The sequence below is a fragment of the Zavarzinella formosa DSM 19928 genome, from assembly GCF_000255705.1.
Classification (GTDB): domain Bacteria; phylum Planctomycetota; class Planctomycetia; order Gemmatales; family Gemmataceae; genus Zavarzinella; species Zavarzinella formosa.
Genome location: NZ_JH636439.1, coordinates 1,593,286 through 1,759,011 on the forward strand (window position 1 = coordinate 1,593,286; position 165,726 = coordinate 1,759,011).

Sequence of the window (165,726 nt, forward strand, 5' to 3'; positions counted from 1 at the left end):
CGGATCTGCGGGAGGGCAACCTTCGCCTGTGGGCTTTGGACAACCGTCTCCGGCTGTTGTCGGCGGCCCTGACGATTCTTCAGGGGCATCACGCGGCCGGTCGGCCGGACATTCGGCTTGTCCCTTGGGGCAGCTATGAGGAATGGTCCGCCGCGGTCCGTTCCGCCATTGTGTGGTGCGGTCTGCCCGATCCCTACGACGGCCGCACGGAAATGCGGCAGTCCCAGGGGGATGAGCGTCTTCAAGGAATGGCCGGCTTGCTGGCGGAATGGCACAAAATCGACCCGCGGAACGAGGGCATGACCTGCGCCAAAGTGATTGAACGCATCGACGCGACGCCCGCAACCGGCGATCTGGCAGAACTCCTGCGGACACTCGCGGGGGAGAAGCCCCGCGACGGAAGCCGCGACAAGCGATCCCACAACCTCGGGCTCTTGTTCAGAAAGAATCGCGGTCGCGTCTTCTCCGGCTCCCGAAGTCTCCGGCAGACCGCCTTGGACCGGAACGGAATCAGCATGTGGGCTGTCGCCAGTGCGGGGGATGCGGGGAATGCGGGGGATACTTTTAACCCCGGCGCGGAAGAAAATAAATTGAACCGGAAAACGACCGAAAACATCCCCCGCATTCCCCGCATCCCCCGCACGGATGCTGCGGGTGTCCGGCGCCGGACACCCGCAGGCAATGAAGATCCACAGCCTTCCTTGCAAACTCTTCCTCCTTTTCGTCACAACGGACTCATGGATGAGAGTGTGGAGAGTGTGGAAATTGGCGCCGTTCAGGAATCCACCGGGGGTGCCGGGGGTGTTTTCATCCCTGCGAGGAAGGAAATCAAACAAGACACGGAAACGACGAAAAACACTCCCGGAGGTCTCGGCATTGAACCAAAACCGCGACCGCTTGAATCGCCTTGCAACGGCCGCGACGCCGGGTCATCGGAGACCGGGAGCAGGATCATAAAGCGGCAGGAATTGGAACCGGCCGATTCCGAAGAGGATGACGAACCCGCGAACCCGATCATCGGTTACTCGCCGGAGCAACTGGACGCGCTGCGCTGAAGCGACGCTCGCGGGTGTCCGGCGCCGGACACCCAAAGAAACCTAAGAAAACCTGACATTGGACCAAACGAACCAACGGCCGGTGCGACGACGCCAGCGATCAATCGCGGACCGGCCCATACTTGTTGATCCTCGGGCCAAGGCGATTCAACCCCGTTGAGCCCTTGCGCCCGAGGAAAGAAGAACCGAAGACCGACGCCCGGAAAGGACACACACCATGAATGACAACACGATCCGACTTCAAGATTTCCGGCCCGAACCATCGCCGGACGGACTCGCGGAACTCAGGGCTCATTGGCCCTCGCTGGCCGAACCGGTGAAGGCGGCCGTGCTGACGTTGGTCCGGTCGGTTGCCGGAGTCCCGTCCACCGGCGAACTTCCGCTGATGCTCGGTATTGACGACGTGATCGAATTGCTTGGCGTGTCCCGTTCGACGCTTGACCGCATGGACGCCGAGGCAAAGATCCCGGCCCCGGTGAAGACGGGGCGTTCCAAGAAGTGGGAGCGGGACGGTTTTCTGGCCTGGCTGCGCGCCCGCCGTCCGGACGGGACGACTTTCAGCCGCGCCGAATGGGCGAGACTGACGATTTGAAAAAGGCGGGACGTATCCTAACAGCATGTCAATTTGGCCACGGCGGGAGTCCTCATGTCGGCGATCTCACGACGAAAATACACGGACAAGAAAACAGGCGAGCGGAAGGAAACCGCCAAGTATTACGGCCGCGTGAAAACCTCAGTCGGCTGGCGATGGGTTCCGCTGTGCGAAACCGCCGAACTTTCCAAGAAGATGCTCCGCGAACTGGAGCGCAAGGCCGACTCCGAACGAATGGGACTGCCGGGGGCGACAACGGAGGCTCATCTGAACGGGCTGATCCTTTCGCATCTGGACGACTTCCTTGCTGACAAGCTCAACGAGGGAGTCAGGCAGGCCACCGTGAACCGTTGGAAGACAAGGTTCAAGGCATTGTTTGCCTTTACGAAATGGAGGGTTTTGCGGGAGGTCAACGCGAGACAGGCCCAAGAACATCTCGCCGAACTTGCCGCAGTTCGTTCACCCAAGACGCTGGAGGATCTTCGGGCCGATTATTCAACCTTCGGCCACTGGCTTGTGAAAGCCAAACGATATCCCGAGAATCCGTTTGAGGGGTTGAAGAACCCCGCCCGGGGAATGGAGCCCGTCCGCAAACCCCGGCCGATGACCGAGGCCGAACTGCGGTTGGTGGTCGCGTCTGCCGAGACCGGCCGGCCGTTCAAGGGATTGACCGGGGAACGCCGGTCGCTGCTGTACCGGCTCGGTTGCTTCACCGGGTTGCGTTCGGCGGAACTCTACTCACTGACGGGAGGCCGGGTGGAACGGGACTCGCAGGGCAGGGTGTTCGTCAACGTCACCGCCGGTTGCACCAAGAGCAAAAAGACCGCCCGGCAGGCCGTGCCGGATATCGTCGCCGACGACCTGCTTCGACTTGTCGCGGTTCTTCGACCGGAGGACCGGCTCTTTCCCGGCTCGTGGCACTCGCACGCGGCAGCCATGATCCAGGCCGACGCCTGCGCCGCCGGCGTCGAGACGGTGTCCGAGACTCCGAGGGGAAGGCGAGTGCTGACGTTTCATTCCCTGCGTCACTCGTTCGCATTGTGGCTGAAGACCAATGGCGTCCCGATCACCCTCGCGCAACTCATGATGCGGCACGGCGACATGAAGCTGACGACGGAAACCTACGGGCAGATCGACGACGAGACGCTTCACCAGACAGTGCAGGGCATCGCCGGAGCGGCTGTTCCGGGTGTTCCACTGAGCCACGGGCTGAGCCAAACGAATGGCGACGAGTGCCAACGGGTGACGACGAAACCGGAATCTGACCGACCGTTGGAAAGTGAGAAAGACCTTGAAAACAAGGGTTTTGACGACGAACGGGGACAGGTGACGACGGGTGAGGAAGAAAGGAGAAAATGGAGTGGAAGAGGATCGAACTCTCGGCCTCCGCAGTGCGATTGCGGCGCTCTCCCAGCTGAGCTACCACCCCAACAAAATCAATTCTAAGGGCCGTGGTCCGGTTGGCAAGGCAAATTGCCAGCCGGGCCACGGGTTGGTGTCGATCACCAGCGGAAGTTGTACATGAGGTAGAACAATTCCGAGTCCACGCCCGGCTTCGTGTTGCGGATGAAGTCACCGGCGAAGAATTTCGAATATCCGATCATGAAATCACTGTGCTGGTCGATGTGGAAGTTCACAAGAAAATCAAGTTCGTTGCCCACGTCGGTTCCGGCTTTTCCGGTGGCGTCCCGACGGGTGGTCGCTCCAGAGGCGTTGTACAGGAAATCACGGCTCTGCGCGAGTGTGAAGTGGTGGAATTGGGTCAATAGTGTGATCCAATTGTCCGGGTAGGCGGCCAGTTGCACATTCACATCGTTGATGTTCTGTCGGCCGACCAAGTCGATGTAGCCAAAGTAATAATGGCCGAACGGAAACAATTGTTGGAACGTATTGCTGTCTCCCTTGGCGTTGCTCGTTCCCGAGGCGTAGTCGTTGTAGACCCACACCTGCGGACGCCACGGCACGTTTTTGAACTCCCAACCAGCCCCAGCCGTCCAAGCGTAAGCAAGATGATCCTTGCCGTCAAAGGTTCCTGTCTGGATCATCCCCTCGGCGTCGTACAGGAATTGTCCCTCGTTGCCCGCCAGTCGGCTGCCAAACGTATGGAGTTCTTGTCGTCCTTTCGGCCGGTCTTTGCCCTTGTCAAGCGGGGATTGTTGGATGAGCTTGTTCTCGTAGCCCAAATAATAGAGATCAAAAGACGTGCCGGCTTTTGGCCGGTATTGGAACCAAGTTCCAAAGAAATTGATGTTTGTGTTGTCTTTGTCGTATTCGGTGGAATTGATCACGACCGGGCGCACAAAGAACGCGTCAATATCAATCTTGTCAGAGTGCCAGAATCCTTTTATCCCGTCAAAGGTTCGGCGCGTGTTGGCCCAGTCAAGCGGCGAGATTAGCCGTTGAGAGCCGTAGAGTAATTCCTGTCGGCCAGCCCGGACATACGCCGGGGTGCCGTCGATCTCCAGCACTTTGACATCGACGAATAAATTTAGGAAGTCGGCCCCGTTGCGGTCGATCGGCCGAGCGGGGAGGTTCGCCCCGTTGCTTCCGGCGTTGATGAACTCGCCGTAGACCCGGAAGACATCCTGATACCAGAAGTCCGCATACACCCGATTGCGGTAAAGCGCATAGTTGTCGTCTTTGGTTCCGAGGCGAGCGTTCGGCTCGTTCATGAAGCGGATGGAATGCTGACCGCCGATGGTCAGCATGGTGTCTTCAGTCGGGTGCATCCGCTTCAATACGTCAAAGAAATCTGTCTGAGTGTTGTCTGGTTTGTCCAGATAGCGGTAATCGTTGTTAAAGCTGCCCGATTGCTGCGCGATGACAGGGGGGTAGGGAAAAGCGGGTGGCTTTTCCCGGAAGTTCCCCGTGAAGAAATCTTGTGCCGAATAATAGCCGGGTCCGGAACCTGGAATGGTGAAGGCTCCCGCCCTTGGGAGTACCTCCGGTCTCGGATGCTTCGACCAGTCGAACCCGCCACCTATTCCCTTGGTGTTGCACGTGTCGCACGGAACTCCGTCGGAGACCGTTGCCTGGCCAGCCACCGGATCATCCGTGGTGGGGATCTTGTCGGGCAGAATTGTCGGCGATTTGTTTTCGACCGGCGGGGTCGTCACTTCGGCTGATGATTGTTGACCGAAGGCCAATCCGGCTCCCGAGAGGAAGAGGATTGTTGCCACTGAACGCACGTTGACCATGATGAATCGCACATCCCTTGCGAAGGACTTGATGAGTGGCGGGACACCATCAAGTCCGGTGATTCAAACGACTCAATCGATATCGGATGACGATTCTTGACGGCGAAGGTTGTAAACACCAAAAGTGGTAAAATGCGCAAATTGCATGCCGTTAAAATTGGAACATTTGGCAAAGAAATGAAACTTGAGCGAATTCAACAAAAAAGCGGGCCGGCCGACTTGCATCGACCGACCCGCTGGCACTCCGATATCAAACGGCTGGCTTACTGACCCGCGAATCGAATCTGCAAGTAGCCCATTGCCGAGTACATGTTATACTCATTGCCCGAGGAGATTGTCGCCCGGCCCTCGGCTCCGACTGAGAAATACGTGTTGATGTCCCAGTTCACGATGGCCTTCATGTCATGGTAGGTCACCAGGTTGTTGTCCGTGATGATCCCGTACTGGAGCGAATACCAACACTGGTTCGAGTGGATGTAGTAATCGCGGCTCAGCCAGTGCCACCATTCCACCCGGAATTCCCCGGACACAAAGCAATCCGGCGAGAAGTATGGGTGAACCGCCCCGAAGATATTGGTCGGGTTCGCCGGATCAACCACCTGTGTCCCTTCCCGGAAACCGTACATGTTGAGCCGTTGCACCAATTTCAACATCTTTGGCGGCAACGACAGGGCCACTTCGTTGTACAAGAACCCGTAATTCGCATCGTTCCGGTCCGAATAGTGGGCATAGGTGTAAGTCCCCCCGAAGGCCCATGTGCGGGTCGGCTTGATGTCAGCCCCGGCGTATGCCCCGTAGCGGAAGATGTCTTGCCGCAAGGTTTCACCGTTTTCAGCCACGTTCTCCAAGTACAGCCCGCCGCGGGTGCGGACCACATCGTTCACATCATACCAATAACCCGCATCGAACGTTGGCCGTGTCTTGAAGCGATCTTGGTATTGCTCGACGTTAAGCTGGCCGTAGGTCATCAGCCGGTTGTCGTCCCATTTCTTCTGGGCCCGGATGAAGGGGATGTTACCCCACAAGGCCTTGTCATCCGTCGGGAAGTAGCCGACTCGCATGTAACCGAACTGCACATACTCGTTTTCATCCCCGATCGGCAGGGTTGCCGCCGAGATGAGCCGTTGCCGGTCGATGGAGGCCAGCCCGGTGCGTCCTCGCTGGCTCATCCAGTCGTATTTCTCGTCCAACTTGGGGCTGATTTCAGCCCCGGCCCGTTCGCTGGCACAGATCGATTCCCGGTGGGTCGGATCGACCGCCAGACAGTTGCCGTACCAAGTCAGGGCGGCCCGGGTCATCTTCAAGGCCCCGTACGTCTGGCCCTCGTCAAAGAGGGTCTCTGTGTTCGTCGGCTCGAAGGTGTTGACCGCGTTGTACTGCGGAATCGCCATGTAATCGCGGTAACCCTTGAGTTCCTTCGCGTCGCGTTCGAGCCGGAAAGGCTCCTGCCAGGCAATCGTCGCGTCGTAGTCGCAGATCAACCGGTGGGCGGCCAATTTCACATCGTCGTCGCCGCAGGTTGCGGCGATTCGGGCCAGTTCCGCACGCAGGGCCGGGCCAGCCATGCCCCCGGAGAGGTACGGGCCGAAGGCGTTTCGCATCTTTTGATCACGTTGGGCATAGTAAGCCATCGTGCTCATCACACCGTCTTCAGCGGTGGGCGAGAGCATGACGTTGTACTGCGACCGGGCGGCGCTGAACTGATGGTCGCTATACAGAATCCGTGCCCGTTCCCGCGGGGGAATCGTGAATTCCGGGTCAATGGCGATCAACTGGTCATATTGAACCGCCGACTTGCGGAAGTTCTGGGTGACGGCAAAGGACCGGGCCATCGCCAGATGCCCCCGCACGTTCGTCGGCGATTGTCGGAGAATCCGCTGGCAGGTGGCGAAGGCTTCTGACGGGTTGCCCGGCCATCGAGAGGCCCGTTGTTGGGCGTCGGCCAGCCGAACCAGGGCGGCGAGGTTATCACCGTCCGTCGCCGCGACTGACCCGGCGATTTCGATGACTTTTTGGTCTTCAAAATCATCCGCGTAAAAATCGGCGAGCAACAACCGGCTGCGGACATCTCCACCCATTGCCCCTGTGAGCGTGCCAACAATCTGCTGGGCGCGATCTGCGTTGCCAAGCCGCTCGGCTGACCGGGCCAGCCCGTAATAGGCTTCCGGCAGCCGTCCGGCGGGCTTCGAGAGAGCGATCTCAAACTCGCGGGCGGCGTCCAAGTTTCGGTTCGCCTCCAACAAAGCCCGGCCGACGGCCAGCCGGACAATCGTGGCCGCACGATCATCCTTGGGGTTGGTGGCCAGATAGCCGCGCCCCGTGTTGATGGCCTTGTCAAACTGTCCGAGCTTGGCCAGCGCCCGAGTGCCAAGAGCGATGGATTCGGGGTTGTTCGGGTCGTCCCGCATCATCTGCTCGGCCACCTGGGCGGCCTCGGCGAACTTTCGCTGGTGCAGAAGAGCCATGCCGAACCAGAGGCGGGCTTTGCGGGCCATCTTGTCTTGCGGGGGAATCTTGGCGAACTCGGCTTTCGCCTTCTCCCATTCCTTCGTGTATTCCAAGACGCGACCGAGGGCATAGCGAACTTCATGGTCGCATTCGTTCCGTCGAAGCATGTCCCGATAGATCTGCTTCGCCTCGGTGTATTCGCCGACCGCCTGGTGGTACGAGGAGTACGTCATCAGATAACCGCGTTGATTGGCGGCATTCGGGACGAAACTATCCAACACCCGTTTGGCGGCGGCGGGTTGCAAGGTTTCCAAGTACACGCGGGCAATCCCGATGAGGGCGGCCCCGTTGGCCGGGTCGGCGGCCAGCACTTGGTTGAACACATGACCGCCGAGTTCAAACTCGTTGATCTCCAGCAGAATGTCCGCCAGGGCGATGCGGATGCCGGTTTGCGTCGGCACTCGGGGAGCCATCTCGGTGATCGCTTCCATGGCTTGCTGACGTTCGCCCACACGGGCGAACCCGCGGGTCATGCTGGCAAGCACCTCAAGAATCTTGAGTTCGTGTTCTTCAACGTTCTCCGGGTTGGTGACCCGAAGCAGTTGTTTCCGCTTCTCGATCAGGAAGGGCAGGGCGTCGTATGGCCGGTCAATGTCGAGCAACAAGGCTCCGAGGGCGAGCGGCGCCCGTTCGTCTTCCGGATGAATATTGATCAAGTATCGATCAACAAGCTGGGCCGCCCGGAACAAGTCGTTGTCGAGGGCCAGCGCCCGGGCCGCCCGAATCACGACTTCGGGGGTGCGGTCACTCAAGCGGGGATCGTTCTGCACCATCTCCATGACGCCAAGGAAGATCGACGCGGCCGCCCGGTATTGCCGGATGGACATGTAGGCGTCGCCCAACTGAAGCCGGTAGCCGGCCACGTTCGGAGCAATCCGGATTACCTGTTCCAATTCGGCGATTGCCCGGCGGGTGTCTCCGGCCTGGAGCAACAATCCCGCGTATTCAGCCCGGAGGGAATACTCCTTCGGGTTGTTGCGAATGATTTCTGACAGAAGGACGGCCGCTCGGTTGAAATCTTTGAGACGGGCGGCGTTCTGGGCGGCGTTCAGCTTGATCTCATCTTCCCTCGACAGGTTGCCAAGGGTCTTGAATTTTTTCACCGGCGGCGCGGGGGTGTCCGTTTTTGGCGTCGGTGTCGTCGTCTCCACCGGCTTCGGCGGGACGGTCAGCGTCTCCGGTTCTTGGAGGGCGACCGTCGTGCCGGGAGCGGGTGACACCGGTTTGTAACTCACCGATGGCGGGGCCAGCGGAGCCGGTGCCGGCGGGATCGGCAGCAGTCTGGCGCCGGTGCCGGCGGGAGCGGGTGGGACAACCGTTTTCGGAGCCACCGGGGCGGGTTGCGCAATCGGCGGGGTCGGGCCCGGAACCGGCGTGTATTTCGGCGTTTCCGTGCCGACAGGTTTCAGTTCGAGAATTTTTGCCGTGTCAACCGGAGTCACGTCCGGCAACGGCGGCAGGTTCAGGGGAACCTCGTTGGTCACCGGAATGATGTTCTTACCGGTCACGTAACTATCGAGAACCGTGGACGCCCGGCTCTTCGGGGGTGATGTCTTCACCTCTTTGGAAGGCACGAACGGTTCCGGCAAGGCCGGTCCTTCCACCACCGGTTCAAATGCTGTCGGCGTTGGTGGCTGCGATGGTTTGAAGGGATCACTTGGCGGGGTGATCGGTGAGAGAACGATCTTCTCACCCTCGGAACCGGCCGGCGGGGCCACGGGCTTCCAACTCACGTTGGTGGTGTCCGACGGCGGGGCTGCGTATAGGTGTGAAGCGTCCCCCAAACGGAGTTGGCCATTCACCGCCAGGCAGGACCCGGTGATCGTGAGAGCGATTCCCGCCCACGAATACCACTTGTGAGCGGCCCGAGCCACTCGTGTCCGAGGGGTTTTGGCGGTCGAGGGGGCATTCATCGTGTCCATACGGCCCTTCACAGCAAAATAGTGCCTGTGTCCATCCGGGATAATCCATCCGTGCGGAATGATCCGCGCGACCGAGATATCTCGGACAAGCCTCATCTTCGGCAGATCTTCACTCTTCCCTTGACCAAAATCACGGATTGTCCATTTCGCCTCAAGAACGATAAGCAGACAAGCAAGCATGGGATATTCAGTGAAGAATCGTCGTTTCGTAAGATGTGGGAAAGCGGAAAGCCACAAGAACGGCGTCGGCTGGTTTCGCTTGACGTGATTGTGACATCGGGGTATCCCCCGATATCCGGCCGGGAACGAGCAGAAGCATGAAGAAGCGGCGAAAACTATTGATCAGCGGGGCGATGCTTGTCAGCTTTTTGCTGGCTGTGCTGGCGTTCATGGCTGTTTTGGTGAAGACCCCGCCCAAATTCTATGCGGAGTCCCAACTCCCCGCCGGGGAGGATCGCGAAGCCTTGTCCAAGGATTTGCTGGCGGTTTTCTCACAAATTCGTTTTGCCCTTGTCAACGACGAACCACACTGGCAAGCTTCTTTTTCCTCCGATCAGATTAACGCATTCTTTCAGGAAGACTTTGTCCGGGCCGGAGCGGATGACAACTTGCCCGAAGGTTTTCACGAACCTCGTTTGCAAATTCAAGACGGCCGGTTGCGACTTGGCGTGCGGTATGGCTCGGGCTTTTGGAGCACCATACTTTCGCTGGAACTGAAAATGTGGCTGGTAAGCGGTGACATCAACATGCTGGCTGTGGAAATCGTCGGGTTGAATGCAGGAAGATTACCGCTGTCCACCTCGACGCTCTTGGATTACATCACCGCAATGTCACGCCAACAGAACATTGATGTGACTTGGTATCGTAGCGAGGGGCATCCGGTGGCGATCATGCGATTCCAAGCCGATCAAACCCGGCCGACGTTCCAGTTTGAACGGGTGGAATTGAAGGATCAAGAATTGGTGTTGGTCGGCCGTTCCACTGAATCCATGCTGACCGGAGCCTTGCGGGGCGCGGGCAAACCTTGATTTGTCCAGCGGAAGGTCAATCCGGATTCCGTCTTGAGAATCGTGGTTTCCCCAATCAGCCAGCTCCCCGAAATCGCCACATGGACGCCGTCCGGGGTTTCACTCATCCATTGAAATTCTCCCCCGTCTTCGCGAATGACGTTTCCCCGGTTCCCGGAAATCGGTCCTTCATATTCCAAGTAGAGTTTACGATGATCAGGCAGAGGTTCTGCGAGAATGATTTCATTGAGAGAAGGGCGCCGGGACAGCCGCCAGGCCCGCAGAGCCTCGGGTGTTTCCAGCAGGAAATCCCAATGGGTTTCCGGGTGGTCATGAAGTAGCAGGGCAAACCGAGGCATGGATATCTTGGGGGTCTCGGGCGATTCTCGCTAGAATACAAGACTTGAGCGGCGTCTTCAAAACCGCCGGTTGTGCGATATTCAAGACGAGTTTTTGACAAAAGGCGTCGGTGGAACGGATCCGCCGATTTCCCGCGGAATGCCTCTTTGGGTGTGATGGTGTCGGAGTGCGAGAATTATGGCAAAGAAACCCGAAGAGGGTGTCGTGGTCGTCACCCGAAACCGGCGGGCGTCCCATGACTACGAATTGACGGATCGTTTGGAATGCGGGATCATGCTGGTCGGCACGGAGGTGAAAAGCCTGCGGGCCGGGCATTGTAACTTGGAGCAAGCCTACGCGAAGATCGAGGATGGGGAACTTTGGCTGGTTGGATGTGAAATTCCCGAATACGCGATGGGAACGCATCTGAATCACAAACCCAAGCGAACGCGAAAATTATTGCTTCACCGACGCGAGATTGAGAAGTTCGCTGGAAAATTTTCGCAACGCGGGTACACCCTTGTGCCGTTGAGCGTTTATTTTCGCGACGGCCGGGCGAAGGTCGAAGTGGCGGTTGCCAAGGGGAAGCAAGTCCACGACAAGCGACAATCGCTCAAAACAGCCCAGGCAAAACGGGACATGGCTCGCGCAATGTCCAAACGCAAGTGAATGGCGAACAAGGGGGAAACTCTCATGGACGAGAGCAAAAGATCGGGTCGCTGGCGGGGAATGGCATGGCTCGCGGCCGGATGGATTTGCGGCTTTGGCTGCATGAGCTTCAATTTGGGCAACCGGACTTATGAATCCCCGTCGAGCTACGTGGACCATGCGGGCGTATTGCGACAAACCGGCGAAGCCCCGTTGATCCGCACCCAAGATGATCGGATCGAGGTTTATTATCCACGTGCTTATTCCACCAAGCCAAATCTGACGCTTGGCAAACAAGCCCCTTCCGTGTCGATGGAGGAAGTCGAACTCCTCGAACAAGCTCCCGACCATTTCACCGTTCGATGGAAGGGAAAGGCCGGAGGCGAGGCCAGCCTGAGCTGGCATGCCGAGGGGGTTCCCGGAGCGTTGCCTGTTGACACAACCCCGGCGAAGACGACTGCCCAAGTGAAGACGGTTGCCCCGGCGGGAGGTTCCTGATGCGGTTGGCGGCCCTCGTCGATTCAAGGGAACATGTCTGTTGCCGATATCGTCTGCGGGCCTTTGAACCCTTTCTGAACGCCTCCGGTTACCAAATCACTTACTTTGCCGATCCCGGTTCATGGACAGGCCGGATCGGAATTGCCCGACAATTGGGCGAATTCGATGCGGTTATCCTGCAACGTCGATTGCCGGCTTATTGGGAGAGTTGGCTACTGCGTCGCCATGCCCGGCGATTGGTTTTCGATTTGGATGATGCCGTCTGGCTGCGTGATTCATTTTCCCGCAAGGGATTTGAGAGCCGTAAACGGACAAATCGCTTCGGGCTTCTGATGCCGCGACTGGATCATTACGCCGCCGGGAACGATTACCTCTCGGAAGCATGCTTGAAAGCGAAGGCCCCTCGGGGGACGATCATTCCCACCTGTGTGGATGTGGAAAAATATCCTGCCGCCAGGCATGAGGGATTGAAGTCAATGCTCGCATGGATTGGCTCATCCAGCACGCTTCAAGGAATTGAAGCGATGCGACCCCTTTGGGAGCGATTGGGAAAAGAAATCCCCAATTTGGTAATGAAAGTGATCTGTGATCGTTTTCCGAAATTCGAGCATCTTCCGGTGATCGAGATTCCGTGGAGCGAGGCGACGGAACGGAACGAACTGGCCTCGGCCGACATCGGGATCAGTTGGATACCCGATGATCGCTGGAGCCGGGGGAAATGCGGTCTGAAAGTTTTGCAATCAATGGCGGCCGGTCTGCCGGTGGTCGCCAATCGCGTCGGAGTCCACCCGGAGATGATTACTCCCGGCGAGACTGGGTTTCTCGCCGACACGCCGGATGAATGGGCCTGGGCCATTCGCACTCTCGCCGGTGATGCGAACCTTCGCCGGAGCATGGGGCAGAAGGCCCGTGAGGTGGTTCGTCAGAAATACAGCGTGGAACGTGGAGCGGCCGAATGGCTGAAAGTCTTGGATTCGCTTGCATGATCCCGAGTGATTCCCTTCTCCAAAACGGCATCGTGTGGCATTTCAGCGATCGCGGGCAAGAACTGCTTTCTCCCGGCTTGCTGGATCTAAACGCTCAACTTCAGGCAGGTAACGCCGAGGTGGTGAAGGACGGGCCGCATCGCACTGTTCATCGCGTTCATGCGGATGGAACAGATGTCTATTGGAAACACGCCAAATTCTACGGCCCTCGTGGTTGGTGGCGCGATGTGCTTCGCGGGCCAAAATCGGAAATCGAATTTCGCCGGCTGGAACAATTAAGGGCGAAGAACATCCCGACGATCCTGCCCCTCGCTTGGGGGCGTTTTGTGGGGAAATGGCCCAAAGGAAGCTTTCTAATCACCGAAGCGGTCCCCAACGCCGTCACTTTGGGATCGTACCTCACCTCCCGACCCTTTGACGTACCTGAGCGACGGGCCATCGCCCGGCAACTCGCCCGACTGGCGGGCCGGTTGCATGAGGCCGGTTTTATTCATACCGATTTGCATCCGGGAAACATTCTGCTGGATTCCACCCGGCCGGACGATGATTGGCGTCTGATTGACGTGCATGATTTGATCGTCAAGAGAGGCCCTCTGACCACATCAAGGCGGGCGAAGAATCTCGTGATGCTCAACCGGTGGTTCGGGATGAGGACGTCAAGAACTGAACGGTGCGCCTTCTGGCTGGCATACCAATCCCAAGCAAAACTCGACAAACAGGTGGCCGGTAAGATCGAGGCGCTTACCCACGAATCAAACGCGGATCTTTGGATTTCGCGAGATCAGCGATGCCTGAACAACAATAGTGATTTCCAGAAACACGAACTCAATGAAAGCCCTGGACATGCGAGACGGGGCATCAATCCTGCGCTGCTCGCCGCGATGAACGACCCGGAAGCACTGATGAGGCACCCGTCCGCAAATGTGCTCAAAGATTCCCGCACGTCCAAGGTGGCCGTCGTGAGCATCGACGGAACGGACTATCTGCTCAAGCGGTTCAACATCAAACGGCTTCACACACCGCTCGCCAATTTGTTTCGGCCATCTCCGGGGGTGCGATCATGGCTGGGAGCGTGTGCGATGGACAATCGCGGGATTCCGACTCCCCGAAACCTTGTTCTCGTGCATCGAAAATGGTTTGGTTTTCCTTGCGAGGGGTATCTGCTGACAGAATATTTGTCAGCGGCCAAAACGCTGGATCAAGTCGCTTTTCAACCGGTTCTCGGATTGTTGGATGAAACAGCTCTCTTGGTGCGCCGGATGCACCAGCGAGGCTTGGGACACCGGGATTTGAAGGCTTCCAACATTGTTCTCAGCCGGGGAAAAATCTTTTTGATTGACTTGGTTGGGCTGGAGCGATTTCGCAATCTTTCCAAGAAGACTCGCCTTCGAGATTTGGCCCGGCTAAACGTTAGTTCTCTGGCGATGCCCGGTGTTCGTCGCACGGATCGTTTGAGATGGCTCAAACGATATTTGGCGGGGAATACGGACGAGTTGAGAGACTGGAAGAGCTGGTGGAAAGGCATTGCCCGGAGAAGTCTGGAGAAACTGGCGAAGAACCAACAGAGCGGACGGCCGATCAATTGAACGAAAACTCAAGACGCGATTCGTCATTGGACGACAACCATCGAAGAGTCGGTCTGGCGTGAAATGACAGACCAGACTATACAAGGTGGCTAGTTTGGGTGATTCCTCCCGGAACGGATTCATGGCCCGCAGGCTCCGAAACAACCGGCCCGCATTTCGCCTCGCGGCTGGCGCGTTGGCGCTGGTGTTTGGCGGCTTGTTGGTTGGTTGCAGCGGTGTCGGGAAACCGGATCAGATCATCACCCCGGCGGGAAATGTCGCCCAACCCGCGCTGCCGGGTAAAAGCCCTCCGCAACGGGTCTCGCAGTTTGTTTTTTACAGTGACACGCCTCTCAAAGAAAACACACCTCTGTTTCAGGAACTGAGCACGCTTCGGGATCAGATGTACCGGGAACTGCAATTACCGCCATCGAACAGCGTTGTTCAGGTATATTTGTTCGACAATCAGGATCGATACGAAAAATACATGCAATTCCGCTATCCGGAGTTGCCTCGTCGGCGGGCTTTTTTCATCGCGCAACCTCGCACGGTTGGCGGCCCCGAAGACCTGACGGTTTATACTTTCTGGGGAGATCACATCCGGCAGGATTTGCGACACGAGCTAACTCATGCGTTGTTGCATAGCGTCCTCAAGGAAGTCCCTCTCTGGCTGGATGAAGGGTTGGCGGAGTTTTACGAGTCCCCTCCTGAAAAATCGGGCTACAACGCGGCACATGCGGAATCGCTCCGGCAGAATGGATTTGCCCCCGATCTTGTCCGGTTGGAAAAGCTCGATCAAGTCCAGCAAATGGGTCGGCCGCAATATCAGGAGTCTTGGGCATGGGTGCATCTCATGCTCCGGGGAACTCCGGAAGCCCGCGTGGTGTTGCTTGAATACCTCCAGCAACTACGCGGTCCGGCGAAAGCCGGGCTACTCGCCCCCAAGCTTCGTAAGGTGTTCCCGAATCCCGGCGATGCCCTCAGCCAGCACCTCGCAAAGCTTGATCCCCCCTCGGCCACCCTTCGGCCAGTGGTGGAATTGACGCCGGGACGGTAAACTGCCGGGAAGGGGGTTCAATCATGTCTAATGTGCTTCTGGGAGTCACCGGCTCAGTGGCGGCCGTGAAGGTTCCCGAACTGGCGAATCTGATCCGGGCGGCCGGGCACGATTTGAAAGTCGTCACCACCGCCTCCGGTCTGTACTTCTTCGATCCGGTGGAACTTGATCCTTCGCGGGTCGTCCGCAATCCCGAATTGGTGACCACCGACGCCGACGAATGGCCGGGGAAGGACGAGGGAGAACGCTACCGTCGTGGCGACGAGGTCAGGCACATTGAACTTCGACGATGGGCCGACATCTTTTTGGTGGCTCCGTTGGACGCGAACACAATGGGTAAGTTCGCCAACGGAATTTGTGACAACTGCCTGACTTGCGTTTGGCGGGCTTGGGATTCGGCCAAGCCGGTGGTGTTGGCCCCCGCCATGAACACGCATATGTGGGACCACCCGATGACCCGCCGACATTTGCGTTGCATTGCGATGGACTTCGGCGCCAGTCATGTTCCCGGTCTGATGGAAGACGATGCCCTCATCGCCCAACTCAATGCGAGAGGACGAAATTTTCGCATTGTCCCCCCGGTGACCAAGCGGCTTGCCTGCGGCGACACCGGCGTCGGGGCGATGGCCGACACGACGACGATTCTGGCCAACCTTTCGGAAATGCTTGCCTCCCCGTCAGGTACTCCCTAGCATCGAACTTGGCCAGGAAGCGGTCAAATCATGCCGCTGCGGCCTCTCATCGGAAAAGGAAACCGGACCATGAAAAAGTTTGTGGCGTCCCTCGTGACGTTGGTGGTGTTCGCCGGGTTCGCCGCGGCTGAAACCAAGATTGATGCCGCCAAGATCGTTGGCAAATGGGAAGTGACCAAGACGGACGGCGAAGCCCCCAAGGGAGCCATCGTCGAGTTCCTGAAAGATGGCAAACTGGCCATCGCCATCGATTTGAATGGCAAGAAATTTGAACTTGGCGGTACGTACAAAGTTGATGGCGCCAAGCTCACCGTCAAGATTTCTGTCGATGGCAAGGAACAACCCGAAGACACAGACACCATCAAGTCCCTGACTGACGAAGAAATGGTGACGATTGACAAGGACAAGAAGGAAACCACCTTCAAGAAGAAGAAGTAAACGTTCCTTCAATTGTCGATGGTGATCCTCATCAGTTCAATTTGTTTTGGCCGATTCGCAGTGGCGAGAACGTGATTTCTTGGTGCGAATCGGTCCAAAAAATCAGATCAGGCAATTCCGATTTATTTCACAAAACCTCAATCTTTGATGAGTTGACGATATTTTGACGGTTTTCGGAGCTCATTTGCGTTTTAAGATATTATATCGAATTGAATATCGCAGTATTCGTGAGATTGAGGAGACCATTCATGTCCAGACTCGTTCAAATACTATTGGTTCTGATATGGATGGGGGGCTTTCAGATTGAATGTTTTGCCCAAACTCACACGCCAAAGATTTTGGCGCAGATCGATTTGCTGATTGCCGCGGCCCCCAAGTTGGAGCCAAAGCCAAAACCTAAAGGGCCTCAAGACATAATCATTGGCAAATGGGAAGTGGCCAGGAGCGATGATGAAAATGCCCCCAAAGGGGCCATCGTGGAATTCATGAAGGATGGCAAACTGTCCATCATCATGAATCTGAACGGCAAAAATTTTGAACTCACCGGCGCCTACAAGGTGGATGGGGACAAATTGACTGTCAAGATCAACTTCATGGGCATGGATTCCCCCGAAGAAACAGATACTTTCAAAAGCCTCACGGACGACGAATTCGTGACAGTTGACAAGGCAAAGAAGGAAACCACTTTCAAGAAGAAAAAGGATTGACGGATTCTTGTTTGAGTAGTTCCAAGCCCATGTCGCTGTTTACGTTTCCAGAACTCGGCTTGATTTGGAAACCCCTTCTGATTTACCATCTTCCCCGTTCGGATCATTCGGGTCTGTTGTGAGGGAACACCATGAGACGTTGCTTGGGAATGGCTGGTCTGGCGATGATTCTAATGGCGTCGCCTTCCGTGGCTCAAGACAAGGGCATGCTCACCGGAACAGCGTGGAAGGTCGTCAAATCGGAACACGCCCCGGCCGGCACAACCATTCAGTTTGCGGCCGATGGCAAACTGACCATCACGGTGCAAATTGACGGCAAACAACAACAACTGCCGGGCACATTCACGCTGACCGGCGCGCACTTGATCTTGAAATTTACCAACAACGGCCGGGAGATCACGGACACACGGGTGATTAAGAAAATCTCCGAAACGAGCCTCATCACCGAGGATCGCAACCAGAAACTCGAAGAACTGCAACGCTGAGCCTTGGTTCCCGTTTATTTCAACAGGTCTTTGCTCAGACAGGTCGGGCACCAGAATTTTTCAATGTGCTGGATCACCAGACTGGTGCCTTCGTCGTGGGTGACGTTTGGTTTGCTGGCCGGGTTGTACATCGCGTCGGTGATATCCCGGACGAGGACACACTTCACGCCCGACCGGGTCATTTGTTTGATGGCGAACGTGCGATGCAGCACGCACATGTTTGTGTGAACGCCCATCACGAAGATGTTTGAAATCCCTTTCGCCTTCAAGGCGTTGAACACTTCCTGTCCGTTGTCCGTCACGCCGTCTTTCGCATCATCAATCACAATGGCGGGATGTTGCCGCTTCCAGGCCCGGAACATTTTCGGGGCGGGTACGTCGTCACAACCGCCGTCCTTGTCGTCGATGGGCAGGGGAGGGTCAGGCAGGGCCAGGGCCTTGGGGAAATCCACTTTGGTGAAATCCTTCATCCGCTGCCGGGCCGGGGTGTCCTTGTAAAAGTCCATTGTGTCCGAGGGACAATGGATAATGAACATCCCTCGCTCGCGGCATTTTTTCACGATCTCGCCCGCTTTCGGAGCTAGTTCGCCGCATCGTTTGGTCGCGCTCTCGCACCAGTGCTTGTCCCAAATGTCGCAGAGAATCACCGCGCATTCCGAGGGATTGAACTTCTCCGAGACAGAGGTTTCCTTCCATAGTTCGACCCCCTTGTAGGGTTGCAATCGACTCCGCAGGGAAACCTCGACAGGGTCGGCGGCCGAGATGGCTGACATCGATCCGGCCATGAGCAAACAGGACCAAAGATACCGTTTCAAGTTGGATTCTCCGCTCGGTTGATGTTACAAGTGACTCATTGTGGCGTTGTGAGATGTCGCGAGTCAAGCAAGCATCGGCCACTTTTTTCTCTCCGGGCGCCGATCATGCGTTGTTTCCCTTGGTTGATGTTCTTTTTCGTTGTTTCACCGATTTTTGCGGCTGAACCGCCGAATGTGTTGATGATCGTCGGTGATGATTGGGGCTGGACCGATTTCGGCTTCATGGGACATCCGGAAATCAAGACTCCGCATCTTGACCGGCTGGCCAAAGAGGGCGTGTTGTTTCCCAATGGCTACACGCCAACGTCGCTGTGCCGGGCAAGCCTCGCCACCATTCTCACCGGACAATTCGCGCACGAGCATCGCATTTGCTGCAACGACCCACCGGCCGGGATCGACCGTGATGAGATGCTGCCGTTTTTGAAGAACGCCCCGGCGTTGCCCCGGTTGCTTCAGGATCGCAAATATCAAAGTTTCCAGACCGGCAAATTTTGGGAAGGGCCGTTCCAGAACGGCGGCTTCACCCACGGGATGACCACCAAAGGCCGCCACGGGGAAGAGGGATTGGTGATCGGCCGACAAACCCTGGAGCCAATCCATGACTTCATCACCAAATCAACCGGCCCGTGGTTCGTCTGGTATGCCCCGATGATGCCGCACGAACCTCACACGCCGCCAGAGCGGATTTTGAAGAAATACGCGAAAGAGGGCCGCGATCCCCGGTTGGCCAAATATTGGGCCATGTGCGAATGGACCGATGAGACGGTGGGCGAATTGTTGAAATGGCTGGAAGAGAAAAAGCTTCGGGACAACTTGCTGATTGTGTTCGTCGTGGACAATGGTTGGGTGCAATCCACCGGCCCGGTCAAGAAAGGGGATCAATTCGAGACTCGCTCCAAAAACTCGGCCTACGATGCCGGAGTTCGCACGCCGATCATCCTGCACGGGAAGATGATTGGCAAGCGACAACGCCGCGAGGAATTGGTGTCCACGGTCGATCTCGCGCCAACGATCATTGATGTTTGCGGGGTGGAATCGAAACCCAAAATGTCCGGCGAGAGTTTGATGGCCCTGTTGAATGGAACATCGAAACGAGATCGAAACAAAGTGTTCGGTGAAATTTACCTGCACACGGCCGCGACGTTGAAAGACCCCCAAGTGAATCTGACCCATCGTTGGGTTCGCCATCGGGAGTTCAAATTGATTCTCCCCACCGTCAAGGATTCAACTCCAGAGTTGTTCGACATTGTCAAAGACCCGATGGAGAAGACAGATCTCGCCGCCAGTCATCCCGAAAAAGTGGCCGCTCTCACCAAAATACTGATGGATGAATGGAACGGATGGCCGACGAAAAAGCCTTAACCAGTTCGCTGGCACCAAGGCTTTCCGCAGCGGGGGCCAACTCCGCAACCGCCGCCGCCCATCGGCATCGCCATGGCCGAATTCACCGGCGCGGCGGGCAGGCTGATCGCCTTCGCCACGCGGGCGCTTGAACAAGCCGGGCAGGTCACCATTGGGATGTCTGACTCCCGGCGAACCAACTGCTCGAAGTTCACGCCACATTCTTCGCATTCAAAATCGTACATCGGCATCGAGAAAGGCTCCTCAAGTTGACTGTCGGCGTTTTTTGTAAATCTCGCTGGCTCGCAGCAGAACTTGTTGTTCCGATTCGGTCAGGCTGGCTTTCCCGGTCTTGTTCACCTTGTCAAGAACTTCATCCAGTTTGGCCTCCAGATGTTCGTCCAATCCGCTGCCAGCCGAGGAAGAGGAATTCATTCCCCCGGTGCCGACGCTGGCCGTCGCGGGTTCGGGTTTCGGCTCCGGACGTTCTTGAAAGATTCGCAATTTGGAATTGGATCGTCGCGACCTGGCTTTTGCGTTTGCCGACGACGGCAGCCAATTCAGAATCCGCCACGAGAGGCGGTGATAAGAGAAGGCAAAACAGGCCGATGCCAGATGGACGCCCAGGATGCCGGCTTTCACTGAGTTGCTGTCTTGGTAAACGATGTCTTGCACCGCGTAACCAATCAGCATGAACCAGAGGGGAAGAGGCAACATCTGATGCAGCATTCGTCCGGGATAGTGAAGGACGTAAAGCACAAAAAGGGCCGTCACCGTCGCCGAAGGTCCGCGCAGCACCCCCATGAATTGAGGGCTGATCGCGGAGATTGCCGTGAAGGTCAGCCCGCCCAGAAGGCTTGTGAAAAGCAACAACGCCAGATATTCCCGGCTCCCGTACAAGTCTTCGACGTGTCGGCCGATCCAAATCAGGAAGAAAACCGTGACGATGACATGCAAGATATTCTCGGGCTGATGTACGGTTGCATAGGAAAGCACCCGCCAAACCTCGCCCTTAAACACCAAATCGGGATTCAGTTCGAGCAGGTTGGTGATGCCTTGCGGATTAATGTCTCCCATGCCTCCCCGTCTGGGCAAAGAGGCGTTTTGGGCGACAAACAGAAAAAGATAAATCACCACCAAGAAAACGGTCACTTGGGACCGGGCGAAGGGATTGTGCCAACGCCTGTCTTCGCGGTAATAGTCCCTGTCGGCAATGCCCATTCGCGAATCTCCCGCACACGCTGGCCTCCTGTTGTTTTAACAGATTCTTGGTCCGAACGGAATACTCGCACACTTGGTATCCGGGAAACAGGACGATGAATGGTTGAATCACGCGCGAGACTGGTTTACATTGGGCCGCATGAACACTGACAGTAGTTTGCCTCGTGTCGTCGGATTCACGGCGGCGACCGCCGTTGTCGTTGGGACCGTCATCGGCTCCGGAGTCTTCAAAAAAGCGACAGCGGTGGCCAATTTGGTCCCGGATTTCACACTGGCAATGCTCGCCTGGGTGGTGGTCGGTGTGCTTACCCTTCTCGGGGCGCTGGCCCTCGCGGAAGTGGCGGTGATCGTGCCCAAGGTCGGGGGAAATTATGCGATCCTGCGGGACGCCTATGGCCGTTGGGCTGGATTCCTGTGGGGCTGGGTCGAATTTTGGATCATTCGCAGCGCTTCCATCGCCGCTCTTGCCACCATCTTCACGGAATCCCTGCACGACATTCTGCGGCAAACAATCGCGGAGAATCCATCGGGGGAGATCATTGGCCCCCTTGGTCGTTCACTCATTACGGCCGGGGTCATCATCGCCTTGGGGTTGATTAATGCCCGTGGCACGAACTGGGGCGGGGCGCTTCAAGTGACGGTCACGGCTGTCAAGGTAGCCTCGTTGATCGGGCTTGCCATGTTGCCATATCTCGTCGCGCTGGCTGGAAAAACACCGGCAATCAGCGAAACACTGCCGTTGGCCGTGACAGAGAAAGCCATCTCAATCTCCGGGTTTCTCGGCGCCTTGGTGGGGGTCTTTTGGGCATATCACGGTTGGATGAACATCGCCCCCATCGCCGGGGAAGTGAAGAATCCCCAACGGAATATCCCTCTGGCGGTGATTTGCGGCGTTTCACTCATCATCCTGCTGTATCTGAGCGTGAACATTGGTTACCACCAAGCCATCCCCATTGGGGAGATTGCGGCGCTCAAGGGCACGGTGGCCGGGGAATATGCCCGTCGGCTGTTGGGACCGATTGGATTGGTGCTGGCCTCGGGCGCCATCATGGTGTCGGTGTTCGGTTCGCTGAACGGAAACATTTTGGTGGGGCCGCGATTGCTGTTCGCAATGGGCGAAGACCGGTTGGCCCCCCGGTGGTTGTCCGGGCTTCACCCGCGTTATCAAACCCCGGCAAGGGCCGAACTCGTGTTGACCGGGTGGTGTGTGATCCAAGTCACGACCGTGGCCATCCTGCTTCAAGTAACTCTGCCAACTCTTGAACTCGCCGGTCAAACGCTTGATTTGAATTTGCCGCGAGACAAATCCCCGTTCGATGTCATCACCGATTTTGCGATGTTCGGGGCGATTAGTTTTGAAACGTTCGCCGTCGCGTCCATCTTTGTGTTCCGCCGCCGATACCCGAGAGATCAAGTCGCGTTGCCGTATCGTTGTCCTCTCTATCCGGTTCTCCCGGCGGTTTATGTGTTGGCTCTCGGAGCCGTGCTGGCCAACATGTTCATCAAACAGAGGGCCGAATCGCTCACCGGCGTGGGTTTCATCACCGTGGGCGGGTTGATCTATCTGCTGTTTCTCCGCAACACGGGAAAGAACCCGAACTCGACCGCCAAGGATGAACTCATTCCGTAAAACAAAGCCCAAGACCCGAAGTTGGCAACCCTTGGCGTTCCATGCACATCAGTGAAATTTTCGCCGATCACGCGACGACCTTCAGTTTCGAGTATTTTCCCCCGAAGACGGACGAGGCTTCCGAGGAACTGTTCCTGACCATCGCCCGGATGCAGGAACTCAAACCGTCGTTTGTCTCTGTCACCTATGGGGCTGGTGGCGGCACGCGCGAACGCACCCACGATCTGGTCGTGCGGATCATCCGGGAAACCAAAATTCCGGCTGTTTCGCATCTGACGAGCGTTTGCCACTCGCGGGAGGAACTGGCCGAGATTCTGGATCGCTACGCCGAGAAAGGCGTTTGCAACATCCTTGCCCTCGGAGGCGACCCGCCAAAGAACATCGTCGGTTACGACCGTGAGAAAGACGCCTTCCGACATGCCGCTGACTTGGTGGCGTTCATCCGTTCCCGAGAGAGAAAACCCGATGCCAAAGGGTTCGGCATCGGTGTCGCCGGCTTCCCGGAGGGACATCCGGGCACACCGAACCGCCTCAAGGAAATGGATTATCTGAAGGCCAAGGTGGATGCCGGGGCCGATTATATCTGCACCCAGCTCTTCTTTGAAAACCGGGACTTTTATGATTTCCGCGAACGGTGCGATTTGGCGGGCATCCGAGTGCCGATCATTGCCGGGATCATGCCGATCAGTTCGCGGGCCGGAATGATTCGGATGGCCGAACTGGCGCTCGGCGCCCGGATTCCGGCCGGGTTGCTCCGGGCCGTCAGTCGCTGTCAGGATGATGAATCGGTGGCCAAAGTCGGCATCCATTGGGCGACGGAACAGTGCCGTGATTTGCTTCACGAAGATGTGCGGGGTATCCACTTTTACACGCTGAACAAGTCGGACGCGACCCGGCAAATTTATCTGAACCTCGGCGTGACGGATTCTGTCGCCCTTCGTCGGGCCTGTCTCTGAGGTTGCCGTTCATGACCCGTGACGAACTCGCCAACAAGTATTTAGAGCAACTGCCATATCCCCCGTACCCGGTGCAGGAGGAAGCCCTCCTGACATGGTTCACTACGGATGAGGGGGTGATGGTCTGCGCACCCACGGGCACGGGAAAAACGCTGATTGCCCAGGCGGCTTTGTTTGAAGCATTGCACACCCGCAAAGTGGCCTATTACACCACGCCGTTGATTGCCCTGACCGAGCAGAAGTTTCAGGAAATGCAGGCCGCCGCCGAGCGATGGGGTTTTTCCAAAGACGACATCGGCCTCATCACCGGGAACCGAAAGGTCAATCCCGACGCCCGCGTTCTGATCGTCGTGGCCGAGATTCTGCTGAATCGGCTACTCCAACCAGACGGTTCCGATTTTTCGGATGTCGCCTCGGTGGTCATGGACGAGTTCCACAGTTTCGCCGACGTGGAGCGGGGTATCGTCTGGGAGTTGTCCCTCGCCTTGTTGCCGAAGAATGTCCGGTTGATGTTGCTCTCGGCCACGGTGGGCAACTCAGCCGAGTTCATCAACTGGTTGAAGTTCTCCCATCAACGGACGGTCGAACTGGTCGAGAGTTTCGACCGAAAAATTCCGCTCACCTATCAGTATGTTCCCGACCAGTTTCTCGGGGAATTTCTCGTCGATTGCGCGAAAGGTCCGGAAGCCACTCGCAAAGTGCCGGCGTTGGTGTTTTGCTTCAACCGGGACGAATGCTGGTCCACCGCCGAGATGCTCAAGGGGTTGGATGTTCTCCCGGCTGAGAACAAAGCCCGCCTCAATGCCGAAGTGGACAAATACCATTGGCCGAACGGGGTGGGGCCAAAACTCAAGCAGATTCTTCGCCGTGGCGTGGGCGTCCACCATGCCGGGTTGTTGCCCTTCTATCGCCGGGCTGTGGAAGACCTATTTCAACAGAAATTATTGAGCGTTGCTGTCTGTACGGAGACACTGGCGGCCGGGATCAACTTGCCCGCCCGGTCGGTGGTGATGACCAGTTTGATGAAAGGGCCGTTCGGCAAAGAAAAGCTGGTCGATGCGAGTTCTGCCCACCAGATTTTCGGCCGGGCCGGGCGTCCGCAATACGACACACAGGGGTTCGTTTTCGCGTTGGCTCACGAAGACGACGTGCGAATTTTGCGGTGGAAAAAGCAGTACGATCAAATTCCCGAAAACACCAAAGACCCGGGATTGCTCAAAAAGAAAAAAGAACTGAAACGCAAAAAACCGGATCGAAACTCGAACCGGCAATATTGGAACGAGGCCAGTTTCGAGAAACTGAAAACCGCTCCTCCCGGCCGGTTGTACAGCAAGGGGCCACTGCCTTGGCGGTTGCTTGGCTATCTGCTTCAAATTTCGCCGGAAGTCTCCCGAATTCGCGGCGTCATTCGCAAGCGATTGCTGGACGCTCCCCGGATCGTGGCGGGCGAGAAGCAGATGGAGCGGATGTTGTTGACGCTTCACGAAGATGAATTCGTTGCATTGGAACCGGCTCCGATCAAGGATGAGGCGGGCAAATATCCCGAGGAATACAAAGCCGACCGAGCCGTTCCAACTGCAAAACTCGATCAATTGATGGCCTTCCGTAGCGTCCATCCGCTTTATGGAACCTTCCTGATGGAAGTTCTGGGCAAGGCGAGTTGGGACGAGCGTGTGCAGGTGTTTGAAAGTGTTTTGGAAATGCCCAGACCGCTGCTGAAATCAGTCCGGCCGCGTGGCGTCGCTCCCGGACCATTGGAAACAGAACGGGTCCGCGTTGCCTTGGAACAAGCCGGTTTGCTGGCTGTCGTTCCCCCTCCCGGAGAAGAAGAGGAGGAAGACGGGGGCTGGGTTCCGTGGGAAGAACGGCCGGAACCGGAACCGTGGTTTGCCGAAAAACTCAAAATGTATTTCGAGCTGAAGCATCCGGACATGACGGACTTGGAAGTCTACTCCGTCTGGGCCGCCGGGGAGTTGCTCAAAGACTTTGCCGGGAACTTCAACCTCTATGTTCGCACCAAGGATTTGACCAAGCAGGAAGGCATTATCTTCCGGCATCTCCTCCGGCTAATCCTCTTGTGCGATGAGTTTGCCCAATCCACTCCTCCCGAGACGACCCAGGAAGAATGGCGGGAATTCTTGCGGGATTTGGCCGTGCGGTTGACAGATGCCTGTCGAAATGTGGATCCGACCAGCACCGAGGAAACGATCAAGAAAGCCCAAGTGGACGACGCGCTCGCCAAGGGGACGAAGGTGCATGTCGTCCCCGCCGAGTTGAGCGAAGTGCCGATGGTCACGATCTTCGACTCGGCCAACATGCCGGCCGATCAGAATGACGATTTCGGAGCCGGGTTGGACGATGACCCGCCGCCGAGCCAGTCATGAGCCGGATTCTTCTAGAAGTTTGCACGGCCACCCTTGATGACGCCCTCGCCGCCGCCCAAGGCGGGGCGGATCGGCTGGAACTAAACTCGGCCTTGGAATTGGGCGGGCTGACTCCGTCCCCCGGCGTGTTTCTTCGGATCAGAGAAGTCGTTTCGCTTCCGTTGTGTGTGATGATTCGCCCCCGGCCCGGCGGATTTCATTACTCTGCAAACGAATTTCAAATGATGATTGAGGAAGCCAAATGGTTCCTCAATCATGGGGCTGATGCCATCGTTTTCGGAATTCTGACCGAAGATGGCTTGGTCGACATGAATCGTTGTCGGGAAATCGTCGAACTGGCCGGAACCGGCCGGGCGATCTTTCACCGGGCCTTCGATTTGACGCCGGAACCGAAGGCCGCCCTCGAACAACTTATTCATCTCGGTTTCGCACGGGTGATGACCTCGGGCCAACAACCGGTGACTTTGGCCGGATGCTCGCTCATCAACGAATTGATTTCCCAAGCGGCTGGCCGGATTGAAATCCTCCCGGCGGGCGGCATCAAAACTCAAAATATGCGGGAAGTGATCGCCCATACGGGCTGCGATCAAATTCATGCGTCGTTACGTTCAGACCGGGAGGATCGTTCCGCAAGACATCGCCCGGCGATTCAGTTCGGTTCGGCCTCGGGCGATGGGGAGTGCTTTTACCGTTCGACGGACGTGTCCTTGGTCAAGAAGATGCGGGACTTGTTGGACGGGCTACACAATCACACTGGATGAACTTACACTTTTCCCAATAGGTTTTATCGACAGGAAGTCGTCTCATGAGTTCCGTGATCGTCATTCCGGCAAGGTACGAATCCACCCGTCTGCCCGCGAAGGCCCTCCTGCGAGAAACAGGTAAGTTTCTGGTGCAGCATGTCTACGAGCAAGCTTTGAAAGTTCGTGGGATCGACCAAGTCATCATTGCCACGGATGATTCCCGGATCATGGCCGCCGTGGCCAGTTTCGGCGGTCATGCGGCGTCGACCCGCAACGACCACCCCTCGGGAACAGACCGGATTGCGGAAGTGGCGGCTGCTCTTCAAGCGGATATTGTCATCAACCTCCAAGGGGATGAGCCGCTTCTTAACCCTTCCTATCTCGAATTGCTCAATCAATTGATGCTTGACGATCCGGCCGCCGAAATGGCGACTTTGGCCGTGCCGGTTCGTAACGAGGAAACTTACCACAATCCGAACGCTGTGAAAGTGGTCTGCGACCGGGCGGGGAATGCCTTGTATTTCAGCCGTTCGCCAATCCCCTACGTTCGTGATGCGCTGCCGGACTTCAACGCGGAGCCGCCAAAGTTTCTGCATCATCTCGGCCTATATGCCTATCGCCGGGATGCTCTGTTGAAATTTGCAATGCTTTCACCCCATCCGTTGGAAGAATCGGAAAAACTGGAACAACTTCGCGCCCTTGGCTACGGATGGACAATTCGTGTGGGAATCGTTCCGACTGCCGGTCACGGGGTGGACACCCCGGCGGATTATGAGCGTTTTGTGGCCGAGTACCGTCGGCGTCAGGTAAACGATCCCGCCGTCTAAGCAGTTCGGAGGCGGACCGGGGCGAGTCATCCGGTATAATGAAGATGGAATGAATTCCCGCGTTTGGGGCGCGCGGGACCACTCCCCAAACCCACTTCAAGAAAGTCCGCTTGTCCATGACCAAGTATATTTTCGTGACCGGCGGCGTAGTTAGCTCGCTCGGCAAGGGGCTCACGTGTGCCTGCATCGGCCTGATGCTGGAACGCCGGGGGTTGAATGTCCGGCTGCAAAAGATGGACCCGTACATCAACGTCGATCCGGGGACGATGAGTCCGTACCAGCACGGTGAAGTGTATGTGCTCGACGACGGAGCCGAAACGGATCTTGATCTCGGACATTATGAACGCTTCACCAACGCCCCGCTCAACCGCGATTGCAATTTCACGACGGGGAAAATCTATTCCTCGGTCATCACGAAGGAACGCAAGGGGGAATACAAGGGCCGCACGGTTCAAGTCATCCCGCATATCACGGACGAGATCAAGTCCTGCATTCGCAAACTAGCCACTCCGGATGTGGATGTGGTCATCACGGAAGTCGGCGGCACCGTCGGCGACATTGAGGCCATGCCGTTCTTGGAAGCCATCCGGCAATTTAACCTGGATGTTGGCCGAAACAATTGCATGTACATTCATCTCACTCTTGTGCCGTACTTGAAGGCGGCCGGAGAGTGCAAAACGAAGCCCACCCAGCATAGCGTTGGCGAGCTTCGCAAGATCGGCATCCAACCCGACGTGCTGATCTGCCGGACGGAACGGGAACTTCCCAAGGAAGAAGCCGAAAAAATCGCCCAGTCCTGTAACGTGGAACGACGGGCGGTCATCGAGGAACGGGACAAAGAATACACGATTTACGAAGTCCCCCTCAGCTTGGTGAACAACAAACTCGACGAACTGGTAATCGAACGGTTGGCCATCACCAATGCGAAACCACTGAACATGGACGATTGGAAGTCCATGATCGATTCCATGCGGGCTTGGGACCGGGATGTGAATATTGCCGTGGTCGGCAAATATGTGAAACATCACGACGCCTACAAATCCGTGTATGAATCACTTGTTCACGCGGGAATCGCCAATCACTGCCGGGTGAACATCCGCAAGATCGAGGCGGAAAAAGTCGAGGCCGAAGGCGCCGAAAAAGCTCTGGCCGGGGCCGATGCCATCCTCGTGCCGGGCGGGTTCGACAAGCGAGGTGTGCTTGGCAAATTGGAAGCCATCCGGTTTGCGCGTGAGAAGAAGATTCCCTTTTTCGGAATCTGCCTCGGGTTACAGTGCGCAGCCATCGAGTTTGCTCGGAACGTATTGGGCTTGGAAGAAGCGAACTCCACCGAATTCAATCTCACCACCCCATATCCGGTGGTCGCCCTTCTGGATGACCAAAAGAAGGTCACCCAAGTTGGTGGCACCATGCGATTGGGGGCTTATGAGTGCCGTCTGGCCGACGGGAGCAAGGCGCGCGAGGCTTATGGGTCTGAATTTATTTGGGAGCGTCACCGCCATCGTTATGAATTCAACAACGATTACCGGGACGTGTTCTCCAAAGCCGGATTAACCATCTCCGGGACCACCCCGGACAGCACGTTGGTCGAGGTGTTGGAACTGGCCGATCACCCGTGGTTCGTCGGCGTGCAATGTCATCCGGAATTCAAATCCAAGCCGACCAAGGCTCATCCGCTGTTTCGAGCGTTCGTCGCCGCAGGGTTGGCGTATCGCGCGGAAAAAAAAACCGACCACGCCCGACATCGGGCCCAATCGGTGATTAGCGCCACGTTCCCTTCGTGACCGATTACTTTTTCGGGAACTTCCAAAACTCATCAAAAAGGCCGTTTTCGATCACCTCGAAAGCGGCCTTGTCTTTGGCCGTCGGTGTTGGTTTGACAACGGCAAAATCTCCCAATCGCGGGTAGAGTTGCGCGTTTGTTCCCTTGAACTCAGCCTCATGAAACGTGTGGCCGGAGTTTAAAACGACATACGCGCCCGGAGTTTTGGGATGGGGATAAATCATCATCGGGAGATGACTCTTTGCGGGATAAACCCCTCCATTGACAGTCAGGTTTTCCGAAGTCCATTTGAAGGGCAATTCAGGCAGCAATCTGGCGATGAGCGAATTGCTGGACGGATCGCCAAAGAGGATCAACGACTTGTTTCCGATCTCGGACGGGATCAATTCCGAATCTTTGACCACCCGAAGTTCGCCACGAAGATTCTTGTCCCATTCACGTTTGAACCGTTCCAATTGAGCCATCGCGGCTGTGTGCATTTCCTGGTTTGCGGGTTTGCCGGTTCCGACCACACAGACGAAGGCTTTCGTAAAAGCGTCGTCAATCGGCCCTTGCAGGTTTGGCCTCTTTTCCAAAGTTGAAGAGGTTTCTTTGGCCATGCTCCATTGGCCGTTCAACTTGACGAATGAGCGGGTGAGGGCCTTATCCTCATTGACACTTCCCACGTTTTGGCCGTCAATTGTCACTTGTCCGGGAAATCCAGAACTGGCGGGTTCGGTATTGGTCAGGGTCAGCCGTCGGATGTTTTGTGTCTTCAAATCGAATGATTTACCGTCCCAAGCGCCAACCACATTTGCGGCTTGATAGTGGTGTTCCATGCCCTCGATTTGAACCCAGTCGCATGTTGCATTTTTCAGGGTGAATGTGGTGAAATTCACTTTCGCAGGCATGAACGGTCTGGCCTTGCCCGTTCCGGCAAACTCTTGCAGTTTCTCCTCGGCTTTCTTCTGCCATTCGGGCGGGAATTTGTGTTCGAGACCCGGCCCGATCAGATGGGTCATGTGTTTGGAAAGCCCTAGTTCTTTCAATCGCTTTTCGATGTTGTCGGCCGCGAGACGTTGCTTGTCGATTTCTCCGCTGTAGGCAACCACGGGAACGTCCGAAACGTTGGCGACATAATTGAGCGCGTCATAGATCGTCAGCATCTCTTCCACAGGTTGCGGCAGAACCTCCGGCAAACCGCCGATGTAACCGTGAGTGGTGGTGAAACCGGCTCCCGGTTGAATCGCCACAAACCGATCCGGATGACGCAGACCAAGATGCCAGGTTCCCGCCCCGCCCATCGAAAAACCTTTGAGAACCACCCGTCGAACATCCAGCAAGTCGGCCCGGCCCAGCGATTTTTCCGTTGCGATGAAACCGGCAAGGGCTTCAAAAACATCGTTCTCCCCGGCCCAACGATAGGCGTTGTTCCCCCGGCCATAAATGTCGAGCTGGATAAAATCGTTATCTTTGGGGGTGTTTTTTTCCGCGTGGCTGTTGAGAAATTTCACTTCGGTCAGGGTGCTGTCCCGGCCATGAAGCATGATGTCGATTCGCCACTTTTTCTTTTCTTTGCCATAACCGGCGGGATACCACACCCCATATGGCTGAACCGAACCGTCCACGTCGGAACGATATGCTCGGGCGACAGACTTTCCGGAGACGTCCAGCCATGCTGGCTTGCCAGTTTTGGCCAGTTCGGAACGCTTCATCCCCTGATCGATCACGGCCAGAATTTGCTTGCCGATGTCGGCGGTGAAATATTCATGATGGCGGGTGATCCATTCGATGGCCTTCGGGTAGATCAGCAAATCTGCCTGGTGTTCCGGGGACAATTTTTTGACTGCCGATGCCACCGCTTCATCGAGAGTTGTTTTCTTCTCGGCAATCAGTTTCAGGGCGGCGGCATCCGGGGATTTGGCTGGCGGCGGGTCAAAATTCTGGGCCAACATTGGAGACGTCAAACTCGCCACGAGGAGCAGGCTTAAAAGGAGTCGCATGACTGGTCACTTCCGATGAACGGGAAACGTCCAGACAGGGTAGCCGGGGAGATGGCCGGATGCAACGAAGGAACGAAGAAATCGCTTTCCTCAACCTGTCGGCGGTGGTGGCAACGGAGGCGGGTCATTGTCGCCGGGGATGTTCGGATTCGGAATGGAAGGGCGGTCTGCCGGATCACGTCGATTCGGCGGCAGCTCTCTTTCCGGCGGCAGGGATCGTCTGGGCGGCGGGCCGTCAATGTCGCGTGGGCGTTCGGGGGCCGAATAACCGGGCCGCAGCCAGTCCAACGTGTCGGCCACGGGTGCGGAACTGCACCCGGCCGAGCAAATAAGGATCGCCCAAGGCCATTTCATGATGTGATCGAAATAACACGCGATTCCGATTCACGCAAGAACGATCTGCCGATTATCGGCCGAGAAAATCGGCAAAGGCTTCCAGAATCAGGTCAATCTGCACATACCGCTCGTTTTGGTCGTCGGCAGCAATCGCCCGCTCCGTCCACCGGTCAATCTTGTCGAGGCCGACCCGTTCGGCAAACTTGCTCAATATCTCATGTAATTCAGAATCAGCCACCAGCGGGGGAACTCCATGAACAATCCGCACGGCATCCTGAAGGAGATTGACGAATAACTTCAACACCAACGCAAGTCGCTTTCGCTTCGGGCCACTTTCCTTGCCCGCTTCGTCGATGAATTGCTGCCATTGCTTGGTGAACTCAAGGCTGTCGATTTGCTCGGATTTCAACAAGCCAACAAGGATGTTCCGAAACGCCCAAAGATCCGGGTCGTTGAGTTCGATCGCTTGTCCGGGGCTGCCGCCGCCGAGGCGGGCGAGACGATCCCGAAGAATCGGATCATCCACTCCGTGGCGACTGAGAATTTCCCGCACATCCGCAGGCAGCAGCGCCGAAAATCGCACCACCTGACACCGGGAACGAATGGTCGGGAGCATTTGTTCCGAATCAACCCGGCTAAGAAGGATGAGCATGGCCTTGGGCGGTGGTTCTTCAAGGGTTTTCAAAAAGGCATTGGCCGCTTCGGTGCTTAGAGTCTCCGCATCATCCAAAACGGCGATCTTGTAACCGCCGCGCAGAGATTTCATGCCGAATTGATCGATCAGTTCTCGCACTTGCTTGATGGGAAACTCGTTCTTGTCGGCCGGTTTGGTCGCGTAAAGGTAATCGGGATGAGTGTTCGCGGTGAACAAATGACAGCCCGCGCATTCTCCGCAAGATGCGAAAGAGCTGGTCTTCCGTTCACAAAGCAGCGTGTTGGCCAATTCGCGGGCAAGTGATTGTTTGCCGATGCCGGGCGGTCCCGCGAACAGATAGGCATGACCCAACCGGCCGGTTTGCCAGGCATTGGCAAATTGATGAATGATCCGGTCGTGGCCGAGGATTTGTTTCCAACTCATGATTCAGTCGGGATCGTCAATCCGCGCGAGCGGAGCAGGGGGGCGACATGCCGGCGCAACTCAGTCTGAATCGCATCGACGGAGGCCGATGCGTCAATGATCCTGAATGTGTCCGGCCGGTTGGCAGCCTCCGTGCGAAACCCCGCCCGGACACGTTCAAAATAGGCTTCTCCTCGCGATTCGAGCCGGTCGGCGGTCCGGCCGCGTCGTTTGGCGGCCTCGCCAATGGGCATGTCAAGAATCATGGTCAGGTCCGGCATCAGTTGGCCGGTGGAAAACAGACCGACCATCCTAATCTCTTCCGGGTCAAGGTCACCCGCATGGCCCTGATAAACGACATTCGCCGAGACGAACCGATCCGAGATGACCACTGTTCCGGCTTCCAAGGCCGGACGAATCACTTGATGAACCAACTCGGCCCGGCTGGCCATGAACAGCAATGTTTCCGCGCGGTCACCCATGCGGGATTCTGTGTTGAGCAAAATCGCCCGAAGTTGATCGCCAACGGGTGTTCCTCCGGGATCGGCACAGCGAATTGCGGGGATGCCGATGGAAGAAAGCCAGTCAATTAACAAACGGCATTGGGTCGATTTGCCCGTCCCGTCGATGCCGTCCAACGAGATGAACGGGGCCGGAGTCTTCATGCCGTCATTTCCATGTGCGGAACCATTTCATCCGCATGGTAACTCGACCGCACGAACGGCCCGGCCACTACTTGTTTGAAACCAAATTGCCTGGCCTTGGCGGCAATTTCATCAAACTCGGCGGGGGGCAGAAACCGCGACACCGGAATGTGTTTGAGCGTGGGGGCCAAGTACTGCCCGAGTGTCAGCACATCGCAATTAATCTCGCGGATGTCCGCGATGACATCGAACAATTCGCCGATGGTCTCGCCGATTCCAAGCATCAAGCCAGTCTTGGTCACCATGCTTGGGGAAACTTCCTTGACCCGTTTGAGCAGATCAAGACTACGGCGATATTCCGCCTTGCCCCGCACTTTTTTGTGCAGGCGGGGAACCGTCTCTAAGTTGTGATTGAAGACGGCCGGATTCGCTTCGATCACCCGGTCGATGGCCGCATGATCGCCCATGAAATCGGGCGTCAGCACTTCTACCGCCGCACCGGTTCGTTCCCGGACGGCCACCACGCAGCGATAAAAATGATCGGCCCCGCCATCGGGAAGATCATCTCTCGTCACGGAGGTGATGACGACATGCTTCAACCCAAGCCTGTCAGCCGCCTCGGCCACTCGGGCGGGTTCGTCGTCTTCCAAGCCCTCCGGCGTGCCGCGAGGCACGGAGCAAAAGCCGCAAGGGCGGGTGCAGATGTTCCCGAGGATCATGAATGTGGCAGTTCGTCGCGCGTAGCATTCGGGCCGGTTGGGACAGCGGGCGCTCTCGCACACTGTTTCCAATTTCAAATCGTCGATGAGACGAGTCGTGAAAAAGTTTTCGTTGCCCTTCGGCAGCGTCCGCTTGAGCCAGGCGGGCAAACGGTGACGGGGCGGTTCGTCGGCGGGCAGGCTCGGCAAGACGGGAAGGGTCAGCATGCGTGAAATGATTCACCGGTTAAAAGGTTGCTTCCTTCCATCATCCTAGCAGGGGGACTTCGCGCTGGAAGAGTTGAAGGGAAGTTCTTCAGAGATCATCGTTCCCTTGTGGCGGTCGCGGTGCAACCGATTCAAGCGGTTATTTTTGACAGGCCATTTCATCATGCTTCGGAATGGAACGCAAATTGCCCTTGGGGTAGCTGGCGGGCATTTGACATATTGAACAATCGGTGGATGTTCCGGCCGAGGCATTGATCGCATTGGGAGTCGCATCATGGCATGGTCCGTGCGGAAACAAGTGTTTGCTTGGTGTGCGACGGGACTGGGTCTCGTGGCGTTGGAAGAATCGTCGGTTGCCCAAGGCCGGGACAACAACCGACCCCTCGATCAGGACACGATCAAACGGCTTGAAGCGGTCATTCCGTCGGTGAAGGATTCGCTCAAATCAGGGAACCCCAATTCCCAAAAAGCGGCTCTGACATTGCTCGCGGATCTGCCGCCGGCTCTGGTGGCGCGGGCCGACATGGGGCCGGCGATTCGGAATCTTCTGGAAAGCAAGCCTGCCGATCCCGAAATCGTGAACATGGCTCTGCGGGCGTTTGGCAAAAGCTACCCGTTGCCGGCCGAGATCGACAAAACCTTCAAATTGTTTGATGGCTCCACGGACCCGGCCGTTCAGCAGGGGCTTGCGGAAGCCGCCACGGGATTGGTCACCTCGGCCGTCCCGTCCAGCAAATCAGTGCGAAACGCCAAGCCATATGCGGACATTGCGGCAACGGTCATGCCTTATCTCTCCAATTCCCTCAATGGCGCTCGTCCGGCGACAAGGGTGACGGGATTAAAGGGATATCAATCCATCGGAACGTCTTTGGCGGATATCTTCACGTTTGAATCAAATCCCTCCCGCGAGTTGTTCCCGGATGAGGTAAAGCCCAAGACCGACCGTTGGGAACCGCTTTTTCCGATTCTCAAAAAGTTAGACACTGAATTGCCGAAATTGGCCGGTGTGCTTGCCGATCAGGATGCCACCGCACGACTCACGGCCATTCAAGTGGTTGAGTCTTTTGGCAACGCCCGGAAAGCGGCCGTCGCAGCCGATCCCGGCATCACCAGTTTTGGAACCAAAGGTTTTGAACCACTGGTTCCAAAACTGGCTTCATGCCTGCAAGATTCGGACCCGGTCATTCGGATGGCGGCCATCGAGGCATTGGACCCTCTTGGCGGCGGGCTTGTTCACGTCGGCGCGTTGATTCCCGCGACCTCGGATTCGGTTCTTCCGGTGCGTTGGGCGGCAGTCCGGGCGTTGGGCAAAATCGCCCCGGCCAATGGGACCGGCAAGGATTCGGCGGCAGCCGTGGAGGCTCTTGCCAAGTTGGCGAACGACCCTGATGTGGATCTTCGGTCAGCCGCCCTGGTCGCCTTGCAACGGTATGGGGCGGCCGCCAAGGCCGCTAACTCCGAGATTGTCCGGGCGGTCACCACGGGGGATGTGGAATGCCGGATCATCGCCATGCGAACGCTGGTTGCCGTCAAACTGGATCCGGTTGACGCCGTCCCGGCCTTGGTTCCGGCGCTGGAAGATGATATCCGTCTGGCCCGTGCGGCGGCCGTGGCGCTTGGCCGTTACGGTCCCCCTGCCAAATCAGCCGTCCCGTCGCTTCGGAAGGCACTTTCGTCAACCGATCAAGAACTCCGCCTGGCAGCTGGCGAAGCTCTTCTTCTGATTGAAAATCCGAAGAAGCCAAAAGATGATTGAGTGAAGCGATTGTCTCGGACGAAAACAGAAATCTTCGGAGCCGTTACTTGTCGTCGAGGCGATCAAGTGGCGGCTCTTACTTTTTCCGATGGGTTCGCAGGGCCTGAAGCAAGGACTGAAAATCTTCTGGCAACGGGGCTTCCATTTCAATCCATTTGCCCAATCGCGGATGTTGAAACCGCAAACGGAAAGCATGCAACGCTTGTCGCGTGATGATTGCATGATCCCCTTCGTGGCCGGGGAGCATCCCGTTGACATCCGACAGCATCACACGATCCCGGCCGCCGTAAACCTTGTCGGCCATCACCGTGCAACCGACGCTTGCCAAATGGACGCGGATTTGGTGTGTTCGCCCCGTGCGGGGTTGCACGCGGACGAATGTGTGTCCCCGAAACCGTTCGACCACTTCGTAGAAGCTGCAAGCGTCCTTGGCTTCCTCGTCGTTTTGGTCGTTGGTGACAAGCATCTTCACCCGGTCATGCGGGTGGTGTTTGATGCGCCCCTCGATGTAATCGCTGTCGCGGTCCAGTTCTCCGGAAGTGACGGCCGCATATTCTTTGAACACCCGCCGATCCGCGAAGGCGGCCGCCAGTTCCCGGTGGGTCTGTTCTTCCTTGGCAATTAAGATGACGCCGCTGGTGTCCCGGTCAAGACGGTGGACGATTCCCGCCCGATAGGTGCCGTTGGCATTGCTCAGCTCGCGGAAGCGGAATTGCAAAGCGTTGACGAGCGTGCCGGACCAGTTGCCCTTCGCCGGATGTACCACCATATTCGCGGGTTTATTCACCAAGGCCAGCCAGTCGTCCTCATAGAGAACATCCAGCGGAATGTCCTCGGGAACCGGCAGATCATGCGTGGGCTCGGGAAGCTGGATGTGGAGCTGGTCGCCGTGCCGGACTTTGTAACTTGCCTTGCTTGGCTTGTTGTTGACCGTGATTTTCCCGGCTTCGATGGAATCTTGGATCAGGCTTCGACTGAATTCCGTGAAGTGTAAAACCAGAAAACGATCCAACCGCATCCCCTCGGCGCGAATTTTCACGTCGATATGGATCGGCCCCAAACGAGAACTCCCCGCCGTGATTGGCGGGGAGAGATCATCTTCTTCAAATTCTTCAGACATTTAGACTACTTGGCCTTTGGAGGATCGACCTTCTTGGGTTCCGGTTCGGTTGCTTTTTTAGGCTCCGGTTCTTTCTTCAGATCCGGCACGTCAGGCAGTTTGGTCGTCGGGGGAACAACCGGTTCGGGTTGCTTGACCACCGGCGGGGGAACCACCGGTTCGGGTTGCTTGGTCACCGGAGGAATCACCGGGTTCGATTCTTTGACAATGGGGATCACCGGGGCCGGAGGAGCTGCATAAAAGGCTTTCTGAGCCTCGATGAATTTGGCCTTGTCGTCCTTCAATTCCTTGGCGCGGGCCGCATACTTCTTGCTGAGTTCCAAATCCGGGAAGATCGATCCGGCTTGTGTGTAAGCTTCAATCGCCTTGTCCGCATCGCCACGGGAATCACTCCCGCCTTCGGTCGTGGGCAGGCCGACCAATGCTTCCTCGGCTTGAGCAAGCCCCACCCACGCTTCTTGGAGCATGGCCGGTTCGTCGTAGGATTTGAATTCCTTGGTGAGATCGGTGAAGTACTTCTTGGCATCATCCAGACTGTTGGCCGCTTTTTTGCGGTCATCGGGTTTGTCCGTGCCAATCTTTTCCAAGCCATCCACGGTGAGCGCCCGGCGGGCCATGTGAAGCTTGGCGATGCTGCCGAAGATCGTTCCGCGTTGTTCTTCCATCAAGGCCTTGAGTTTGTCCGCCGTGTCGGCGGTCTCAAGTTGCAGAACCTTGGCGTCTCTCGCCTGGGTTTTCTGCTTGGAGAAATAGCGGAACAACAGCACCCCGGCGACGATCAATAAAGCCGTGCCGAGGATGTAATACAGCGTGCGGCCGTCAATCTTGTTCTTCACCGAACTTAAGGATTGAACAAGCGAGTTCGTTTCCAGATCCTTTTGTTCGTCGGCCTGCATGACCGTAATCTCCTTGTCATTATCGTCGCGCGATTTTCTCGTGACGCTAAGGATAGGGTTTCGGTGAGTCGGGTCAACGCGAAAGAAATGACTGTCAGATCAATTTCCGGGCGCCGGGCCGATGAGATAGCCGATGGGAACCACCAATCGGGCAAATTGGTCGCCGAGATTTCGGGCGTCCAAACTCATTACCTTGGCCGTGGAGATGGCGATGTACCAAAACCGCTGCCGGTCACGGGGGGGAAGATCATCGGGGTTCAGACCCAATTCACGCACCAACTCCTTGTCCCAGCGGATCGTCTGCAAAAGCTTGGCCAACTCCCGCCAAGTCACTCCGGAGGAAACCACCGTTCCGTCGTTTAAGGTGATTGTGCGACCGATCACGACATGCAGAATCGCCCTAAACTGGCCGCGAACCAGTTGATGGTGCCGAAGCGATTCGAGAAATTCGGTCAGTCGTTCCATGACTTGGCAATTCGTCGGAGCGGGCTTTTCTAAATTACCTATTCAACCAATCTTATGCAGACTCACCAGTCATCGGCGACATTCGCATTGGAACTTTAGTGTCATTTACCCGTTCGTCTTTGCCAGCACCGGTTTCGGAACGAGCAAGTTTTCGATTTCCGTGAAAAACAGATCTCCGGCCGACGGTGATTTCACCATTTGCCCGGATGGCATGTCCTCCAGCGCGGTTGTGAAGACCGCAAGACTTTTGCTCTCCCGTTCCACCAATAGCGGGCAGGTGACTCGGGGAGAGCCGGGCATGTGACATTCATAGACACGCTTTCCGGTGTTCAGATCATAGGCGATACCCAAACCATGTTCGGCATGATCCGGGTTGTAGAAAGCGATCAGCGCCGTTTGATTCCCTGCATCAACCATGCCATCCGGGAAGCCGATTTCGTTCCTCAAATCAAGCGGTGTCGAAAGATATTCCAATTTCGGCGGGGCCACCTGCAATCGATACTTCCGGACTTCGCGGGTGGGGGTGTCGATGTCGTAAAAGATGTAGTCATCTCCGTCCGCGTGGAGGATTTTCCCGTTGGAGCAGGTTTGGCCGTCGGCCAGCACATGGATGGTCTTCGCCCGAATGTCGAACAGGAATAGCTGGGCGATGGTGTCCTTGAACAAGGTGTCTTTGGTTCCGAAGACCGCGTATCGGCCATCCGGAGTGATCTCGGCATCATTGATGATGGTTCGTGGGTTTTTGTCGGGTATTTCCCCAAGCATCGTCCAAGTCTTGGCGTTCAAATCAAACAGACCGATTTGCTTTGTCAATCCGACAAGAACAACATCGGGCATATCCGTCGGCAGAAAAAATCCGGGTCGGCCGGGAAGGGGGAATTGCAGTGTTTCGCCAGTTTCCCAATCGCGCAACCAGAGTGTTCCCGTGGTCGCTTCCGGCGCGGTTTGGATGTTCACCCAGCCGAGCATCGAGCGGCCGTTGAACGTCACTTGTCGCGGGCCTTCGGGGAGAAAACCGTCGGCCGGGGTGGGGGAATGAAACAACACGCGGGCGGTGACCGTCGGAATCGTCATCTTGATCCCCTCGACTCGGAAGGCGGTTTCTACACTCACCATTATGTTACCGTCCCCTGTTGAAAGGTCTCGCATGTGGCTCGCGGGCAAAAAAGCTCTGATCACCGGCAGTTCGAGCGGCATCGGCTTGGGCGCTGCTCAGGCGTTTGTGCGGGCCGGGGCGGCGGTGGTTGTCACCTCCGAACGTCCGTTGAGTGACTTGCCCGAAATCGCGAGTTTGACTGACGGGGGAAACGCACATTATGTCCAAGCCGACATGACCAAAGAAGGAGAACCGGCCCGGCTCGTTGATAAGGCATGGGAGAAACTGGGCGGATTCTCCATTTTGGTCAACAACGTCGGCACGTTCCGGGAACCGGGATTTCTAGACCTGTCTTGGAAGAACTTTGAGTTTGTCTTTCGGCTCAATGTCTGGTCCTCCGTCGCGGCCACTCAACAATTTGTGAAGCGGGCCAGACAGGCGGGGCAGGGGGGGCGAATCCTTTTCACGACCTCACTGAACGGCACTCGATCCGAACCGGCCCACACGCTTTACGATGCCAGCAAGGGGGCAATCAACGCCCTCACGCGGCAACTAGCTGTCGAACTGGCCCCGGATTTCACCACCGTGGCCATTGCCCCCGGATTGGTGGAAACCCCGCTCACGGACATGGGCCTGCGCTCCGACCCGGCCGCCCGGCAGGCCATTCTGGATCAGATTCCGGTGCGACGGATTGCCAGTGTCGATGATCTGGCTCAATGGTATGTGTTTCTGGCATCAGACGCGGCGGGGTATGCGACCGGGAACATCATCACTGTGGACGGCGGTCTGGATGCCCAACAAATGCCGTCACGACCTTTGAGTGGCGGGGAACAAGAGATCGCCCGCCCGGCATGATGGTTTCTTTCACTTCGATGTTGCCAAATTCAATGCGTTAAGCAACTGTCGGGCTGTTGCCTCGGGGTTGCTTGCCCGAGTGATGACCGCCGACACCGCCACGCCGGATGCGCCCGCGTCGACGGCCTGGCCGATGTTGTCGAGATTGACGCCGCCGATGGCGAACATGGGGACAAGGCTCTTTTCAGCTGCATGACGCACATATTCCAACCCGGCGAATTCCTCGAAGCGTTTGGTTGAGGAAGGAAACGTCGGGCCGACGCCGACGTAATCGGCCCTCATCGCCATTGCCCCCGCCAGTTGACCAGGGTTATGGGTGCTGACGCCGATGAGCATGTCCGGGGGAAGAATTTTCCTCACGGCGGTGATCGGCAAATCTTCCTGACCCAGATGCACACCATCGGCCTCGACCAATCGGGCCACATCCGGCCGGTCGTTTAGGATGAACAAGGTGTCGGTTTCGCGGGTCCACTGCCGAATGCGCTCGGCCGTCTGAAACAAGGTGCGGTCATCCACGTTCTTTTCCCGCAGTTGAACAACGGACACTCCTCCGGCGATGGCCCCCCGAACAGTGGCCTCCAAGCCGTTTGGACATGACTCGGACGAAACCAACAAATAGAGTTTTGCATCTTTCAAGCGTTTGCGGAGGGGTGATTCGACAAACAAATCCCGCTCCAGCGTGTAACTCCGGTAACGAAGTTGCTCAATTTTCACCGAGGCCATCGGATCGATGATCTTGCCGAATTCCTCCAAGGAACGCAGCGACTCTTGAAGCCGCTTGATGTTGACGAGAGCCACATCATTCGCGTCCATCCGGCGTTGTTCTCCGGGGGTGGAAATGACCGTCCCCACGTCGCCGATGGTGTCCCGGCTTTCCAAAACGGCCAGGGCCGGATGGTCCCGCAAAATAGACACGAAATCATGTCGAAGGTTTTTGACGCTCTCCGTGATGCGGGGATCGTTTCTGGAAAACCGGGCGTAATCATCCAAAATCCGCAAGGATTCCCGGATTCGATTGCCGTTGACATCGCACATTCGCCGGACGGAAGACATGTCTGAAGGGGGAGAGATGACGGCCGGTTCTTCCGTGCGAATGACCTCAGTGACTTGATGATCGAGCAGGTGATTAATTTTCCCGCCGCTTCGCTCGACGATGGTTTTCAATTCCGGCTGATGGGTCAGCAACGTCAGCAGGAGATATTCCCCGGTGATTGTGCTTTCCAATCGGTCGGTGGCGGTTTCCCGAGCGAGATGAAGAAACTTTCGTTGGTAGATCGTCATCGGGGTGAGTTGATCCAGTGCCTGTCGTAAGTCTTCCAACCGGCAACCGGCCGCCGTCAGGCGTTCGGCAGGCAGTGATTCGTCGTCCGCGATCAGCGCCAACATCAACCGGTTCAAATCCAGTTCGTCCACCACGGAGTTGGTTCGGGCAAACAGGATAGCCTTTTCGGCGGCCGGGCTGAGATCGGTTTTCATTCGTGCAAATTCCGGGCTTGTGGCGTTGGTGATATCTTATCGCGGCAAAGATGACGGTTTTTTAAGGCCGCCAGAAGAGTCTATGCACCCACATTCGTCCGTGTATCATGGGTGGAACCCCTAAATCTTTCATTCAAATTTGAGGAATTGTGTCATGGCCGCCGACCGTCCGCCTCCGCCTCTCCCCGGCAAGCAACCCCGTCGGGACGGAAACGACAAACCCAAAAAGGGTCCTCCAACCATCTTGTTCGTCCTGCTTGGAGGAGGAGCCGCGTTTTTATTGGTCTGTGTTGCTGTTGTGGTCATTGTGGTCATGAGCTGGAAGTCTCGGCAGAAGGCGGCCGAAGAACTGGCCGCCAAGCAAAATGAGCTGGTGTTGAAGGGTTTCGATGGCGACAAAGATGCCCAAAAAGCGATCGAGGAAGCATTTCAACAAAATTTGAAGGTACTTGAGGAGCAGGTGAAAAAAGAGGAGCAGAAGAGAAAAGAGGAACAGGCGAGAAAGGGTGAGCAGCCGAAAAAAGAGGAAGTAAGAAAGGAGGAAGCCCCGAAAGAGTCGGAATCGGAAGAGCCTTTGGTTCCTAAAATCCAAGCAAAACCGGATGCCAAGGCGCTTACTTTTGACGAGCATTTTGCGGCCGTTCTGGAAAATCTTGCCTTAACCGAGCCGCAACGACTGCAAAAAATCAACCCCCGGTTCAACGCACTGCCGGCAACCAAACAGGACGACATCCGCCGGGTGCAGGCAATCATCCGGAACAGCCTGTGGAGGCAAATGGGGGATGAGGAACTAAAACTCACCCGCGCGTTCAACAGATATTTCCACCTCGGACAACTATTCACCGCCTATGTGGCCATCGCCGATTTGGAAGGCGCCCCCAATCTGATCAAGTTGATGAAGCTGACCGAAACGGGGGCGATGCTCTCGTTCAAGGTGGATTATGGCCGTGAAGCATCGAACGTCCGGCAGAACATCAAGCAGGCCATCGAACTGGCTTCCACTCGCGGCTTGAATGAAATTGAAACGGAGACAAAGACCTCTCTGCGAAAGTACCGCGAATATTTCATTCACATGTCCAAGGAGCCATCGGCCGAAGAAATCGCCCGCCGGGAAAAGGAGGCCAAGGAAAAAGCCGAAGCCGACGAAAAAGCTCAGATGGAAGCCCTCGCCAAAAAAGAGGCCGAGGAAAAACGCATCGCCGACGAAAAGGCCCTCAAGGAGAAAGAAGCGAAAGACAAGGCCGATGCCGAGGCGGCCGAACAAGCCAAGATCAGGAAAAACTATGCCCAATTGGTCATCGCCAAGGCTCGCATCGAAGCCGAGGCCGAGAAACTCACGAAGGACACCAAGGACAAGATTGAAAAGGCCAACACCATGTCCAAGTACCGGCTGGCTGAGTTTCCAAAAGTGTTGAAGAACTTGGGACTAACGACTGCGGAGGCCGACGCATTGATCGCCCGCGGTAAGAAAGAAAAGTGGCCGACAATGGAGTGACCAAGCACTGCTTTCCTCAAGAGCCTGTAACGCCAAAGCGTTACAGGCTCTTTCATTTCACGATTTGCAAAACGGTCAAAATCCGATCCAAAAATGACCTGAAAACGTCGAAAAACACCTTCCACACGACCATTTTTGGACAGTTACGCCCCCAAAAGTGAACAAAAACAGTGGGCCAACTGAACACTTTTTTTCAAAACCCCCGGAAAAAACGGGGATCTCCTTAATGATTTTGGGCAAATGCGCAGCGATTTTGGGTCATTGAAAATGGCCCAATATGATGAAGCATGGATTTCAGCGCTGTTCGCGGCAAATCGAACCGCTTCAATGTTGCCCGTCTTCACCACCTCCCCAAGCCGGTAATCTTTCATCAGCGCCCTCATAACCGGAAGAATGCGCACCAGGCGAATTCCTTGCCTGAAAACTCCTTTTCCCCGGCGTTCCCGGCTTTCGTGAAGACGAATCGGAGACCGATGAGAAGAAGCACGGCGACGGATAGCCGCGCCAATGGCCGCGCACGCAGCAGGGGAAGGAATTCATGAAACCGCTTCGACCCGCCGGGATTGCCCTGTTTGCCTGTGTCATTGGCGGTTTTGCGCCCGCCGCCGGATCGTCGGTGATGGCTCAAAAGGGGCCGGTGTTTCAGAAGCCCGAGCGCGTGATTGATCTTCCTCCGGTTGTCGCAAGGGAAGAACCGAAGGCCGAGCCGAGAGAAATGCCGAAAGCGAAGGAAACGCCGAGGCCTTTGAACGAACTGGCGCCACTTCCACAGGCCGGAACCACGAAGCCAGTGACGGTGACGCGGTTCACGTTGGCCGAGGCTCTGCGGACGGGGCATGCCAACCATCCGAGCCTCAAGGCGCTGCAAAATGACATTATGGCCTCTCAGCAAAAGATGCAGGGGCTCAAGGAAGCTCACTTCATCACCGGAGGTTTGGTCCCGGACTTGAAATATCGCCGCCAGCAATTGGAATTGGGCGAGCAGGCAAACGCCGCCGAATTGGCCCAAGCCGAGCATGATGTGACTTATGCCGTGGTGCGCAGCTTTTACACGGTGATCTACGCCCGCGAACAAGCCAAGATCGCCCGCGATCTGGTCGATCAACTTGACCTGTATTTGGAGCAGGTTCGCAAGATCGTGAACAGCAAGGGGGGCGGCGTCAAGGGAATCACGAAGGACACCGAAGACAAAATGGTGATCCTCATCGCCGAGGCCCGCGGCAAAATGGAAGAAGCCGATTCCGGGGTGGCGCGGGCTCGCGCAAGTTTGCGGGAGGCGATTGGCCTAAGCCCCAACATCGAAGTGGACACAGCCGACGAACTCCTCCCCGAAGTGCAGGCCGAATTCACCAAAGAAGCAATTGTCAACCATGCGTTGACCCGACGCGGTGAAATCCGGATGGCGAACATTGGTGCCCAAGTCACGCAACTGGAAGTGGTGGCCCAATGGTCCCGGAAATTATCCGTGCGGGTGCCAACTTTTGCCAATGGCGGCGATCTCCATGCCAAGCCGATTCCCGTGGCCAGCCGGGAACCGGACTACAAGCCAGGGGCGATTCCCCCGGAGATGCCTGCCGAACTGGTTGGCCATCAAAAGACCCGCACGGCCATCGCCCAGCAATATTACGAGCGATCCGAAAAGGTCGTCGAACAAGCCCGGAACTTGGTCGCCTTGGAATCAGAAGTAGGGTACGCCCGTTACATTGAGGCGACCAAAAAGGTGGCGATCTTCAAGGAAGCCTCCAAAGCGGGTCGCTCGCTGCTCGAACGACAACGGGAGGCCACCGGTGGCAACCTTACCAAAGAAGACATTCTGATGAACGAAGTATCCGTGACGCGGTCGTTCGCTTCGTTCAATCAGTCGCTTTATGAGCAGATTATCGCCTTGGCGAATCTGGAACGAATTTCTGCCGGCGGAGTTCATGTGAATTTTCCCGGTCGCTGAGCCGATACCCAATTTGCCCGCCCTGCCGAGAGTTCCCAGAGGAGGAAAATCACGTGAAACGGACGTGCCTGACCAGTCTGACGTGCTGCTTCTTTTTGGTGGCGGGCGTGCGGGCGGAAGAGAAACCCGTCGTCAAAATCGGTATTCCCCGAAGTATCTTCCGGGATATCCCGCCCGCCTTGCTTACCTTTGCCAATGAGCCTTTTAAGGATCTCATGAAAGCCCAAACAGGGCTGGATGGCGACATCGTCAATGATGCCGACGCCATGAAAATCGCGAAGGACATCAACGACGGCAAACTTCACCTCGGCGTCTTGCTTGGCCACGAATTTGCCTGGGCCAAGCAGAAATACCCCGAACTGGAAGCGATTGTCTGCACCGTTCCCCGGCCGCGCGAAGTGCAGGCGTTCATTTTGGTTCGGCACGATTGCAAGGCGACCAACCTCGGCGATTTGAAGGGAACGAAACTGGTGATGGCCTCGGGCTTGCGGGATCATGCCCGGCTTTTCTTTGAAAAGCGGAAGGCCGACGAAATGGGTTCCGAAACCCTGTGCAGCCTGAGCAAGACCTCCACCGTTCATGATGCCATCCACAAGGTGATCGACGGCGACGGCGATGTCACCGTCTGCGATCTGGCCTCTTGGAATTACTTCCTGAAACTTTACCCCGGCCCGGCTCAGAACCTGCGGGTGCTCGCCAAGTCCGAAGTGTTTCCCCCGTCCGTGGTGGTTCACAAAAAGGGGTCGATTCCGGAATTTGTGGTGAAAAAATTCCGCGAGGGAATGCTGACGGCCCACCAAAGCCCCAAGGGTCAAAAACTCATGGGAACCATCAAGATGGAACGATTCGATTTGCTCCCCGCGAACTACGACGAGCAATTGAAGGAAAGCCTGAAGTTGTATCCGCTTTCCGCGCAAGAGAGGGCGATGATTGACAAATAAACCCTCCCCGCAGGGTTTGACAAACCGAAACCCCCGGTCTTTGACCGGGGGTTTTCCTGTTTAATAGTGGACAAACGTACATTGGTAGTTTGTTCCCCTTCGGTTAAGATCTCATCTACTCTTCTCAACTTTGGTTCGACCACAAGCGGGACGGCGCATGGCGGAGAACATTCAAACAGTTTCCATTTCAAAGGAAACACACGAACGCTACCTTCGCTATGCGGTGTCGGTCATCACATCGCGGGCGCTTCCCGATGTGCGGGACGGATTGAAGCCGGTACAGCGCCGCATCCTTTACGGAATGTACAACGACCTTCGATTGAGTTTCGACGGCCGACCGGCGAAATGCGCCCGCATTGTCGGCGACGTGATGGGGAAATATCACCCGCACGGCGACGGTAGCATTTATGATGCGCTGGTGCGCATGGCCCAAGCATGGGTAATGCGGCTTCCGCTGGTCCACGGGCAGGGGAACTTCGGCTCCGTCGACGGCGACCGGCCGGCCGCTTATCGGTACACGGAAGCCAAACTCTCGGCCATTTCGGACTACCTGATGCGCGAACTGCGTCAGGAAACGGTCGAAATGCGGCCCTCCTACAACAATGAGAATTTTGAGCCGGTCGTTCTCCCGGCCGAGTATCCCAACTTGCTGGTCAACGGTTCTTCCGGCATCGCCGTGGGGATGGCGACCAACATCCCGCCACACAATCTCGGTGAAGTGTTGCGGGCCTCCATCGTGTTGATCGATGACCCGGACGCCACGACGGCCGTTTTAATGGAGAAAATCAAGGGACCGGATTTTCCGCTTGGCGGCAAGATTGTCACGGATCGTCCGACGCTCCGCCGAATTTACGAAGAAGGGGATGGGGGCATCAAGGTCCAGGCCGAGTGGAAGCTGGAGAAGGAAGACAGCAAGATCCCGCAGATTGTCATCACGTCGATTCCGTATGGGACTGACAAGGAAAAGATCGAAAACGACATCGGCATGATTATCGAGAACCGGAAACTCCCCGGTCTGGTGGGCCTCACTAATGAGACCAATCAGAAGGAAGGTTTCCGCATCACGATGGATTTGAAGCCGGGGACCGACCCGAATTTGGTGATGGCGTACCTCTATCGGCACACTGATCTCCAATCGAACTTCTCCTACAACCTGACCTGCCTCGTGCCGGGAACTGACGGAGCCACCCGCCCTGAGCGGCTTGGGCTAAAGGCCATCCTGCGGTATTTCCTCGACTTCCGTTTCATCACGGTGAAGAAGCGGTTCGAGTTTGAACTGGCAGTGTTGAAGAAGCGAATCCATTTGCTGGAAGGCTTCCGCATCATCTTCAACGCCCTTGATCTGGCGATCAAACTCATCCGCGAATCAAGCGGCAAGCCGGACGCGGCCCAAAAACTGATGAAGGAGTTCGATCTCGACGCCATCCAAACGGATGCGATTCTTGATTCGCAACTCTACAAGATCGCCCAAATGGAAATTCGCAAGATCTTGGACGAGTTGAAAGAGAAGAAAGAACAGGCCGCCCACATTGAGTCAATTTTGAAGTCCCAAAAGAAGCTTTGGGGGGTGATCCGCGAAGAACTTGGGGCCTTGGAGAGCAAGTTTGCCACACGGCGAAGCACCCGCATGGCATCCGACGAGGATGTGCTGGAGTTCAACGAAGCTGCCTACATCGTCAAAGAAAACACCAATGTCGTGCTGACCAATGACGGCTGGGTCAAACGAGTCGGCCGCCTGGCTTCCGTGGACACCACCCGCGTGCGGGAAGGGGACCGGGTGATTGCTGTCGTCCCGGCCACGACGCTGGATCATGTGGTTTTCTTCGCGGACGACGGCACCGCCTACACGATGCGTGTCAACGAAATTCCGGCCAGTTCCGGATACGGCGAGCCGATCACGAAGTATTTCCGCATCGCCGACCAAGTGAAAATCATCGCCGCCGAGACGACGGATGAGCGGTTTGTCCCCGCCGAGATAAAAGGTTCCAAGGATGATGCCCCCGGCCCGTATGTGTTGGTGGGAACCAGCGCGGGATTTGTCCTTCGCACGCCGTTTCTGGCCTTCCGAGGAGCCTCCACCAAAACCGGTCGCCGTTATGTTCGTCTCGGCGAAAACGAAAAAGTGGTGTACGTTCAAACGCTTCTCGGCAACGAAGAAAGCATGTTCCTCGCCTCACGGGCCGGACACGTCATTCATTTCGATCTCAAGGAGATCAACGTGTTGTCGGGGGCCGGCAAAGGTGTCATTGGGATAAAACTCGGCGAAAAAGAAGAGTGCATCGGTGGCACCGTGATCTCCAACCGGCATGATGCCTTGGTGGTGGAAACCACCGGCGGCGTCACGAAAGAATTCCGACGCGGGGCGCATCGCATGGTCGGCCGCGGCGGCAAAGGCACGGAAGTCGTCAAGCGGACGGAACTGGCCAAGGTGATCCCGCCGGGCATCATCCTCACCGACTGGGAATTGGTGGAGCAGGGTAAGATCAAAGAAGCCCGGACTCGAAGCGAGGAGCGCAACAGCAAGGCCGAAGACGGCGAGTTGTTTGAGTGAAGCGGCGGGTGTTTTTCCTCTCTCAGGTTGGGTTTCGTGTTTTTTCGGATGTCCAAGAGATTCAAGTCATGTCAACAGCGACGACCACCAAGGGATATACGACCGAATCATCCATTCAGGTGTTGGAGGGATTGGAACCCGTTCGCAAGCGCCCGTCCATGTACATCGGCAGCACGGACGTGAAGGGGTTGCACCATCTGATTTGGGAAATCGTGGACAATTCGGTGGACGAGTATTTGAACGGCCACGCCGATTCCATCCAAGTGACGCTTCACAAATCCGGTGATGCGCTGAGTGTTCAGGACAACGGGCGCGGCATCCCCGTGGACATTCACCCGAAGCACAAAAAATCCGGGGTGGAGCTGGTATTGACCGTCTTGCACGCTGGTGGCAAATTCGGGCAGGCCGATGGATATTTTTACTCCGGCGGTTTGCACGGCGTCGGTGCCTCGGTGGTGAACGCCCTCTCACGAAAGCTTGTCGCCACCATCCGGCGGGATGGCTACGAATGGCGGCAATCATTCGCCAAAGGCACCCCAACGACCAAGCTGGAAAAGCTGGACAGTTTCCGGGGACACGGCACAATCATTTATTTCGAGCCGGATGAAACGATCTTCAAACAGACCAAGTTTTCCGCTGAGGAAATCAAGGAACATCTGGAGGCGATGTCCTACATCCACTCCGGGCTGAAGATCATCTTCAAGGACGACACGACCGGGGAAACCCATGATCTGACGCACCCCGGCGGCATCCCGGATTTCCTTCAGGAACTTATCAAGAACGCGCAGAAGCCGACCATCACAGAGTCCCCGTTCACGCTCAAACGTGAAGACGGCCAACGGATGGAATGCGCCCTCCAGTGGACCGAATCCACGGACGAAACGATTCGCTCCTATGTGAACGGTATCCGCACCCCGTCGGGAGGAACGCACGAAAACGGTTTCAAATCGGCGTTGGTGAAGGCGATTCGGAACTACATCGAAACGCACAACATCAAGATCAAGGATCTGTCGATCACCGCCGAGGATATCCGCGAGGGGATCGTCGGCGTTCTATCCGTGTTTGTCCGAGAACCGATGTTTCAGGGGCAGACCAAGGAAAAGCTGAACAACCCGGAGATGACGGCCGCTGTCGAAGCGTTCGTCCGCCCCGGCCTCGAAACGTGGTTGAACAACAACACCACGGCCGCCGACAACATCGTCGGCCGGATTGTGCTGGCGGCCAAGGCCCGCCTGGCTTCGCGTGAGGCCGTTAATGAAGTCAAACGAAAGACGATTGGCTCAAGACGGCTGAATTTGCCGGGGAAATTGGCCGACTGCAAGGCAACCGACCGGGATGAAACCGAACTGTTCATCGTCGAAGGTGATTCGGCCGGGGGGTCGGCCAAACAGGGGCGGGATAACCGCACGCAAGCCGTGTTGCCGCTGCGGGGCAAGATTCTCAACTCCGAGGGAATGGTCACCACCAAGGCGTTGGGCAATCAAGAGTTGAACGATTTGGTGACCGCCATCGGAACGGGCGCGGGGGACCGTTTCAACGCGGTTGGTCTGCGCTACAACAAGATCATTCTTCTGATGGATGCGGATGCGGACGGCCATCACATTTCCACGTTGCTGCTCGACTTTTTTTTCCGGCACATGACTGATTTGATTCGTCGGGGCCATGTGTATTTGGCCCAACCGCCGCTCTACCGAATCGATGTTGGCAAAGAAACCCATTGGGCGCGTGACGACAACCACAAGGAAGAAATCATCTCCAAGCTGCGGGCGAACGCCAAGTATGAGATCACCCGCTTCAAAGGTCTCGGCGAAATGGATGCCAAGGTGTTGCGGGAGACAACGCTCGACCCGAGGCACCGGATTTTGTTGAAGGTGGAAATCGACAATCCCTTGCGGGCCGACGAAGTGTTCGATCACTTGCTCGGCAAAGATGCCTCGCACCGCTACACCGAGATCATGAAGAACGCCGAGAAGGTGTCTGCCGAAGAAATCGACGTTTAAGCCGGGAGCGAGCAACATGGATTCGGACAATGTGCGGGTGGATGTGTGCGCGGTCGCCCCGCATCCGGACGATTTGGAAATCACCTGCGGGGGGACGCTCGCCAAGTTGGTGAAGCAGGGTTACACCGTCGGCATTATCGATCTCACCACCGGCGAACCAACCCCGCGGGGGACCGAAGAGATTCGCCGGGCGGAAGCCGAAGAGGCCCGCCGGATTTTGGGTGTGCAGCACCGGGTGAATCTCGGGCTTCCCAACCGCGTCCTGATGGATGGCCCGGACATGCGATTTGCCTTGGCGACGCAACTTCGCAAATGGCAGCCAAAAGTGTTGATTAGCGTGGCCGGGCGAACACCGGCCGCCTCGCCGGATCATCATCAATCACATCTCATCATCGAAGCCTCGCGGTTTTATTCGCAACTCACCAAGTGGGACGACCGGTTTGACGGCACGCCGCCATATCGGGTGCCGCAACTGGTGTATTCACCGTTCCCATTCGACGCGGAACAGCGTCTTTGGCACAGCACGTTTGTCATCGACATTTCAGAGGTGATGCCGCAAAAACTGGCGGCCGTGAAGGCGTATCAATCACAGTTCGACGAAGGCCGGGCCAAAATGGTCGATCATTTCTTGAACGGCTGGAACGCCTGGCAGGGCGCCCGCTGCGGGTTCGCCCACGGGGAGCTTTTTGCGTTGCCGCAACCGCTGGCCGCGACGGATTTGTTCAAACTGGTGTCTTCCCCCGGCGGTCACACGGCGGAACACATTCCCGGAAAAGACCATCTCCCGATGGGATAATGTGGTTTTCCCTCGATCACATTTCCTAGGATTCACTGCAAGACATCACGACTCACACGGGCGCATGAAGGATACCCCATCGGTCATTATCATCGGAGCCGGACCGGGGGGATTGGCCGCCGCGTTGCTTCTCGCCCATGCCGGGGTGAAAGTACGCATCATTGAACGGCTGCCCCGGCCGGGCGGCCGTTGCTCGGCGATTGAAGAGCAGGGCTTCCGTTTTGATCTTGGACCGACATTTTTTCTCTATCCCCTCGTCCTCGAGCGCATCTTTCGGCTGATCGGCCGCAACCTCGCCAGCGACATCCCGATGGTGCGGCTCGATCCGCAATACCGCCTGAAGTTCGGCGAAGGAGGCGATCTCCGATGCACGCCGGACATGCGCCAGATGGCTGCGGAAATCGCCAAATATGCCCCGGCCGATGCCGCGAATCTGTCCAAATATCTCGCGGAAAACCGGCACAAAATGGCCTCGTTCAAGCCCGTCTTGGAACAGGCGTTTCTCAGTTGGAAAGATCTTGCCTCGTGGGATCTGATGAAACTGCTGCCCATCTTGCGGCCGTGGCGGTCCGTGGATTCCGACCTGCGGCGATTTTTTGCCGACCAGCGCACCCGGCTGGCGTTTTCGTTTCAGGCCAAGTATCTCGGCATGTCCCCCTTCAACTGCCCGAGCTTGTTCACAATCCTTTCGTTCCTCGAATATGAATGGGGCGTCCATCACCCGATCGGCGGTTGCTCGGCCGTCTCGGAAGGCATGGCCCGCATCGCTGAAGAAATGGGCGTGACCATTTCCCTTGGTGAAGAAGTGACCGCGTTGCAATTTGACGGTCGTCGGGCGATGGGGGTAAAAACGACCCACGGAGAATATCAAGCAGACAAGATCGTCATCAACGCCGACTTCGCCAGAGCCATGTCCCGCTTGGTCCCCGACCATCTCCGGCGACGCTGGACAAACCGCAAGCTGGCCAAGAAAAAATACTCCTGTTCAACCTTCATGATGTACCTCGGCATCGAAGGACTTTACGATCAACTCGACCATCATACGATCTATACCTCAAATGACTATACGGGCAATCTTGCGGATATCGAGGGTCGACAACGCCTGACGGAAGACACCTCCTTTTACGTTCAAAACGCGGGCGTCACCGACAAAACGCTCGCTCCCGCCGGGCATAGTACTCTGTATGTGCTGGCTCCGGTGGCCCATCAAAGCGAGGCGATCAACTGGAAGACCGAGAAGGCCCGTTTTCGGCAGCAAGTGTTCAATCAGCTTCCCAAGATCGGCCTCACGGATGTGGAACGTCGTATCCGTTTTGAGAAAGTCATCACCCCGGCCGATTGGGAGGGGAATTATGAGGTCTTCAACGGGGCGACGTTCAACCTCGCCCATAACCTGACGCAGATGCTTCACCTGCGGCCCCGCAATCGGTTCGAGGATTTGGAATCCGTCTACTTGGTCGGCGGCGGAACACATCCCGGCAGCGGTTTGCCGGTGATTTATGAGTCGGCCCGCATCACCAGCCGGTTGCTGTTGAAAGACCTTGGCATGAACACAGGCTGGCTGGACGAAGCCGAAATTCCCCGGCCGGCGGTCTGATTCTCATACGCACCCAGGACTTCAAGATGTCGAAAATTCACGGACGAGTCGCTGTCATCGGTGGAGGCTTGGGCGGCTTGGCGTCGGCTTGCACGTTGGCCGCGCGCGGCCATGCCGTGACCCTGTTTGAAAAAAGCGATTGGGTTGGCGGCAAGGCGGCCATCTTAGAGCAGGACGGTTATCGCTTTGACATGGGGCCAACGATTCTCACCGTTCCCCGCGTGTTGCGGAAGATCTTCGGCGAGGCCGGCCGACAGTTGGAAGATTATCTTCAACTGGTCCGGCTCGACCCGCAATGGCGGTGCTTCTACGAAGACGGATCGATTCTTGATCTTGTCTCCGATGTCGAAAAGATGGCGGCGGGGATCGATCAATTTTCCCCTGGCACCAAATCAGCGGACGGTTACCGGGAGTTTCTGAAGTTCTCCGAGCGGATGAACAAAATCAGCGACCGGTTTTTCTTCTGGAGATCGGTCGGCGGGCTGAAGGATATGTTCAGCCTGAAAACGTCGTTTAGCATCAAAATGCTGGCGGACGTGCTGGCCATGCGAATGGGCCACTCCGTTGGCGAAACTGTTCGCAAATACGTGCCGGATGAACGAATCGCCCAGATGTTGGATCACTTCACGCAATATGTCGGCTCCTGCCCGGATGCCAGCCCGGCCGTGTTGTGCGGTATCGCCCACATGCAGACCGACGAGGGCGTTTGGTATCCAATGGGCGGCACGCGGGCCGTCCCGTTGGCCCTTCAAAAACTGGCGGGGGAGTTGGGTGTTGAGATTCGATTGAATTCGGGAATTCAGCGAATTATGACCGATGGCAAAAACCGGATCACCGGCGTGGTGACCGATGCCGGAGAACAAATCCCTTTTGATTCGGTGGTGTCCAATGCGGATTCGGTGCGCACCCATCGGGAGTTGTTGAATCACTCGGCACCCGCGTTTGAAACCCGTCGAAGTTACGAACCAGCCTGTTCCGGGATTGTGATGTATCTCGGTCTCAAGAAGAAATACGATCATCTTCTGCATCACAATTTCGTTTTCTCCCGCGATCCGGAGGAAGAGTTCGACGAGATTTACAACAAGGGGGAACCGGCCCACGATCCGACATGTTATGTCTGCGCCCCGGCTGCCACAGAACCTGGCGTGGCCCCCCCCGGCGGGGAGGCGTTGTACATTCTCATCCACACGCCTTACCTTCGGCCCCACCATGACTGGCGGGAAATGTATCCCGCCTATCGGAAGGTGATTATCGAAAAACTGCGGAAGACCGCCGATTTGAAGGACATCGAAGACCGCATCGTCTTTGAATCGCAACTGACACCCGAGGATATCCATCGCCGGTATCATGTTCTTAACGGGGCGATTTACGGGCTGGCCAGCCACGGCAAATGGGTCGGGGCGTTCAAGCCCGCGAATCGCAGTCCGGATGTGCGGGGATTGTATCTGGCCGGTGGTTCCGCCCATCCGGGACCGGGGATGCCGATGGCGTTGATGTCCGGCTGGATTGCGGCCGACACTCTCGACCAAGATGTTCGACGGCAAACGAAGAAGACCGAGATTCCGACGGGAAGCAAACGCGATGGTTGACCGACCCGACCCGGCGATGCCCCGGCAAACACCGTGGCTGTTTCGTTGGTTCCAACGTTACTCCGGGCGATATGCGGCGAAGCATTTTCACGCGGTCCGCCTCGCCCGTGGAAGCGCGGCCATTCCCTGTTCAGCCGGTGAATCATTGATTTTTGCGATGAATCATCCTTCTTGGTGGGATCTCATCACCGCTTTTCTGCTTTCCACTCGCGTGCCAGGCTACCAGCATTACGCCCCCATTGAGGCGCAGATGCTGGAGAAATACCGCTTCTTCGCCCGACTGGGCCTTTTCGGCGTCGAACCTACTCCGCGCGGGGCGGCCAAGTTCATCCGGGCGGTGAAAGCGATTTTTGCCAACAGCCATCATGCGCTTTGGATCACTGCACAAGGAAAATTTGCGGACCCACGCCAACGACCACTGGACTTGCGACCCGGTGTCGGGGCGGCCGCCAGCCGTCTTGAGTCAGGCTGGGTGGTGCCAGTGGCGGTTGAGTATCCGTTTTGGCAGGAACGCACGCCGGAGATGCTCATTCGCATCGGCCAGCCGATTGCGGTGACGGAACATTCTCTCGATGCCCGACAATGGACGCATCTGATCGAAGAACGACTGACCGAGACAATGGATCAACTGGCGCAAGATTCCATCAGCCGCGATCCGGCCCGGTTTGAAAATCTGATTCAAGGACGTGTCGGCGTGGGCGGCGTATACGATTGGTGGCGCAGCCTGACCGGACGGCTACGAGGCCGACCGGTCGTCCTTGGCCACGGCGAACCCGAAATTTCCTCGACTCCCCGAGAGGAATCCATTCCCCAATGATGATGGCTCTCGCTGGCGTGGCTCTCTTCTTCGCCGCATTCCCGGCTCTGTTGTACTTTCGCAATGTCACGCTTTATCGCACCCCGGCGGTTTCCCAAGAGCCTCCCGTTGGCGTGTCCGTGTTGATCCCGGCCCGCAATGAAGAGGCCGGGATCGAAGAAGCGGTGATGTCGGCGTTGACCTCCCAAGGGGTGAATTTGGAAGTGGTCGTGTTAGACGATCACTCCGAAGATCGCACGGCCGAGATTGTCCAAAAAATTGCATTGACGGACAATCAATTGAGGTTGGAATCAGCCCCGCCATTGCCCGAAGGCTGGTGCGGCAAGCAGCACGCCTGCCATGTCCTCGCCGGACTGGCCCGTTATGATTTGCTGGTGTTCGTCGATGCGGATGTGCGTCTGACGAGCGATGGCCTTTCCCGGATGGTCGGTTTCATTTATGGTTCCAAAACGGACTTGGTGAGCGGCATTCCCCGGCAACGAACGGGAACTCTCTTGGAAAAGCAACTGATCCCGCTGATTCACTTCTTACTGCTTGGTTTTTTGCCGATCGCCAGAATGCGCACATCGGGACAAGTGAGTCTCGGGGCCGGATGCGGTCAACTTTTCATGGCCACCCGGCGGGGATACGATTTGTCCGGCGGCCACGCGGCCATCAGGCGATCCCTGCATGACGGGCTGACATTGCCGAGGGCGTTTCGCAAAGCCGGATTGATGACCGATCTGTTCGACGCCACCGAAGTGGCTTCTTGCCGGATGTATCACTCGGCCAGCCAAGTGTGGTTCGGGCTGGCGAAGAATGCCCGCGAGGGGCTGGCGTCCAATCGGTTGATCGTTCCGGCCACGGTGATGCTGTTATCGGGCCAAGTGTTGCCAGTTGTACTATTGGGCTGGTTAAGCACTGAAGAATGGATCATGGCGGCAATGGTCGTTGTCGCTGTGGTTTGCTCACTGGCCCCGCGAATTGATGCGGCCATCCGGTTCAAGCAATCACTTTGGGCGGCGTTTTTCAATCCGCTCAGCGTGTCATTGGTGATTCTGATTCAATGGTTCGCGCTGTTTCGGGATGTGCTGGGTTTTCGCCCATCATGGAAGGGCCGACAATACGCCAACACGGCCGTTACTTCTCCGTCGTCCGGGCCGGGAGACGATTCCCCTTCTCAATGATTTCCTTGACGTGCAGGCTCATCGGCAGCACCTTGAAGTTCTTCGCATACATGCGCAGAAAGTCGGCCGCCCAACCCAATTTGACCTTGCCGGGGATCTTCATCGCCGGGAAGAAGTCCAGCCCGCTCACATCGTCGTTGCCCATGAAATCAAGCGGATGTAACAGCAATGATGGTTGAGTTCGGGTGATCTTGCAGGCGAGGATAAAAGCCCGGAAATACCACCGAGCGATCAACGGGCTGTAGCACGACAAATAGAGCAGATAACTCAAATGAATGGGGATTTTGGCCATCGGGAACGTCGTCACCGGGATTTCCACGATGGGACCGGCGGGGGTGTGCCAGCGATAGGCGTTTAGTCGCTTGAAACCTTCCGAGAGTTTGCCAAAGAGCTTGGATCGTTGATGCTTCTCGGCGGCCGTCATTTTGCCGGCCTTGGCGAAATAATACATCCGGGCCAGCGGGCCAAGGAAAGTCGGAAAGGTGGAGGCATCATAAAGGTAATGGCGATTGGCCAGAATTCGTAACACAGCCGGCGACAAGCTAAAGCCAGGGCCGCGAAAGCCGATGGGACGTTGGCCGGTCACTTCTTCGAGAGCGTCTTCGGTCTTAGAAAGTTCTTCTTCGATTTCTCCGTCGGAATAGAGGTGCAGCCAAGGTTCATGGCGAAAGGAGTGGTTGCCCACTTCATGGCCCCGCCGGGTGATGTCCCCCAGCACGGTCCGGTCGGCGGCCTTGGCGGCATCCAAACCGACGATGAACCAAGTGATCTTGAGCGATAGTTGATCTAACAGATCCAGCACGCGCGGGACAATGATGGATAGATAACTCGGCAGTTCCTCCCAACCGGCGTCGCCGTGGGTTTTCATATAAGACCACTTGTTGTCGAGGTCGAGCGACAAACTCGCGGTCAGTTGTGGTGATCGGCTCATCGTTTCGAGGGGGGAAAGGTGGCTTCGGGATGGATGGCCTTCACCGCCCGGTCGGCCAAGGCGAGGCTTTCATTTACGTTCAGCGTGCCGTTGACGATTTGGGAAGAATTTGCCAGCCAAATATTGGGCAGGGAACTCTTGAAGGGCATCACACGTTTGGAGTAATCTCGCGAGGAGATGGCGAACACCTCACGGACTCGGGAAACCTGAAGCTCTATCACATCCGCTTCCGAAAAATGCGGATACATCCGTGACAACGCCGCGAGAAAACGATTGCGGATCGAGGCATCGGATTCGTCAAACAGCGGATCATCCGGGGCGACGTATTTTGGCAAGTAGACGAGAGAATGCCCGTTGAATTCTTCCCGGTTGACCAACGCGCTCATCTCAATGACTGCCGTGAACGGTACCCAAGAATCGGTGATATTGGTGACGTAAAACCGATCCAATGGCTTCCGAAGCAAAACCGACACACACACGATTCCTTGATACCGCAAATCGGTCAGCCGATGCCGGTCTTCTGCCGGAAGCTCCGGCAACAAGCGATTGGTCACATGTGGGTTGGTGGTCAAAATCATGCGGTCGAACCGGTGTTCCGTTCCCGAGATTTCGCAACGCACTCCGGTGGCATCCGAACGGATTCCGGCCACCTTTGCCCCGGTGATGACGCGAACGCCCGACTTTTCAAGAGAACTCTTCAAGGCGGCCAAAATCCGATGATAGCCGCCGTGAACATAGCCAAACATTTCCTTCTTCAACCCGCTCCGCCGGGCGGCGTACATCCGGGCGATGGTGGCCCAGATGAACGTCGCCATCGATTCGCGGTAGGCGTCCCCGAGCTTGGCTTTCAGAAGGGGAATCCAGATTTTTTCCAGCGTGCGGCCACCAGACCATCGCTTTAACCAAGTGGCGACAGGAACGCGCTCCAGATACCGCCAGTCGCGGATTTTGGAGGCGACGGTGATCGTCATCGCCAGCCGGATTTTGTCAAGCAAACCGAGCGGCGGGAACTTCAAGAACTCCATTGAGTTCGACATCGAGTACATTTGGCCATCCGTGTAGAAACCGGTCTTGGTTTCCACCCAGCGGAAGTCTTGCTCCAGCCCGATTTCGGCGACCAAATCGCGCACTAGAAAGTCGGACATCAGGATGACATGGTAATGCTTGTCCCAAGTGACATCACCGAGTTGCCAGGCGCCCGCTAACCCGCCGATGGAGTCGCCGGCTTCCAGAATTGTGACTTGATGGCCAAGTTTCGCCAGTCGCCGGGCAAGGCCGAGGCCGACCATCCCGCCGCCGACAATACCATAATGGAGAGATTGATTCGTCACGGGAGTTCAACCGCCTCGCCGTCTTCGATGCGATACTTTCGCTGGCATTTGAGGCAAACAACCTGCGTGGCTTCCGTCGGCATCCCGCCACTGAATTTACCGGTGATCTGTCCGCAACGACACACGGTTCCGATCACACGGGCCGGGTTGCCGATCGCGAGGGCAAAATCCGGGATCGATTTGGTGACCACCGACCCCATCCCGATCATGGCAAACCGGCCGATGGTGAGATCGCTACCGATCACGCAACCGGCCCCGATGGTGGCCCCCGGCCCGACCACGGTGCTGAGGGTTTCATCATCCGGGTCGCTTGGCCGCAGACTCTTCAAGTCCGGGGTCGCGGCCCGAGGGAAACGATCATTGGTGAAGATTGTCCCGGCGCTAATCATCACGCCGTCTTCGATGGTCACACAGGTGCAAATATAAACCATCGCGTTGATCTTGCAGCGATGGCCGATCTTCACGCCGTAGGCGACGTAAGTTTTCTCTCCGAGAATACACTCGTCGCCGATGCTCGTGTCGTGCCGCACATGCACGGAATCCCAGATCGACGTTCCCTCGCCGATGCTGACATTGTTTTCGATGATGGCGGTCGGATGGATGCGGGCGGGCATGGTTGATTACTCGATGGGCATCCAGTGCGGTTCACGCAGGGACCGATACGCGGCTTCGATGCCTTGAACCGAGGCGAGCGCGTCCTCGCTTTTGATCAGAAGATTCTCAAGGCCAAGCGTGGCCTTGGCGAAGTTTCCGATCACATCCCGGAACGCCTGAACCTTGTCGTAGCCGTTGCCGAATTTCACCCAGTCGCGGGCAGAATGTTGCCGATAGCGGGATTCCTTCCACCCGACGACCGCCATTCCCTGTGTCCCGTGGACTTTCAAATAATGATCCAGTTCCTTGTTGATGCTCCAGGAAAGATCAATCGTCGCCGGCACGCCTGATTGTGCTTTCACAAACAGTTGAACCGTGTCTTCAACGGCGATCTTTTGGATATTCGGGAACTGGAACGCCCGCACGGCGGCCAGCGGGCCAAGCAGGTAACGGATAATGTCGATGCTGTGCGTGCCGTTGTCGATCAGCACGCCGCCGCCGCTGACCTCGGGAACCGAGTTCCATCGGGCCGCCATGTCCACGCGGGCGGTGAAGGCATTTTCCAGCAACACAATCTGGCCAAGCACGCCGGAGGCGATCAGGCTTTTCAGCCGGATCACGTCTTCCACATAGCGAAACTTCGAGGACATCGTCAGCAGCACATGATTCGCGGCGGCCATGTCGAGCATCTTCGACGCGACGCCGGAGGAGATCGTGAATGGCTTTTCGCAAAGCACATGGATCTTCGCCGCCACCAAATCACACACAATTTCTTCGTGGGTGTTTGGCGGCGTGCAGACAATGGCACCATCCAGTGACACGTCCGCTTTCAGCAATTCATGATGGTTGGCAAAAGCCCGGCAGCCTAACCGTTCGGAGAGCGCTTGGGCCGCGTCCGAGCGAGGTTCGACAACCGCCGCCACCATCGAATTGGGGTGTTTTTCAAACGCTTGAACATAACTCTGGGCGATGCCACCCGCACCGATCAGGGCAAATCGTACGGGTCCGCTCATTGTCCGGTCCCTTCTCGCAACGCGGAACAACATTGATGGATTGCCTTGGCGATGTATTCAACATGCTCGGCGGTGTATTTCTCGTTCCAAGGCAACACCAGAACCCGCTCCAGATATTTGAAGGTGCCGGGGAAGAGTTCGGCCGAGTAATCGACCGCTTCCGGCCGGGCCAACGTAAACGGCCAGCGACTGTTGCCGAAGGTCTTCTGATCGCGGAAAACTTCGCAACGGAAGGCGGGCTTTTGAATGTAGCGGGGAGCGGAGGCGATGCCCCATTCCTTGAGGGCTTTGCCAAGGGCGACCGCCCCGCCGGGAATCACATTCGGATCGACCAACAGAGAATACTTCCAGAACACCGGATCATCATGCTCGCCTTGCGGCGGGGCTTGGATGCCCGCAACTCCTGCGAGCTCGGCGGTCATCGCCTTGGCAGTTTCCCGACGAGATTTGACGATCTCCGGGAGTTTCGGAAGTTGGCCCAAGGCACAAGCCCCTTGCAACTCGCTCCAACGATAATTCAGGGCAAGAGAGTAATGGTCGGGGTTGGCGTCGCCATAGCCCCACGCTTTGTTAATGAACAGGAAAATCTGCCGGGCAAATTTCGCATCATCGCTGACAACGATTCCACCTTCGCCGGTGGTGATATGCTTGCCTTGTTGCAGACTGAAGCAACCGGCGATCCCGAATCGGCCAACGGCCGTGCCCCGGTGCGTCGCCAAGAAAGCCTGCGCACAGTCCTCAATGACCGGAATGCCCTTGGCGTTGGCGAGTTCCATGATCGCCGTCATATCGCAGGGATTGCCAAACAAATGCGTGACAATGATGGCCTTGGTGCGGTCAGACAAGCGGGCCGCGATAGTGTCGGCAGTCACGTTGCCGGAAACGGGATCGACATCCGCAAAGACCGGAATGGCCCCTTGAAACACGATGGGGGACAACGCCCCCATGTCCGTGATCGAGGTGGTGATGATTTCGTCGCCCGGTTCCGGGTTAATGGCCGCGATGGCGCAATGGACGGCCGCCGATCCGGAGGAACACCCGTGGGCGTGTTTCGCCCCGATCATTGCCGCAAAGCCGGTTTCAAATGATTTGGCGACCTTGCCCTTGGTGACAGTCAGCGTGCCGGAGTTAATCACCTCGGCGAGCAGGGCCAATTCTTCGGCCCCCAATGTTCGACCGCTGGCGTCCTGATCCGAAGGAAGCGTCAACGGCGGCGTCGGTCGAAAAACCATGTTCATAAGGCGATCTCCAGTGCGTTGCGTGTTGTATTGACGGCCAGTTCGCCGGATATTTCAGAGCTTGACGAATCGGAAACCGGCGATTCCGGCCGGCCCGGCGAGGGAGTGGGTTTGGGGTCGAACAGTCGGTGACGCAGAAGACAGGCCATCAACTTGAGATGACCCATGATCGTTCGGATCGTCTTCATCTTCGAGCGGCCGAGCATCCGAACCTCCAGCACGGCCGGTTGTTCAACAATGATCGATCCCGCCAGGTCCATCTTGCCGATTAGTTCGGCGATGCCGAGAAAATTCCCGTATTTCAGCCGGGTCGCCACCGTCTTCGACTTTCGATAGACCCGGAAGCAACTCGTGTATGTGTGCAGTTTTTGCCGGAGAATACGCCGGTAACACCAAGAAGCTCCCCGCGACAGTTTCAACCGCCACTCGGGAACATTTCGCACCGCCCCCTCGGGGTGATACGGGGAAGCCGTCACCAAATCGACATTGGGCGTCAGCTTGGGAATCATCGATTCGAGTTGATGCGGATCATAGGTGCAATCGCAATCAATCGAACAGACAATCTCGGTCTTCGCCCGCGAAAGCCCGGTCATGATGGCAGCCGTCACGCCTTGGTTTTTTTCGTGCCGGTAGAGGCTGACATTCGGGATACTTCCGAATGTTTGCTGCAAGCCGCTCCAAGTGCGATCCGAACTGCCGTCGTCCACGAGGGCAAAATCGATGCGATAAGTCCGGCCCAGTTTGTCCTCGACGCTCTTGAGCGTGTTGGCCAGATAAGGCAGGATGAGTTCCTCGTTATAACAGGGAACCACAATCGTGATCGGCGTCAAAAGGCCTGTGTCTGAGAGCGTTTCCTTTGAGGAAATCTCTTCGGGCATCTCGGCACGTTGCCGGAAAACGGGCCGGTCGGTCAACTCCGTGGACAGCCCCAGATAATCAGCCGCGCTGGTGAATTGATACTGTCCAAAAAGTTTTTCGAGATATCCCTCCATCTTGTGGAGGTTCCTGTAGTGGCGCAGCCGGGTCAGGCGCGAACCGGCCGTGATCTTGGGTTGATCGGGGTCCAGTTCCCACGCATGGAAATAAGCAACCAACGGGGAATCCATCCGGGTGGTCCAACGGTTAACCGCCCGGCGAACAAGCCAGTTGGGAATTTGCCGAAGGTAATTTCCCCCGGCCACCGGAACACGAATCCCGGCGATGTTCCCCGTGGACACCGGCACTTCCCAAATGCCGCCATGTTCCCCTTCGTGGCGTCTTAAAACGCCATCTCTCGGGTCGGCGGTGAAGTTTTTGCCGATGGGGGCAATGCTGGAGTCGTACCCGTAACCCACTTCGGCGAGGGCGTCAAACGCCCAAACATCTTCGGGGGTGAACCACCCGTCAGCCAGACGATAACCGACGACTTTTTGCCCGCCGGCGGATTCAATGGCTTCACGAGAACGAATTAAATCTTCTTTGAATTCATCCGGAGTCATCCCTTTGATGCCGCGATGATAATAACCCTTGCTCGCCACCTCATGCCCGTGATCGACGACCAGTTTCACCAGTTCGGGGAACTTGTCCGCAATCCAGCCGAGGATGAAAACCGTGGCTTTCAGATCATGGCGTTTCAGCAACTCCAACAATCGGTGTGTGTTCTTTTCGAGACGGTTCTCGAAGCGATACCACTGTCCCTGTTGAATGAGCCGGTTAAAGGCTCCCACTTGGAAGTAATCTTCCAAAGCGACGGTGAGAATGTGTGTCTTCGGAGGATGACCGGATGTCATGCGAACACCTCGTCGGCCACGGGCCGGGTACGCAAGATCTGATCCCGGATGGCGAAGACAATTTGCTGTCCCGCGTCCCCGGCGCCAAAGGGATTATCGCAGTCGGGCAGGGCGGAACCCAAGGCAAATCGCCGAAGTGCTTCCCGCAGGTCGTCCGGCGTGGGGGCCAGCATGGCGAAGCCGCTTTCCACTGCCTCGGGCCGTTCTGTTTGCTCCCTCATCACAATGACCGGCTTGCGAAGGCTCGGGGCCTCTTCCTGAATGCCGCCGGAATCGGAGACGAGCAGGCATGATTCGCCCATCAGCGTCACGAAATCCGGATAGGTCATCGGATCACAGCAAACGAGGCGGGGATGGGCGTCAAAGATGTCTTTGGTTGCCTGACGCACCACAGGGTTCGGATGCACCGGAAACACAACGCAATATTCGGGATTCGCATCGATAAATTCGCGGATCACCCGCAGATTTCCTTCCAGCACGTCGCCAAAACTCTCCCGGCGGTGGGTCGTCAGGGTAATCCGGCGATAACCGCTGGTTTGCTCCAGAACACCGCGAAGGGCCGGGGTGGGAGCACCCACCAAACCGATGTATTGAAGGGCGTCCACAATCGGGTTGCCGGTGTGAAAAATGGTTCCTGGTTCGACGCCCTCGTCGAGCAGATTCTCGACATTCCTTCGGGTGGGGGCGAAATGCCAGTTTGTCAGTCGGCTCACCAGTCGGCGGTTCATTTCCTCCGGGAACGGAGCCATCGGATTGTTGGTTCGCAATCCGGCTTCCACATGGCCGACGGGAATACCACGATGAAACGCGGCTTGCGCCCCCGCCAATGCCGTCGTGGTGTCCCCCTGAACCAGAATCAAATCGGGTTTGATTTCGGCAATGATCGTGTCAAGGGATTCCAAACATCGGGCGAGCAACCGGCTCAGGGGCTGACCGGCTGTCATGCACTCAAGATGATGGTTCACGCGGATTTTGAACAGTTCCACCATCGGCCGGATCAGGTCGCGATGCTGGCCGGTGGAGACGACGACTGAAGTTAGTTCGTCGGGGTATAGGTCCAACTGTCTGATCACCGGAGCCAGTTTGATGACTTCCGGCCGCGTGCCAAGAATGGTCAGGACTATTGGCTTCGATGGTTTGGAGGGAGCAAAGCCCGTCATGCCGCTTTTCCTGTGAGTCGGTGAGGCTGAATCCATCCAACTTCACGGTGGGTGTGTCTTGCGGTGGTTCCGATTGAGCGAGTTAAGCCACATCGGAAGTTCTTCCAACATATAGCATGAAGACTGTTCAAAGGAGGAGATTTGGTTGAAACGAACAAATCAATTATCCCGGCTATTCCAAGAATGCGGGCCAACCGGCAAGGTTTGCCGGGACAGTCCAAATTCCCTTTCCGACTGGAAAAATCGATGATTATAATGATGAAATTGGTTGATTGAACCATTTTCATTTTGGGAGAAAAATATGAGCATCGTGCGCATTGGGCTGGCGGAAACCAAGGACTTTGCCGAGGGTTACGACGCGATTTTCGGCAAAAAAACCGCCACCGAGAAACCTAAGACGGAACCGGAAGCCAAGAGCGATGCAAAAACGGACGACGACAAAACGAAAGAACCGGCTAAATAATCACATGACGGTCAAGAAGAAATGATATTTGGCCGGGCGGGAATTTTCGGCCATGATCTCGCCCGGCCCCGCGCGTAGAATCAACACGATTATTTTTACCCCGTGATTTTCGCGTGATTCGCCACGCGACCAGGATTGGAACTCTTCATGACCTTTCCGCTCCGAGCAATCCTCGCTTTGGTTGTCCCTCTTTCATTGGTTGCGTCTCTTTGGGCTGATGATCCGATCAAGGGACTCGGACCGGTGGGCCCGTCCAAGAAACTTCACACAGGCTTCCAGTTCACCGAAGGCCCGGTGGCCGATGCGACCGGGGCGGTTTATTTCACGGATATCCCCAACGAGCGCATCCACCGAATTGGGCTGGATGACAAACTCTCGATCTTCCGTGAAAAATCGAATCACGCGAACGGATTGAAGATCAACGGGGCAGGGGAATTGGTCGCTTGCGAAATGGACGGGCAGGTTGCCGCCTACTCGATTGATGGCAGAAACCGCCGGGTGATTGCGGACAAATTCAACGGCAAGCGATTCAACGCTCCGAACGATCTCGTTGCGGATTCCGCAGGCGGCTATTACTTCACCGATCCCGATTACTCGGCCCCGAAACCGCTGCCGCAGGGAGTTCGGACGGTGTATTATGTGGCCGTCGACGGCAAGGTCACCCGGCTGATCGCCAAGGATTTGCCGAACCCGAACGGCATCACCCTTTCGCCGGATGAAAAGACCCTGTATGTGATTCCTTCTCTTTCGACCAAAATGCTGGCCTATGCCTTGGAAGGGCCGGGAAAGCTTGGTGAATCGCGGATTTTCTGCGAGTTGAAACAGGACGAAGCAAAGAAAGTGACCGGCGGCGACGGGTTGACGGTCGATCAGAAGGGTAATCTGTACATCACGACCGCCTCCGGATTACAGGTTTTTGACCCGACGGGCAAACTCCTCGGCATTATCTCCGTCCCGGAACAACCGGCCAACGTCACCTTTGGCGGCAAGGAATTCAAGACGTTGTACGTGGCCGCGAAAACATCGATTTACACAATTCCAATGGAAGTCGCTGGGCATCGTTTTTCTGGCAAGAAATGACCTGTCAAACGCTCGCTGGGTATCTGTGTGTGGGCGTCGGTCGGCCGGGTCGCAGAAACTGAGTGTTTTGCAACTTCACCGTCAGGCCAAGCCGTTGGCATTCGCCCAGCACAATCGCCTGTACCAGCCGATCCAGTTCTTCCGGGTCGGTGGCGACGCGGGCGTTGACAATCAGATTCAATTGTCGCACGGCTGCTTTTGACGCGACCGACAATTCCCCCGGCCCCGATGAACTAACCACGTTGGCCACCGCGAAGGACGCGCCGTCTTCGAGGCCGATCAACTTCAAATGAGCCACTTCCGCATGTCGAACCTTGAGTTCGTCAGCAATCAGGCCGATGAGCGAAGTCATCAGATGATCCAAGTCGAACGGCGTTGGGGAATTGATGTCGAAGGTGGAGTTGAGCCAGCCGAGTTCGGCCTCTCCTTCCGCGTAGATGTCATAATCAATGTCCAGAACGCGATTTTGGAATCGATCATTGCGGTCCAACAAGTCGATCACCGCTTCAAACCCCGTCCCGGTCTTCGCGGAAACGGGCAGGACGGGAACGCCGGGATATTCGCGTTCCAACAGGGTAAGAAGTTCTTGCTGGTCGGCTTCGCCAAGTTCGTCGATCCGGTTCATCAGGATCGCGTCGGCCTCCTCCAGTTGCTTGCGGAAGATATAGGCCGCCTTGGGGGAGAAACCGGCTGATTCGTTCCGCAGAATGCGCAGCCCGTGGCTTGGCTTGAAGATCACCGGGTATGGGGCGACCGTGAATTGTCCCTTGTGGAGATCCTTGAGCGGCAGGACGACGGTGGAAACCAAATCCGTGCAACTCCCCACGGGTTCGGCGAGAATCACATCCGGGATTTCCCCGACGGTCAACTGCCTGGCGCGGTCCACCAGTTCGTTGAATTTGCAGCAAAAACAGGCGCCGGGGACCTCCTGCACGGACAATCCTTGTGAGCGAAGATTGTTCGTGTCCACCAAATCGCGGGCCTGATCGTTGGTGACGATGCCCACCCGCTGACCGCGCGCCATGTACATTTTCGCAAGCCGGCCAATGGTGGTCGTCTTGCCGGCCCCCAGAAAACCGCCAATCATGACAAAGCGGACGGGATTCATCGTGCGTCTCCAAAAGTTACGGGCACGGATCATTACATCGAAACGAGGCGAGCAATGGCCACCGCATTTCCCGGCGAATTTGCGTTCATTGAGTGGGTGAAAAAGGACCAGCCCGACAACGATTCCATGTTGGTCGGCATCGGGGACGATTGCGCGGTCCTCGCACCTTCTTCACGTGCCACACTGGTCACCACGGACATGCTGATGGAAGGAAGTTGTTTTCGGCTGGCTGAAGCCGGTCCGTATCGTGTGGGCCGAAAGGCGATGGCGGTCAACATCAGCGACATCGCCGCCATGGCCGGTACGCCGAAAACAGCCTTCGTGAGTTTGGGGTTGCCGCAGAGCATGTCCTTTGAAGATGCGAAGGAACTCCATCGCGGACTTCAATCAATGGCCGGAGAATTTGGGGTCGTGATCGCCGGGGGCGACACAAACACTTGGGACGGTGGACTGACCATTTCGGTGACCTTGCTCGGTGAAGTCATCGGCCGGGGAGCGGTTCTCCGCAACGGCGCCAAACCGGGGGACTGGATTTTCGTGACCGGTCCCTTGGGGGGAAGTATTCTCGGCCACCACCTCGATTTCACCCCCCGAGTCGATTTCGCCCGTCGACTGCACGAGCAGGTTAAACTTCACGCAATGATTGACATTAGCGACGGCTTGGCCAAGGATTTACACCGGATTGTCACGGCCAGCGGAGTCGGGGCCGAACTAGAGGCGATCAATATCCCGATCACCGATGATGCCAGACGCATGAGTGCCCAAAACGGCAAAACAGCCTTGGAACACGCCCTTGGAGATGGCGAAGACTTTGAGTTGGCGTTTACCGTGTCCGAGGAGGATGGAAAGCAATTGCTGGAGACATACCCGCCCGACCGGTCAACACTTCGCATGATCGGCCGGATTGTCGAGTCGGGATTTTGGCTCTTGGACGGCGGCCATCGCCACGTTCTTGCGCCGGTCGGATATGAGCATCATTTCGGGCAATCGACGGAATGACGACTGCCCGAAGCAAGTCGCCTTATTTCTTGACGACGGAGATTCCGCCGCCTTCGGTGATGTAAATCAGGTTCCCGTTGTTCTCGTCGACGAACACTTCAACCCCGATCTTGGGAGTGTTCTTGTCAAAGTCGGGTTGATCGGCCTTGCGAACGCGGAGCATCAATCCGTGGGACCATTTCGGCCCCTTGGATTCTTGAGCGTACAAATAGTCCCGGCTGAGTTCGGCGAACAAGAGTCCGCCCATAAAAGTTGCCACGGCGAGGCCGTAAGCCAGTTTTTTCGACATGAGATCACCCTTTGTGTGTTTGATTCCCGAGACCGCCATTCAGACGAGTCATCGAAGAAAGGTTAACCCCCCGGAGATGGCGAAGCAAGAGCCGAGCGGTTCTCATTCCGTTGATTCTTCAACCGCCCTGTGTTCTTCATGAACGGCTGCCGAAAAATGATAAATCCTCAATTCGGCACTTCAAACTTGATGGCCCCCAAATTCATTGTGCCTGGTTTGACCTCCAGTGTTGTACCGAGAAAGCCTTTCGAGCCGCCGGAGAAACCGGAATCGTGGTGCCAGACAAACATCCGCAACTTGCCCTTCAAAGTGGGGGCATCCTTGATTTCAAAATTGCCGTTCGCGTCGCTGACCGCAAAGTACGGGTGATCGAAAACACGTACAAAGGCGGCCATCCACGGGTGGATGGCGCAATCAATTTTGAAAGCCTGCTTTTCAGCGACCAACTGCTTGGGCAGGGCATACTCGTCTTTGGCCCGAATCAGAACATTGACTTCGCCATTCTTTAGCGAGAAATATTTCGCATTATGGGGCACCGGGGCGGTGTTTTTAATGATCAATTTCTGACCTTCTTGCGCGGCCATGACATGAGGGATGAACCGGCAACAGTGTTGCTCAATCACCACGGAATCGTTGGCTGGTTTCAATAGTTGCGGATTGATGTCATTGGGGGTGAACGACGGAAAGACCTTCAGTTTCTTGTTTTTGAGGTCATCCAATTGGAGAGGACTTGGTTCGGGGGCCAGCCAGACGACGACATTCTTGATGCCACCGCTTTTTGCGTTGACGACCCACTCCTCGGAAAGAAATTCCGTGTCCATCGCGGCCGTTTGAGCATCCCGGCCGGCGACCAATGCAATTTGCTTCGGAGCCTCGCCTTTGGCTTCGTCCCAGACAATCTTGCCCTTCACCGTCACCCAATGGTTGGTTTCGCGCAAGGGGGCGGCCTGAAGACTAAACGATGTTGCCAGAAATAACATCATCACGAGATGAGTGCGGACCATCGAAGATGCTCCGAAAAATGAGGAGAGTTGGAAACGAGAATCCCGAATCGGAACGATTCGGGATGGTGGACTCAACAAAAAATGGCAGGCGAGTTCAATCTGGCCCAATCAGTTTGAGGGGCCGGTTCATCCACATCAACACTTATTGCGGAACGTCGAACTTGATGGCTCCCCGGTCAAGCGTGCCCGGCTTGACATCGAAGGTCGAGCCTTGGGCGCCGGCGGCGCCGCCACTGTAGCCGTTATCCTGCCACACGAACATCCGCAGCTTGCCCTTCAGCACCGGGGCGTTCTTGATTTCAAAGTTGCCATCCGCGTCCGTCACCGCGAAGTACGGGTGGTCGAACACGCGGATGTAGGCTTTCATCCACGGGTGGATGCTGCAAGAAAGTTCAACCGGGAATTTTTCCTTCACCAACGGATTGGGAAGGGTGAATGCTCCCCCGGCCGGAATCAGCGGATTGCCTTCTCCGTTCTCGTTGCCGACATACTTGGCGTTGTGCGGAATAATCGACGAATTCTTGATGACGAGCTTCTGGCCCTCTTGAGCCACGACGATGTGCGGGATGAACCGGCAACACGGCTGGTCAATTTCCACGGTCGGCTTGACGGGCTTGGCCATCGCCGGGTTGACGTCCTTCGGGTCGAACGAAGGGAACACCTTCAGCTTCTTGCTCTTCAAGTCGGCCAGTTGGGCGGCGGTCGGTTCGGGGGCGAGCCAGACAACGACATTTTTGATGCCGCCGTTCTTGGTGTTCACGACCCAATCTTCCGTCAGAAATTCCTTGTCCTTGGCGGCGACTTCCTCATCCTTCGTGGCCTTGATGGGCGTCCGCTTCGGGGGCGCTCCCTTGGCCTCATCCCATACGATCTTGCCCTTTACCGTCACCCAGTCACCGGCGGGGGCGGTTTTGGTTTCGTCGGCTTGAACGCCAAACGCGGTGGCCAAGGCCAGGGTCATCAGGCCCCAAATTCGCTTCATTAGTCTGCTCCGAAACAAAAAGTGAGAGAGAGTTTGAACAGGCGGTTAGGTGGGAACACCCCTATTTTCACCTGCCAGTCCCGAGTTTTCAACCGTGATTCGCCATCATCCGCGCAAAATGGCCAATGTTTCCGCATGAACCTTCCCGTTGGTGCCCACGCAATCGGGGCGTTCGAGATCGTTCCCGCCGGACCAATCGCTGAAAGCGCCGCCGGCTTCCTCGACGATGATCTTCAGCGCGGCGATGTCCCAAATGTGGACGCCGTGATCGACCATCAAATCGCATGATCCCTGGGCCACCAGCATGAACCCGTAATAGTCGCCGAAGCCTCGCGCCCGGTCCACGGCGTTGAGCAATTTGTGAAACTGGCTGTCTTTCCCGGCTTGTTGAAAGAACCGAAAGCCGGAGTAACAGGCCAGACAATCGGCCAATTTTGGGATTCCAGACACCCGGATTGGTTGGCCGTCGCAAAACGCCCCGGTTCCCTTGGCGGCTTGATACATGCGGTCGAACACCGGCTCATAGGCGATGCCCGCGACAATCTCCCCGTTGAATTCCAAGCCCACCAGCGTGGCCCAATGCGGAATCTTGCGGATGAAACAGCGGGTGCCGTCAATCGGGTCGATGATCCAGCGATAACCGGTGGTTCCGGGTTCGTTGCCGTATTCTTCGCCGAGAAAACCGTCGCCCGGAAACAGTTTGGCGAGTTGGTCCCGCAAGTGTTTCTCGGCCGATTTGTCCGCGATGGTCACCGGACTGTCGTCCGGCTTCGTCTCAACGTGCGCGCCTTTGTTGTAATAATCGAGGGCAATTTTCCCGGCCTCGCGGCCAAGTTGTTGCATCGCCAGATAACGAGGCGTCCATTCGGAATTCATCGAAAGCATCTCTCCGAAATTCAGGCATTGGCGGCAAAGTTTCTTTGGGCAAAGGCGGCTGACCCGGCGATGCCGGCGTCATCCCCCAAGGCCGACATCACGCAACGAACGTTTTCAGTGGAACGGGGCAGGGCATACCGTTGGGCGAACTCCCAAATGCGCTCCGGGAACTGGACTCCCAGCGCCTTGGTGACCCCGCCGCCGATGACAATCACCTCGGGCGACAGCAAATTCACCACCGTGCCGACGGCCGCCCCGATGGATCGCGCGGCTTCGTCAATCACCTGAAGCATGATCGGGTCTTGCTTGGCCACATAGTCGGCAATCAGGGAGCTTTTGAAAGTCGTCGGGTCCGTGTTCTTCCATTCCTTGCGAATGTTTTTCGGGGCGTCGGCGATCAGTTCCTTCGCCCGGACCATCAAATTCCGACGGCCGGCGATGGCCTCCAATTCGGTGCCGCGTTTCCAGTTGATGATAATGTGGCCAATTTCGCCGGCATGTCCGTTGAACCCGTGAAACAACTTGTTGTCGAGGATCAACCCGCCGCCGACGCCGGTTCCCGCGAAGATGCCGAAGACATTGGCGGCTCCCTTCGCCGCCCCTTGGGACCATTCGCCGTAGGTTCCCATTCGGACATCGTTGTCGATGATCACCGGCCATTTCCAATGGGCGGGGAACAACGGTTTGAGATCAAAGTCCCGCCATTTCAGGTTCGGGGCGTAGCGGACGATGGTTGATTGCGGCACGATTTGACCGGGAACAGCCAGACCCATTCCGGCGATTTGCTCGCCCGTCACCCCGGCTTCGGCCATCACTTGATCGACGCTTTGCACGATCCGGGCGAAGACCGCCGGGCCGCCTTCCTCGAAATTGGTGCTGGTCTTGACCTTGCCGATCAGTTTCAAGTCATGATCGAACAGGCCGGCGAGGATTTTGGTCCCCCCCAGATCAACACCGATCCAGCGTTTGTCATGTGCCATGTGAGTCCGGCGGAAAACCTTGTTGCGTCATCGTTCATCATAGGAGTTTCCTCCCGGCGGGAACGTCCTGAACTTGCAATCGTCAACTGTCGTAGAACCTGCATGAGTGCGAGCGACGACCCTACCAAATGGCTCGTTGATTCCTACACTCTCCGAACAATCAACTTTGTGTGGGATATCACCCGATTCCGGGAGGGTAGTTTCGTGTCCATGTTGCGTTTGCTGGCCGCATTTGGCTTGGCCGGTGTGATGATTGCTTCCACGGTGGCTCAAGACAAAAAAGATCCGCCCAAGGAAGAGGCGAAAAAGGCCGACGTTAAAAAGGATGAGCCGAAGAAGGAAGAGCCAAAGAAGGAAGAACCCAAAAAGGTTGATCCTCCCAAGGTCGAGCCGAAGAAGGAAGAGCCCAAGGCCGCTCCCGCCGCCGGTGACAACGAACTCGCTTGGAAGTTCACCAAGGATGTTCCCTTCTTCCAAGAAATGACCACGAAGACCATCCAGAACATCAAGGTTCAAGGATTGGACGTCGGCCAGAACCAAGAACAAACCTTCTACTTCAAGTTCCTGCCGCAAACGCAAGCGGGCGACAAGTGGATCGTTCAGCAGACGATCGAAGGCGTGAAGATGAAAATCGACATCGCCGGCAACCCGGTCTCTTACGATTCGACCAACGAAGCCGCCGCCCCCGGCACCAACACCGCCCTGACGGAATTCTTCAAGGCCCTCAAGGGTTCGCAATTCACCCTGACCATCGCCAAGGATTACACCGTCGAGAAGGTTGACGGCCGGGAAGAGTTCGTCAAGAAGCTGATCCAGAGCAACAAGCAACTCGAACAATTGCTCAACAAAATCCTCGGCGAAGAAGCCATGAAGCAAATGGCCGACCCGACCTTCGGCGTCGTTCCCAAGGAAAAGAAGAAGGTTGGCGACAAGTGGGATCGCAAGGTCAAACTCGGCCTCGGGCCGTTGGGCAGCTACGAAAACACCTACACCTTCACCTACAAGAAGATCACGGGTGATGTGGCCGAAATCGAAGTGGCCGTGGCCCTCGTGTACACCGCCCCGGCGGCCGACACGACCGGCGAAACGCTTCCCTTCAAGATCAGGGAAGGCAAGCTGGTTCAGGACACGGACCCCAAAGCCAAGAACGGCGGCACCATCCTGTTCAACACGAAGACCGGCCGGATCGATAGCTCAGACATCACCGTGAAGTTGACCGGCAACCTGAAGTTGGACATCGCCGGCACCGTGACCGACGTGACCCTGACGCAAGAGCAAGTCACGACCGTCAAGACGCAAGACAAGACGTTTGTGCCCGAGCCGAAGAAGTAAGTTTCTTTGCGATCAACTGTTTCTAAAAGGCCGCGAGTGATTTGGTTCACTGGCGGCCTTTTTTCATGATGGAACCAAGACGATGAAAACCGCGATCATCGGGGCAAACGGCCAGCTCGGCCGCGATCTCATTTCACTATTGGACGGGGAAGTCATCCCTGTTTCCCGCGCCGACGCGGACTTTACCGACCACGCCGCCATGCGGGCGAAACTCACCGAACTGGCTCCCCAAATCGTCATCAATTGCGCCGCATACAACCTCGTGGACAAAGCCGAGTCGGTCCCCGCCGATGCCTTGGCGGTCAACACGTGGGCGGCGAAAAACCTGGCCGAAGTATGCCGGGATTTGAAGGCCCGACTGGTTCACTTCAGCACGGATTACGTATTCGGCTTTGATTCCCAACGGGACCGCCCGTTTGGCGAAGACGACCTGCCCGGCCCCGTGTCGAACTATGGTCTCAGCAAGCTGGCCGGGGAATACGCCATCCGGGCGGTGTTGCCGGAGGCCCTCATCATCCGAACGTGCGGCCTCTATGGTCGTCACGGCGTCGGCGGGAAGGGTGGGAACTTCGTGGAAACCATGAAGCGAATCGGCCGGGAACGCGGGGCGGTGAAGGTGGTCAACGACCAACGCTGCACGCCGACTTCCACGGTCGATCTCGGCCAGGCGACAGTTCGATTGCTGAAGACATCAGCCAGCGGGATTGTTCACATCACCAACACCGGAAGCTGCACTTGGTTTGAATTCGCCACGGAGATTTTCCGGCTGACGGGCCTCAGCGTCCAAGTCACGCCCATCACTTCGGCCGAATTCGGCGCCGCCGCCCGCCGCCCGCCTTATAGCGTGTTGGATACCCGGCGGTATTCGGAATTCACGAATGAGACGATGCCCCGTTGGGAAGACGCTTTGGCTCGCTACACCCAAAGCGGCCAAGAATAAGACGCCTTCTTCTGGCCTAGTCACCCGACAAATCATCGCGGAATCTCTCTCTTCTTCTTGACCGCAGCCATCGTGACCAGTAAATTTTAATTGAGACGCAATCTCATTAACTGAATTGCCTGACACACATGTTTCCCCTTGATTGCCTGCGAGCCGGCGAATCAGCCGACGTGATTGATGTTCACGGCGAAGCCAACTGGGTTTGCCGGATGGCGGAACTCGGAATTCGCAGCGGCTCCAGAATTCAAATGCTTCAGGAAGGCACGACTTGCCTCTTGCAAGTCGGGGGATGCAAACTCTGCCTGCGGTCGGATGCCTCTTCGCAAATCATGGTCGCGCCGGTCGCCAATTCTCACCCGGTTCACTCATGAAAACGCTGGATCAACTTGATCCCGGCACCGGGGGGATTGTGGAGGCGATTGCCGGCCCGATGGCCCTGCAACAACGATTAATGGAGTTCGGGGTGCTGGAGGGAGAAACCATATCTGTTCTCGCCAAGGCCCCTTTGGGCGACCCGATTGAAATCCAAATTGGCGGAACCCGCCTGAGCCTTCGCAAAACGGAAGCGGCCGCCATTCGGCTGGCCGAGTCTTCCTGAGACATTTTCTCACCCGCCCGTTCCTCCCGAGTCCCACATGGGCCTTCCCATCACTATCGCGTTGGTCGGCAATCCAAACACCGGCAAATCGACCTTGTTCAACGCCCTGACCGGGCTTAATCAGCGGGTCGGCAATTATTCCGGCGTCACCGTGGAGATGAAGAAGGGGACAATGTCCCTCTCAGCCACGGAATCCCATGAGATCATCGACCTTCCGGGAACGTACAGCCTCGCTCCCCGAAGCCTTGACGAAATGGTGTCCGTTGATTTACTCCTCGGGCATTTGAACGATGTCAAACGACCAGATGTCATCGTTTCCATCGTCGATGCCAGCAACCTCGAACGGCACTTTTACCTGACGACTCAATTGATGGAACTCGGCCGCCCGGTGGTGGTGGCTGTCAACATGATGGATGTGGCCAAAACACAAGGCATCCAGATCGATCTGGCGAAACTTCGGGAGACGACCGGCTTACCGATCATCCCGATTCAGGCGAACCGGAAACAGGGATTGGATGAACTCAAAAAGGCCGTCGTTGCGGCGGTGGGTTCTTCGCCGCCGAAACCTGTTTTGTTTCCGTCGTTGTTTGGCGATGAAGTGAAGCGTCTGGCCGATCTCACCAACAACACAGTTGAGCAATTCCTGATCGCCCGCTGGTTGCTGGATGTCGGCGGCCACACCGAGAAACAACTATCCATCAAGTTCCCTCCTGAAGTCTCCGTGGCCGTCGGACAAGCCCGTGATCGATTGACGGATGCCAAGTTGGGCGTGCCGGGAGTGGAAGCCCGCACCCGTTATGGTTGGATTCGTGAGCGCGTCGGCCAAGCCGTCAAACGACCGGCGCAGCGAGTCCGGACGTTCAGCGACCGGCTTGATAGTGTGTTGATCCATCGTGTCTGGGGAACGTTGATTTTCTTCGTGTTGATGTTCGCGCTGTTCCAATCGATCTTTGTCGGGGCCGCCCCGTTGATGGATTTGATCAACTCCGGCAAAGACTGGCTCGCCACGAGACTTGACAACTTGATGGACCCTGGGCCATTCCGAAGTCTGTTGCGGGACGGCATTCTCAAAGGAGTCGGCGGGGTCTTGGTGTTCCTGCCGCAAATTTTGATTCTCTTTGCCGTCGTGGCGATTCTTGAAGATTGTGGCTACATGGCCCGCGCCGCTTTTCTCATGGACAAGATCATGTCCAAGTGTGGCCTCAATGGGAAATCGTTTATCCCGTTGTTGTCGTCCGTGGCTTGTGCCGTGCCGGGGATCATGGCGACCCGCACTATCGAAAATCGTCGTGATCGATTTGCCACCATTTTGGTTGCCCCGCTGATGAGTTGTTCGGCCCGGCTGCCGCTTTACTTCTTGCTCATCGGGACCTTCCTGAGCGAACCGTGGTGGCTGCCGGGCGTCGTCTTGTTCGGCATGTACTTGCTCGGTTTTGTCACAGCCCCGCTGATTGCGCTGCTGTTGAAACGAACCGTCCTTCGCGGTGAAACGCCGGTGTTTGTGATGGAGATGCCGAGTTTCAAGATGCCGCAGTTCACAACGGTTCTTCGTCGGATGATCGAGGCCGGATGGGCGTTCGTCTATCGGGCGGGGACGATGATTCTGGCCTCGATGATCCTGATTTGGGCATTGCTTTACTTCCCCAACAAGATGCCCGATGGCCGCTCTTATGATGTGGCCTTGGATACCTTGAAGACTGATTTGGAGCAGATGCCGAAGAATGATGAAAAGGTGGAGCAAACCGAGGAAACCAAGGCCAATGATGAAGCCCGCGAAGCCAAACAAGGAGAAATTGGCTCGCTGGCCGGGGATTGGCAACGGCAAAGTTATCTCGGCCGGGCCGGGCTGGCGTTGGAACCAGTTTTCGCTCCGCTGGGATGGGACTGGAAGATCGGGATGGCCGCCCTCGCCAGTTTCCCGGCCCGCGAAGTCGTGGTGGGAACGCTGGGTATCATTTATAATCAGGGTGAGGTGGATTCCGGGGAGATTAAAGATTCCAAGAACCCCGGCGACACCCCCTTGGGCAAAACCATCAAGGAAGAATGGAGTGAAAACCCCGTCACCGGCAAATACCGGGTGGCGGTGGCGGTGAGCCTGCTGGTGTTCTTCGCCCTGTGCTGTCAGTGTGTGTCTACGCTGGCGGTGATCTGGCGGGAAACCAAATCATGGCGTTGGCCGCTGTTCACGTTTGTTTACATGACCACGCTGGCTTATGCCGGGGCTTTGATCGCTTTCCAAGTTGGCAGACAATTGATCGGATGACGTTCCCGGAGGTTTCGGATGGACTGGCAATACCCGCTGACTGTTGCCCTGATTGCCGTCGCCGGAACAACGGTGCTGTGGCAATTCAGCAAAGTCGTCTACTCAGTGTGGACAGGGAAGGGCTGTGGTTCGGGATGCGGCAAATGCCATTCGACTCCTCCGTCAACGGACAAGGGAAGAGTCGGGCTGCCGTTGATCCGCAATGATTAAACGATGGACTTGAGTTCTTCGTGGGTGAGTTCCCGGATGAAGTTGCACCCGGCCGCCCAGCGACCATCGGAACAATCGGTGAGATAGACAATCGACGCCAGCATCGAGAGGTCTGGCTTGTCCTTGGCCCGGTGCAGTGAAACGCTCAAAACGCTTCCCGGATCAAGGTGACGATCTAACAATAATCCCACCCCGGCCGGGGACAGATTCACCACCTCGGCCGTCAACAAAATATCGTCCTCGCCGGGCAGCACGCGGTATTCGGCCATCGCCCGCACGGGATGACGAATCCAAGCCCGTTGGTCGCCGTGGGCTCCCTGAACTTTCTTGCCGCCGAAGATGGCCAGTTCGTCGTCGTTGAGTTCGAGCGAGAACATGCATCCGCAGGACCAACGATCATCAGACTCGGGGATCACCCGCATCACGCAGGCCAGCAGGGTGACTGTGTGGGCCGAGTTGACCGCGTGGGGAACATCCACCCGGACCATCGTGCCGGGAACCAGTTCCACATCAAGCAGCAGTTTGACTCCTGAACGAGACACGTCGCGGATGATCGCCTTGTGTTCCTCCCCGTCGGCGACGGGTCGGCAGACGGTTTCAATCTCCGTGTCGAATCGCGGATGTGCCCGCCGGTCTTCAGCGCTGTTGCTGGTCTTGCGGGTGATTTGCCGGATGAAATTTCGGGTCCGCTCTAACATTGAGGAGTTCCACGGGTGATCCGACATGTCGCCATCGTTAACTCTAGTCCGCCACCGGCGGGATGCAAATTCTCAGTCAAAGAACTCGTCTTCGGGATCGAAGGCCGGAATCGCAATGACAATCGTGCGAATGATGTCATCGGCCGTCACACAATGCCGCACGCCGGGCGGTATGGAAATCACCAAGCCGGGGCGAATGTCGGTGATTTCCCCGTCCAACTCCATCCGGCCGGTTCCCTCCACGATGTGATACACCTCGGTGGTTTTCCGATGATAGTGCCGGGTGGCTTCGCTGATTTCGGTGATGTGAAAACTCAGGCCCAGACCGTCCTTGGCCGTGATGATCCGGGTACTTTGACCGCAAGGGCAGGGGACCGGTGAAATTGTCGCCGGATCGCGGACAGCGGGACCGCCGACCGATACGGTAAGCGGAAGTCGGTTGGGTTGATCCAAGGACGGGGCAACGGCATGTTGAGACATTGGAAACTCGCGCTGGCTCTCGTCGTCGCGGGATTACTCTTATGGGGATTGCGAACCGGCACGACCCCAAACACACTTTATCCGATTCTCCCCTCGAATGCGAACACGGAAACATCCTCTCCGTCAACCGGCCAGGGAATCGAGATCCGCGGGCGTGTGATTTGGAAGGGTGAAAAGCCACTTGTCCCGCCGATGCGCCGTCCGATGTCGCCGTACTATCCACTCCCGGATTCGGTGACGCCCAACCCGCTTTCTCCCGTTGTTTCCCCCGCCAATGGTCTTGCGGATGTCTTTCTGGTGTTGGATGGGCCGGGGGTCGAGCGCATCCCCAAGATTTTCCCGCCGGTGAAGGTCGAGTGGAAGGGTTATGATTGCGAAGTGAGTCAGGGGAATCGCCGGGGAAGATTTGGCTTGGTCCGCTCCGGGGATGATGTGGAATTCGTGGCGACGGATGCCAATTTCCATTCGGCACGGGCTCGCGGCGCCGACTTTTTTACGCTGATGCTTTCGACGATCAACAGGCCGGTGAAACGGGTTCTCAATCAAGCCGGAATGGTGGAAATCACCAGCGGGACTTGGTTTTATTGGGCGCAAGCCCGATTGTGGGTGTCCCCACATGAGGGATGTGCGATCACGGATGCCGAGGGGAATTTCACGCTGCCGAACGTGCCCCCCGGCCAATACACCCTCTCGGCCATCCGGGCGAATTGGAATATCACGGGTTTGGAGGGCGATCCGGAATTCCCGGTGCCCGTCCGGGCCAAATTCGCTCCGCCGGTCGTCCTCAAACAAACGATCACGGTTGGAAAAGAACCCGGCGAGACGATTCGTTTCGAGATGAACAGCGACCTGTTCATCAAGCCCGGTAACTAAGGGCCAGTTCGATTAACGAATGAACATAGGCCCCGGTTCCCCCGGCATCGCGGGACGGCGAATCATGATCGGCCCACGCGGGACCGGCGATGTCCAGATGCACCCACGGAATGCCGTCAACGAACTGTTCCAAAAACTTCCCGGCGGCAATCGCCCCGCCATAGCGCGTTTGCGGGGTGTTCTTCAGATCGGCGACTTTGCTTTGCAGCAGTTCCTCGAAGTCCGTATCCATCGGCAACGCCCACGCCCGTTCTCCGGCCCGTGAGATCGCCACGCGGACACGGTCGCTCCACTCGATGTTATTGCTCATCAGCCCGGCGATTTGCGTTCCCAGCGCCACCATGCACGCCCCGGTGAGCGTCGCCAGATCCACGATATGCCCCGGCCGACATTCGGCCGCATAGGACAGCGCGTCGGCCAGAATGAGCCGGCCCTCGGCATCGGTGTTCAAGACTTCGATGGTCTTCCCGTTGCGGGCCACCAACACATCTCCGAGTTTCATTGCCTGGCTGCCGGGCATGTTTTCGACGAGCGGAACATACCCCACCACATTGATTTCCGGTTTCAGTTCGGCGATGCCTTTGATCGCCGCCAGCACCGCCGCCGCCCCGGCCATGTCTCCCTTCATGTCGGCCATCTGGTCGTTTGTTTTCAGCGAGAGGCCGCCGCTGTCGAACGTGACTCCCTTGCCGACGAGGGCCAGCGCGGGGGAGGTGCCGCCTTGGAGATATCGGAGAACCACAAATCGTGGCGGGCGAGCCGATCCGCGGGCGACGCCCAGAACCGCCCCCATGCGCTCCGCGATCAGACGCGGCTCATCCCAAATTTCACACGAAATGTTTTTACCGCACGCCCCCGCCCTCGCCGCGAATGATTCGGGAAACAAATCACTCGGCGGGAGATTGACCAACTCGCGCGCATACGTGACGCACTCGGCCTCGACCGAACCCCGCCTGACGGCCCCGTGAGGCAGGGCAGGGGAGCCGGTGGGGGTAACAAGTACAATCTCGCCGGGGACAAACCGGGCCGCGTCCTTTTTGCAAAGCCCCGGCCCGACCGAGCCTTGGGCCGCCCCGCCGGTGACGGCCAATACTTCGGTTTCGGTCGCCAATCCCACATCCGCAGGCATGTGAACGGCGATTTTTTCCCATGAGCGACTGGTGAACGACCGGAAAGCGGTGGCGATGGCCGCGTGCAGGCTCGCCCGCGTGATTTGTGGATAGGGGCCGCATCCGACGAACATGATGCGTTTGGCCCGTGACTGGCCGGGTCGGTGAAGGGTGACAAGCTCCGCTTGTTTTCCGGTGAGGTCTCCCGCTTCGAGGAGCTTTGAAATGTCTCCCCCGAGCGTCGCATCCAATTCTTTGACGGCCGGCTCGAGTTGTTGGCCCCGGACGACCGGGACGATCAACCAATCAGCTTCGACTTGCGAAAGTGGGGAAGAACCAGAGGAGAAACGGAACGGACGATTGGTCATGGCTTGCTGTTTGTGGGTGGGGGTTTTTCGGAGGCCAGCGATTCCTCAATTTCATCGACGAGGGTTGATTCCGTTCGTCGGGTGCGCGTTAGGAACTCCTTGCTGGATGTGTCTCGACAAGTGATGGCATACCGGATGATGGAGTTTTTGACCAGCGGGGCGGCATGTGTCGGCTTGCCATACTGAGCCAGCACCTCATCGCTTAAATCCCACCAGCCCCACCGGCGCAGATCCTCGACGGCCATGTCAGCCATGTCGCCCCGCCGGACGATGGCTCGCATCCCTTCCAAGATTTGCGGCCGGAAATTCTTCGGCTGGCAGATCTGAAAAAACCGGAGCGTGCCCATCGCCGCGAGTTTGTGTTGATAGGGAATTTTTTCGTCCGAAATCATCCCGATGGTCATTTGCCAGCCAGCCTTCGGATCAAGGGAAATCAACCCTCCGAGCAGGCCGCTGAGGGCGTTTGAGGCCGAGGCATCTGTTTCGCGGATTAATTTGACCAGCACATTAACATCTTTGGCCGTTCCCGTCGCCCCGAGCAGGAAACCGTAAAGCCCGAGCCGGTCTGCCGGGGTTTTCGGGTTGGTCAGCAATTGCCGAATCTTCGCGGCTTCGAGATGCTTGCAGACATCCGCGATTTCCGCGTCCGTGGCCTTGGCGAATTCCAAGAAGGCATCCGACGCCACATCCGGGTCGGCGTGATCGAGGTATTGGAAGTAAAACTTCAGGCTGGCATTCCGGTCCCGATCATCGAGTTTCATCGCCTCTTTGAGATAGCCGCCGACATCTGTTCCGCGCAACGGAACGCCCCGATACGGGTCGAATTGCGGGGTCACATCAACGAACACCAACAATCGCGACGGCTTGCGGGCATCAACGGGAATCCAGCGATTCAGCACCAGCAATTTGGGATCGACTTGTTTGGAATCGTTCTTCAAGAGTTGTTCAACGACAAGATCGGTCATGCCTTGTTCGCCGACCAACCGGGGATTGACGGGCCGAACCACGACCACCACTTTGGCCGACCTAGCTTCCTGCCGCAATGTGGAAACCTTGAGGCTCCCCGGATCGCAATAGGTGCAGGCGAACACCGAGGTCGCCCCGAGGAACATCGTCAATCCGGCAATCAATCGAGGCATGCGTCCGGCTCCCCTCGCGGAAAAGGACGATTACACCAAAACCGCCGTCCGGCCGCAATCCCACCCTTGGCGGGGAGCCTTCTAAGTTACTTCTTCTCTTCTTTGGCCGCTGGTTGGGCGGGGCGGGGCTTTTCGAGTTCCAAGAGTTGCTCCAAGTCTTTCACCCGTTCAGACTGACTGGCATCGGCCCGGAGCTTCTTCAGGAACTCCCCGGTCACCTTGTTATCGGCGGGAGCCGTCAGGGCGAACTTGATGATGCTGCGTTGAATGATCGGGATGTCGTGGGAGGATTTGCCAAAGAGGTCGATCAGTTCCGAGGCCATTTCCCAACGCTGCCACTTGCGAAGATCCTCAATCGCCAAGTCGGCGATGTCCGCCTGGGCGATCAACGGCTTCACGGCCGAGATGATCGCATCCTTGCTGATGATGTCTGTACGGTAGTCCCAGCAAAAACGCAGGCACCGCAGGGCGGCATAACGGATCAGAAAATCTTCCTTGGTGTTCTTGATGAGGTCGTTGACGAACTTCGTTCCCTCTTTTTGATCGAGCATGATGTAGCCTGTCAACAACCCGTCCAACCCGGTGGCTTCGCGGACTTTGGGCTGGTCGAGGAATTCCCGGAGTTGCTTCGCGTGCGTCTCCGGCTTGCCACAATGACCGACGAGCAATCCGAGCAGGCCGTATCGGGCGGCCGAAGTGTTCGGGTCTTTCAACATCTTGATGATCCGGTCGGCCTCCATCTTCTCTGCAACCGGGCGAATCTCCGTGTAGTCCGCGTTGCTGAATTCCTGGAAGGCATCTGCCGAGACGGACCAGTCCGATGAATCAAAGTGTTTGTAGAAGTATAAAAGTTTCTCCGGCCCCGGCTTTGCCTTGAGGGCGATGGCCCCTTTGAGATACTCGGCAATCTTGCTTTCTTGCGGAACGGCTTCACCCCGGTAAGGGTCGAGCTGGCCCTTGTAAATTTCGCAAAACACAAGGTGTTTGGATTTGTTCTTCGGATCACTCGGCACATAACGGGGCAGGGTGATCGACTTCTTCCCCTTGAGGAAATCGTGATCCTTCACGATCAATTCGATTTCCATGTCCGTGGTTCCCTTGCTGAAATCATTCGGGTCCCGTTTGGCGTTCGAGAGCGTCCCGAAGATGATGAGGTCGGCTTGGCCGACCTCGCCAAGCAAGGTCTGGCCCGGTGTGCAAAACGGGCAAGCCATCGCTTGTGTTCCAAAAGCGGCCAAGCTCAGGAAGGCAATCACAATACGGAAGGAAGGGGTGAACATGGTGTGAGGTGACTCTTCGTGGAACCGATTCGGAGGGACACCGTATTATTTCGGATAAACGACCGACAGGGCAAGCGGCAAGTTTGTGAAACGTCAGAATGAAGAGAGTTTCATCGCAGGCGTTTTACGTTGTTAGCCCCCGACGTTTGCCATCGACAACATCTGGGATCGCACAATCTCACAGCATCGCCGGAGACTTGCGGAGGCGTCCGTCTCCAAAAGTTCCAACAGATGATTGGCCTTGGCCACCGTCTTGGCTTGACCGCCGGCAGGGAGATGTTTGGAATCGATCAGGTTGTCCAACGTGTCAGCCAGTTTGATGATTTTGACGCGATCATCAGCGGCCATGATGCCCTTGAAATAAGCCTCTTCACGGGCATCATGTGGCTGCCGCGTGTCTTTGGAAAGAGCCGCCACGATGTCGGCGACTTCCGTTCCGAATTTGTCCGAAAGGTCGTCGTGATCGGTGGTGGTGTCCTCAATCGTGTCGTGCAACACGGCCGCCGTGAGGGTCACCGGGTCGGAGACGGCAAACACCGTCCCGACTAAAAAACAGACGCGAAAGGGGTGGGCCACATACGGCGTGACCTGATCTTTGCGAAGCTGATGACGATGCGCCCGTGCGGCGAAACTCATGGCCTCCAAGATTGATTCCCGGCCAACGGGCGAGTCGCTTGCCATCCGAATCACACCCCGTCGATGTCCGTGGTTCCTTCGGTCGGCTGGACGTCATCATTGGACTTGAGTGTCAGCACGGGAACCCATTTCTTTTTGGCCTCGTCGCGCTGGAATGAGATCACCCCGCTCACCGACACCCAAGCGCCGGGCTTGAAATCGACCGGTTCAGGAGCGACGATCCGCGTCTCCAGAATCACCGAGTCGGCGGCACAACACGTCATGTTCACGCGGAACAAAGTGAACTCGCGGTCGGAGCCAGGCAGGCGGTAAAACTGGCCGCGCAGAGTGCCGATGTCCCCTTCATAATCTTCTTGAAGGCGGAGCACGGCCGAGGCTCCGATCAGTTCTTTGAATCGAAGATTTCGCAGTGTGGGTTCGGTTTTTCGCAGGGCTTTGGTCATCACCGGAGAGCCGGCGAATGCGGCGAGAGCCAGCCGTTTGGGGTTCTGTTGCAAAGCCCCGCCTTTGATTTCCTTGTCCAATCGGGATTCGCTGAAACCATTTTTGGGGAGGTTCAATGCGAACAACACGATGGGAATCGCCAAAACAATGTATTTCCAAGGGGACCAGCCGTGATCGTGGTCTTCGTGCCCCTCTTCTTCGTCGTCACCATGCGGGGCATGGGAAGTTTCCTTGGCTCCGTGGGAATGATCGTGTTCACATGGCCCTTGGTGGGCGTGATCGTGGCCGCAATCTTCCTTGCCGTGGGAGTGAGCGTGTGAATGGGCATGCCCGTGATCGGCCGCTTGCTCAACCGGGGCAGGGGAGGCTTTGCCCGCCAGTTGCCAGAGAGCAATCGCCCGAATGAACGCGAGGACCACAATGGTGATCCCCCCGGCCAGAACCGGCTTCCAGAACCCCTGAACCAGAATCCGCTCCAGCATGTTGGAACGGTACATCAAAATGGCAACGACACCGATTCCGGCCGAGAGCAGAATGGTGAAGAGTTGGTCCTGAAAGAAGGTTCCATCCCCTTCATCATGAGAGTGAGCGTGAGAATGGGCCATGATTATTGACCTCCTTCAACAACAACGGCGGCGGTTGGAGTCGGAACGATGTATGACCACAAGTAATGGACCGCCATCGAGTAAACGAACACTTGGATGAACACCGAGAGAAACACCGTGACAATCACCCGGCGACGAAACACGCGGGTAAACATGAGCAGCAACTTGAAATCGAACATCGGCCCGAGAACGAGAAAGGCGATTTTCGCGGACGGATGCAACGTCGTGAAACTGGCGGCCACAAAGGCGTCGGCCTCGCTGCACAGACACATCACAATCGCCGCGACCATCATCCCGAGAATCGTGACCGCCGGAAAACCCTTGGAAATCGACTCGACTGTTTCCGTGGTGAACTGGCCCTTCACCAAAGCGGCCATGCAGGCCCCGAGCGTGAGGAACACCATGATATCGATGAAATCATGCAGGGCAGTTTCCGAGATGTTCGCGATCCGTTGGAAGAACGGTTTCGACTCGCCCGCCCGGTTTTGAGAGGGGTGAACCTGGCTCGCCTCATCCTTCGCGATCACTTCGGGAGTCGGCCCTTTCGTCTGCTGCGGGGCCGCCAACGGCGTCAGCAGTTTGTTCCCATGGGTGGCATATTGTCCCTGAACGATCAAGGCGGTCGTCACGGCCACCAAGAACCCGAGCCCCACACGGAGGGCGACCATTTCGTTACCGATGCCGTGTGGCCCAAAGGCCACATAGGTGCTGGAAATCACCACCAAATTGATGATCGGCCCGGCGAGCATGTAGGCCACGCAAGTGCCAAGCGGCAAACCTTTGCGGAGCAATCGGCGCATCACGGGGACGATGCCGCATTCGCACATCGGGAACACCAACCCCAGAACCCCGCCGACACAGACGGCCAACAACCGGTTTTGGGGAATCAGCTTGGCAAGGGCCTGCTGCGGAACCACTTCCTCCAGAATCCCCGCGACGACCGCGCCCAAAACGACAAACGGGAAGGCCTCCCAAATGATCGAGATGAACGTGAGGACAAAATCAAAAACGTCTTTTTCCACGGCGGGAACCAACCTTGGAACAGGGAAGCGGCGGTCTACAGGTAAATACGTCCCGCGACGGCGGGATGTTCATTTCGGGATCGGGTTAGCCTAGGTGGCCGAACCGGCGTTTCATGTAGGGGAACACCAAAGAAACGGCAAAACACACGACACCGAGGCAGATAATCGTCCCGCTCACGCCGAATTTTCTCGGCCCGCCCGGCCCGAGTTCAATTCGCATCGTCTGGCTGACAAGCAAACCGATCCACCCGGTGAACAAACTTAACCCGACTGTCAGCCGGAACATCTGTCGCATGGATTTGGCCATGTTGCTGGCCGTCGCCGCCGGCAACACGAGCATGGCATTGATAAGCAGCACGCCGACGGCGCAAATGGAAAAATTCACAATCAGGGCGAGCAACACAATGAACAGATAATTGTTAAGTTCGACGGAAATCCCGCGAGATTTTGCCAGGCTCGGATTCACACTGGCGAGCAAAAACTGGTTATAACGGAAAAACAGGCTCGCCATTGTGAGAAGCGTGACGATGACCAGCAGCGCCAAATCACTTTCACGCACCAAAATCGGACTGCCAAACAGGAATTTCTCCGGATCGAACACCCGGCGATCCTGAAACGCCGTGAGCATCATGGCCCCGAGACCGATGGACCCGGCGAAAAACACCCCGATCACCGTGTCGCTGGCCAATCCGGTTTGATGTCGAACGAACGCAATTCCGAGGCCCACCATCACGCCAAAACCGGACATCACCAGTGGGACAATCCACTCGATTTCCTCCGAGTCGGCCCGGAAACCTGACAGGAATGCAATCACCAAACCCAGCGAAATTCCCGCGAAGGCGCAATGGGACATCGCATCGGAAAAGAACGCCATCCGGTTGCCGACGACCAGCGATCCGACCATCCCGCAGACGCCGCTGACCAGCAACACCGAGAGCAAGGACGCGAGTTCGTACCCGTGCCAGCCGAGGGATTGGGCGATCCGGTCCAACAGCGTCAGTTCAATGTCCGCAATCAGCGTGGTCATCATATCTCAGTGACTTCCCGCCAAGGTCGGGGCATGGGCGTGCGACGCGGTTTCGCTCACCAACATGCTGGCATAGTGATACATCAACTCGACAGATTTCGCGGCCTCTTCCGGGGTGATAATCACCGGCGGAGAAACTCGAACCACTTTCTTGGCGAGCGGCCCCAACAGGTGGATTCCCTCGGATTGTGTTCCGTCTCCCCGGTAGCAAGCCAGCACAATGCCGATTGCCCATTCCGAGGCGGATCGCCCGCCCCAATCCTTGGTTTCAACCCCCCAAACCATGCCCCCTCTTTCGCCGCGAATGTGGGACACGAACGGCAGTTGCTTCATTTTCAGCAAACCCGCCTCAATGATCGCGGATGATTCTTTTGCCTTGCCAAGCACATCGCTTGCCTCGAATTCGTCGAGTGTCGCCAGCACAGCGGCACAACATAACGGGTTGGCGCTCCAAGTGTCCGAAGCTTCGCCGTAATCCAGCGAGGCGAACAAATCCTTGCGACCGACGGCCGCCGCCACCGGCACACCGTTGCCGAGGCCCTTGCCGAGAACCACGATATCCGGTTCCAGTTCATACGCCTCGAACGCGAACATGCTCGCCGTCCGGCCGAAATTCGCTTGAACTTCATCAAGGACAAACACAATGTCCATTTCCCGGCAAAACTGCTGGAGCATCTGGAGATACTCCTTGGGCGGATGGAAAGACCCCCCTCCACCGAGGTAAGGTTCTGTGACCAGCATTCCTAACTTTCGGCCGAACTGTTTGCGAAGCTCGTCCAATTCTTTTCGATACGGGGCGGGATCAAACGGTTCATCCCTCGCGGTGACATCCAGGCATTCCTTCATCGGGAAGGAGATGAATTTCACCCGCGGATCTCGTTCGGAATCGTGTTCCGTGCCGGTGATCGCCTGCGCAAGTCCTTTCTTGCCGTGGAAACCATACCGAGTGGCAATGATCATTGGCCGGGCTTTGTCACGGGCCAATCCCACCCAGATCGCTTTCTGGATGGCCTCGGACCCGGAGGCCGCCCACATGACTTGATGCAATCGGCCGCCGCCGGGCGTGCGACGGAGGGCCGAGACGAGTCGCTTGCTGGCCTCGGTTTCAAGCGGCGTGATGCTGTTGTAAGCCGTCATCGTCACGGCGGAAAAAAAGCCCGCCGGGACGGCTTTATTGGAACTTCCTTGCGCGGATGGCAGGGCAGAGGTGAACCCGGCTTTGCCACCGGATTCGACGGGCCAGCCCATGTATTGGAAAAACCGCTTCGTCCACGAAATGGGATTGTGGCCCAAATTCGCCACGAGGACTCCGGACGAAAAATCGTACAACCGACGCCCTTCGGGAGTCCAGTGATAGATTCCGGCGCTGCGGGAAAGAACCGCTTGGGAAGGAGTGAACGTCCGCAGGGATCGCGGTTCAAAACTGGCTGCGGACGCCCGTTCGGCATTGGAAGCCATTTCGGACGGATGGGCGATCACTCCCGTGGACATGATGCGAAATCCTCACATGGGTGTTCGGCGGGCGGTTCGTCAATTTGACATGCAGTTAATCTACAAGACCGGTGAGGAAGCGTGAAAGGCAGAAAGTGAAAATGAGGCCGGAACCCGTTTTTCAAACCGCCGGGGCATAAATGACCCTGGGATTGCCACGCCGGGGAAAGAGAACCAATCCACCGTCGGGACCGTTCACCTCCGCAAACGACCCCGGACGCCCGGCAGCTTGCTCCTCCAAAATCGCCTCCATTGCCTGTACGATGGCGACGCAATTTCGGTCGGCCGAAATATCGTTGTGAGCCAGGCCCCGCATGACAGCCAGTCGGGCGGATCGTTCTTCAACCGGCCCGCCAAACTCAACGTGGGCGACCTCCTCAAAAAATCGCTGGATAGCCTCCAACCCGTAGCCGCGTTGTGAATGTTCGCCCCAAGGCTCGATGAAGGTTCCGTTGTAATGATAGTTGGGGGTGTTCTTGAGATCGTGGGGAGTCCGGCCTTCCACCGCCATCTCGACGCCGCGTTTGCGTTGGTGAGCCAGCCAGATTCCATTGTCGAAACGGAACTGGACCTCCTGTTCGACATATCCGGGGAAGTTGTCCGGCGTCACCCAACTCGTGTGGATGTCGAATGTCGCCTCGCGGGCGTCTGGATGGGCGTAGGTGATTTGAAGCTGAACCGAGTCCCAAGTGTTGCCAAGGGGAGGGCCGACCAGGCCGCGCTGGCCGGTGGCGCTGATGCGAAGCAGTTTCCATTCCGGCCCGAAGGAGAAGTCAATCAGTTTGAGGTAATGGACCGCGACATACGTTCCCGGATTACGCCCGGTGATCCATTCGGCAAACTGGGAGCCACTGATGGACTTGGGTTCGAGGAGTGTGCAATACCCGTTGTTCACATGGCTGAGGACGCCATTGAGAACATGAGTGCGGAGCTTTTTGTGATCGGGATCAAAAAGCTTGTGATAGACGACCTTGCAAAGGACGTTGTTGGCGGCCGCCTCTTGGATGAGTTGATCGAGTTCGGCGAGCGTCAGCACCGAGGGTTTTTCAATCAGCACGTGTTTGCCAGCCCGGAGCGAATCGCGGGCGGCCGCGAAGTGCCGGTCATCCGGCGTGGCCACACACACGCAATTGACTTTCGAGGAAAGCAACTTGGCCAGGCAATCATTGCCGGAGTGATTCGTCGGAAGCGGAAACGAACTGTCCCAGCGATTTCGCAGAGCCTCGGTCCGCGTTCCCGTGCGGGACGCGATTCCCTCAAGCATGACTTCCACGGTGCCGATCAAACGGGTGTGAAGAGGCGAGTGGTGCAAGGATTCAAACAAAGGACGGTACGTCTCGTCGAAAATCATCCCGACGCCGACCATCCCGACTCGAAGCGTATTGTGCTGGCTCATGCCGCCATGCTAAAGCCTGCGACCGCATAGGAAAGCCAAAATGCGGAAAAAGGCCGGATAAAAATAACATAACATTTATTATCGGACGTTGCAGAAGCTGATGGCCAGACTCCAGTTTTTGGTCTGCTGATTTATTGAGTCCGATAATGTATATTATGTTATTTTATTTGCCCGGACGCAAAGATTTACCAAGCAAAAGGTTGCGTAAAACGGCTTGAGACCTCCGAAAACCCACGAGGCTGGAGTAATTTGCCGTCTCGGCGATTGAGTTGGGGTTTTGAGAGAGGTTTGGAACTGGCTTTAAATTGCGAGGCTTTTTCCACAATCTGGCGAAGCCTCACCTGTCCGATAAACAAAAATAGCCACGACGCGAGCGGTTATTCATCCATGGTGGCGATCATCGAGATCACATGGCGGGCGATGTCATGCCTGTCGAGGCTTCCAATGTGAAACCCATGCGTCGGAATTTTTGATAGCGTGATTCGAGCAGTGCTTCCTTGGAGTGAACCGCCAGTTCCCGCAGTGATCTTTGCAGGTAATTTTTGAGCGTGTTGGCCATCTCGCGGGGATCGCGATGAGCGCCGCCCAATGGCTCGGAAATCACGTCGTCGATGACTCCAAAATCGCGCAGGTATTTGGATGTCAGTTTCAATGCCTCGGCCGCCTTGGGCTTCGTCTCCTCATTGGCGGTCTTCCAGAGAATCCCCGCGCAGCCTTCCGGGCTGATGACCGAGTAGTAAGCATGTTCAAGCATGCTTACTTTGTCGCCGACGCCGATGCCGAGGGCCCCGCCGGAACCCCCTTCGCCAATCACGATGCAAATCACCGGCGTGGCCAGGCGGAACATTTCCAAGATGCTTGTCGCGATCAATTGGGCCTGTCCTCGCTCCTCCGCCCCGATGCCGGGAAACGCGCCGGGAGTGTCGATGAGGCAGATGATGGGCACCCGAAACTTGGCGGCGAGTTTCATTTTGCCAAGAGCCTTGCGGTAGCCCTCCGGATGGGCGCAGCCGTAGTAACAAGCCTGGCGTTCTTTGAGGGTGTGTCCCTTTTGATGGCCCACCACCAAAACCTTGTTGCTGCCAAATCGGGCGAAGCCGCACCGGATGGCTTGGTCGTCTCCAAAGGCCCGGTCGCCGTGTAGTTCGACGAACTCATCGAAGATCGACTCGACGTAATCCATCATCTGGGGACGCGCGGGATGCCGGGACACCAGAATCGTTTCCCACGGGGTCAGGTTGGCATATTTCTTGCGGATCAGGCCGGTCAGTTCCCGCCGAAGCCGTTTGATCTCCTCAGAGTTTCCCCCGATCGCGGGCACCTGTTCGAGCTTTGAGACGATCGTTTCCATCTCGTGGATTTCGGTCTCGAATGCCAATGGCTGCGGAGTCTTCATTCCCCTTCCCTTTCCTTCAATTTCCAATTCACCTTGTCTGTCTGCGCTTCAATCACATTCCTGGTTCGACCACGGGATCAGGGTCTGTCTTCAAAATTTTCATCTTCCGCATGGCAATGAGAATATCGTGACACGCCGGCGGGCGTTCTTCTTTTTTCTTGGCCAACATCCGGAGCAACAGGGCCGCGAATTCATCCGTAATGTCTTGATTGTGAACTTGGGGAGTGGTCGCTTTTTCTGTCAGTTGTTTGTTGAGCAAATCCGGCATCGTGGTTCCGCGAAACGGTGGGCGGCCGGTCAGCATCTCGTAGAACATGGCACCGAGGCTGTAAATATCCGCACGACCATCGAGCGGTTGCTTGCGGATTTGCTCGGGCGACATATAGCTGGGCGTGCCCTGCGCTTTGGCCTGCTTGAAAAAGAGTTTTGACAATCCCTTGGGTATCTTCTTGGAAATGGCAAAGTCAATCATCTTCAACTGGCCGGCCGCGTTCACCAGCATGTTGTCCGGTTTCACGTCGCAATGAATCCAGCCATTCCCGTGCATGTAAGCCAAACCGGTCGCGGCCTGTTTGAAAATCTTCATCGCGTTGGCTTTGATGAAGCCGAAATCCTTGGCCATGAGCCGGTTTCTCACCGAACCGGAGGGAAAGAATTCCATGATAAAGTGGGGCGAATGTTCGCCACGATTCACCTTCAAAATGTGAATCACATTTTCATGCCGGAGCTTTTGGCCGACTTCGGCCTCGTGAAATAAAATGTATCGAAGCTCTTTGTTTGACTCGGATTCCGGCAGCAACACCTTCATCGCAAAGTGCCGGTTACTGTGCGGTTCGACCACCTCAAACACCTGCGAGGTGGCCCCGGTCTGCAACAGGCTCCGCAGGCGGTAACCGCCGATCACCTCATTGATTTCCGCCATTATTCACCCTCTCAATGCGCGCAAAAAGCGAAACGCAGGAAGAGCTTTTGCTTCGCCTGCGTTTAGTTTATCGGATTCGGCCATCGGCGGTCGGATCACCAATACTCTTCAAAATGGATGTTTCCTTTGATCTTCGCGGCATTGTTGTCGACAATGAAGCCGCGTCTCTCAAGGATTTCGATCACGCCGAGGGGTTGGGGATAGGTGCGTTCCCCGGTTTCTTTGTTCTTTTCCGGCACGCCGATCATCTTCGGATTGCCGCACAAAAACACGTGGGTCGAGGCCGGGTCCAGCGGGACGCCGATCGTCGATTCCAGTTGGCCGCTGCTGATCAGATCCTGAATGTAGACCTTGTGCGTGAGTGTGTCCGCTTCACGGGTCGTCAGGGCCATGTACTTGTAGTTGGGGAATTTCGCCATCAGGCGTTGGTGCGTGTCGATGTACGCAAGGTCTTTTTTGAGGCGGACACAACATGCTTGGAGAACCTTCCCCTGATGCCCGTTTTTGAGCAGTTCCCACGTCATGTAATTGTGGGGGGCCTCGCCGGTGCCCGTGCCCAAGAAGATCACGTTGTCCGTCGGCTTTACATGCTCAAGATTGTAATGGCCGGTGATTTTCTCACCGATGCTAAGCCGGTCCCCTTCTCGCAACATGAAAAGCCGCGGGGTGAGCGCCGGCGGTTTGGTCGGGTCTGATCCCTCGCGCACCAAAGTGATGTAAAACTCAACGAAGTCCGTGGAGGCCACATCGACAATGTTGTCCGACTCGTCGAGCATGGAACAACTGATCGAATAAGCCCGGCGAACGAGTTTGCTCTCGTCACCCGGTTTCAGATTGTCCGGTTGCGCTCCGGGAAAACGGGGTTCCCAATTTCCCAACCCGAGGGAACAGTATTGACCGGCCCGGTGAGGCGGGCGGGGAAAGTCGGGTTTGATTCGGATGACCATCAGGTCGGAATGGGGCTTCCGCAGGTAAGCCACCGTGCCGTTGTACCGCTTTAGCCGGGCTTCCGCGATTTCTTCCGGGAGCATGGACCTCTCTCAATCCGCGGGGCAGGGGAGCCAGCCCCCCTGCCCTGTCATCATCATAAAGCCGGGGCCCGTCGTACATCGGCGGAAGTTGAAACCCGGTTCTTGTCTTCGTCTCATCCCGTCAAAAATCACTTCTTGTCGGATGTTGCCCGTGGGGTTTTCTTGGCCAGATCTTTAATGATCTCAACCTGTTCTTTGACATCGGCGGTCGGCTCGGCCGGTTTGGCTTCGTATTCGATGCTGATGTAGCCGGCGAAGTTCACGTCGTTGAGGGCCTTGAGAACGCTGGTCACATCAAGAACGCCGCCGTCCTTGCCGTAGATCACATCCGTGTGCTTCTCGTTGTTGTGGTCCTTCAAGTGCAGGCCGAAATTCCGCTTGCCCATCACTTTGATTTGTTGGGCCGGGTCGATTTTCTCGCCCAATTGGGCCATCCGAATCAGGTGGCCGGTGTCCAGACAGGTGCCGATTAGTTCGTGGTGATCCTTGACGGCTTCCAGAATCGTCTCGGCATTCCACCAACGATGACGACCCTTGCCGCCGCTCGGGCCGTGCGGGTGGATGGCGATGGAAATCTTGTACTCGGCCACCAGTTTGTCGAGGCTGTCAAAGGCGTCCGGTTGTGGGTCGGCGCTCATGTGCTTGATGCCGAGGGCGGCGCCAAATTCAAACTTCTTCTTGTTCTCGTCGTGATTCTTGCCAAACCCCTCCACGCCGAAGGCGATGGGGGTCACGCCGTTGTCCTTGCAAAGACTCAGGACGCTTTTGATTTGTTCCGGGGTGCTCTTCAACGGGACGTGGCCGTTGTACAGCTCGGCGTAATGAACCCCGACTTCGGCGATCTTTTTGACCGCTTGTTCGAGTTTGAAATTTCGGAAGGTATAGCTTTGAATCCCCACCGTGTAGCCGCTAAAGTCGTCGGCGGCGAACAGGCGGGAGCCTGTTGTCATCGAGCCGAGAACCGCCAGACCGGCGGCGTTTCGCAACATATCGCGGCGGGAGAGAAGTCGTTGGTTATTGAACACTGGAGACCCCATCTGGCGGGAGAGATTTTTGGTATTCTCACACTCCGACGAAGAATCGGCCAGTGGAAATGACACCGCCCCGCCGAACCTGGGTGATTCGGCGGGGCGGCGGGTTCGTCAGCAGGTCACTTGGCCGGTGGCTTGGCCTTCTCGAAAAGCTTGTCGATTTCCGCATCCGTCAGCTTTTCTTTGCCGTCATTGGTGTCAATGATCAGGGCAACCTGGCTCGGCAACACATAGACGAGATGGTTGCCCAAGCGGAAGACCTCCTTCAATTGGGGATCTTTCTTCAACAGTTGGAAATAGGCGTCGCTCTGGGCTTTCACGACGATCGTTTTCATGTTGGCGGTGAAGCCATCGTCGAGCCATAGCCCCCCGACATCCAGACAGTTTCGGCCGTAAACCAGCTTGTTGGCGGTCTGAGTCAACCGGTCTTGATTGCGAAGATTCTGAGCACAAATCGCCACTTGCACCCCCAACCCGCCGGATTGGGCGTATTGGTATTGGCCCTTCGCGTACAAGTCGCGAGCGGCGTCAAGATTAGAGTGTTGATCGCGTGAATCTTTGACGGACCCCAAGATTTGCTTGGCCAATTCGTCGAGTTTCTCGTTATCCTTGTCACCTATTCCTTTTTTACGCTCATCGCTCAGTTTCGTTTGCAACTGTTCCAGTTCGTTTTGAAGCCTGAGCAACCGGTCTCCCTCGATCACGTTGCGAGCCCGCCCCGGATCACCGGGATTTTTCGAGATTTCCTTGGCGGCATCCTCAACCTTGATCGGGGCACGGAAACCACCGAGGCCAGCGCCCGGCCCCTTGGGATCATTCGCGGAAGGGCCGCCGGCGCCAGGGCCACCACCGCCAAAGCCACCTCCACCGCCGATGCCTCCAATGCCTCCGAAACTGCCACCCCCGCCGCTGCCGCCAAAGCCGCCACCGAAGCCGCCGTTAATACCAACGCCAGGCATCCCTGCCGGTACGGGGCCGTTGATGTTGGGCCGGGGGAACGGAACCGGGTTGGTCACCGGCATGGCGGTGTCCGGCACGACCAGATAACTGGTGTAAGGGGTGGCGATGCCGTACTTCTTGGCGAGTTGCACCAGTTCATCCATCAATTCACGTTGTTCGCCGTTGAGCCGGATCTGATCGAGCAAGAAGCCGACTTTGCGCCTGGCCCATAGGTGTTCGACAAAATCATGCTCCGAATTGGTGCGTTGGGGAAAACTCACATCGTAGGCGAACTCCTTCGTTTCTTTACCCACCTGCCCTGACAGCTTGACAGCACCTGCCCCCTGCCCCGAATATTTGCCGAGAACGACCAGTTGACTGCCGAAGAAAAGATCCGGCAGCCGGACGGGGTACACTTCCTGAAGTTTCACATTCTCGCTCGTCGTCAGCCGAACATTGGCCAGCACCGGATGGCTGATCTTGCCGTACAGGCTGGAAACCTTCATTTCGATATCCTCGGCCGGCCGGACATAGGTGCTGAATGCCTTCGTGTTTTCGGCCAGTTGATCCAGCAGCGCGGTGTTCACGTCGTCGCCCACGCCAAAGGTGAAAATGCGGGTGTTCGCGCTGTTCTTATCCGAGACGTTTTTGACGATCTTTTCCGGTTTCATTTCCCCGATGGTCGGCTGGCCGTCGGTGAAGAAGACCATCGTGAACGAACGACCTTCCATGTTGTCACGAATTTCCATCGCCGAATCGAGGGCGTTTTGAATGGCGGTTCCACCGCCGGCCCGGAGTCCGTCCACCCATTTCTTGGCGTTTTCAATTTGTTCGTCGTTTGCCTCCACCAGCGAATCGCGGTATTTCCGCACGTTTGTCGAGAACGTGATGATCGCAAACCGGTCTTTCGCTCGCAGTTGGCCGAGGCAATGTTTCAGGGCTTTGCGGGCCTGATCCATCTTCACGTTGTCCATGCTTCCCGACGTGTCCAGCACCAGCACCAGATCACGGGGAATGACGGTGGCTTTCGCGCTCTCCAATTGCGGGGAGATGAGCATCAAGAAGTAGCCATCCTCAGAACTGACCGGCCGATGAAACACCGGCGTGATGCCGATTTCCTTATTGCTGAGACTGTAGAAAAGCTGAAAATCCTTGTCGAGCAACGCCTGGCTGCGCTCGAATGTCATTGTCACTTCGTTGTCGTTCCGTCGGTTGACTGCAATGGCGTGCGTCGGGCTGTACACGTTTTGGATGGCGTGTTGCGATTTGATCGTGGCCTTCACTTGGAATTCTTCCAAGGTTTTGGTCGATTTGCCGTCCGTCTTCAACGGATAGAGGTATTCGACCACTCCGTTGTCGGAAGGGGCGATGGTCGTGAAACTCACCTTCACTTTTTGATCCAAGCGGGGTTGGATCGGAAACACTCGCAGACGGAGAAGATCGTTGCCGATGTACTCCAGCAAACCGGGATCTTGGGTCCGGCGGACAATGTCCGTGTAGATTTGGGTGGCCTTTTTGGCGTCAAGCATTTCGCCATTGACCTCTTTGCCGTCCACCCACATCGCAAATTTGTTGACCGTTGCCCCCTTGGGGACGGGGAAAAGATAAACTGCCTCCAAAACCCGGTTCGTGTGGTTTCGGAAAGATTGTTCGACGGTCGTGACAGCCACCTGCTCTTCGATGGCGATGTTCACCCGATGATGGACCATCGCCAGAGGGGGAAGTTGTTTGTCCTCGGGGATCAACAGGCCGGCCGCCTGCCCTGCCCCGGCCAACGTCAGCCCGAAAAAGGCCGCCAGCCATGCGCGTATCATGGGAAACCTCGTTTGTTCAGAGAACATCTTCTGTGACTATAAACGAGATCGACCGCGAAGGGGATTGCAGAACCCCGCCGGAACACGTTCATGTTACGGCAGGGTTACATTGAAATGCTGCGGGGTGGAACGAAGAACGGAGATCAATTGACCGTGCGGAGAACAAGCATCAGCGGTTTGGCGTCGGTTCGCTTGTCAGCCCGGCGTTCAAGGTAAGACTTGATTTCCTTCGACTGGGACGGCGTCGGATTCACCGGCGAATAGCTGCCGACAAACGCCAGTTTCTCATTCTTCAATGTCGAGGAAGAACCGGAACCCATCTTGCTAAGACTCTGGGCCAAATGATTCGCCGTCCCTTCGGGAAGGGGCTTGCGAATATCCACCGGGGTCTTCGGCTTCGGCGTCTTGGACATGGCCGACCCGGCGCCCAAGATGCGGCCAAGCATGTCGAGATCGGCCGGAAGGAACGGGGCGATCACCAGCGTGTCGAACTGCCCTTCCCCGCCGGTCGATTTCTTGTCTGCCTGGGCGATCTGGCCGAGGAGTTGGAAGACCTCTTCCGGGGTCAGCACGTCCGTGAAGAAGACGATTTCCGCGGTTTGCTTCTTCTTGAAACGTTCCAGCAAATGCTGATCGGTGACCGACTGACAACCCCGGTTTTTCAGTACGGTGGCCAGCATGTCCATCGCCACCTTGGGATCGCGGCAAAACAGGTCAAGCCGGATCAGTTCGTCAGCCTTGAGTTCACTGCGGATTTCCGTGTGATTCTTCTGCTGGGCCGGATCGGTCGAAATCAGGTCCGCAAGATTCACAAAACGAGAAACCCGGTGTTTGGCGATATTGATCGCGTGAATTTCCGGCATCATGTCTCTGACAGGGGCCGTCAAAGGGGCGTCGATAATGCGGGGAATAGGCCCCAACTCCGGCCGAACCGGCGTGATTTCCGGAGACGGAACGTTGACCACCGATTCGGGAATCGGATCATCGTATTCTTCGGGCGTTTCCGGCCGGGATGGCAGGGCTTGTTGGTTGGCGGCCGAAGGGGTCTTTCGCTGTTGTTCACGGGCCAGCGAAGTTTCATGCGGCCGCTGCGGGCTGTGAAGGCTGGCAATATACATGTACGATCCGATGGCGATCGTGAACATGATTCCGGCGGCGGTCGAAACATTCAGCCAGAACGTGATGCTCGGCCAGTTCAAACCGGAGGTCTTTGGCCGGGGCGGCGTCGGCGTCGGCGTGAGGTTACGCTCCCGGATTAGGTCCGTGACGGCATCCGCGATGTTGACCGGAGCGACGACAAAGGTAAGTGAACGGAGTGCCTGGGCGTCTTTCTTCAGTTGGGAGAACAGTGCGCGGGCTTGCGGTGATTCCTTCAGGACGTGTTCCACCCGCTTCCGATCGGTGGCGGTCAGGCTGCCGTCAACGGCTCGGGCAATCAGTTCTCGAATTTCCGGCGTCATCATGGTTACTTTCGCTCCGCCCGCATCCGTCAGGCAGCTTACTCCTCGTGGGCAGTCAATAAATCTCGCAGTTCCAGTCGTGCCCGGTGCAACCGGCTACGCACGGTTCCAATGGGCACATCCAAAATATCGGCGATCTCTTCGTACTTTCGACCTTCAATTTCTTTCAGGACCAACACCGCCCGGTATTCCGGGGGGAGTTGTTGGATGGCCCGTTGGAGGATGGTTTCATCCTCGGCCCGTTCCATCGCGGCACCGGGCCGCACATCCACCGATTCATCCGCTGGTTCTGTGCCATGTTTCTCGTCGGACTGCCAGTCCAGACTCAACACGGCTCGTTTGCGGCGTTTTTGGCTGATCGCCGCGTTAAAGGCGATGCGGTAGAGCCATGTGAAAAACTCCGAATCCCCCTTGAAGTGGTTTAGCGATTGGTAAGCCGAAACAAAGGCTTCCTGAACCACATCGAGAGCATCATCGGGATGATCGACCACCCGGTAGATCGCATTGTAAAGGCGATCTTGATACCGGCGCACAAGTTCACCGAAAGAGGCTGAGTGACCTCTCAGGGAGTCGGCGATGAGTCGGCGATCATCGTTGTTCACGTTTCACATCATTTATGATGTTCGGGATGATGCGAAAGTTCCGCACACGCTGAACTTTACTGCGATTCAATCAAACGCCCGCCAGATTGCATGGATCAAAAATGATCACAAAATATTATAAAATAATAACTTAAATCATAATTCTAAACGCCGGACTGCAAATTATTCGCCCCCTGCATCGCTTGCGATTCCCGGCATTCCGCAGGGCAATGCGCGTGGTCCCAATGGTTCGGCTTGCAAGGGGGACGGGGGGGTTACTAGACTAATTTACACCTATTGCCATTTACCCACGGAATGGAACCCGACCCGTGCTGGATAACCAAGAAATCGTCGTCCGTGGGGCTCGCGAACACAATCTTCAAAGCGTTGATCTCAGCATACCACGCGATTCGCTGGTCGTGTTCACCGGAGTGAGCGGTTCTGGCAAATCGTCCCTCGCTTTTGACACTCTTTTTGCCGAAGGGCAGCGGCGATACGTCGAATCCCTTTCCAGTTACGCACGGCAGTTCTTGGGCCAGCTTCCCAAACCGGATGTCGATTTCATCGGCGGCCTCTCCCCGGCCATCAGCATTCAGCAGAAGACGGCGAGCCGGAATCCGCGTTCGACCGTCGGCACCGTCACGGAAGTTTCGGATTTCCTGCGAGTGCTGTATGCCCGCATCGGCACGGCTCACTGCCCCACTTGTTCCCGACCGATCACGGCCCAGACCCGTGAACAAATTATCGAGCGGGTGATGGCGTTGCCCGTCGACACGCGGTTTTTGGTGATGGCTCCGGTGGTTCGGGGTCAAAAAGGGGAGTTCAAAGACTTCTTCGGGGAGATGCTTAAAAAAGGCTTCGTTCGCGCCCGAGTGGACGGTCAGATCGTCCGGTTGTCCGATGACCTGAAACTGGACAAACGAATCAAACACGACATTGCCATCGTGATCGACCGGTTGAAGAACGAAGCGAAAGTACGCCCACGTCTGGCCGAGGCTGTTGAGCAGGCGATGCAACTAGCCGAGGGGGCGTTGATTGTCTCGATTGAACGTGAGACGGTGGCCGATGTCGAATCAGAATCGGAATCCGCGAAACCGGCGACGAAGACCGATCACGAAGATGTGCTTTTCTCCAGCCATTATGCCTGCACCTACTGCAATAAAAGCTACGAACCGCCGACTCCGCAACTTTTCAGTTTCAACAGCCCGCAAGGGATGTGTCTGGAATGCGATGGTCTTGGCACCCGCTACACGTTCGATCCCGATTTGCTAATCCCCGATCACAAATTGTCTCTGTGGGACGGGGCCATCCCCCTCGTCGGCTCGCTCAAGGGCATGGGCCGATGGCGGAAACATATTTACGAAGGTGTCGCCAACACACTCGAAATCGACCTGAAAAAGCCTTGGAACAAGCTTCCGAAACAACACCGGGAATGGTTGTTGCAGGGTTCTGGCGACCAGCACATCACCTACGAATGGAAGCAACGCGGCGGCAGCGTCTGGAAGCATGGCGGGACGTGGGAAGGCATCATCCCGCAAATGATGAGCAGTTTCAAAAAGACCGCCGCCGGGCCGCGACGGATGCAGCTTGAAAAATACATGCGGGTGGTCCCCTGCTCCGCTTGCAAAGGAGAACGTCTTAACCCGCAGGCCAGGGCGGTGCGGGTCGGTGACAAGACATTAATCGAACTGGGCCGGACCCCCATCGGCAAACTGGTTCCCTGGTTTGATGATTTAAACAAAGTCCTCGGCCAAGTTCAGAAAATCATCGCGGTTGAATTGCTCAAGGAAATTCGAGACCGGCTCGGTTTTCTCTTGAACGTCGGGTTGCATTACCTGACCCTCGACCGTTCGGCCCCCACACTCTCCGGCGGGGAGGCCCAGCGAATCCGGTTGGCCGGTCAGATCGGCAGCGGGTTGGTCGGGGTGCTTTACATCCTCGACGAGCCTTCGATTGGATTGCATCCCCGAGACAACGAGCGGCTCTTAAACAGCCTCCTGCGACTGAGGGATATGGGGAACACCGTCCTCGTCGTCGAACACGATGAAGACACCATGCGCGCGGCCGACTTTCTGGTCGATTTCGGGCCGGGGCCGGGCGTGCGCGGCGGGAAGATCGTCGCCGCGGGAACCCCGGCCGAAGTGGCCGCCAATCCCGACAGCGTGACCGGCAAATATCTCACCGGCGAAGTGAGCATCGCCATCCCCGAAAAACGTCGGCCCAAAACGGGGCAGGAAATTCGGATTGTCAACGCCCGGCATAACAACCTCAAAAATGTGACCGTGGAGATTCCGCTCGGCCAATTCGTCGTTATCACCGGGGTGAGCGGTTCGGGCAAAAGTTCTCTTATCAACGAGATTCTGCTGGATGGATTGAAAGGCGGGGCGACCGCGCCTGACGAGGATGCGGAAGAAACCCAGGAATATCTCGACACTCAAGTGATCGGTGTCCGCTGCGACGAGATCACCGGCGCCGACTTGATTGACAAGGTGATTGACATCGATCAATCGCCCATCGGCCGGACCCCCCGATCAAACCCCGGCACCTACATCAAAGTTTTTGACGAGATTCGCAACCTGTTCGCCGAGATGGCCGACGCCAAGGTGCGCGGCTATCAAGCCGGGCGGTTCAGTTTCAATCGACCGGGGGGCCGCTGCGAAGCCTGCGAGGGCAACGGTTCCAACAAGCTCGAAATGGACTTTCTCGCCGATGTGTGGGTCACCTGCCCCGTCTGCGAGGGACGGCGATTCAACCGCGAGACTTTGCAAGTCCGTTTTCGCGGCAAGAACATCCACGACATCTTGGAGATGGATGTTCAACAAGCGGTCGAACACTTCGAGAACATCCCCAAAATCCGGGAAATGCTCCGCACCTTGCATGATGTGGGCTTGGATTATGTGAAAATCGGCCAGCCCTCCCCTACTCTCTCCGGCGGCGAAGCCCAACGGGTGAAACTCGCCAAAGAATTGTGTCGTCGCGGTACCGGCAAAACGCTCTATATCCTTGATGAACCGACGACCGGCCTCCATTTCGAGGATATTCGCAAATTATTGGATGTGTTGCACGGTTTTGTAAACGCCGGGAACACCGTCGTTGTGATCGAGCATAATCTGGACGTCATTAAAACGGCCGACTGGTTGATCGACCTCGGACCCGAAGGCGGGGCGGGTGGCGGGACTATCGTGGTCACGGGGACGCCAGAACAAGTCGCCAAGTGCGAGGCATCCTTCACCGGCCAGGCGTTGAAACCGTTCTTTGGCAAGCGCCCCCCATCGTATGCGCTCAACGCCAAGAAACGCTCGCAATCGTCCAATCCGCGAATGACTCATTTGACGGTTCAGGGGGCGACCCAACACAACCTCAAGAACGTGTCTGTGTCGATTCCCCGCGAAGAAATGACCGTGTTTTGCGGGCCGAGCGGGTCCGGCAAAAGCACGCTGGCCCTCGATACGATTTATGCCGAGGGACAACGCCGATACGTGGAATCTCTTTCCAGTTACGCCCGGCAGTTTCTTGGCCAGGTGCAGAAACCGAAGGTTGAATCAGTATCCGGGCTTTCACCGGCCATCAGCATCGAGCAAAAGACGACCTCAAAATCGCCGCGATCCACGGTCGGCACGATCACCGAGATTTACGACTATTGCCGGGTGTTGTACGCCCGGCTCGGTAAACGCTGGTGCCCCAAGTGTTCCATTCCCATCGGCACCCAGACCACCGACGAAATCGTCGAGCGGGTGTTGTCCATGCCCGAGGGAACCAAGATTTACATCATGGCCCCGGTGGAACGTAAGGGACAGGAAAAATACGAAGCGGTCTTCGATGAGATTCGCCGGTCAGGCTATGTGCGGATTCGGATTGATGGCAAGTCGCACAGCCTCGACCAACCGCCGACCATTGACCACCGCCGGAAGCATCTTTTGGAAGTGATCGTTGACCGCAACGTCGTCCGGCCGAACACACGAACCCGGATCGCCGAATCGGTGGAGCAGGCCCTCAGTTTGGGCAAGGGGGTCATGAATCTGGCCCATGTCGAACATGACCGCGACGAGACCCAATGGAAAGTGGAACGATTCAGCCAGCATTTGGCGTGCGACCGCTGCGGCACAAGTTACGAGCAATTGAACCCGCATAATTATTCCTTCAACAGTCCGCTGGGATGGTGCCCGGCCTGCGAGGGCCTTGGCGTTCAACATGGGGCAAACGAAGCCCTTCTGATCCGCAATCACTCCCTCAGTTTGCGAGAAGGCGCTATTGCCGCCTGGCCGCCGTTGGATGGCTCCAACCGTTTTCTGATGATGGCCGAGGCGATCGCCAAACACGTCGGTTTTTCGCTGGATGTGCCGTTCGGGGAGATTCTTCCCGAACATCGCCGCGCGATTCTGCATGGCACCGGCGAAGAGTGGATCACCCTGCCTGCCATCAAAGATCATTCGGCGATGAAGTTCCAATACAAGGGGCTTTACCCGGCGATTGACGAGGCGAGCCGCGTGAGCTTCGTGTATCGACAACGACTCGACCACATGGTGGACGAGGTTTCTTGTTCCACGTGTCATGGTTCCCGTCTCCGCACAGATTCGGCCGCCACTCGATTTGAAAACAAAACTCTCGGCGACTTGTGCGACTTGCCGGCCGAGCAGTCATTGCGTTGGTTCAACAACCTCGGCCTGTCAGCCCACCAACAGAAAATCGCCGGAGAACTCCTCCGGGAAATCATCTCCCGGCTTCAATTCTTGGTGGATGTGGGCTTGGATTACCTGACCCTCTCCCGGCCCGGCCCCACGCTTTCCGGCGGCGAAGCCCAGCGCATTCGGCTGGCCAGCCAAATCGGCAGCGGTTTGACCGGCGTGTTGTATGTGCTGGACGAGCCGACCATCGGCCTGCATCCCCGCGACAACGAACGATTGTTGAAAGCCCTCCAGAATTTGCGCGATTTGGGAAACACCCTGTTGGTGGTGGAACACGACCGCGAAGTGATCGCGGCAGCCGACTATTTGTGCGACTTCGGCCCCGGCGCGGGAGACTTGGGCGGCGAGATCACGGCCCAGGGGACTCCCAAAAAAGTCAACAAATCGAAAACCTCCCTCACTGGCGATTACCTCTCGGGCAAAAAGGCCATTCCGGTGCCGACCAATCGTCGGCTTTCGATAGGGGAAATGGCCGACTGGCCGAAACTTCGCATTATCGGGGCGAGACAGCATAACCTCAAGAACGTCAACGTGGATTTCCCGTTGGGCGTGTTGGTGGCCGTCACTGGCGTCAGCGGTTCGGGCAAAAGTTCGCTGGTGAACGAGGTGCTTTACAACACGCTCGCCCGCAAACTTCACCGGGCCAGAACGGTGGCCGCCGCCCATGACGAAATTCAGGGTTTGGATCAGATCGACAAAATCATCAATGTCGATCAAGACCCCATCGGGAATGCCCCTTCCTCCAACCCGGCGACTTACACGGGCGTTTTTGATTTGATTCGCCAATTGTACATGCAACTGCCCGAGTCCAAGGTTCGCGGCTACACCGCCCGGCGGTTCAGTTTTAACCAACCCGGCGGCCGGTGCGAAGCCTGCGAAGGAAACGGGCAAAAGAAGATTGAAATGCACTTCCTCCCGGATGTGTGGGTCGAGTGCGAGGTTTGCCGGGGAGCGCGTTACAACCCGGAAACGCTGGCCGTGAAATACAAGGACAAGTCCATTTCGGATGTGCTGTCCATGCGAGTCGGAGAGGCGTTGGCTCTTTTTGGAAACATCCCCAAAATCCGGCAGATCTTGCAGACGCTCGCGGATGTCGGCCTCGATTACGTCTCGCTCGGGCAATCGGCCCCAACCCTTTCCGGTGGCGAAGCCCAACGAGTAAAACTGGCGGCCGAACTGGCCCGGCCGAGCACCGGCAAGACGCTTTACCTTCTTGATGAACCGACGACCGGCCTGCACTTTGACGATGTACGAAAACTGCTTAACGTGCTAAACCGGCTCGCCGATGTCGGCAACACGGTGATAGTGGTCGAACACAATCTCGATGTCATCAAGACGGCCGACTGGGTGATCGACATCGGCCCCGAAGCCGGCGCCGGGGGAGGGACCATCGTCGCTGCCGGCACGCCCGAGGAAGTGGTCGAGCAGGCGAAAGTGGCCAAAGCGAAAAACAAACCCGTTTCCCATACGGCCCGCTTTATCGAGGCCGCGTTGAAAGCCGGTCCCCATGCGGAACGGCCAAAATTCGACCCGAAGGCCGCCCTCGCCCAACGCGAGGGGGATGTGGCCCTCGAAAAAGTGGGCAAGGATGCCAAACTGCCGTGGGAACTTGACGGCGAACGCTGGCACACCAAAGACCGGGTGACCAGCGAGGGCAAACCCGCCAAGTGGGAAGGCAAGATTTTGACATGGGTTGAGACTCATATTCGCAAGAACGGGACGTTTTCCGCAACCGACTGGCGGGACCGGACCACTGTCGAAATCGCCGCTCCGAAGAAATCACAAGGATGGTTCTTCCACGCCCACACTGGCATGGAATGGCTGGTTCGATTGGTCTTCCGTGTGCGAAGAAACACGTTCAAGGAAGAAACGCTGACCAAGCAACTGGCGATCAAACCGCTCGATCAGATGCCTGAACTACCTATTTACGGGAACGAATCACGAATCAAGGTCGCCAACCGCAAGGGGCCGTGGCAGGAAATTTGGATGTTGGTTCACCGACTGGAGGAAATCCAGACACCGGCGTTCGAGGCTTTTCTCAAGAAGGCCGCCGAGTCGTTTAAAGGGATGGTCGAGAACATTTCGACCTCGTTGGAAGATGTGATGCCGTGGAAGGTCAACGGCGAACGCTGGCATCTCGGGGCGAAGGGGTTCCCGCCGGGCAAGAAGACCGTTTGGGATGTCGCCATCCTCCCCGAGATGTTGAAGATCGTGAAGGCGGCCGTGAAGGATGTCACCGTGGAATGGGAGTCACGGGAGTTCGTGACCTTCCGACTGGAAGGGGCAAGCAAGGCGTGGGGACGATTGAAGACGAAAGATCCCGTGTGCATGGAGTTAAAACTGCTCGGAAAACCGGGGGCGTTTAATCTGTCCCGGCTGGAAGGACTGGGAATTGAACCGCATATCCAGTCAGACCGGGCTGATGGCGGGGACACGATTTCGCTTCGCTTCCTTCAAGCGAATCACCTCAATGCCTCGGCGTTGAAAAAGTTCCTCGCCGAACACGCGGAGAAGTTTTTGGAGCGATTCGCCAACGGCGGCTGACCGGCGAATCGCCCCAAACGGTGGTTATTTCTTGGCCGCGAATTCCTCGGCTTGGGCCTTCAACCGCTTCGCCTGGGCATCCCGATTTTGGTAAGGCCCGTTCACTTGTGAAGCACTGTCCAAGTAACGCTCCCACCAATCCAACACCGTCTTCCAAGCGGTCGGATCGGGTGTTCCGGTCCGGGTTTGCATCCGGAGTGTTCGCTCGTGGACGCACAACGCCAAGAGGAAATTACTTTCGGCCAATAATGGCCGCGAGGCATAACCAAGCACCCAAGCTTTTTGGATTTCCAGATTACGCGGCGTCCGGAAAAATTCCTCCAATCGTTGACGGGCAACAGCCTCCTCCACCTGACCGCCTTTCTGACCCGCGCGCAGGACATTGGCCGAGAGATTTTGCAGGGTTTCACTCCATTGCGCAAAATCAGCCTTCAACATGGGATCTTGTTCCGAGCGAGTGCGGGCAAATTCGGCCATCGAACGAACATCGCTAAGTTGGGTGGTGGCTTCTTTGAATTGGCCGCGAATCAGGTGTTGTGTCGCCGAGTTTTGTCCAAAATGCAAATTCATAAACGGCATGGCAAACTCGGCGCGAATGCTTCCCAGTGGCATGCCGGCCAAACCGGTTTGGGGAAGAAACTCAAAGGGAACAAGCACCACTTTGTGTTCCTGCCGGATCATCGGCAAACGATTTCCCTTTGCCTCTTCGCTGGAATACCGATTCAACACTCTCAGCGGAGAAACTGCATTACGATCCTGATCGATCGACGGGAACCACCCGTCAACAGCCGTCGCCCCGAGATCGGTTTGGAATTCTTTAAGGAGTTTCGGATAATCCAGCGCCAACGCCACCCCAATGTGGCCGGGGTCGTAACCCTGCAACCACGCCATGCGGGACGATAGGGCTGACAGGGGAAAGGAAAGAAACGCTTTCCACTGGGACACTTGGCTGACATCCGCGATCTCTTTTGCCAGTTCCGGATTGGAGGTCAATTCGGACCATTTGACCGGCGTTGAACGATCTTTGCCAAAAAGCGGCTCGCCTATGACGTGATTGAAAAGAAACAGTTCTTTTCCGATTTTGACACCGCAGAGCCGGACCGGGGCACTGGTCCCCTTGCCGCCTTCTGCCGGCATGTAGGGAGGCATGTCCCTCATGTCCTTCGGGCCGATGAAACAGCCCGTTAACCCGATTTGCTGCCACACAGCCATCATGAGATAGGCCCGCGCCAAGGCGGTGCCCTGTCCCGCCTCCAGCGTCAGCCCCGGAGGGCCGGGTTGCGGCACCCGGTCATTCACATAGACCGTCCGGCACACCCAATCGAAAACAATTCGGGCTTGTTCAAGTGGCGTTTTGCCCGAGATTTCCAAGCCTCTCACGGCCGCCCGGATCATCAACGATTGTTCAAGATATGCGGCATCAGTGGGTGAAAATGTCTTCTGGGCAAATTCATTGGCTTCGGCTTCCGTCAGCCGCAATTTAAGGGCGATGTCCTGTATTTCCTCGGGAGTTGGCTGCGATCGTCCGGCCACGCTGCGGTCCGAGGCGTCCAGTTGTGTCAAAGCCAACTTGCAATGTTCCAAGTCCGGCGTGGCTTCCAGCGGGGCGAGTGTGGTGGCTTCCGTGTCCCTCAACGACACTTCGGCCGTGGCGGCCGAGCGTGTGGTGGCTGGCTTCTTGTTGTTGCAACCGACGAGGGCGGAGAACAAAAGAACAAACGAAAGCAATCGGAGGGTGGAATTCATGAATGACTCTCTTCGGTCGGCTCACGAAGGGCCGAGCGAATGCGTTGACAAACTTCAACCAAACGGGGGAATTCGTCCAAGGGGATCATGTTCGGCCCGTCGCTGAGGGCTTGGTCCGGGTTCGGGTGGGTTTCCACGAAAATCCCGTCGCAACCGGCCGCCACGGCCGCCTTCGCCAGATACGGAACCATCCGGCGGTCGCCGCCCGTGCGGTCCCCCTGGCTCCCCGGAGTCTGTACGCTGTGCGTGGCATCAAAGATCACCGGACAACCCAAGTCCTGCATCCACGGAATGGCTCGCATGTCGTTGACCAAATTGCCATAGCCGAAGGTGGAACCTCGCTCGGTCAGCATCAGGTTCGGGTTGCCGGTTTCCCGGATTTTGGCGACGACGTTTTTCATGTCCCAAGGAGCCATGAACTGCCCCTTTTTCACGTTGACCGCCTTGCCGGATTTCCCGGCCGTCAGCAACAAATCCGTTTGCCGGGCCAAAAACGCCGGGATTTGAATGATGTCCACCACCTGCCCGGCCGCCTCGGCTTGGTGGGTTTCGTGGACATCCGTGGTCACCGGCAACCCGGTCCGTTGCCGGACTTCCTCCAGAAGTTTCAAGCCTTCCTGCAAGCCAGGCCCGCGAAACGACTTGCCGGAGGTTCGGTTGGCTTTGTCGAAAGAAGATTTGAAGACGAGTTGGATTTTTTGTCGTTGGGCGAAGGCCGCCAACTCATCGGCGACCCGAAGGATCAGTTCCCGCGATTCCATGACGCACGGCCCGGCGATCCACAAAAAGGGTGAATCTTTGCCGCAGGTATAGTTGGCAATCTTGACCATCCGAATCCCGCCCTTCGTGAAAACGCCGGTTCCATCCGACATCCTCATATATGCGGGGGCAGGCCGCTCAATTCAAGCCTGCGAGGGCCTGATTCGCCTCTTCGGGGGTGTCAAAGACTCCTTCTACCTTCTCCAGTGTCAACCTTCCGTCGAAGGCCGAGAAGAACAACGGCTTCATCAATGGTTCGGATTGAACCGCCATGGCGAACGCCCGCCGTCGTGCCCGGATATCTCCCTCCGGGATCGTCGCCAGAACCTCATCGGCCCGGCGGCTTGCCCATTCCCGAAGCCGTTCGCAGACTTCCCGATAACTGGCGTATCGGTTGTAATGTTCCCGATAAACCGACAATACTTCCTCGGGAACCTTATCCGTTCCCTGGGCTTGCAGAAACTGTTGAAACTCATCCCACTTCGGGAAATCGGCTTTTGACCGGAGTATTTCAACCGTGGCCGAATAGGTGCAATTGACCATCAACTTGAGCAGGCGAAGGTAATCCGGGGATTTCACTTTTACCCGATACAACACTTCGGTCGTCTCGAAATTGATGACACTTCCTTCCTGATCGGTTCCCCGGATTCCCGAGAGCATATGCTCGATCTGGGCCGGAAGATCGTCCCCGGCAACACCGATCAATTCGGTGACGCTCAACCCGTGTTCCTTGGCAAACTGGTTGATCTCCCGGTAGGTCCAATACCGCGTTTCTCGCCGGTCAAACACGGCGATTAACACTAAATCTTCACGGGGGCCATAATCCGTGATGACGCGGCCACCCGGATGGAGCAGTTCCAGAATGAACGTCAGCCCTTCCCACTCCGGTTTTGCTTCCAACAAAGCGGGAAACTGTTTACTGGCGATTTGCCGGGCCGCCCCGAGATAATCAAAATGGTTTTCGGGTTCGGGGTTCGACAGCGTGACCCCTTCGATCATGCCGCGCGTGGTGAAATACACCCGGCCGCCATGTTGAAACCGTTGCACCATTGAACCGTCAAACTTCCGCAAGAACGAAATACTCGCCCCCTCGGCGGTTAATCCGGCCAGATCATAGACGGTCACGTTGCGTTCGCCGAGATTGTAAATCTTCAACAGCGGCAGCGAGACCAACCGATGCGGGTTTCGCTCGAAGACGATTCCCTTGGCGAACAGTTGACGTTCTTCCTGCGGAGTGAACAATTCTTTGGTGGCATTGGCCAGCACCAGCCCGTCGATCTCTCGTTTCATCAACAACGGGTCGGCATCAATGGCCGCCAGAAGCTTTTCCGGGTCGTTCTTCAATCGGGCGAGGAGTCGGTCAATCCGCAGTTCCATAATCTCGCTTTCGCAAACGTTTTGCCGGGAAATGACCAACCGACGGGGACCAAAGTTCGGGCATCAATCACTTCTTCGCTCGCGGTCCTTCATTCGACCCGGTGGTTTTCACCACTTCAAAGTCGGAGCCTTTGATTTTGCGAAGTTCATCCAACCCCTTGATACGCTCATCGGGGGCGACGGACATGCGCCAATCCCCGCCGTTGTCCGCGACGAACATGCCGTATTTTTTGAGCCCCTTCAAAATCGCCTGCACATGCGGCGAAAATCCGGAAATGTCATAATCAGCCCGGAGTCGAAACCGCTCCCCCATCCGGGGCAAATCGGGATCTTTCAGTGAACTGGCGAAGTGTGTCGCCGGATAGACATAAGCCCGTTGACTTCGGCGAACCGTGAACCGCATCGCGTGATTGACCATGCCCTTCTCCACTTCGTCGAATCGCACGATGGAGGGGAAAATCGGCAACCCGGCCGCGTCGGTCGAGGTCCAAGTATCGGGACGCAGTTTGTTGGAAGTCAGGTCAAAGATCGCCGTGCAGGCACAGGTCCAGCCGTTGTCCGTCTTGCGGCCTTGATAGAACTCGTAAAGCTTTTTGGAAACCGGATCAACCACCACCACATGACGGTCTGCGTCTTCCTTCCCCCGTTGGGCGGCATCAAGAGTGCGTTTGTCCAGCGGCCAGCCTTCGATCGGGGCATTGTCCGGCAGCGGGAACGGTCCCGGATCGGATTCATCCGGGTAAGAGACAATCTTCAGATCGATCTTCTTTTGTGTCGGAGGGACGAGGATATACGCCATGTCTGAGTTGTAAGCGAACCGCTTTTCCGGCCCGATGGTGGCGATGATCTTCTTAGAATTCGGATGCACCGGTAGTTTAGAAATGTCCTCGTTCCACGGATTATCCGGCGGGAAAATCTGAAGCTGGCTGACGATCTTGTCCGCTTCTGGAGTGTTGAACATGATCGGCTTGTCGATCACGACAGGCGTTTTGGGATCGCCGATGACAATCGAACCCAAGAGGAGCATTGAGGCAAAAACCAGCGGAGAGAAACGTCGCATGGCCGGACTCCGGGTGAAAAAACTTCCCCGTAGTATGTTCTCGCGTTCGGTGAAAATGCAACGTACAATCGTGCGGAATAACGGAGGATTTTTCGATGGCCGAGCCGAGTCCCTTCGATCTGCGCACCCGATCCGTCGCCGCCAGCCTGCGGGCCGGCGACAAACCACCCGAGACGGCCGAGCAATGGGGCGAACGCCGCAAAGTGGTGCTGGCGAAGATGCGCGAGTCTTGCGGGCCGGTTCCCGAAAAGCCCTGCGATCTTACGCCGAAGATCCACGGCGAACTAAAACGGGACGGTTACCGGATTGAGAAAATCACTTTCCAGACCCGCCCGGATGTTTGGGTGACGGCCACCGCTTATGTCCCGGAGGTGGCCGCGAAGGAAAAGGTTCCGGCGGTGTTGGTCGTTCACGGCCACTGGGCATGGGCGCGGCGAGATCCCGTTGTGCAGTCTCGCAGTCTCGGGCTGGCGAAACTCGGGTTCTTCGTGCTGGCGGTGGATGCCTTCGGAGCCGGGGAACGCCACCCGAAACCGGCCCGCGGCACTTATCACGGCGGGTTGATGGGTTCAACCCTCTGGCCCACCGGGCACACGCTGTTGGGGATGCAAGTTTACGACAACCAGCGGGCCGTCGATTATTTGCTCTCCCGGCCGGAAGTCAACGGCAAACTCGGCATCACCGGGGCCAGCGGCGGCGGCAACCAGTCGATGAACGGCGGGGCGTTGGATGAACGGTTTCAGGCCGTCGTGCCGGTTTGTTCCGTCGGGAGTTATCAAGCCTATCTCAAGGCCGCGTGCTGCGTGTGCGAGGTGTTGCCGAACGCGCTGACATACACCGACGAGGGGGACGTGCTGGGGCTGGTGGCTCCGAGGGCGTTGATGGTAATTAACGCCAGCAAGGACGGCATCCAGTTCAGCCCGGCCGAGGCCGAACGAAGTGTTTCGCGGGCCAAAAAGATTTATGAAACCCTCAAAATTCCCGAGAAATTCAAGCATGTCGTGATCGAATCGGGCCACGACTACAACCAGCCGATGCGCGAATTGATGTATGGCTGGATGACCTGGCACCTCAAGGGCATTGGCAAGGGAGATGCCATCCCCGAGCCGAAATTCAACTTGGACACTCCGGAAGATTTGACGATTTTCCCGAACCCGGACGACCGTCCCAAGGTATTTCTCACCCCCACGCTCTTCGCGGCCAAGGTGGCCAAGGAACAAATCAAGGCCAGCGACGACCTGAAGCCCGACCACCCGGAAATGTGGCAGGCGCGAGCCTTGGCCATCCGCAAGATGGTCACTGGCGTGCTGGGTCTGACGCCGATTTTGCCGGACGCCCGCATCAAGACGATGGGGGAGAAGACCGAGGGCAATTTCCAAGTCATCACTGGCGATTTGGTCACCGAGGCGGGCATCACGATCCCAACCGCGCAACTCGATCCCAAGGACAAGGAAGCCGGTCGAGTGAATCTGGTGTTGCATCTGGAAGGCTCGGTGGACGCCTTAAAATTGTCGGTTATCGAAACGCTCAAGCAGAAAAAAGAAACCATCCTGACAGCCGACCTCCGGGTCACCGGCGCAGCCAAATCAACTTGGGGCGGTGTGGCGGGCGCTCCCGATCATACCGTCGCCGAACATGGAATCTGGATCGGCCAGCCGTTGTTGGGCCAGTGGGTTCATGATGCCATGACGCTTCTGATGATTGCCCGCAAGACAGCCGGAAATAAACCCGTGCGGATCATCGCTTACGGTCAGGCGGGAGTCGTTGCGGCGATTGCCGCCGGTTTGATGCCCGAGGCGGGGGCTGATTTGGTCTTGCTCGACGTGCCGCCGACATTTGCCAGCGACACCCCATACGGTTCGGGTACCATGATGGGTCTGCTCGCCCCCGGCATCCTGCGGGCGGGGGATATTCCGCACTTCTTGGCGTTAAACGCCCCCAAGAAGATTACTGTAACTGGTAGTGTGTCCCTTCAGGGGAACCGCCTGAACCAGAAGGAAGCGGAGGCGGCCTTTGCCTTCCCGGCGATTGTCTCCAAGACCCTGCCGGGAGGAAAATTCACTGTCAGCACAGAGCCGTTCAATCCGCAAATGTTGGGGGATTGATCCCGGCGTTTGTCTGCGGTTGTATCTTTGCGGTATGATGAAGTGACGCGAATTCTCTCGCTTTTGGGCGGTTGTGCCTTGTGGCTTTCGCCAAACAACGACTGATCCGGACTGGCTTTAATGACAATGTTCGTCTCGGTTGAGGAATCGCGTCCCGCCAAATATCGTTCAAATCCGTGTTGAGATACCACGATGAAGTCTTGTGCCCTGTTGTTGGGTTTGGCGCTGTGCGGTTTCGGGTTCGCCCAGGAACCGGCCAAAACTCCCGCCAAATCTACCCCTCTCTCCGAAGCCCGACAACGCTGGCTGCACGGCAACTACGACGAAGCCCGGACGGCGTTTGAAAAACTCCTTGATGACAAGGAATACGGGGTTCCCGCATCGATTGGATTGGCCCGCTCATGGCTGGAAGTCGGCGATGTGGCCAAAGCCAGACTGGCGCTGGAAGCCGCCGACAAACGGACACCAAAAAATCCAGACATCCGAGCTTGGCTCGCCAACCTCGATTACGACATCGGCAATTGGGATGACGCCCTCAAAACGGCCGAGGAGGTCATCAAGGCCGAGCCGGAACACTTCATCGCCCGCTGGGTGCGTGCCCGGTATTACCGCGACACGGGGGATGCGGCCAAAGCCGACACGGAAATGCGTTGGTTTGTCCGCACCTATTCGCAACGAGACAACGACGACAAACCGATCAAAAACCCGGATGAACTCCTCATTGTCGGCATGGCCGCCGCCGAGAATGCCCGCTGGCACAGTCTGGGGGACCAGTTCCGGTTCCTCATCAACGACTTGTACCCGGATGTGTTGAAATTCGAGCCGGATTGCTGGATGGCCGAGCATGACATCGGAATGCTTCTGCTCGAAAAATACAACCGTCCGGAGGCCACCCAAGCCTTTGACAACGCATTGAAAATCAATCCCAAGGCGGCCGATGCCTTGGTGGGCAAGGGATTGGTGGCCTTGCAGCAATTCGAGATGAAGGAAGCCGAGGGATTCGCCGATCAGGCGTTGAAGATCAACCCGAAATTGCCCGGAGCGTTGCGTCTGAAAGCGGATGTGCAACGGGTGGGTGGGGACATGAAAGCCGCCGCCAAGTTGCTGGAAGCGGCCAAGACAATTAATCCGCGCGATGAGGCCACGATGGCCCGGTTGGCGACCTGCGCCATCGTCAACCAAAAGCCGGAGGAGGTCACGGCAATCATTGCGGCCGTCAAGAAATTTAACCCGAAGCCCGGCTTGTTCTTCAATGACGTTGGCACCACTCTCGAAGATCACAAACGTTATTCCGAGGCCGAGGGGTATTTCAAGCAATCCATCGAATGCAGGGACAAACTTCCCGCCGCCAAGGCCGGTTTGGGGATGCTCTACCTTCGGCTTGGCAAAGAAGAGGAAGCCCGAACGCTTCTGGAACAAGCATTCAAGGGAGATTCGTTTAACGTCCGCGTGTCGAACTCGCTCAAGGTGTTACGCCATCTCGACAAATACAAAACGGTCACGACCAAGCACTACCATTTGAAGTTCGACCCGAACACGGATGCCCTGCTCGCCTCGTTCATCGCGGAATATTTGGAAGAAATTCACGTCCAACTGGCGAAAGATTTCTCCTACGAACCCGAGGGAAAAATCTACGTCGAACTGTTCAACAGCCACGAGATGTTCAGCGGCCGAACTGTCGGTCTGCCAGACCTGCACACCATCGGAGCTTGCACGGGCAAGGTAATGGCGATTGCCTCGCCAAACGGCAAAGGACTGGCTCGGCCGTTCAACTGGGGCCGGGTGATCCGGCATGAACTGGTTCACATCTTCAATGTGACGCAAACAGAGTTTCAAGTTCCGCACTGGCTCACGGAAGGGTTGGCCGTGCGCAACGAAGGCAGCACGCATCCGCCGCAATGGGATGCCGTCCTGCGGGAACGTTTTGAGCAAAACACATTGTTTAACCTTAACACGGTGCTATTCGGGTTCGTTCGGCCGAAGGATCAAAACGAGTGGTCTTTGGCGTACTACCAGAGCAACCTGTACGTCCAATATCTCATCAAAACCTACGGCATCGAAAGTGTCGGCCCGTTGTTGACCGCCTACCGAGATGGTCTGGACACCCAGAGGGCCATCGAGAAAGTTTGCAAAGTTCCGCTTGGCCAGTTTGAGCAAGGCTATCGGCAATTCATCACCGACTTGGTGAAGTCAATCCCCTCATCCAAGCCAACGGTCGCGGAAAAGCCGATGACACTGGCCGAACTGGAAAAAGCCCACACAGACAAGCCGAACGATGTCGATGTCTCGGCCAGACTGGCGGATCAATATTCCCGGCGCCGAAAGGCGGCCGATGCGAGGAAACTGGCTGAGGCCGTGTTGACCGCCGAACCGGGGCATGTGCAGGCTTCCATCGTGAAGGCCCGGTTGTTGGTCGCCGCCGGGGACGAGGAAGGCGCCCAAAAAATTCTCGACGAAGCGATCAAAAAGCACCCGGAAGATGGCCGGTTGATCCAAGCCCTCAGCCGGGCGGCAATCGAATCAAAAGATTGGACCAAGGCCGCCGAACTACTGGAGAAGGGCCGGAAAACGTCTCCGCTGGATGGCGACTGGCTGCCTCTCTTGATCGATGTCTACACAAAAACCGAAAACGCCGAGAAACTGGCCGACGTGCTCAAAGAACACATCGGCAACGACCCGGACGATCTGGCCAGCCGGTTGAAACTGACCAAGATTCTGCTGGCCGATAAAAAATTGACAGAGGCCGAGGCGGTGGCATGGGACGCCTGCCGAATCGACATTAAAAGCAAGGAAGCCCAAGAGAATTTGTTAACCACCCTTGAAGGTTTGAAGAAGACGACGGTGGCCGAATCGCTTCGCAAGCGGTTTGCCGGTGAACTCCCGTGAAATCCCCCTCGTATGGGGATCAGGTGCTAGAATGCCTTCGTTGCATTCTGGAACCCAAATGACGCTCGACGAATTTCAACGATTCATCAAGACAACCTTCGGTGAAAAGGATGAACGCCGGGGAATCGCCGGGACGTTCATGTGGTTCATGGAGGAAGTCGGCGAACTGGCCGAGGCTTTGCGGGGAAACGCCCCGAAGGCCGACACGGCCGCCGAGTTCGCGGATGTGCTGGCCTGGCTGGCGACACTCGCCAACATCTCCGGCATCGACTTGTCCAAGGCCATCACGGACAAATACGGGGCCGGTTGCCCGGAATGCGCGAAGATTCCCTGTGAGTGCGGAACCTCGGAAAAGCCATAACCCCCGTTCTCAAGCATGTATCGATTTCTTCTCATCGGTCTGGTTCTGGGCGTTCTCGGGGGACCGTCTGTCTCCCTCGCCCAAAATCGCGAACGGATCAAAGTCACCAATATTCGCATCGGATTGCCGAACGGCCCGTCCGGCGATCCGTCCCGGCGCGGCATCTACAAAACCGGCCAATGGGCGCCGGTCTATGCCGATTTGGAATGTGTGAAAGACACCGAAGAAACACTGCTTTTCACTGCCGAAGTGTTGGATGCGGACGAAATCATGACGCAAGGCAGCGTCGAAATCCCCACGATGGTCCAAGGGGAACGCCGCACGGCCGCCGAGTTGGGCCGGATTCCTTATCTGAAGGCCAGCTTCAATTATGCCTCGGTCAACGTGCGAATCACCGGCAAGGATTCGGGCCGAACTTACGCGGATACCAATTCCCGCACCACCGAGGGAATGACCACCGGCAGCTACCTGATCCTCTCCATCGGCGGCAACCTGAATTCTCTTCGTCTTCAAAATCGAGAATCAGGCGACGGGGATGTCAATTCTTCCAAAGACCTCCGAAACGGCTGGATTGGAACTTCACAGATTCTTGAAATCGGTCTGATGCCGGACCACTGGATCGGTTATTCAGCTGTTGATCTGATGATTTTGAACACCGGCTCAAACCGGGCCTTCTGGGAAGAACTGGCGGCCCCGCAACATGAAAAACGCCGGAAAGCCGTCGCTGAATGGGTTCGTCGGGGCGGCCGGTTGATCGTCGGATTGGGAACCAATGTCGATGCCTTTGTCAACATTCGGGAGTTTAAGGATTTGCTTCCGGTCAATGTTCCCGCCGCCGGAAAAGTGAATGTTTCAAAACTGTTGATGGAATGGCTTGTGAATGTGCGGCAGGAAAATAACGTTCGGCTCTTTTACAACAACGGGCCGGGTGAATTTGCTTCGGCGATCATCGAACCGCGCACGGATCGGGCAGCCAAGCCGCTTTTGCAAGACTTTGTCGAAGAAAATGGGCCGAGAGGCGCCCAACGCCGTCCCTTGGCCGTGCAGGGTGTCTGCGGAACCGGCCGAGTGACTGTGTTTGCCTTTGATTTGGATCGTTCGCCGTTTGTGGACTTCAACCAACGGTCGGCATTCTGGGAAAACACTCTGGCGCAGTGTGGCTATCAAATCCCCGAATTTGGTCAGGAACTTCAATCCTACAGCCGGAATTACGACGAGTTCCCCAATGCCCTTCAGGGAAATCTCGACTTCTTCGAGGGGGTTCCGGTCGTCTCGTTCGGCTGGGTGGCCCTGTTCATCCTGCTGTACATTCTGCTGATTGGCCCGATTGATTACTTCTTCCTCAAGAAAGTTGTCAAGCGGTTGGAGTGGACATGGGTGACCTTCCCGATCATTGTGATCGGCGTCAGCACGGCGGCTTATTTCACCGCCTACGCAATCAAGGGGCAGGATCTCAAGACGAACAAGATCGATGTGGTTGATTACGATCTGCACACGGGCCGGATCGACGGGCATTCCTGGTTCACGCTCTTCAGTCCGAGAATTCAAAAGTACAACCTGAGCATCGAACCGGCCGTGAACGACGGCGTTTCTAGCGACCCCGTGTGGGCGATCGGCAAATCTCCCGAGGCGGCGTTGAACAGTGTTGTCACATGGAGTTCGCCAACTGACAGCTATCGCTATGGCGGCGGCAGCGCTCGGTTGCTCACCAAGAAATATGAGTTTCAATCGACCGTCGATCCGACGGACCCGAACCGCGATCTTTACGCGAATTCGCTCAACGGCGTGCCTATCCAAGTGTGGACGACCAAATCCTTTGCAGCCCGCTGGACGGCAAACGTGGATGAGAAGCATCCCCCGGTGATCGCCAACCTGACTACCGGACGCGGCGCTGACAAAGACATCTTGTTGACGGGAACAATCACAAACATGCTGCCGGTCGAGGATTTCAGCGATATTGGCCTCGTATGGCGCGGCAAAGTATTCCAATTGCTCGATCTTCCCAAAGGAGTATCGAAACCTGTCACGCTTAGCACCGCAAGCGGCGTGGGGGATGCCGTGACCACAAAGGAATTCAAAACATGGCTAAATGATCGGGACGGCCGCTACAAAGGGGCACAACCTTATCTTCCGTTGAATAACTCCGGAAGAGGATCGTTTGATTCCGGCACGACATCCAACCCGAATTTTCGACTCTGGCAATTGCTGTTTCACGAAACTTCGAACGACACAGAGATCCGTTCTGGCCAACCCAAGAACATATCCCTGCGTGATCTGGATCAATCATGGCGGGTCGGCCCGGATCACGGCGAACAGGCAATTCTTGTGTTGCGAGTTCCCACCCGCGAGGGACTGGCCGAGAGCATGGCCGAATCCCCGTTGTCCCCCTCCCGTTTGTGGATCGGGGCCAACCCGAGTGACATGAAAGCCCGGCCCTCCAACCCCGGCACGCTTCGACAGGAAACTTACATCCGCGTCTTCATTCCCGTGAAAACGCCCAAATAACCCGAGACTTTCCGGCGAACCCCCGACATGATTGAAACGCGCGACCTCACGAAGAAATATGGCGACCTGTACGCCTTGGAGCGGCTGACACTTCGCCTCGAACCCGGCGACGTGTACGGCTTCATTGGTCCCAACGGCGCCGGCAAAACCACGACCATGCGGATCCTCGCCACCCTGCTCAACCCCAGTTGGGGCGAGGCCAGCGTGTGCGGCTATTCGATCTACACCGGCTCAAAGGACATCCGTCGTTGCATAGGCTACATGCCGGACTTTTTCGGCGTGTACGACGACATGAAAGTCGTCGAATACTTGGAGTTTTTCGCGGCCGCCTATCGCATCAAAGGCCAGGAGCGGAAGCGAAAATGCGAACAGGTGTTGGAACTGGTTGATCTCGGGTATAAGCGGGATGCGCTGGTGACATCGCTGTCCCGCGGGATGACGCAACGGCTCGGTCTGGCCCGAGTGTTGTTGCACGAACCGCAGGTGTTGCTTTTGGACGAACCGGCGAGCGGCCTCGACCCCCGCGCCCGGATTGAAATGCGGGAGTTGCTCAAAGAACTCCGCAACATGAAGAAAACCATTCTTGTTTCCAGCCACATTCTGCCGGAACTCGCCGATATCTGTAACAAGATCGGCATCATCGAACGGGGCAAACTCCTCTTCAACGGTGATGTTGAAACGGCCATCGCCCAAGTCCGGCAAAAGCACATTTATCTTGTTTCCGTCGGTGTTGATCGGAACGAGGAAGCGGCCAAATTGCTTTCTAATCAACCCGAGATTGAAACAGTCAATGTGCTCGATGACGGGAAAACCATCAAAGTCGCCCTGCGACAAGATGCCGAGGATGGCAGTTTCCTGCCGGAACGACTCATCCAATCGGGCTACAAATTGAGGATGTTCAAGGAAGAAGAGATCGACCTCGAAGACGTGTTCATGGGCATCACCAAGGGCATTACGAACTGAGATATGCAGTCCACCCTCACCTGCCGATCATGCGGAACCGTGTTGGGAATTCCCAAGAGCGGGGTTCCCGCCACGGGTCTTGAATGCAATTGGTGCGGGGTGGTCAATCAACCGGAAGTTCCCAAGCCCGCCGTCGCGAAGACAACAGCCCCGACGACGGCGAAACCGTCAACCGCCTCTTCGACAAAGACCGCGAAACCCAAGGCTCCGCCTCGCAAGTGGGCCGACGACGATGAAGACGACGGGCTTCCCTACGACATCCCCGCCGACGAAATCACCACCAAACCCTGCGAGGCATGCCAGAAGGAAATCGGCCTTGATGCTGTGGTCTGCATTCATTGCGGGCACGATCACCGTAATAAAGAGAAGGCCGAGCGGGTTTATTCCCCCATCGACAAAACATGGGAACAGGGCTGGCCGTTCGCCCGGCGAATGACAGTGTTTCTGATCTGTCAGGTCTTGAACGTGATGACGATGGGGGTGGGGATTTTTGCCGTCGATCAGGTAGCGGCCGCGACAACGGCCACACTCGTCTATGTTTTCTTGCAGGCGTTTATCCTCGGCACTTATCCCCGCCTCCGGATTCGCCGGAACAAAAAAGGCCAAGCCGAGATCACCAACACTTGGCGGGTTTGCTTTATTCCCATCGGGACAAGGAAAGTTGACTGGAGATCCCACGAGGGAGTGAGCTACGGAGTCTACGACGGGGCGGGCGTTCTCGATTGGTGCATGTTTGTTCTAATGCTGGAGTTCTTGATTATTCCGGGCATCATTTGGTGGTGGTATGTCATCCGGTCGGATCGGTTTTTCACAGCCCTCACCCTTCAGAACGGAGCGTTGGAGACATATCTTTACCGGGGACTGCGGGAAGATCAGGCGAAAGAAATAACCCAAACCATCACGGACGCCACAGGGCTGAAGTTGAACACGCCTCTTTAGAGACACGAAAGCATCATGCGAATTTTGGTGACCGGCGGGGCGGGATACATCGGCAGCCACGCCATGCGAGCGTTAACGGCCGCCGGTCATGAAGCCTGGACTTATGATAATCTCTCCTACGGCCATCCGAAGGCCGTGAAGGAAGACCGCCTTGTCATCGGTGATCTGCTCGACAAGGACCGGCTTGACGGCACGTTTGTTCAAAATCAAATCGAAGCGGTTCTGCATTTCGCGGCCTTCGCCTTTGTCGGGGAGTCGGTCACCAATCCGGGGATTTACTATCGGAACAACGTCGCCGGTTCGCTATCCCTCTTCGAGGTGATGCGCCGACACGATGTCCGGAAGATTGTGTTTTCCAGCACTTGCGCCACTTATGGGATTCCCGATCAAATCCCGATCACGGAACAGACGCCCCAACGGCCGATTAACCCGTATGGCCACACCAAACTCATGATCGAACAGGCCCTGCGCGATTATTCGCGGGCCTATGGCTGGGGATGCGTGGCCCTGCGATATTTCAACGCCTCCGGGGCCGCCGCCGACGGGAGCATTGGCGAAGATCACACCCCCGAAACGCATTTGATTCCGCTATTGATTGCGGCGGCCCTTGGTCGCCGGGGACCGGTGAAAATATTCGGAACCGATTACCCGACTCCCGATGGCACCTGTGTGCGTGATTACATCCATGTTGATGATCTCGCCTCGGCCCACTTGAAAGCGTTGGAAACGCTGACACCCAATTCCTTCACGGCGATCAACCTTGGCATCGGCAAGGGATTCAGCGTCCGGGAAGTCATCCGGGCGGTCGAACAGGTTGGCGGCCGACCCGTTCCGGTGGAATTCTCCGACCGGCGCGAGGGCGACCCCCCTGCCCTGATCGCTGATTCCCGGCTGGCTCGTGAGAAATTAGGCTGGGAGCCGGAGAAAACCCGTTTGGAAGACATCGTCGCCAGCGCTTGGAACTGGCATCGCCAGCATCCGGACGGTTTCCGCACGTCGAGGCAATGACGACGGGAAAGAAATTTCCTTTCCAATGGCGAACCTTGCCGTTTTGTGATACTCTTTATCTCAACCATCCAATCTGGATCAGAGCGTAAACATGGCCCGGATGACTCGCGAATTGTCCTTGGTGTTGGTCGGCTCGAGTATTCTCACGGCCGGATATTTCCTGTATCCCGAAGACGATCTTGAAGCCAAGCAAAAAGAGCAAGTGGCCCAACAGGTCGCCGGGAACCATCACACCACCGGCACCCACCGGTCCGGGTTCATCTGGATTCACACCGGAGCCTTCCGGGGCGGGTATTCCAACGGGTCAGTCGGGTCGCGTCCGGTGGCGATGGGCGGCAACGTCTCCCGAGGAGGCTTCGGCTCCATTGGCCGGGGTTCCGTCGGCGGCTGAGGTTTTCATTTCCCTTCTCTCCATCCCGAAACTCCGGGCGTCTCATGCACCGCCTCGTCATGGATCCCCGACCCGGCTGGCAAAAACGGGTCGAGGAAGTCGGCTTGCACTTCCACACACTCCGGGGCGAGCCGTATTGGGATGAAACCGCGTCTTATCAGTTGTCCTCCTTCGAGGTCGATCAACTCGAACTGGCCGCTAACACGCTCCATGAGATGTGCCTGAATCTTGTTCAGGAAGTCATCGATCAACGGATGTTCGGCATCTTCATGATCCCCAAGGAAGCGGAGGAATATGTCATCCGTTCTTGGGAAGAACAGGAGCCGAGCATCTACGGCCGATTCGATCTCGCCTACGACGGTGTCAGCCCGCCGAAACTGCTTGAATACAACGCGGACACGCCGACTGCCCTGTTGGAAGCCTCCATCGTGCAGTGGAAGTGGCTCAAGGATGTGGACGAGCGAGGCGATCAGTTCAACAGTATCCACGAACGCCTGATCGAAGCTTGGCAGGCCCTTAAAGATTACGACGCGGGGCCAATTCATTTCGCAGCCCTCTCGGGAATTCCCGAAGATTACATCACCGTTGAGTATTTGCGGGACACCGCGATCCAAGCAGGTTTCGAGACCGATTATCTCGATGTCGAGGACATCGGCTGGGACAAAGCCCAGAAACAGTTTGTGGACCGGGCCGGGAAACCCATCCACCGATTGTTCAAGCTCTACCCGTGGGAATGGTTGCTTCGCGAGGAATTCGCCGACCATGTGCGAACCTCCCCCACGAAATGGGTCGAACCCGCGTGGAAAGCCATCTTGAGTTGCAAGTCGATCCTTCCCCTGCTCTACGAACGCTACCCGGACAGCCCGTTTTTGCTGCCCGCTTCGTTCCGCGAATTGCAGGGGAATTACGTTCGCAAGCCGGTGCATGGCCGCGAGGGAGCGAACATCAGCGTCATCATGAACGGCCAGACCCGTCAGGTGACGGATGGAATTTACAGTGACAGCCCGAGCGTCTATCAAGCCCTCGCCCCGATGAAGGCTTACGACGGCCGCTATCCCGTGTGCGGGGTCTGGGTTGTCAATGGCGTCGCCTGCGGTCTCGGCATCCGCGAGGATGAAACCATCATCACTCAAAACACCAGTCGATTTGTGCCGCATCAGATGGTCGATTGACTCGAACGCCATGTAACTGACGGAATACCGCGATGACACAACACTTCACCACGGACCAACTCGACGCTGACACACTTCGCTACTTGCAAATCGTCGCCGCCGCCGATGGCAAGCGAATGCCCGGCATTTACAACGGCCAAACGAATCTTTGGCCCGTTGGCGGGTTGATTATCGGGATTGCCATCCTTGTCGCGACGTTCTTTCTGACGTTTCCGCCAACCGAAGAACCGACCAAGGAAGCCTGTCTTCAAACAGCCGGGGCTCTGCTGGGCGGCTGGATGATTACGGCCGCCTTTCGCGTGTGGATGGCCTCGGCCTCCGGAAAACGGCTGGGGGATTTTGTCTATGCGGATTCGCTGAGCCTCTACGAGGTCTCTGGAAACTCGGTGACCGTCACCAGTTTGACGGACATCGAAGAGGCGAAGGTCACCCAAAACTTCAGCGAGGGGGCCTACCAAAACAGCGCCGTGAGTGTGAAATTGGTTTCCGGTCGCAAATTCTTCACCCTCTATTCGGAATTGACCGGCAAACGGATGGCCATCTATCTGAATTCGCTCGCGTATATGCGGGCGGGCGGCGAGGACGGCACGGACGAACAACTCAAGGCGCTCAACCCGACAGAAATGGCGGCAGTCGCCAAGCATATCTCATCCACCGGCAACTTCCCCAGAACCTTGGCCGACGTTGATGAGGTGGATCACATCGAAGTGCCCGTCCCGAGATCTGGCGGGTCCGGGATGAGCGGCGGGTTCATCTGGTATCTGATGATCATCGGGGTCGGCGCGGTGATGTTCTTCGGCTTCCAGACGTTCAACAAATTGATGCGGGAAGACACGATTTACGACCGAATCATGCAACTTTCCCCCAAGGATCAACCCCCCGCCCTCCGGCTTTACCTGGCCCGTCCGGAATTCAACAAGCATCGGGCAGAAGCCGAAGCGAAACTGCTGACGGCTTACACCAACGCCTCGACACGAATGATCCAAGGCAAGAACCCGGACTTTCAGGAGTCGATGCGGATTCTGGTGATGTCGCTGGCCACGAGGCCACAGCCAGTGATTTCATTGGTGATCGAGGAGGAAAACGCCGCCGGTGATCCGCAGGCAAAGGACCGGATGAAAAAGACCCGGGATCAACTGGCCGACAAATGGGGAAGCACGATCGGGGACGAGTTGGTGATCTTCGCCGAACCGGATGACCCGGCGGTCAAAGGGATGATCCAAATCGCCTATCGCTTTCAAAACGGCGGATTGGCTTACTCGGTTACCTTCCGCAAAGGGCCGGACGACGAGCCATTCAAAAAACTTGACGGAGTCTACAAGGCGACTCTTGATCCGAATGCTTTCGACATCCCCGGTTTCGTCGACCACCTCCTTGGGGAAAGTTGCGGAATCACGGTGCAACGCGTCCAGATCCCGTTGGATGAGGATTTTTAAGGCGATGGCAAACTAGAAAATCGCTTGATTGCCATTTGGTAAGAATGACATGTTCGTGTAAAAACTGCTCTCGAATTGTAAAGAATCTTCTGGTACTCTTCTCTTCGACGACACGGGAATGTCTCCGCCAAGGACGGTGGAACTCTCGGATGTCCGTTTGGCTCTCAAACCCGAACAGGGAGGTTCGCGGTGGCACGTCGCTGGCGACTCCGCAACAAACTGTTGCTCGGCCTTGGCCTGGTGGTCGGGTGCGTGGCAGCCCTGATCGCAGGGGCGGCGTATGGCCTTTCGTCCTACATGGGGACGATGAAGACCACGGATAGCAAGCTCGCCGAATTGCTTAAACTCGACGAACTCAAGCCCGTGGCCTCGGCCATCATCACCCAACCGGCCGGAGCTTTCCGCGAGCCCAACACCGTCGCCATTGGCGAGGCGGGCACCGGGGAGATTCGTCGGGCCAAACAACAACTCGAACTATCCCGCAAACTGTTTTCCCAATACAAGACGGTCTTTGAAGACACTGTTCGCCGTGGCCGCGATCCCGATCCTTATCAGGACACGCAACTGGTGAGCCTGATCGAGCGGACCTTCATCGATCTCGAATCAGCCATCGACCAATTTGCCGGCCCCACTACGGTTGCCGTCAGCAAACCTCTAGCTGCTGACGAACATGTGGGCAAGAAACACAGTGCTCTTTTGAAGGCCGTTGACGATCTTCGCAACGAAGTGGCCAAGGATATGTACGACCGGATCGGCCAGGCCCGCGTGGATTACCGCCGTTCGGTGACCATCGTGAGCATCGCCACCGGGGTCGCGTTTCTTCTGATGGTTTCGCTGGTCAGCCTCATTTCAGGCTGGATCTTCAAGCCCATCCGCGATTTGCAAGAAGGCGTTCGCCGGGTGACAGAGGGAAATTTCGGCGAGCCGATCATCGTGGAATCCGGAGACGAACTCGAAGACCTAGCGGCCGCGTTCAACGGCATGATGATGCGGGTCCGGGATGTTTACAGGGAACTCGAATCGCAAGTGGATGAACGCAGCAAGCAACTGGTTCTTTCGGAGCGCATGGTGAGCGTCGGCTTCCTCGCCGCCGGGGTGGCCCATGAGATTAATAATCCGTTGGCTAGCATCGCCTTTTGCAGTGAAGCCTTGGAAAGCCGCTTGAAGGATTATCTGAGCCGGAATCCGCAAGAAACCGAGGTCATCAGCAAATATTTAAAGATGATCCAACAGGAAGCCTTCCGTTGCAAGGGCATCACCGGGCGGTTGCTGGAGTTTAGCCGGGTGGGCGAACGCCGCCGGGAACCCACCGATATTTCCGAGCTTGTGCAAAGTGTGCTGGCCATCGCCCAGCACCTGCAAAGCTGCCGTGGCAAACGGATCATCTTCCAACCCTACAGCACGGTGGTTGCGGGGGTTTGCGGAGAAGACATCAAGTCGGTTGTGTTGAATCTTGTGGTAAATGCGCTGGAAAGCATGGAAGAGGGGGGCGTTTTGACGATCACCCTCAAGGGAATCGGGTCCGACACGGAACTGATGTTCACAGACACCGGATGCGGAATGACCGCCGAAACGCTGAACAACATCTTCGAGCCGTTTTACACGCGAAGTCGGACTGGCAAGGGAACAGGATTGGGGTTATTCATCAGCCACCACATCGTGTCGCAGCATGGGGGGGAAATCCATGCGGCCAGCACGGGTCCGGGCCAGGGGACGACCTTCACGGTTCGTTTCCCCATCAACCCGGCGGTCGGGCAGGAGCAGCATCGCTCGCCGAACATCCTGCCGTTCGGTAATGCCCGCAAGGGTGGGTCCATCACGGAGGAAGGTCTTGGCCACGCCGCCTAATTCACTTCGCGTCCTCTTTGTGGACGACGAAGTTTCGCTTCAAGAACTCATGCGGGCTGAACTGCCCCGGTTGGGGCATGAGGTCACTGTTTGCCAGGACGGTCGCTCGGCCATCAAGGCTCTGGAAAAGGGGACGTTCGACGCCGCCATTCTGGACCTGAAGATGCCGGACATGACCGGCATCCAAGTGCTGGAACGGCTCAAGCAATTGTCGCCGGACACCGAAGCCGTGATGATGACCGGCTATTCCAGCAAGGAAACCGCCGTCGAGGCGATGCGGCTTGGGGCTTTCGATTACATCGAAAAGCCTTGCAAGCTCGTCGAGATCGAGGGCATCCTCATCAAGGTGGCCGAGAAGCGAAAGCTCAAGCACAAGAACATCGCCCTGCAAACCCGCGTGCAGGCGGCCGAGGGACCGAACCGCCTGATGGGCGAAAGCCCGGCGATGCAAGGCGTTCATCGGCTCATCGCCATGACCGCCCCGACGGACGCCACCGTGCTGATCCAAGGGGAAACCGGCACGGGCAAAGATGTCGTCGCTCGGACGCTCTATCAAATGAGCAAACGAGTCGACATGCCGTTCGTCCCGGTCAATTGCGGATCGTTGTCACCCACGTTGGCCGAGAGTCAACTGTTCGGACACCGTCGCGGTGCTTTCACTGGCGCCGACCGCGATCACAAGGGTTTCTTCGAGGTGGCCAACGGCGGCACTCTGTTCCTCGACGAACTGGGCGAGCTGGACAAGAACATCCAAGTGAAGTTGCTGCGGTTCTTGGAATCCGGCGAACTTTACCGCGTCGGCGACACGGAGCCGCTTCGCACCGAAGTCCGCGTGATTTGCGCGACGAACCGCGATCTTCGGAAAATGATTTCGGAAGACGATTTCCGCGAAGACTTGCTCTATCGCCTCAATACGTTCGAGATCCAATTGCCCCCGCTCCGCGAGCGATTGCAGGATTTGCCGATGCTGGCGTTGCACTTGCTCGCCCGCTCGGCCAAGCGAACCATCGAGCAAGTGGACGGCCTGATTACGCCGGAAGCTTTCCAAGCGATGTTTGAATACCACTGGCCGGGCAACGTGCGGGAACTGGCCAACGCGATGGAATACGCCTACATCGTCGCCGGCGGCGGTTCGATCACTGCGGCCCACCTGCCACAAGTCGTGCGAACCAAGTCCGCCGGCCGCCCGGCCACGGTTCCCATGATGCAATCGAACGCCGTGGCCAGCCAAGCCCCGACGATCCTGCCAATGACTCAACCTGCATCATCCGGCGGCCCGAATGTTCGCACGCTCCATGACATCGAAATGGAGCATATCCTGCGAACCTTGGAGAAGAACGGCGGCAACAAGCCGACCACCGCCAAGGAACTCGGCATCAGTTTGAAGACGCTTTATAACAAGCTGAATCGCTGGGAAGATGACCGCCGGGCGGCGGGATAACTCAAGCGACGGACAGCGGTTGGATCGACGAAATAAAGAACCCTGTGAAGCCGCGACTCGGAGGCTTTGCGGAGAGGAGCGAGTTTCGAGACGGTCACTTATGTCGGCGAGTTTTGGCCTTCGGTGACAGTCTTGAGACTCGCTCCTCTCCGCAAAGCCTCCGAGTCGCGGCTTCACAGTTTTTTCGCTGCTTACTTGCGCAACGATGCATACCTAGCGACAATCGCCTTTGCCGTCCGCAATCCATCCACCGCCGCACTGACAATCCCGCCCGCGTACCCTGCCCCTTCGCCGGCCGGGTAAATCCCCGTCAATCCGGGCGTCTCGCGGGTTTCGTCGTCACGGGGAATTCGTACGGGAGAACTGCCCCGTGATTCCGGGCCGACCAGCACGGCATCACGCATGAACTTGCCACGCCACATGCCGTCCATTCTTGGCAGCCCTGATTGCAGGGCTTTCCAAATGTAAGGGGGCAATACTTCGGCGAGATCGATGGCCATCTTCTCGCGGGGATAGCTTGAAGCGGGCACGCTTGGCGAAGCGGTCCAGTTCATGAAGTCCGTTGCTCGTTGAACCGGACAGGCATAACTGCCCCGGCCAAGTTCAAAGGCTTTGCGTTCGTACTGCTCCTGGATTCGCATCCCGGCCAGCGGATCGTTGGAACCGAACTCGCTCAAGGGAAGCGTGACCACCAAGCCGCTATTCGCATACGGCGAATCCCGTTTGGACAGGCTCATGCCGTTGGTGGCGAAGTACCCTTCTTGGGAAACGCTGGGAATGACATATCCCCCGGCGCACATGCAGAAAGTAAACACGTCGGCCGAACCGCCATGAGCCACCAGCGAATAGTCCGCGTTGCCGAGCGTTTCTTCATAGGGTCGGAAACCATACTGCACCCGGTTCACCAATTCTTGCGGATGCTCGACCCGCACACCGATCTGGAACGGCTTTTGTACGACGGGCACGCCGCGCCGAAGCAGCATCTCGTACATGTCGCGGGCACTATGCCCGGTGGCGATCACCGCCAGTTCGGCCGGGATTTCTCCACCGGAAGTGACGACAGCCTTCAACCGGCCTTCCTGAAACACCAAGTCTTCGACGCGAGTTTTAAATCGCACTTCGCCGCCGAGGCTTTCAATCCGTTGCCGAATGGCTTTCACCACGGCCGGCAAACGGTTGCTGCCAAGGTGCGGCCGATGGAAATACATGATCGACGGTTTGCCCGGTTGCTGGCCCTTGCAGTCGGCGAAGAGTTTCAGCACCCGCATCACATCCGGGCCGGTGTTGCGGCAGGTCAATTTGCCGTCGCTAAACGTCCCGGCGCCACCTTCGCCGAAGAGGTAATTGCTCTCCGGGTGAAAGGCCCCGCCATCGTCGAAGGTTTTCACATCGCGGATGCGCTCATGCACCGGCGAACCGCGTTCCAACACTAGCGGTTGATAACCCATCTCCGCGAGGAAATACCCGGCGACCAAACCGGCCGGACCGCTGCCGATCACTACCGGACGATGAGTAAGCGCGACCGATCCGGGAGTCGGCATCTCAAACGGCGGTTCGTCAAACGCTTCGATCTTCGCGGCGGCATAGGCGGCCCGTTTCAACACCCGCGATTGGGCGTCTTCCGGCAGACGAACCTCGGCATTGTAAACGAAACGCAGGTCGCGCTTGTCCCGGACATCCAGGCTTTTGCGGAGGATTCGCCAATCGTGGAGATCACCCGGAGGAATGCCGAGCGTGCGGGAGATGAGATCCGGCAGGGCGTTCTCGCCGACATCGACGGACAAACGCAAATTCGAGACGCGGAGAGCCATGATTTACTGGATTTGTGTCTTTTTGAAGGTGACGCCAATCACCGTTGTGGCGGAGAATTCGCCTTCCTTGCCTGTTGAATCATCCTTGAATTTGACGAGGCCCCGGCGAAGTTGAACCCGCCAGAGCAACGTTTGATCGACGGGAACCCGTTCCAAGTTTCGCACCGCTTCCTGCCTGGGGGCAACCGTGATGAAGATCGTGCTTTCTTCGCCGGGTTTCAAGGGTTTCTCGTTGGCCTCTTGTCCTTGAATAAATTCCTTCTTGGTGTTCCCGGTCTCCGGCCACGGAAAGGGGCCGTAATACATTTCGTTGTTGATCTGGAGGGCAGTCAGCGGCCCCACCCGCTCATCCCCGCCGCTGGGCAATTTACGGACGAACGCCGGATCGGTCGGGTAAAACGTCACGTCAGATGATTTGTTCTTTACCTTCAAACTAAGGACAAGCGTTTTGGGGCCAACCGGCCGAACACGGTCGTCGCCAGCGTTAAAAACTTCCACGGCCGTGATGAGTTCTTTTTTGATTTCCAACGGCGTGACGGCCAAATCACCCACAACAAGTTCGTCTCCGAGTTTCACTTTCAGGTCGTTCGGCACCTCGGATTTGGCGTTGGGCATCCATTTGAGCGAGGTCTGCTTGCGGTTGGCTTTTTCGTACTCGCCAAAGACATCAGGAATCGCCTTGAACGGATGCTCAGGTTCGGACGACTTCACGAAGTTGAGATACCCAAACACACCGGCGGCAATGGTCATCAACAAGCCATAGGCAAGAAGGATGATGGCGAAGGCGTTGCTCCCCTTCCCCTCATCGGCGGTCGGCGGCCGTTGAGTGCGGCGAGGTTCCCGTTCCGACCGAGTTTGCGGCGGCGGCGCCAAGTCATCTGGTGGCGGCGAATCCACCGTTTCGGTGTCACCCACATAATTGTCGGGCGGCGGCATGGCCACGGTCGCCCCGTTGGGGTCGTATGTCGGTTGGGGTTGAGGGGCCGCGTACACCGGAGCCGGGGCCGAATACACCGGGGCCGGGACCGACATCGGAGATGGTGTCTGAGTCTCGGGGGGCTGGGCCGGAATCGGCGGCGGGGGCATCGTCGGCTTGGGCGGTTCGGAACCGAAGACATCTTCGTCGTGAACTTCACCGAAGATGCTTTCCGGCGCTTCGGTTTCCTTCGGCGGCAGATTAAATTGCGGTAAGTTGGCGGGAGCCGGAGCAGGCGCCGTGGGAGTTGGTTCCGGCGGTTTCACCGGCGCCCGGACCAACGCCGGGGTGGACATTGGCTCGCCGGGGGCCGTCGGCGCCTGCACAACAGCCTTGCAGTGCGGACAACGAACATTGCGGCCGAGGAGATTCATCCCCACGGCCATGAGGTTCCCGCAATGCGGGCAATTGAAGTTGACGGTTTGCATACGCTTCGCGGGAGTATGTTGTGCGGATAGTGTATGACACCCCGTCAGCGTGGCATCTTGTCACAGGGCTTCCGTCTCAAGGGATCAAGATGCGGTCGAAGCTGTTCCGCGAAGAGTTTCCCGCCCGAAGGCAAAAGATGGTGCTGATCGTAGAAGGCCGAATCGGGCATCCAGTCCCGCGCGTCGAGGATTTCCACATCGAATTCGGCTTCCAGTTTGGCCATGAATTCATTGATGGCTTTGGCCATCTCCGGGGACATCATGACGCGAAACTCGCTCCCCTCTGGAGTGAGCAGGATTTTCACCGTCGCCCCGCTCTGGCGAACTTTGCGAAGGAGTTGTTTCAGCCGTTCGGCCGGATCATGGGCCAGCGAGAAATCGGGATAAAACGGGTCGTATTGTTTGTGGGCCAATCCCCGCATGTCATCCCGTTTCTCAGGGGGCACATCCAACGCCCGGCCGCCGAACAGATCAAGTTTGCCTTGCAGCGGATCTTTGGCGGTGCCGGTGTTTAACGCCCCCAATCCGATGGCTTCGCAAAGATCCGGGCCATGTCGGCCGGCCGGGAACAACCGGGCGATGGCCATTCTCCGCAACGCACCTGTGGAACGATTGCCATAGCCCACCAGTGTGCGGGCTTCCTGCACACTGAGGCGGGAGGCGTCCAGGTACGAATGATCCAGTGTCCGGCTCGAAGTGTCATTGTAAAACGGGTGCATAAACTCGACGAACACGACATCTGGCCGAACGCCAGACGCTTGCAAGCGATCCCAATACACGTCCATCATGAACGGCCCGGCGCCAGGCATGCCGAAGTTGAACACGATCCGGCCCGGCTCGGTGATTTGCTTCGCATCGACTCCCAAGGCAACCCGCGAACTGCCGAGGAATAAGATCAAACGGGCGTCCGGATCTTCGGTCGTTCTGGCCCGCAAAGCGTCGGCGACTTGTTGATATTCCGGATCGCGGATATCCGGCCGGAATTGGTCAATCATCACGGCCAGACTGATATTGATGCCGACAAGCGTGAGCAACGCCCAGCCCACCATCCGACGGAACCGGCGAGCGCGACCTTTGCGGGATTTGGGGAAAATCTTCACCCCCGCGAGGATATCCGCAACCGGCGATTTTGGGCAAGCCGAGTTTTGTGCTTCCCCGGCGGCCAATTCCGGGCGATAATCATTCTCACCCTCCATTGTCGATCCCTCCGGTTGTTTCCCACGCCATGCGATTTCTCTCCTTATGTTGCGTCGGCATTTCGGCCATCGTGTGCCGGGCCGAGGTTCCTTCCTTCCGCAACGATGTGATGCCAATTCTCGCGAGGGGCGGATGCAACCAAGGGGCCTGCCACGGCAATTTGAACGGCAAAGGCGGATTCCGGCTTTCCCTTCGTGGTGAAAACCCGGCCTTGGATCACCTCACCCTCACCCGCGAAATGATGGGGCGGCGGCTCGATGTCAACCGCCCGGAGCAAAGTCTGCTTCTTCGCAAAGCCGCCGGGTTGGTTCCCCACGAAGGGGGACCGCGATTCGGCCCCGCCAGCGACGAGTATCAAACTTTGTTGAAATGGATTGAAATGGGAGCGGCGGATGATCCTCAATTCGCCACTCTGAAACAATTGCTCGTCGAACCCCGCGAGAAAATTCTGATTGCCCCCGCCGGTAATTTCGCTATTCGCGTTCGCGGTGTCTACTCGGATGGTTCCACCCGCGATCTCTCCAACCGGGCCGTCTTCGAGCCAAACACCCTTGGCTTGGTGAATGTGTCCCCGGTGGGTGTCGTGAACAAGTTACGCGACGGCGAATCGACTATCCTTGTGCGGTATCAGAATCGGCAACTTCCAGTCAGCGTTGCCTTCATTCCCACCCGAGCGGAATTCCATCCAGAGCCGACGAAGCCCCGGCATCCGGTGGATGTTCATGTCTTCGAGCAACTGAACTCCCTCCGATTGACGGCCTCGCCAATGTCAAGCGACTCGGTGTTCATCCGCCGGGCGTTTCTGGACACTTTGGGCCAAATCCCCGAGCCGGACGAAGTGCGGCGATTTCTGTCGGATGAAAATCCCGACAAGCGAAAGATCCTGATTGACCGGTTGGTCAGCCGACCGGAGTTTGCGGATTACTGGTCCCAAAAGTGGGCCGATCTGTTGCGGACGGAAGAGAAGGCCCTCGACCGCAAAGGTGTGCGGGTGTTTCATCAATGGATTCGGGATGCCATCGCCCGCGACATGCCGCTCAATCAATTTGCTGCCGAGATTGTGACGGCCCGTGGCAGCACTTATCAAAATCCCGCGGCCAATTTTTACCGCTCCTTGCGGGAGCCATACGCCCGGTCGGAGTCCATCGCCCAAGTGTTTCTCGGGATTCGGCTGCAATGCGCGAAGTGCCACAATCATCCGTTCGATGCGTGGACTCAAGACGATTACCACGAATTCGCCGCCACTTTCGGCCAGGTTGATTACCGCATCAACGGCAACAATCGCAAAGACAAATTCGACCAGCACGAGTTCGACGGCGAGCAAATCGTTTTCATGAACCGCGATCTGGCGCTAAAACATCCCCGCACCGGCAAGGCGATGGCTCCGCGTCTGCTTGGCGAAACATCCCCATTGAAGCCAGGGGCAGACTCGCTTGATCGATTCGCCGACTGGCTGGCCGACCAGCAAAACCCGTATTTTGCCCGCGCCCAAGTCAATCGGGTTTGGTATCACCTGTTCGGCCGGGGACTGGTCGAGCCGAACGACGATCTGCGGCTTTCCAACCCGCCGGTGAACGCCCCGCTGCTTGACGAACTGGAGATGCAATTCCGCGAAGGGGGATTCAAGCTCAAGCCCCTCGTCCGGCTCATCATGAATTCTCGCACTTACCAACAATCGGCCATCCCCGGCCCAACCAATGACGGAGACGAAACGCATTTTTCACGGGCCATTGTCCAACCACTGGAAGCCGAGCAACTGTTTGATGCCGTTTGCCAGATGTTGAATCAACGCCCGAAGTTCGACGGATATCCCAAGGGGACCAAGGCGATGCAAATGGCCGCCATGCCTCAAGATCGCCGCAGTCGCCGTGCCCAACAATCGGAGCGATTCCTCAAAACCTTCGGCAAACCCGAACGATTGCTGACATGCGAATGCGAGCGTTCCGACGACACGGGATTGATGCAAGCCTTCCAGATGCTCACGGGGGAATTGCTTCACGAGATGCTCGGTGAAGAAGACAACCGCCTTGGCCGGTTGATCTCGCAGGATAAGACCGACCGCGAGATTATCGACCACTTTTATCTGGCAAGCGTCTCCCGGTATCCTTCCCCGATTGAGCGAAAGAAACTGGAAGAATACGTGGCCAAACTCGGTGATCGCCGGAAGGCCCTTGAAGACATCATCTGGGGTCTGGTCAATTCAAAAGAGTTCTTGCTGAGACATTGAAAGCATCGGACAGGGGAATCAGATGAGCGGATTTCAATTGGATCGGCGAGCGGCCATTCGGGTCGGCGGGGCCGGTTTGCTCGGGCTTTCACTGCCGGAATTGTTGGCGGCGTCGAGCCACCCGAAGGCCTGCGCCAAATCCGTGATCTTCCTTCACCAATTCGGCGGACCGGGACAGCACGAAACCTTCGACATGAAGCCGAACGCCCCGGCCGAGGTGCGTGGCAGTTTTAAGCCGATTCAGACGAACGTGCCGGGACTGCAAGTGTGCGAGATGCTTCCCCGAGTGGCAGAGGTGGCGAAGCATCTCACGGTGATCCGGTGCGCCCAGCACACGATGAAAAATCACAACTCGGCCGCTTATTACAGCCTGACGGGAATGGCCCCGCCGAGCGACGATCAACGCCTGCGCGATTCGCTGGATCTTTTCCCAGCATATGGTTCCATCGTGGACAAATTCGCCCCGGCCTCGCGTGCAATTCCAACATTCGTCAGCTTCCCGCATGTGATCCGCGATGGTTCGATTTCTCCGGGCCAGCACGCCAGTTTTCTGGGCAAGGGACACAACCCGTTCTTCTTCGCGCAAGACCCGAACAAGGCGGATTTTCGCCTGCCGGAATTGTCACTCCCGGCATCCGTCAGCCCGGATCGGATGGAACACCGCACGGAAGTGCTGAGGATCATCGACGAGCAGGCCGACCGGATGGATCAATCAATCGTCGCCAGAGGATTGGGAGAATCGTACCACAAGGCTGTGAACATGCTCACGTCGCCCGATTTCAAGAAAGCGTTCGATCTCTCGAAGGAAACCCGCGAAACCCGTGACCGATACGGCCGGACGACTTACGGCCAAAGTTGCCTGCTCGCCCGCCGGTTGGTGGAAGTCGGCGCGAAGTTCATCAATGTCTATTTTTCAGAAATCATTGGTGGCGACAAAGGGGGCTGGGATGTCCACGGATTCGACAATCACCCGCAAGACCCGATCCTCAAAAATCACTTGTTGCCGATCACCAATCAGACGCTTCCGACATTGATTTCCGATCTCGACGAACGGGGATTGTTGAAAGACACTCTGGTGCTGTGGATGGGAGAGTTTGGGCGAACGCCCCGGATCAACAAGCTAGCCGGGCGGGATCATTGGCCGCAATGCTATTCGCTGGTGATGGCCGGCGGCGGCGTCAAAGGCGGGTTTATTTACGGGGCCTCCGACAAAATCGGGGCATATCCCACGATGGGCCAGGCGCGGCCGGAAGACATTTCCGCGACGCTGTTTCACATGATGGGAATCAACCCGGAATCGGAAATCCGCGACCGGCTAAACCGGCCAATGCCTGTGTCGCGCGGCGAGGTGATTCGGGACATTATCGCTTGAGCAACGCACCGGCGGCCGACTTGAAAGATCGGAGCCAATGGCCGTCGTGCGTGGCGGCCTTCAAATACCATTTTGCGGCCTCCATCCGGCTTCGCTTTTTTGTCGCATAACCCATGCTTCGGCACGTCGAACCCCAAGCTTCGGCAACAGATTCCGGGTCCGGCATCACTGGCAAATCACGGCGACTCAAAACCCGGCGCAACAGGTGAAAGACCGTCTCCGTTCGCTCCGCCATGCGGCTGGATAGGTTGCCGTGGCCGGTGCGGTAACTCACCATCGGCTCGTCAACATAATCAAAGCGGTGGTACGGGGCGATTCGCAACCAGAGATCATAATCGACGGCCAAAGACAACGACGGATCAAACAACCCGACATGATCGAAGACATTTCGGCGAACGACGGCCGAAGAGAAACAAACCGGATTGGTGCGGAGAAACACGTTGAACAATTCGCCGCGATGCAAATCGGAACGCTGGCTGGAAAGCGGCTTTCCATTGGGATCAATCAACGTTCGTCGAGCATAAACCACGCCCACACCGGGATCGGCGAACAATGGCAATTGCCGCTCAAGCTTGGTCGGTTCCCACAAGTCATCGGCATCCAAAAACGCGATCAACTCTCCCTTTGAAAGTTCGATCCCCAAATTTCTTGCCCGGCATACGCCGAGACCGTTCAAAGGAACATATTTCACGCGGGGATTTGACAGGTAGGGACGAATCATCAATAAAGTGTTATCCGTGGACCCGTCGTCGATCACGATGATCTCATCCGGCAAGCGAGTTTGGGCCAGCGCGGAATCGAGGGCCGACGGCAGATATCGGCCGTAATTCTTCGCCGCGATGACGACGCTCACGGAAGGCATCATTGGCCCATCGCCCGAATATGTTCGACGGCCACCGGGGATATACAGAAGCGATATTTGCCGCTCGGTTCTTGCGGAATGCGGTCCACCAATTCGATGTCGGCCCGCATCTCGGGGCCGAAGAATTCCCGTGAAAGAATGGCTACCCGTTCGCGGGAGGAGACATCAAACCGTTCATCGGGGACAATGCGCAGGCGAATACCCGACCGCGACTCCTGAACCAATTGCACTTGCGTGGCTCCGCGAATTTCTGTCGCATAATGATCCGTCAGGGAAATGCCGGAGATCAGCCGGCCATCGGGAGCCAGCACATAATCGGCCTCCCGGCCAGTCACGCTTTTCAACATCGGCAACCCGCGGCCGCAGGCGCAATTTCCTGATTTTGGCACGGCCACATCCCCAATTTGGTAACGGATCAGCGGCATCGCCCGGTTGAGCAAATCGGTCATCACCAACCGGCCACCACCGGGTTCCGTCGAGAGTGTCGCATCGGGAATCACCTCGGCGAACACGGAATCGGCGTTTAAGTGCAACCCGTCGTGTTCGCCGCATTCGCTGGCGATGAGGCTGAGTTCTTCGCAGCCATAACGATTCGTGACGGGTGTGCCGAAAGCTTCCTCAATGGCCGTCCGTTGCCAGTTGTGCAGCAGCATGGCGGTGGAGATCACCCCATCCGGATGAATCCGGCCAAGAAAATGCTTGCGAACGAAAACGGAAAACAGATACAGCGAATGGGCATGTCCGAAAATCAAACCGGGTGGCCGATGAATCAACGTCTCGGCGAATTCCTTCATCCGTTCGGCTGTCATGTCCAGTGTGTTGAGGTAGCTTTCGCGGTCGAGAATCGCTCGCCGCAGCCGGGCTTTCCAAGAGCCACGATCCGCTGCCGCATGACCCCAAAGCCGGGCGACCCGTGTGCCTCGCCGCCAGCCGGACCATTGATCCGACCGCAAGGTGCAGGCTCGTTTCCAATCCATCGCTTCACGGTCAACGGCGATGGTCAACGGCACGCCGGTGGAACCTGAAGTGGTTTTGCGAAATACCTCTTGGTCGGCATAGGCGAATGACCGAATCTCGGCGGCATGAGCCCGGAGATCCTGCTTGGTGAGAATGGGGAATTGGCCCAAGTCTTCAAGTTGCCGCACATCCTCCGGATGCACGCCCGCCGCCTGCCAGCGATTGCGATAGAAAGGAACGGTTTCCCAAGCGTGAAAGAGCATTTCCCGAAGCGATTCTAGCTGCCGGGCGGCGATCACTTTGGGGGTATCAAACTGTCGTTGTTCAAGAATCCGCAATCGGCGTGGAAGGTGATTGCCCGCCTTCCATGAGAAGAATGGCTGGGCGATGTGTCGGTTTAACAAGGCCAGCATCGGCCACCCCCTTGGATTCCATTCCGGGTGATGGGGAAGTGTACCAAAGAGCCGACGAATCGCACAATCCCTGTTCGTGTCAGGCGTCTTCCAGATAAAAAAGTACGTCCGCCAGGGCGTTGGAAGCCTGTTCAAGTTTCGGCCAGTTGCGGTCTTCCATCGATACCCGGACATTTTGCATCAGCCGGTCAAGTTCGGCCTGATCTTCCGAGGTGGCCTTGGTCCGGAGACGGTCGGCTTTCTCCAACAACGCGCGAGCTTGCACGGCCTCCCGCTGGCCTTCGCGGGGTCCGACATCCATCATCGGCATCGGCCGGGCGGCCTCGTTTGGCTCGTATTCCAATCCTTCATCATCATCGCTCTCATCGCCGATTTCGTCGCTGTCTTCCCCAAGATCGTCCTGAAATCGATCACGCCAGAGCTCGTCGAGTTGGTTGGCTGATTCGGCCCGTTCCTCGCTGTCCATCGTCTCCAAGGCATTGTCGATCACGATTTGCTTTGAAAGACCGGTGGCTTTTTCACGGGCCGACACCTTTAACACGCCGTCAAGCGTAAGATCCAGTTGCACGACAATCTGGTTGCCGGCCGGGAATTTCCCAAGTCCTTCGATCAAGAACATGCCGACACGGTGATTCTGCCGGAGGTTTTCGCTCTCCCCCTGATAGACATCGATTTCCACGCGGGGCTGATGATCGGTCACCGTGCGGAAGACTTCACTGCGGGAAACCGGCAAGGGCGTGCCGCGACGAACAATCGGCGTGAAGATCAAGCGTTCACCGTACATCGAAGAACTTGGATCAAGTGTCTTGATGCCCAGCGAATGCGGGGTGATGTCCACCAGCACGGCCCCAACCGTGGAACCGGCGATCATGGCCGCCTGGACCGCCGCCCCCATTGCCACACAGAGATCCGGGTTGATATCCCGGCGAGGAGGGCGACCAAGCAGATTTTCGAGAATGATCCCAATCACCGGTGTGCGGGTGCTACCGCCGACCAGAACGACCCGGTCAATTTGGCTGGCCGAAAGTTTGGAGTCGTTCAGTGCCTTTTGCACGGAATCCATCGTGCGATCAATCAACGGCTGAATGAGTTTCTCAAAATCACCCCGGCTCACTTCCATCGACAGGTGCAACGGCACGCCGTCTTTTTCGGCAATGAATTCTTCCTCCACTTTCGTGAAGGCAAAATCAGACAGTTGCTTCTTGGCGTTTTCACACGCCCTCAGAAGCCGGGCGCGAGTGGAACGATCTGTACGCAGGTCGATTTGATGTTCGGTCATGAACTGACCGGCCACATGGTTCAGCAAGAGTTCGTCGAAATCATCACCGCCAAGTTGGGTATCCCCGTGGCTGGCCAGCACTTCGACGATGCCTTGTTCCCAATGGACGATGGACACGTCAAACGTGCCGCCACCCAAATCATAGACGAGAACATGCAGACCGGCGGTTTGTTGCGGATCATAAACGAGGGCGGCGGCCGTCGGCTCGTTGAGGATGCGCTTGACTTCCAGTCCGGCGAGACTGCCCGCCTCAATGGTAGCCTGTCGTTGCGTGTCGTTAAAGTAAGCCGGGACGGTGATGACCGCCTTGTTCACTGAGTGACCGAGGGCTTTCTCCGCGCGTTCCTTTAACGCCTTGAGAATCATCGCGGAGATTTCCGGCGGCCGATATTCCCGGTCGCCGAGTTTGATTTTCTCATCCTTGCCCATCAACCGTTTGATGGATTTGATCGTCCGTTCGGGAAAAAGCGGATATTGGTTGCGGGCCGGTTTGCCGACCAAAAGTTTTCCCTGATCGGACAGGCCGACCACGGACGGCAAAATCGGATCGCCATCCTCGCCCGTCAAGACGACGGGGATGCCGTTCTGAACAACCGCCACTTCGCTGTTGGTGGTTCCAAGATCGATGCCGATGATGACGTCCGACATGGCGAACTCTTTCTCAAGAAGCTTGTTCAGCGGGCCACTTTGACCTGTGCAAAACGGAAGATTTTGCCGTTCCAACGATACCCGCGACGAATTTCTGCGACGACCGTTCCCGAAGGTTTATCGCTTTTCGCGTCAACTTCGATGGCTTCCATCACCTCCGGATCGAATGGCTGATCAAGCGCCGGGATGATTTCCAAACCGTGTTGCGTCAACAAGCGATCAATGCGTGACATGCTCATTTTGTAGCCCGTCATCAACGCATCCAGTGTGGCTTTGATCGGGTCTTCCCCGTTGGCGGAAGGCATGGCCGATTCAGGGACCGACTTTGCCCCAAAGAGCTTGCCCCATAATCCGGAACGTTCGACGGGGGCTGGGGCTGAAGGCGTCGAAGCCGATGAATCACGACGTTTTTCAACACCTTGGCTTGCCAGAGACAGTTGATCGTAAACGTCAACAATCACTTTGATAAACGGACGTGCCGTTTCGCTGGCCGAATCATCTTTGACCGGAGTGGGAGCGGGCTTTTCTTGAAGGAGTTTCAGCATCTCCGCTGATTGTTCGAGGGCCGCACGGGCGGACTTTGTTTGCAGGTTTACCTCATGACGCATGGCCGCAAACCCGCTGACCAAGGCGGCGAAATCGACCGTCGGCTCGGGAAAGTCGGTTTCCTCCAGATCGTTCCATTCCGCGAACCACTTCCGAAAATCGTCAAGGGCGTTTTCCAACTGATCGGGATTCATTGGTTCGCTTTCTGATGAGCCTCGGCCAGTTTGGCCAGCGAGTATCTTTGCCGGGGGAGGCGGGAAAACACCTCCTTCATCACATCATCCACGGTGTCGGTTCTCCCCTCCGAAAACAGCCGATGGTCGATGCGGTTCTGCAGCGTCTTGACCATGTCGTAGGCCGCCCGGATCGCGTTGAATTTTTCCGCGTGATGTTCCGGCGGAAACTGGCGAACCAATTCCAAGTAGCGAGAACGAATGATTTCGTCCGTGTCCTCGAACTTTACGCCCAAGATGTCGTATGGACCGGTCATCGTTGTTTCCCTCGTTCGGAAGGCTTAGAAAAACTTGTAGTACCCGCCGCCGACCTGCTCATCCATCAACGCCTGCAAGTCGGGCGTCTCGGCCAACCGCTTCTCCCAAAACTTCCGAAGGAGGGTGTAATCAATGGAGGACTTTTCCTCCATCAAATCGTGAGCACGGACATATGGCATTTGTGCCTGTCGATTGATGACGGGCGGGTTCTTCGGCCCCTGAATCGCCTCGGCTTGGAAAAACCAAAAGTACGCATTCTTCGGATATTGGCGAGTGCCAATGCGGGCGATTTCCTTCAACGTTTTGGCCCATCGGGCGCCAAGCACGATGATCCCGAAAATTTGAAGATCAGACTCCGTCGGCTTGTTGGCGGTCGCCGCGATCACGGCCGCTTGAAGCAGTTTTTCATGACTGGCCAGACCACGATAAGGCACGGGGTCAAGTTGATACTGAGAGATCGATTTGATGAGGAGTTCAAATTCTCTCATGGACGGCGGCTTGGCCAAGATTGCCTTGAATTCCGCGAGAAAACCATCGAGTTCCTTCTTGGGGAGCTTTACCCGGTTGCCTTCGGCCAGCAACAAATACACCCCCGGCACACGATTCTGTTCCTTGGTCAGATCGGTCTTGATGGCTTCCCAAACCTCTTTGTTTTTCTCCTTGGCCGCCATCACGCCGCGCAGAGCAAGAATCGAAGGATTGAATATTTCAACACTATCATCATTGTTCGGCCGAACCTCATCCAGACAACGGCGGGCTTGGTCGTAGTCTCCCTTGCTCGCACAACTTCTGGCAAGGGTCAGCCCCATGATGGCCCCGCGCATCCGAAGCCGTTTGTCCAACGGGTTCAAGGCGATGCTTTTCCGCAGGCAGGCGATGGATTTCTCAAAATCTCCACTGTCCAGATAATAAGCTTCCAACCGCCGAAGAGCTTCCATGTCTTCGCCGAATTTTTTCTCCAAGAGATCGACAATTGCCTTCGCATCCGCCTCGCGTTCGTTCTCCATCAAGAAGTCGAACAATTCCAGCACAGGTTCCTTGTCATCTGGCATCAACTCCATTGCCGACCGCAACGCCGGTTCCGGGGAGGGGGCTCCCTTTGGCTTCGGGGGAACGCCCCGGCCAAACATGCTAAACAAATCGTCCGGAAATTCCGGGAGTGTTTTCAAGTCGATGGCCAGCCGGGCGATCCGCAATTGCAGGGTTCCCCGGATGCGGTTGATGTGAGTCACCGGGAAAAATTGGGGATTTCGCAAAATCCAGCGTTCATATTCGCTCCATTCTTCATGGGCCATGTCGAGTTCGTGCAAACGCTCGGCCACCAACCCGCGCAGCCGATGAAACTTCGGATCCAGTTCTGGTTTGCCAAACGCCTGTTCATACAAGCCCAATTCCGGCGGCTGCCCGTGCAAATAGATGGACCAATAAACCACTGATCCAAGCGTGTTCAACGCCCGCTTGGAGAGCATCCGCAACTCTCCGGTAATCTCCTTTGCTGCCCGAAACAGCGGCTCCCGATTTCTTTCCTGCCCCACAAGCGTGCGAATCTTGGCAAGATTGCCCATCAACGGCCCGAGTAGAATCGCCGTTTGCTTTTCCTGGCTGGCCAGTTCGATTCCCGAGAGCTGGGTGGAGACAACCGGCTCGACAAACGACCGCAACGGGGCGACCAGTTTGGCGGGCAGCCGATCCGGCTTGAGGCGGCTCCAGTTTTCGGCGACTTTCGTGTCTTCCTTAGCCGCCCAGGCGATCAACCCCCGCAGCATCAGCTTCCATTCCATGAGCGGCGAAGCCATGCCGATGGCGTTCAGCTTTTCGCGGGCAAGCTCCGCGTTTCCGGCTTCATGGGCGGCGAACGCCTCGCGGAGAGCCGCTATTTCCGCAAGTTGCGCGGGGTTCAACAGGCTCGCTGAGGATGATTTGGGATCGATCACCGCCCGGTCGGTCGCCCGGAGTTGAATGGTTTTCAACAAATCGGCATCGTTCACCCGTTGGGCGAGTTCAAATGCTTTCTGTTCTTCGCCAATCTTCAACCAGCCTTCGCCGAGTTTACGATTTTGCTCGGGGGTCAGGCCGATGTCAGCCGCGATTTTTTGGAGCAATTGCCGGACAAGCGGTTTCAGTTCCTGATTCTGGACCGCTTCCAAAACCTTGAAAAAGTGACCACGCAAGGTTTCCGATGGCATTTCAGCCGGTGTGAGTTCAGCCAGTTTGAACACGGTGTCAACGGCTTCCTTCATCCGGTTTTTGGAGAGGGCTTTTTCCAACTTGAACACCAAACCGCTCGTAACGATACTTTTCTTCGCCACCCTCCGCCTCCCGACAAGCCCTGATTGGCTTCTATCATATTCTCATCGGAGCCTTGTCCCAGAGTCCCGCCAACGAGATGGTGTCCCCTTGCGGTTTTTGCTCTCCCCCTATCGGCTGCCCACCCATCACCAGGTTTATTTGAACGAAGACGAGATGGCCGCGTGGCTCAACGCGATCATCGCCCTCTGGCACCCCGCGTTCATCTGGGGGACGGATGCGCCGCCGAAGGTAGATTCGGCCTATGAGCATGAGCAACCGCAACCCGGCCGGATTTATGTGCTGCCTGATTCGCCTCCGCAGTTTCTGCCGGACGACTGGAGCGACCGGGTGCGGAATGTCGGGGCCATCAAAATGCCGGCCCACACGACTCGCGAAGCAACCTTGGGTTCCTTCAAGGAACTCCTGTGCGAAGCCGCCACGACTGAGGAGGGAAAGTCGCATTTCGACAAGCCAGAATTCGCCCGCCTCCTGGACTTGCCCGACGACCAAGTGCGGCCGTTCTTCGGGTTGGCCTTCGGTTACATCATGATCGATTCGCTGTTCGAGGCGATGGATCATGAAAAACTCCTTGATGTCAGCGGATTCTGGAGCGACATCCAACAGGGCATTCAAGCAATTCTTGATGGCGCCGGAGCCGAGACCATCGATGGCCATCTGAAAAACGCGACGACGAAACTGCTGTCGGCCCGTGAAATTCTGTATTCCGTGAACATCCATTTGCTGGATATTTGGGATCTTCGGGAATTTAACCTCGATCATCTTCCCCCGACCGGGTTCACCCAGGGAAATCCGCTCAACATCATGATGACCGGCCGGACCGTGGAGCGGTTGGCCAACGAGCAACCCGCCTTGCTGGCCGACATCAAAGCCAAACTGGACGAGGCCGTTCAGCCCCCCGTTTTGGAAATCATCGGAGGCATCTATCGGGAGCGAGAAGACGCCATTTTGCCAGTCGAATCTCAACTGTGGAACATGCGGCACGGGCGTGAACGCACAAAGGGTCTGCTGAACACCAATGTGGAAGTGCTGGCCCGACGCCAATCGGCCGGGCATCCGCAAACACCCGCGTTCGTGCAACTAACCGGATACCGCCGGGCGATGCTGACACCCTTCGACGGGGCCATCACTCCCAACTACCGTTCAACAATCGTCAATTGGACCTCCCCGGATGGCAAATCGGTCGATGCCTTCACCCGCGTGCCCGCGTCGGCGGCAAAGGCCGAGACGTTCTTCAACCTTGTCTACACGCTACACCAATCCATTTCACAAGACAGCGCCCCAACGCTCTCCCTGATTCATGATGGTTCCCCGGCCCAACCCTTCCACGGCGACTGGCTGGCCCTCTGCAAACTCGGCCCGGCGCTGGGCGAATGGACGACGTTCTCCCGCTATTTCAGCGACGCTTTGGCCGGGGAATATGTCGGCGTTTCCAATCCTGATGACTTCTTCACCGATTATTTGGAACAACGGGTGAACGCCCGGCGGGCCGACGTGGTGAGCGGATTCGCACGGCAAATCCGTGACCGTCGCCAGATCGACACCGGGCTGATCTTCGCGGCCATCAACCGGGTGATGAGCGGAACCCCCTTCGCAGACGAGCAGGCCAGTCGTTGCGAAACCTTGAAGTCAATTGAAACGAACCGGGAAAACACGGGTGTGGATGGCATCATCGGGGAAGAATTCCCGGCGATTGCCGATGCCGAGCGATATTGGGCGGGCCAGCTGGCGGCCCGGTTGCAAAGCCGGGCGGCGGCGAACCAGCCGGGTTATCTCCTGCTTAATCCCTGCTTGTTCACCCGGCGCGTGGCCTTGGAATTGGATCGCACCAACGGAAACGTGCCGGTCGCCGACCCATTGAAGGCCATCCAACTGGATGCGGACAAAACCCGCTGCGTAGTGGAAGTTCCCCCGCTCGGGTTCGCATGGATTCCATCGTCCGGCAATTCGGCGGCCCCGAAACAACGTATTCGGATGGCCGATGGTTTTACGGTGCGGAATGAGTTTTTCGAGGCCGAACTCGACCAGGTGACCGGCGGCTTGAAGAACCTCCGCGACTCCAAGATGCAAATGCCCCGGTTGGCGATGCAACTGATTTACAACCCCGGTAGTCGCACGGAATGTCGCGGCATCGAAGTCACCCACAACGGGGCGGCGATGGGAGAAATCGTCAGCCGGGGGGTGATTTTCAACGAACAAAACCAAGAACTGGCGACGTTCTCGCTGCGCGCACGGGCCTGGTTAACGCGACCGCTGCTGGACTTGCGAATCGAAATCAAATCCAGCCACAAGCCGACGGGTTATCCTTGGCATTCCTACTATGGGGCGAGATTCGCATGGCGTGACGAGCGTTCCGCTCTTCTGCGCGGCGTCAACGGAGCGTCGATGCGAACGGATCACACCCGGCCGATGTCCCCCGATTTCGTGGACATCCGGCTCGGTCGCTCCGGCACAACCATCTTCACCGGGGGCTTGCCGTTTCATCAACGTCAGGGGACGCGGATGCTCGACGTGATCCTGCAACCGGAGTGCGAGGAAACCTCTGTCTTTGATCTTGGCATCGGGATTGACCGGGAATACCCGATGCAAACGGCCCTCGGCTATGTCTCCCCGCTGACGGTGATTCCCACGACCAAGGGGCCGCCGCACATCGGCCCGTCCGGCTGGCTCTTCCAACTGGACAGCCCGAATGTGTTAATGCTCGGGATGCGCCCGGCTTCGGACGGGAAGCGAGCGTTCGTGGCCACCTTCATGGAAACCAGCGGCGTTCACGGCGGCTCCGCCCTGCTCCGTTGCGTCCGCGATCCGGTGTCGGCCACCATGCTGGACGGGGACGACAATGCCTCCACCGGCCTGACAGTCACCGGGGATGCCGTGCAACTGGATTTCGCCGCCGGGGAGCTATTCCGCATCCGTGTTGATTTCGAGTGAAAGAGACTTGAGCCATTTCCCGGCGGCCGACTTCGCGTTGGCTGTTGTGACCGGCTCAAGAGCACCGGTTTCGAGATTCAACAAACAAAGCGGGCCAATTCCCTTTCCATAAGTGGCATTTTCCATCGCCTTGGCGGCCATGCCGAGGCGAATCAATCCGCGTTCCAATCGGTCAATCACCAACACAGTTTCCCCAATCATCCCATCGGTGATGCCTCGGATTTGAATCTGATGCGATGACATTTGATGACGAAAAACAAAGGGCGCCGGATGCAAATCCGGCACGCCGACCAATCCTTTTTGGGCGGTCGATTCTGCTGCTGTCGCCGGTTCTCGCAGGTTGGCCAAAACTTCCACCATCTGCTCGCGGTCAATGGTTGATTCATCCGAAATGGCCTCCTCGACGAAAATCGCCCGCTGATATCGCGGTTGATTCCGGGCCGGTGACCGGTGATCGATCAACGGGGCTTCAACTGGTTTTGCCCGCCGGGTTTTGGGCGGTTCCATCGTGAGTGTCTCTTGCCGGACACTCACTCGTGGTGAATTCTCCAAACCGAGCGACCGGTCAAAGCATTCGCCGGTTCGCAAATGAAATCGCTCGTTGAGCGTTTCAATCCAGGGATTTTGCACCTTGATCGACAAAGGTTGATCGTCCGGCGTGTCCGTCGGGAACGGTTCCGCGAATGATCCGGACAGAACCAACAGATCCTCGGCCCGTGTGGCGGCCACGTAGAAGACTCGTTGTTCTTCCTCAAATTCAGCCATGTTTTCCCGGACGGAGGCAAGTTGATGAACAAATTCCCCGAATAGCAGGGGCTTTTCATCCGGCGGCTTCACTACGCACCCCAGACGGCGATCCCATCGGACCTTCCCCTTTAATCCGGCATTCTTCCGGGCCGCGATGTCCGGCAGAATCACCACCGGAAATTCCAGACCCTTCGACTGATGTACGCTCATGAGGCGAATCACATCCGCGTTCTCCGGTTGTGTCGCCGCCTGCTCCTCTCGAAGTTCCCGCGAGACCATCGCCGAGAGTTGCCGGATGAAATCGGAGAGATGAAACAATCCTGTCCGGTCGAAGTTCCTCGCCATCTCAATCAGTTTCCAGAGGTTGGCGAGTTTGCGATCCCCGAGTGTTTCAAATTGCAAGGCGGCATCATATCCCGCATCGCTCATCACGCGATTAAGCAAAGCGGTCATCGGCACGCGGTCCTTCAGGCTTCGCCAAGTCGCCAGCCAACCGGCGATGCGCTGCGTCCGTTGCCGTTGTTCCGACGAGAGTTCTTGCAAAGCCTCGGCCGCAAACATTGCTTCCCAAAGACCGGCCGAATGCTGCCCGAGAACCAGCAAGGTTTCGTCGCTCAATCCGCCCAATGGTGAACGCAACACGCCGATCAGGCTGATCGCATCATCCGGGTTTTCCAGCGATTTGAGCAAATTCAGGATGTCGTAGACCTCCTGCTGAGCGAAGAAGGCCCGCCCGCCGACGATGTAATAATCCAACCCCTCATCCCGCAGGGCCGACTCATACACCGGCACGTTGGACATCGACCGAAACAGCAGAACCACATCCCCCAATTTCATCGGCCGCAGAGTGCCATCCTTTTTCTGTCTGACCATCGGCCGTTGGTCCTGCAACATCTGGCGAATCCGTCTGGCGACGGTTTTGGCTTCCAGTTCCCGAAGCTCATCGGCCTTCGCCCCCTCTTCTCCGTGAATGCTCCACCAAAACTCTACACAAGGTTCATCGTGAATTTGCTTGGAAGTGGTGGTCAGCGGCTCGTAATCCGGAAACACCGGGGAAAACAGGGCGTTGACGAAAGTAAGAATCGCCGGTTGCGACCGGAAATTTGCCGAGAGTGGCAGCCGGTTGGATTCAGGAACGCTCTGCCGCAACTGGCCGAACAGAGCCACCTCGGCCCCGCGAAACCGATAAATGGATTGCTTCACATCCCCCACCGCGAACAGTCGACTCTCCATTCGCGGGTCGCCGGTGAGCAACCGGATGACATCCATTTGCACCTGATCGGTGTCCTGCATTTCGTCGAGGAGCAACCGCCGATAGCGTTCACGCACCCGTTTCAAAATTTCCGGGTGTTCGCTCAAAAGCCGCAAGGCAAGGGCCAGCAAATCGTCGAAATCCAGCACACCCGCCCGGCGTTTGGTCTCTTGAAAATCTCGACCCACCCGGAGGGCCGCCCGCACAAACCGCTGGGCCACCTCCGCAATTTTGGGGATGTTGTCCTGCTTGAATATGAGCTTTCGGAATGCCTCGTCCAAAGCCTCTCGGAACTCTTTCAATGCCTCCAACATCATCTGATAAACTTCGGGCGATCCCCAAGCCTTTTCTTTTTCCCGGTGAATCATCGCCGATTCACGAATGACGGCGATATCGTTGTCCACGGTGACAGAGTGGCCGATGCCCGCTGATTTTTCCAGCAACAACAAAAATCGTTCTCGAATCTTTTCATGCTTGCAAGGCGTGTCCCGGATCAATGCCTCCGCTCGTTTCCAAGCGGGATGAGAGGCAAAAAATTCGCGAACGGATGAAGCCAACAACTCTCGATGAACCTCGCCCCACTCAGCGGCAATGTCCGTCGCCGAACGAGAAACCCATGTTTCCCAGGCGGGAAAATCCCGTTGGTTAATCAACCCGGCGACACACCGCAACACCTCCGACCATCCGTAAATCACCACCAACCGACGGCAATCCTCTCCAACGGAATCATCTGCAATGACCAAATCCTGCATGGATTTACGGATGGCGTCATCCATCAGATTGACGCTCAGCATCTCCTCCAAAATCTCGAACTGGGGGTCAATCCCCAGCACAATGGCATGTTGCCGGACGAGATTGCCGCAAAACGAGTGAATGGTGGTGATCGTCGCTGATTCGAGTTCGCGAAGATGCTCGTTCCACTTGGCGGTGGGCTCCTCAGTCATTTTCTCGCGAACAGCTCTGCGAATACGCCCCCGCATGTCACGGGCGGCTCGCTCCGTAAAAGTGATGGCCACAATCTCGCCAACAGAATGATCCGCAAGATACCCCAAAAACCGGCGGGTGAGAACAAACGTCTTCCCGCATCCGGCCCCCGAGGAAAGCACCACCGACCCGGCCGCCTCCAAAGCGGCCGCTTGCTGTGAAGTCGGCGGGACGGGTTTGGAGGAAGACATCAGGTGAAAATCTCGCGGGCCGGAAGAAAACACAGATCAATCTTACTTCGACCCTGCCGAGCGAGGATGGACACAAAATCACACGCATGCGAACGTGCAATCGAATTGCGCCCTGATGCTGGCGGTTCATCCTTGGGTAATGGTGGTTTTCCGAGAACTTATGTCGGAAATATCTCGACTGGCTCGTTAATTGCACATTATTAATCGTCTGCACAAAGAATTTTTTTAAGGAGCCTATCATGCGAAAGTGGATCGTTTCCGCAGCCGTGGCCACGCTTTTCATGGTCACCGGCCCGTCGATCTCGAAGGCCCAAGTCTATACCCAAGCCACCATCGTCACCCAACCAACTTATGGTTATGGCTACGCGCCCGTCTACAACACCGTGCCAGCCTATTCCTACTCGTCCTATCCCGCTTACGGCGGGATTTCCATTGGAGTTAGCGGTTACCCCAGTTATGGTTACCGGCCCTACTATGGGGGTTACGGTGTTGGCTATGGATCACGATATTATGGGGGCTATGGCGGATATCGCGGGGGATATTATGGCGGCTTCCATGGCTGGCGCCGTTAATCTTGCTTGATGAAGAATCGAAAGAGCCGCCGGGTTGCTCCGGCGGCTTGTTTATTTCCCCAATCCAAGCACAAGCCTTCCCGCCCGCACCAACTTCAACGGCTCATCAGTTATTTCACGAACTTCGCAATTCTGCCTTTCGGTCCCGCCGCCCATCCTTCTCCGGTCGGTGAAAAGCCAACGGTGTTGTAATTTTCATGGTCGAGGCTTTTCCAAGTCACGCCTCCATCCAAAGAAGTGTGTGAGCCTGACGTGCCGACGGCAACCCAACGATCCTTTGACCATGCGACGCCAGAACAAAATGGCAATGACTTCTCAACGAGTTTCCACGATTTGCCGCCATCACTCGTGACCGCCGCGTTTGCCCCGGTGCCTTTAGGCTTCCGATAGTCGCCGCCGCTGATGATTCCGTTGTTCTGGTCCCGAAAGCAGATTGAAAAAGCCCCGGCTGATTCGGCCCCGGCGATCAATGGCGTCTCGACTGAAATCCAAGATCGGCCGCGGTCAGTGGAGTGAAAAACCCTTGTAGTCTTGGCTCCGCCGGTGCAAAACCAAACGTCACTTTTGCCGACAGTGACGAGGCAGGTTCCGCTGGCGGCGAAACAGCTTTCCTTTTCAAGAGCCAACGGCAGGCTCTTCTCTGGAAGGAGTTTCCAAGTCTCCCTGGCATCATCAGTGAAGATCAACTGAAAGCGACCCTTCACCGGATCCCCAAGGGCAATGCCGTTCTTCTGATCCCAAAAAGCCATCGCATCATAAAAAGCCGCCGGGTCGGAGTTTTTAAATCGCACCGCCCAAGTTTTGCCTCCGTTGGTCGTTTTGTAAATCCGGGACTTGTCACCTTCGCCGGCCGCGAGCAGACAGGCCGTTGATCCCCCAAATGCCTCGACATCGCGAAAGTCGAGTTTGTCCGCGTCGGGCACCGTTCCGACTGACCAGTTTTTGCCGCTGTCCGTGGTTCGACCATACGTTCCCTTCGTGCCGCTGACCCAAACGACATCCGGACTTGCCACGCAAAGCCCGCGGAAATCTGCGTCCGTCTTGATGGACTGTTGTTGCCACTGAGCCAATACAATCGAATCGCAGAGCATCAGAAGCAAGAATGATATTGGCAAAAGTTTCATGGCTGTTCTTTTCCGAGTTCAAGACAGTGAGACTGCTTGGCTGGCGATCACGCCGATCCAATGATATGGGATGATTTGGAACAATGGATTACGGGATTGCAGGACGAGGGCGTTTTGATGTGTGTGAAATGAGCTTATGGCAATGAGAAAGTAACTTTTCGCTCACCCCAAACCATTCAGAGTTTGTCGCAATTTACAGGTGAAAATGAGAAGCGGGATACGAGAGTCGAACTCGTCTCACAGCCTTGGGAAGGCTGTGAGATATCGATTTTCCCGGTGATTTCGCATGTCTGCGGCCAAATTTTCCCCTAAAATGACCCCAGATTTGGCCGCAAAATTTGGCCGCAAACAGGGGTTAGAATATCATGCCACGCAAATTTTTGATGAACGGACAGTTCATCAACCGCCATGCCCGATGGCGTAAGACCTACAAGGGCCACGAATACTCGGTGACCTGCGCCGAGCTCGGACTTCCCGAATCAGAATGGAGTGAACTCGGCAGCTACCAAGCCGCGAATACTTGGTGGCTTGCAAAGCGGGCTGAAATCGACACTCAGCCATCAACAAGGCCGCTGCCTCCTGAGACCGAAGATGTGCTTCGGTCACTGAAAGCCAAGCGGAAATTCGCCCAGCAGGAAGGGCTTCCAGAATCATCCACCTACGAAGCGGCCTTGAAAGAGGCCGAAGCCGAAATTGAATCGGGGGAAATCGACCTCCCTGCCATCGACCCCATCACGGTCAAGCGGCTTCAGCTTCTTCAACAGCTTGGGGTCAAGCTGCCTGAAGATCTTGACCCGACCACGCTGGACGCGGTCTTTGGGGCAAGTGATTTGTGGGCTGATCGTTTTCGCCGAACGGCGGAGGTCGAGCAATCGAAGCGAATCGGCACTCACCTGAATGATTGGTATGGGTTGGTCCACCGTCGAGCCAAAGCTTCCTCAATGGTCAACATCGCCGGATACATGAGAGAATTCCGCGAACTTCATATGGGCAAAACGATTGTTCTTCATGAAGAGATGTCAGTCGATGTTTTGAGCGAGGCTAAGTTCCAGCAGGTTTTTCAAGCCATTGATTTTCAATCACTGGCCCCCGCGACAAAAAAGAAGAAATGGATGTTTTTCAAATCGTTTGTCAGTTACCTGACAGAGCAAGGGGCAATCACTCCATTGAAAAACCTCCGGTCTAATCTGTTCATTTTCAAGGTCAATCCAACTAGCAAGCCTTCCCCGGTGATTGCAGAAGTCCAAGATTTTCTGGCTGCCCTGCCCGACCGCTTGAAACTTTACGCGATTTTGGCTTTGAATTGTTCCATGAATAATATCGACATGGCCTACCTCAAACACGATCAAATTGACTGGGTACGAGGCACATTGACTCGTAAGCGGATCAAAACCGAGTCTTCGGACAAGGTTCCTCTGGTGACATATACACTCTGGTCAGAAACTCTGCGTCTTCTGAAGCAGGAGATGAATAATAAATCTCAATGGGTGCTCACCTCAAAAACTGGCGAATGTCTGTATGTGTCGTCGAAAGGTTCTGGATCTGCCAAGCCTACCCACTACGACCGAATCAAGACTCAATGGCGTGATCATTTTGGTCGGGGAGAGGCGAAGAAATACACGCTCAAAGACTTCCGTTTCTTCGGGGCAGACCTTTTGAAAAAAACACCTTATCAAAGTTTGCGTGAGGTTTATTTGGGACATGCTCCCCGTGGCACGCTGGAGAAAAACTACGATTCGGACACATATCTGGAAGAAGCCTCCAGATATGTGGAAAACTTGATTTTCCCGAAGCAGGGATAATCTGAGCAACCAGCCTGCCCTTGTGGCGGGCTTTTTCGTTTCATGCCCTACCTAACCGGCATGACAGCCGAAACCCCGCAGCCCGAGCCTCTTGAAGCTCCTTCAACTGAGCCCACCGCTCCCTCGCCCTCCACACCCCAAGCCGCTCCACCAGCCGCTGAACCAGAGCCCCGCGTCAACAAAAGTGCTCTGGTCCGCGACGCAATCCGCAGGCATCCCGAGTGGACCTACGCCCAGATCGCCAAATGGGTCGAGAGCCAAGCCGGTTCCTCGGTCACAAAATCCACCATTCACCGCGCCAAGCAAAGCACCGGCAGGATCAAGGGCCGTCCCCGCAAGCACGGCGCGGGGTTGAGCGAGATCGCCTCGAGAGGCTTCGACACCGTGAAACTGGCCGAGGCAATGAGTCGCTCCGTGACCGCGACAGACATCAACCTCATCACCCGGCGGCTGGTCACATTGGCCTCTGAAGGCGATCTCAAGGCCACGGAACTGCTCTTCAACAGGCTTTGGGGCAAACCGAAAGAACATTTGACCAAGGAATCGACGACCACCTCGATCAACATGGCTTCACTTTCCAACGACGATTTGGATCGGTTGGAGCGGATCATGAACGACCACGCGGTCGCTGGTGGGCCGATTCTCGACGCTGAAATGATTTCTGAAAACCCGGAGAACAGTGCCTCGGCCTAACCCAAAATCAATTCACCAACTCCCGTTCACCGCCAGCGAGTTGACTGGCGAACGCTGCGCTCGCTCCCTCAAAAGATTTGTGATGCAATTTTGGGAAGTGCTTGAGCCTTCCAACAGGTTCAACGGCGGTCATTCCGAGTGGTATGTGGACGCGATTTGCGATCACTTGAGCCACCTGTTCGAGATCAAAAGGCTGCTGGTCAATATCCCTCCGCGACACACAAAATCACTTTTGTGCAGCGTGTTTTTCCCTGTTTGGCTCTGGCTCCAAGACCCGACCTTGAAAGTGCTTTGCTGCTCCTACTCCCTTGGTTTGGCCAAGGAGTTGAGCATGAAGTCGCGGCGACTGGTCGAGTCCCCACTCTACCAGAGGTTCTACTCGGAAAAGTTTCAGCTTGAGGCCGACCAGAACACGCAACTCAAGTTTTCCACCACCAAGACGGGCTACAGGCAAGCGACCAGTATCGAGTCCGGGACGCTGGGCCTCGGTGGCGACGTGATTATTTTTGATGATCCGAATGACGTTGCATCCATCAACTCAAAGTCCGAGCGGGACAAGGTCACGACGTTTTGGCGGGAAGTGCTGAGCAGTCGTGTGAACAACCAGCCGGGAAAAACGGCGAGGGTCGTTGTGCAGCAGCGGTGTCACCCGGAAGACTTGTCCGGCTACATCCTTGAACACGATTGCGGGGAATGGACGAAGCTGATTTTGCCGTTTGAATTCGACAAATCGAGGAGCGTCACGACGAGCATCGGCTGGTCTGATCCTCGCCAGAGAAACGGCCAGCCGCTTTCTAACCGCATCCCGTCAGATGAAATTGAGATTTGGAAGCGGGAAAAGCGGAAAGCATGGAGGGCGCAGTACAACCAAGATCCTGCTTCTGATGATGGAAGCCACTTCAAGCGGGAGGATTTTCGCTACTTCACCGAAGACGACGACAACTACTACCTCGGCGAGCGGGTGGTGAAGAAAAAGAACTGCTTCCGGTTTGTCAGTACCGACTTGGCAATCAGCCTCAAAACGACCGCTGACTGGTCCGTCTTCGCTATCGTGGACATTACTCCTGACGGTGACCTGATTGTGCCGAGGTTGAAGCGGGACCGGCTCACCGCTGGCCAACTTGTCCAGACCTTCAAAAGCGTGAACGAAACATACAAGCCAGCTTACCATTTGGTTGAACAGGTTGGCTTTCAAGATTTTGCTATCCAGCAATTGAGGGCCGAGGGAATCACCATCAGACCCGTCCGACCCACCACCGACAAGCTCACCCGCTCCACCGACCTGCAAGTGAAGGTAGAAGCGGGAAGGCTCTGGCTCCCAGAAAAGGCCGACTGGACCAAGGGCTTGGAGGACGAGTTGATTGGGTTTCCCAACGGGAAAAACGACGATATGGTCGATACCTTGGCATGGGCCGCTCAAGAGGCCACACGCAAGGCCCGTAAACTCTCCAAGCCTACCGAGACGGTCCCGTTGGATGGAGCCGCCCGCGAAAAGTGGATGGCTGACCAGTACAGCGAAGCCATCCTCCAAGGGCTGTTCTGATCGTCCACGCTCTACATAGGGCATGTCTGATACGCCTGAAATCCCCAACAAATCGACCAAGCCTGACCAAGTCAAACAGAAGCTCTTTGGGCCAAACTGGCGGTCACTTGGCGGCAAACCGCAGGGAAGTTACGACGCCTTTGGTGGCCAACCGGAGCCGGGAAAGGCTGATCTCGTCGCGGCCTATTCAGATATCGTCTACGCGGCGATCAAGTTAATCCAGAGAAAGATCTCAAGGGTCAAGCTGCGGTTGTACGCCACCACGGAAACCGGCGAGGCGCGGCCCAAGTGCAAGACCACCTCTGTCACTTGGAAGAACCTCAAAAGCATCAAAGCCAACAAAAGTATCAGCTTCAGCACACAACTCGGCGAAGTGGTCGAGCATCCGCTTCTCGACCTGCTCGACAAAGCCAACCCCCAGCATAACCGGGGCGAGTTGATCGGCATCACGCAATTGTTCCTCGACCTGACAGGCAACGCCTACTGGCTGATCATTCGAGACGACTTTGGCTTGCCACAGAGTCTGTATCCGCTCCCGTCACAATGCGTTGAGTTGGTACGGGACGAAAATCAGATTGTCCGAGGGGTGAAGTATTACGAGGGAGAAAAGGAGTACGACTACCTCATTGAAGACATCATTCACTTCAGGGAGGACAACCCACTCGACGTTTACGGCGAAGGTCACAGCCCCGTGAGGGCCATGTGGCAACGGATTCAGGTCGGCTGGAAGGAAATCAGCTACCTCGATAACACCCTCAGCAACAACGCTCGGCCTGACGTGATGGTCTCGCCCAAGAGCGAGCACGGATTTGGTCAGGACGAGGCGGAGCGGATGGCCAAGGACTTCGGCCATCGGTTCCGAGGTAGCGGCAACGGCGGTGCGTTCATCGCCACAGACCCGGTGGACTTTGAGATTTTGCAGTGGCAGCCCAAGGATTTGGCCGAACTGGAGTTGTACAAGAACCTGAAGATCTCGATTCTCAACGGCTTGCACATCCCGCCCGAGTTGTTCGAGATCGGCGAAGCCAATCGAAGCACCGCCGAAGCCGCTTTGTACTCTCTTTATGCAAACTGTATCCGGCCTCGGATCGAGTTAATCGTGGACAAGTTGAACGAGAAGCTCGTTCCACTTTACGACAAACGGTTGTTCATTCATTTTGACGAGGTGGTCCCCGAGGACAAATCATTTGACCTTCAAGAGCGCGATATGCTTTTGAAAAACGGGGTGATCACGAGATCAGAAGCGAGGCGGTTGTACGGATTTGAAGCATTCGATTGGGGCGACGAGCCTTTGATCCCCTCGGGGATGCTACCAAGCGCACCAGCATATTCGCCGTCCCCAATGCTCGCCGACGACCATCAACAGGCCCCGGCAGTCGCTGCCCCGGCCACTCCAGCCGCTCCAGACGGCCAAGCCCAACCGGCTGCCGACTCCCTCAGAGCAACTGTCGGGGGAAGCCAGCAGGTTATGGCGATGCAAGCGGCTTACTACTCCGGGCAGCTTCCCCGTGAGGCTGCCGTGGCCAACGCGAGAATTATTTTCGGCTTCACGGAGGCCGAGGCCGAGGCATTGTTCCCCGAGATCAAGCCGCAAGTTCTGGCTCCGGCGGCAGCAACTCAAGAGACTCAAGTCCCTGAGAAACCAGCGGCAAAAGCCATTTTGCCCCCAATGAGAGACAAAGCCCCTGACCCGCTGGTGCAGGCGATCAATGAGTTTTTCGCACATCAGCGAGCGACGGTTCTGGGCCAGAAGAGTTTCACTGACGACATCGAAACAAAGGCTTTCCCTGACGGCGGGTTCTTCGACATCGACAAATGGACCGACGAAATGTTTCAAAGGATGCTTCCGGTGGTCGAGATGTTTTACGACCACTCGGCTGGTGAAACGGTCGCAAGGCTTGGTGGGGACGCTGGCTTGCTCAAGGTGGTCCAACCAAATCTCAAGGAGGCTCTGAGCAAGGCGACGTTGCTTTTTTGCCGAACGACGAACGAATCCACTTCTCAAGATTTGACCAAAGCCCTTGAAGACCTTCGGCAGCAGATTGCCGAGGGACTTGAGGTTGGAGACGTGAAAAATGCCATGAAAGACAGGGTTCAACAGGTTTTCAACGGCCTCGACAACGAACGCGCGTACATGATCGGCCACACCGAAGCCTCTCGTGCGCAACATGACGCCATGATGATCACGGCCAAAGAGTCTGGAGTTGCCAAAGCCAAGCGGTGGATATTGTCGAGCGACGCTTGCCCCACTTGCAAGCCACTTGCGGGGAAAACAGTTGGCCTTGACGAGCCCTTCGTGGTGGACGGCCTCGGTGCTTACGGGGAGATCAATTCACCTCCGAGGCATCCGCTGTGCCGATGTGCGATGAGTCTTGTGACGGAGGGTGTCAATGATTGAGGCAACCTGCCTGCGAAGAAAACGGATTGAGGAGAAACTGCCGGAAATCCTTGATCACCTTCGCCAAACCATCAAGACTTGCGGCTCGGTGGTGGTCTGCGGCCAGCGAATCACGGCGATCTTGACTGATGAAACGGGCGAAACTGTGGTCGAGATGGAAGATGCCGACACCGGCGACACGTCCATCGAAAGGCTTTTACAGGAGCTAAATACGGTTGGCGACGACCAAAAGTCAGGAGACACACAGAATGACGACCACTGAAGGCCCGCTCGGGTTTCCGATGAGTGATAAAGCGGCTCGCGCACTCGACGGGATCATGAAGGGGCTGTCCAAGGACTGTGTTTATCGCAAGGCGGCGACCATCGCCGAAGATGTCCAATTGATCCCCGGCGAGCGAGCGGACATTAGCCTCGTCTCGGTGGAAAGTCTCGACCGCCAAAACGAGGTCGTCATCGCCAAAGGCATTCAATTGGACTTTTTCCGCGAAAACCCGGTCGTGACTCTGGCCCACAAGTACGACGAGCTTCCGGTTGGAAAGTGCAAATGGATCAAGCAAGTTCAAAAAGGGCTACTCGCCAAAACGCAATATGCGCAACGACCTTCTGACTGGGAAGGCCCTTGGTTGCCTGACGCGATCTTCTCGATGACTCAAGAGGGTATCTTGCGCGGCAAGAGCATTGGCTTCCTCCCGACCAAGATGAGAGGACCGACCAAGGAAGAGATCAGTCTTCAACCCACATGGAAAGACTGCAACTGTGTGATCGAGCAATGTGTTTTGTTCGAGTATTCGGTGGCTCCGGTCCCCTGCAATCAGGATGCTTTGGTCACGGCGGTCAGCAAAGGCTTTAGTCTCGATCCGGGTATCGCGGAGAAGCTGGGCCTCAAATGGCCCGAGGTGAAACAACTTCCCAAAGCTGCCCCAAAGCGGACCTCATTCGACACCGACGCTTTCATCAAAGCCCTTGATGAGATCAACTTCGACGAGAACGTGATCGCCCAACAGATCATGACCCGGATCAAATCGCGCGGAAAAGTGTGATCGAATCCACTCTATATCAGTGTCCATTTTCTCTTTCGACGCGCCCCGTCTGACTCGTTGTCAGGCGGGGTTTTTTCGTTTTTGAACAGTACATACCCGCAAGTTGGACGAGCTTTCACGACGCAGTCGGTGAGCGGCCTTCGAGGTCGCACTGGTGGAATCGGGAGGAAGTACCAGCGACCAGATGTTGGTTTTTCCACTCAAGAGGATCATTGTCACTCTCTGTTTACAAGTTGACCAAACCGTTCGGTGATCTCACCGAGGGCCAGATTGTCCACCTCGACCCTGATGAAGCGGCTGCCCTGCTCGACGCGGGCTTGATCGAGGAAGCCAGTGCCGAGGATGTTGGCGGCGGCGAAGAAGAGGCTGAAGGCGGCGAAAGTCCGATGGAGGACGCGGCCCAAAATGCAGTCAAGCGGCTGACCAGTCGCCTTGAAAAATCGGTTGCCAAGGCGACTGAAAAGGTCGCGGCCAAGTTCACTTCACCGACTGCTCAGCGACCGAGTTTCGGGTCGGTTCCGGCCACGATCAAAGAGCCGATTTTCAAGTCGTTCGGGCACATGCTGCAAGCGCAGTACAAGGCTCATCGTGGCGATCAGCGTGCCTCACGGATGCTCCACGCATACGAGGAAGAGTTGCGACTTAAGGCTCCACTCGGAGCAAATGAGTCGGGTGGCGGCGGCACGCAGGGCGGTTATGCGGTCAAGCCGGAGTGGTACAACCGGATCTGGGACAAGGTGCGAAACTACCCTGATTTGCTTGGAAAAACCGAACAAGTCAACATCAACTCGAACACCCTGAACATCCCGGCAATCAACGAAACGAGCCTCGCCAACGGTTCCCGGCATGGTGGAGTCCAGTCCTACTACGTCGGCGAAGGTTCGACGATCACCTCGTCTTATCCGGCTCTGATGCAGGTCACCGCCTCTCTCAAGACGTTGTGCAGCTTGGTCTATGTGACCAACCAACTGCTCCAAGACTCGAACATTGAGAACTTTGAGACCTTCATTCGGGACAAAGTGGCTTTGGAGTTTGCTTGGCAGCACAACGACGCCGTGATCAACGGCAGCGGTTCTGGCCAGCCGACGGGGATTCTGAACCAAGCGGCTTTGGTGACCGTGACCAAGTCGAGCAACGACGTTGCCGCGATGTTTGGCTTCGACGACCTTGCGAATATGTACAGGGCTCTGTATCCCGGCTCGCGAGCCAATGCTGTCTGGATCATGAACCCCGAAGCCTACTCGGTGTTCCTGCGACAAGTTTTTGTGACGGCTACCGGAACGGCGACCTCTTATCCGGCTTTCGGTGGTGTGTCCTTCAACATTGCCGACGAGTTTCCGATGCGGATTTTCGGGAAACCAGTCATCGAGTGCATGAACTGCCCGCAGCTTGGCCTGCCGGGCGACATCATCCTCGCTGACCTGTCGCAACTGGTCACGGCCCAGCACCCCGGACTTGAAGCGGCGATCAGCACGGAAATCCAGTTCACGACGCTGCAAACGGCTTACAGATTTGTGCGCCGGTTCGACATCGTTTCGCCTTGGACGGCGGCTCTGACTCCGGCTGACGGAGCGACGAAATACAACTACAGCCCGTTCATCGTGTTGCAATCTCGCGGGACGTGATCTGAAAGTTGCTGGATGGCAACTATCTATGGTGACACAGTCAGACCCTGCTGTTACCTGAGCCCACCCTATGTTCTCCGCATGGGGCGGGTTTTTTCGTCTCGCCGCTTACCTACCTCATGACCCAACCAACCTTTTCTGTCGCTCATGGTGGCAATGCCGGTGATCTGATCTGGTCCCTCCCCTCAATTGTCTCGCTGCTGGAGTTGCGGGATCTGAAGACCTGCACCCTGCTTCTGAAGGCCGACCAACCCGCCCGCTATCATCCCGGCATGAATCACCCATGCGGCCAGTACAAAATGTCGCGGGCATTTTGCGAAAGCCTCATCCCGCTCCTGCGACTCCAAGCAGTCTTTGAAGACGTGAAAATCTGGGACGGGGAGTCGATTGACCTCGACCTCGACTTGTTCAGGTCATCGGGATTTTCCCATGATCGAGGGGACATCGGCCAATACTACAGCCACGTTTGGCCATGCCTGCCAAAGCTATGGGAGAAGTGGCTTGACGTGGAGCCAGACCCCAAGGCCGAGGGGATGATTTTGCTGAACAGGACGGAAAGGTATCTGAATCCCAAGATCGAGTTCAAGTGGCTGGAGCGACTCAAAAACTTGGCTTTTGTGGGGCTTGATGCCGAATTTGCAGCCTTCAGAAAAAAGCATCGGTTGAACATCCCGCACATCAAAACGAGGACATTCCTCGATTTTGCCCGGAAGATTGCTGGTTGTCGCATGTTCATTGGCAACCAGTCTTCCGGCTTTGCCATTGCTGAGGGGCTTAAAGTCCCAAGGATCTTGGAAGTGTTTCCGTCAGCCCCCAATGTGCAGCCGCATGGTCCCGGTGGCTGGCAGTTTTTCAATCAAGAGGTGTTTGAGGCACTCGTTCACCGACTCGCTGCCTGACCACAAATCGATGTCATGCCCGGTACATACCGCATGGCATTTCACTCGATTTCGATCAACGACCAGCACAAAGAGATCAGAGGATGTTGGCGAACCTCTCCGGCGGTCTTCAACAAGCTCGAAGGCATTTTCGGCTTCACAATCGACGCTTGCGCCGACCGGGACAATCACTTGCTGCCTCGGTATTGGACCGAGGAGGACGATGCGCTGACGCAAGATTGGAGCGAAGAAAGGGTCTTTTGCAACCCGCCGTTTGGGATGGCCGCGAAAATTGTGCCCAAGGCCAGAACAGCGAAGCTAGCTGTCATTCTGCTACCCTTTACGGTTCTGGTCTCCAAGTATTTCAGTCAAAACCCGCCTGATGTGTTGCTGCTCCCGCCGACTCGCTGGAAGTATTTGCCGCCTCCCGGCTTGCCCTCGTTCACAAATAGCCCGCTTGGGACAGTGGCGCTCGTTTATGGCCCGTCGCCCCACGAAATTGATGATCTGAAGGTGCTCGGCAGCGTGTACAAACTCACCTGAGCAGGAGAAAAATGAACGACCAGATCCGAGACTTGTTTCGAGAGTACATGACGGTCACCGGCAATTTTACCGAGGCCGCAGCTTCACTTGTCCTCGCTCATGTCTTGGCCGGTTTCGACGTGCAAATTGACGAGGCCACCGTGAAGGATGTCCCCGCGACCCCCATCAACCTAAAGATTTCCCTCAACGGCCAAGACATCACACCTGAGCCGGCAAAGGAAGCGGCTGCCGAGCCGAAGTTGTGTCGCTGCCCGAGTTGCAATAGATTTTTCGGAAGTTCGAGTATGTGACTGTGTCCGCAGCCCCGATCCATCCTCTCAAAACTGCCATGCCGGGATCAGTTGACCCGTCGTCAGTATGGCCAAGCCCCAACCCCTTGGCCCCCGGCATTTGTTTGAAACCCACTTGCAAGGCACGTTGGTCCTCGGCCCGATTGGGAAGCAAAGCACATTTCACTCCCGACCCTTCGGAAGTTGCTTCTGCCCACAAATAGCTGTCGATGTACACCGACTTGAAAACTCGGCAGCATCGCTCGATCTGGGGCAACATCGACGACCGAAATCCTGTCGAAGCGAGGCTCGCGTGGGAGGTATTGTGCATCTGAAAGAACTTGAGCGGCGGCAATTTGTAGTAAAGATTTCCCCTGACGCCGACCAAATCGACCACATCAAGCATCTCGGACATGGTCTGGATGAAATCGCCGTGATACCAGTCATCGTCCTCGGCCACCAGTACCTTGTCGCCGTGGATGAGGGGCAGTCCCGAGAGCCAATTTTCGCAGATACTTGGCAGCGAATCTCCTCCCGGATGACGTTGGAGAACTGTCTGGCCGAGCGAGTATTGGTACGGCACGGTTCCATCATTGACGACAATCCACTGGTCGGGCTGAACGGTTTGCCGGACAATCCATCGTTCAAGCAGGGAGAAACATTCCGGACGGTCGCGTGTGGTGGTGACAAGGGTGAGCATGGTTTAATTAGAGTCACGAAAAGTAAATACTTTCATGGCCCTGATCCCACTCCAACGCGCTGTCGAATTGCTTCCCAACTTCAGCGACGCCGACTCGGCAACCCTGTCGTCGATCATCAATGCTTGCTCGGATCTCATCGAGAAGTTCTGCAACCGCAAGTTTGCCGTCGCCAGTTACGATGAAGTTTACGACGGGAATGGAAGCCGTGAGATGAACATCCTTCTCAACAACTTCCCGGTCGTCTCGGTCTCACGGGTCGCCTTGTTCCTGCAAAACGTCTTGATGGTTCAGAACACCGACTCCTCCCAGAGCATTGCGACCGTCCGGCTCGACGCCACCAGCCTCTATCTGGCTTGGGAAACCAATGGGGTCGCAGGTGCGGCGACATTGCCCTTGGCCTCCTATCCGACCTTGGCCAGCTTGGCGACGGCGATCTCGGCGGTGAGCGGCTGGACAGCGGCTCCGCTGGGCGACATTTTCGGGGCCTATCCCAGCAGCTTTTTGCGGGCTCCTCAAGGGGCCTTCGATGTGCGATGGACCGGGTCGTGTTACTTGAAGCTCCATACCTACCATCTGCCGAGTTTTGAGCAAAATCCGGCAATAGGCGAGCTTGTTTTGCCGACACCGTTCAGCGGGTATCAGAGCGTTCGGGTGGTGTACTCGGCTGGCTTCCCGGAGATCCCAGAGCCTGTCCAGCAAGCATGTGCGGAACTGGCCGTCATGGTGTACCAAGGTCGCGGCCAGAACCCCAACTTGGTCAGCGAGAATCTCGGCGGTTATTCGTACACCCGCCAGACGGAAATGAGTTTCAAAAACCTGTCAGCGGCCTCGGCGGCTGCTTTGGCCCAATTTAAGAATCACAGGGTTCCAAGGTGGAGAGTTGGGGCTTAAAGAGGAGGAAATCATTCTCCCTCTCTTCTTGGCTCTTCTCTCATTTGTGTCATCCGATGAGCCAGAAATGATCGTTTCACCCGTAAATTTACGATAATTTCGGTGGTTTTGAAATCGGCCCGAACCCCCCTCCAAAAAGTATCAGAAACAGGGGGTCTAACTACCCCATATGTCGCTTGAAAATCTCATGACCCATTGCGTGGATGTCAAACGCCCAACCCCCGTAAAAGGGGCTTCTGGAGGTCAGACGGACACGCTCGTAACCATCCACAAAGACCAGCCCGTGTCGATCCAGCCGGTGAGCACCTCATGGCTGGTCAGATACGCGCAGCGGCACGTCGATGTGACGCACAGCCTTTACTTCAACACCTCCTTGGACGTTCTTACCGGCGACCAGATCGTCTACGGGACGCGGACTTTCTTCGTCGAGGGCAAGCGAGACCTTATCGAGCTTGGCAGGGTGACGGTTGTCGATTGCCGGGAGTTGCTCTAATGGCGATCCAATGGCACGGCGACGCCTTCCTTGAGGAACAACGAAAAGTCCTCGGCGACAATCTTGAGAAGGCCGCGATCTACCTCGTCGAGCAGGTCAAGCTGAAGCTAAATACAGCCCAACCCTACAAGCGGTCAACGAACCACGCGATCACGACCCACCATGACGGTAAGGTCACCGACACCAAAAAGCGGCACCGGAACAACAAGGGAATTTAGGCTCATCCGAGAAGTTCGTACTCAGGGGTTGCCAAAAAAGAGGAGCATGCCGTTTCATGAAAGGTAACCACACCATCTTCAGGAAGCCGGCATGTCCTCCACGCTACTGTATCGTGTTTTCGGTGTTCGGGACTATCAAGTCGTTCGGACCTCCTCCGCCGAGGGCGGCCTGACCCTTCATCTCCGGCAGGATCCCGCCCATGACCGCTGTTCGTCCTGTCAGTCCGCCAACGTCATCCGACGCGGGGTCGTGGAACGCACCGTCCGCACCCTCCCGGTTGGCGGCA

The 165,726-nt window shown here is 56.8% G+C and carries 132 protein-coding genes, 1 tRNA gene and 3 pseudogenes; 72 read left to right on the top strand and 64 right to left on the bottom strand.

The genetic code is table 11. The annotated features are described in order from the left end of the window. From BGIM_RS0107505 to BGIM_RS68190, 3 genes and pseudogenes are all read left to right on the top strand, one after another. Nucleotides 1-1,055: pseudogene (locus BGIM_RS0107505) on the top strand (hypothetical protein); the annotation flags it as partial. 217 nt (nt 1,056-1,272) lie between these two features. Next, a complete protein-coding gene (locus BGIM_RS0107510) occupies nt 1,273-1,647 on the top strand; it encodes a helix-turn-helix transcriptional regulator (protein ID WP_020469178.1) in 375 nt (124 codons plus the stop codon). A gap of 603 nt (nt 1,648-2,250) precedes the next feature. Beyond that, a pseudogene (locus BGIM_RS68190) lies at nt 2,251-2,727 on the top strand (tyrosine-type recombinase/integrase); the annotation flags it as partial. Nucleotides 2,728-3,003: 276 nt separating this feature from the next. On the opposite strand, the gene BGIM_RS0107525 reads toward BGIM_RS68190, so the two are convergent. The 3 genes from BGIM_RS0107525 to BGIM_RS0107540 all read right to left on the bottom strand — a co-directional run bounded on the left by BGIM_RS0107525 (nt 3,004) and on the right by BGIM_RS0107540 (nt 9,274). Continuing rightward, a tRNA-Ala gene (locus tag BGIM_RS0107525) sits at nt 3,004-3,076 on the bottom strand. 73 nt (nt 3,077-3,149) lie between these two features. Next, nucleotides 3,150-4,844 (bottom strand): alginate export family protein, encoded by a 1,695-nt coding sequence (locus BGIM_RS49195; protein WP_020469179.1) that lies wholly within the window; start codon nt 4,842-4,844, stop codon nt 3,150-3,152. 263 nt (nt 4,845-5,107) lie between these two features. After that, nucleotides 5,108-9,274: a tetratricopeptide repeat protein gene (locus tag BGIM_RS0107540; protein WP_162136229.1), complete on the bottom strand. Its 4,167-nt coding sequence runs from the start codon at nt 9,272-9,274 to the stop codon at nt 5,108-5,110. A gap of 317 nt (nt 9,275-9,591) precedes the next feature. On the opposite strand from BGIM_RS0107540, the gene BGIM_RS0107545 reads away from it, so the two are divergent. After that, nucleotides 9,592-10,302, top strand: a complete 711-nt coding sequence (locus BGIM_RS0107545; protein ID WP_020469182.1) for a hypothetical protein — start codon at nt 9,592-9,594, stop codon at nt 10,300-10,302. Here BGIM_RS0107545 and BGIM_RS68195 read toward each other — a convergent pair. Continuing rightward, entirely contained in the window at nt 10,227-10,640 is a 414-nt protein-coding gene (locus BGIM_RS68195) for a DNA polymerase ligase N-terminal domain-containing protein (RefSeq protein WP_072022240.1), read from the bottom strand. The genes BGIM_RS0107545 and BGIM_RS68195 overlap by 76 nt on opposite strands. 178 nt (nt 10,641-10,818) lie before the next feature. On the opposite strand from BGIM_RS68195, the gene smpB reads away from it, so the two are divergent. From smpB to BGIM_RS0107605, 9 genes are all read left to right on the top strand, one after another. Beyond that, nucleotides 10,819-11,289, top strand: coding sequence for an SsrA-binding protein SmpB (smpB, locus tag BGIM_RS0107555; RefSeq protein ID WP_020469184.1), 471 nt, complete (start codon nt 10,819-10,821; stop codon nt 11,287-11,289). 24 nt (nt 11,290-11,313) lie between these two features. After that, the gene (locus tag BGIM_RS0107560) at nt 11,314-11,766 is read left to right on the top strand and encodes a hypothetical protein (protein WP_157368658.1); all 453 of its coding nucleotides are present in this window, start codon (nt 11,314-11,316) and stop codon (nt 11,764-11,766) included. Next, nucleotides 11,766-12,752: a glycosyltransferase family 4 protein gene (locus BGIM_RS49200; protein ID WP_020469186.1), complete on the top strand. Its 987-nt coding sequence runs from the start codon at nt 11,766-11,768 to the stop codon at nt 12,750-12,752. Before BGIM_RS0107560 ends, BGIM_RS49200 begins: the two co-directional genes overlap by 1 nt. Beyond that, on the top strand, nt 12,722-14,338 hold the full coding sequence (locus BGIM_RS0107570) for a lipopolysaccharide kinase InaA family protein (RefSeq protein WP_084759741.1): 1,617 nt from the start codon (nt 12,722-12,724) through the stop codon (nt 14,336-14,338). Before BGIM_RS49200 ends, BGIM_RS0107570 begins: the two co-directional genes overlap by 31 nt. 121 nt (nt 14,339-14,459) lie before the next feature. Then, a complete protein-coding gene (locus BGIM_RS49205; RefSeq protein ID WP_020469188.1) occupies nt 14,460-15,374 on the top strand; it encodes a hypothetical protein in 915 nt (304 codons plus the stop codon). Between the two features lie 23 nt (nt 15,375-15,397). After that, nucleotides 15,398-16,066 carry a flavoprotein gene (locus BGIM_RS0107580; protein ID WP_020469189.1) on the top strand — a complete coding sequence of 223 codons (669 nt, stop codon included), beginning with the start codon at nt 15,398-15,400 and terminating at the stop codon, nt 16,064-16,066. A gap of 69 nt (nt 16,067-16,135) precedes the next feature. Beyond that, the gene (locus BGIM_RS0107585) at nt 16,136-16,504 is read left to right on the top strand and encodes a TIGR03066 family protein (RefSeq protein ID WP_157368659.1); all 369 of its coding nucleotides are present in this window, start codon (nt 16,136-16,138) and stop codon (nt 16,502-16,504) included. Between the two features lie 248 nt (nt 16,505-16,752). Then, complete coding sequence (locus BGIM_RS0107595) at nt 16,753-17,211, top strand: hypothetical protein (protein WP_157368660.1); 459 nt, start codon at nt 16,753-16,755, stop codon at nt 17,209-17,211. Between the two features lie 131 nt (nt 17,212-17,342). Beyond that, nucleotides 17,343-17,696 (top strand): hypothetical protein, encoded by a 354-nt coding sequence (locus BGIM_RS0107605; RefSeq protein WP_157368661.1) that lies wholly within the window; start codon nt 17,343-17,345, stop codon nt 17,694-17,696. Nucleotides 17,697-17,710: 14 nt separating this feature from the next. Here the strand turns inward: BGIM_RS0107605 and BGIM_RS0107610 are convergent, their stop codons facing one another. Next, the gene (locus tag BGIM_RS0107610) at nt 17,711-18,511 is read right to left on the bottom strand and encodes an isochorismatase family protein (RefSeq protein WP_020469193.1); all 801 of its coding nucleotides are present in this window, start codon (nt 18,509-18,511) and stop codon (nt 17,711-17,713) included. 105 nt (nt 18,512-18,616) lie between these two features. On the opposite strand from BGIM_RS0107610, the gene BGIM_RS0107615 reads away from it, so the two are divergent. Next, on the top strand, nt 18,617-19,873 hold the full coding sequence (locus BGIM_RS0107615; RefSeq protein WP_020469194.1) for a sulfatase family protein: 1,257 nt from the start codon (nt 18,617-18,619) through the stop codon (nt 19,871-19,873). On the opposite strand, the gene BGIM_RS49210 is transcribed toward BGIM_RS0107615, so the two are convergent. Beyond that, the gene (locus BGIM_RS49210; protein WP_020469195.1) at nt 19,870-20,103 is read right to left on the bottom strand and encodes an FmdB family zinc ribbon protein; all 234 of its coding nucleotides are present in this window, start codon (nt 20,101-20,103) and stop codon (nt 19,870-19,872) included. The two genes, BGIM_RS0107615 and BGIM_RS49210, sit on opposite strands and share 4 nt — an antisense overlap. Before the next feature lie 13 nt (nt 20,104-20,116). Further along, nucleotides 20,117-21,073 (bottom strand): rhomboid family intramembrane serine protease, encoded by a 957-nt coding sequence (locus BGIM_RS0107625; protein WP_020469196.1) that lies wholly within the window; start codon nt 21,071-21,073, stop codon nt 20,117-20,119. 139 nt (nt 21,074-21,212) lie between these two features. Between BGIM_RS0107625 and BGIM_RS0107630 the strand changes: the two genes are divergently transcribed. The 6 genes from BGIM_RS0107630 (at nt 21,213) to BGIM_RS49220 (ending at nt 29,397) form a co-directional block, all read left to right on the top strand. Beyond that, nucleotides 21,213-22,703: an APC family permease gene (locus BGIM_RS0107630; RefSeq protein WP_238537556.1), complete on the top strand. Its 1,491-nt coding sequence runs from the start codon at nt 21,213-21,215 to the stop codon at nt 22,701-22,703. A 41-nt stretch (nt 22,704-22,744) separates the two neighbouring features. Continuing rightward, nucleotides 22,745-23,659: a methylenetetrahydrofolate reductase [NAD(P)H] gene (gene metF, locus BGIM_RS0107635; RefSeq protein WP_020469198.1), complete on the top strand. Its 915-nt coding sequence runs from the start codon at nt 22,745-22,747 to the stop codon at nt 23,657-23,659. A gap of 11 nt (nt 23,660-23,670) precedes the next feature. Next, nucleotides 23,671-26,043, top strand: coding sequence for a DEAD/DEAH box helicase (locus BGIM_RS49215; RefSeq protein ID WP_020469199.1), 2,373 nt, complete (start codon nt 23,671-23,673; stop codon nt 26,041-26,043). Next, entirely contained in the window at nt 26,040-26,804 is a 765-nt protein-coding gene (locus tag BGIM_RS0107645) for a copper homeostasis protein CutC (RefSeq protein ID WP_020469200.1), read from the top strand. Before BGIM_RS49215 ends, BGIM_RS0107645 begins: the two co-directional genes overlap by 4 nt. 44 nt (nt 26,805-26,848) lie before the next feature. Then, nucleotides 26,849-27,613: a 3-deoxy-manno-octulosonate cytidylyltransferase gene (gene kdsB, locus BGIM_RS0107650; protein WP_020469201.1), complete on the top strand. Its 765-nt coding sequence runs from the start codon at nt 26,849-26,851 to the stop codon at nt 27,611-27,613. Nucleotides 27,614-27,729: 116 nt separating this feature from the next. Then, on the top strand, nt 27,730-29,397 hold the full coding sequence (locus BGIM_RS49220; protein ID WP_020469202.1) for a CTP synthase: 1,668 nt from the start codon (nt 27,730-27,732) through the stop codon (nt 29,395-29,397). A 4-nt stretch (nt 29,398-29,401) separates the two neighbouring features. Here BGIM_RS49220 and BGIM_RS0107660 read toward each other — a convergent pair whose 3' ends face one another. The 4 genes from BGIM_RS0107660 to lipA all read right to left on the bottom strand — a co-directional run bounded on the left by BGIM_RS0107660 (nt 29,402) and on the right by lipA (nt 34,341). After that, nucleotides 29,402-31,378 (bottom strand): alpha/beta fold hydrolase, encoded by a 1,977-nt coding sequence (locus BGIM_RS0107660; RefSeq protein ID WP_020469203.1) that lies wholly within the window; start codon nt 31,376-31,378, stop codon nt 29,402-29,404. 406 nt (nt 31,379-31,784) lie between these two features. Beyond that, complete coding sequence (holB, locus tag BGIM_RS49225) at nt 31,785-32,792, bottom strand: DNA polymerase III subunit delta' (protein ID WP_020469205.1); 1,008 nt, start codon at nt 32,790-32,792, stop codon at nt 31,785-31,787. Further along, complete coding sequence (tmk, locus tag BGIM_RS0107675) at nt 32,789-33,436, bottom strand: dTMP kinase (protein ID WP_020469206.1); 648 nt, start codon at nt 33,434-33,436, stop codon at nt 32,789-32,791. The genes holB and tmk overlap by 4 nt, the downstream gene beginning before the upstream one ends. Next, on the bottom strand, nt 33,433-34,341 hold the full coding sequence (gene lipA / locus BGIM_RS0107680) for a lipoyl synthase (protein ID WP_020469207.1): 909 nt from the start codon (nt 34,339-34,341) through the stop codon (nt 33,433-33,435). The genes tmk and lipA overlap by 4 nt, the downstream gene beginning before the upstream one ends. A gap of 274 nt (nt 34,342-34,615) precedes the next feature. Between lipA and BGIM_RS0107685 the strand changes: the two genes are divergently transcribed. Further along, the gene (locus BGIM_RS0107685) at nt 34,616-36,097 is read left to right on the top strand and encodes a HEAT repeat domain-containing protein (protein WP_020469208.1); all 1,482 of its coding nucleotides are present in this window, start codon (nt 34,616-34,618) and stop codon (nt 36,095-36,097) included. A 76-nt stretch (nt 36,098-36,173) separates the two neighbouring features. Here the strand turns inward: BGIM_RS0107685 and BGIM_RS0107690 are convergent, their stop codons facing one another. The 4 genes from BGIM_RS0107690 to BGIM_RS0107705 all read right to left on the bottom strand — a co-directional run bounded on the left by BGIM_RS0107690 (nt 36,174) and on the right by BGIM_RS0107705 (nt 39,652). Continuing rightward, nucleotides 36,174-37,217, bottom strand: a complete 1,044-nt coding sequence (locus BGIM_RS0107690) for an RluA family pseudouridine synthase (RefSeq protein WP_020469209.1) — start codon at nt 37,215-37,217, stop codon at nt 36,174-36,176. Nucleotides 37,218-37,222: 5 nt separating this feature from the next. Next, nucleotides 37,223-38,113 (bottom strand): YfgM family protein, encoded by an 891-nt coding sequence (locus BGIM_RS0107695; protein WP_020469210.1) that lies wholly within the window; start codon nt 38,111-38,113, stop codon nt 37,223-37,225. Nucleotides 38,114-38,212: 99 nt separating this feature from the next. Beyond that, nucleotides 38,213-38,578, bottom strand: coding sequence for a hypothetical protein (locus tag BGIM_RS0107700; RefSeq protein WP_020469211.1), 366 nt, complete (start codon nt 38,576-38,578; stop codon nt 38,213-38,215). 105 nt (nt 38,579-38,683) lie between these two features. Next, complete coding sequence (locus tag BGIM_RS0107705; protein ID WP_157368663.1) at nt 38,684-39,652, bottom strand: SMP-30/gluconolactonase/LRE family protein; 969 nt, start codon at nt 39,650-39,652, stop codon at nt 38,684-38,686. Nucleotides 39,653-39,725: 73 nt separating this feature from the next. Here BGIM_RS0107705 and BGIM_RS0107710 point away from each other — a divergent pair, with 73 nt between their 5' ends. Then, complete coding sequence (locus tag BGIM_RS0107710) at nt 39,726-40,529, top strand: SDR family NAD(P)-dependent oxidoreductase (protein ID WP_020469213.1); 804 nt, start codon at nt 39,726-39,728, stop codon at nt 40,527-40,529. A gap of 9 nt (nt 40,530-40,538) precedes the next feature. Here the strand turns inward: BGIM_RS0107710 and BGIM_RS0107715 are convergent, their stop codons facing one another. Beyond that, nucleotides 40,539-42,005, bottom strand: a complete 1,467-nt coding sequence (locus BGIM_RS0107715) for a thiamine phosphate synthase (protein ID WP_020469214.1) — start codon at nt 42,003-42,005, stop codon at nt 40,539-40,541. Nucleotides 42,006-42,159: 154 nt separating this feature from the next. Between BGIM_RS0107715 and BGIM_RS0107720 the strand changes: the two genes are divergently transcribed. Beyond that, nucleotides 42,160-43,500 carry a hypothetical protein gene (locus tag BGIM_RS0107720; protein ID WP_020469215.1) on the top strand — a complete coding sequence of 447 codons (1,341 nt, stop codon included), beginning with the start codon at nt 42,160-42,162 and terminating at the stop codon, nt 43,498-43,500. A gap of 143 nt (nt 43,501-43,643) precedes the next feature. Here BGIM_RS0107720 and BGIM_RS62585 read toward each other — a convergent pair whose 3' ends face one another. After that, entirely contained in the window at nt 43,644-43,901 is a 258-nt protein-coding gene (locus tag BGIM_RS62585) for a hypothetical protein (protein WP_157368664.1), read from the bottom strand. A 137-nt stretch (nt 43,902-44,038) separates the two neighbouring features. Between BGIM_RS62585 and BGIM_RS0107740 the strand changes: the two genes are divergently transcribed. The 9 genes from BGIM_RS0107740 to BGIM_RS49235 all read left to right on the top strand — a co-directional run bounded on the left by BGIM_RS0107740 (nt 44,039) and on the right by BGIM_RS49235 (nt 56,902). Beyond that, nucleotides 44,039-45,445 (top strand): TolC family protein, encoded by a 1,407-nt coding sequence (locus BGIM_RS0107740; protein ID WP_020469217.1) that lies wholly within the window; start codon nt 44,039-44,041, stop codon nt 45,443-45,445. Nucleotides 45,446-45,498: 53 nt separating this feature from the next. Further along, nucleotides 45,499-46,386: a phosphate/phosphite/phosphonate ABC transporter substrate-binding protein gene (locus BGIM_RS0107745; RefSeq protein WP_020469218.1), complete on the top strand. Its 888-nt coding sequence runs from the start codon at nt 45,499-45,501 to the stop codon at nt 46,384-46,386. A gap of 157 nt (nt 46,387-46,543) precedes the next feature. Beyond that, nucleotides 46,544-48,937 (top strand): DNA gyrase/topoisomerase IV subunit A, encoded by a 2,394-nt coding sequence (locus tag BGIM_RS0107750; RefSeq protein WP_020469219.1) that lies wholly within the window; start codon nt 46,544-46,546, stop codon nt 48,935-48,937. Nucleotides 48,938-49,005: 68 nt separating this feature from the next. Then, nucleotides 49,006-50,937, top strand: a complete 1,932-nt coding sequence (locus BGIM_RS0107755) for a DNA gyrase/topoisomerase IV subunit B (protein WP_029629836.1) — start codon at nt 49,006-49,008, stop codon at nt 50,935-50,937. A gap of 16 nt (nt 50,938-50,953) precedes the next feature. Beyond that, nucleotides 50,954-51,733, top strand: a complete 780-nt coding sequence (locus tag BGIM_RS0107760) for a PIG-L family deacetylase (protein ID WP_020469221.1) — start codon at nt 50,954-50,956, stop codon at nt 51,731-51,733. Nucleotides 51,734-51,797: 64 nt separating this feature from the next. Next, nucleotides 51,798-53,330, top strand: a complete 1,533-nt coding sequence (crtI, locus tag BGIM_RS0107765) for a phytoene desaturase family protein (RefSeq protein WP_020469222.1) — start codon at nt 51,798-51,800, stop codon at nt 53,328-53,330. Between the two features lie 26 nt (nt 53,331-53,356). Next, the gene (locus tag BGIM_RS0107770) at nt 53,357-54,919 is read left to right on the top strand and encodes a phytoene desaturase family protein (protein WP_020469223.1); all 1,563 of its coding nucleotides are present in this window, start codon (nt 53,357-53,359) and stop codon (nt 54,917-54,919) included. Next, on the top strand, nt 54,912-55,736 hold the full coding sequence (locus tag BGIM_RS49230) for a lysophospholipid acyltransferase family protein (protein WP_020469224.1): 825 nt from the start codon (nt 54,912-54,914) through the stop codon (nt 55,734-55,736). Before BGIM_RS0107770 ends, BGIM_RS49230 begins: the two co-directional genes overlap by 8 nt. Continuing rightward, on the top strand, nt 55,733-56,902 hold the full coding sequence (locus tag BGIM_RS49235) for a glycosyltransferase family 2 protein (RefSeq protein ID WP_020469225.1): 1,170 nt from the start codon (nt 55,733-55,735) through the stop codon (nt 56,900-56,902). Before BGIM_RS49230 ends, BGIM_RS49235 begins: the two co-directional genes overlap by 4 nt. Here BGIM_RS49235 and BGIM_RS0107785 read toward each other — a convergent pair. The 7 genes from BGIM_RS0107785 to wecB are packed head-to-tail and all read right to left on the bottom strand — an operon-like array spanning nt 56,856 to nt 64,938. Beyond that, on the bottom strand, nt 56,856-57,833 hold the full coding sequence (locus tag BGIM_RS0107785; protein ID WP_020469226.1) for a polysaccharide deacetylase family protein: 978 nt from the start codon (nt 57,831-57,833) through the stop codon (nt 56,856-56,858). The two genes, BGIM_RS49235 and BGIM_RS0107785, sit on opposite strands and share 47 nt — an antisense overlap. Next, nucleotides 57,830-59,164: an NAD(P)/FAD-dependent oxidoreductase gene (locus tag BGIM_RS0107790; protein ID WP_020469227.1), complete on the bottom strand. Its 1,335-nt coding sequence runs from the start codon at nt 59,162-59,164 to the stop codon at nt 57,830-57,832. The genes BGIM_RS0107785 and BGIM_RS0107790 overlap by 4 nt, the downstream gene beginning before the upstream one ends. Then, complete coding sequence (locus tag BGIM_RS0107795) at nt 59,161-59,778, bottom strand: acyltransferase (protein WP_020469228.1); 618 nt, start codon at nt 59,776-59,778, stop codon at nt 59,161-59,163. Before BGIM_RS0107795 ends, BGIM_RS0107790 begins: the two co-directional genes overlap by 4 nt. A gap of 6 nt (nt 59,779-59,784) precedes the next feature. Continuing rightward, on the bottom strand, nt 59,785-60,771 hold the full coding sequence (locus BGIM_RS0107800) for a Gfo/Idh/MocA family protein (RefSeq protein WP_020469229.1): 987 nt from the start codon (nt 60,769-60,771) through the stop codon (nt 59,785-59,787). Continuing rightward, nucleotides 60,768-62,009 carry a DegT/DnrJ/EryC1/StrS family aminotransferase gene (locus BGIM_RS0107805; protein WP_020469230.1) on the bottom strand — a complete coding sequence of 414 codons (1,242 nt, stop codon included), beginning with the start codon at nt 62,007-62,009 and terminating at the stop codon, nt 60,768-60,770. The genes BGIM_RS0107800 and BGIM_RS0107805 overlap by 4 nt, the downstream gene beginning before the upstream one ends. Then, the gene (locus tag BGIM_RS57120) at nt 62,006-63,778 is read right to left on the bottom strand and encodes a DUF3473 domain-containing protein (protein ID WP_020469231.1); all 1,773 of its coding nucleotides are present in this window, start codon (nt 63,776-63,778) and stop codon (nt 62,006-62,008) included. The genes BGIM_RS0107805 and BGIM_RS57120 overlap by 4 nt, the downstream gene beginning before the upstream one ends. Further along, nucleotides 63,775-64,938 (bottom strand): non-hydrolyzing UDP-N-acetylglucosamine 2-epimerase, encoded by a 1,164-nt coding sequence (gene wecB, locus BGIM_RS0107815; protein WP_020469232.1) that lies wholly within the window; start codon nt 64,936-64,938, stop codon nt 63,775-63,777. Before wecB ends, BGIM_RS57120 begins: the two co-directional genes overlap by 4 nt. A gap of 301 nt (nt 64,939-65,239) precedes the next feature. On the opposite strand from wecB, the gene BGIM_RS62590 reads away from it, so the two are divergent. Next, nucleotides 65,240-65,401 (top strand): hypothetical protein, encoded by a 162-nt coding sequence (locus BGIM_RS62590; RefSeq protein ID WP_020469234.1) that lies wholly within the window; start codon nt 65,240-65,242, stop codon nt 65,399-65,401. A 147-nt stretch (nt 65,402-65,548) separates the two neighbouring features. After that, nucleotides 65,549-66,481 (top strand): SMP-30/gluconolactonase/LRE family protein, encoded by a 933-nt coding sequence (locus BGIM_RS0107835; RefSeq protein WP_020469235.1) that lies wholly within the window; start codon nt 65,549-65,551, stop codon nt 66,479-66,481. Between the two features lie 4 nt (nt 66,482-66,485). On the opposite strand, the gene BGIM_RS0107840 is transcribed toward BGIM_RS0107835, so the two are convergent. Then, nucleotides 66,486-67,589, bottom strand: coding sequence for a GTP-binding protein (locus BGIM_RS0107840; protein ID WP_020469236.1), 1,104 nt, complete (start codon nt 67,587-67,589; stop codon nt 66,486-66,488). A 54-nt stretch (nt 67,590-67,643) separates the two neighbouring features. On the opposite strand from BGIM_RS0107840, the gene BGIM_RS0107845 reads away from it, so the two are divergent. Continuing rightward, nucleotides 67,644-68,588, top strand: a complete 945-nt coding sequence (locus tag BGIM_RS0107845) for a thiamine-phosphate kinase (protein ID WP_020469237.1) — start codon at nt 67,644-67,646, stop codon at nt 68,586-68,588. A 22-nt stretch (nt 68,589-68,610) separates the two neighbouring features. On the opposite strand, the gene BGIM_RS0107850 is transcribed toward BGIM_RS0107845, so the two are convergent. From BGIM_RS0107850 to BGIM_RS0107870, 5 genes are all read right to left on the bottom strand, one after another. Beyond that, nucleotides 68,611-68,877 (bottom strand): hypothetical protein, encoded by a 267-nt coding sequence (locus BGIM_RS0107850; RefSeq protein ID WP_157368665.1) that lies wholly within the window; start codon nt 68,875-68,877, stop codon nt 68,611-68,613. A 167-nt stretch (nt 68,878-69,044) separates the two neighbouring features. Then, complete coding sequence (locus BGIM_RS57125) at nt 69,045-69,881, bottom strand: cupredoxin domain-containing protein (RefSeq protein ID WP_020469239.1); 837 nt, start codon at nt 69,879-69,881, stop codon at nt 69,045-69,047. A gap of 142 nt (nt 69,882-70,023) precedes the next feature. Continuing rightward, nucleotides 70,024-70,863: a cupredoxin domain-containing protein gene (locus BGIM_RS0107860; RefSeq protein WP_020469240.1), complete on the bottom strand. Its 840-nt coding sequence runs from the start codon at nt 70,861-70,863 to the stop codon at nt 70,024-70,026. 105 nt (nt 70,864-70,968) lie between these two features. Further along, on the bottom strand, nt 70,969-71,739 hold the full coding sequence (locus BGIM_RS0107865; protein WP_020469241.1) for an inositol monophosphatase family protein: 771 nt from the start codon (nt 71,737-71,739) through the stop codon (nt 70,969-70,971). 20 nt (nt 71,740-71,759) lie between these two features. After that, nucleotides 71,760-72,719, bottom strand: a complete 960-nt coding sequence (locus tag BGIM_RS0107870) for an ROK family protein (protein WP_020469242.1) — start codon at nt 72,717-72,719, stop codon at nt 71,760-71,762. A 210-nt stretch (nt 72,720-72,929) separates the two neighbouring features. Here BGIM_RS0107870 and BGIM_RS65765 point away from each other — a divergent pair, with 210 nt between their 5' ends. The 6 genes from BGIM_RS65765 (at nt 72,930) to BGIM_RS0107900 (ending at nt 78,062) form a co-directional block, all read left to right on the top strand. Further along, nucleotides 72,930-74,051 carry a DUF6263 family protein gene (locus tag BGIM_RS65765; RefSeq protein ID WP_020469243.1) on the top strand — a complete coding sequence of 374 codons (1,122 nt, stop codon included), beginning with the start codon at nt 72,930-72,932 and terminating at the stop codon, nt 74,049-74,051. A gap of 82 nt (nt 74,052-74,133) precedes the next feature. Next, nucleotides 74,134-74,991 (top strand): dTDP-4-dehydrorhamnose reductase, encoded by an 858-nt coding sequence (rfbD, locus tag BGIM_RS0107880; protein ID WP_020469244.1) that lies wholly within the window; start codon nt 74,134-74,136, stop codon nt 74,989-74,991. A gap of 128 nt (nt 74,992-75,119) precedes the next feature. Then, nucleotides 75,120-75,362 carry a FeoA family protein gene (locus tag BGIM_RS0107885; protein WP_020469245.1) on the top strand — a complete coding sequence of 81 codons (243 nt, stop codon included), beginning with the start codon at nt 75,120-75,122 and terminating at the stop codon, nt 75,360-75,362. Then, entirely contained in the window at nt 75,359-75,589 is a 231-nt protein-coding gene (locus tag BGIM_RS0107890; RefSeq protein WP_020469246.1) for a FeoA family protein, read from the top strand. Before BGIM_RS0107885 ends, BGIM_RS0107890 begins: the two co-directional genes overlap by 4 nt. A 37-nt stretch (nt 75,590-75,626) precedes the next feature. Continuing rightward, complete coding sequence (gene feoB / locus BGIM_RS0107895) at nt 75,627-77,852, top strand: ferrous iron transport protein B (protein ID WP_020469247.1); 2,226 nt, start codon at nt 75,627-75,629, stop codon at nt 77,850-77,852. An 18-nt stretch (nt 77,853-77,870) separates the two neighbouring features. After that, nucleotides 77,871-78,062: a hypothetical protein gene (locus BGIM_RS0107900; RefSeq protein WP_020469248.1), complete on the top strand. Its 192-nt coding sequence runs from the start codon at nt 77,871-77,873 to the stop codon at nt 78,060-78,062. Here the strand turns inward: BGIM_RS0107900 and BGIM_RS0107905 are convergent. Next, a complete protein-coding gene (locus BGIM_RS0107905; RefSeq protein ID WP_020469249.1) occupies nt 78,059-78,760 on the bottom strand; it encodes a PilZ domain-containing protein in 702 nt (233 codons plus the stop codon). The genes BGIM_RS0107900 and BGIM_RS0107905 overlap by 4 nt on opposite strands. A 72-nt stretch (nt 78,761-78,832) precedes the next feature. After that, entirely contained in the window at nt 78,833-79,240 is a 408-nt protein-coding gene (locus BGIM_RS0107910) for a cupin domain-containing protein (RefSeq protein ID WP_020469250.1), read from the bottom strand. Here BGIM_RS0107910 and BGIM_RS49250 point away from each other — a divergent pair. Then, entirely contained in the window at nt 79,229-80,113 is an 885-nt protein-coding gene (locus BGIM_RS49250; RefSeq protein WP_020469251.1) for a carboxypeptidase-like regulatory domain-containing protein, read from the top strand. The two genes, BGIM_RS0107910 and BGIM_RS49250, sit on opposite strands and share 12 nt — an antisense overlap. On the opposite strand, the gene BGIM_RS0107920 is transcribed toward BGIM_RS49250, so the two are convergent. The 16 genes from BGIM_RS0107920 to BGIM_RS0108000 all read right to left on the bottom strand — a co-directional run bounded on the left by BGIM_RS0107920 (nt 80,097) and on the right by BGIM_RS0108000 (nt 99,825). Further along, nucleotides 80,097-81,590 carry a leucyl aminopeptidase gene (locus BGIM_RS0107920; RefSeq protein WP_020469252.1) on the bottom strand — a complete coding sequence of 498 codons (1,494 nt, stop codon included), beginning with the start codon at nt 81,588-81,590 and terminating at the stop codon, nt 80,097-80,099. The genes BGIM_RS49250 and BGIM_RS0107920 overlap by 17 nt on opposite strands. Beyond that, the gene (locus BGIM_RS0107925) at nt 81,587-82,729 is read right to left on the bottom strand and encodes a hypothetical protein (protein WP_020469253.1); all 1,143 of its coding nucleotides are present in this window, start codon (nt 82,727-82,729) and stop codon (nt 81,587-81,589) included. The genes BGIM_RS0107920 and BGIM_RS0107925 overlap by 4 nt, the downstream gene beginning before the upstream one ends. 86 nt (nt 82,730-82,815) lie before the next feature. Then, nucleotides 82,816-84,009 (bottom strand): hypothetical protein, encoded by a 1,194-nt coding sequence (locus tag BGIM_RS0107935; RefSeq protein ID WP_020469254.1) that lies wholly within the window; start codon nt 84,007-84,009, stop codon nt 82,816-82,818. A 132-nt stretch (nt 84,010-84,141) separates the two neighbouring features. Beyond that, nucleotides 84,142-84,690, bottom strand: a complete 549-nt coding sequence (locus BGIM_RS49255) for an HD domain-containing protein (protein WP_052639705.1) — start codon at nt 84,688-84,690, stop codon at nt 84,142-84,144. Between the two features lie 5 nt (nt 84,691-84,695). Then, complete coding sequence (locus tag BGIM_RS0107945; RefSeq protein ID WP_020469256.1) at nt 84,696-85,694, bottom strand: TIGR03943 family putative permease subunit; 999 nt, start codon at nt 85,692-85,694, stop codon at nt 84,696-84,698. Between the two features lie 2 nt (nt 85,695-85,696). After that, entirely contained in the window at nt 85,697-86,716 is a 1,020-nt protein-coding gene (locus BGIM_RS0107950; RefSeq protein ID WP_020469257.1) for a permease, read from the bottom strand. Nucleotides 86,717-86,801: 85 nt separating this feature from the next. Then, a complete protein-coding gene (locus BGIM_RS49260) occupies nt 86,802-87,746 on the bottom strand; it encodes a metal ABC transporter permease (RefSeq protein ID WP_020469258.1) in 945 nt (314 codons plus the stop codon). Between the two features lie 3 nt (nt 87,747-87,749). Continuing rightward, nucleotides 87,750-89,234 carry an aminotransferase class III-fold pyridoxal phosphate-dependent enzyme gene (locus BGIM_RS0107960; protein ID WP_020469259.1) on the bottom strand — a complete coding sequence of 495 codons (1,485 nt, stop codon included), beginning with the start codon at nt 89,232-89,234 and terminating at the stop codon, nt 87,750-87,752. 121 nt (nt 89,235-89,355) lie between these two features. Then, nucleotides 89,356-90,630 carry a Gfo/Idh/MocA family protein gene (locus BGIM_RS0107965; RefSeq protein WP_157368666.1) on the bottom strand — a complete coding sequence of 425 codons (1,275 nt, stop codon included), beginning with the start codon at nt 90,628-90,630 and terminating at the stop codon, nt 89,356-89,358. Nucleotides 90,631-91,036: 406 nt separating this feature from the next. Beyond that, the gene (locus tag BGIM_RS0107970) at nt 91,037-92,026 is read right to left on the bottom strand and encodes an acetyl-CoA carboxylase carboxyltransferase subunit alpha (protein ID WP_020469261.1); all 990 of its coding nucleotides are present in this window, start codon (nt 92,024-92,026) and stop codon (nt 91,037-91,039) included. A gap of 52 nt (nt 92,027-92,078) precedes the next feature. Continuing rightward, nucleotides 92,079-92,948, bottom strand: coding sequence for a serine/threonine protein kinase (locus tag BGIM_RS0107975; RefSeq protein WP_020469262.1), 870 nt, complete (start codon nt 92,946-92,948; stop codon nt 92,079-92,081). Nucleotides 92,949-93,043: 95 nt separating this feature from the next. Continuing rightward, entirely contained in the window at nt 93,044-93,979 is a 936-nt protein-coding gene (locus tag BGIM_RS0107980) for a ferredoxin--NADP reductase (protein ID WP_020469263.1), read from the bottom strand. A 128-nt stretch (nt 93,980-94,107) separates the two neighbouring features. Then, entirely contained in the window at nt 94,108-95,004 is an 897-nt protein-coding gene (locus BGIM_RS49265; protein ID WP_238537557.1) for a sugar phosphate isomerase/epimerase family protein, read from the bottom strand. Nucleotides 95,005-95,129: 125 nt separating this feature from the next. After that, on the bottom strand, nt 95,130-97,763 hold the full coding sequence (locus BGIM_RS0107990) for a VIT domain-containing protein (protein WP_020469265.1): 2,634 nt from the start codon (nt 97,761-97,763) through the stop codon (nt 95,130-95,132). Between the two features lie 143 nt (nt 97,764-97,906). Beyond that, the gene (locus BGIM_RS0107995; RefSeq protein WP_020469266.1) at nt 97,907-99,226 is read right to left on the bottom strand and encodes an anti-sigma factor family protein; all 1,320 of its coding nucleotides are present in this window, start codon (nt 99,224-99,226) and stop codon (nt 97,907-97,909) included. Between the two features lie 35 nt (nt 99,227-99,261). Beyond that, the gene (locus tag BGIM_RS0108000; RefSeq protein WP_029629838.1) at nt 99,262-99,825 is read right to left on the bottom strand and encodes a sigma-70 family RNA polymerase sigma factor; all 564 of its coding nucleotides are present in this window, start codon (nt 99,823-99,825) and stop codon (nt 99,262-99,264) included. Nucleotides 99,826-100,133: 308 nt separating this feature from the next. Here BGIM_RS0108000 and uvrA point away from each other — a divergent pair, with 308 nt between their 5' ends. Continuing rightward, the gene (gene uvrA, locus BGIM_RS49270) at nt 100,134-107,033 is read left to right on the top strand and encodes an excinuclease ABC subunit UvrA (protein WP_020469269.1); all 6,900 of its coding nucleotides are present in this window, start codon (nt 100,134-100,136) and stop codon (nt 107,031-107,033) included. A 24-nt stretch (nt 107,034-107,057) separates the two neighbouring features. Here the strand turns inward: uvrA and BGIM_RS0108015 are convergent, their stop codons facing one another. The 4 genes from BGIM_RS0108015 to BGIM_RS0108030 all read right to left on the bottom strand — a co-directional run bounded on the left by BGIM_RS0108015 (nt 107,058) and on the right by BGIM_RS0108030 (nt 111,975). Continuing rightward, the gene (locus BGIM_RS0108015; RefSeq protein WP_020469270.1) at nt 107,058-108,779 is read right to left on the bottom strand and encodes a hypothetical protein; all 1,722 of its coding nucleotides are present in this window, start codon (nt 108,777-108,779) and stop codon (nt 107,058-107,060) included. Next, complete coding sequence (gene kdsA, locus BGIM_RS0108020; protein WP_157368668.1) at nt 108,776-109,609, bottom strand: 3-deoxy-8-phosphooctulonate synthase; 834 nt, start codon at nt 109,607-109,609, stop codon at nt 108,776-108,778. The genes BGIM_RS0108015 and kdsA overlap by 4 nt, the downstream gene beginning before the upstream one ends. A gap of 67 nt (nt 109,610-109,676) precedes the next feature. Next, the gene (locus BGIM_RS0108025; RefSeq protein WP_020469272.1) at nt 109,677-110,915 is read right to left on the bottom strand and encodes an RNA ligase; all 1,239 of its coding nucleotides are present in this window, start codon (nt 110,913-110,915) and stop codon (nt 109,677-109,679) included. A gap of 67 nt (nt 110,916-110,982) precedes the next feature. Next, nucleotides 110,983-111,975, bottom strand: a complete 993-nt coding sequence (locus BGIM_RS0108030) for a hypothetical protein (RefSeq protein WP_020469273.1) — start codon at nt 111,973-111,975, stop codon at nt 110,983-110,985. Between the two features lie 95 nt (nt 111,976-112,070). Between BGIM_RS0108030 and BGIM_RS49275 the strand changes: the two genes are divergently transcribed. From BGIM_RS49275 to BGIM_RS0108090, 12 genes are all read left to right on the top strand, one after another. Beyond that, the gene (locus BGIM_RS49275) at nt 112,071-114,080 is read left to right on the top strand and encodes a dienelactone hydrolase family protein (protein WP_020469274.1); all 2,010 of its coding nucleotides are present in this window, start codon (nt 112,071-112,073) and stop codon (nt 114,078-114,080) included. Nucleotides 114,081-114,272: 192 nt separating this feature from the next. Beyond that, the gene (locus BGIM_RS0108040; RefSeq protein ID WP_020469275.1) at nt 114,273-116,966 is read left to right on the top strand and encodes a tetratricopeptide repeat protein; all 2,694 of its coding nucleotides are present in this window, start codon (nt 114,273-114,275) and stop codon (nt 116,964-116,966) included. Between the two features lie 58 nt (nt 116,967-117,024). Then, nucleotides 117,025-117,327 carry a MazG nucleotide pyrophosphohydrolase domain-containing protein gene (locus BGIM_RS0108045; RefSeq protein ID WP_020469276.1) on the top strand — a complete coding sequence of 101 codons (303 nt, stop codon included), beginning with the start codon at nt 117,025-117,027 and terminating at the stop codon, nt 117,325-117,327. Nucleotides 117,328-117,342: 15 nt separating this feature from the next. Beyond that, the gene (locus tag BGIM_RS0108050; protein ID WP_020469277.1) at nt 117,343-119,832 is read left to right on the top strand and encodes a hypothetical protein; all 2,490 of its coding nucleotides are present in this window, start codon (nt 117,343-117,345) and stop codon (nt 119,830-119,832) included. Nucleotides 119,833-119,859: 27 nt separating this feature from the next. Next, nucleotides 119,860-120,795, top strand: coding sequence for an ABC transporter ATP-binding protein (locus BGIM_RS0108055; protein ID WP_020469278.1), 936 nt, complete (start codon nt 119,860-119,862; stop codon nt 120,793-120,795). A gap of 3 nt (nt 120,796-120,798) precedes the next feature. Continuing rightward, complete coding sequence (locus BGIM_RS0108060; protein ID WP_020469279.1) at nt 120,799-121,734, top strand: hypothetical protein; 936 nt, start codon at nt 120,799-120,801, stop codon at nt 121,732-121,734. Nucleotides 121,735-121,749: 15 nt separating this feature from the next. Beyond that, on the top strand, nt 121,750-122,742 hold the full coding sequence (gene galE, locus BGIM_RS0108065; protein ID WP_020469280.1) for a UDP-glucose 4-epimerase GalE: 993 nt from the start codon (nt 121,750-121,752) through the stop codon (nt 122,740-122,742). A 91-nt stretch (nt 122,743-122,833) separates the two neighbouring features. After that, nucleotides 122,834-123,133: a hypothetical protein gene (locus BGIM_RS0108070; protein WP_020469281.1), complete on the top strand. Its 300-nt coding sequence runs from the start codon at nt 122,834-122,836 to the stop codon at nt 123,131-123,133. Nucleotides 123,134-123,177: 44 nt separating this feature from the next. Beyond that, nucleotides 123,178-124,305, top strand: a complete 1,128-nt coding sequence (locus tag BGIM_RS0108075; protein ID WP_020469282.1) for a glutathionylspermidine synthase family protein — start codon at nt 123,178-123,180, stop codon at nt 124,303-124,305. Nucleotides 124,306-124,337: 32 nt separating this feature from the next. Continuing rightward, nucleotides 124,338-125,741, top strand: coding sequence for a hypothetical protein (locus BGIM_RS0108080; protein ID WP_020469283.1), 1,404 nt, complete (start codon nt 124,338-124,340; stop codon nt 125,739-125,741). Nucleotides 125,742-125,930: 189 nt separating this feature from the next. Next, nucleotides 125,931-127,589, top strand: coding sequence for a sensor histidine kinase (locus BGIM_RS49280; protein WP_020469284.1), 1,659 nt, complete (start codon nt 125,931-125,933; stop codon nt 127,587-127,589). Then, entirely contained in the window at nt 127,573-129,030 is a 1,458-nt protein-coding gene (locus BGIM_RS0108090; protein WP_020469285.1) for a sigma-54-dependent transcriptional regulator, read from the top strand. The genes BGIM_RS49280 and BGIM_RS0108090 overlap by 17 nt, the downstream gene beginning before the upstream one ends. A 191-nt stretch (nt 129,031-129,221) precedes the next feature. Here BGIM_RS0108090 and BGIM_RS0108095 read toward each other — a convergent pair whose 3' ends face one another. From BGIM_RS0108095 to BGIM_RS0108105, 3 genes are all read right to left on the bottom strand, one after another. After that, nucleotides 129,222-130,841 (bottom strand): NAD(P)/FAD-dependent oxidoreductase, encoded by a 1,620-nt coding sequence (locus BGIM_RS0108095; protein ID WP_020469286.1) that lies wholly within the window; start codon nt 130,839-130,841, stop codon nt 129,222-129,224. A gap of 3 nt (nt 130,842-130,844) precedes the next feature. Continuing rightward, a complete protein-coding gene (locus BGIM_RS0108100) occupies nt 130,845-132,203 on the bottom strand; it encodes a hypothetical protein (protein ID WP_157368669.1) in 1,359 nt (452 codons plus the stop codon). An 86-nt stretch (nt 132,204-132,289) separates the two neighbouring features. Next, nucleotides 132,290-133,441 (bottom strand): DUF1574 family protein, encoded by a 1,152-nt coding sequence (locus BGIM_RS0108105; protein WP_020469287.1) that lies wholly within the window; start codon nt 133,439-133,441, stop codon nt 132,290-132,292. A 29-nt stretch (nt 133,442-133,470) separates the two neighbouring features. Here BGIM_RS0108105 and BGIM_RS0108110 point away from each other — a divergent pair, with 29 nt between their 5' ends. Together BGIM_RS0108110 and BGIM_RS0108115 are read left to right on the top strand one after the other, a co-directional pair. Beyond that, on the top strand, nt 133,471-135,669 hold the full coding sequence (locus BGIM_RS0108110; RefSeq protein ID WP_020469288.1) for a DUF1549 and DUF1553 domain-containing protein: 2,199 nt from the start codon (nt 133,471-133,473) through the stop codon (nt 135,667-135,669). Between the two features lie 22 nt (nt 135,670-135,691). Next, the gene (locus tag BGIM_RS0108115; RefSeq protein WP_020469289.1) at nt 135,692-137,041 is read left to right on the top strand and encodes a DUF1501 domain-containing protein; all 1,350 of its coding nucleotides are present in this window, start codon (nt 135,692-135,694) and stop codon (nt 137,039-137,041) included. On the opposite strand, the gene BGIM_RS49285 is transcribed toward BGIM_RS0108115, so the two are convergent. The 6 genes from BGIM_RS49285 to BGIM_RS0108145 form a co-directional block, all read right to left on the bottom strand. After that, nucleotides 137,031-137,906, bottom strand: a complete 876-nt coding sequence (locus BGIM_RS49285; protein WP_020469290.1) for a glycosyltransferase family 2 protein — start codon at nt 137,904-137,906, stop codon at nt 137,031-137,033. The two genes, BGIM_RS0108115 and BGIM_RS49285, sit on opposite strands and share 11 nt — an antisense overlap. Further along, nucleotides 137,903-139,273 (bottom strand): phenylacetate--CoA ligase family protein, encoded by a 1,371-nt coding sequence (locus tag BGIM_RS0108125; protein WP_020469291.1) that lies wholly within the window; start codon nt 139,271-139,273, stop codon nt 137,903-137,905. The genes BGIM_RS49285 and BGIM_RS0108125 overlap by 4 nt, the downstream gene beginning before the upstream one ends. A 79-nt stretch (nt 139,274-139,352) precedes the next feature. After that, nucleotides 139,353-141,200 carry an Hsp70 family protein gene (locus BGIM_RS0108130; RefSeq protein WP_020469292.1) on the bottom strand — a complete coding sequence of 616 codons (1,848 nt, stop codon included), beginning with the start codon at nt 141,198-141,200 and terminating at the stop codon, nt 139,353-139,355. A 26-nt stretch (nt 141,201-141,226) separates the two neighbouring features. Next, complete coding sequence (locus BGIM_RS57130) at nt 141,227-141,940, bottom strand: nucleotide exchange factor GrpE (RefSeq protein ID WP_020469293.1); 714 nt, start codon at nt 141,938-141,940, stop codon at nt 141,227-141,229. Then, on the bottom strand, nt 141,937-142,236 hold the full coding sequence (locus BGIM_RS57135) for a J domain-containing protein (protein ID WP_020469294.1): 300 nt from the start codon (nt 142,234-142,236) through the stop codon (nt 141,937-141,939). Before BGIM_RS57135 ends, BGIM_RS57130 begins: the two co-directional genes overlap by 4 nt. Nucleotides 142,237-142,260: 24 nt before the next feature. Next, complete coding sequence (locus tag BGIM_RS0108145) at nt 142,261-144,546, bottom strand: tetratricopeptide repeat protein (protein ID WP_020469295.1); 2,286 nt, start codon at nt 144,544-144,546, stop codon at nt 142,261-142,263. A gap of 88 nt (nt 144,547-144,634) precedes the next feature. Here BGIM_RS0108145 and BGIM_RS0108150 point away from each other — a divergent pair, with 88 nt between their 5' ends. After that, a complete protein-coding gene (locus BGIM_RS0108150) occupies nt 144,635-147,475 on the top strand; it encodes a hypothetical protein (protein ID WP_020469296.1) in 2,841 nt (946 codons plus the stop codon). Here BGIM_RS0108150 and BGIM_RS0108155 read toward each other — a convergent pair. Then, nucleotides 147,446-150,649, bottom strand: a complete 3,204-nt coding sequence (locus BGIM_RS0108155) for a UvrD-helicase domain-containing protein (RefSeq protein ID WP_020469297.1) — start codon at nt 150,647-150,649, stop codon at nt 147,446-147,448. The two genes, BGIM_RS0108150 and BGIM_RS0108155, sit on opposite strands and share 30 nt — an antisense overlap. Before the next feature lie 239 nt (nt 150,650-150,888). Here BGIM_RS0108155 and BGIM_RS49300 point away from each other — a divergent pair, with 239 nt between their 5' ends. Continuing rightward, the gene (locus BGIM_RS49300; RefSeq protein WP_020469298.1) at nt 150,889-151,221 is read left to right on the top strand and encodes a hypothetical protein; all 333 of its coding nucleotides are present in this window, start codon (nt 150,889-150,891) and stop codon (nt 151,219-151,221) included. Between the two features lie 110 nt (nt 151,222-151,331). Here the strand turns inward: BGIM_RS49300 and BGIM_RS0108165 are convergent, their stop codons facing one another. Beyond that, on the bottom strand, nt 151,332-152,345 hold the full coding sequence (locus BGIM_RS0108165; RefSeq protein WP_020469299.1) for a WD40/YVTN/BNR-like repeat-containing protein: 1,014 nt from the start codon (nt 152,343-152,345) through the stop codon (nt 151,332-151,334). A gap of 365 nt (nt 152,346-152,710) precedes the next feature. Here BGIM_RS0108165 and BGIM_RS0108170 point away from each other — a divergent pair, with 365 nt between their 5' ends. The 9 genes from BGIM_RS0108170 to BGIM_RS57140 all read left to right on the top strand — a co-directional run bounded on the left by BGIM_RS0108170 (nt 152,711) and on the right by BGIM_RS57140 (nt 162,867). Then, nucleotides 152,711-154,147, top strand: a complete 1,437-nt coding sequence (locus BGIM_RS0108170; RefSeq protein ID WP_020469300.1) for a site-specific integrase — start codon at nt 152,711-152,713, stop codon at nt 154,145-154,147. Between the two features lie 42 nt (nt 154,148-154,189). Continuing rightward, nucleotides 154,190-154,840 carry a hypothetical protein gene (locus BGIM_RS0108175; RefSeq protein WP_157368670.1) on the top strand — a complete coding sequence of 217 codons (651 nt, stop codon included), beginning with the start codon at nt 154,190-154,192 and terminating at the stop codon, nt 154,838-154,840. A gap of 82 nt (nt 154,841-154,922) precedes the next feature. Continuing rightward, entirely contained in the window at nt 154,923-156,383 is a 1,461-nt protein-coding gene (gene terL / locus BGIM_RS0108180) for a phage terminase large subunit (RefSeq protein ID WP_020469302.1), read from the top strand. Between the two features lie 22 nt (nt 156,384-156,405). Next, nucleotides 156,406-158,781 (top strand): phage portal protein, encoded by a 2,376-nt coding sequence (locus tag BGIM_RS0108185; RefSeq protein WP_020469303.1) that lies wholly within the window; start codon nt 156,406-156,408, stop codon nt 158,779-158,781. After that, complete coding sequence (locus BGIM_RS0108190; RefSeq protein ID WP_020469304.1) at nt 158,774-159,043, top strand: hypothetical protein; 270 nt, start codon at nt 158,774-158,776, stop codon at nt 159,041-159,043. Before BGIM_RS0108185 ends, BGIM_RS0108190 begins: the two co-directional genes overlap by 8 nt. Continuing rightward, the gene (locus BGIM_RS0108195; RefSeq protein WP_020469305.1) at nt 159,030-159,821 is read left to right on the top strand and encodes a hypothetical protein; all 792 of its coding nucleotides are present in this window, start codon (nt 159,030-159,032) and stop codon (nt 159,819-159,821) included. Before BGIM_RS0108190 ends, BGIM_RS0108195 begins: the two co-directional genes overlap by 14 nt. A 212-nt stretch (nt 159,822-160,033) precedes the next feature. Next, nucleotides 160,034-161,446 (top strand): phage major capsid protein, encoded by a 1,413-nt coding sequence (locus BGIM_RS0108200; RefSeq protein WP_020469306.1) that lies wholly within the window; start codon nt 160,034-160,036, stop codon nt 161,444-161,446. A 119-nt stretch (nt 161,447-161,565) separates the two neighbouring features. Beyond that, nucleotides 161,566-162,345 (top strand): hypothetical protein, encoded by a 780-nt coding sequence (locus BGIM_RS0108205; protein WP_020469307.1) that lies wholly within the window; start codon nt 161,566-161,568, stop codon nt 162,343-162,345. 33 nt (nt 162,346-162,378) lie between these two features. Next, entirely contained in the window at nt 162,379-162,867 is a 489-nt protein-coding gene (locus tag BGIM_RS57140; RefSeq protein WP_020469308.1) for a DNA N-6-adenine-methyltransferase, read from the top strand. A 198-nt stretch (nt 162,868-163,065) separates the two neighbouring features. On the opposite strand, the gene BGIM_RS0108215 is transcribed toward BGIM_RS57140, so the two are convergent. After that, nucleotides 163,066-163,836, bottom strand: coding sequence for a glycosyltransferase family A protein (locus tag BGIM_RS0108215; protein WP_020469309.1), 771 nt, complete (start codon nt 163,834-163,836; stop codon nt 163,066-163,068). 34 nt (nt 163,837-163,870) lie between these two features. On the opposite strand from BGIM_RS0108215, the gene BGIM_RS0108220 reads away from it, so the two are divergent. The 4 genes and pseudogenes from BGIM_RS0108220 to BGIM_RS67005 all read left to right on the top strand — a co-directional run. Beyond that, complete coding sequence (locus BGIM_RS0108220; protein ID WP_020469310.1) at nt 163,871-164,728, top strand: head-tail connector protein; 858 nt, start codon at nt 163,871-163,873, stop codon at nt 164,726-164,728. A 187-nt stretch (nt 164,729-164,915) separates the two neighbouring features. Next, the gene (locus BGIM_RS0108225; protein WP_157368671.1) at nt 164,916-165,221 is read left to right on the top strand and encodes a head-tail adaptor protein; all 306 of its coding nucleotides are present in this window, start codon (nt 164,916-164,918) and stop codon (nt 165,219-165,221) included. Beyond that, nucleotides 165,221-165,439, top strand: coding sequence for a hypothetical protein (locus BGIM_RS0108230; protein WP_020469312.1), 219 nt, complete (start codon nt 165,221-165,223; stop codon nt 165,437-165,439). Before BGIM_RS0108225 ends, BGIM_RS0108230 begins: the two co-directional genes overlap by 1 nt. A gap of 91 nt (nt 165,440-165,530) precedes the next feature. Further along, nucleotides 165,531-165,726, top strand: a pseudogene (locus tag BGIM_RS67005) (ISL3 family transposase); the annotation flags it as partial.

Excerpts from the sequence above, each read along its gene's own strand:
- BGIM_RS0107510 (WP_020469178.1), top strand. The coding sequence starts at position 1,273 with ATGAATGACAACACGATCCGACTTCAAGATTTCCGGCCCGAACCATCG.
- BGIM_RS49195 (WP_020469179.1), bottom strand. The coding sequence starts at position 4,844 with ATGGTCAACGTGCGTTCAGTGGCAACAATCCTCTTCCTCTCGGGAGCC.
- BGIM_RS0107540 (WP_162136229.1), bottom strand. The coding sequence starts at position 9,274 with ATGGACACGATGAATGCCCCCTCGACCGCCAAAACCCCTCGGACACGA.
- BGIM_RS0107545 (WP_020469182.1), top strand. The coding sequence starts at position 9,592 with ATGAAGAAGCGGCGAAAACTATTGATCAGCGGGGCGATGCTTGTCAGC.
- BGIM_RS68195 (WP_072022240.1), bottom strand. The coding sequence starts at position 10,640 with ATGCCTCGGTTTGCCCTGCTACTTCATGACCACCCGGAAACCCATTGG.
- smpB (WP_020469184.1), top strand. The coding sequence starts at position 10,819 with ATGGCAAAGAAACCCGAAGAGGGTGTCGTGGTCGTCACCCGAAACCGG.
- BGIM_RS0107560 (WP_157368658.1), top strand. The coding sequence starts at position 11,314 with ATGGACGAGAGCAAAAGATCGGGTCGCTGGCGGGGAATGGCATGGCTC.
- BGIM_RS49200 (WP_020469186.1), top strand. The coding sequence starts at position 11,766 with ATGCGGTTGGCGGCCCTCGTCGATTCAAGGGAACATGTCTGTTGCCGA.
- BGIM_RS0107570 (WP_084759741.1), top strand. The coding sequence starts at position 12,722 with ATGGCTGAAAGTCTTGGATTCGCTTGCATGATCCCGAGTGATTCCCTT.
- BGIM_RS49205 (WP_020469188.1), top strand. The coding sequence starts at position 14,460 with ATGGCCCGCAGGCTCCGAAACAACCGGCCCGCATTTCGCCTCGCGGCT.
- BGIM_RS0107580 (WP_020469189.1), top strand. The coding sequence starts at position 15,398 with ATGTCTAATGTGCTTCTGGGAGTCACCGGCTCAGTGGCGGCCGTGAAG.
- BGIM_RS0107585 (WP_157368659.1), top strand. The coding sequence starts at position 16,136 with ATGAAAAAGTTTGTGGCGTCCCTCGTGACGTTGGTGGTGTTCGCCGGG.
- BGIM_RS0107595 (WP_157368660.1), top strand. The coding sequence starts at position 16,753 with ATGTCCAGACTCGTTCAAATACTATTGGTTCTGATATGGATGGGGGGC.
- BGIM_RS0107605 (WP_157368661.1), top strand. The coding sequence starts at position 17,343 with ATGAGACGTTGCTTGGGAATGGCTGGTCTGGCGATGATTCTAATGGCG.
- BGIM_RS0107615 (WP_020469194.1), top strand. The coding sequence starts at position 18,617 with ATGCGTTGTTTCCCTTGGTTGATGTTCTTTTTCGTTGTTTCACCGATT.
- BGIM_RS49210 (WP_020469195.1), bottom strand. The coding sequence starts at position 20,103 with ATGCCGATGTACGATTTTGAATGCGAAGAATGTGGCGTGAACTTCGAG.
- BGIM_RS0107625 (WP_020469196.1), bottom strand. The coding sequence starts at position 21,073 with ATGGGCATTGCCGACAGGGACTATTACCGCGAAGACAGGCGTTGGCAC.
- BGIM_RS0107630 (WP_238537556.1), top strand. The coding sequence starts at position 21,213 with ATGAACACTGACAGTAGTTTGCCTCGTGTCGTCGGATTCACGGCGGCG.
- metF (WP_020469198.1), top strand. The coding sequence starts at position 22,745 with ATGCACATCAGTGAAATTTTCGCCGATCACGCGACGACCTTCAGTTTC.
- BGIM_RS49215 (WP_020469199.1), top strand. The coding sequence starts at position 23,671 with ATGACCCGTGACGAACTCGCCAACAAGTATTTAGAGCAACTGCCATAT.
- BGIM_RS0107645 (WP_020469200.1), top strand. The coding sequence starts at position 26,040 with ATGAGCCGGATTCTTCTAGAAGTTTGCACGGCCACCCTTGATGACGCC.
- kdsB (WP_020469201.1), top strand. The coding sequence starts at position 26,849 with ATGAGTTCCGTGATCGTCATTCCGGCAAGGTACGAATCCACCCGTCTG.
- BGIM_RS49220 (WP_020469202.1), top strand. The coding sequence starts at position 27,730 with ATGACCAAGTATATTTTCGTGACCGGCGGCGTAGTTAGCTCGCTCGGC.
- BGIM_RS0107660 (WP_020469203.1), bottom strand. The coding sequence starts at position 31,378 with ATGCGACTCCTTTTAAGCCTGCTCCTCGTGGCGAGTTTGACGTCTCCA.
- holB (WP_020469205.1), bottom strand. The coding sequence starts at position 32,792 with ATGAGTTGGAAACAAATCCTCGGCCACGACCGGATCATTCATCAATTT.
- tmk (WP_020469206.1), bottom strand. The coding sequence starts at position 33,436 with ATGAAGACTCCGGCCCCGTTCATCTCGTTGGACGGCATCGACGGGACG.
- lipA (WP_020469207.1), bottom strand. The coding sequence starts at position 34,341 with ATGCTGACCCTTCCCGTCTTGCCGAGCCTGCCCGCCGACGAACCGCCC.
- BGIM_RS0107685 (WP_020469208.1), top strand. The coding sequence starts at position 34,616 with ATGGCATGGTCCGTGCGGAAACAAGTGTTTGCTTGGTGTGCGACGGGA.
- BGIM_RS0107690 (WP_020469209.1), bottom strand. The coding sequence starts at position 37,217 with ATGTCTGAAGAATTTGAAGAAGATGATCTCTCCCCGCCAATCACGGCG.
- BGIM_RS0107695 (WP_020469210.1), bottom strand. The coding sequence starts at position 38,113 with ATGCAGGCCGACGAACAAAAGGATCTGGAAACGAACTCGCTTGTTCAA.
- BGIM_RS0107700 (WP_020469211.1), bottom strand. The coding sequence starts at position 38,578 with ATGGAACGACTGACCGAATTTCTCGAATCGCTTCGGCACCATCAACTG.
- BGIM_RS0107705 (WP_157368663.1), bottom strand. The coding sequence starts at position 39,652 with ATGACGATTCCGACGGTCACCGCCCGCGTGTTGTTTCATTCCCCCACC.
- BGIM_RS0107710 (WP_020469213.1), top strand. The coding sequence starts at position 39,726 with ATGTGGCTCGCGGGCAAAAAAGCTCTGATCACCGGCAGTTCGAGCGGC.
- BGIM_RS0107715 (WP_020469214.1), bottom strand. The coding sequence starts at position 42,005 with ATGAAAACCGATCTCAGCCCGGCCGCCGAAAAGGCTATCCTGTTTGCC.
- BGIM_RS0107720 (WP_020469215.1), top strand. The coding sequence starts at position 42,160 with ATGGCCGCCGACCGTCCGCCTCCGCCTCTCCCCGGCAAGCAACCCCGT.
- BGIM_RS0107740 (WP_020469217.1), top strand. The coding sequence starts at position 44,039 with ATGAAACCGCTTCGACCCGCCGGGATTGCCCTGTTTGCCTGTGTCATT.
- BGIM_RS0107750 (WP_020469219.1), top strand. The coding sequence starts at position 46,544 with ATGGCGGAGAACATTCAAACAGTTTCCATTTCAAAGGAAACACACGAA.
- BGIM_RS0107755 (WP_029629836.1), top strand. The coding sequence starts at position 49,006 with ATGTCAACAGCGACGACCACCAAGGGATATACGACCGAATCATCCATT.
- BGIM_RS0107760 (WP_020469221.1), top strand. The coding sequence starts at position 50,954 with ATGGATTCGGACAATGTGCGGGTGGATGTGTGCGCGGTCGCCCCGCAT.
- crtI (WP_020469222.1), top strand. The coding sequence starts at position 51,798 with ATGAAGGATACCCCATCGGTCATTATCATCGGAGCCGGACCGGGGGGA.
- BGIM_RS0107770 (WP_020469223.1), top strand. The coding sequence starts at position 53,357 with ATGTCGAAAATTCACGGACGAGTCGCTGTCATCGGTGGAGGCTTGGGC.
- BGIM_RS49230 (WP_020469224.1), top strand. The coding sequence starts at position 54,912 with ATGGTTGACCGACCCGACCCGGCGATGCCCCGGCAAACACCGTGGCTG.
- BGIM_RS49235 (WP_020469225.1), top strand. The coding sequence starts at position 55,733 with ATGATGATGGCTCTCGCTGGCGTGGCTCTCTTCTTCGCCGCATTCCCG.
- BGIM_RS0107785 (WP_020469226.1), bottom strand. The coding sequence starts at position 57,833 with ATGAGCCGATCACCACAACTGACCGCGAGTTTGTCGCTCGACCTCGAC.
- BGIM_RS0107795 (WP_020469228.1), bottom strand. The coding sequence starts at position 59,778 with ATGCCCGCCCGCATCCATCCGACCGCCATCATCGAAAACAATGTCAGC.
- BGIM_RS0107800 (WP_020469229.1), bottom strand. The coding sequence starts at position 60,771 with ATGAGCGGACCCGTACGATTTGCCCTGATCGGTGCGGGTGGCATCGCC.
- BGIM_RS0107805 (WP_020469230.1), bottom strand. The coding sequence starts at position 62,009 with ATGAACATGGTTTTTCGACCGACGCCGCCGTTGACGCTTCCTTCGGAT.
- BGIM_RS57120 (WP_020469231.1), bottom strand. The coding sequence starts at position 63,778 with ATGACATCCGGTCATCCTCCGAAGACACACATTCTCACCGTCGCTTTG.
- wecB (WP_020469232.1), bottom strand. The coding sequence starts at position 64,938 with ATGACGGGCTTTGCTCCCTCCAAACCATCGAAGCCAATAGTCCTGACC.
- BGIM_RS62590 (WP_020469234.1), top strand. The coding sequence starts at position 65,240 with ATGAGCATCGTGCGCATTGGGCTGGCGGAAACCAAGGACTTTGCCGAG.
- BGIM_RS0107835 (WP_020469235.1), top strand. The coding sequence starts at position 65,549 with ATGACCTTTCCGCTCCGAGCAATCCTCGCTTTGGTTGTCCCTCTTTCA.
- BGIM_RS0107840 (WP_020469236.1), bottom strand. The coding sequence starts at position 67,589 with ATGAATCCCGTCCGCTTTGTCATGATTGGCGGTTTTCTGGGGGCCGGC.
- BGIM_RS0107845 (WP_020469237.1), top strand. The coding sequence starts at position 67,644 with ATGGCCACCGCATTTCCCGGCGAATTTGCGTTCATTGAGTGGGTGAAA.
- BGIM_RS0107850 (WP_157368665.1), bottom strand. The coding sequence starts at position 68,877 with ATGTCGAAAAAACTGGCTTACGGCCTCGCCGTGGCAACTTTTATGGGC.
- BGIM_RS57125 (WP_020469239.1), bottom strand. The coding sequence starts at position 69,881 with ATGGTCCGCACTCATCTCGTGATGATGTTATTTCTGGCAACATCGTTT.
- BGIM_RS0107860 (WP_020469240.1), bottom strand. The coding sequence starts at position 70,863 with ATGAAGCGAATTTGGGGCCTGATGACCCTGGCCTTGGCCACCGCGTTT.
- BGIM_RS0107865 (WP_020469241.1), bottom strand. The coding sequence starts at position 71,739 with ATGAATTCCGAATGGACGCCTCGTTATCTGGCGATGCAACAACTTGGC.
- BGIM_RS0107870 (WP_020469242.1), bottom strand. The coding sequence starts at position 72,719 with ATGGCACATGACAAACGCTGGATCGGTGTTGATCTGGGGGGGACCAAA.
- BGIM_RS65765 (WP_020469243.1), top strand. The coding sequence starts at position 72,930 with ATGTTGCGTTTGCTGGCCGCATTTGGCTTGGCCGGTGTGATGATTGCT.
- rfbD (WP_020469244.1), top strand. The coding sequence starts at position 74,134 with ATGAAAACCGCGATCATCGGGGCAAACGGCCAGCTCGGCCGCGATCTC.
- BGIM_RS0107885 (WP_020469245.1), top strand. The coding sequence starts at position 75,120 with ATGTTTCCCCTTGATTGCCTGCGAGCCGGCGAATCAGCCGACGTGATT.
- BGIM_RS0107890 (WP_020469246.1), top strand. The coding sequence starts at position 75,359 with ATGAAAACGCTGGATCAACTTGATCCCGGCACCGGGGGGATTGTGGAG.
- feoB (WP_020469247.1), top strand. The coding sequence starts at position 75,627 with ATGGGCCTTCCCATCACTATCGCGTTGGTCGGCAATCCAAACACCGGC.
- BGIM_RS0107900 (WP_020469248.1), top strand. The coding sequence starts at position 77,871 with ATGGACTGGCAATACCCGCTGACTGTTGCCCTGATTGCCGTCGCCGGA.
- BGIM_RS0107905 (WP_020469249.1), bottom strand. The coding sequence starts at position 78,760 with ATGTTAGAGCGGACCCGAAATTTCATCCGGCAAATCACCCGCAAGACC.
- BGIM_RS49250 (WP_020469251.1), top strand. The coding sequence starts at position 79,229 with ATGTTGAGACATTGGAAACTCGCGCTGGCTCTCGTCGTCGCGGGATTA.
- BGIM_RS0107910 (WP_020469250.1), bottom strand. The coding sequence starts at position 79,240 with ATGTCTCAACATGCCGTTGCCCCGTCCTTGGATCAACCCAACCGACTT.
- BGIM_RS0107920 (WP_020469252.1), bottom strand. The coding sequence starts at position 81,590 with ATGACCAATCGTCCGTTCCGTTTCTCCTCTGGTTCTTCCCCACTTTCG.
- BGIM_RS0107925 (WP_020469253.1), bottom strand. The coding sequence starts at position 82,729 with ATGCCTCGATTGATTGCCGGATTGACGATGTTCCTCGGGGCGACCTCG.
- BGIM_RS0107935 (WP_020469254.1), bottom strand. The coding sequence starts at position 84,009 with ATGTTCACCCCTTCCTTCCGTATTGTGATTGCCTTCCTGAGCTTGGCC.
- BGIM_RS49255 (WP_052639705.1), bottom strand. The coding sequence starts at position 84,690 with ATGGCAAGCGACTCGCCCGTTGGCCGGGAATCAATCTTGGAGGCCATG.
- BGIM_RS0107945 (WP_020469256.1), bottom strand. The coding sequence starts at position 85,694 with ATGGCCCATTCTCACGCTCACTCTCATGATGAAGGGGATGGAACCTTC.
- BGIM_RS49260 (WP_020469258.1), bottom strand. The coding sequence starts at position 87,746 with ATGATGACCACGCTGATTGCGGACATTGAACTGACGCTGTTGGACCGG.
- BGIM_RS0107960 (WP_020469259.1), bottom strand. The coding sequence starts at position 89,234 with ATGTCCACGGGAGTGATCGCCCATCCGTCCGAAATGGCTTCCAATGCC.
- BGIM_RS0107965 (WP_157368666.1), bottom strand. The coding sequence starts at position 90,630 with ATGAGCCAGCACAATACGCTTCGAGTCGGGATGGTCGGCGTCGGGATG.
- BGIM_RS0107970 (WP_020469261.1), bottom strand. The coding sequence starts at position 92,026 with ATGAAGACTCCGCAGCCATTGGCATTCGAGACCGAAATCCACGAGATG.
- BGIM_RS0107975 (WP_020469262.1), bottom strand. The coding sequence starts at position 92,948 with ATGGCGGAAATCAATGAGGTGATCGGCGGTTACCGCCTGCGGAGCCTG.
- BGIM_RS0107980 (WP_020469263.1), bottom strand. The coding sequence starts at position 93,979 with ATGCTCCCGGAAGAAATCGCGGAAGCCCGGCTAAAGCGGTACAACGGC.
- BGIM_RS0107990 (WP_020469265.1), bottom strand. The coding sequence starts at position 97,763 with ATGATACGCGCATGGCTGGCGGCCTTTTTCGGGCTGACGTTGGCCGGG.
- BGIM_RS0107995 (WP_020469266.1), bottom strand. The coding sequence starts at position 99,226 with ATGATGACGCCGGAAATTCGAGAACTGATTGCCCGAGCCGTTGACGGC.
- BGIM_RS0108015 (WP_020469270.1), bottom strand. The coding sequence starts at position 108,779 with ATGAATTCCACCCTCCGATTGCTTTCGTTTGTTCTTTTGTTCTCCGCC.
- kdsA (WP_157368668.1), bottom strand. The coding sequence starts at position 109,609 with ATGGTCAAGATTGCCAACTATACCTGCGGCAAAGATTCACCCTTTTTG.
- BGIM_RS0108025 (WP_020469272.1), bottom strand. The coding sequence starts at position 110,915 with ATGGAACTGCGGATTGACCGACTCCTCGCCCGATTGAAGAACGACCCG.
- BGIM_RS0108030 (WP_020469273.1), bottom strand. The coding sequence starts at position 111,975 with ATGCGACGTTTCTCTCCGCTGGTTTTTGCCTCAATGCTCCTCTTGGGT.
- BGIM_RS49275 (WP_020469274.1), top strand. The coding sequence starts at position 112,071 with ATGGCCGAGCCGAGTCCCTTCGATCTGCGCACCCGATCCGTCGCCGCC.
- BGIM_RS0108040 (WP_020469275.1), top strand. The coding sequence starts at position 114,273 with ATGAAGTCTTGTGCCCTGTTGTTGGGTTTGGCGCTGTGCGGTTTCGGG.
- BGIM_RS0108045 (WP_020469276.1), top strand. The coding sequence starts at position 117,025 with ATGACGCTCGACGAATTTCAACGATTCATCAAGACAACCTTCGGTGAA.
- BGIM_RS0108050 (WP_020469277.1), top strand. The coding sequence starts at position 117,343 with ATGTATCGATTTCTTCTCATCGGTCTGGTTCTGGGCGTTCTCGGGGGA.
- BGIM_RS0108055 (WP_020469278.1), top strand. The coding sequence starts at position 119,860 with ATGATTGAAACGCGCGACCTCACGAAGAAATATGGCGACCTGTACGCC.
- BGIM_RS0108060 (WP_020469279.1), top strand. The coding sequence starts at position 120,799 with ATGCAGTCCACCCTCACCTGCCGATCATGCGGAACCGTGTTGGGAATT.
- galE (WP_020469280.1), top strand. The coding sequence starts at position 121,750 with ATGCGAATTTTGGTGACCGGCGGGGCGGGATACATCGGCAGCCACGCC.
- BGIM_RS0108070 (WP_020469281.1), top strand. The coding sequence starts at position 122,834 with ATGGCCCGGATGACTCGCGAATTGTCCTTGGTGTTGGTCGGCTCGAGT.
- BGIM_RS0108075 (WP_020469282.1), top strand. The coding sequence starts at position 123,178 with ATGCACCGCCTCGTCATGGATCCCCGACCCGGCTGGCAAAAACGGGTC.
- BGIM_RS0108080 (WP_020469283.1), top strand. The coding sequence starts at position 124,338 with ATGACACAACACTTCACCACGGACCAACTCGACGCTGACACACTTCGC.
- BGIM_RS0108095 (WP_020469286.1), bottom strand. The coding sequence starts at position 130,841 with ATGGCTCTCCGCGTCTCGAATTTGCGTTTGTCCGTCGATGTCGGCGAG.
- BGIM_RS0108100 (WP_157368669.1), bottom strand. The coding sequence starts at position 132,203 with ATGGCCGTGGGGATGAATCTCCTCGGCCGCAATGTTCGTTGTCCGCAC.
- BGIM_RS0108105 (WP_020469287.1), bottom strand. The coding sequence starts at position 133,441 with ATGGAGGGTGAGAATGATTATCGCCCGGAATTGGCCGCCGGGGAAGCA.
- BGIM_RS0108110 (WP_020469288.1), top strand. The coding sequence starts at position 133,471 with ATGCGATTTCTCTCCTTATGTTGCGTCGGCATTTCGGCCATCGTGTGC.
- BGIM_RS0108115 (WP_020469289.1), top strand. The coding sequence starts at position 135,692 with ATGAGCGGATTTCAATTGGATCGGCGAGCGGCCATTCGGGTCGGCGGG.
- BGIM_RS49285 (WP_020469290.1), bottom strand. The coding sequence starts at position 137,906 with ATGATGCCTTCCGTGAGCGTCGTCATCGCGGCGAAGAATTACGGCCGA.
- BGIM_RS0108125 (WP_020469291.1), bottom strand. The coding sequence starts at position 139,273 with ATGCTGGCCTTGTTAAACCGACACATCGCCCAGCCATTCTTCTCATGG.
- BGIM_RS0108130 (WP_020469292.1), bottom strand. The coding sequence starts at position 141,200 with ATGTCGGACGTCATCATCGGCATCGATCTTGGAACCACCAACAGCGAA.
- BGIM_RS57130 (WP_020469293.1), bottom strand. The coding sequence starts at position 141,940 with ATGAATCCCGATCAGTTGGAAAACGCCCTTGACGATTTTCGGAAGTGG.
- BGIM_RS57135 (WP_020469294.1), bottom strand. The coding sequence starts at position 142,236 with ATGACCGGTCCATACGACATCTTGGGCGTAAAGTTCGAGGACACGGAC.
- BGIM_RS0108155 (WP_020469297.1), bottom strand. The coding sequence starts at position 150,649 with ATGTCTTCCTCCAAACCCGTCCCGCCGACTTCACAGCAAGCGGCCGCT.
- BGIM_RS49300 (WP_020469298.1), top strand. The coding sequence starts at position 150,889 with ATGCGAAAGTGGATCGTTTCCGCAGCCGTGGCCACGCTTTTCATGGTC.
- BGIM_RS0108165 (WP_020469299.1), bottom strand. The coding sequence starts at position 152,345 with ATGAAACTTTTGCCAATATCATTCTTGCTTCTGATGCTCTGCGATTCG.
- BGIM_RS0108170 (WP_020469300.1), top strand. The coding sequence starts at position 152,711 with ATGCCACGCAAATTTTTGATGAACGGACAGTTCATCAACCGCCATGCC.
- BGIM_RS0108175 (WP_157368670.1), top strand. The coding sequence starts at position 154,190 with ATGCCCTACCTAACCGGCATGACAGCCGAAACCCCGCAGCCCGAGCCT.
- terL (WP_020469302.1), top strand. The coding sequence starts at position 154,923 with ATGCAATTTTGGGAAGTGCTTGAGCCTTCCAACAGGTTCAACGGCGGT.
- BGIM_RS0108185 (WP_020469303.1), top strand. The coding sequence starts at position 156,406 with ATGTCTGATACGCCTGAAATCCCCAACAAATCGACCAAGCCTGACCAA.
- BGIM_RS0108190 (WP_020469304.1), top strand. The coding sequence starts at position 158,774 with ATGATTGAGGCAACCTGCCTGCGAAGAAAACGGATTGAGGAGAAACTG.
- BGIM_RS0108195 (WP_020469305.1), top strand. The coding sequence starts at position 159,030 with ATGACGACCACTGAAGGCCCGCTCGGGTTTCCGATGAGTGATAAAGCG.
- BGIM_RS0108205 (WP_020469307.1), top strand. The coding sequence starts at position 161,566 with ATGACCCAACCAACCTTTTCTGTCGCTCATGGTGGCAATGCCGGTGAT.
- BGIM_RS57140 (WP_020469308.1), top strand. The coding sequence starts at position 162,379 with ATGGCATTTCACTCGATTTCGATCAACGACCAGCACAAAGAGATCAGA.
- BGIM_RS0108215 (WP_020469309.1), bottom strand. The coding sequence starts at position 163,836 with ATGCTCACCCTTGTCACCACCACACGCGACCGTCCGGAATGTTTCTCC.
- BGIM_RS0108220 (WP_020469310.1), top strand. The coding sequence starts at position 163,871 with ATGGCCCTGATCCCACTCCAACGCGCTGTCGAATTGCTTCCCAACTTC.
- BGIM_RS0108225 (WP_157368671.1), top strand. The coding sequence starts at position 164,916 with ATGACCCATTGCGTGGATGTCAAACGCCCAACCCCCGTAAAAGGGGCT.
- BGIM_RS0108230 (WP_020469312.1), top strand. The coding sequence starts at position 165,221 with ATGGCGATCCAATGGCACGGCGACGCCTTCCTTGAGGAACAACGAAAA.